General features: G+C 60.5%; 192 protein-coding genes and 1 pseudogene (2 of these 193 cut by a window edge). 99 read left to right on the top strand and 94 right to left on the bottom strand.

The window, feature by feature from the left end; translation table 11 throughout:
- The 8 genes and pseudogenes from J2046_RS05490 to J2046_RS05455 all read left to right on the top strand — a co-directional run.
- On the top strand, window positions 1-1,712 hold the 3' portion of the coding sequence (locus J2046_RS05490; protein WP_233469594.1) for a NosR/NirI family protein. Its footprint begins 493 nt before the window's first position; the window shows 1,712 of its 2,205 coding nt (coding positions 494-2,205); its start codon lies beyond the left edge, outside the window; the stop codon is at window positions 1,710-1,712.
- A gap of 26 nt (window positions 1,713-1,738) precedes the next feature.
- Entirely contained in the window at window positions 1,739-3,658 is a 1,920-nt protein-coding gene (gene nosZ, locus J2046_RS05485) for a TAT-dependent nitrous-oxide reductase (RefSeq protein ID WP_210050120.1), read from the top strand.
- Between the two features lie 32 nt (window positions 3,659-3,690).
- On the top strand, window positions 3,691-5,043 hold the full coding sequence (locus tag J2046_RS05480; protein WP_233469551.1) for a nitrous oxide reductase family maturation protein NosD: 1,353 nt from the start codon (window positions 3,691-3,693) through the stop codon (window positions 5,041-5,043).
- On the top strand, window positions 5,040-5,942 hold the full coding sequence (locus J2046_RS05475) for an ABC transporter ATP-binding protein (protein ID WP_210050117.1): 903 nt from the start codon (window positions 5,040-5,042) through the stop codon (window positions 5,940-5,942). The genes J2046_RS05480 and J2046_RS05475 overlap by 4 nt, the downstream gene beginning before the upstream one ends.
- Entirely contained in the window at window positions 5,939-6,766 is an 828-nt protein-coding gene (locus tag J2046_RS05470) for an ABC transporter permease (protein WP_210050116.1), read from the top strand. Before J2046_RS05475 ends, J2046_RS05470 begins: the two co-directional genes overlap by 4 nt.
- Window positions 6,763-7,323, top strand: coding sequence for a nitrous oxide reductase accessory protein NosL (locus J2046_RS05465; protein ID WP_210050115.1), 561 nt, complete (start codon window positions 6,763-6,765; stop codon window positions 7,321-7,323). The genes J2046_RS05470 and J2046_RS05465 overlap by 4 nt, the downstream gene beginning before the upstream one ends.
- Window positions 7,316-8,311: an FAD:protein FMN transferase gene (locus J2046_RS05460; RefSeq protein ID WP_210050114.1), complete on the top strand. Its 996-nt coding sequence runs from the start codon at window positions 7,316-7,318 to the stop codon at window positions 8,309-8,311. Before J2046_RS05465 ends, J2046_RS05460 begins: the two co-directional genes overlap by 8 nt.
- A 323-nt stretch (window positions 8,312-8,634) precedes the next feature.
- Window positions 8,635-10,523 (top strand): annotated as a pseudogene (locus J2046_RS05455) (bifunctional sugar phosphate isomerase/epimerase/4-hydroxyphenylpyruvate dioxygenase family protein).
- A 96-nt stretch (window positions 10,524-10,619) separates the two neighbouring features.
- On the opposite strand, the gene hppD reads toward J2046_RS05455, so the two are convergent.
- Window positions 10,620-11,735, bottom strand: a complete 1,116-nt coding sequence (gene hppD / locus J2046_RS05450) for a 4-hydroxyphenylpyruvate dioxygenase (protein WP_210050113.1) — start codon at window positions 11,733-11,735, stop codon at window positions 10,620-10,622.
- 124 nt (window positions 11,736-11,859) lie between these two features.
- On the opposite strand from hppD, the gene J2046_RS05445 reads away from it, so the two are divergent.
- A complete protein-coding gene (locus J2046_RS05445) occupies window positions 11,860-12,339 on the top strand; it encodes an Lrp/AsnC family transcriptional regulator (protein ID WP_210050112.1) in 480 nt (159 codons plus the stop codon).
- A 3-nt stretch (window positions 12,340-12,342) separates the two neighbouring features.
- Here J2046_RS05445 and J2046_RS05440 read toward each other — a convergent pair whose 3' ends face one another.
- Window positions 12,343-12,858 carry a MarR family winged helix-turn-helix transcriptional regulator gene (locus J2046_RS05440; RefSeq protein WP_233469550.1) on the bottom strand — a complete coding sequence of 172 codons (516 nt, stop codon included), beginning with the start codon at window positions 12,856-12,858 and terminating at the stop codon, window positions 12,343-12,345.
- A 26-nt stretch (window positions 12,859-12,884) separates the two neighbouring features.
- Between J2046_RS05440 and hmgA the strand changes: the two genes are divergently transcribed.
- From hmgA to J2046_RS05400, 8 genes are all read left to right on the top strand, one after another.
- A complete protein-coding gene (gene hmgA / locus J2046_RS05435; protein WP_210050111.1) occupies window positions 12,885-14,246 on the top strand; it encodes a homogentisate 1,2-dioxygenase in 1,362 nt (453 codons plus the stop codon).
- A gap of 114 nt (window positions 14,247-14,360) precedes the next feature.
- On the top strand, window positions 14,361-15,380 hold the full coding sequence (locus J2046_RS05430) for a fumarylacetoacetate hydrolase family protein (protein ID WP_210050109.1): 1,020 nt from the start codon (window positions 14,361-14,363) through the stop codon (window positions 15,378-15,380).
- Window positions 15,377-16,012 carry a maleylacetoacetate isomerase gene (gene maiA / locus J2046_RS05425; RefSeq protein WP_210050108.1) on the top strand — a complete coding sequence of 212 codons (636 nt, stop codon included), beginning with the start codon at window positions 15,377-15,379 and terminating at the stop codon, window positions 16,010-16,012. The genes J2046_RS05430 and maiA overlap by 4 nt, the downstream gene beginning before the upstream one ends.
- Before the next feature lie 305 nt (window positions 16,013-16,317).
- Entirely contained in the window at window positions 16,318-17,844 is a 1,527-nt protein-coding gene (locus tag J2046_RS05420) for an ABC transporter substrate-binding protein (RefSeq protein ID WP_210050106.1), read from the top strand.
- 80 nt (window positions 17,845-17,924) lie between these two features.
- Window positions 17,925-18,866, top strand: a complete 942-nt coding sequence (locus J2046_RS05415) for an ABC transporter permease (RefSeq protein WP_210050105.1) — start codon at window positions 17,925-17,927, stop codon at window positions 18,864-18,866.
- 16 nt (window positions 18,867-18,882) lie between these two features.
- Window positions 18,883-19,761 (top strand): ABC transporter permease, encoded by an 879-nt coding sequence (locus J2046_RS05410; RefSeq protein WP_210050104.1) that lies wholly within the window; start codon window positions 18,883-18,885, stop codon window positions 19,759-19,761.
- Between the two features lies 1 nt (window position 19,762).
- Complete coding sequence (locus J2046_RS05405) at window positions 19,763-20,971, top strand: amidohydrolase/deacetylase family metallohydrolase (RefSeq protein ID WP_210050103.1); 1,209 nt, start codon at window positions 19,763-19,765, stop codon at window positions 20,969-20,971.
- Between the two features lie 35 nt (window positions 20,972-21,006).
- Window positions 21,007-21,504: a RidA family protein gene (locus tag J2046_RS05400; RefSeq protein WP_210050102.1), complete on the top strand. Its 498-nt coding sequence runs from the start codon at window positions 21,007-21,009 to the stop codon at window positions 21,502-21,504.
- Between the two features lie 14 nt (window positions 21,505-21,518).
- On the opposite strand, the gene J2046_RS05395 is transcribed toward J2046_RS05400, so the two are convergent.
- Window positions 21,519-22,358: an IclR family transcriptional regulator gene (locus J2046_RS05395; protein WP_210050314.1), complete on the bottom strand. Its 840-nt coding sequence runs from the start codon at window positions 22,356-22,358 to the stop codon at window positions 21,519-21,521.
- Between the two features lie 102 nt (window positions 22,359-22,460).
- Here J2046_RS05395 and J2046_RS05390 point away from each other — a divergent pair, with 102 nt between their 5' ends.
- Window positions 22,461-23,657 carry an aminotransferase class V-fold PLP-dependent enzyme gene (locus J2046_RS05390; RefSeq protein ID WP_210050101.1) on the top strand — a complete coding sequence of 399 codons (1,197 nt, stop codon included), beginning with the start codon at window positions 22,461-22,463 and terminating at the stop codon, window positions 23,655-23,657.
- 30 nt (window positions 23,658-23,687) lie between these two features.
- Window positions 23,688-25,520, top strand: coding sequence for an ABC transporter ATP-binding protein (locus tag J2046_RS05385; RefSeq protein WP_210050100.1), 1,833 nt, complete (start codon window positions 23,688-23,690; stop codon window positions 25,518-25,520).
- Between the two features lie 81 nt (window positions 25,521-25,601).
- Here the strand turns inward: J2046_RS05385 and J2046_RS05380 are convergent, their stop codons facing one another.
- Complete coding sequence (locus tag J2046_RS05380; RefSeq protein ID WP_210050099.1) at window positions 25,602-26,639, bottom strand: LacI family DNA-binding transcriptional regulator; 1,038 nt, start codon at window positions 26,637-26,639, stop codon at window positions 25,602-25,604.
- A gap of 177 nt (window positions 26,640-26,816) precedes the next feature.
- Here J2046_RS05380 and J2046_RS05375 point away from each other — a divergent pair, with 177 nt between their 5' ends.
- The 4 genes from J2046_RS05375 (at window position 26,817) to J2046_RS05360 (ending at window position 33,020) form a co-directional block, all read left to right on the top strand.
- Window positions 26,817-29,183, top strand: coding sequence for a CaiB/BaiF CoA transferase family protein (locus tag J2046_RS05375; protein ID WP_210050098.1), 2,367 nt, complete (start codon window positions 26,817-26,819; stop codon window positions 29,181-29,183).
- Between the two features lie 3 nt (window positions 29,184-29,186).
- Window positions 29,187-30,017 carry a hotdog family protein gene (locus J2046_RS05370; protein ID WP_210050097.1) on the top strand — a complete coding sequence of 277 codons (831 nt, stop codon included), beginning with the start codon at window positions 29,187-29,189 and terminating at the stop codon, window positions 30,015-30,017.
- A 264-nt stretch (window positions 30,018-30,281) separates the two neighbouring features.
- Window positions 30,282-31,394: a mandelate racemase/muconate lactonizing enzyme family protein gene (locus J2046_RS05365; protein ID WP_210050096.1), complete on the top strand. Its 1,113-nt coding sequence runs from the start codon at window positions 30,282-30,284 to the stop codon at window positions 31,392-31,394.
- Window positions 31,395-31,424: 30 nt separating this feature from the next.
- Window positions 31,425-33,020 (top strand): ABC transporter substrate-binding protein, encoded by a 1,596-nt coding sequence (locus J2046_RS05360; RefSeq protein ID WP_210050095.1) that lies wholly within the window; start codon window positions 31,425-31,427, stop codon window positions 33,018-33,020.
- Window positions 33,021-33,195: 175 nt separating this feature from the next.
- Here the strand turns inward: J2046_RS05360 and J2046_RS05355 are convergent, their stop codons facing one another.
- The 6 genes from J2046_RS05355 to J2046_RS05330 form a co-directional block, all read right to left on the bottom strand.
- Window positions 33,196-34,215: an ABC transporter ATP-binding protein gene (locus J2046_RS05355; RefSeq protein ID WP_210050094.1), complete on the bottom strand. Its 1,020-nt coding sequence runs from the start codon at window positions 34,213-34,215 to the stop codon at window positions 33,196-33,198.
- Entirely contained in the window at window positions 34,212-35,219 is a 1,008-nt protein-coding gene (locus tag J2046_RS05350) for an ABC transporter ATP-binding protein (RefSeq protein ID WP_210050093.1), read from the bottom strand. Before J2046_RS05350 ends, J2046_RS05355 begins: the two co-directional genes overlap by 4 nt.
- Entirely contained in the window at window positions 35,216-36,109 is an 894-nt protein-coding gene (locus tag J2046_RS05345; RefSeq protein WP_210050091.1) for an ABC transporter permease, read from the bottom strand. The genes J2046_RS05350 and J2046_RS05345 overlap by 4 nt, the downstream gene beginning before the upstream one ends.
- Window positions 36,109-37,044, bottom strand: coding sequence for an ABC transporter permease (locus tag J2046_RS05340; RefSeq protein ID WP_210050090.1), 936 nt, complete (start codon window positions 37,042-37,044; stop codon window positions 36,109-36,111). Before J2046_RS05340 ends, J2046_RS05345 begins: the two co-directional genes overlap by 1 nt.
- An 80-nt stretch (window positions 37,045-37,124) precedes the next feature.
- Complete coding sequence (locus tag J2046_RS05335; RefSeq protein WP_210050088.1) at window positions 37,125-39,710, bottom strand: hypothetical protein; 2,586 nt, start codon at window positions 39,708-39,710, stop codon at window positions 37,125-37,127.
- A 172-nt stretch (window positions 39,711-39,882) separates the two neighbouring features.
- The gene (locus J2046_RS05330; protein WP_210050087.1) at window positions 39,883-41,502 is read right to left on the bottom strand and encodes an ABC transporter substrate-binding protein; all 1,620 of its coding nucleotides are present in this window, start codon (window positions 41,500-41,502) and stop codon (window positions 39,883-39,885) included.
- Window positions 41,503-41,772: 270 nt separating this feature from the next.
- Between J2046_RS05330 and J2046_RS05325 the strand changes: the two genes are divergently transcribed.
- Both J2046_RS05325 and J2046_RS05320 read left to right on the top strand, forming a co-directional pair.
- Complete coding sequence (locus J2046_RS05325; RefSeq protein WP_210050085.1) at window positions 41,773-42,873, top strand: LacI family DNA-binding transcriptional regulator; 1,101 nt, start codon at window positions 41,773-41,775, stop codon at window positions 42,871-42,873.
- Window positions 42,874-42,901: 28 nt separating this feature from the next.
- On the top strand, window positions 42,902-45,097 hold the full coding sequence (locus J2046_RS05320; RefSeq protein WP_210050084.1) for an alpha-amylase family protein: 2,196 nt from the start codon (window positions 42,902-42,904) through the stop codon (window positions 45,095-45,097).
- A gap of 21 nt (window positions 45,098-45,118) precedes the next feature.
- Here J2046_RS05320 and J2046_RS05315 read toward each other — a convergent pair whose 3' ends face one another.
- The 7 genes from J2046_RS05315 to J2046_RS05285 all read right to left on the bottom strand — a co-directional run bounded on the left by J2046_RS05315 (window position 45,119) and on the right by J2046_RS05285 (window position 52,740).
- Entirely contained in the window at window positions 45,119-45,889 is a 771-nt protein-coding gene (locus tag J2046_RS05315) for a FadR/GntR family transcriptional regulator (RefSeq protein ID WP_210050083.1), read from the bottom strand.
- Between the two features lie 9 nt (window positions 45,890-45,898).
- Entirely contained in the window at window positions 45,899-46,972 is a 1,074-nt protein-coding gene (locus J2046_RS05310) for a four-carbon acid sugar kinase family protein (protein ID WP_210050082.1), read from the bottom strand.
- On the bottom strand, window positions 46,972-47,961 hold the full coding sequence (locus J2046_RS05305) for an ABC transporter ATP-binding protein (protein WP_210050081.1): 990 nt from the start codon (window positions 47,959-47,961) through the stop codon (window positions 46,972-46,974). Before J2046_RS05305 ends, J2046_RS05310 begins: the two co-directional genes overlap by 1 nt.
- The gene (locus J2046_RS05300) at window positions 47,961-48,968 is read right to left on the bottom strand and encodes an ABC transporter ATP-binding protein (RefSeq protein ID WP_210050080.1); all 1,008 of its coding nucleotides are present in this window, start codon (window positions 48,966-48,968) and stop codon (window positions 47,961-47,963) included. Before J2046_RS05300 ends, J2046_RS05305 begins: the two co-directional genes overlap by 1 nt.
- On the bottom strand, window positions 48,965-49,924 hold the full coding sequence (locus J2046_RS05295) for an ABC transporter permease (RefSeq protein WP_210050078.1): 960 nt from the start codon (window positions 49,922-49,924) through the stop codon (window positions 48,965-48,967). Before J2046_RS05295 ends, J2046_RS05300 begins: the two co-directional genes overlap by 4 nt.
- Window positions 49,925-49,926: 2 nt before the next feature.
- Window positions 49,927-50,883, bottom strand: coding sequence for an ABC transporter permease (locus tag J2046_RS05290; RefSeq protein ID WP_210050077.1), 957 nt, complete (start codon window positions 50,881-50,883; stop codon window positions 49,927-49,929).
- Between the two features lie 207 nt (window positions 50,884-51,090).
- Window positions 51,091-52,740 carry an ABC transporter substrate-binding protein gene (locus J2046_RS05285; protein WP_210050075.1) on the bottom strand — a complete coding sequence of 550 codons (1,650 nt, stop codon included), beginning with the start codon at window positions 52,738-52,740 and terminating at the stop codon, window positions 51,091-51,093.
- Window positions 52,741-53,028: 288 nt separating this feature from the next.
- Between J2046_RS05285 and J2046_RS05280 the strand changes: the two genes are divergently transcribed.
- The 4 genes from J2046_RS05280 (at window position 53,029) to pdxA (ending at window position 57,512) form a co-directional block, all read left to right on the top strand.
- A complete protein-coding gene (locus J2046_RS05280; RefSeq protein ID WP_210050074.1) occupies window positions 53,029-53,937 on the top strand; it encodes a dihydrodipicolinate synthase family protein in 909 nt (302 codons plus the stop codon).
- Between the two features lie 12 nt (window positions 53,938-53,949).
- Window positions 53,950-55,146 carry a sialidase family protein gene (locus J2046_RS05275; RefSeq protein ID WP_210050072.1) on the top strand — a complete coding sequence of 399 codons (1,197 nt, stop codon included), beginning with the start codon at window positions 53,950-53,952 and terminating at the stop codon, window positions 55,144-55,146.
- Between the two features lie 222 nt (window positions 55,147-55,368).
- The gene (locus J2046_RS05270; RefSeq protein WP_210050071.1) at window positions 55,369-56,502 is read left to right on the top strand and encodes an iron-containing alcohol dehydrogenase; all 1,134 of its coding nucleotides are present in this window, start codon (window positions 55,369-55,371) and stop codon (window positions 56,500-56,502) included.
- 29 nt (window positions 56,503-56,531) lie between these two features.
- Window positions 56,532-57,512 (top strand): 4-hydroxythreonine-4-phosphate dehydrogenase PdxA, encoded by a 981-nt coding sequence (gene pdxA / locus J2046_RS05265; protein ID WP_210050069.1) that lies wholly within the window; start codon window positions 56,532-56,534, stop codon window positions 57,510-57,512.
- Window positions 57,513-57,532: 20 nt separating this feature from the next.
- On the opposite strand, the gene J2046_RS05260 is transcribed toward pdxA, so the two are convergent.
- The 14 genes from J2046_RS05260 to J2046_RS05195 form a co-directional block, all read right to left on the bottom strand.
- Window positions 57,533-58,555, bottom strand: coding sequence for an LLM class flavin-dependent oxidoreductase (locus J2046_RS05260; RefSeq protein ID WP_210050068.1), 1,023 nt, complete (start codon window positions 58,553-58,555; stop codon window positions 57,533-57,535).
- Window positions 58,556-58,701: 146 nt separating this feature from the next.
- The gene (locus J2046_RS05255) at window positions 58,702-60,291 is read right to left on the bottom strand and encodes an FAD-dependent monooxygenase (RefSeq protein ID WP_210050066.1); all 1,590 of its coding nucleotides are present in this window, start codon (window positions 60,289-60,291) and stop codon (window positions 58,702-58,704) included.
- Between the two features lie 64 nt (window positions 60,292-60,355).
- Window positions 60,356-61,144 (bottom strand): IclR family transcriptional regulator, encoded by a 789-nt coding sequence (locus tag J2046_RS05250; RefSeq protein WP_210050064.1) that lies wholly within the window; start codon window positions 61,142-61,144, stop codon window positions 60,356-60,358.
- Entirely contained in the window at window positions 61,141-63,081 is a 1,941-nt protein-coding gene (locus J2046_RS05245) for a TRAP transporter permease (RefSeq protein ID WP_210050063.1), read from the bottom strand. Before J2046_RS05245 ends, J2046_RS05250 begins: the two co-directional genes overlap by 4 nt.
- 6 nt (window positions 63,082-63,087) lie before the next feature.
- Complete coding sequence (locus J2046_RS05240) at window positions 63,088-64,044, bottom strand: TAXI family TRAP transporter solute-binding subunit (protein ID WP_210050062.1); 957 nt, start codon at window positions 64,042-64,044, stop codon at window positions 63,088-63,090.
- A gap of 181 nt (window positions 64,045-64,225) precedes the next feature.
- Window positions 64,226-65,914, bottom strand: a complete 1,689-nt coding sequence (locus tag J2046_RS05235) for an ABC transporter permease subunit (protein ID WP_210050061.1) — start codon at window positions 65,912-65,914, stop codon at window positions 64,226-64,228.
- Window positions 65,911-66,960 (bottom strand): ABC transporter substrate-binding protein, encoded by a 1,050-nt coding sequence (locus J2046_RS05230; protein ID WP_210050060.1) that lies wholly within the window; start codon window positions 66,958-66,960, stop codon window positions 65,911-65,913. Before J2046_RS05230 ends, J2046_RS05235 begins: the two co-directional genes overlap by 4 nt.
- A gap of 20 nt (window positions 66,961-66,980) precedes the next feature.
- Complete coding sequence (locus tag J2046_RS05225) at window positions 66,981-68,009, bottom strand: ABC transporter ATP-binding protein (protein WP_210050059.1); 1,029 nt, start codon at window positions 68,007-68,009, stop codon at window positions 66,981-66,983.
- A complete protein-coding gene (locus J2046_RS05220) occupies window positions 67,996-69,621 on the bottom strand; it encodes a CocE/NonD family hydrolase (RefSeq protein WP_233469590.1) in 1,626 nt (541 codons plus the stop codon). Before J2046_RS05220 ends, J2046_RS05225 begins: the two co-directional genes overlap by 14 nt.
- Window positions 69,622-69,628: 7 nt before the next feature.
- A complete protein-coding gene (locus J2046_RS05215; protein ID WP_210050057.1) occupies window positions 69,629-70,444 on the bottom strand; it encodes a creatininase family protein in 816 nt (271 codons plus the stop codon).
- Window positions 70,445-70,465: 21 nt separating this feature from the next.
- Complete coding sequence (locus tag J2046_RS05210) at window positions 70,466-71,980, bottom strand: class I adenylate-forming enzyme family protein (RefSeq protein WP_210050055.1); 1,515 nt, start codon at window positions 71,978-71,980, stop codon at window positions 70,466-70,468.
- A gap of 133 nt (window positions 71,981-72,113) precedes the next feature.
- Entirely contained in the window at window positions 72,114-73,097 is a 984-nt protein-coding gene (locus tag J2046_RS05205) for a LysR family transcriptional regulator (protein ID WP_210050053.1), read from the bottom strand.
- A 108-nt stretch (window positions 73,098-73,205) separates the two neighbouring features.
- Window positions 73,206-73,385, bottom strand: a complete 180-nt coding sequence (locus J2046_RS05200) for a hypothetical protein (protein WP_210050052.1) — start codon at window positions 73,383-73,385, stop codon at window positions 73,206-73,208.
- A gap of 207 nt (window positions 73,386-73,592) precedes the next feature.
- Entirely contained in the window at window positions 73,593-74,747 is a 1,155-nt protein-coding gene (locus J2046_RS05195) for an ROK family transcriptional regulator (protein WP_210050050.1), read from the bottom strand.
- Between the two features lie 207 nt (window positions 74,748-74,954).
- Here J2046_RS05195 and J2046_RS05190 point away from each other — a divergent pair, with 207 nt between their 5' ends.
- The 9 genes from J2046_RS05190 to J2046_RS05150 all read left to right on the top strand — a co-directional run bounded on the left by J2046_RS05190 (window position 74,955) and on the right by J2046_RS05150 (window position 85,804).
- A complete protein-coding gene (locus J2046_RS05190) occupies window positions 74,955-76,262 on the top strand; it encodes an extracellular solute-binding protein (RefSeq protein ID WP_210050048.1) in 1,308 nt (435 codons plus the stop codon).
- Window positions 76,263-76,321: 59 nt separating this feature from the next.
- Window positions 76,322-77,212, top strand: a complete 891-nt coding sequence (locus J2046_RS05185; RefSeq protein WP_210050047.1) for a carbohydrate ABC transporter permease — start codon at window positions 76,322-76,324, stop codon at window positions 77,210-77,212.
- Between the two features lie 3 nt (window positions 77,213-77,215).
- Window positions 77,216-78,133, top strand: coding sequence for an ABC transporter permease subunit (locus J2046_RS05180; protein WP_210050045.1), 918 nt, complete (start codon window positions 77,216-77,218; stop codon window positions 78,131-78,133).
- Between the two features lies 1 nt (window position 78,134).
- Window positions 78,135-79,241: an ABC transporter ATP-binding protein gene (locus J2046_RS05175; RefSeq protein ID WP_210050043.1), complete on the top strand. Its 1,107-nt coding sequence runs from the start codon at window positions 78,135-78,137 to the stop codon at window positions 79,239-79,241.
- An 11-nt stretch (window positions 79,242-79,252) separates the two neighbouring features.
- Entirely contained in the window at window positions 79,253-80,080 is an 828-nt protein-coding gene (locus tag J2046_RS05170; RefSeq protein WP_210050041.1) for a glycerophosphodiester phosphodiesterase family protein, read from the top strand.
- Window positions 80,081-80,387: 307 nt separating this feature from the next.
- Entirely contained in the window at window positions 80,388-82,331 is a 1,944-nt protein-coding gene (locus J2046_RS05165; protein WP_210050040.1) for a PrkA family serine protein kinase, read from the top strand.
- Window positions 82,332-82,351: 20 nt separating this feature from the next.
- On the top strand, window positions 82,352-83,629 hold the full coding sequence (locus tag J2046_RS05160) for a YeaH/YhbH family protein (RefSeq protein ID WP_210050038.1): 1,278 nt from the start codon (window positions 82,352-82,354) through the stop codon (window positions 83,627-83,629).
- Complete coding sequence (locus J2046_RS05155; protein WP_210050036.1) at window positions 83,626-85,191, top strand: SpoVR family protein; 1,566 nt, start codon at window positions 83,626-83,628, stop codon at window positions 85,189-85,191. Before J2046_RS05160 ends, J2046_RS05155 begins: the two co-directional genes overlap by 4 nt.
- A gap of 175 nt (window positions 85,192-85,366) precedes the next feature.
- Window positions 85,367-85,804 carry a hypothetical protein gene (locus J2046_RS05150; protein ID WP_210050034.1) on the top strand — a complete coding sequence of 146 codons (438 nt, stop codon included), beginning with the start codon at window positions 85,367-85,369 and terminating at the stop codon, window positions 85,802-85,804.
- A gap of 232 nt (window positions 85,805-86,036) precedes the next feature.
- Here the strand turns inward: J2046_RS05150 and J2046_RS05145 are convergent, their stop codons facing one another.
- From J2046_RS05145 to ppsA, 6 genes are all read right to left on the bottom strand, one after another.
- Entirely contained in the window at window positions 86,037-86,567 is a 531-nt protein-coding gene (locus J2046_RS05145) for a flavin reductase family protein (protein ID WP_210050312.1), read from the bottom strand.
- A 74-nt stretch (window positions 86,568-86,641) separates the two neighbouring features.
- On the bottom strand, window positions 86,642-87,565 hold the full coding sequence (gene arcC, locus J2046_RS05140) for a carbamate kinase (protein WP_210050033.1): 924 nt from the start codon (window positions 87,563-87,565) through the stop codon (window positions 86,642-86,644).
- A gap of 2 nt (window positions 87,566-87,567) precedes the next feature.
- The gene (gene argF, locus J2046_RS05135) at window positions 87,568-88,569 is read right to left on the bottom strand and encodes an ornithine carbamoyltransferase (protein ID WP_210050032.1); all 1,002 of its coding nucleotides are present in this window, start codon (window positions 88,567-88,569) and stop codon (window positions 87,568-87,570) included.
- 13 nt (window positions 88,570-88,582) lie between these two features.
- Complete coding sequence (gene arcA, locus J2046_RS05130) at window positions 88,583-89,797, bottom strand: arginine deiminase (RefSeq protein WP_210050031.1); 1,215 nt, start codon at window positions 89,795-89,797, stop codon at window positions 88,583-88,585.
- A gap of 12 nt (window positions 89,798-89,809) precedes the next feature.
- Window positions 89,810-91,294 (bottom strand): arginine-ornithine antiporter, encoded by a 1,485-nt coding sequence (gene arcD, locus J2046_RS05125; protein WP_325169725.1) that lies wholly within the window; start codon window positions 91,292-91,294, stop codon window positions 89,810-89,812.
- 218 nt (window positions 91,295-91,512) lie between these two features.
- On the bottom strand, window positions 91,513-93,918 hold the full coding sequence (gene ppsA, locus J2046_RS05120; RefSeq protein WP_411828473.1) for a phosphoenolpyruvate synthase: 2,406 nt from the start codon (window positions 93,916-93,918) through the stop codon (window positions 91,513-91,515).
- 154 nt (window positions 93,919-94,072) lie between these two features.
- Between ppsA and J2046_RS05115 the strand changes: the two genes are divergently transcribed.
- Window positions 94,073-95,017, top strand: coding sequence for a glucokinase (locus J2046_RS05115; RefSeq protein WP_210050029.1), 945 nt, complete (start codon window positions 94,073-94,075; stop codon window positions 95,015-95,017).
- Window positions 95,018-95,065: 48 nt separating this feature from the next.
- Here J2046_RS05115 and groL read toward each other — a convergent pair whose 3' ends face one another.
- A complete protein-coding gene (gene groL / locus J2046_RS05110; protein ID WP_210050028.1) occupies window positions 95,066-96,685 on the bottom strand; it encodes a chaperonin GroEL in 1,620 nt (539 codons plus the stop codon).
- A 235-nt stretch (window positions 96,686-96,920) separates the two neighbouring features.
- On the opposite strand from groL, the gene J2046_RS05105 reads away from it, so the two are divergent.
- Window positions 96,921-97,364, top strand: a complete 444-nt coding sequence (locus tag J2046_RS05105) for a baeRF12 domain-containing protein (protein WP_210050027.1) — start codon at window positions 96,921-96,923, stop codon at window positions 97,362-97,364.
- Window positions 97,365-97,600: 236 nt separating this feature from the next.
- Here J2046_RS05105 and J2046_RS05100 read toward each other — a convergent pair whose 3' ends face one another.
- Together J2046_RS05100 and J2046_RS05095 are read right to left on the bottom strand one after the other, a co-directional pair.
- Entirely contained in the window at window positions 97,601-98,125 is a 525-nt protein-coding gene (locus J2046_RS05100; RefSeq protein ID WP_210050026.1) for an Hsp20/alpha crystallin family protein, read from the bottom strand.
- Window positions 98,126-98,389: 264 nt separating this feature from the next.
- Window positions 98,390-98,617: a hypothetical protein gene (locus J2046_RS05095; RefSeq protein WP_233469547.1), complete on the bottom strand. Its 228-nt coding sequence runs from the start codon at window positions 98,615-98,617 to the stop codon at window positions 98,390-98,392.
- 326 nt (window positions 98,618-98,943) lie between these two features.
- Between J2046_RS05095 and J2046_RS05090 the strand changes: the two genes are divergently transcribed.
- A complete protein-coding gene (locus J2046_RS05090; RefSeq protein WP_210050024.1) occupies window positions 98,944-99,456 on the top strand; it encodes a hypothetical protein in 513 nt (170 codons plus the stop codon).
- Here J2046_RS05090 and J2046_RS05085 read toward each other — a convergent pair.
- The gene (locus tag J2046_RS05085; protein WP_210050023.1) at window positions 99,429-100,157 is read right to left on the bottom strand and encodes a response regulator; all 729 of its coding nucleotides are present in this window, start codon (window positions 100,155-100,157) and stop codon (window positions 99,429-99,431) included. The genes J2046_RS05090 and J2046_RS05085 overlap by 28 nt on opposite strands.
- Before the next feature lie 107 nt (window positions 100,158-100,264).
- On the opposite strand from J2046_RS05085, the gene J2046_RS05080 reads away from it, so the two are divergent.
- From J2046_RS05080 to J2046_RS05035, 10 genes are all read left to right on the top strand, one after another.
- Window positions 100,265-101,014: a cyclic nucleotide-binding domain-containing protein gene (locus J2046_RS05080; protein ID WP_210050022.1), complete on the top strand. Its 750-nt coding sequence runs from the start codon at window positions 100,265-100,267 to the stop codon at window positions 101,012-101,014.
- Between the two features lie 22 nt (window positions 101,015-101,036).
- Window positions 101,037-102,953, top strand: a complete 1,917-nt coding sequence (locus tag J2046_RS05075; RefSeq protein WP_210050021.1) for a hybrid sensor histidine kinase/response regulator — start codon at window positions 101,037-101,039, stop codon at window positions 102,951-102,953.
- Between the two features lie 319 nt (window positions 102,954-103,272).
- Complete coding sequence (locus J2046_RS05070; RefSeq protein WP_210050020.1) at window positions 103,273-103,587, top strand: helix-turn-helix domain-containing protein; 315 nt, start codon at window positions 103,273-103,275, stop codon at window positions 103,585-103,587.
- A complete protein-coding gene (hyfB, locus tag J2046_RS05065) occupies window positions 103,584-105,599 on the top strand; it encodes a hydrogenase 4 subunit B (protein ID WP_210050019.1) in 2,016 nt (671 codons plus the stop codon). Before J2046_RS05070 ends, hyfB begins: the two co-directional genes overlap by 4 nt.
- Window positions 105,590-106,546 carry a respiratory chain complex I subunit 1 family protein gene (locus tag J2046_RS05060; protein WP_210050018.1) on the top strand — a complete coding sequence of 319 codons (957 nt, stop codon included), beginning with the start codon at window positions 105,590-105,592 and terminating at the stop codon, window positions 106,544-106,546. The genes hyfB and J2046_RS05060 overlap by 10 nt, the downstream gene beginning before the upstream one ends.
- Window positions 106,546-107,211 (top strand): hydrogenase-4 component E, encoded by a 666-nt coding sequence (locus tag J2046_RS05055; RefSeq protein ID WP_210050016.1) that lies wholly within the window; start codon window positions 106,546-106,548, stop codon window positions 107,209-107,211. Before J2046_RS05060 ends, J2046_RS05055 begins: the two co-directional genes overlap by 1 nt.
- A complete protein-coding gene (locus J2046_RS05050) occupies window positions 107,208-108,671 on the top strand; it encodes a hydrogenase 4 subunit F (protein WP_210050014.1) in 1,464 nt (487 codons plus the stop codon). Before J2046_RS05055 ends, J2046_RS05050 begins: the two co-directional genes overlap by 4 nt.
- A 14-nt stretch (window positions 108,672-108,685) precedes the next feature.
- On the top strand, window positions 108,686-110,197 hold the full coding sequence (locus J2046_RS05045) for a hydrogenase large subunit (protein WP_210050012.1): 1,512 nt from the start codon (window positions 108,686-108,688) through the stop codon (window positions 110,195-110,197).
- A gap of 12 nt (window positions 110,198-110,209) precedes the next feature.
- Window positions 110,210-110,743, top strand: coding sequence for an NADH-quinone oxidoreductase subunit B family protein (locus tag J2046_RS05040; RefSeq protein WP_210050011.1), 534 nt, complete (start codon window positions 110,210-110,212; stop codon window positions 110,741-110,743).
- 12 nt (window positions 110,744-110,755) lie between these two features.
- Window positions 110,756-111,808, top strand: a complete 1,053-nt coding sequence (locus J2046_RS05035) for a DUF4365 domain-containing protein (protein ID WP_210050010.1) — start codon at window positions 110,756-110,758, stop codon at window positions 111,806-111,808.
- Here the strand turns inward: J2046_RS05035 and J2046_RS05030 are convergent.
- The 7 genes from J2046_RS05030 to J2046_RS05000 all read right to left on the bottom strand — a co-directional run bounded on the left by J2046_RS05030 (window position 111,777) and on the right by J2046_RS05000 (window position 118,980).
- The gene (locus J2046_RS05030; protein ID WP_210050009.1) at window positions 111,777-113,174 is read right to left on the bottom strand and encodes an FGGY-family carbohydrate kinase; all 1,398 of its coding nucleotides are present in this window, start codon (window positions 113,172-113,174) and stop codon (window positions 111,777-111,779) included. The genes J2046_RS05035 and J2046_RS05030 overlap by 32 nt on opposite strands.
- Complete coding sequence (gene rhaM, locus J2046_RS05025) at window positions 113,171-113,491, bottom strand: L-rhamnose mutarotase (RefSeq protein WP_210050008.1); 321 nt, start codon at window positions 113,489-113,491, stop codon at window positions 113,171-113,173. The genes J2046_RS05030 and rhaM overlap by 4 nt, the downstream gene beginning before the upstream one ends.
- Window positions 113,488-114,489, bottom strand: a complete 1,002-nt coding sequence (locus J2046_RS05020) for an ABC transporter permease (protein WP_210050007.1) — start codon at window positions 114,487-114,489, stop codon at window positions 113,488-113,490. Before J2046_RS05020 ends, rhaM begins: the two co-directional genes overlap by 4 nt.
- The gene (locus J2046_RS05015; protein ID WP_210050006.1) at window positions 114,486-115,475 is read right to left on the bottom strand and encodes an ABC transporter permease; all 990 of its coding nucleotides are present in this window, start codon (window positions 115,473-115,475) and stop codon (window positions 114,486-114,488) included. Before J2046_RS05015 ends, J2046_RS05020 begins: the two co-directional genes overlap by 4 nt.
- Before the next feature lie 10 nt (window positions 115,476-115,485).
- Window positions 115,486-117,012 carry a sugar ABC transporter ATP-binding protein gene (locus tag J2046_RS05010; RefSeq protein ID WP_210050309.1) on the bottom strand — a complete coding sequence of 509 codons (1,527 nt, stop codon included), beginning with the start codon at window positions 117,010-117,012 and terminating at the stop codon, window positions 115,486-115,488.
- A gap of 110 nt (window positions 117,013-117,122) precedes the next feature.
- Window positions 117,123-118,118 carry a rhamnose ABC transporter substrate-binding protein gene (gene rhaS / locus J2046_RS05005; RefSeq protein WP_210050004.1) on the bottom strand — a complete coding sequence of 332 codons (996 nt, stop codon included), beginning with the start codon at window positions 118,116-118,118 and terminating at the stop codon, window positions 117,123-117,125.
- 46 nt (window positions 118,119-118,164) lie between these two features.
- Window positions 118,165-118,980, bottom strand: coding sequence for a DeoR/GlpR family DNA-binding transcription regulator (locus tag J2046_RS05000; protein ID WP_210050003.1), 816 nt, complete (start codon window positions 118,978-118,980; stop codon window positions 118,165-118,167).
- A gap of 200 nt (window positions 118,981-119,180) precedes the next feature.
- On the opposite strand from J2046_RS05000, the gene J2046_RS04995 reads away from it, so the two are divergent.
- The 5 genes from J2046_RS04995 to J2046_RS04975 all read left to right on the top strand — a co-directional run bounded on the left by J2046_RS04995 (window position 119,181) and on the right by J2046_RS04975 (window position 125,868).
- Window positions 119,181-121,277 carry a bifunctional rhamnulose-1-phosphate aldolase/short-chain dehydrogenase gene (locus J2046_RS04995; RefSeq protein ID WP_210050002.1) on the top strand — a complete coding sequence of 699 codons (2,097 nt, stop codon included), beginning with the start codon at window positions 119,181-119,183 and terminating at the stop codon, window positions 121,275-121,277.
- Window positions 121,278-121,356: 79 nt separating this feature from the next.
- A complete protein-coding gene (gene rhaI, locus J2046_RS04990) occupies window positions 121,357-122,649 on the top strand; it encodes an L-rhamnose catabolism isomerase (protein WP_210050001.1) in 1,293 nt (430 codons plus the stop codon).
- A gap of 364 nt (window positions 122,650-123,013) precedes the next feature.
- Entirely contained in the window at window positions 123,014-125,134 is a 2,121-nt protein-coding gene (locus J2046_RS04985) for a bifunctional diguanylate cyclase/phosphodiesterase (RefSeq protein ID WP_210050000.1), read from the top strand.
- Between the two features lie 94 nt (window positions 125,135-125,228).
- Window positions 125,229-125,441, top strand: a complete 213-nt coding sequence (locus J2046_RS04980) for a hypothetical protein (protein WP_210049999.1) — start codon at window positions 125,229-125,231, stop codon at window positions 125,439-125,441.
- 124 nt (window positions 125,442-125,565) lie between these two features.
- Window positions 125,566-125,868 (top strand): DUF982 domain-containing protein, encoded by a 303-nt coding sequence (locus J2046_RS04975; RefSeq protein ID WP_210049998.1) that lies wholly within the window; start codon window positions 125,566-125,568, stop codon window positions 125,866-125,868.
- A gap of 115 nt (window positions 125,869-125,983) precedes the next feature.
- Here the strand turns inward: J2046_RS04975 and J2046_RS04970 are convergent, their stop codons facing one another.
- Genes J2046_RS04970 through J2046_RS04945 form a run of 6 tightly spaced genes read right to left on the bottom strand, consistent with a single transcriptional unit; the run spans window position 125,984 to window position 132,863 of the window.
- Complete coding sequence (locus tag J2046_RS04970) at window positions 125,984-127,138, bottom strand: glycoside hydrolase family 88/105 protein (RefSeq protein WP_210049996.1); 1,155 nt, start codon at window positions 127,136-127,138, stop codon at window positions 125,984-125,986.
- Window positions 127,139-127,144: 6 nt separating this feature from the next.
- The gene (pglA, locus tag J2046_RS04965) at window positions 127,145-128,656 is read right to left on the bottom strand and encodes a polygalacturonase PglA (protein ID WP_210049994.1); all 1,512 of its coding nucleotides are present in this window, start codon (window positions 128,654-128,656) and stop codon (window positions 127,145-127,147) included.
- A gap of 4 nt (window positions 128,657-128,660) precedes the next feature.
- The gene (locus tag J2046_RS04960; RefSeq protein WP_210049992.1) at window positions 128,661-129,917 is read right to left on the bottom strand and encodes an ABC transporter substrate-binding protein; all 1,257 of its coding nucleotides are present in this window, start codon (window positions 129,915-129,917) and stop codon (window positions 128,661-128,663) included.
- Between the two features lie 32 nt (window positions 129,918-129,949).
- Window positions 129,950-131,062 (bottom strand): ABC transporter ATP-binding protein, encoded by a 1,113-nt coding sequence (locus tag J2046_RS04955; RefSeq protein WP_210049990.1) that lies wholly within the window; start codon window positions 131,060-131,062, stop codon window positions 129,950-129,952.
- A 5-nt stretch (window positions 131,063-131,067) separates the two neighbouring features.
- Window positions 131,068-131,976, bottom strand: a complete 909-nt coding sequence (locus tag J2046_RS04950) for a carbohydrate ABC transporter permease (protein ID WP_210049988.1) — start codon at window positions 131,974-131,976, stop codon at window positions 131,068-131,070.
- A 2-nt stretch (window positions 131,977-131,978) separates the two neighbouring features.
- Entirely contained in the window at window positions 131,979-132,863 is an 885-nt protein-coding gene (locus J2046_RS04945; protein ID WP_210049987.1) for a carbohydrate ABC transporter permease, read from the bottom strand.
- A 364-nt stretch (window positions 132,864-133,227) separates the two neighbouring features.
- Here J2046_RS04945 and J2046_RS04940 point away from each other — a divergent pair, with 364 nt between their 5' ends.
- Complete coding sequence (locus J2046_RS04940; protein ID WP_210049986.1) at window positions 133,228-134,136, top strand: helix-turn-helix domain-containing protein; 909 nt, start codon at window positions 133,228-133,230, stop codon at window positions 134,134-134,136.
- A 108-nt stretch (window positions 134,137-134,244) separates the two neighbouring features.
- Here the strand turns inward: J2046_RS04940 and J2046_RS04935 are convergent, their stop codons facing one another.
- The 4 genes from J2046_RS04935 to J2046_RS04920 form a co-directional block, all read right to left on the bottom strand.
- Window positions 134,245-135,258 (bottom strand): acyltransferase family protein, encoded by a 1,014-nt coding sequence (locus tag J2046_RS04935; RefSeq protein ID WP_210049985.1) that lies wholly within the window; start codon window positions 135,256-135,258, stop codon window positions 134,245-134,247.
- 52 nt (window positions 135,259-135,310) lie between these two features.
- A complete protein-coding gene (locus tag J2046_RS04930) occupies window positions 135,311-136,582 on the bottom strand; it encodes an O-antigen ligase family protein (protein WP_210049984.1) in 1,272 nt (423 codons plus the stop codon).
- A 7-nt stretch (window positions 136,583-136,589) separates the two neighbouring features.
- Window positions 136,590-137,840: a polysaccharide biosynthesis/export family protein gene (locus J2046_RS04925; protein WP_210049983.1), complete on the bottom strand. Its 1,251-nt coding sequence runs from the start codon at window positions 137,838-137,840 to the stop codon at window positions 136,590-136,592.
- A 113-nt stretch (window positions 137,841-137,953) separates the two neighbouring features.
- Entirely contained in the window at window positions 137,954-138,634 is a 681-nt protein-coding gene (locus J2046_RS04920; RefSeq protein ID WP_210049982.1) for a sugar transferase, read from the bottom strand.
- Window positions 138,635-139,362: 728 nt separating this feature from the next.
- On the opposite strand from J2046_RS04920, the gene J2046_RS04915 reads away from it, so the two are divergent.
- Together J2046_RS04915 and J2046_RS04910 are read left to right on the top strand one after the other, a co-directional pair.
- On the top strand, window positions 139,363-139,656 hold the full coding sequence (locus tag J2046_RS04915; protein WP_210049981.1) for an exopolysaccharide production repressor protein: 294 nt from the start codon (window positions 139,363-139,365) through the stop codon (window positions 139,654-139,656).
- A gap of 93 nt (window positions 139,657-139,749) precedes the next feature.
- Window positions 139,750-140,754: a glycosyltransferase family 2 protein gene (locus tag J2046_RS04910; protein ID WP_210049979.1), complete on the top strand. Its 1,005-nt coding sequence runs from the start codon at window positions 139,750-139,752 to the stop codon at window positions 140,752-140,754.
- On the opposite strand, the gene J2046_RS04905 is transcribed toward J2046_RS04910, so the two are convergent.
- Window positions 140,745-141,689 (bottom strand): polysaccharide pyruvyl transferase family protein, encoded by a 945-nt coding sequence (locus J2046_RS04905; RefSeq protein ID WP_210049978.1) that lies wholly within the window; start codon window positions 141,687-141,689, stop codon window positions 140,745-140,747. The genes J2046_RS04910 and J2046_RS04905 overlap by 10 nt on opposite strands.
- A gap of 36 nt (window positions 141,690-141,725) precedes the next feature.
- Window positions 141,726-142,694, bottom strand: coding sequence for a glycosyltransferase family 2 protein (locus tag J2046_RS04900; RefSeq protein WP_210049977.1), 969 nt, complete (start codon window positions 142,692-142,694; stop codon window positions 141,726-141,728).
- A gap of 908 nt (window positions 142,695-143,602) precedes the next feature.
- Between J2046_RS04900 and J2046_RS04895 the strand changes: the two genes are divergently transcribed.
- The 8 genes from J2046_RS04895 (at window position 143,603) to J2046_RS04860 (ending at window position 153,064) form a co-directional block, all read left to right on the top strand.
- Entirely contained in the window at window positions 143,603-144,712 is a 1,110-nt protein-coding gene (locus J2046_RS04895) for an acyltransferase family protein (protein ID WP_233469546.1), read from the top strand.
- 3 nt (window positions 144,713-144,715) lie between these two features.
- Window positions 144,716-145,513: an endo-1,3-1,4-beta-glycanase ExoK gene (exoK, locus tag J2046_RS04890; RefSeq protein WP_233469545.1), complete on the top strand. Its 798-nt coding sequence runs from the start codon at window positions 144,716-144,718 to the stop codon at window positions 145,511-145,513.
- Window positions 145,514-145,582: 69 nt separating this feature from the next.
- On the top strand, window positions 145,583-146,776 hold the full coding sequence (locus tag J2046_RS04885) for a glycosyltransferase (protein WP_210049974.1): 1,194 nt from the start codon (window positions 145,583-145,585) through the stop codon (window positions 146,774-146,776).
- Window positions 146,777-146,784: 8 nt separating this feature from the next.
- The gene (locus tag J2046_RS04880) at window positions 146,785-147,795 is read left to right on the top strand and encodes a glycosyltransferase family 2 protein (RefSeq protein WP_210049973.1); all 1,011 of its coding nucleotides are present in this window, start codon (window positions 146,785-146,787) and stop codon (window positions 147,793-147,795) included.
- The gene (locus J2046_RS04875) at window positions 147,795-148,724 is read left to right on the top strand and encodes a glycosyltransferase family 2 protein (RefSeq protein ID WP_210049971.1); all 930 of its coding nucleotides are present in this window, start codon (window positions 147,795-147,797) and stop codon (window positions 148,722-148,724) included. The genes J2046_RS04880 and J2046_RS04875 overlap by 1 nt, the downstream gene beginning before the upstream one ends.
- On the top strand, window positions 148,721-149,734 hold the full coding sequence (locus J2046_RS04870) for a glycosyltransferase family 2 protein (RefSeq protein ID WP_210049970.1): 1,014 nt from the start codon (window positions 148,721-148,723) through the stop codon (window positions 149,732-149,734). Before J2046_RS04875 ends, J2046_RS04870 begins: the two co-directional genes overlap by 4 nt.
- On the top strand, window positions 149,725-150,630 hold the full coding sequence (locus J2046_RS04865; RefSeq protein ID WP_210049969.1) for a UTP--glucose-1-phosphate uridylyltransferase: 906 nt from the start codon (window positions 149,725-149,727) through the stop codon (window positions 150,628-150,630). Before J2046_RS04870 ends, J2046_RS04865 begins: the two co-directional genes overlap by 10 nt.
- Window positions 150,631-150,706: 76 nt before the next feature.
- On the top strand, window positions 150,707-153,064 hold the full coding sequence (locus J2046_RS04860; protein WP_210049968.1) for a polysaccharide biosynthesis tyrosine autokinase: 2,358 nt from the start codon (window positions 150,707-150,709) through the stop codon (window positions 153,062-153,064).
- A gap of 50 nt (window positions 153,065-153,114) precedes the next feature.
- On the opposite strand, the gene cysG is transcribed toward J2046_RS04860, so the two are convergent.
- From cysG to J2046_RS04830, 6 genes are all read right to left on the bottom strand, one after another.
- A complete protein-coding gene (gene cysG / locus J2046_RS04855; RefSeq protein ID WP_210050308.1) occupies window positions 153,115-154,593 on the bottom strand; it encodes a siroheme synthase CysG in 1,479 nt (492 codons plus the stop codon).
- Window positions 154,593-154,925, bottom strand: a complete 333-nt coding sequence (gene nirD, locus J2046_RS04850; RefSeq protein ID WP_210049967.1) for a nitrite reductase small subunit NirD — start codon at window positions 154,923-154,925, stop codon at window positions 154,593-154,595. The genes cysG and nirD overlap by 1 nt, the downstream gene beginning before the upstream one ends.
- An 11-nt stretch (window positions 154,926-154,936) precedes the next feature.
- A complete protein-coding gene (gene nirB, locus J2046_RS04845) occupies window positions 154,937-157,387 on the bottom strand; it encodes a nitrite reductase large subunit NirB (RefSeq protein WP_210049966.1) in 2,451 nt (816 codons plus the stop codon).
- Window positions 157,388-157,469: 82 nt separating this feature from the next.
- Window positions 157,470-158,312 (bottom strand): formate/nitrite transporter family protein, encoded by an 843-nt coding sequence (locus J2046_RS04840; protein WP_210049965.1) that lies wholly within the window; start codon window positions 158,310-158,312, stop codon window positions 157,470-157,472.
- A gap of 353 nt (window positions 158,313-158,665) precedes the next feature.
- Window positions 158,666-159,943 carry a CmpA/NrtA family ABC transporter substrate-binding protein gene (locus tag J2046_RS04835; RefSeq protein WP_210049964.1) on the bottom strand — a complete coding sequence of 426 codons (1,278 nt, stop codon included), beginning with the start codon at window positions 159,941-159,943 and terminating at the stop codon, window positions 158,666-158,668.
- A gap of 37 nt (window positions 159,944-159,980) precedes the next feature.
- Complete coding sequence (locus J2046_RS04830; RefSeq protein WP_210049963.1) at window positions 159,981-160,568, bottom strand: ANTAR domain-containing response regulator; 588 nt, start codon at window positions 160,566-160,568, stop codon at window positions 159,981-159,983.
- A 151-nt stretch (window positions 160,569-160,719) separates the two neighbouring features.
- Here J2046_RS04830 and J2046_RS04825 point away from each other — a divergent pair, with 151 nt between their 5' ends.
- Window positions 160,720-163,152: a DNA translocase FtsK gene (locus J2046_RS04825; protein ID WP_210049961.1), complete on the top strand. Its 2,433-nt coding sequence runs from the start codon at window positions 160,720-160,722 to the stop codon at window positions 163,150-163,152.
- Window positions 163,153-163,239: 87 nt separating this feature from the next.
- On the opposite strand, the gene J2046_RS04820 is transcribed toward J2046_RS04825, so the two are convergent.
- From J2046_RS04820 to J2046_RS04805, 4 genes are all read right to left on the bottom strand, one after another.
- A complete protein-coding gene (locus J2046_RS04820; protein WP_210049959.1) occupies window positions 163,240-164,409 on the bottom strand; it encodes a pyridoxal phosphate-dependent aminotransferase in 1,170 nt (389 codons plus the stop codon).
- Between the two features lie 75 nt (window positions 164,410-164,484).
- The gene (smoA, locus tag J2046_RS04815) at window positions 164,485-165,012 is read right to left on the bottom strand and encodes an NADH-dependent FMN reductase SmoA (protein ID WP_210049957.1); all 528 of its coding nucleotides are present in this window, start codon (window positions 165,010-165,012) and stop codon (window positions 164,485-164,487) included.
- The gene (locus tag J2046_RS04810) at window positions 165,009-165,902 is read right to left on the bottom strand and encodes an aldo/keto reductase (RefSeq protein WP_210049955.1); all 894 of its coding nucleotides are present in this window, start codon (window positions 165,900-165,902) and stop codon (window positions 165,009-165,011) included. Before J2046_RS04810 ends, smoA begins: the two co-directional genes overlap by 4 nt.
- Before the next feature lie 16 nt (window positions 165,903-165,918).
- Window positions 165,919-167,076: an LLM class flavin-dependent oxidoreductase gene (locus tag J2046_RS04805; RefSeq protein WP_210049954.1), complete on the bottom strand. Its 1,158-nt coding sequence runs from the start codon at window positions 167,074-167,076 to the stop codon at window positions 165,919-165,921.
- Window positions 167,077-167,175: 99 nt separating this feature from the next.
- On the opposite strand from J2046_RS04805, the gene J2046_RS04800 reads away from it, so the two are divergent.
- Together J2046_RS04800 and J2046_RS04795 are read left to right on the top strand one after the other, a co-directional pair.
- Window positions 167,176-167,880 (top strand): GntR family transcriptional regulator, encoded by a 705-nt coding sequence (locus J2046_RS04800; RefSeq protein WP_210049952.1) that lies wholly within the window; start codon window positions 167,176-167,178, stop codon window positions 167,878-167,880.
- Between the two features lie 25 nt (window positions 167,881-167,905).
- Window positions 167,906-169,897 carry an alpha-glucosidase gene (locus J2046_RS04795; protein ID WP_210049951.1) on the top strand — a complete coding sequence of 664 codons (1,992 nt, stop codon included), beginning with the start codon at window positions 167,906-167,908 and terminating at the stop codon, window positions 169,895-169,897.
- Between the two features lie 293 nt (window positions 169,898-170,190).
- Here J2046_RS04795 and J2046_RS04790 read toward each other — a convergent pair whose 3' ends face one another.
- Genes J2046_RS04790 through J2046_RS04780 form a run of 3 tightly spaced genes read right to left on the bottom strand, consistent with a single transcriptional unit; the run spans window position 170,191 to window position 173,189 of the window.
- On the bottom strand, window positions 170,191-170,832 hold the full coding sequence (locus J2046_RS04790; protein WP_210049950.1) for a ThuA domain-containing protein: 642 nt from the start codon (window positions 170,830-170,832) through the stop codon (window positions 170,191-170,193).
- Between the two features lie 17 nt (window positions 170,833-170,849).
- Complete coding sequence (locus J2046_RS04785; RefSeq protein WP_210049949.1) at window positions 170,850-171,953, bottom strand: Gfo/Idh/MocA family protein; 1,104 nt, start codon at window positions 171,951-171,953, stop codon at window positions 170,850-170,852.
- Between the two features lie 36 nt (window positions 171,954-171,989).
- Window positions 171,990-173,189 (bottom strand): ROK family transcriptional regulator, encoded by a 1,200-nt coding sequence (locus tag J2046_RS04780; RefSeq protein WP_210049948.1) that lies wholly within the window; start codon window positions 173,187-173,189, stop codon window positions 171,990-171,992.
- Between the two features lie 229 nt (window positions 173,190-173,418).
- Between J2046_RS04780 and J2046_RS04775 the strand changes: the two genes are divergently transcribed.
- The 4 genes from J2046_RS04775 to J2046_RS04760 all read left to right on the top strand — a co-directional run bounded on the left by J2046_RS04775 (window position 173,419) and on the right by J2046_RS04760 (window position 177,743).
- On the top strand, window positions 173,419-174,717 hold the full coding sequence (locus J2046_RS04775; RefSeq protein WP_210049947.1) for an extracellular solute-binding protein: 1,299 nt from the start codon (window positions 173,419-173,421) through the stop codon (window positions 174,715-174,717).
- A 111-nt stretch (window positions 174,718-174,828) separates the two neighbouring features.
- Window positions 174,829-175,776 (top strand): carbohydrate ABC transporter permease, encoded by a 948-nt coding sequence (locus J2046_RS04770; RefSeq protein ID WP_210049946.1) that lies wholly within the window; start codon window positions 174,829-174,831, stop codon window positions 175,774-175,776.
- On the top strand, window positions 175,769-176,650 hold the full coding sequence (locus tag J2046_RS04765) for a carbohydrate ABC transporter permease (RefSeq protein WP_210049945.1): 882 nt from the start codon (window positions 175,769-175,771) through the stop codon (window positions 176,648-176,650). The genes J2046_RS04770 and J2046_RS04765 overlap by 8 nt, the downstream gene beginning before the upstream one ends.
- A gap of 22 nt (window positions 176,651-176,672) precedes the next feature.
- Window positions 176,673-177,743: an ABC transporter ATP-binding protein gene (locus J2046_RS04760; protein WP_210049944.1), complete on the top strand. Its 1,071-nt coding sequence runs from the start codon at window positions 176,673-176,675 to the stop codon at window positions 177,741-177,743.
- Window positions 177,744-177,745: 2 nt separating this feature from the next.
- On the opposite strand, the gene J2046_RS04755 is transcribed toward J2046_RS04760, so the two are convergent.
- From J2046_RS04755 to J2046_RS04740, 4 genes are all read right to left on the bottom strand, one after another.
- Entirely contained in the window at window positions 177,746-178,366 is a 621-nt protein-coding gene (locus J2046_RS04755) for a nucleoside triphosphate hydrolase (RefSeq protein ID WP_210049943.1), read from the bottom strand.
- A 51-nt stretch (window positions 178,367-178,417) separates the two neighbouring features.
- Complete coding sequence (locus J2046_RS04750; RefSeq protein ID WP_210049942.1) at window positions 178,418-180,727, bottom strand: xanthine dehydrogenase family protein molybdopterin-binding subunit; 2,310 nt, start codon at window positions 180,725-180,727, stop codon at window positions 178,418-178,420.
- Between the two features lie 243 nt (window positions 180,728-180,970).
- Window positions 180,971-182,695 (bottom strand): M28 family peptidase, encoded by a 1,725-nt coding sequence (locus tag J2046_RS04745; RefSeq protein WP_210049941.1) that lies wholly within the window; start codon window positions 182,693-182,695, stop codon window positions 180,971-180,973.
- Window positions 182,696-182,873: 178 nt separating this feature from the next.
- A complete protein-coding gene (locus tag J2046_RS04740) occupies window positions 182,874-183,674 on the bottom strand; it encodes an IclR family transcriptional regulator (RefSeq protein ID WP_210049940.1) in 801 nt (266 codons plus the stop codon).
- Window positions 183,675-183,954: 280 nt separating this feature from the next.
- Here J2046_RS04740 and J2046_RS04735 point away from each other — a divergent pair, with 280 nt between their 5' ends.
- The 13 genes from J2046_RS04735 to J2046_RS04675 all read left to right on the top strand — a co-directional run bounded on the left by J2046_RS04735 (window position 183,955) and on the right by J2046_RS04675 (window position 199,485).
- On the top strand, window positions 183,955-185,607 hold the full coding sequence (locus J2046_RS04735; RefSeq protein ID WP_210049939.1) for an ABC transporter substrate-binding protein: 1,653 nt from the start codon (window positions 183,955-183,957) through the stop codon (window positions 185,605-185,607).
- 112 nt (window positions 185,608-185,719) lie between these two features.
- On the top strand, window positions 185,720-186,697 hold the full coding sequence (locus tag J2046_RS04730) for an ABC transporter permease (RefSeq protein ID WP_037152711.1): 978 nt from the start codon (window positions 185,720-185,722) through the stop codon (window positions 186,695-186,697).
- Window positions 186,690-187,604 (top strand): ABC transporter permease, encoded by a 915-nt coding sequence (locus J2046_RS04725; protein ID WP_210049938.1) that lies wholly within the window; start codon window positions 186,690-186,692, stop codon window positions 187,602-187,604. The genes J2046_RS04730 and J2046_RS04725 overlap by 8 nt, the downstream gene beginning before the upstream one ends.
- Entirely contained in the window at window positions 187,601-188,617 is a 1,017-nt protein-coding gene (locus tag J2046_RS04720; protein WP_210049937.1) for an ABC transporter ATP-binding protein, read from the top strand. Before J2046_RS04725 ends, J2046_RS04720 begins: the two co-directional genes overlap by 4 nt.
- A 5-nt stretch (window positions 188,618-188,622) precedes the next feature.
- Window positions 188,623-189,603, top strand: a complete 981-nt coding sequence (locus J2046_RS04715; protein WP_411828472.1) for an ABC transporter ATP-binding protein — start codon at window positions 188,623-188,625, stop codon at window positions 189,601-189,603.
- 12 nt (window positions 189,604-189,615) lie between these two features.
- Window positions 189,616-190,623, top strand: coding sequence for an NADPH:quinone reductase (locus J2046_RS04710; RefSeq protein ID WP_210049934.1), 1,008 nt, complete (start codon window positions 189,616-189,618; stop codon window positions 190,621-190,623).
- Between the two features lie 43 nt (window positions 190,624-190,666).
- Complete coding sequence (locus J2046_RS04705; protein WP_210049933.1) at window positions 190,667-192,484, top strand: hydantoinase B/oxoprolinase family protein; 1,818 nt, start codon at window positions 190,667-190,669, stop codon at window positions 192,482-192,484.
- A complete protein-coding gene (locus J2046_RS04700) occupies window positions 192,471-194,507 on the top strand; it encodes a hydantoinase/oxoprolinase family protein (RefSeq protein ID WP_210049932.1) in 2,037 nt (678 codons plus the stop codon). The genes J2046_RS04705 and J2046_RS04700 overlap by 14 nt, the downstream gene beginning before the upstream one ends.
- 1 nt (window position 194,508) lies before the next feature.
- Entirely contained in the window at window positions 194,509-195,882 is a 1,374-nt protein-coding gene (locus tag J2046_RS04695) for a M20/M25/M40 family metallo-hydrolase (protein ID WP_210049931.1), read from the top strand.
- A gap of 136 nt (window positions 195,883-196,018) precedes the next feature.
- A complete protein-coding gene (locus J2046_RS04690; protein ID WP_210049930.1) occupies window positions 196,019-197,416 on the top strand; it encodes an FAD-binding oxidoreductase in 1,398 nt (465 codons plus the stop codon).
- A 182-nt stretch (window positions 197,417-197,598) separates the two neighbouring features.
- Window positions 197,599-198,210: a LysE family translocator gene (locus J2046_RS04685; RefSeq protein ID WP_210049929.1), complete on the top strand. Its 612-nt coding sequence runs from the start codon at window positions 197,599-197,601 to the stop codon at window positions 198,208-198,210.
- A 91-nt stretch (window positions 198,211-198,301) separates the two neighbouring features.
- Window positions 198,302-198,667 (top strand): nuclear transport factor 2 family protein, encoded by a 366-nt coding sequence (locus tag J2046_RS04680; protein WP_210049928.1) that lies wholly within the window; start codon window positions 198,302-198,304, stop codon window positions 198,665-198,667.
- 5 nt (window positions 198,668-198,672) lie between these two features.
- Window positions 198,673-199,485, top strand: coding sequence for a helix-turn-helix domain-containing protein (locus tag J2046_RS04675; protein WP_210050307.1), 813 nt, complete (start codon window positions 198,673-198,675; stop codon window positions 199,483-199,485).
- 8 nt (window positions 199,486-199,493) lie between these two features.
- On the opposite strand, the gene J2046_RS04670 is transcribed toward J2046_RS04675, so the two are convergent.
- Both J2046_RS04670 and J2046_RS04665 read right to left on the bottom strand, forming a co-directional pair.
- Window positions 199,494-201,458, bottom strand: coding sequence for a methyl-accepting chemotaxis protein (locus J2046_RS04670; protein ID WP_210049926.1), 1,965 nt, complete (start codon window positions 201,456-201,458; stop codon window positions 199,494-199,496).
- Between the two features lie 396 nt (window positions 201,459-201,854).
- On the bottom strand, window positions 201,855-202,448 hold the full coding sequence (locus J2046_RS04665) for a TetR/AcrR family transcriptional regulator (RefSeq protein WP_411828462.1): 594 nt from the start codon (window positions 202,446-202,448) through the stop codon (window positions 201,855-201,857).
- A 235-nt stretch (window positions 202,449-202,683) separates the two neighbouring features.
- Here J2046_RS04665 and J2046_RS04660 point away from each other — a divergent pair, with 235 nt between their 5' ends.
- The 3 genes from J2046_RS04660 to J2046_RS04650 are packed head-to-tail and all read left to right on the top strand — an operon-like array spanning window position 202,684 to window position 206,437.
- Entirely contained in the window at window positions 202,684-203,160 is a 477-nt protein-coding gene (locus tag J2046_RS04660) for a (2Fe-2S)-binding protein (RefSeq protein WP_210049924.1), read from the top strand.
- A complete protein-coding gene (locus J2046_RS04655; protein ID WP_210049923.1) occupies window positions 203,157-204,152 on the top strand; it encodes an FAD binding domain-containing protein in 996 nt (331 codons plus the stop codon). Before J2046_RS04660 ends, J2046_RS04655 begins: the two co-directional genes overlap by 4 nt.
- Window positions 204,149-206,437: a xanthine dehydrogenase family protein molybdopterin-binding subunit gene (locus J2046_RS04650; RefSeq protein ID WP_210049922.1), complete on the top strand. Its 2,289-nt coding sequence runs from the start codon at window positions 204,149-204,151 to the stop codon at window positions 206,435-206,437. Before J2046_RS04655 ends, J2046_RS04650 begins: the two co-directional genes overlap by 4 nt.
- 178 nt (window positions 206,438-206,615) lie before the next feature.
- Here J2046_RS04650 and J2046_RS04645 read toward each other — a convergent pair whose 3' ends face one another.
- Window positions 206,616-207,278 (bottom strand): sulfite oxidase-like oxidoreductase, encoded by a 663-nt coding sequence (locus J2046_RS04645; RefSeq protein ID WP_210049921.1) that lies wholly within the window; start codon window positions 207,276-207,278, stop codon window positions 206,616-206,618.
- Window positions 207,279-207,366: 88 nt separating this feature from the next.
- On the opposite strand from J2046_RS04645, the gene J2046_RS04640 reads away from it, so the two are divergent.
- Genes J2046_RS04640 through J2046_RS04630 form a run of 3 tightly spaced genes read left to right on the top strand, consistent with a single transcriptional unit; the run spans window position 207,367 to window position 210,147 of the window.
- On the top strand, window positions 207,367-208,539 hold the full coding sequence (locus J2046_RS04640; RefSeq protein WP_210049920.1) for an aminotransferase: 1,173 nt from the start codon (window positions 207,367-207,369) through the stop codon (window positions 208,537-208,539).
- A 27-nt stretch (window positions 208,540-208,566) separates the two neighbouring features.
- Window positions 208,567-209,838, top strand: coding sequence for a DUF763 domain-containing protein (locus J2046_RS04635; RefSeq protein ID WP_210049919.1), 1,272 nt, complete (start codon window positions 208,567-208,569; stop codon window positions 209,836-209,838).
- A 42-nt stretch (window positions 209,839-209,880) separates the two neighbouring features.
- On the top strand, window positions 209,881-210,147 hold the full coding sequence (locus J2046_RS04630) for a hypothetical protein (RefSeq protein ID WP_210049918.1): 267 nt from the start codon (window positions 209,881-209,883) through the stop codon (window positions 210,145-210,147).
- Between the two features lie 12 nt (window positions 210,148-210,159).
- Here J2046_RS04630 and J2046_RS04625 read toward each other — a convergent pair whose 3' ends face one another.
- The 3 genes from J2046_RS04625 to J2046_RS04615 are packed head-to-tail and all read right to left on the bottom strand — an operon-like array spanning window position 210,160 to window position 213,626.
- Complete coding sequence (locus J2046_RS04625) at window positions 210,160-211,773, bottom strand: 5-guanidino-2-oxopentanoate decarboxylase (protein WP_210049916.1); 1,614 nt, start codon at window positions 211,771-211,773, stop codon at window positions 210,160-210,162.
- Complete coding sequence (locus J2046_RS04620; protein ID WP_210049914.1) at window positions 211,770-212,963, bottom strand: pyridoxal phosphate-dependent aminotransferase; 1,194 nt, start codon at window positions 212,961-212,963, stop codon at window positions 211,770-211,772. The genes J2046_RS04625 and J2046_RS04620 overlap by 4 nt, the downstream gene beginning before the upstream one ends.
- A 21-nt stretch (window positions 212,964-212,984) precedes the next feature.
- Complete coding sequence (locus tag J2046_RS04615) at window positions 212,985-213,626, bottom strand: TetR family transcriptional regulator C-terminal domain-containing protein (RefSeq protein ID WP_210049912.1); 642 nt, start codon at window positions 213,624-213,626, stop codon at window positions 212,985-212,987.
- Between the two features lie 346 nt (window positions 213,627-213,972).
- Between J2046_RS04615 and J2046_RS04610 the strand changes: the two genes are divergently transcribed.
- Window positions 213,973-215,490: a globin-coupled sensor protein gene (locus J2046_RS04610; protein ID WP_210049910.1), complete on the top strand. Its 1,518-nt coding sequence runs from the start codon at window positions 213,973-213,975 to the stop codon at window positions 215,488-215,490.
- 46 nt (window positions 215,491-215,536) lie between these two features.
- On the opposite strand, the gene J2046_RS04605 is transcribed toward J2046_RS04610, so the two are convergent.
- A complete protein-coding gene (locus tag J2046_RS04605) occupies window positions 215,537-216,769 on the bottom strand; it encodes an MFS transporter (RefSeq protein WP_210049909.1) in 1,233 nt (410 codons plus the stop codon).
- A gap of 4 nt (window positions 216,770-216,773) precedes the next feature.
- Window positions 216,774-218,147, bottom strand: coding sequence for an LLM class flavin-dependent oxidoreductase (locus J2046_RS04600; RefSeq protein WP_210049908.1), 1,374 nt, complete (start codon window positions 218,145-218,147; stop codon window positions 216,774-216,776).
- A gap of 95 nt (window positions 218,148-218,242) precedes the next feature.
- On the opposite strand from J2046_RS04600, the gene J2046_RS04595 reads away from it, so the two are divergent.
- The 3 genes from J2046_RS04595 (at window position 218,243) to J2046_RS04585 (ending at window position 220,166) form a co-directional block, all read left to right on the top strand.
- On the top strand, window positions 218,243-218,806 hold the full coding sequence (locus tag J2046_RS04595) for a helix-turn-helix domain-containing protein (protein ID WP_233469543.1): 564 nt from the start codon (window positions 218,243-218,245) through the stop codon (window positions 218,804-218,806).
- 217 nt (window positions 218,807-219,023) lie between these two features.
- Window positions 219,024-219,293 (top strand): hypothetical protein, encoded by a 270-nt coding sequence (locus J2046_RS04590; RefSeq protein ID WP_210049907.1) that lies wholly within the window; start codon window positions 219,024-219,026, stop codon window positions 219,291-219,293.
- 192 nt (window positions 219,294-219,485) lie between these two features.
- Complete coding sequence (locus J2046_RS04585; protein ID WP_210049906.1) at window positions 219,486-220,166, top strand: phosphoribosyltransferase; 681 nt, start codon at window positions 219,486-219,488, stop codon at window positions 220,164-220,166.
- Between the two features lie 2 nt (window positions 220,167-220,168).
- Here the strand turns inward: J2046_RS04585 and J2046_RS04580 are convergent, their stop codons facing one another.
- On the bottom strand, window positions 220,169-220,921 hold the full coding sequence (locus J2046_RS04580) for an endonuclease/exonuclease/phosphatase family protein (protein WP_210049905.1): 753 nt from the start codon (window positions 220,919-220,921) through the stop codon (window positions 220,169-220,171).
- Between the two features lie 65 nt (window positions 220,922-220,986).
- On the opposite strand from J2046_RS04580, the gene J2046_RS04575 reads away from it, so the two are divergent.
- A complete protein-coding gene (locus J2046_RS04575) occupies window positions 220,987-221,928 on the top strand; it encodes a putative bifunctional lysylphosphatidylglycerol flippase/synthetase (protein ID WP_210049904.1) in 942 nt (313 codons plus the stop codon).
- Here the strand turns inward: J2046_RS04575 and J2046_RS04570 are convergent.
- The 3 genes from J2046_RS04570 to J2046_RS34205 all read right to left on the bottom strand — a co-directional run bounded on the left by J2046_RS04570 (window position 221,908) and on the right by J2046_RS34205 (window position 223,937).
- Window positions 221,908-223,413 (bottom strand): phospholipase D-like domain-containing protein, encoded by a 1,506-nt coding sequence (locus J2046_RS04570; protein ID WP_210049902.1) that lies wholly within the window; start codon window positions 223,411-223,413, stop codon window positions 221,908-221,910. The genes J2046_RS04575 and J2046_RS04570 overlap by 21 nt on opposite strands.
- Before the next feature lie 105 nt (window positions 223,414-223,518).
- Window positions 223,519-223,722, bottom strand: a complete 204-nt coding sequence (locus J2046_RS04565; RefSeq protein ID WP_210049900.1) for a hypothetical protein — start codon at window positions 223,720-223,722, stop codon at window positions 223,519-223,521.
- A gap of 35 nt (window positions 223,723-223,757) precedes the next feature.
- Window positions 223,758-223,937 carry a hypothetical protein gene (locus tag J2046_RS34205; protein WP_152601170.1) on the bottom strand — a complete coding sequence of 60 codons (180 nt, stop codon included), beginning with the start codon at window positions 223,935-223,937 and terminating at the stop codon, window positions 223,758-223,760.
- Window positions 223,938-224,257: 320 nt separating this feature from the next.
- Between J2046_RS34205 and J2046_RS04560 the strand changes: the two genes are divergently transcribed.
- Window positions 224,258-224,770, top strand: coding sequence for a ferritin-like domain-containing protein (locus tag J2046_RS04560; RefSeq protein WP_210049898.1), 513 nt, complete (start codon window positions 224,258-224,260; stop codon window positions 224,768-224,770).
- 138 nt (window positions 224,771-224,908) lie between these two features.
- Here the strand turns inward: J2046_RS04560 and J2046_RS04555 are convergent, their stop codons facing one another.
- From J2046_RS04555 to J2046_RS04535, 5 genes are all read right to left on the bottom strand, one after another.
- Window positions 224,909-225,121 (bottom strand): hypothetical protein, encoded by a 213-nt coding sequence (locus tag J2046_RS04555; RefSeq protein WP_210049896.1) that lies wholly within the window; start codon window positions 225,119-225,121, stop codon window positions 224,909-224,911.
- Between the two features lie 338 nt (window positions 225,122-225,459).
- Window positions 225,460-227,628, bottom strand: a complete 2,169-nt coding sequence (locus J2046_RS04550; protein ID WP_210049895.1) for a glycoside hydrolase — start codon at window positions 227,626-227,628, stop codon at window positions 225,460-225,462.
- Window positions 227,555-228,622, bottom strand: coding sequence for a glycosyltransferase family 2 protein (locus tag J2046_RS04545; protein ID WP_210049893.1), 1,068 nt, complete (start codon window positions 228,620-228,622; stop codon window positions 227,555-227,557). The genes J2046_RS04550 and J2046_RS04545 overlap by 74 nt, the downstream gene beginning before the upstream one ends.
- A 10-nt stretch (window positions 228,623-228,632) precedes the next feature.
- Window positions 228,633-229,745, bottom strand: a complete 1,113-nt coding sequence (locus tag J2046_RS04540; protein ID WP_233469578.1) for a glycosyltransferase family 4 protein — start codon at window positions 229,743-229,745, stop codon at window positions 228,633-228,635.
- 420 nt (window positions 229,746-230,165) lie between these two features.
- Window positions 230,166-230,686, bottom strand: the final stretch of a protein-coding gene (locus J2046_RS04535; protein WP_411828461.1) for a glycosyltransferase family 4 protein. The gene runs 742 nt beyond the window's last position; the window shows 521 of its 1,263 coding nt (coding positions 743-1,263); its start codon lies off the right edge, out of view; it ends in the stop codon at window positions 230,166-230,168.

Below are 230,686 nucleotides of genomic sequence, written 5' to 3'. Positions count from 1 at the left end.
AGACGGTTGCGACGGCGACCGAAATCAGAAAGGTCGATCCATCCAGGACTGCCGTGAGTGACTGGCAGACGCTCATCGGCGACGGCTCCATCCGCAGCCTTCGCCTGACAGTCGGGGAAGTGTCGGATGCGTTCCGACAGGCGGGCCAGCCGATCGCCGCCGAGAAGGCTGAAACCCAGAATCCCGAAGACAGATTCATCGATCTTTTCATGGCGCCTGTCAGCGTCCCGGCGATCGGCAGAACGCTTCTGGGAGAGGAGGGGTATCAGCGTCTGATAGCCAGGCTCAAGCCCGGACAGTCCGCCCTCATCGTGGCTGGTGATGGAGCCTATTCCTTCAAGGGCTCGGGCTATGTTCGCGGCGGCATTTTCGATCGGGTCGAACTGCTGCAGAACGGCCAGGGCCTCCGCTTCCGTGATCGCGACCATACGAGGCTGCCGGCATTTGCCGCACCGGACGCGCCACACCTTCGCGAGATCGCTCTGTTCATTGTGCCAAGCGAGTTTGCCTTCGATGTCACGGAGCCCTGGGAGTTGCAACTGCTCGTGCAACGCAGTGCTGGCGGTCGTGAGAAGGCTATCCTTCCCTATAACCTCGGCTATTCTCTCCCCTCTGCCTACATGACGGTCGAGAGCGGCCCGGCTGGACCACCGGTGCCTGTCGCGACTGACGAAAAAGCGATCACGGCCGTGTCAACTGATCCGCTGCAGGAGGGCCAGCCCCTGTGGATCAGCATCTGGCAGATGAACCGCGTGTCGATCGGCATCACGGTCGTAGCCGTGCTCGTGCTGACTGCGATCTTCTTCTTTCAGGATTGGCTGGTCCGCCGTCCCAAACTTTTCGCCTGGGTCCGCAACGGCTATCTCATCTTCACACTGGTCTGGCTCGGCTGGTATGCCAATGCCCAGCTATCGGTCGTCAATGTCCTGACGTTCGCCAATGCCCTCGTCGCCGGCTTCAACTGGGAATTCTTCCTCGCGGCACCGCTCATCTTCATCTTGTGGGCGTCGGTGGCAGCTGCACTGCTTTTCTGGGGACGCGGGCCGTTTTGCGGCTGGTTGTGCCCGTTCGGCGCGCTTCAGGAACTGACCAACAAACTGGCCCAGCGGCTGAAGGTGCCGCAGCTCCAGTTGCCCTGGGGGCTGCACGAGAGGCTCTGGCCGGTCAAATACATCATCTTTCTCGGACTGTTCGGCCTTTCCTTCTATTCGATGGCGCTCGCTGAGACAGCCGCGGAGGTTGAGCCTTTCAAGACGGCGATCATCCTGAAATTCGCCCGCCAGTGGCCCTTCGTCCTCTTCGCCGTGACATTGCTCGTCGCCGGCCTTTTCATCGAGCGTTTTTACTGCCGCTACCTCTGCCCGCTCGGCGCAGCACTCGCCATACCCGGTCGCATCCGCATGTTCGAATGGCTGAAACGCTGGCCGGAATGCGGCTCGCCCTGTCATCGCTGCGCCAAGGAATGTCCCGTCCAGGCCATTCATCCGGAAGGGCAGATCAACGTCAACGAGTGCATCTACTGCATGCACTGCCAGGAACTCTACCAGGACGACCAGCGCTGTCCGCACATGATCGAGGTGCGGAAAAAGCGCGAGAAATTCCTGCGGCTGTCTTCCCCCGCTTCCCGCGGCGAAACGCCACCCAAAACCCAGGTCACCTACAAGGGTGCACCAATCACCAGCTCTGACGCCGTATCGGATCAGCCGGCGTGAAGGGACCAACCAAGGAGAGACGAACAATGTCTGACGAACACAACCCACCGCGCCTGAACAGGCGGCAGATACTGGGGACGACCGCCATGGCCGCTGTCGCAGGCGCGACCGGGGTCGGTGGTGCGCTCACGCTTTCCGGCGCGGCTTCGACGCCGGCGCTCGCGCAGAAGGCGGGCAGCCAGCCATACGAGGTGAAGCCGGGCGAACTGGACGAATACTATGTATTCTTCTCCAGCGGGCAGACTGGCGAAGTCCGTATCGTCGGCCTGCCCTCCATGCGCGAGCTGATGCGCGTTCCGGTTTTCAACCGATGCAGCGCGACTGGCTGGGGCCAGACTAATGAAAGCCGCAAGATCCTGACCGAAGGTCTGCTGCCGGAAAGCGTCGAGTTCCTTGAGGATAAAGGTGGCATCTATCTCAACGGCGACCTCCATCATCCCCACCCGTCCTTTACGGAAGGCTCCTATGACGGGCGCTATCTCTTCGCCAACGACAAAGCCAATACCCGCGTTGCGCGCATTCGCCTCGACGTCATGAAGTGCGACAAGATCATCCAGCTTCCCAATCAGCACACCGTCCATGGGCTGCGTGTCCAGAAATATCCGAAAACGGGCTATGTCTTTGCCAACGGCGAGGATCGTGCGCCTATCCCGAACGACGGCAAGATCCTCGACGATACCAAGCAGTACCATGCGATCTTCACCGCGATCGACGGCGAGACCATGAAGATCGCCTGGCAGGTCATGGTGGATGGCAACCTCGACAACGTCGATGCCGACTACCAGGGCAAATATTGCTTCGCCACCTGCTATAATTCCGAAGAAGGCGTAAACCTCGAACAGATGATGTCGAAGGAGCAGGACTGGGTCGTTGTGTTCGACCTGAAGCGGATCGAGGAAGCCGTCGCCAAGGGTGACTACAAGGAAATGAACGGCGTGCCTGTCGTCGACGGCCGCCATGGGTCTCCCTTCACGCGCTATATTCCGGTCTCCAACAGTCCGCACGGCATCAACACGGCACCCGACGGCATTCATGTGGTCGCCAACGGCAAGCTGTCGCCGACCGTGACGGTCTTCGACGTTCGCAAGTTCGATGACCTCTTCGCCGACAAGATCAAGCCGCGCGATACCGTCGTCGCCGAACCGGAACTGGGCCTCGGCCCGTTGCACACGGCCTATGATGGCAAGGGCAATGCCTATACGACGCTCTTCCTCGACAGCCAGATATGCAAATGGAACATCGAGGATGCCAAACGCGCCTTTAAGGGTGAGAAGGTCGATCCGATCCGCCAGAAGCTCGACGTCCAGTATCAGCCAGGCCACAACCACACCTCCATGGGCCAGACCAAGGACGCCGATGGCAAGTGGCTGATCTCGCTGAACAAGTTCTCCAAGGATCGTTACCTCAACGTTGGTCCGCTGAAGCCGGAAAACGACCAGTTGATCGACATCTCCGGTGATCAGATGGTGCTGGTGCATGACAATCCGACCTTCGCGGAGCCGCATGACGCCACGATCGTCCACGCTTCGAAGATCAACCCCATCAGCATCTGGAAGCGCGACGACCTCTTCTTTGCCGACGCCGTCAAACAGGCGAAAGCCGACGGCATCGATCTGCTCGTCGATTCCGAGGTCATCCGGGATGGCAACAAGGTGCGTGTCTACATGACCTCTGCCGCCCCGGCCTTCGGCCTGGAAAGCTTCACGGTCAAGGAAGGGGACGAGGTCACGGTCTACGTCACGAATATCGACGAGATCGAGGACCTGACCCACGGCTTTGCCCTCGTCAACTATGGTATCAACATGGAAATCGGGCCGCAGGCGACTTCCTCGGTGACGTTCAAGGCCAGCAAGCCGGGCGTCTACTGGTACTATTGCTCGTGGTTCTGCCATGCCATGCACATGGAGATGAAGGGCCGCATGTTGGTCGAGCCCAAGACGGCATGATGCGGCGGAGATCAACAATTGCGACAATCGGGATGGCGGCCTTCTGGGCCGCCCTTCCAGCCGTGGCGCTTGCTGAGGACCGTATTGTCTCACCAGCCGAGGGACGGTCGCTACAAGCGGTTATCGATGCGGCGGCTGCAGGGGATGTGATCACCTTGAAGGCAGGCGAATATGCTGCGCCCATCGCTATCGGCAAGCCGCTTATACTTTCCGGCGAAAAAGGAGCCCGCATCGTCGGTAATGGCAGGGGCAGTGTGATCACGATCAATGCGGCGGGCGTCACTATACGCAATCTCGCCATCAGCGGGTCCGGCTACGATCTGACAGCACTCGATTCGGGAGTGCTGGCGACGGAGGCGGCGACCGGCGCAGTGATCGAGGGCAATGTGATGACCGGCAATCTTTTCGGCATCTATCTCCACGGCGCGGCCAATTCCGTCGCGCAACGGAATACGATTGTCGGACTGCAGGGCGAGCGCCTCAGCGAGGCCGGCAACGGCGTTTCCGTCTGGAACGCGCCCGGCGCGCAGGTCCTGGACAACGTGATCGGCTACGGGCGAGACGGCATCGCCACCATGGCCAGCAAGCGTAATGTCTTCAGCCGCAACCGGTTCAGCGATCTGCGCTTCGGCATCCATTACATGTACACGAACGACAGCGAGATCAGCGACAATATCTCCACGGGCAATTCCGTCGGTTACGCGATCATGTTTTCCAACCGCCTGAAGATCACTGGCAATGTGTCGGACGGCGACCGCGACCACGGTCTGCTGCTCAACTATGCCAACAGCTCGATCATCACCGGCAATTCCGTCTTCGGCCGCCTGCAGCCGGCGAGCCGCTGGCTGCTCGGGGGGAACCGGAACGCAGATCCCGACATGCCCAAGAGCGAGGACACGACATCGATAGAGCGGAATCCCGCGGGATTACGACCAGGCCCGGAAAAATGCGTGTTTATCTACAACGCCAACAAGAACCGCTTCGCCGACAACCGCTTCGAGGGATGTGCGATCGGCATTCATTTCACGGCGGGCTCCGAAGCGAATGCCATCAGCGGGAACGCGTTCATCAACAATCGCAACCAGGTCAAATATGTCGGTACGCGCTATATGGACTGGTCGAAGGATGGACGGGGCAACTACTGGAGCGACAATCCGGCCTTCGATCTTAATGGCGACGGCATCGCGGACAATCCCTACCGGCCGAACGACCTGATCGACAAGGTTCTATGGACGGCGCCCCAGGCCAAGCTGCTGACGACCAGCCCTGCAGTTCAGGTCATCCGCTGGGCGCAGGCGCAATTCCCTGCCTTGCTGCCGGGCGGCGTGGTCGACAGCCATCCGCTGATGAGGCCGATCACCGGAAAGAGACAACAAATCCAATGACAACAACGGTCGAACTTACGAGCGCCTCCAAGCGCTATGGCAAAATCGAGGCCACGAAGGATATGTCCTTCGCGCTGAAGGCCGGAGAGACCATTGCCCTGGTCGGTCATAACGGCGCGGGCAAGACCACGCTGATCAAGCTGATGCTTGGCCTGATCCGCCCGACCACGGGCTCTGTCAAGGTTTTAGGCGAAGATCCGGCGACAGGCGACTTCGCGGTCCGCCAGCGGCTGGGCTATCTGCCGGAGAGCGTTTCCTTCCATATGACGCTGACAGGACGTGAGACGCTTGCCTTTTATGCCAGGTTGAAGCGCGTGGCGGTTTCCCACATCGATACGCTCTTTGAACGTGTTGGGCTGTCGCCTGAAGCCGCAAACCGACCGGTTCGCACCTATTCGAAAGGCATGCGTCAGCGACTAGGGCTCGCCCAGGCGCTCCTCGGCGAGCCGCGCATCCTGCTGCTTGACGAGCCGACCAGCGGGCTAGATCCGGCGCTGCGGCGGAATTTCTACGACCTGATAACCGAGTTGCGCGGTGGCGGGGCGACGGTGCTCCTCTCATCGCATGCCCTGACCGAGCTCGAAGATCGGGCAGACCGCGTCATCATCGTCAATCGTGGCTCCAAGATCGCGGACGGAACCCTGGATGAACTGCGCAAGCTCGCGCGTCTGCCGACCCGCATCAGCGTCCGGCTTGCAAACGGAGCAAGCAGCCTTGAAGGGGCAAGCTGGAGCAGAACGGCCGAAGGACGTCTCGAAGCCAATGTCGCGCCGGAGGACAAGATCGCGCTGCTGCGCGAAGTCACGGGCGATCCCTCCATGCTGGCCGATTTGGCTATCACCGAGCCTACGCTCGACGATCTCTACGCGCATTTCCTGAACGGGCAGAAGACGCAATGACCAACATCATCATCGTCGCCCGCAAGGAAATCCAGGAGGGCCTTCGCAATCGCTGGGTCCTGGCGACGACGCTGCTCTTGGCGGCCCTCGCGCTTACGCTTTCGTTTCTCGGAAGTGCGCCGACCGGTAATGTCGGTGTCAACCGGCTGGATGTCGTCATCGTCAGCCTGTCGAGCCTCACCATCTTTCTCATCCCGCTGATTGCGCTTCTGATCTCACATGATGCGATTGTCGGCGAAGCGGAGCGTGGGACTATGCTGCTGTTGCTGAGTTATCCACTCGGCCGAAGCGAGGTGATGCTCGGCAAGTTTCTCGGACATGTGTCCATTCTCGCTTTCGCAACGCTCTTCGGCTACGGCGCGTCCGCGCTGGGACTCGCCCTGACCAGTACGGGGATCGATATCGAAAGCTGGCGATCCTTCGCCTCGATGGTGGCATCCTCGGTACTGCTCGGCGCGGTCTTTATCGCCATCGGTTATCTGATCAGCACGCAGGCAAGCGAACGCAGCACGGCGGGCGGGATCGCCATCGGCATCTGGCTGTTTTTCGTCCTGATCTATGACATGGCCCTGCTCGGCGCGCTGGTCGCCGGGCAGGGCCAGGCCTTGCCCTCGAGGCTCCTCGACCTGCTTCTGGTCGCCAATCCGACTGACGCCTATCGCCTGCTCAATCTTAGCTCCGGAGGCGCGAGCGCTCTTTCGGGCATGGGAGGGATTGCAGGCCATACGCGGCTTTCCACGCCTGTTCTGGTCGGTGCTCTGGGGTTGTGGACCGTCCTCCCGCTCGCCGTCGCCAACTTTATCTTCGCCAGGAGGGAAGTATGAGATTGATCCTAGCCGCAGCGGCGGTCGCTGCATCTTTCCTTCTTGTCGGCTGCAAGGAGGAAAGCACCATTGTTCCGCCTCCGTTTGCTCTGACGGAAGAAGCGATGGGACGCTATTGCGGCATGAACGTGCTCGAACATCCAGGTCCAAAAGGGCAGATCATCCTGCAGCAAATACCTGAGGCGATCTGGTTCTCGTCCGCACGCGATGCTCTCGCCTTCACCATGTTGCCGGAAGAACCGAAGGACATCGCCGCGATCTATGTGTCCGACATGGGCAAGGCACCGAACTGGGATCAGCCGGGAGCGGAAAACTGGGTCGACGCGCGCAGGGCATTCTTCGTCATCAACAGTTCTGCGCGCGGCGGCATGGGTGTCGATGAGGCCGTGCCCTTCTCCAATGAGAATGATGCGCGCGCGTTCGCTTCGAAGAACGGTGGGCGCGTAGTTGGCTTCGCCGAAGTGCCGAAAGCCTATATCCTCGGAGTCGGCGCGGAACTACCCGCAGCGGATTCCTCCCGAACCAACGACAACGGTAGGGGCTATGAGCATGGCTGAGACTTTCACACGCCGCCGTGCCATCTGTATTCTGGCCGCTGCTGCGGGGCTTCCGCTCAGCCCATCTGCCGGGCTTGCGGCACGGACGACGGAGCCGATTGTCTGGAAAGGCCAGGCGCTTGGAGCTCCGGCGAAGCTGATCCTGAACCACGACGATCCCGTGCTGGCGAGGCAGTTGGTCAATCGCGTCATTGTCGAAGTCTCCCGGCTGGAAGCGATATTCAGCCTGCACAGAAGCGATTCCGTTCTGGCGGAGCTGAACAGGGTGGGCGCAATCGCTGCTCCCCCTTCAGACATGATCATGTTGCTGGAAAGATCCCGTGCCATTTGGGAAGTTAGCGGTGGTGTCTTCGATCCGACGATACAACCGCTCTGGGCCCTCTATGCGCAGCATTTCTCCAGTGCCGATGCTGATCCTGCCGGACCGAAAAACGACGCACTCCGGGCGACCCTTTCTCTTGTCGGTTTTGATGGGGTTCGCTTCAACCGGGATCGCGTCGCTTTCGCTCGATCACACATGGCCCTTAGCTTCAATGGCATTGCGCAGGGTTACATTACCGACAGCATCGTTCAGACGCTTCGCGATGCCGGGGTCACCAGCAGCCTTGTCAGCATGGGGGAAAGTCGTGCCATCGGTGCCGCGTCCGACGGCCGACCCTGGCGTATCGGCCTCGCTGAAATGGAAGCCGGTGAAACCCCGGATACGGTCATCGATATCATCGACAAGGCGGTCTCTACTTCGAGTTCATCAGGATTCCATTTCGATCGTTCGGGCCGCTTCGGACATATCCTGGACCCAATCCATGGTTGTGTTCCGGAGCGTTACCGGCGCATGAGCGTGATTGCTCCGGATGCAACAACGGCCGATGCGCTCTCCACCGCGTTCAGCCTGATGGAACCGGCGAGAATTCGGCATTTCCTTGAAGGGCGCCCGGATATCGCCGTAGACATGGTCGCAGCCTCCGGCGAGCATGTTCGTATCGGCTAACTCAAAATCAGTATGGCAAATCCGAACCGCCGTTAAAGCGGGAAAAGCGAGAGGTCGCAGAACGCCGTAATTGGCGTTGCGAATGGGTTTGCTACCGAGGCATCGGCTGCGTGTGGAAAGCCGTTTGGTTTGCCCCTACGAAGAACAGCAGAAGCTCATCACCGTGGCGATGGCGTTCATGGCCGAGCTTTGTGCAGATACCTCTCAAACTATTTGATGTTATGAACCATTTAGTACAAAATGCCTGACCTCTGGCGAGGAGCATTCGGCGGCGGCCGATGCCTCATGAAACGCTACGCGGAATCGGAAGAAGGGAGGAGTAGATGAAGACCTCGATAGCGACCGTATCGATCAGCGGGGAGTTGCCTGAAAAGCTGGAGGCCATTGCAAAGGCCGGCTTCGATGGCGTGGAAATCTTCGAAAACGACTTCCTGGCCTTCGACGGCAGTCCGGTGGATGTTGGCAGGATGGCGCGCGACTACGGCCTTGAGATTACACTATTCCAGCCCTTTCGCGATTTCGAGTGCATGCCGCCTTCCCACCGGCAACGAACCTTCGACCGCGCCGAGCGCAAGTTCGACGTTATGCAGCAGCTCGGCACCGAGCTGCTGCTTGTTTGCTCGAATGTCTCGCCAGTCTCGCTCGGCGGGATCGACCGGGCGTCGGCGGATTTCCACGAGCTCGGCGAGCGGGCTGCCAGGCGCGGCCTGAAAGTCGGTTATGAAGCGCTCGCCTGGGGCGCCATATCAACGACCATCGCGACGCCTGGGAGGTCGTGCGGCGCGCCAACCATCGGAACATCGGTCTCATCCTCGACAGTTTCCATACGCTGTCGCGCAAGATCGACATCAACTCAATCCGTTCCATCCCGAAGGACAAGATTTTCATCGTCCAGCTTGCCGATGCGCCGCTGATCGACATGGACTTGCTCTACTGGAGCCGGCATTTCCGTAATATGCCGGGCGAGGGGGACTTACCCGTAACGGAGTTTGCAACAGCGATCGCCGAAACCGGCTATGATGGCTACTTCTCACTGGAAATCTTCAACGACCAGTTTCGCGGCGGTTCGACCCGCTCGATCGCGGCAGATGGCCACCGTTCGCTGATCTATCTCGGCGACCAGGTGCGAAGGAGCCCGAATGTGTCTGGCCTGACCCTTCCCGCCATGCCGGATCGGGCAAAGGTGAAGGGTGTCGGATTCGTGGAATTCTCTGCCGATGAAAAGGATGCCGCGGATCTTGTCGCCATCCTCCATACGCTCGGCTTCAGTAAAGCGGCTGTCCACCGAACCAAGAAGGTCAGTCTGTTCAGCCAGGGTGATATCCGGCTGCTCGTCAACACGGACGAGAAAGGGTTTGCGAACGCGTCCTTCGCCGTGCACGGCACCTCTGCCTATGCGATGGCGCTCCTCGTTGACGACGCAAAGGCCGCGCTCGCGCGTGCCGTGACACTCGATGCGGAGCCATTCAACCAGCCGGTCGAACCGGGTGAGGTGAAGATACCGGCGATCCGCGGCGTCGGCGGCGGGCTGATCTATCTGATCGACGACAAAAGTAAGCTCGGGCGCTTTTCCGAAATCGATTTCCTGCCCGTTAAAGAAGAAAAGGAGATTGCCCGGGCCCATCTCCTGCGCATAGATCATATTGCCCAGACGGTGGCCTATGACGAGATGCTGACCTGGCTTCTGTTCTATACTTCGATCTTCGATGCCCATAAGACGCCGATGGTGGATATCATCGATCCGGCCGGCGTGGTGCGCAGCCAGGTGGTGGAGAATGCCTCTGGGGCACTGAGGGTCACGCTGAACGGCGCGGAGAACCGCCGCACTCTGGCAGGCCACTTCATTGCGGAAAAGTTCGGTTCGGGCATCCAGCATCTCGCCTTCGAAACCGATGACATCTTCGCAACCGCCGCATCACTCCGGAAGAACGGGTTCCGGCCGCTCTCCATCTCGCCCAACTATTATGGCGATGTCGAAGCCCGATTTGGTCTCGACCCGGAGCTGACAGAGCAGCTGAAGGCGGACAACATCCTCTATGACCGTGACGAACACGGAGAATATTTCCAACTCTACAGCGGCACCTATGGTGAAGGCTTCTTCTTCGAGATCGTCGAACGACGTGGCTATCGTGGCTACGGTGCCCCGAATGCCATCTTCCGCATCGCCGCGCTCAAAAAACAGATGCGCCCGGAGGGGTTGCCGAGAAATTAGCGTTTGCCTGCGTGCGCTCCATGTTCATGTCTAGCGGTCTATCTGCGGTTCGGCATATTTCTCCTCAATATTGGCTGCGGCTGAACAGGATGTTTCCTATTCCGCGGCTTCCTTTGGCTTGAGGACGCCACGGCGAATCTGATCTTCTTCGATCGATTCAAAGAGGGCGCGGAAATTGCCCTCTCCGAAGCCTTCGTCGCCTTTACGCTGGATGAACTCGAAGAAGATCGGGCCGATGACGGTCTTCGAGAAGATCTGCAGCAGGATCTTTGTCGTACCGCCGTCGAGCACGCCTTCGCCGTCAATCAGGATGCCGTGTTTTTTCATGCGGTCGATCGGTTCGTCATGGCCGTGCACGCGGTCTCTCGACATTTCATAATAGGTGTCGGGTGGACCGGGCATGAATTTCAGCCCGTTGTCGGCGAGCCTGTCGGTTGCCTCATAGATACTCTCCGTCCCGACCGCGATATGCTGGATGCCTTCCCCCTTGTACTTCTTCAGATATTCTTCGATTTGGCTGGTGTCGTCCTTGGATTCGTTCAAGGGGATACGGATCTTGCCGCAGGGTGAGGTGATTGCCCGGCTCATCAGGCCGGTGATGCGACCGTCGATATTGAAGAAGTGGATCTGCTTGAAATTGAATAGCTCGCGGTAGAAATCCCACCACTTGTCCATATTGCCGCGATAGACGTTGTGGGTCAGATGATCGAGGTAATAGAAGCCGACGCCCTCGGGCTTAGGATTGCGTTCGCCGAGCCATTCGAATTCCGCGTCGTAGGCTGAGCCTTTCTCACCATAGCTCTCGACGAAATAGAGAAGCGATCCGCCGATGCCAACAATAGCCGGCACATCGAGCGTCTTGTCTTTGTCCTCATAGGGTTTCGCGCCCTTGGCGACCGCATGATTGAAAGCGTGTTTGGCATCAACGACACGCCAGGCCATGCTGGGCGCGCAGGGGCCATGTTCATCGACGAAACGCATGGCATGGCTGCCCGGCTCGGCGTTGACGATGTAATTGATATCGCCCTGGCGCCAAACGGTGATGTTCTTCGCCTTGTGCCGCGCCACCGGTTTGTAGCCCATGCGGTCGAACAGTTCTTCCAGCTTCTGCGGCTCCGGATGGGCGAATTCGACGAATTCGAAACCGTCGGTCCCCGCTGGATTGTCGGCGGTGATCTCAGAAACCGGTGCGTCGTGCGGGAAAGGACCCATGGTAAACTCCTCCTGTCAGTCACCCTTTATGATGATGCAGGTCACGTGCATTGTGCTTGCAATATGGGCTGTATTCCGCTCGAATGACGCATGATGTGTGCGAGATTAATGAAATGGGTGCACGATGAATGCCTTGGACGGATATGATCTAAAAATCCTGAACCATCTGCAGAACAACGGACGGCTGACCAATAACGAACTCTCCGAGCTCATCGCCTTGTCTCCCTCGCAATGTTCACGCCGGCGGGCACGGCTGGAAAGTGAGGGGTTCATTCAGACCTACCGGGCACATCTCAACCGGCAGAAGCTCGGTCTCGACCTGCTCGTGGTCATCGCCGTGACGCTGGCCACGCATAACCGCGATAATGCTAAGCGCTTCGCGCGCCTCGTCGAGGACCTGCCGGAAGTGCTGGAATGTTTCTCGCTGACCGGTGAGATGGATTATCATCTGAAAGTGGTGACACGCGATCTTGCGGGTCTGTCCCATTTCGTCAATGACGTGTTGCTGCCGCATGAAAGCGTGCAACATGTCAAGACATCAATCGTTCTCAATGTCCTGAAGGATTTCGGCGGGATTCCGATTCAAAAGCCCGCCAAGAGCTGAGGCTCAGAGGCCATCAGGTTCCGGAAGCTTGTTGCCTTTGGCGGGCTTGCGCATGGCGCTTTCCACCGCCGCGAGACCCTCGTCAAGCGCCCGGACGCCGCCGTCACCGACCTCTGCCTCCAGCTCTGTCTGATACCGGCGGGCGAGTTCGATCAGCTCCCGGTAAGCCTGTAGCCCGGCAGCAGTGAGTTCCAGATGCTCGAGCCGCCGGTCGGCTTCGTCCTGCGTTCGCCTTAACCAGCGACGCTGTTCCAGCTCAAACACGGCGCGGCTTACCTTCGTCTTGTGCATGCTCGAATGGATGCCGACTGCCTTCGATGTCATGCGGCCGGAACTGCCGAGGGCTGCGAGCGTGCGCCATTCCGGCCGTGTCATGTCATACTTTGCCTTGTAATGCGCGGCGAAGCGCAGGCCGACAAATTCAGCGGCGCGATTGAGACGGTAAGGAAGAAATTGTTCGAGAGCAAAGTGGTCCATGGCGTTGATGGTTACAAAATAGATGGTTACATTTGTAACCATATCGTCATCATGGGAGGAAGCAAGCCATGCTGGACAAGATCGATCCGAAAGCCGTAAAGGCCTCTGTCAAAACGCAAGCGCTCGCCTACATGCCGGGCTTCGGCAATGATTTCGAGACCGAGAGCCTTCCGGGAGCATTGCCGCAGGGCCAGAACAGCCCGCAGCAGTGCAATTACGGCCTCTATGCCGAGCAACTTTCCGGCTCGCCCTTTACCGCGCCGCGCGGCACCAACGAGCGTTCGTGGCTCTATCGTATTCGTCCCAGCGTGCGGCACACGGGCCGCTTCACGAAAATCGACTATCCATTCTGGAAGACTGCGCCCCATATCGGCGAGCACTCGCTGGCGCTTGGGCAGCTTCGCTGGAGCCCGCTGCCGGCTCCAAAGGAGGAATTGAATTTCCTGCAGGGTATCCGCACGATGACAACGGCGGGCGATGCGCTGACCCAGGCGGGAATGGCGGCGCATGTTTACACGTTTAATGCCGACATGGTGGACGACTATTTTTTCAATGCCGATGGCGAAATGCTGGTTGTGCCGGAGACGGGCTCGATCCGCGTTTTCACCGAGCTCGGCAAGATGGACCTGGAGCCATCCGAAATCTGTATCATCCCGCGCGGAACCATGTTCAAGGTCACCCGGCTCGGCGAGGAAGACGTCTGGCGCGGTTATATCTGTGAGAACTACGGCGCCAAATTCACGATGCCGGACCGCGGCCCGATCGGCGCCAACTGCCTCGCCAATCCGCGTGACTTCAAGACACCTGTGGCTGCCTATGAAGACAAGGAAACGCCCTGCCGCGTGCACGTGAAGTGGTGTGGCTCTTTTCATGTGACCGAGATCGGCCATTCACCGCTCGACGTCGTTGCCTGGCACGGCAACTATGCGCCCTACAAATATGATCTGCGCACCTTTTCGCCAGTCGGTGCGATCCTGTTTGATCATCCCGATCCGTCGATATTCACTGTGCTGACGGCACCGTCGGGCGAGGAGGGAACGGCGAATGTGGATTTCGTCATCTTCCCGCCGCGCTGGCTGGTGGCGGAACATACGTTCCGACCGCCCTGGTATCATCGCAACATCATGAGCGAGTTCATGGGGCTGATCTACGGTCGCTATGACGCCAAGGAAGAGGGGTTCGTGCCGGGAGGCATGAGCCTGCACAACATGATGCTGCCGCACGGCCCGGATTTTATCGGTTTCGAAAAAGCATCGAACGGCGAACTGAAACCGGTCAAGCTCGAGAACACCATGGCCTTCATGTTTGAGACGCGGTTCCCGCAGCAAATCACCAGGTTCGCCGCGGAACTCGAAACGCTGCAGGACAATTATATCGATTGCTGGACTGGCCTCGAACGCAGGTTTGACGGCACGCCAGGCATCAAGTGAAATAATACGAGGGCACGTCTGCTCAATTAAACAGTCTGGGCGTTGTTTTCTTCGACAGGCGCCACACATTCTGACATGTGGCCTTGAGGAGCAGGGCGAATAAGAGGGGGACATATGAAGCTTGCGACGTTGAAGGATTCCACGCGCGACGGTCGGCTGGTCGTGGTGTCGAAAGACCTGACCCGGTGCTCGGAGGTGGGGCACATCGCCCGGTCGCTGCAGGCGGCACTGGATGACTGGGCGCATGCGGGGCCGCGGCTTGCCCGCGTCGCGGAAGGGATTGAAACCGGTTCGCAACCGACCCACCGTTTTCATGAGCATGACGCCACGTCGCCGTTACCGCGTGCTTATCAATGGGCAGATGGTTCCGCCTACGTCAACCATGTCGAGCTTGTACGCAGGGCGCGTAACGCCGAGATGCCGGAGAGTTTCTGGACCGACCCGCTGATGTATCAGGGTGGTTCCGACGCCTTCCTCGGCCCGCGCGATCCGATCCTGCTCGGCGACGAAGCCTGGGGCTGCGACATGGAGGGTGAGGTGGCTGTCATCGTTGACGACGTGCCGATGGACGCGTCGGTGGACGAGGCTCGCGATGCAATTCGGCTAGTTATGCTGGTCAACGACGTATCGTTGAGGGGACTGATCCCGGCTGAACTCGCCAAGGGTTTCGGTTTCTTCCAGTCAAAACCCTCTTCGGCGTTTTCACCGGTCGCCGTCTCTCCGGATGAGCTTGGCGATGCCTGGGGTGGCGGCAAACTGCATTTGCCGTTGCGTGTCGATCTGAACGGCAAGCCGTTCGGCCGGGCCAATGCCGGTATCGACATGACCTTCGATTTCCCGCAACTCATCGCCCATGCGGCTAAGACCAGACCCCTTGCTGCGGGTACGATCATTGGTTCCGGTACGGTTTCCAATAAGCTTGACGGCGGGCCGGGCAAGCCGGTGGCCGACGGCGGAACGGGTTATTCCTGCATCGCCGAAATCCGCACGATCGAGACTATCAATCTCGGCGTGCCGAAGACGCCCTTCCTGCATTTCGGGGATACGGTGCGGATCGAGATGAAGGACGAGAAGGGGCATTCCATCTTTGGCGCAATCGAGCAGACCGTGACGAAATACGAGAAGACGGGATGAGCGACACGGTACTCTACGATTACTGGCGCTCTTCTGCCAGTTATCGGCTGCGGATCGCGCTCAACATGCTCGCCGAGACATTCCGCTCCGTTCCGGTCGATCTGCTTGCCAAGGCACACAGGTCGCAGGAGCATCTGCAGCGCAATCCGCAGGGCCTTGTCCCGGTGCTGGAGATCGACGGCCACATCTTTACCCAATCGCTGGCTATAATCGAATATCTCGACGAGACGCGCGGCGGCGCCTTCCTGCCAGGCGATCCCGTCGGTCGGCAGAGGGTGAGGGCGCTCTCCTACATCATCGCGATGGAAATCCATCCGGTCTGCAATCTCAACGTTACCGGTCATGTCCTGTCGTTGACTGGTGGCGGTGATGAAACACGGATCGCCTGGATGCAAAAATTCATCGGAGAGGGATTGGCCGCTTTCGAAAAATCCCTGGCTTCGCCCTCGACCGGCAGGTTCTGCCACGGCGACCGTCCGACCATGGCGGATATCTGTCTCGTGCCACAGGTCTATAATGCCCGGCGCTGGAATGTCGATCTCACCGGATACCCGAGGCTTTTGGCGATTGCCGATTGCTGCGCCGTGCTGAAATCGTTCGCCAATGCGCATCCGGACAAGGTGGCGCGTTAGAAACTTATCTTTCTCGTTCGGATTGATATCTGCCTCTGTGTCTTGCCGGATTGGCCCGAAGGCCGTCGTTGGCCACAGATTCGCCGATCAGTTCCCCACAGACACCGGGTGGTGGCGCCATATCATGGCGCTATCAGCTCATCTGCTCCCCGCGACGATTCCCCTTAGACCGTCAATGTTCGCCTCCGCTAAGGTTCCGCGATCCACTGGCACAACGGCAGGCCATTGACAGGGCTTTCGTGTTCTGTATTCTCTTATAAAGTCTTATATATCATAATAGTGGAACATAGAAACGGGAGACCTCGATGAAACTGAAACTGGCGTTCCTGGTTGCGACTGCCTTGATCGCAGCCCCCTCGCTTTTGATGGCTCAGGAAAAGGGCGGCGTGATCAACGTCGCGACAATCGGCGAGCCGCCAACTCTTGATCCGATGGTATCGACCGCCGACCTCGTCGGCATCGTCACGCAGCATATCTTCGAGACCCTCTATACTTTCGACAAGAGCTGGAAGGTGACGCCGCTTCTCGCCGAAAGCCTCCCGGAGATCAGCGCGGACGGCAAGACCTACACGATCAAGCTGCGCACAGGCATCAAGTTCCATGACGGCGGCGACATGACGTCGGAAGATGTGGTCGCCTCGCTCGGCCGCTGGACGAAGCTTGCTTCGCGCGGCAAGCAGGCCGCCGGTTTCATCGAATCCGTCGCTGCTGCCGATGCCGCGACGGTCACTATAAAACTGAAACAGCCCTATGCACCGCTTCTTTCTCTCCTCGCCTTCAACAATTCCGCGGCCATCATCATTCCGGCTGAAAAGCAGGATGAGCCGATGAAAGAGTTCATCGGCACGGGACCCTATATGCTGAAGGAGCGCAAGGCGGACCAGTATATCCAGCTCGCCCGTTTTGACGGCTATAAGCCCCGTTCCGGCGAGAGCGACGGTTATGGCGGCGCCCGTCATCAGTATCTCGATGAAATTCGTTTCGTGCCGGTTCCGGATCCGAACACGCGCGTGGAGGCGGCTGTTTCGGGCCAGTACGACTACGTCGACTCCATTCCGGTCGAATCCTTTGAAAAGATCAAGAATTCCCAGCCATCCGAGCCGATCATGCTGAAGCCGTTCGGCTTCCCGGTCTTCGTTTTCAACACCAAGGAAGGCCTCTCCTCGAACCTTGCGATCAGGAAGGCTGTCGAGAAGGCACTGAGCATGGAAGACATGCTGGCTGCAGCTTTCGGCAGCAAGGATTTCTACAACGCGGACGGAGCCTTCTATCCGAAGAGCTTTGTCTGGAACACCGAGGTCGGGACCGAAGGCAATTACAATCTCGGCGATCCGGAGGGGGCAGCAGCGGACCTGAAGGCAGCCGGCTACAAGGGCGAGCCGTTGCGGATCCTCACCAGCCGCCAATACGAGTTCCACTACAAGATGGCCCAGGTGGCGGCAGAATACCTGAAGCTCGCCGGCGTTAACGTGGACATGCAGGTGGTCGATTGGGCGACGCTGACCCAGCGCCGCGCCGACGCCAAGCTTTGGGATATCTACATCACCCACAGCCCCTTCCTGCCCGAGCCGGCCCTGATGGGCGTGCTGTCGACCAGCTCGCCGGGCTGGTGGGATACGCCTGCCCGCAAGGCCGCAGTCGATCCCTTCACGTCCGAAGCTGATCCGGCGAAACGCGTCGAACTCTGGGCAAATGTCCAGAAGACGATCTATGATGAACTGCCATTGCTGAAGATCGGCGATTTCAACGCTGTCTCCGCGAAATCGAAGAAGCTTGAAGGCGTCGATCCGGCTCCCTGGCCGTATTTCTGGAACGCCTCGATCACGAAGTAAGCACGAGAAATGCGGATGCCAGGCTGCAGGCCGGCATCCGCTCTCGGCCTTGTCCCGTGCGGACACAGGAACCCGTTTGCATGATACGTTACATCCTTCAGCGCCTCGCGGGCATGATCGTCGTGATGTTCCTGGTCGTCACGATCGTCTTCGTGATCGTGCGTGTGACGCCCGGAGACCCGGCCGCCGTGATGCTCGGTCCCGACGCGACGGCGCAGGACATTGCCGAGCTCAGGACCCGTCTCGGGCTCGACCAATCGATCGGTGTTCAATACATCTACTATATAGGCCAGCTTCTGCGCGGCGATCTCGGTCAGTCGATCTTTCTCAATATGCCGGTCGGATCGGCTCTTCTCGATCGCGCTGAGCCCACCTTTTTCCTGACAATCTTCTCGCTGGTGATCGCGAGCATCATAGCCCTGCCGATCGGCATCTATTCCGCCTACAGGCGTGGCTCCTTCGTCGATCAGGCTGCGACCACGATCGCCATGCTGGCCGCGAGCATTCCGAGTTTCTGGCTGGGCCTCATCCTGATGCAGTTCTTCGCGGTCAGGCTGAGCCTGTTTCCCGTTTCGGGATACGGCGGTCCGGGTTCCTCCTTTCTGGAACGGATGTATCACCTGACGCTGCCGGCTTTCGCGCTCGGTCTCGTCTCCTCGGCGCTCATTCTGCGCTTCACGCGGGCCTCGATGCTGGACGTGCTGGGTGACGACTATATCCGCACGGCGCGCGCCAAGGGTCTGGTCGAACGGCGCGTCGTGATGAAACACGCCCTGAAGAACGCACTGATCCCGATCCTGACCGTCATCGGCCTGACGGCGGCGGTCCTGATTTCCGGCGCGGTCGTCACCGAAACCGTCTTCGGTCTGCCGGGTGTCGGCAATCTCGTCGTCTCGGCGGTCCTGCGCCGCGACTATCCCGTGATCCAGGGCGCACTGCTGGTGATTGCCGGCCTCTATGTCCTGATCAATTTCGCGATCGACATGCTCTATCTTCTGGTCGATCCCAGAGTACGTTACTAATGGGGGTGCGCATCTGATGGCCGATATCGCAACCACCACTCCCAAGCCGGCTGTCAGCGAGCGAGGCAAATTCCTCCGCCGGCTGCTGAGGCGCAAGACAGTCGCTGCCGGCGTGATCGTGCTGACAATCTTCGTCCTGCTTGCGATTCTGGCGCCTTGGATTGCGCCTTATTCGCCCTCGAAGCTGTCGATCGTCAACCGGCTGAAGCCGCCGAGCGAAATCTTCTGGTTCGGCACGGATGAATTCGGGCGGGACGTCTTCTCGCGCACCATCTATGCCGGGCGGCTGTCTCTGCTGGTCGGGGTTGCCGTGGTGGCGCTGTCTGCCTTGATCGGCGTCACGCTCGGCCTGCTCGCGGGTTTTTTCCAGAAACTCGACACGCCGATCGCCCGGCTGATCGATGCGATGATGGCATTTCCGGATATCCTGCTCGCGATTGCGCTCGTTGCGGCCCTCGGTCCGTCGCTGGTGACGGTCATCGTCGCTTTGGCGATCGTCTATTCGCCGCGACTTGCCAGGATCGTACGCGCCTCCACGCTGGTGATCCGGGAACTGCCTTACGTGGAAGCGGCGAGGGCGCTCGGCATTTCGACCTTCCACATCATGACGCGGCATGTGCTCCGCAATCTCGTGTCGCCGATCCTGGTGCAGGGCACGTTCCTCTTCGCCAGCGCCATGCTGGCCGAAGCCGGGCTTTCCTTCCTCGGGCTCGGCGTTAGCCCTGAAATTCCAACCTGGGGAACGATGATCGCCGCCGGCCGCCAGTATATCGGCCAGGCCGACTGGATGACCTATTTCCCGGGCTTTGCAATCATTCTTTCCGTGCTGTCGCTGCAGATGGTCGGCGACGGGCTGCGGGACATGCTCGATCCAAGACTTCGAAAGGACCTTTAGAATGACCGGTGAAAAAGCGGGCAAGCCGCTCCTCCTCACCAATGTGAAGCCAATGGCCTTTGGCGGCGATACATCCGCCGCCGTCACCGACATCCTCGTCGGCGCCGATGGCAGGATTTCCGCGATCGGCTCGTCGCTTGCGGCGCCTGTCGATGCGGAGCGTGTCGACGGCAAGGGCGCGTGGATTTCTCCCGGCTGGGTCGACCTGCACGTCCACATCTGGCACGGCGGCACGGATATATCGATCCGTCCGTCGGAATGCGGCGCCGAACGTGGTGTGACCACGCTTGTAGATGCGGGCTCGGCAGGCGAGGCCAATTTCCACGGCTTCCGCGAATACATCATCGAGCCGTCGAAGGAACGCATCAAGGCTTTCCTGAACCTCGGTTCGATCGGGCTCGTCGCCTGCAACCGTGTGCCAGAACTGCGCGACATCAAGGATATCGACCTCGACCGCATCCTCGAATGCTACGCGGAAAACAGCGAGCATATCGTCGGCATCAAGGTGCGCGCGAGCCATGTCATCACCGGGTCCTGGGGTGTTACCCCCGTCAAGCTCGGCAAGAAGATCGCCAAGATCCTCAAGCTGCCGATGATGGTGCATGTGGGCGAGCCGCCAGCGCTTTATGACGAGGTTCTGGAAATCCTCGGGCCCGGCGACGTCGTCACTCACTGCTTCAACGGCAAGGCCGGTTCGAGCATCATGGAGGACGAGGACCTCTTCAACCTTGCCGAACGCTGTGCCTCCGAAGGTATCCGCCTCGACATCGGCCATGGCGGCGCGTCCTTCTCGTTCAAGGTGGCGGAAGCGGCCATCCAGCGCGGCTTGCTGCCGTTCTCGATCTCGACCGACCTGCATGGGCATTCGATGAATTTCCCGGTCTGGGATCTCGCAACGACGATGTCCAAGCTGCTTTCCGTCGGTATGCCGTTCGAGAAGGTGGTGGAGGCCGTGACCCATGCCCCCGCCTCGGTCATCAAGCTTTCCATGGAGAACCGGCTGTCGGTCGGCAGCCAAGCCGATTTTACGATCTTCGATCTCGTGGATGCCGACCTCGAAGCGACCGATTCCAACGGTGATGTCTCGCGGCTGACCAGACTGTTCGAGCCGCGCTACGCGGTCATCGGATCGGAAGCCACCGTCTCCAGCCGCTATATCCCGCGGGCCCGCAAGCTCGTCCGCCACAGCCACGGTTATTCGTGGCGGTGAGGCGACATTCCTGAAATTGCATGACAGGAGTTTAGGTGAATACGTCTCCAGCAAAGGCCACTCCGGTGGCAGAAACGCCTTATGGGCGGTTGGCGGCACTCGGCATCAAACTGCCGCCGCCGCCGCCGCCGATTGCCAATTTCGTGACGCATGTACGCGAAGGCAACATTCTCTACCTTTCCGGTCAGGGACCGCGGGAGATGGACGGTTATCTCCATGCCGGAAAAGTCGGCGGCGATGTCGATGTGGAGCAGGCCTATCAACACGCGCGACTGACGGGTATCAACCTGCTTGCCGTGATGCAGGATGCGCTCGGCGACCTTTCGCAGGTGAAGCGGGTCGTGAAACTGCTCGGCATGGTCAATGCCGTTCCGGATTTCGAGGATCATCCGCGGGTCATCAATGGGTGCTCGGACCTCTTCATCGAGGTCTTCGGCGAGGCGGGCCAGCATGCGCGCTCCGCCGTCGGCTTTGGTTCGCTTCCCGGCAATATCACCGTCGAGATCGAAGCGATTGTTGCTCTGCGCGATTGAGGGGAGGACAGAACTCAGTGGTTGCGCCAGCCCATCAGCTTTTCGATCTTCTCGGCAGAGGCGCGCACCTGTTCCGTATAGTGGTTCTCGTCGGAAAAGACCTTTTGTTCCGGCAGTACGATGGAAATGGTGGCGACGCACTGGCCCTCGCGATCTACGATGGGCGAAGCAATGCAGGCGACGGCATAGTCCGACTCCGCAACCTGAATGGACAGGCGTTCCTGAAACGCCTTGCCTGCCGAGTCGGACAGGGTGCGGGCATTAATCTCGGCGCGACCGGTCGGGGAGGTGCGGGCGCAACGCTTGAAGAGTTCGATCCGCTCCTCGTCCGGCAGGTGGCCTACAAGGAGCCGGCCGGAGGCGGTCCAGTTGAGCGGTACACGCGTGCCGACGCGCGAAGCGACCTGGAAATGGCTCGGGCCGTCCGCCATGGCGAGCACCAGCATATAGTCGCCGTCGCGGCCGCAGAGCTGCACGGTTTCACCCGCCTGCCGGCAGAGGTCGTGCATCTCGTGGGTGGCGACGCTCATGAAATCCAGCGACCGAGCATAGGCAAGACCGTAGTGGTAAAGCCGCGCGCCGAGCCAGATCGACCCGTCGGGATTGCGGGCCAGCATGTTCTTTTCGACCAGGTCATCGATGATCACGTAGACGGTGGAAAGCGGCGCCTTGACCGCCTTGGCGATGGCATAGGCGCCCGCCGGCGCACCGGTTTCGTAGAGATAATCGATCACCTGCAGCGCACGGTCGATGCCGCTCACGCGCGAGCGGCGCGCGCCCTTGGCTTCCGTTTCCTCGGTGGAAGCGGCGTCTTCGGAGAGTGCTGCAGATGAAGTCCTGGCGTCCAATTCAATGTTCCTCGCGGGCCTCTCGTGTGATTTTGAGAGGCTATTACATTACTATGGTATAGCTGTCGATGGCAATCCGCAGCCGGCCATCACTTTGGAGAGAAGAGAATGTCCGATGATATCCGCACCCGGATCGGGCTTCGCCCGGTCATCAATGTATCCGGCACGATGACCAGCCTGGGGGCCTCGATTGTCGTTCCGGAAGCGATCGAAGCGATGGCAGCGATCCTGCCGCAGTTCGTGGAGATCAATGACCTGCAGCGCAAGGCAAGCGCCGTCATTGTACGGCTGACGGGGGGCGAAGCGGGGTTCGTGACGGCCTCCTGCTCTTCCGGCATCAGCCTCGCAGTCGCCGGAGCCATCACCGGCAACAATCTGCTGGCGATCGAGAAGCTGCCGGACGTGACGCCGGAAAAGAACGAGGTCATCGTCCAGATGGGCCATGTGGTGAGCTATGGTGCACCGGTGGACCAGGCGATCCGGCTTGCCGGCGGCAAGGTGGTGCTGATCGGCCAGGCGACCTCGACGCATCGCTACCACATGGAAAACGGAATCACCGAGAAGACTGCGGCTGCCGTCTATGTCGTCTCGCATCACGTGGTCGATTACGGTCTCCTGCATCTGACGGAATTTGTCGAGATCGCGCATGCCAAAGGCGTACCCGTCATCGTCGATGCTGCTTCGGAATACGATCTTAGGCTCTTCCTGGCGCAGGGTGCGGATATCGTGCTCTATTCCGGCCACAAGTTCCTCGGCGGCCCGACCTCGGGCATCGTCGCCGGTAAAAAGGAACTGGTGCGCAGCGCCTTCCTGCAGAACATGGGTATCGGCCGTGGCATGAAAGTCGGTAAGGAGAGCGTCTACGGCGTCATGGCGGCGCTGGAGGCCTGGGAGAAACGCGATCATGCGGGTATCCGCGAGCGCGAAACCGGCTACCTGAACCTATGGAAAAGGACACTCGACGGCCGTCCGGGCGTGACTGCACTGATCGAGCCCGACCCGACCAACAATCCGCTCGACCGCATGCGGGTGATCATCTCACCGCCCGAAGCGCATATCACCGCCTGGGATCTTGCAAGTGCGCTTGGACGCGGCGAACCGCCGATCATCGTCCGCGACCACGAGGTGGAACATCACTATTTCTACCTCGACCCGTGCAATCTGCATCCGGGCCAGGAAACGATTGTTGCGAACAGGCTCGCGGAAGAACTCGATAAGGCACGCGCCTCCAACGAGATTATCGCCACGCCCATCGAGGAACGCAGCCGGCACCGTTTCGACAGTGTGCTGCGCTGGCCGGACTGAGCCGAACAAGACGACAGGAAGAGAACGATCATGGCCACCTCGCAAGCGCAAGCCGTCCAATCCGATCAACCGGTGCTGTCCGTCCAGAACCTGACCACGTCGTTCAACGTGGACGGCGAATGGAAGCCGGTGGTGCGCAATGTCTCCTTCTCCGTTGCGCCGGGCGAGACGGTGGCGATCGTTGGGGAATCGGGCTCGGGCAAGAGCGTCACCTCGCTCTCGATCATGCGGCTCCTGCAGCCGGATTCAAGCCGCATCGAAGGCCGGATCATGCTCAGCGGACGCGACCTGCTGTCGCTTCCCGAACACGAGATGCGCAAGGTGCGCGGCAATGACGTCGCGATGATCTTCCAGGAGCCGATGACGAGCCTTAATCCGCTCTTCACCATCGGCGACCAGATTTCCGAGGCGCTGCTCTGCCACAAGGACATGTCCGCAGCGCAGGCGAAAGCCGAAACTATCCGGCTTCTGGAAAAGGTGCGCATCCCGTCGGCTGCTTCACGTTTCGACGAATATCCGCATCGTTTCTCCGGCGGCATGCGCCAGCGCGTGATGATCGCTATGGCCTTGGCGTCCAAGCCGAAGCTTCTGATCGCCGACGAACCGACCACAGCGCTCGATGTAACGATCCAGGGCCAGATCCTCGACCTCATCAAGATGTTGCAGGATGAGGAGGGCACGTCCGTCCTGTTCATTACCCATGACATGGGCGTGGTTGCCGAAATTGCTGACCGGACAGTCGTCATGTATCGCGGCGAGCAGGTCGAGACGGGCGCGACCGCGGACATCTTCCATCGCGGCAAGCATCCCTATACCCGCGCGCTGCTCTCCGCCGTGCCGGTGTTGGGTTCGATGGAAAAGTACCAGCGGCCGCTGCGTTTCCCGGTCGTCAATGCCGCAACCGGAGAGTCCGATGTGCCGGTCGAAGTGCCGGATACAGTCGCGAAGGGCAGGCCGATCCTTGAGGTGAAGGGCCTCACCAAGCGCTTTGACATCCATTCCGGACTGTTTGGGCGGCTGAGCGGCCGGGTCCATGCCGTCGAAGACGTCTCCTTCGATCTCTTCGCCGGCGAGACGCTGTCTCTGGTGGGCGAATCCGGCTGCGGCAAGTCGACAACCGGCCGGGCAATCATGCGGCTCATCGAGCCGGACGCAGGTTCGGTCACCGTCGAGGGCCGTGACCTGCTCGCGCTCGACAGACGGGAAATGCGCGAGATGCGCAAATCCGTGCAGATGATCTTCCAGGACCCGTTCGCCTCGCTCAATCCGCGCATGACTGTTGGCCAAGCCATCGCCGAACCCTATCTCGAACACAAGATGGGGACTTCGAAGGAAGCCAAAGAGGTCGTCGCTGACATGCTCGGCAAGGTGGGGCTGACCCCGGACATGGCAAGCCGCTACCCGCACGAATTTTCGGGTGGCCAGCGGCAGCGTATCTGTATCGCCCGTGCGTTGGCGCTTCAACCGAAGGTGATTGTCGCGGACGAAAGTGTTTCTGCGCTCGATGTGTCGATCAAGGCTCAGGTCATCAACCTGATGCTCGACCTGCAGCAGAGCCTCAACCTCGCCTTCCTGTTCATCTCCCATGACATGGCGGTGGTGGAACGCGTGAGCCACCGCGTTGCAGTCATGTATCTCGGTGAAATCGTCGAAATCGGCCCACGCTTCTCCGTTTTCGGCAATCCGCAGCACGATTATACGAAGAAGCTGATGGCTGCCGTTCCAGTGCCGGATCCCGACCGCCGGCGAGAGAAACGCATGGGCGCCAGCGATGAGTTGAAGAGCCCAATCCGGCCGGTCGATTACCTGACGAAGACGCGTGAATATCGCGCCGTCTCACCAGGCCACCTCGTGGCGGTCTGACGGGTAGACGGTTCATCTTCTCAGGATGCTCTCGCTGTGTCCTTGCAAAGCAGGTGTCCCGAAAGCATCGCACTATTTGCGTTAGGCTGGCGAGGCCGCCCCCATCGTCGAGCGGCGTTTGATAAGTTCGCCGGAAATCCTGCGAATGGTCGGCAGCTTGCCAGGCGCGCAGGAGCCGTCTTCGAGCATGGTTACCGTGACATCGACAAGCGTGTCGATCGGCTGGCGGAATGTCGTCAGGCTGTAATGCGGCCAGCCCGCCATGGCGATGTCGTCGAAGCCGGCAACCGCGATATCCTCCGGCACGCGTACGCCATTTTCCTGAAGTGCGTCGACACCGCCGACCGCGAGAATATCGTTGGCAAAAAAGATCGCGTCAGTCTCTCCGCGGGCCAGAATATCGAGCGCCGCGTTTCGCCCTGCATAATAGCTGTACTCGCCGCCATCGATCAGTGCAGACAGCGTCATGCCGTGCTCGGCGATGCGGGTGATAAAGGCGCTCTGACGCTCGCGGTTGGTGGTCGTGTGCGAAAGGCCCGCCACATAAGCGATACGGCGGCGCCCGATCTCGTGGAAATGATCGGCGATCGCCCTCGCGCCCTCGATATTGTCGCAGATCACGCAACTCAGTTCCGCATCTTCCGCGACGCGGTTGATCAGGATCGCCGCCCGATCCTCTGTTGCCCAACGCAGAGTCGGGCCGGACAGGATCGTCGCGGAAATGATAATGACCGCATCGACGTTATAGCGTCTGAGCGCTGAAAGCTGTTCCTCCAGATCGGCGCCCTTTGTGATGTTGAACATCAGACTCTGCAAGCCGATGCGCTGCAGCCCGCGTGAAAGTCTCTCGATAAGCGCCGGATAGAAAGGGTTCTGCATGTCCGAGATGACGATGCCGACGATGTTCGTCCGGCTCTTCGAAAGCATGCTGGCGATAGCATTGGGATGATAACCGACGTCTTCGGCATGGCGCAGGATTTTCGCCCGGAGTTGCGGTGCAATGCTCGCCCCGGGTGTGAAGGCGCGCGAAATGGCCGACTGGCTGACGCCGATCATCCGCGCGAGCTCGCGTGCCGTCATCGGCTTGCGCCGCACTTTTTCGCTGGTCGTATTATTCAATGCCGCACTCCCTGGCACCGTTGCAACCGTTGCGAGATTCTCCCTATCGCTTAATCAGCCTTCCTTCAATACGACGAATTGGAACAGAAGCCAATCTTGCATACGTATGCAATGCGCGCTACTTTTGTAATGGCAGGGGAGGAGACCCTGTCGGCAAGCGGATTGGTGGAGGCGCGGATGCCCACGGCATTGGACGGCCTGCGGGTCGTCGATTTCTCGGATAGCCTGGCAGGGCAGTATTGTGCACGCCTGCTGGCGGATTTCGGGGCGGACGTCACGCTGATAGAGCCTGTGGAAGGCTCTGCCATTCGCCGCATGCAGCCATTTTCGGTGACTGAGCCCAATCTGTCCTTGCATTTCTGGCACCTCAACGCTGGCAAGCGTTCCATCGTCGTCGACCGGGCGGATGCCGAACGGCGTGACGCGATGCTGGCTGCGGCGGACGTTGCGATTCTGCCGGAGGATTTCGATCCGCAGCGCGTGGAGCGACTGAATCCCGGCTGTATCGCAGCATCGGTCAGTGCCTTCGGGCGGGATGGACCGCTGGAGGATTGGCGAGGGCCGGAGATCGTCCTTCAGGCGCTGTCCGGCATGATGAACAACAACGGCGCCTATGGACACGAACCGCTTTATGGTGTCGGAAACCGCGCCTCTTACGCGGCAGGTTTGGCGACCTGCATCGGCATTCTCGTCGCCTTGCACGAGCGCCATTCCAGCAATCTCGGTCAGGTCGTCTCGGTCGATGCGGCGGAGACTGCTGCGGCCATGTGCTTCCCTTATGTGATGCGGCACATCTACAACGGCTCCATCCACACGCGGCAGGATCAGACGATCCCCGCGGGCCAGGTGAAATGTCGCGACGGCTGGGTCTGCATCTGGATCTACAATCATCGCTGGCATGCTGTCTGCACGGCGCTCGACCTGCCGCATCTGGAAAACGATCCGCGTTTTGCCGAGCCGGCTGTGCGCCGGGCGAATTGGGAAACCCTTTACGAGATCATTCAGGAAAAGGTTACGGATCAGTGCGCCGAGGAACTGGTGGAGCGGCTTCAGAAGGCGCAGGTCATCGCCGCGAAGGCTTACCGGCCGTCCGAGCAGTTGCAGAACGGCCATCTCAACGACCGGAATTACTGGGAAAAGGCAGATGGACGGCTGATCCTCGGCACGCCTTACCGGATGAGCGTTACGCCGCGCAAAGTCGCATCTGGCGCGCCGGCTCTCGGCGAGGCGAACGGTAAGATCGCCTGGACGCCCCCGGAACGGATACCACCTCGGCAATCGTCTCCGAGGCTACCGCTTGAAGGCCTGAGGGTCATCGAGATCACGACGGCCTGGGCCGGTCCCATGGCGGGTCGGGTGCTTGCCTATTTCGGCGCGCAGTCGATCCATGTGGAATCGCCGAACCGCGTGAATTCCTGGCGGCTCAACAGGGAGAAACCCAATCCGATCAACTTTCCAGATGGTGAAGCGGGCTCCCGACCCTTCGACCGCTCCTTCCTGTTCAACTCCCAGAACGTCAACAAGCTCTCGTGCATCCTGAACTTGAAGACGGAGGAAGGGCGCAAGACGCTTCGCCGTCTCGTAGCCGTCGCCGATGTACTGATCTGCAATTTCCGGCCGGGCACGCTCGCCAAGCTCGGGCTCGACTATGAGAGCCTGGCCGCGATCAAATCCGATATCATTGTCGCGGAATTGCCGGCCTTCGGAGGCAGAGGACCGATGTCGAGCTATGCGGCGCTCGGGCCAACGATGGAAATGGCGACGGGCATGTCGGCAATGATGGGCTATCCTGGCGGCCAGCCGGAAAATAGCGGCCCTTCCTATCTCGATCCGATCGGCGGCTTCAATGCCGCCGCCGCCATCCTGATGGCGCTTTATCATCGCGACCGGACAGGTGAAGGCCAGTATATCGAGGTGCCGCAGGTGGAGGCGGCCATGCAGTTCATCGGCGCCGAGCTTCTGCTTGCCGCGGAAACCGGAGGCGACCCGCCACCGGATGGGAACCGGGTTCTGCACATGGCGCCGCATGACGCCTTCCCTGCGCGAGGCGAGGATCAATGGGTGGTCATTGCCGCGGAGGACCACAGACAGTGGGTTGCCCTTTGCGCGGCCATGGGCCGGCCCGAGCTTGCCTCCGATCCGCGCTTCTCTGATCTTGCCGCTCGCAAGCGTAACGAGGCGGAGTTGACCTCCATCATCTGCGAATGGACGGCGATCCGGGACAAGCATGCTGTCGCAAGGCTTCTGCAATATGCCGGCGTGGCGGCCGCTCCTGTCGCAAACGCAGCCGATGTCGCGGCGAGCACCTATCTTGCCTATCGCGGGTTCTTCACCGAACTCGATCATCCCGATGCGGGGCGACATCGCCATCCCGGCCTGCCCATTCATTTGAGCCGTACGCCCGGAAGCCAGCGCCGCGCCGCGCCGCAATTCGGTGGCCATAATCAGCATGTGCTTCGGCACATATTAGCCTTTTCGGCCTGCGACATCGATCGCATTTCCAAGAGCGATGCGATGGCGGCCGTACCTTTCCCGGACGGTTGAAGCATGAATTCATCTCCCGTCTTTCCACGAGAACTGGCCGTTAACATCCGGCTCGACGATGACCCGCGCTACAAAGGGTCGATCCATGACGACGCGGTGGCGAGATCACGCGGCTACAAGGCAGCACTCGTTCCAGGCGCCTTCGTTTACGGCCATATCAGCCGTCTCGCGCTTCACGCCTGGGCCGAGGATTGGATGATCCGCGGCGGCATGGGCGTGCGCTTCCGCCGACCGGTCTATAACGGCGACCGTCTGGTGATGCGCGCAGGTTCTCTTCAATATAAAGGCAGGATATGCCGGGCGGAGGTCTCGGTTATGAATGAGGATGGTGACGAGGTTGCCGCCGGCTGGATCGGATTGCCGGAGGAGTCGCCGGACCTGCCGGATCTGTCAAGGTTTGCCGCCGTTGTAAGGCCTGAGATTCCTCCACCGGTTGAGGCGGGAGACCTCAGCCGGGGCATGCCTCTCACCACGGCCAACCGGATCCTGACGGATGCTGATTTTAAGGCTTCCCTGCGCGCCTTCGGGGAGGCCGATCCTTTCTACGAGCGGGAGGCGGTCGTTCATTCGGGATGCCTGATGCGACTTGCCATGGGCGATACGAACAACAGCTTCAGGTTTCCCACTCCGGTGGTCCTGACGGGGATCGAGACACAGCATTTCGCTCAGGCGAGGCCGGGGCAGCGGCTTGCCGTTGTCGGTGCGGTCGCAGGAGCCTATCTCCGCAAAGGCAAGCATTATCTCGAAAGCGAGGAATTCATGCTGGCGGATGGAAAGCTGGTCGCACGATTTCTCCGAACCCAGATCTATGCCTTTGAGCAGGTGTCTTCGTGATCATCATCAGGCGCCGCCCTTCATTCCGCTTTTTTGCAGATGGTGCTTGCATACGGATGCAAACTGCGCAATGCTGTTAATACGGAGGAATGTGGCGGCGACAGACCGATCACGGTGATCGATGCGGTCGGGAGGGTCGCGCGAGACTTCAGCACAGCATGTCATGCATCTAACTGTCTGCCGGGTGTTGCCGGGACAGTGCCAAAGGACTTTTCAACCCGCGCTCATGCGCGGGCGGTTTTGCTTTTTTATTGAGGATGCGCAGTGGGTACGCCGACGATCATTAAATCCGTAGAGGCTTTTCAGGTGATGTGGGAGCCGAACGAGCCGCCGGGTCGCCGCAGTGCGATCGTTCGGGTGACGACGGTCGACGGGATCGTCGGATATGGCGAGGCTTCGCCGATGATGGGCGGCGAGCATTCGCTCGGTGTGGTGCGGGACTTCGCGCCGTCCCTGGTCGGTGCGGATGCGCTGGACCAGGCGGTGCTCTATGACAGGCTTTTGCATAGATACGTGAAGCTCGGGCCGGAAGGCGCCGTGACCGGGGCGCTCGCTGCGCTTGACATTGCGCTCTGGGACATCAAGGGAAAGTACTTCAACCAGCCGATCTTCAAACTGCTCGGTGGCGGATGGCGCACCGAGGTGCCGTTCTACGCTTCGATCGGGGGCAATGCCGGGCGCACCGTCGATGAAGTCCTGCGTGTTGTCGAGGCACGCTGGAAGAAAGAGACGCCGGCCGCCATCAAGATCCGCTGGGATGGCGACCGTACCCGGCAGGACTATGACATCCCGGGCGATATCGCAAAGGCGAAAGCGGTTCGCAAGCTCGTCGGCGACGATTTCCCGCTCGCCTTTGATGCCAACAACCAATATTCGGTCGGTGGTGCGATCCGGGTCGGGCGGACCTTGGAGGAGCTCGGCTATATCTGGTTCGAAGAGCCGGTGCAGCACTATAACGTTCGTGCGATGGGGGAGGTCGCCCAGCGACTCGATATCACCGTTTCGGCGGCGGAGCAGACTTACACTACCCAAGCGCTCGTCGACATGATCAATGCCGGGGTCCGTATGGTGCAGCCGGATATCGTCAAGATGGGCGGCATTACCGGGCTCATGCAATGCGCCGCGATCTGCCATGCGCACGGGGTCGAGCTGGTGCCGCATCAGACGCAGCCGACCATCGCGCACGCGGCGAATCTGCATGTGCTCGCGACCATCATGCACCTCACCAAGCCCGCCGAGTTTGCCGATCCCTCGACCCGCATGCATGTGGCTTTCGAGAACCCGCCGATTCCAACTGACGGTAAATTCATGGTGCCGAACGGGCCGGGTCTCGGTCTGATGGTCCTTGATGCCGAATTGGAGAAACGGCGAGGCTGATAGACTCAAACTTGTCTTTGGGAGGAGATGATGAGCTTGAACAGAAGGGAATTTCTTGAACTGGCTGCCGCTGCCACGGCATTGAGCACAATGGGCGTCCGCGCAGCCAATGCCCAGGACACCGACGTCATCCGCATCGGGATTGCCGCAGGCGGGCCGCGTACCAGTGATCCGAACTTCACGACGCAAGGGTCCGACAATTGGGCGACGGAGCAGATGTACGAACAGCTCGTCCGTCCGGAAGACGGCGATTTCGCCACCTCGCCCGACAAATATGTGCCGACGCTCGCGACCGAATGGACATCTTCCCCGGACGCCAAAACCTGGAATTTCAAGCTTCGTCAGGGCGTGCAGTTCCACAAGGGGTATGGCGAGATGACGTCCGATGACGTCGTCTTTTCCTACAAGCGTGCAATTGCCGACGGCACCAACAGAACCATCATGTCGAACGTCGCGGACGTGGTCGCCAAGGGACCTTACGAGGTCGAAATCACGCTGAAGACACCCGACGTGAACCTGCTCGGCACCACGATCTTTTCCAACAATACTGTGATCGTTTCGAAGAAGGCCTTCGACAAGATCGGCGCTGAGAAGTTCATGACGGATGCGGTCGGCACCGGTCCCTACGAGCTCACCCGCTTTGACAGCGAATGGGGCGAGGCGATGAAGCGCCATGAGGGTTATTGGGGCAACAAGGCAAAGATTGCCAATGTCGAATGCGTCTTCATCGCCGACACCACGGCCCGCACATTGGCGCTGCTCTCCGGCAACGTGGATATGATCGAGGCCGTGCGTGCACCGGGCTGGGTGGATTCGATGCTGCAGCGTGACCCCACCCTGCAGTTCGACATGACGCAGCCGGGTTCGTTCAATACCCTGCATATCAATCTCAAGCGCAAGCCTTTTGACAACCTGAAGGTCCGTCAGGCGGTCATGTATGCGATCGACCGGCATGCGGTCGCCGAGGCGCTGAAGCCGATGGGTGGCTTCATGGCCGGCCTGCAGCCGGATTTCTTCCCGGCTGGCTTCAAGACCGAGGATCTGCCGCCGGAACTGCAATACAAGTACGATCCGGAAAAGGCCAAGGCCCTGTTGGCGGAAGCAGGTTTTCCCGACGGCTTCGATTTCGACAGCAATTGCAGCCAGCGCGAGGATTATTCCTCAACCATGCTCATCGTACAGGAGCAGTTGCGTGCCGTCGGTCTGCGCATGAACCTCAAAATCGGCGACCACACGGCCTATCACGCCGACAATCGCAGCGACAAGAACACGCTCGCGATGCACTCTTCGAGCTATCCGCCGATCCCGACGCAGCTTTATTTCCAGCAGCTTTCGTCGAAATCGGAAGTAAAGCCGGACGGCAAGGGTGGCGGCGCCTACAGCCATTACGGCGTGGCGATGCCGGGTATCGACGATCTGCTCAACCAGGCCCTGCAAGCGACCGATTACAAGACCTATGTGGATCTCTGCAAAAAGATCGAGCTGCAGGTGCTCCGCGATCTGCCGTTGATCGGCCTGTCGACGCTGTCCTTCACCGTGGCGCGCAACAAACGCGTTGATCTCGGTTACCCAGTGAAGAGCGGCTATGCCCGCTGGCGCTTCCATCGCGCGACCAAAACGGCGTGATATAATTCTTCCAGCGCCTACTATCTATCCCTGTTGAGTGATCTTCGGGGATAGCCTTCTCCAGAAGGGTGCGTTCTCTTCTCGAAAAGCAGCTCCGACCTGACCCTATCGCGGACCCGCGAAGACCGGCGATGCGCGTACCTCGCCGGTCTTCGGACATTTCCTGTTGATTTTATCAGGCCGGAACCGCTTGAGATGACGTCGGCCGAGGGATCGGAAACGGCTTTGCAAAATGACAGGCCGCGAGCTGACCCGGCGCCACCTCGCGCAAGGGTGGCCGCTCGATGCCGCAGATATCCTGACGGATCGGACAACGGGTATGAAAACTGCACCCTGATGGGACGCGCTTGGGGCTTGGGACGTCTCCCTCCAAAATGATCCGCTTTCCCTTGCGGTCGGGATCCGGCTCTGGGGCCGCCGATAGAAGCGCCTGCGTATAGGGATGTTGAGGCATGCCGTAGATCTGCTTCTTCGGCCCGATCTCGACGATCCTGCCGAGATACATAACCGCAACCCGATCGGCAATATGGCGCACCACAGCGAGGTCATGGGCGATGAACAGGAACGAGAAGCCTTTTTGCTTCTGCAAGTCCTGCATCAGGTTGATGATCTGCGCCTGCACGGAAACGTCGAGGGCGGAAACGGGTTCGTCGGCCACGATAAAGCTCGGATCGACGGCGATGGCGCGGGCGATGCCGATGCGCTGGCGCTGGCCGCCGGAGAACTGGCGCGGATGCCTGTCCATGAAGCTTGGCGAAAGTCCGACCTGGGTCATGAGGTCGGCGACGCGTTCGCGCCGCTGGCGACCCGAGCGGACCAAGCCAAACACGTCGAGAGGTTCGGCGATGATCTGCGCGATCGTACGGCGAGGGCTGAGCGAGCCGTAAGGGTCCTGGAAGATCATCTGCAGGTGGCGGCGCATGTCTCGCATGCGCGCAGCGGGCAGGTCAGTCAGTTCAGTATTCTCGAAATAGACCTTGCCCGCGGTTGCATCGATCAACCGCAACAAGAGCCGCCCGAGCGTGGATTTGCCACAGCCGGACTCGCCCACGAGTGCCAACGTCTCGCTGCGATTGATCTCGAAAGAGCAGCCGTCGACGGCCCGCACCTCGTCAGCCTGTTTCGCAAGGCTGAGCCGCATGCCGGAGCCGAATGTCTTGCCGAGGTCGTTGACGCGAATGATGGGATCGGTCATTGCAGGGCTGCCTCCTTCTCTTTGGCATCCGCCTGGCTGGCCGTCACCCAGCATGCCGCCCGCTGATCAGGGCCGAAAGAGAACATGGGCGGCATTTTGTTCATGCATTTTTCGATGCGCAGCGAGCAGCGCTCGTAGAAAGGACAGCCCTTTTTGACCGATCCGGCTAGCGGCACCGACCCAGGGATCTGATAGAGGCGGTCGCGGTCGTCATCGAGCCGCGGGATCGATTGCAGAAGCCCGCGTGTATAAGGGTGCTGCGGGGTGCGGAAGATCGAGCGGATGTCTGCTTCCTCTACAACACGGCCGGCATACATGACGACGACGCGCTCGCAAACGTCGGCGATGACGCCGAGATCGTGTGAAATCAGCAGCACGGCGGTGTTCAGCGTGCGGCGCAGCTTGTGCATCAGGTCGAGGACCTGGGCCTGGATCGTGACGTCGAGGGCCGTTGTCGGCTCGTCCGCGATCAGCAGTTTCGGGTTGCAGGCGAGCGCCATGGCGATCATCACGCGCTGGCGCATGCCGCCTGAGAACTGATGTGGATAAGCGTCGAGCCGGCCCGCCGGGTCGGGAATGCCGACGAGGCGCAGCATCTCGATGACGCGCGCGCGCCTTTCCTCGCCCGTCATCGCCTCATGCAGTTTGATCGCCTCGCCGATCTGGTCCCCGATCGTCATGACGGGATTGAGCGAACTCATCGGCTCCTGAAATATCATGGCGATGTCGCGGCCCCGGATGTCGGGCATTTTCGAGCGCGGCAGCTCGAGAAGGTTCACGCCGTTGAACTCGATGCGTCCCTGCACGATGCGTCCGGGCGGTTCGGAAATCAGCCGCAGGATGGAGAGCGAGGTGATCGACTTGCCGGAACCGGACTCACCGACGATCCCCACCGCTCCGCCGGCGGTAATCTCGAAGCTTACGCCATCGACGACCCGGATCGGATTGGCTTTCGGTCCAAACTCGACAGCGAGGTTATCTACTTTCAGAAGCGGTACCGTCATTCCGATATCTCCGGATCGAGCACGTCTCGCACCGCATCACCCAGGAGGTTGAACGAAAGGACAACACAGGTGATGGCGAAGCCGGCCCCGATGATCGGCCAGGGCGAGCCGAAGAGATTGTTGAGGCCATCGCGGATGATGTTGCCCCAGCTCGGATTCGGCGGCTGCGTGCCGATGCCGAGGAAGCTCAGCGACGCTTCGAGGCGGATGGCCGAGGCGACCCAGAGCGTCATCAGCACGACGATCGGTGCGGCGATATTGGGGATCACGTGGCGGAAGATGATGACCGGTGTCCGCACGCCGACTGCGATGGCTGCCTCCACATAGGGTTCCTGCTTGACTGCAAGCGTCGAAGCGCGCGCCACGCGGGCAAAGCCCGGAACGAAGGCGACCGTGATTACGGCGATGACATTCCAGAAGCCGCCGCCCAGCACCGCCGCGATCATGATGGCGAGCAGCAATTCGGGGAAGGCGAGGAGCAGGTCAATCAGGCGGGAAATGATGCGGTCTATGATACCGCCGAAATACCCGGCAACCACGCCAAGCACCGTACCGCAGATCGCCGCCAGCACCGGCGAGATGAGGCCGAAGATCAACGAATTCCGCGAACCGTAGATCATCCTCGACAGGACGTCGCGCCCAAACTGGTCGGTGCCGAGCCAATTGTCGGCGGAAGGCAGCCGGTTGATCTTGAGGATGCTCTGGGCGAGTGGATCATAAGGTGCGAGAAGCGGCGCGAAGACCGCGACGAACACGAAGATTACGACGACCGCAAATGCGAACATCGTCGATGTGCGCGAGAAGAGCTCGTAGCCAAGCCGGCTCAGCGCCCTCGGTTCCGGTGCGAGGGAAGGGGACGGTAGTTCGGAATGTTCGATGCTGACAGCCATCACTGCACCCGAATTCTGGGATCGACGACGATATAGACGAGGTCCATCATGAGGTTGATGAGCACGACGAACATCGCGAAAATCACGACGCCGCCCTGGATGACTGCATAATCGCGTTCCGAGATGGCGCTGATGAGCAGCTTGCCAATGCCCGGGCGATTGAACACCAGTTCGATTGCCACCGATCCCGACAAAGTGGCGAGCGTGCTGAGGCCGATCCCGGTGGTGAGCGGCAGCAGGGCATTGCGCAGCCCGTGCCGGTAGATGACCCTGGGTTCCCTTGCGCCCTTGGCCCGCGCCGTGCGGATGTAATCCTTGCCGAAGACTTCCAGCAGGGACGTTCGCGTGAGCCGCCCTATGAAGGCCGCCTTGACCAATGCCAGCGTGACGGCCGGCAGGAAGACGTGATGCATCCGGTCGAGAAAACCCTCCCCGCCGCCATTGATGGGAAAAAGCCCGAGGTTCAGCGAGAAGGTGATGAGAAGCAGGGCTCCCAGGTAAAAATCCGGCACCGCATAGCCGAGCAGTGAGAAGCCGCGCACCGCACTGTCGGCGGCCTTGTTACGATGGGTCGCCGCCAGCACGCCGAGCGGAATACCAGAGCCGACGCCCAGAATCATGGCGACGATAGTCAATTCGATCGTGTAGGGCAGGTTATAGCCGATCAGCCGCAGCACCGATTGATTGTTCATCAGCGACGTGCCGAAATCGAGCGTCAGCATGCCCCAGACGAAGTCGATGTATTGCTGCCAAAGAGGCGCGTTCAGGCCCATACGCTCGCGGAAAATTTCGAGCTGTTCCGGCGTCGCCATATCTCCGAGCGCCGCGATCGCCGGATCGCCCGGCAGAATGCGCATCGCGATGAAGACGAGGGTCAGAACCAGCAGGACTGTGGGAACGGCATCCGCCAATCTCAACAGAAGATATCGCGCCATGGTGTTTTCCTCCTCCCTGGTCGCGGTGTCCGTTTTGCCTCCTCGCAGCACGGGCAGGCTATCCTTGCGCAATCACCTGCCTACTGCCAGCCTCTCTCCTGCAAGGACGTCAAATAAGGCTCGTTGGCGAGGTTCGGCTGCAATCCCGGCGATAAGAAATTTCGTCCGTTGCGCTCAAAGCTGACGAAATACTGCAAGTGATACTTCGAGCGTGTGTAGTCGCCCGGGATGGCAGCGACGAAGTTATCCTCCCACCGCCTCATCGGCAGAGATATCCAGCGCTCAGCCTGATTGACGTGCCGGTAGTGGAGGAGGGGCTCACCATCGGCCTCTCCGGCGAAGCGGATCACGAAATCTTCGCCCGGTTTGAAGGTTGGGGCACCATGCACGGAGGACGCGCTTGATGAGACGGGTCGGCGTGCTTCCAGCGCCGCGATCGTGGCTGCCACCGCTGGTTCGGCCCTGACGCTTTCATAAGAGCCGCCGCCACGGAGCGATTCCAGATCGGCCAGTTCCGCACGCATTTCCGGTAGTCGCGAATGCCACGAGCCACGCAGCCAGGACTGTGGGCCGTAGGTAAGGTCATCCATGTAGAGATCACGGGAAGTGTCGGCGATCTTTTCCCAGGCCATCAGCGAGCGGTTCGCATGGTCGATGACACGATCCATTAGCGTCGTGACCTTGGTTGCGACGAAGAGCTCGGCCCAGCATGCCGCCCGGAAGCGTTCAGCGAAGAAGCGTGCCAGCCCTGCGCAGATCTGGATGTCGACGATCATCCGCTGCACGGCGATGTTGCCGAAACTTTTGGTGCCGGTCGCCTTGAGGACTGCGCTCTCGCAACCATGCGCCATCTCGTCCAGCCAGTCGGCGACATCGAGCGGGGTATAGCGGTGCGATGCCTTTCCGTTGAGCAGCAATTCAATGTATTCACGCGCATTGGCAAAGAGTGCGGGATCGAAGGTCGGAGCGTTACCGAAGCGGACCGGTCCCTCCATATCAAAGCCATAGGCTCTCCGTCCCGAACCGTCGATCAGGGCGAGGTTGGTGTAGACCTCCGGCCAATAGTGGTTGTTGGATGCCGACGGGCCATGCGCCAGTGTGACCAGCGGCAGGACCCGACTCGCCCATGACAGCCCCTTTTCGCAGGCCTCTGCTGTATCGCCGCAGGTCTTGGTGAGGTAGCGCATCCAGCTTTCGCGTGGCGCATCCGGGTTATAAAGCAACCGCCCCCAGATGCGGTACTGATAGTCGTATTTCTGCCAGTCGTAACGGGTGGCAAGGCCCTGTTTCTGGTAGTTGAAGCGCCCACCCGGGATGCCGGTTCCCATACGCCCCTTGAAGCCCAAAGGTTCACACCATTCGACTCCGTCGGAGCCGGCAAACATGGAACTGCGTCCGTAGCCTGCGGCAAACTCTGGATCTCCCCAGAGAAGCACACGCTGCGTGCCTGGCCAGATGCGGTAAATGACCTTGTAGTCCTTGTCCGCGGTCAAGAGATCGCCATAGGAATACCGCAGGAACTTTCGCGAGCCCTCGCTCAACTGCTCTCGCGCGCTCCGTGCGAATTCCGGCGGATATTCCTTGTCGCGGATGGCCGACTGGTGATAGGGCGGGCCCATGTGCTCAGCCAGATATTTCGGCGAGGCCGCGATCGGCATGCCGCTGGCGCGGGCGATCCCGATCATCCTGTGGTCGAGGCCCTTGCCGTGCATGTCGATTTCGATCGGACGGCCGGCGGCGGCAACGCCGGCGAAAGCTTCTTCCCAGAAGCCGTATTCGCCCTCGGCGATGCCGCCCTCCACATGGACACGGAAGGTAAGCCCGGTAATTTCGGGCACTTCCTTCAGAAGCGTCGTGATAGCCTCGCGACAATAGGGGGCGAGATTGTCTTTGGTTATGCCCGTGACGGTGTAATTGGCGCGCGGCACGTCATCGAAGTCGTATCGTTGGGTCCAGAGCGCAAGCTGGAATTCGAGCCCTCGCTTGGCAGCCTCCTGGCCGATGAACTTCAGCATTTCCAGGTTCAGCTCACGCTCGTCGTCCGGCAGTTCCTCGACCCTCACGTCATGGCCGGGCAGGTTAAGCAGGTAGGGATAGGGGAAATAGAAATAGACGTCGGTAATCCATGGATTGTGGTAGGGGTAGTTGTAACCAAAACCGAGCGCGAGCGAAAAACGGTTGAAGCGGTTGGCTGCAAGCATCGACAGGTATTCGCGCCATTGCTGGCGGTCGTAGAACCAGACCTTGTCTTCCTGCTCACTGCAAAACAGCCGGCTCATGCTTCGGACGCGGGCAGATGGTTGCTCGACAAGCGGGAAAGTGCCTTCGAATAGATCTTGGCCTGGTGCGAAGCGCACCCGATCGGCTAATTCCGTCAGCGCGAAGACCAGTCCGCGCGTATCGGAACCCCAGGCGGTGATGATGTCGCCCTGCCGGACGAGCGCGAAGCTTTCCGGCGTTTCAGGCAGTTCCACAGGCAGTTCTCGAGTGCTGGGCAGGCCGGCTCCGAAGACATTGATAACGATACCGGACTGCGCCGCATCGGCGATCCTGGCCTCCACGTTCCGGCGCGCGAGCACATTTTGCAGTTCGGCCGCGGCCCAGCGAACCGGCGGGGCGGTATCCGTCCCCGGGAGAACAATGGTGACCGAAGCCGATGCAGTCATAACGTCATTCCTCTAAAACAGGCTCGAATTCACCGCTTTCTCGGAGCACTCTTGGGTGAGGCGTCGCGGCTCGCCGTCTTCCGGCGGATGAATTCACTAAATCGGACATAGACGCGGCCGGCCGGGACTGTGCCCCGGCGGGCCTGTTTCGTTTAGCGATCGGCTTTGCCGGTCAGTTGATCTTCGCCTTGGTCAGCCGCCAGTGGGCGTAGCCCGACTTGAGTTCGTAGCCGAGATCGACATTGGCAGCCCGGACGACCAGATAGCCGTTGTCGCTGATCGGCAGGAGCGGCATGTCGGTCAGGAACTTGACCTCGATGTCCTGGACCAGCTTGACGCGTTTCTCCAGATCAGGCTCCTCCATCGCCTTCTTCAGCATGTCGTCGATGCCGGGGATGGCGACGCCATAGTGGCTGAAATTGGGGCCGCCGGAACCATCTGATTTGACTTCGGCAGCAGCACTCAATTGCTCGATGATCGCCTGCGTGGGGACAGGCGGATAAGCCGCCGAGCGCTGGAAGATCGTGTTGGTGCCTTTCTGCTGATCGGCGTGGAAGGCGGTGTGGTCCTTGATGTTCAGCTTCATGTCGATCCCGCCGGCACGAAGCTGTTCCTGGACGATCAGCATTACCGAGGAATAATCCTCGCGCTGCGAGGTGTCGGCGTTGAACGAGAACCCGTTCGGATGACTGGCCTCGGTCAGCAGTGCCTTCGCCCTCTCCGGATCGTAGTCATAACGAACCTCTGCAGGGATGGTCTTCGCTGTGAACCCTCCCAGATAGGCAGGCGGATTCAGGCCATAGGTCCGCTGGCTGACCGGAGCCATGGCGTTGGCGATCTCGTCGCGATTGATCAGATAGGCAATTGCCTGCCGGACGCGCACGTCGTCGAAGGGCTTCACTGTCAGGTTGAACGAGATGGTGAAGAAACTCCCTGGGGAGGCGACGTCGAAATGCAGGTTCGCATTTCGCTGCTGAATCGAGGGCACCCAGCCCGGCGCACGCACGCCTTCGATCATGTGGACGTCACCCGAAAGCAGCGCCAAGGTCCGGGCCGTTGTATCCGCGATATAGCGGACCTGGAGATTGGGGGTGACGGGTGCCCCGCCGAAATAGTCCTTGTTGGCGGTGAGCTTCACGCCCTGCGAGGGATCGCTTTCGACGCTCGCGAGCTGGTAAGGTCCGGTGCCGATCGGGTCCTTTTCGAAAGCGGCTGCACCTTTTTCCTCAAGTGCCTTGCGCGAAATGATGCTGGATGAATAGTGGCTGAGCGGCCCCATGATGAACAGCGGATCGGGCTGGTTCAGCGTGAATATGACCGTGTTGACACCGTCCACTTTGACGTCGGCGATATTGTCAAACAGGACGCGATTGCCGCCCAGAGCCTTGTCGTTGCGCAGGCGGTCGAAGGTGTATTTCACGTCGTCCGACGTGAGGTCGCCATAGCCTTTGTGAAACTTCACGCCCTGGCGAAGCTGGAACGTCCATGTCTTCGCATCCGGCGTCATCGACCAGCTGGTTGCAAGGCTCGGCTGAACTTCGGCGACACTACCCGGAAAATGCCCGAGCGGCACTTCCACAAGCTTGTCGAAGATATGGATGATGGCCCATTCGTCGGCACCCTGGATCGATTTGGCCGGATCGATAGTGCGGACGCCGCGGGCGGCAAAGGCCAGCCGCAACGTATCTGTTGCTCCCTGTGCGAGAGCGTTCGGACCAAGGCTGGTCGCGATGCCTGCGCCGGCAATGGTTGCGGCCGTGCGGCTCATGAACATGCGTCGAGATATTGCCATGCCACTCCTCCCCTGGGCTTTACCGACTCCGTGTCGCCTCCACGGCACAAGACGGTTGACGAACAACTCACGCTAATGGTAGCGCTACCATAAACAGATCGTCAAGCGCTGGAAGTCGATTTTTTGAATTGGGGGGCGAACGCTTTGGTTGGACGAGGGCGTAAATGGATTAACTGCGGCAACGTGGATATCATCGTGGCGTGCTGCGGACGCACGCGGCGCCACCTTGCCGCCGTGATGCGAGCGGGTGGCCATTTCATGGAGCCTTGAATGTCTAAACGCCGTACGGACGGTAGACCCACGATAGCCGATGTTGCCCAGCGTGCTGGGGTAGGGGCGATTACCGTATCTCGCGCTTTGCGGGACCCTTCCCTGGTGTCGGACATGCTGCGTGAGAAGATCGATACTGCCGTCCGCGAACTCGGGTATGTTCCCAATCTCGCCGCCCGGACCCTGGCATCCACCCGCAGCGACGTGGTGGGCGTCCTCGTGCCCTCGCTGACGCAGCATATTTTCGCCGATGTCTTGCGCGGCATCTATGACGGGATCGGCCAGACGAGGCTGCACATCCAGGTCGGCAACACGCGCTACGATCTCGACGAAGAGGATCGGCTGCTTGCCGAACTTTTGCGACACAAGCCGGCCGGCCTGATCGTTTCAGGGGTCGACCAGAGCGCTGCCGGCCGCCGGATGCTGGAAAAGGCGAATTGCCCTGTCATCCAGATCATGGATCTCACCGACAATCCGGTGAACAAGATCATCGGCTTCTCCCATCACGACGCCGGCAAGGCGATGACGCAACATCTGATCGAAGCCGGATATCGCCGCATCGGATTCCTGAGCGGCTGGATGAACAGCCGCTCCAAGGGACGGTTGTCGGGATATGTCGAGGCTTTGGAGGAGGCGGGGCTATATGATCCGCGGCTGATCAACCCTGCCGGTGATCTCGAAGCACTGGCCTTGCGTGGCAGTTGGGACAGACATCAGTATTCAACACCCTCCATGGGACGGCAGTTGCTCGCTGATCTCTGGAAAGCGGCGCCGGATATGGATGCCGTTTTCTGCAACAATGACGTTCTGGCGCTGGGCGCTCTCTTCGAATGCCAGGCCCGGGGCGTGGCAGTCCCCCGCCAATTCGGCATAGCAGGATTCAATGACGAGGATTTCATGGAGGCGGCTTCTCCCTCCCTGTCGAGTGTCCGGACCCATCGTTGGAAGGTCGGACATGACGCCGTAATCGCCTTGCGTCGACAGTTGGACGGCGAGCCGGACGATGAACGGGTTGTCGATGTCGGCTTCGATGTCATGAAGCGTGCGAGCACCGATCGCATGGGAAAGCCCGCGCAACCAAGGGATGCCGCGGCTGAATGAAGAAGTCGGCAAACTGAGGGAGGAAAGAATGGCTGAAGAACCCTGGTACAGGACAACGAAGCGTTGGGGGCAGACCAATCTGGTCGAGATCGACCCGGCTCGCTACGATGCCGCGTGGTGGCGCGCGCATTGGCGCAAGACGCGTATCCAGGGGGTCATCGTCAATTCCGGTGGGATCGTTGCCTACTATCCCTCGCGCTTTCCGTTGCATCACCGGGCTCATACGCTGGGCGAGCGTGATCTCTATGGAGAAATCGTCAAGGAGGCCCGGGAGGAGGGGCTTAAGGTTATCGCCCGGATGGACTCCAATCGGGTTGCCGAGGATTTCTATCGTGCCCATCCGGATTGGATCTGCGTTGACGCGACCGGCAAACCCTATCGGCAGGCGGACAAGTACATTACCTGCATCAATTCTCCTTATTATTCGGAATATCTGCCGGAGATCATGCGTGAGATCATCAAGCGCAGTTATCCAGACGGGTTTGCCGACAACAGCTGGGCAGGAATTCCGCGCAAGAATATCTGTTATTGCGGGTACTGCGCCGATCAATTCCGGGAATATTCCGGAGTCGATCTACCCTCCGGCCATGACTGGTCCGACGAGCGCTATCGACGCTGGATCCGCTGGAACTACAAGCGCCGGACAGAACTCTGGGAATTCAACAATTCCGTCACCATGCAGGCAGGCGGCGAGCATTGCCGTTGGATGGGCATGATCAGCGGAGACGTGCTCAACAATGGCAACCGGTTCATAGACCTCAAATCCATACTGACGCGCACCGAAATTGTCATGCTCGACCATCAGCGTCGCAATGCCGTCGACGGCTTTGCGGACAATACGGAAGCCGGCAAGCGGCTGCACGAAGTGGGGGGATGGGATAAGCTCATCCCGGAAAGCATGCCGCAATACCAGCTTGGCAGCCCCGCCTTTCGGCTTGCGAGCATGCCTGCGGCCGAAGTGCGGCTATGGTCTTCCTCCGGGTTTGCCGGAGGCATCCAGCCGTGGTGGCACCATATCGGCTCGTCGCATGAGGATCGTCGCCAGTACAACAGCGCGGAGCCGATCTTCTGCTGGCATGAAGCCAATGAAGACATTCTGGTCGACCGCAAGCCATTGGCCGATGTCGGTATCATCTGGTCGCAGGACAACTACGATTTCCACGGCCAGGACAAGGCCAACGATCGCACGATGAACCCCTACAGAGGGGTAATCCGTGCTCTCGACCGCGCCGGGATTTCTTATCTGCCCGTTCATGCCGACGACATCAGCCGTGCCGTAGGCCGTTTCGGAATTCTCATTCTGCCCAATCTCGGCGTCATGTCTGATGCGCAGGCCGAGGCGGTGAAAATATTCGCAAAGTCCGGCGGATCGGTCGTTGCGACGTCCGAGACCAGTCTTTACGGGCCATCCGGTGACCCGCGGGAGGATTTCGCGCTAAACGACCTTTTTGGTGTCCACTACCAGGGCAAATCGCATGGCGGGCGGGAACTTGCCAACCCGGACATCGAGGTGAGCGCTCGCCACACCTATATTCGGCTCGATCCAGAACTGCGCGCCGGCCTCTACGGCCCAAGAGACGCGACCGCTCCCTTGGCCACTGGACAGCGTCATGCGCTGTTTGCCGGTCTTGAAGGGACGGACACCGTTCCGTTCGGCGGGTTTCTGCCGGTCGTGGAGGTGGATGACGACGTTGCGGTCCTTGCAACATTTGTCCACGAATTTCCGATCTACCCGCCGGAAACCGCATGGATGCGGCGGCCGCATTCGGACCTGCCGGTCATCACCGCCCGCGAAACTGCATCAGGAGGAAAGCTCATCTGGCTTGTCGGCGATCTCGACCGATGCTTTGCCCGTGACGAACATCCGGAGCATGCGCTAATCATCACCAATGCCGTTCGGTGGGCTCTTGGTGAAAAGCTCCTGGTGTCGCTCGAAAGCGCGCATGGCCTCATCACTCCCACGCTCTATGAGCAGGATGGCCGATATATTCTGCATCTCAACAGCCGGCTGGCTACCGCCAAAGTGCCGGGACGACAGAGCGACCTCGTTCCGATCGGTCCGGTCACAGTCCGGCTACGCATTCCCTTCAGGGAAGCTTCCTGCCAGGTGCAATTGCGTGTCAGTTCGTGTGGCGTTGCGGCCAAACTTGAGGGAACAGAGCTCGTTTTCGAGGTCCCGCAAATCCTGGACCATGAAGTCGCCGTCATCGAATTCCGCTCTTGACGGAAGGTCCCCCTGCCAGGTTCAAAACGAGAGGTCGAGTACACGACCTTCGAACAGGCGGTCGCGTGAGCCCTCAAGGTGTTTGCGCATCAGGTCGCGCGCATCCTCGGCGCGGCCGTCGGCGACGGCACGGAAGATTGCCTGGTGTTCCTCGTAGACCTGCTGCAGGCCGGGGCGCGGGCCCATGAGCGACAGGCCGTGCAGGTGCATGCCGACGGCGATATGCGCTTTCAACGCTTCCATGGAGGCCGTGTAGAAATGATTGTTGGCCGCCTCGGTGACCGCTCTGTGGAAGTTGAAATCCGCCTCCACCCTGTGAAGCTGGTGGCTCGTTGCTTCACGGAGCTCTTCGAGTGCCGCGGCGATCTTGTCGATTGCGGCCTTGTCGCGTCGCTGTGCGGCGAAGAAGGCAGCAGCCGGCTCGATCGTCAGGCGGAATTCATAGCAGCGCTGGATGTCGGCGATCGATTTGACCGGCGAATAGGCGAGATGCGCGGCTCCCGAAGCCTGGGCGCTGACGAAGGTTCCGGCGCCCTGGCGGGAGTAGATGAGCCCCTGATCGCGAAGGCGGCTCAAGGCATCGCGGACGACCGGCCGGGAGACGCCGAGCATGGCTGCCAGTTCGTGCTCGCCGGGCAAACGTGAGTCCGGTGCATAGTTGCCGGTGCGGATGCGTTCCAGAAGCTGGTCGAAGACGCGGTCGACGAGTTTCACGGAGCGGCCGCGTTCCGATTTCACGCTCGCCGTTACTCGCGGTTCTCTTTGTGCACTCTCAGTCAGTCGATCTGCCATTCTTGCCCATCATCCGGCCTGCCGCGTTTCGGGCGCCGTTTCAATCGCTTGTATCAGAGATTCCCGCGTACCGAAGCCCCCGGACTTTACCGCAACCCGGATGTGCCGGCCATTTTTCAGCAGGATTTCGCACCAAGGAATACCCGGCTCGATCTCACCCTTCGGAAACAGCACGCCGGCTTCCAGAGCCCGCAGCAGCGCGTAGGCCGTGTCGCCGCCGCCGGTGACCACCGTGTCGGGCATCAAGGCTTCGATCGCGGCTTTGATAGTTTCTGCAAATCGGCTTGCGACGGTCGCGCTGTCCTCGACGATTTCGCCGGAACAGCGGATTAGCGCCGGCAATCCGGTTTCAGGTGGAGCTGCAAGGGCACCCGCGGGTGCATCGATCACCGAGTGGAGCAGCCGGCATTCCGCCAGAGCCGTCATCTGCGCCATGGTGATCGGATCGCGGGAGCCGATCGCAAACAAAGTCGCGGCGGAGGTGCGGAAAGGTGTGGAGTTCGTGTCCGGTTTACGAAGCCTCCGCGCGAGCGCCAGGCCAAGGCCCCGCGTTCCGACCGCCACCGTGTCGCTCCAGTCATGGCTTGCGAGAACGCGGTCAAGGTCACCGTCGGTCTCGGCATCGGCGATGACGAGGTCCGCGCCGGGGCCGGCAAAGAGGGGCAATATCGGGATAGGTTTGTCGACGCCGCGACCGACGACCGCTCCGCCGCGGGTGAAACGTTGCTGGTCGGGAATGGCGGGCGCGACGACGACCTTGCGATAACCGAAGACCTTTGCAAGCGCTTTGCTTTCGACGGTGATATTTCCTTTCAGGCGTGAATCGATCTTCTTGAAGAGAAAGGCGGGTTCGGCCACGGCGATTGCCGCTGCCGCAAGTCCGATACGCGCTTCCGCTTCCTCCGGAGGCAGGGCACGAGAGGCGGTGTTGACCACCAGCACGTCCGGATTGCTTCGCAATGCGGTCGGAATGCCCTCTATGTCGGTTGCCACCGCGACGACGAGTCCCGCCGCCGCGAAGGGCGTGCCCGTATCGAGCGCGCCCGTCAGATCGTCGGCGATGATCGCGACTTGAATAGCCATCAGCTCAAGTCCGAATTGATCGCGTGGCAGGCCACGAGATGGCCGGGCCGGGCCGCCTTCCATTCCGGCACGACCTTGGAGCAGACCTCCATGGCGATCGGGCAGCGCGTATGGAAGCGGCAGCCGGAGGGCGGATTGAGCGGGCTCGGCACATCGCCCTGCAGGATCTGGCGCTTGCGATTTCGTTCGCGCTCCGGATCGGTTTCCGGCACGGCGGAAAGCAGCGCCTTGGTATAGGGATGCAGGGGGGTCTGAAACAGCGCATCGCGTGGTGCGAGTTCTGCCAATCGGCCAAGATACATGACCCCGACACGGGTCGAAATGTGCCGAACCACCGCAAGATCATGGGCGATGAAGAGATAGGTCAGGCGGTATTTCTCCTGCAGGTCGAGCAGCAGGTTGATGATCTGCGCCTGGATCGATACGTCGAGCGCCGAGATCGCCTCGTCGCAGACGATGAATTTCGGCTGACAGGCAAGCGCCCTCGCAATCACCACGCGCTGGCGCTGACCGCCGGAAAGTTCGTGCGGATAACGGGATGCGAAGCGGGCGGGCAGGCCGACATCGGAGAGCAATGTGGCAATACGGTCCTTGAGCTCCGTCTTTGTCGCAAGTTTGTGGAAGAGGATCGGTTCTCCGACCGCTTCGCCGACCGTCATGCGTGGATTGAGCGTCGAATAGGGGTCCTGGAAAACGATCTGCAAATCGCGGCGGAAGGGCCGCATGTGCTTCTCGTCGAGCCGGGTCAGGTCCTGGCCCTTATAGATGACCTTGCCGCCGCTGGCGCGATGCAGGTTCAGGATGGTGAAGCCGGTCGTCGACTTGCCGCAGCCGGATTCGCCGACCAACGACAGCGTCTCACCCTCCTGAATGTCGAGGCTGACGTCATCCAGCGCATAGACGGTGGCGGCTTTCTCGCCGAAGGCGCCCAGCCGCACGTGGAAGTGCTTCACCAGGTTTTCGACGCGGAGCAGGGGTTCGGCACTCATCATGCAGCCTTCAATACTTTGTTGACGGCAAAACAGGCGGCGCGATGGCTGCCGCCGGAGGAAATCGGCTCGAGCTTCGGCACGTCCCGTTGACATATGTCCATGGCAAGCGGGCAGCGCGGCGCAAAGGGACAGCCGGCAGGGCGCCGGCCGGGCTCCGGTGGCGTGCCGCCGATCGAACTCAGCCGCGCGGCCGGAGCGTCGGAAAGCGTCGGGATCGAGGCGAGCAGGCCGCGGGTATAGGGGTGGCTCGGATTGGCGTAAAGCTCGTCGACCGGTGCGTCCTCAACCACGGTTCCGGCATAAAGCACCACAACGCGATCGGCCAAACCGGCGATCAGTGCAAGGTCATGGGTGATCCAGACGACCGACATGCCGAGCTTGTTGCGCAGATCCTTCACCAGATCGACGATCTGGGCCTGGATCGTCACATCGAGTGCGGTGGTCGGCTCGTCGGCAATCAACAGCTTCGGCTCGCAGGCAAGCCCGATCGCGATCATCACACGTTGGCGCATGCCACCGGAAAGCTCGTGCGGATAGGCGTTCAGCCGCTCCTCCGGCCCCGGAATGCCGACGAGGCGCAAGAGCTCCACTGCCCGCTTGCGGGCATCCGTCTTCGCCATCTTGCGATGATAGATCAGCGGCTCGCAAAGCTGGTCGCCGATCCGCATCACCGGGTTGAGGGAGGTCATGGGGTCCTGGAAGACGAAACCGATATCGCCGCCGCGCACCTTGCGCAGTTCCCGGGTCGGCATCGTTTGCAGGTCGCGGCCGTCGAAACGGGCCGTGCCCTTGCTGACACGGATCTTGTTCGGCAGAAGCCGCATCAGGCTCAACATGGTGAGGCTTTTGCCGCAGCCGGATTCGCCGACAATGCCGAGCGTTTCTCCTCTGCCGACATGCAAGTCGATCCCGTCGACGACGACGGCGGGGCCACGACGGCCGTCGATTTCGACGGTCAGTCCTTTGACATCGAGAAGAGGGGGTTCTGAAATCCGAGCGGTCACTTCGTACCTCGCGGGTTGAGAGCGTCATTCAGGCCGTCGCCAAGGAAGGAGAAGGCGACAGAGGCGAGGCCGAGCACGGCGGCGGGGGCGGCAAGCAGGTGCGGATAATGCTGCCAGACGCGCAGGCCGTCGGCGATCATGTTGCCCCAGCTCGGCGTCGGCGGGTTCACGCCGACACCCAGGAAGGAGAAGGCGCTTTCGAGCACCATGGCCGTGCCGAGGCCGGCGCTGACCGAGACGATCAGTGGACCGAGCGCGTTCGGCACCACGTAGCGCGTCATGATGATGCGGTTCGACAGTCCGAGTGCCATGGCGGCGGTAATGTAGGGGCGGCTGCGGATCGACAGCACCTGGGCGCGGACAAGACGCGCATAGGGAGGCCACGAGATCAGCGCCATGGACCCGAAGACGAGGAGGAAATCGATCCAGATCGTCTCACGGTAGAAGGGATTGAGGGTCGCCATGTATTGCGCTTCCATCCAGCGGGCAATCGGCGTTTTCAGGGAGGCATTGATGACGACGACCAGAAGCAGGTTCGGCACGGACATGGTCATGTCGGTCAGCCACATGATGAGGCGGTCATAGGGATCGCCGAAGAAGCCGGCGATTGCGCCGAGGGTCGTACCGATGGCGAGTGCGATCACCGTGACCACGATCGCAACGAGGAAGGCGGTGCGGGTGCCGTAGACGACACGGCTGAAGACATCGCGGCCTAGGTCGTCGGTACCGAAAAGATGGGCGAACGACGGCGCCTGATTGCGGGCCGCAAGGTCCTGGCTCAAGAAGTCGTAGGGCGTCAGATACGGGCCGAAGATAGCGGCAAAGGCGAGCAGCAGGACGATGCCGAGGCCGAAGATCGCCAGCTTGTTGCGTTTCAGCCGGTGCCAGGCATCCCGCCACAGGCTGACCGGCGGCTCCTCGTCGGCCATCGCCGGATTGGTCTGAACGAGCGTCATCGTCAGCGGCTCCTCCTGGAATCGTTGGCGCGTGGGTCGAGCATCGGATAGAGGATGTCGACCAGAAGGTTGGAGATCATCACCAGGAAGGAGCCGATCAGGGTGATCGCCAGGATCACCGGATAGTCCGAATTGATCAGCGCCTGCACGGTGAGGCGCCCGAGCCCGGGCAGACCGAAGACCAGTTCCACGAAAATCGCGCCGTTGACGATGGTGATCATGATCAGGCCGAGCTGGGTGACGACGGGGGTCAGTACCGGCCGCAGGATGTGGCGCAGCGCCACCATGATCTCTGGTACGCCCTTGGCGCGGGCGGTGCGGACGAAATCCTCCGACAGAACTTCGATGACGGCGGCCCGTGTCTGGCGCACGATCAGTGCAATCGGCTGGAAAGAGAGGACGACAAGCGGCAGGAGGATGCGCACGTCGAAGATACCGCCCCAGCCATAGGGCACCCTGACGCCGGGCAGGAGAACGATCAGCGCCACCATCAGCAGCGGACCGGCGACATAGGCCGGGATCGCCCAGAGGAAGAGGGCCGAACCCAGAATGGTGTAGTCGATCCTGGTGTTCTGGTTCAGCGCTGCGATCATGCCGAGCGGAATGGCGACCAGCGCCGTGAGGATGACGGAACAGAGGGCAAGCTGGAAGGAGACCGGGGCAGCCGCTTTCACCAATGCCCAGACCGAGCGGCCGGAACTCAGCGAATTGCCGAATTTGCCCTGGGCGAGATTCCAGACATAGTAGGCGAACTGTTCGATGAACGGCTTGTTGAGGCCGGCGCTTTCGCGGATCGCCTCGATGCGTTGCGGGTTATAGGCCACATCGCCCGGTGCACGCAGAAAAATCAGCTTGATCGGATCGCCCGCGCCGTAAAAAGCCAGCGCATAGACCGCCAGCATAACGAGCAGGACCGACGGGATCCAGATCGCAAATCGTGTCGCAACATAACGCAGCATCGCCGAAAATCCTCCCGCATAGGGCCGGAAACCGGTGGCGATGGCGGTTTCCTGACGCTTTCATGCCGTTTCTTCCGCGAGCGCGCAGCCGCTGCGAAACATTCAGAGCCTCCCGCACCGGCGGAAGGCAATGCGCGGAAACTGGTGCTCCGCGCATCGCACTCTTGCGGGCCTTGCAATCGGCCCGCGTCTCGATCGATTGCCGCTTTAACCGATCGAAATCTCCCAGGGCCGCGCCACTTGCCAATCCAGGTTCTTGTCGATGCCCTTGACCTCGCTGGTCGCCCAGCGCGACATGGCCTGAGCATACCAGGGAATGAAGACCCAGTCCTCGCGGAAAGCTTTCTGGGCCTCTTGTGCAAGCTCCACGCGCTTCGGGTCGTCGACCGCCTTGGCCGAAGCCTCAACAAGCGCCGCATCGACTTTCGGGTTCTCGTAACCCCCGAGTTTGTTCTGTGCATTGGAAGAGGCCGAGGCGATCGAGCCCTGCAGGTAGGAGACTGCATCCGGCACGCGGGTGCCGACGTCGTCGCGGAAGATCTGCACGGCGTTCTGGTCGGGGCCGGCATAGGCATCCTGCTGCGGCTTCATATCCACCGCCGTAATGCCGAGGTTCTGGCGCCACTGTTCGGCGATGAATTGCGCCGCGGCTTCGATCGCCGGGCCGGAAATACCGACAAAGAGGAGCTTCGGAAGCCGTTCCGGGCCGCCGTATTTCGATTCGGCCAGCAGCCTCTTTGCCGCTGCCGGATCGTAGGGAAAGGGTTCGAAGCCGGAATTTTCCGCGCCCGGCACGGAGTTAAGAATCTGATCGGTCTTCCCGTGTGGCCCGTCCGGGTAGGAGGCTTTCATCAGGCCATCGCGGTCGACGGCCATGATCAGCGCCTGCCGAACCTTCGGGTCATCCATCGGCGCACGAGACGTGTTGAACCAGAAATGCTGACTGGTGGGGATGATTGGACCGGAGGAGAATTCGGGACCGAGATCCTGCACGATCGTGGAGGTGACAAGTTCCGTATGAGCGTTGAACTCGCCCGACTTAATCAGCGAGGTCGCTGTGATGTTGTCCTCAATCGAGGTGATCTCGATCCGCGCCAGCTTGGGCTTCGGTCCAAAGAAATTCTCGTTCGGTTCGAAGGTGAGCTTGCCGGCATCAAGGTCGATCTCGGTCAGCTTGAACGGACCGGAATAGACTGCATCATTATCCGGCATGTACCAGTCCTGGATCTCTTCGCCATCGTCTCCGCGCGACTGGGATGCCTTGGTGATCGGCGCGATATGATTTGCAACGCGCATGAAGAAGATCGGATCAGCTTCCGAAAGCGTGACGACGATCGTGCCTTCATCCGGCGTCGCGATGCCGGCAAGCTCTTGCGCGCTGCCGCCGCTGACATCCGCATAACCGGCAACCTTGGCCAGCACCTGATCGGCGCGCTGGTTCTTGGTGTTCGGCATGGCCGAGACGTTCCAGGAGCCTTTGACGTCCGCCGAGGTGATCTTGCTGCCGTCCGAGAAGGTTGCCTTGGGATCGATCTTGAAGGTCCAGACCTTGCCGCCTTCCGACGGCGACCAGCTGGTAAAGACATAGGCGTGGATCTCGCCCTTCTCATCGAAATACATGGGCGAGGCCCACCAGATCGAGTTCCAGCGATAAGGAACGCCGCCGCCGCGAAGAGGCGACCAATCCTGATTGAAAGCGGGATTGGCGACTTTGAGTATCTGGCCTTCCTGCGCGATTACGATGTGCGCGTTACCGCCGAAAACCGATGCGGCGATCGTCGCGCCAATGCCGAGTTTCAGCGCGTCGCGCCGCGAAAACTGCGCGGCTGCTGCAGAATCGTCTTCCCTCTTGGTCATCCCTACCTCCCATGTGGAAAAATGCGTACCGTTCCTCCTGGCCGCAAGATGCGCTAGATTTGCGCGATATTGTAAATATGTCAATGTTATTTCTTGGGTTTTCTGTGTGCCGTGGAAGTCTTCAGAAAATATTTTGTAAATTCAATATGTTGCAATAATTGTCTCTGTCCTTGTAGCGTTTGTTTGTTGACAACTATCGATTTTTGACGTCAAAAAGCGGCATCCATATGCTCTACGAGCGATGGTTCAACCGGCCAATTCCAGAGCGGGTTGGAATCGGGAGGTTACATGTCAAATAATCATGTCATCAAAGGCGTCTTCTGCGCGGCGGCAACGCCGATGAATGCGGATTATTCGCCCGATCTTGGCTTGTTTGCCACTCATTGCAAGCGCTTGCTTTCCGATGGTTGTCACGGCATCGCGCTGCTTGGTACGACCGGGGAGGCGAATTCGTTCTCGATTGCTGAGCGGCGGACGATTCTCGAAGCGGCTCTTGCCGCTGGCGTTGCGCCGGGGGAGTTGATGCCGGGCACGGGGCTGGTCTCGGTTCCGGATGCCGTGGAACTGACCAGGCACGCCTTGTCTCTTGGTGTGACAAAGGTCGTCATGCTTCCGCCTTTTTATTATAAGGGCGTGAGCGATGATGGTCTGTTCGCCGCCTATTCGCAGATCATTGAAAAGATCGGCGATGCCCGTCTTCAGATCGTGCTCTATCATATCCCGCAGGTCTCCGGCGTGCCGCTGTCGCTGCCGCTGATCCAGCGCCTCGTTGCTGCTTTCCCGAAGACGGTCGTGGGTATCAAAGATTCGGCCGGCGAACTTGCCAATATGCAGGCGATCGCGGCGGCCTTGCCGGATTTCTCGGTATTTGCGGGCGCTGATCCGCTGATGCTGCCGCTCCTGAAGTCAGGCGGCGCAGGCTGCATTACGGCGACTTCCAACATTGTGGCAGATTCTCTAAGGGTCATCTTCGACGATGTCGCCAATCCGGCCATGGCCGTCGAAGTCGAAGCGGCGCAGGCGCGCATCAACGCCTATCGCACGCTCTCCAATTCCTATGTGCAGATTCCGACGATCAAGGCGATGCTAGAACTGAAGACGGACGAGGCTGGCTGGCGTCGCGTGCGTCCACCTTTGACGGCGCTTTCGGAGACGGACTTTGCCGATCTTTCCGCAAGATATCGCGGCTTGCAATAAGCGATTGATCTTATGACGTTTACAGCTCTCAATCCCGCTGAGGTGCCGGCCCTGATGACCGGTGAAATCCGCTCGAATGCCGGGAGCGCCGGTCGCTCCGATGCCTACCTTACATCGCCTTGCATGCAGAATCATGCTGCAAACCTCGCCTTCCTGGCGGATGGGACACTCACGTGCGTCTGGTTCGGGGGCACGATGGAAGGCATGGGTGATATTTCGGTCTACATGTCCCGTCTTGCGCCGGGAGCAAAAACATGGTCGCAAGCGGAGAAGCTCAGCGACGATCCCGCCAAATCCGAGCAGAACCCGCTGATCTTCACGGCGCCTGATGGCAAGGTGTGGCTGCTCTATACCTCGCAAACATCCGGCAATCAGGACGGCGCAGTTGTCAAGAAGTGTATCTCTGCTGATGGTGGTCGTACGTTCGGGACGCCCGAGATTCTCTGCGACATTCCCGGCACGTTCATCCGCCAGCCGATCATCGTGAATAATCACGGCACCTGGCTTCTGCCGGTCTTCCGCTGCCTGACGGAAATCGGTCGCCGCTGGACGGGCGATATCGATAGGGCCGCCGTGCTGGTCTCCCAGGATGCCGGCAAAAGCTGGCGGATGGTCGAAGTGCCCGACAGCATCGGCGCCGTGCATATGAATATCGTGCCGCTGCAGGGCGGGGAGATGGTGGCCTTTTATCGCAACCGTTTTGCGACCCGGATTCTGCGCAGCTGCTCCGGCGACGGTGGTCTGACCTGGAGTGCGCCGGAGGCAACCGAGTTTCCCAACAACAATTCGTCCATTCAGGCAACGCGCCTGAAAGATGGCGGGATTGCAATGGTTTACAATCACTCCGATGCGACTATGTCGGATGCCCGCAGGCATTCGCTTTACGATGAAATCGAAGGTTCCGAGAGTAGTGGAGCGGCGGCAGATGTTGAAGCGGCGTCCCGTCCGGGCGGTGCTGTCTGGGGCGTGCCACGTGCGCCGCTCAGCCTTGCGATCTCGCGTGATGGCGGCGCGACATTTCCGAGACGCTTCGACCTCGACACGGGCGACGGTTACTGTCTCAGCAATAATTCGACCGACATGCTGAATCGGGAGTTTTCCTACCCGTCAATCGTCGAAGAAGCGGATGGAACCTTGCATGTCGCCTACACCTACTTCCGACGGGCCATCAAATATGTGCGGCTGGACAGATCTTTTTTGGAGATTTGACAATTCAGAGCATTGGCGCCGCAGGTCTGGAGTGCGACCTTCTCGCCCGGTTCAGGCCGGGTGTTCGATCTTTCCAGTTCATATTGCTTATTAGAAGTCTGCTGAGGACGCCGGCAAAGTGGGAAAAGCCTACTCGTCGCTTGCCAAGTTTGCTCAATGGATATAACAACTTTACATCTATAGGCGCGAGGCGCTCCGCCCGCATGGGAAGAGGTGAAGCGGATGAACACCCTGAGCATGCCGATCTCCATGATCCGGCCGCCGGTGATCGAATTCGGTGTGGGGACGGCGGAACGCCTTGGCGTCTGGGCCGCCCAGCGGAAATATCGCCGTATTCTGGTCATCTCGGATGCGTTCAACGCGTCGCGAACGAACCTGCTCGGTCTTGCAGGTGAGGTTACGGTGTTCGGCGAGGTGCGTGCCGAGCCGGATATCGAGGACCTGGCGGGCGTATTGGCAGCAGCCGATCAGGCAAATGCCGAACTTATCGTTGGCTTCGGCGGGGGGAGCGCCATGGACCTTGCCAAGCTCGCGGCGGTGCTTTCCGGTTCGAGGCAGACGCTTGCCGATGTGGTTGGCGTCGGCAAGGTCGTCACGCCGCGCCGCGCCGCACTTGCGCAAGTGCCGACGACCTCGGGTACGGGGAGCGAAGCCGGCATCCGCGCACTGGTCACCGATCCGGTTACCCAAAGCAAGCTCGCAGTCGAAAGCATCCATATGCTTGCCGATATCGCGGTCATCGATCCGGCACTCACCTTCACCGTGCCGCCCAAGGTTACCGCCGCCACCGGCGTCGATGCCATGGCTCATTGCGTCGAGGCCTTCACCAACCGGAAATCCCATCCGGTGATCGATCTTTATGCAATCGAGGGCGTACGGCTCGTCGGGCGTTATCTGGCTCGGGCCGTGGCCGAGGGTGATGACGCGGAAGCACGTGCCGGTCTGTCACTTGCCTCGCTCTACGGCGGATACTGTCTTGGCCCGGTCAACACGGCGGCGGGCCATGCACTTGCTTATCCGCTCGGTACGCGCTGGCATATGGCGCATGGCGCGGCGAATGCGCTGATCTTTCCGCATGTACTCGCATTCAATACGCCGGCCGTGCCGGAAAAGACGGCAATGATCCTCGAAGCGCTCGGCCTCAGGCAGCCGAACACCATCGGTTCAGTCTTCGAGGCAGCGCATGCCTTTTGCGCCTCGCTCGATATCGAGATGAGGCTCTCCAAAATCGGCGTGCCGGATACGGATCTCGGTATCATGGCCGATGATGCTTTTTCTATCCGCCGTCTTCTCGACAACAATCCGCGCGACATGTCTCGCGCTGATATCCTGGCGATCTACGAAGCTGCATATTAAGACGGGCTTTAGGAGAAGGGCATCCAATCATGAGCAAGGACACACGTATCGCGATCACGCTGGGCGATCCGGCGGGCGTGGGGCCTGAGGTCATCGTCAAGGCGCTGACGGCTTTGCCGGAGATTGAACGCGCGAACTTCACGGTGGTTGGCAATATCGAAGCATTGGAGCGCGCCAACAGGTCCTGCGGCACCGCGCTTGCTTTTTCCACTTCACCCAGGGCAGGTGCGATCGCGGTCGATGAGGTGGAGATCGATGGCGCGATGCCCGATATTGGCAAGGTAAGCCTTGTCGCAGGTGATGCCTCGGTGCGCTATATCCGTCGGGCAGTGGAGCTTGCGCTTGCGCGAGACGTGGATTGTATCGTCACCGCACCAATCAACAAGGAGGCGATGAATCTCGCCGGTCATCATTACGACGGCCATACGGGCCTGCTCGCGCATCTGACCGGTTCGAAAAGCTCGTTCATGCTGCTCGCCTCCGAACGGCTCAACACGATCCATGTCTCCACCCATATCTCGCTGCGCGGCGCGATCGAGCGGGCGAAGACGGAGCGGGTGCTAGCGACGATAGAGGCGGGACATCAGCATTTCCTGCGGATCGGCAAAAAGGCGCGTATTGCGGTCGCCGGTCTCAATCCGCACTGCGGCGAGAGCGGTCTTTTCGGCACCGAGGATACGGAATTCCTGGCGCCTGCCGTCCAACAGGCCCGCGCAAAGGGCATTGATGTGGTCGGGCCGATTTCGGCGGATACGGTCTTCGCCCGGGCGTATAACGGCGCCTTCGATCTCGTCGTGGCGCAATATCACGACCAGGGTCACATCCCGATCAAGCTTGTGGCGTTCGACAGCGCCGTCAATGTCTCGCTCGGCCTGCCGATCGACCGTGTTTCGGTGGATCACGGCACGGCATTCGATATCGCAGGCACCGGAAAGGCGAACCACGTCAACATGCTGTCTGCCATTTCCTATGCTCGGCTGATCGCAACCAGCCGAGCCAATGCTTTGTAACTGCCGTTCGCGAACGAACCTTAGCGCCAGCCAAGAGCCGGGGCAACGTGGGTCAGGATGGCTTCTATGACATGCGCGTTGTAGTCGACGCCGAGCTGGTTGGGGACAGTCAAAAGCAGCGTGTCAGCCTCCGCAATCGCCTCATCCTTCGCCAGTTGCTCGATAAGGACATTCGGCTCGGCGGCGTAACTGCGGCCGAAGATCGCCCGGGTCTTTTCGTCGATGAAGCCGATCTTGTCGTCGTTATCGTTTCCATACCCGAAGTAGGCACGGTCGCGGTCATCGACCAGCGCAAAGATGCTGCGGCTGACTGATACCCGCGGCTCGCGTGCGTGACCGGCGGTCTTCCATGCCTCGCGGAAGGCTCGAATCTGGTCGGCCTGCTGAACGTGGAATGGAAGTCCGCTCTCGTCATCCTTGAGTGTGGAACTCTGCAGGTTCATGCCAAGCTTGGCCGCCCAAGCAGCGGTGGCGTTCGAGCTTGCTCCCCACCAGATGCGCTCCCGCAGACCTTCCGAATGCGGTTCGATGCGCAGCAGGCCGGGAGGATTGGGAAACATCGGCCGCGGATTGGGTTGAGCAAAACCTTCGCCTTGCAGCACTTCGAGCAAAACCTCTGCATGTCGACGGGCCATATCGGCATCGGTCTGGCCCTCGGGCGGGACGTAACCGAAATAGCGCCATCCATCGATCACCTGCTCAGGCGATCCACGGCTGATGCCAAGCTGCAGGCGCCTACCGGCGATGATGTCGGCCGCGCCTGCGTCCTCGGCCATGTATAGCGGGTTCTCATAACGCATATCGATGACCGCTGTGCCGATCTCGATGCGGCTGGTCTTCGCGCCGATTGCCGCCAGCAACGGGAATGGCGAGCCGAGCTGGCGGGCGAAATGATGTACACGGAAATATGCCCCGTCAGCTCCCAGGTCCTCGGCCGCGACGGCGAGGTCTATGGACTGCAGAAGCGCGTCGGATGCCGACCGCGTCTGCGATTGGGGCGAGGGCGACCAATGCCCGAACGATAGGAAGCCGATCTTTTTCATGATCCCGTCGCGTAAAAGGTTTTGCCGGTGCAGCTTCCGCTTCTTGGCACAATTCCGGCTCGGGATATAGGTGTGACGCCGCTACAGAGCGTTCACACTTTCCAGGCCAGCCTCCAATCCAATTCTTGAGCGCTCATTTCGGGCCTTCACTGCCGTCCAACTGCCTTTCGCAGGATAGCCTCCGGTGAAGGAGGTGTGTCGTTGGAAGACCACGCGACAAATTGGTCGGGCCGCACAAGAATGTAGCGAGCATCATATTTCTCTCGCCCATCAGCCCGGTTGTCGGAGATGATTTCCAGCGGCAGATACATCATTTCTGCGGCTTTCGAGAAGGCCGCTATGCTTCTGACATCTCCATCGAAAGCAAGCAGCGTGAACCCCGGTCCAAGAACTTCAAAGACATTGCGCCCGTCCGACAGTATTTGTGGCGAAAGATGGTGGCCAGGACGGGCGGTGAATTCATGCCCGCCGATGGCGCCAGTCTTTCCACCCGGGGGGCCGAAGATAACCGGCGAGCCGCAGTAGTTTGGCTCGAAGGCATTTACCTCAGCTCTGGCTCCTGACCCTCGTGCCGCCCATTCCGTTTCGAAGGCGGCCTTGTCGCGCGCCGGATCATATTTTTCCAGGAAGTCGCGGTCGCTGTAGATCGCCTTCTCGATAAAATCGCCGGCAGTAGAGGCAAAGACCGGCCGACGCTCCTGATCATAGCTTTCGAGGACGTCCGGCCCGGCCCAGCCTTGAAGAACCGCCGCAAGCTTCCATCCGAGATTGCGGGCATCTTCGAAGCCGGTGTTGATGCCGTAACCGCCATAGGGAGGATGGCTGTGAGCGGCATCGCCGGCGATATAAACCCGCCCGCGACCATAGCTGTCGGCGTTAGCGAAACGCAGATCCCAGAAGCCTATGTAATCAAAGGCGATGTCGAATTTTGCGCCGGCCGCCCTGTGCAGATAGGAGGCGAAATCGAAATTGTCCTTCGTCGTGCCCGCCGGGACCGGCGCGTGGAAGAACCAGCTATTGCCGAGATCGACGCGGCCAAAGAACTGCCAATAGCCCTTCAATTCCGGATGAAGCACATTGTAGAAGGATTTGCCGGGGAATCGTTTTAACAGTTCATGAAGGCCGCTGGAGCGAAAGACCAGGAGAGCCATCAGCCGATCATGGTCCGAGAGCGTCTGGGTAATGCCGGCTTTTTCCCGCACCATCGAACGGCTGCCGTCGCAGCCGACGACATAATCGGCATGGAGCACGCAGCGCTCGGCCCCATCGCGCCGAGCCATAGTAACCGAAACACCTTCCGGATCTTCCGCTATATCCTCAGCGTTCCATCCGTAGAAACACTCAACGTCACGTAATGCTTTCACGCGCTCGCGCAGCACCTCCTCGGTCCGGTATTGCGGCAGCCGCTCATTGTCGGTGAAGTAATAGGGCCGCACGAGTTCGCGCTGTAGCCAGTCATAGTGATAGTCGCCGAGGAGCGTGCCATATGCAGTCAGCCCACCGATGCCGTATTCCTTCGGCACTGCCCGGGCCGCTCTCAGCGATTGTTCTGCGCCCCAGAAGTAGAAATGCTCCATTGTCCGCTGAGTGAGGTTTTGTCCCTTGGGCACTTGCTGCGGTGAGGGATAACGCTCGACGATGATTGTGTGAATTCCTCGCTGGCCCAGTTCGATCGCAAGTCCCGTCCCAACCGGACCACCGCCTACAATAATTACCTGCGCTTGTCTTTCCTGCATCTCGCTTTGTCCTCCCGCTTCCGAAGATGCGAGGCCGATGCGATCAAGTCAATGCAAAGTCTCTCTATATGAGATTATGATTTTCATTGCTGTGGCGGTGCGATGCCAGCATCTGGCTTATATCCTTTCCCACGGATCTGACGTTTCGGCCGATCTCATCGATGGTCGAGCCATCGACAAGGCTGCCGGAAATGGTGACGCAAACGCTGGCAATGGGGCTGCGACCCACATCGAAGACCGGTGCGGCGATGCCAACCACACCTGGCGTGACCTCGCCATAGGCAACAGCAAAGCCCGCCTTCTTCACGCGTTTCAGGCTCTCGTATACCTCTTCGATGGTGCTGCCGAGGCCAATGGACTTCATATCGTCCAAATTGCGCTCGACGATCGGCAGAAGGCGCCGGCGAGGCAGGAACGAAATAATCGAGCGGGCAATCGCGCCTTTGGTCAGCGGCATCGGGCGGCCACGCGGGTAGCTGCTGATAGGGTTCCTGACGGAGTTGCGGGAGTCGACGCAGAGGATCTTGTCGCCATACCAGCGCAAGAGAAGAGCGGTGCAGTTGTATCGGTGAGTGAGATTCTGGAGGTGTTGAGCGCCAGAGAGGATGAGCGTGTCCGACTTTCTCAGAAGATAGTCCAGCTCGACGATTTTAGGTCCCAGCGTAAAGCCAGTATTCGGCATGGAGGTCAAAAGCCCGGCCGCCTTCAGGATCTTCAGATAACGGTAGAGCGTGGGGCGGGCGTAACCCAGGACCTCCATCATTTCTTCCGGCGTCCATTCCAATCTATCTTCGGAGAAAAGCCCCAGCACGGCCTGCAGACGTTCGAGACTGTTGACCGATTTTTCCGTCAAGATGCAGCCTGTTCCATGAGTTTCTTGCCATCGACGTAGGCATATGCCATGGCGGCGATCCCAACGACAAGTCCCGCCGCATCGGTATAGAGGGCGCCTGTAAAGGCGTCGGCGGGAATGAGTGCCAGAATGCCGGCGATAGCAAAGATGATGCGCATGATGATCGAGAGGCGGGCCGTGAAATAACCGGCGAGCGCGGAGGAAACCAGCCAGACACCGAAGGCTGCGGTGATCACGGCCCAGATAACCGACGTTGTATCGCCGATCATGAGCAGGCTCGGGGAATAGGCGAACATGAAAGGAATGACGAAAGCAATCCAGCCGAACTTGCAGGACGCGATGCCGGTCTTGATCGGATCGGCCTTTGCAATGCTTGCGGCCGCGAAGGCGGCAAGCGCGATCGGCGGCGTGATCATCGACATCATGCCGAAATAGAGCACGAAGAGATGAGCGGCCATGGGAGGCAGTCCGACCTCGACAAGGGCAGGCGCTACCAGCGAGGCGAGGAGCACATAAACGGCGAGCGTCGGTAGGCCCATGCCAAGGATGATGCAGACAATTGCCGACATGAGGAGCAGTACGATCGCGCTGCCGCCGCCGAGCTGAACCAGAGCGTAAGTGAGATTGAAGCTGAGGCCTGTCATATTCATCACGCCGATGACGATACCAGCCGCGGCTGAGATGACGATAATCTCGACGACCGCCTCGCCGGCCTCGATGATCGTCGCAGACAGCGCTCGGACCGACGCTCGTACACGGTCGTAACCGAACATCGCTCCTGTCACCACCACCGAGCCGCAGGCAAGAAAGGCAGCCTTTTCCGGCTGCCAGTTCATCCAAAAGAGAGCGTAGATCAGCAACGCGAACGCGATCAGGAAATGCAGTCCGCCGAGGATCGTCCAGCCGTTTGGGATATCCTCCTCCGGTGCGCTCGTGATGCCGAGCTTGGCAGCATCGAGGTCGGCCTGAATGAACAAGGCGCCATAATAAAGCAAGGCGGGTATGAGTGCCGCCAGTGCTACGTCGGCATAGGATACCTGCAGGAACTCTGCCATCAGGAAGGCCGCGGCGCCCATTACCGGGGGCATTAACTGTCCACCGGTCGAGGCGACGGCCTCGATCGCACCGGCTTTGTGGGCGGGATATTTATCCCGCTTGATCATCGGGATGGTAACGACGCCGGTCGCGACCACGTTGGCGACCGCAGAGCCGGAAATCGATCCGAACAGGGCGGAGGCGGCAACCGCGATCTTCATCGAGCCGCCGCGATATCGACCCATGGAAAAAAGCGCGGCATCGGTGAAGAATCTTGCGCCCCCGGTTGCACCGAGCAAAGCTCCAAAGAAAATGAATGCCACGACGATCGTGGCGCCGACCGATATCGACAGGCCGAAGATGCCGTTGACGTCATAGGCCATGTAGCCGGCAAGCTTTTGCCAGTCCTGTGGCCGGCCGGCGAGACGGCCGGGAACGAAATTGCCAAACATGCCGTAGAGCAGAAACGCGACGATGATGATCACAAGCATCCAGCCGGTCGAGCGGCGGAGGCCTTCCAGCAGAAGTAAGAGCAGGATGATCCCCGGCAGCCATGCCTCGATCGGACGCATGAATATCTGGTTTACAACGGCTGGATAATTCCAGGCGATATAGGCGGAAGCCGCGGCGCTGAGGACGGCACCGATCGCGTCATACCACGGCATTGCGCCGGAGCGCTTGTCGCGGCCAGGCGTATAGATCATGAAGGTAAGTGGCAGAGTGAGGGCAAGCACGACGGCCAGGAACTGCTGGGGGTAGTAGGATACCCCCAGCATTCGCGGCGCGTCCAATGACCACAGCATTGCACTCAACGTGATGGCCGCCGCAAGCACCGCTGCGACCGGCTTCCAGAGACCTGCGGGAACGCCCAAAGCGGGCTCCCTCATGCGTTCGACGGCCATTACGCATCATCCCTTCCAGAGACCAGCTTCCTTGTAGAACTTGATGGCGCCGGGGTGATACTCACCCGGCGCCGTCTCACCGACCATCGCTTTCGGGTCAAATTCGGCAAATGGCGGGAAGGCCGCTTGCATGGAGGCTTTGCTATCGTAGAGGACTTTCGTCATCTTGTAGACGACGTCTTCGCTGACGGCTGCGTTGGTGAACACGAGCTGCGGATAGGCAATGAAAGTGCCGGGTTCCAGGACGCCGGGGTTGGCCGGACCGGGTTCCATCTTGACGACATACCCGGACTTCCAGTGTTGTCGGATCGCTGCCTTTGCTTCCTCCGTATCCGGGATGGTCAGCGCCCGGATGCCGCCAACGGCCGCGTCCGCTTCGCGCACCTTTCCGGCGCCATGCGCGAAGATAAAACCGACACTCTGGCCCGCGATGAAGGCATCTGCGCCCGCTACGACGCTGGGCACTTGCACCGATTGCATATCCTTTCGCGACAGGCCGACAGTAGCATAGATGGCATCGAGCTGCGGCAGGATGGTTTGTTGCGCCGTATAGCCGTCCACCATCGGCTTACCCTTGAGATCGGCGGTCGTTTTTATGTCGCTGCTTGCCTTGACGAAGATCGCTTCTCTGATCGGCATGATCAGGCCGACGACCCGTAGGTTCTCGTTGACGCTGCCCTGGAACCAAGCTTCGCCCTTCAGGGCGTTGTTGAATTCCTCAAGGTTGCCGACGCCGAATTCGACGTCGTTCTGATTGACGAGAGGCATATATTGGTTGGGGCTGGTTGCCGGTTGGATCGTCGTGTTGAGGCCGGCATCGTTGGCGGCTTTTGCGACAGCCGTGCCGATATTGTGGAAGATCGAACCGGGATTCGACGTGGCAATGCCGACGGTTTGCGCCGAGGCATGGCCAGAAAGGATCAGCCCGGCCGTAAGGACGGCTGAGAGCATCAGCTTCTTCATTGATTGTTCCTCCTCGCTTGTTCTCCTCCATCGGCCAAGCATACCGATGTAAAATCTCAATAAGAGAGATTACGGATCAATCTTGTCGCGCGACTGGTGTTTTTACAAGCCCTTTTCTCGGATGGCATAATATTCGACACTCGCCTTTGTCCGCCGGTGGAGCGTTGGCCTGGATCTTCTCTCACCGCGCATAGAGGCGATCCAGGCGCACCACTCTGCCCACCAGCGTCAGGGCGATGACCGTGAAGAGGATCAGCACGGCAGAAATTGCGTGCGCGGTCGGTTCCAGGCTGAAGGTCGATTCCGCATAGATACGGACCGGCAGCGTCGTTAGGCGGGCCGTGGTCAGGAAGCTCGTCACCGTGACCTCGCCGAAACTGAGGAGGAAGCCGACGATTCCGGCCGCGAACAGGCCCGGCGCAAGACCCGGCATGATGACCAGCAGGAAACGCCTGATCGGGTTCGCTCCAAGACTTGAGGCCGCTTCCTCTTGGGCACGGTCGAGTGCCATGACGGACGTGGTCAGCAGAGTGATCGCAAACGGCAGGATCACGATCACATGGATGGCGACCAGGCCGAGGAAGGGCGGTATCATGAGGTAAAGCTGGAGAAGCCGCAGCATGCCGACGCCGATCGCCACATGCGGCAGCGAGAGCGGCAGGAGCCAGAAGGCGAGGAGGACGGACCGGCCCTTGAAAGGGAACCGTGCCAGAGCGAATGCCGCCGGCAAGGCAAGGGCGATCGCCACCAGCATGGAGGTGACCGCAAGCTTCACCGAGACCCAGAACGCATCCGCATAGGTGCCGGCGAAAAAGACCTGTTCATACCATTTGAGCGTGAAGCCCCGGAAGCCGGCGGCCGTCGCCTGCGGCACGTCGTTGAAGCTCTGGACGCAGACGAGCACGAGCGGCAGCAGGAGAAGCAGAAGTGCCGCGACCAGCAGAAGCTTCGAGACGACCGGTCCGAGGATGTCGATCACCGGCACGAGCCAGCGCGGAATGCTCAGAGGCCGGCTGGGCCTGGCCTTCAGCCAAGGCATCAGGCGGTTGAGCGCAACGGTGCACAGAGCCGCGAAGGCCAGGCTCGTGATGGTCATGGTGACGGCCAGCGCCGAAGCAAGGGGGGCATTGAGATTCTTGATCGCCTCCTGGAGCACGAGCATGCCCGTCGTCCAGACCTTCTTGCCGCCGAGCAGGGTGGCGGACACATAGGCCGTCGACGCCATCAGGAAGACGATGATCGCGCCTGAGCGCAGCCCCGGCAACGAAAGCGGCAGGTCGACGGTGAGGAACCGCACCGCCGGAGACGCGCCGAGGCTTTCAGCGGCCTCATGGACGCGGGGCGACGTGTTCTGCAGATTGTCGTAAAGTGCCAGAACCATGAATGGCAGGAAGACCTGCGCCAGCGCGACGGCGACCGCGCCATGGGTGAAGAGCATGTTCCTTGCCGGCGGAATGCCGAAGAACCCTGTCACGGTGTTGATCAGGCCTTCGGGCGCGAGCAGCAGGATGATGCCGAGCGATCGAACGACGACGTTGGTCAATAACGGTATGAGGATGACCGAGAATGCGAGGGCGCGATATTTGACCGGCATGCGCGCCAGCCAGTGGGCGAGCGGATAACCGAGCAGCGCGGTCAGCACGGTCACGCCGATGCCGAGAAGCACGGTTTCGGAGACGACGCCGTAATAGAAGCCGTCGGAGACGATATCGCTGTATTGCGCAAGCGACGGCGCCATGAATATGGGGCCGAACGGGTCCGGATACTCGTGCAGGGACAACACGAGTACCACGAGCATCGGTGCTGCGAAGGAAAGCAGCAGCCACAGGGTGACCGGCGCAGCGAGCGCCGGTCCTATCCATCGGTTCATCCGGCGATCTCCCGGTCGTAGCGGGCCTGCCATTTCGCGCGGCTGGCGTTGATGACGTCCCAGTCGAAATCGACAAGCTTGCTCACCTGCTCGTCGCCGAGAATGAGCTTCGGTTTCAGATCATCCGGCACGGTGACGTTGCTGACGGTTGGCGAGTAGTAGATCTCGCGGGCATAGGCCAGCATGCAGGGCTCCGAAAGGTGGAGGTTGATCCACTCCTCGGCGAGTTTCTGGTTCTTGGTGCCCTCGGTGATGCAGGCGACGTTCATCGCGAGAGCCTGTCCCTCGGCCGGAGATGCGATTTCAATATTCGGGTTGCGGCTTTCTACATAGGAGCGGGTAAAGCTGCCGAATTCCACCGACAGATCGCAGAGACCCTGGTCGAACATTTCAAAGAGCTGCGCCTGGCTGGCCTGGATGGCGGCGAAGGGCTTGAGTTCCTTGACCTTGTCGACGACGAGGTCAAAGTCCTTCTCGGTGCCACCCCAGGCTCTAGCGGTCATCATCAGAGCCGAAATGCCTTCGGCGCCGAGCCCGTCCGGCCAGGCGATGCGGCCCTTCCATTCCGGGTTCCACATGTCCTTCCAAGACGTGATCGGCTTTGAGGCCTTGCGCTTGTCATAGACGATCGTGCAGGGGTTGAAGGCAACGCCGTAGCCGCCCTTGCGCGCGCTCGGGTAAAGCGCCTCGAAGTTCTTGACGGCAGGCGTCGGGGCCTGGGTTACGCCGTCCTTCACGGCCTGGCGGCTTTCGTAGATGTTGAGATAGATGACATCGAAGCTCGGGCGGCCGCGCTCGGCATAGGCGCGGGCGCGCCGGTCGCCGGTGCCGCCGAGAACGTAGCTGACCTTGCAGCCGTATTTCTCGACCAGCGGCTTCTCGACATGTTCCTTGACGATTTTCTCCTGGGCGCCGCCCCAGATCCCGACGACCAGTTCGTCGCCTTTCTTGGGTTCCTGTGCTGCCGCGGGTCGGATGATGTGGGACGGTGCGGCAAGACCGGCACCGAGAGCGAGCTTGTTGAATGCACGACGCGAAAGAGTCATCTGAAGTTCCCCTTGTTCGTTTAGATGAATGTGGCGCCACCTGGCTGGGTTTGGATGCTGCAAGACGTCCCGACGGGCGGAGGCGGCATATCCGACGACACGATCAGCCTGATCGTGCCGCATGCGGATTGAATGTCGGCCTCGTAGGTGTCGCCTAAGAAAGCCGAATTGACGAGCGTGCCGGAGACATTGAGCGGTCCGGGTTCGCTGGAAATCCTGAGACGGGAGGCGCGCAGCACGAGCCGGGTGGCGCCCTCCGGCGCACCGTCGCAAGTGAGCCCCGGCGCCGCGAACCGGCCGTTTTCCGTTCGCCCTTCGATCACCGTTCGGGCGCCGAGGAAAGAGGCGGTGAAGGGGGATTTCGGCCGGTCGCAGAGGTTCACCGGCGATCCTATCTCCATCAGCAGCCCCTTGCTCATCACCGCCACACGGTCGGACATGGCGAGCGCCTCCTGCTGGTCGTGGGTGACGAAGACCGTGGTGATGCCGAGGCGCTGCTGAAGGGAGCGGATTTCACTGCGCATGTCGGCGCGCAGGTGGGCGTCGAGGTTGGAAAGCGGCTCGTCGAGAAGCAGAACGTCCGGCTCGATCACCAGGGCGCGGGCGAGCGCCACGCGCTGCTGCTGGCCGCCCGAGAGCTGGCCGGGATAGCGGTCCTGATAGGCGCCGAGGCCAACCGTTTCGAGAGCGGCGGCGGCCTTCTCGCGGCATTCCGCGTTGCCGACATGGCGCATGCGCAATCCGAAGCCAACATTGTCGAGCGCCGTGAGGTGCGGAAAGAGCGCATAGGACTGGAAAACGACGCCGATATTGCGGGTATGCACGGGGCGGCGGCTGATATCCTCGCCGCCGAGGATGATGCGTCCGCCCGACGGTTGGATGAAACCGGCGATCATCCTGAGCGTCGTCGTCTTGCCGCAGCCCGATGGGCCGAGCAGCGAGAGCAGTTCTCCCTTGGCGACCTCGATCGTCAGGCCGTTGACCGCGACGGATTCGCCGTAGGTCGCAGTGACATTGTCGAGCGTGAGATAATGTTTATGCGGCGTCATCGGAAACCCTGGGCATGATGAGGCGGGAGCCTGCAGCCCCGCCATGGTGAATGGAAATCGGAATGGGCCGGCGCGCCATGTCCGACGCCGGGGCAAAGACGCCGTTGCCGGGGTGGATTTCGAAGGCCGCCGCCGCCGCGCCCTGCAAGGACAGCCGCAGCCTGAACCCGACCGGAACCGTCAGGCAGATGGATCGCAGGGAAATGCGCGCGAGAGTACGATGGGCATCGTCGATCCGGGCATAACCGGTGGAGACGACTTTCGCTGCGCCATCAGGGCCGACCAGCGACAGAGTCGCACAGACATCGCAGCCCGGGGATAGGGAGGCTATCTCGATCTCGGCCAGGACCTTACCGATAAAGGTCGTCGCGGCGTCGAACGGGAGGGTCGTGTAGACTGCCACATCGGCGCGGTTGTCGGCAGCGGAGCGGTCGGCAAATCCGGACGGCGTGCCGAGATGGCCGCCGACAAGCGGGGTCGGACGGAAGGGATCGTGGACAAAGGTGTCGCGGGCCGGCGACGACGGCCCGGCGTCGAGGCGGCCGTCGCTGACCATCGCAGCGGCGAGCCCAGACGATGACAGTAAGAAGGACGTGTCCGCCGCGGGTGGAAGCGAGGGAAGCGTCCACCAGCGTCGAAGCCCCATGTCGAACAGCCGAGCCGTCGCCGGCCGATCTCCTTTATCCTTCAGGTAGAAGTCGAAGAAAGCGATCTGGGCACGGTCGACCGGGAACTCGGCCTCCGGCCCCATGTCGGCGCCGCCGCTCATCCTGTTCCAGGGCGCATGCGTCCATGGCCCGATGACGAGATGGGAGGTTTGAGGGTTCTTCCGGCGGAAAGCGGCGTCCGCCGCCCAGGTGCCCTCCAGAAAGAAATCAGCCCAGCCGCCCGTATGGAATACCGGGATATCGAGCGGGTCATCCTTGAGGAGGACGCCTGGAGAAACCGTGTTCCAGTATGTTTCGTCGTCCTCGATCCATCTCCTCAGATGCGAGAGGTCCGGCCGGGCAACGAGCAGGTCCCGGAGGGCGCGGTCGTTTCCTGCTCCGTCGATCGTGGAATAGGCCTCGCCATCGTCGTTGCGGGCTGCCTTGAGCTTCGCCATCTGTGCGGCCCAGTTCACATTCAATCCGAGCCGGAACGCATTGCCTTCATAGGCCCAGTCGTCGCGCGGCATCCAGGATGCCATGGCCGGGGCGATCGCATCGGGCCGGCGGCCCTTGCCGGCAAGCGCAAGATACTGCGTCATGGCCTGGTAGCTGAAGCCGTAAAGTCCGAGCTTGCCGCTGCAGCCCGGAAGAGATGCTGCCCAATCGAGGGACTGCGCGCCATCTTCTACTTCGTTGACGAAGGCTTCGAAATCCCCATCGGAATCGCCGCAGCCGCGGACATCTTGAACGACGACGATATAACCATGCGACGCATACCAGGACGGATGCGCCAGCGCGACCGTCGAGGCTATGGCGCGCCCATAGGGCTGTCGCATCAGGAGCACGGGGTAGAGGCCTTGGTTCGCAGGCCGGTAGATATCCGCGACAAGCACGATACCGTCGCGCAGTACGAGTTCGGCCCTTTCAGGCCCGATCACGTCGTGAGGCGTCCGGTGGTGCATCACGTCGTCAGCCCCTGTACATCGTCTTGTCGGTGATGCGGTCGAGGGGGAATTCGAGAACCTCCCTGATCAGCTTCAGGAGATTGCGGGCGCTACGCTCCACGTGTTCGCGGCCGCGTTCCGCATCGGCGGCTGCTGCATTGCCGCAGGCGCCGGACGGCTGGATGTCCTGGGTCTGCCATCCATAACCGATCCGCCCCTCCGGCATCAGCAGACCGCCCGCCTTTTCCAGTTCGACGGATACGGGCACGAAATCATCGGCGAACTGCATGTCGATCAGTTCGGGATGGAGATGTAGCATGACGCTGGTTTCCGCCTCGCCGCCGTGAATACCGTGTTTCAGCTCGTGTTCGCTGTAGAGGTCGGAGAAATCGGCACCGGCGCTTGCCCAGGCGCTGACGGCGAACATACCGAGCTTTACCCGCAATTCGCGGCAGACGATTTCCATGACCTGAGGCTGGCCGCCATGCGAATTGACGAAGATGATCTTGCGGCAGCCGGCCCGGTAGGCGCTTTCGCCGAGCTCGAACCACATTTTAGCGAGCGTATCGTAGTTGAAGGTCAGCGTGCCCGGATAGGCCGTATGCTCCACCGACTTGCCGACTGGCATCATTGGCAGCACCAGCACCGGCAGGTCGTCTTCCATCAGTTCCACGGTCCTTGCGATCGTGCTGGCATTGATCGCCGCATCCACGCGCACCGGCAGGTGCGGACCATGCTGCTCGACGGCGGCGACGGGCAGGATGGCGACGAACTTCTCCATGTCGAATTCGGAAAAATCCCTGGTCGTATGATCCCACCACCAATGCGACTTCAGCTTCATGGATATGTCCTCGATTTCGTTTCAAGCCGCCGCGGCGCGCGCGGCGAGTTCGGCCTTGGCGATCTTGCCGGTGGGGGTCATGGGAAGCTCGGCAAGCGAGACCACGGTCATGACGGAGAGGTCGTAGGGCAGAGCATCGGCGATCTTCGCCTTGATCTCCTCGCCATCCAGCGGCAGGGTGGCCTGCACGAAGGCGACCGGACGGGTTGCGATCGCCGCATCGGGCACGCCGACGACGGCGGCCTGTTCGACGCCGGGTACTGTCGAAAGCGCCTCCTCCACATCGCGCGGATACCAGGTCTTGCCGTCGACATGCAGGAGTTCGGAGCGGCGCCCGAGCATGGTCACGAAACCCTGGCGATCCATCGCGCCGATATCACCGGTCCAGAGCCAGCCGTCCCTCAGCGTCTCGGCCGTCTTTTCCGGCTTGCCCCAGTAGCCCCACATGAAGCCGCCGCGCAGTGCGATCTCACCCACCGTTCCGTTCGGCACTTCGGTGCCGTCTGCATTGAGAATGCGGACTTCCTTATCGGGCAAGGGCATTCCGGCGCGACGCGTTTCGATGTCTTTCCTGTCGAGCTTCGGAAAGCCGAGCGCGACGAAGCCGCCGAGTTCAGACTGGCCGTAGCTCTCGACGAGCGGAAGCTCCAGCTTTTCGTGCCAGCCGGCCTTGAGGAGGGGCGGAACAGGTCCGCCGCCCGACATGCACATGCGCAGCTTCGACGGTGCATGTCCGCGGGCAACGGCCTCGTTGAGGACCTCGTTGAGGATCGGCGGATTGGCGATCAGCATAGTCGCACCACGCGTTTCCAGTGCATCGAAGCCCGTCGACGGCGTCCACTTGCCCATGACGTTGATGGCGGCGCCGCGGGAGAGCTGCGGCAACAGGTTGCCGACGAGCTGATAGGAGCTCGACAGCGCGCTCGGACCGAAGGAGACGTCATCGGCGGCGATCTGCAGACGTTCGGCGATGCAGCGCGTCGCTCTGACCGTCGGTTCGTGCTTGAGGCAGGCGCCCTTCGGTCTGCCGGTCGTGCCGGAGGTATAGGAGAGATGGGCGATCGCATCCTCATTGCCGGGGTCGGCAGGCACGGGAAGCGCTGCGGCCATCAGTTCGGGCAGTGAATGGGCGCCTTCCTGCGGGCCGTCCATGCAGACCAGCGCCCGGATGCTCGCAACACCGGCCGCAGCGCCTCGGACCGGCCCTTGCATGTCATGGGTGTAGACGACCACCGTCGGTTCGTGATCGGCGAAATAATAGGCAAGTTCGCCAGCGAACTTGACGTTTACGAGGGCGCAGATCGCCCCAAGGCGCCAGCAGCCGAGCATGGTGACGAGATAGTCCATGCCGTTATGGGCAAAGATCGTCACCCGGTCTCCCGGCCGTACGCCGAGGTCGTGGAGGGCACCCGCGGCGCGCTCCATGGCACCGACGGCCTCCGCATAGGTCAGGCTCCTATTCCTGTCCACCCAATGGAAACAGGCGTGGTCCGGATCACGGTTTGCACCGTCCAAAAGCAGAGTGTGCATCAACATTCGCATTTCCCGGTCTTTATGCTCAATTATTCAGCATGCATTATGCGTGCCTCAAGCATGAGCAAAATTGCTCGCGGGGTGAATGTCTCGCTCGTCAATACTAGGTATAGACGGGGGCTTATATATCCGGGGTTCAAGAGGCTGCGAGGAGTTCGGATGTCGTCGGCACGGCATGGAGGGTCTGGTCGAAGCGGCGGGCCACGGAGCGCACCACGCTGCGGAGCCATTGATTGGCGCCGCTGGCATGGGCTCGTTCATGCCAGAGCAGATAAAGGTTCATCTGATCGAATTCGCGGGGCGCCTCGACGAGCTGGAGCTGATTGGCCGGAGCGTGCTCGACGATATACTCGGCATAGGGTCTGGCGGTGGTGAAAACGAGGTCGGTTTCGGCGAGAATGGCCGGGATGAGGGCGTATTCCGGAACGGACATGGCGATCCTGCGCTTCAGGCCAAGCTGGGACAGCCGCCCGTCGATCGGACTGTAGAAGGCGCTCGATCCCGGTGTCGGCGACACGTGATCGGCATCGAGATAGGTTTCGAGGGAAAGCCTGCCGCGCCGCGCGAGCGGATTGGATTTCTGTACCACGCAGGCGATGTCGCAATGCAGAAGCGTTGTGGACTTCAGGCTCTGCTGAGGTGCCGGCCAGTTGCCGATCACGAGATCCACGCGCCCCGATCCGAGCTCATCGATCAGATCCACCTTTTCGGAGGGAGCGAAGAAATCGACGGATATGCCGGGCGCCTTCTGCCGGATGCTGCTCGCGAGCGGCGGAATGAGGAAGGCGCCGAAACAATTCACGGCAGCAACGCGCATGCGGCTCTGGACTGCGCCCGGATCGAATTGGTTGGTCCGGTTGATGGTGTTCTTGAGGCTTTCCAGCATGGCGCCGAGCGAAGCGACGATTTCCTCGCCGCGCTCAGTGAGAACAAGTTTCTGGCCGCTGCGGACCAGCAGTGGATCGGAGAAGATCTCGCGTGCCTTCTTCAGTGATGCGCTCACGCTCGGCTGGCTGAGGCCGAGCAGGACTGCCACTTTCGAGACGTTCCTCTCGGTGAGCAGGAGATAGGTGGTGTGCAGCAATCGGATGTCGATCGAAGGGTTGATGTTCGCATACACGGCCGTATCCTCTCGCAAGCTGGCGGCCAATCTCCGATGCAAGCGATGTGCCATGCGCGTCAGGGCTGCCGGCGCTCGAAGCCGATAACAGCTCTTTCTTCCCGACCGTTACGTATTGTTGCGGCGGATCAGCCTGGGCACGTACCAGACCAGGAGCGCGGCCACGACAATCAGCAGGAGAGAGACGATCATCTGATAGACGGGGTAGCCGATGTCATTTTCCGAGACGAAGAAGGCAACGATGACACCCGCTGCCGACAGTATTGCCTGAGCGACGATCCTGACCATCCGCGCATCCTTTCCGTTTCATTTTGGAATTCGTACAACCGTGGAGGTGAACCTTTTGAAGGTCTCCGCTCTGAAATTCCCTTAAGACCTCCAGAGTTGATCAAGAGGTGGATGCCAATATGCCTGTTGGAACCGCGGGCGAGTTGACATGAGTCAAAATCCATCGCCCTCTCGTTGGACCGTATGATTTCGAGGCGTCAGTTAGGCTCAATAGAAGGTTGAGTGGAATGGCGTGATCGCGGCCCCCATGGCCGAGGCGTCGGTTCCTATCTCCGAAATGATGAGCTTTGGGCTGGGGCGATGTACGCCGTAGCGCGGTCGATCATAAATGCGGGTTCGCTCAATCAACATCTGCGCAAGATCGGGCGGGACCTGGCCGCCGAACACGATCGCCTGTGGATCGACAACGGCCCGGATGGCATTGATGAGACGATTGTATGCGGGTGTGATCTCTTCCACCCATTCGGCAACGCCGGGCCAGTCCGGGTCGAAATGTTTGCGCATATAGCTGATCGAGGGCACGTCAACGCCGTTGCGGTTCAGCCGTTCGATCAGATATTGCAGGGCCGGCCGGCGTTTCGATTCCTCTATGTCGAATATCCCGGAGAATTCCCCGGCGTTGCCGTTGCCGCCGAGCAGCAGTTCTCCATCGCTGATCAACCCGCCGCCGAATCCGTAGTTGAAGCTCAGATAGGCAAAGTGCTTGATGTAGCGCCCAACGCCAAACATCGATTCGGCGATTGCTCCGGTATTGGCGCCGTTGTGGACCCAGACCGGCCTGCTGAAAAAGTCGGAAAGGAGAGGTCCGAGCTCGATCAGCGACCATTCATGCAGGGGCAGCGGCGCGTTGTAGCGTGTACCGCCGACATGGTAGCCGGAAATGGCAAAGCCAATGCCAAAAAAGCTCTCCGATGTCAGGCTGTTCTGCCGCTGCAATTCAACCATTTGTTCGCGAACGAGATCGAGCGACCGGGCCATGGTGTGTTCGCGCAGTGTTACGCTGCTTTCGCCGAGAATGTTGCCTGCCAGGTCCATCAGGCAGATGCCGATGATGTCGGTGTTGACCGAGATACCGCAGGAATAGGCATGGCGGCCGTCAAGCCTCAGTGTCGGGCTCGGCTGGCCGCGGCCAAGGCCGGGCTTCGGCGAACCAAGGGCAACGACGCCGCGCTCCGCCAGTTGGTCGATGATCCGGTAGACCGATTGCTGCGTGAGGTCGGTATGGCTGGTGATTTCGGATCGGGAAAGGCCTGGGTGGCGCCAGATCAGCTTCAGCAGGTTGCGCTCGTTCGGCGATACGACGCCGCCTTCGCTGGCGCGCAGAAATTGGGGGGCGATCGACGCTTCCGGAGAATAGCTCATTATCATACCCCCTAGACTGACAAGCATTACCATAAAGGTGTAATAATTGCCGCTTCGCGTATTGCTTGTCCACTTCCCGATTCCTGCATAGCTGCGCTCTCCTTCGAGGGCAAGGGTTTCCAGCCGTCATCCTATTGTTACACTTTAAGTGTAATAAGGCCACGTTCAGGGCCGGCAAGGCCAATCCCAAAACAGGCGAGGGCAATTATGAAGATTTCCGTTCTGGCGGCAGCGACCGCCCTGGCGATGTGCGCGGGTGCAGCACATGCCGCCGATATCGAATTCTGGTATGGCAATACGGGCAATGTCGAGACGGCCATCAAGGCCCAGTGCGATGCCTTCAACGCCGCGCAATCCGAACATCGCGTCACCTGCGTCGGCCAGGGCAGTTACGAAGTCGGCATGCAAAAGGCGATCGCCGCCTATCGCGCCAAGAACCACCCGGTGCTGATCCAGTTCTTCGATGCCGGCACGCTCGATCTGCTGCTGTCCGGCGCCGTGGTGCCGGTGCAGGACGTGCTTCCCGATGTCAACTGGAACAACTACATCGCCGGCGCCCGCTCCTATTACGAAACGTCGAACGGCAAGCTTTATTCACAGCCCTACAATTCCTCGACACTGCTCTTCTACACCAACAAGACCGAGCTGGAAAAAGCCGGCGTCAGCAAGACCCCGGTGACCTGGGAAGAGATCATCGAAGCTGCCCGCAGGCTGAAGGCCGCCGGCCATGCCTGCCCGTTCGTTACGGATGGCGATACCTGGCGCGTGCTGGAGCAGTTTTCGGCGCGTCATGGCCTGCCGATCGCTTCCAAGCACAACGGCTATGACGGCCTCGACGGCGAATATGTCTTCAACACCACCTTCGCCGCCAAGCATCTCGCCAATCTGGTCGAATGGCGCAAGGAAGGTCTGGTGAAGCTCAATGCCGATACCAAGGCCGGCAATTATACCGCTGCCTTCAACACCGGCGAATGCGCGATGATGGAAGGCTCCTCCGGTTCCTATGCTGCTTCCGCGAAGGCTTTCGAAGGCAAATACGAGATCACCGTCGGCATGGCGCCGATGTACCAGGGTTATGAGCGCCACAATACTTTCGTCGGCGGCGCGTCGATCTATATCATGAAGGGGCATGACAAGGCGGAAATCGAAGGCGCCAAGGCTTTCCTCGATTTCCTGCGCCACCCTCAGCAGCAGATGTTCTTCACCGCCGCGACGGGTTACGTCCCGGTCACCAACGACGTGCTGGACGTCATCGCCGAAAGCGGCGAGGCGGACTCTCCCAAATATGCGACGGCCGCAATCGGCATCGAATCGATGAACCAGCCGCACACGCCGGACACCCGCGGCATCCGCCTCGGCTTCTACGTGCAGTTCCGCGAAGTCTTCATGGAGGAAACCCAGAAGGCGTTCGCCGGACAGCAGACCATGCAAGTGGCGCTCGACAGCGCCAAGAAGCGTGGCGACGAACTGCTGCGCCGTTTCGAGCAGACCTACAAGGGTGCGAAGCTCCCCTGATCCTGGCGCGGCCGGTACGGGTAACAGCCCCGTGCCGGCCTCATTTGTAGGTTTCATGCATGTCTTCGGATTCCACTCTCTTCAGCAATCGCTGGCTGCCGGTCCTGCTGGTGGCGCCGATGATGCTGCTGATCGCCCTCTTCTTCTACGTGCCGATCTTCCAGGCCTTCTACTGGTCCTTCTTTCTGGAACGACCTTTCGGCGGCGGCTCGGAATTCGTCGGGCTCGACAATTTCGCCCGGGTGCTTGCCGATCCAGAATTCTGGAAGGCGGGCTGGCGCACCATCATCTTCATGGTGACCGCGTCCTCGCTCGCGGTTCTGGTGCCGCTGATCCTTGCAGTGGCCGCCGATCGGAAGATCCGCCTGTCGCTGCCGGCCCGCAACGTGCTGGTCTGGCCGAAAGGCGTGGCGGGGGCTTCGATCGGCGTCGTCTTCGCCTTCATCTTCAATCCGTTCGTCGGCATCCTGGCGCCGCTCAACAGCATCTTTCCGGGCATATGGGCGCCTGGCATCAATGGTACCGACGCTTTCATCACGCTGATCGCTGCACATGTCTGGGGTGGCATCCCGTTCAATTTCGTGATCCTGCTTGCAGGCCTGCAGTCGATCCCGCGAACCATGCACCAAGCGGCAGCGATGGACGGGGCAGGACCATGGCGGCGCATCTTCGACGTGCAACTGCCGCTGATCATGCCGCAGCTTTTCCTGACGCTGGTGCTGGAATTCACCGAGAGCGTCACCTCGGCCTTCGCCTTGATCGACACCATTACCAACGGCGGTCCGGGCGGCGCGACGACGTTACTCGTCTACAAGATCTATATGGACGGGTTCAGCGGGTATGACCTCTCCGGCGCCTCGACCCAGACCGCAATCCTGATGGTCTTCGTCATCATCCTTACCGCCGCCCAGTTCATCTTCCTTGGCCGGCGCGTCAACTACGAGCGGTGAGCCATGGTCGAAAACGCACGTTCCCTCAACATTATCGCGAGCCTCATCCTGGTCGTCGGGATGATCTACATCCTTGGGCCGCTCTACCTGACGCTCTCAACGGCTTCGCAATCCTACGAATTCATGCTGCGCAACGGGCTCGCCTGGTATCCGGGCGACCAGTTTCTCGCCAACATGGCGAGCATCTTCACGGAGACGCGCATCCCGATCCAGATGCTGAACAGCATGGTGGTCGCGTTCAGCAATGCGGCTGCGACCTGCGTCCTGTCGTTCCTTTCGGCCTATGCGATCGTCTATTTCCGCATCCGCTGGGCGGGCGTCGTTTTTGCCCTCATTCTCGCGACGATCATGCTGCCGCTCGATATCCGCGTCATCACCACGTATCAGGTCGCTTCGAACATTTTTTCTCCGCTCAATGCCGTGCTCGACGCAACCGGTCTCAACGGCCTGATCGCAGGGATATTCGGCACTCCCGTCCAACTAGAACTAAGCGTGCTCAACACGCATTTCGGGCTGGTCGCGCCGCTTGTGGCGCATGGCACCGGCACGTTCCTGTTCCGGCAGTTCTTCCTAACGCTGCCAAAGGACCTGTTCAAAGCCGCCCGCATGGACGGAGCCGGACCCACCCGGTTCCTGTTCGATATCCTTCTGCCGCTGTCGCGCACCAGCTTTGCCGCCCTTTTCGTGCTGACCTTCCTCAGCGGCTGGACGCAATATCTGTGGCCGCTGGTTGGCGCTTCGACGCCCGACATGCAGACCGCCGTCGTAGGATTGGCACGGCTGGTTCCGGATTCGGATGGGCAGGTGCCTGACTTCCCGATGATCATGGCCGGGGCCGTGATCGTTTCCATCATCCCCCTCGCAATGATCGCGCTCCTGCAGCGCTACCTCGTGCAGGGCCTCGTTCTTTCGGAGAAATGACGTGAATGCTATCGACACGGCCATTCGCGCGGCTGCGGCCGATATCAAGCTTATCGGCGTCACCAAGGCCTACGATGCCCAGACAGTCGTCATCCCGCCGATGGATGTCGAGCTCAGGGCCGGCGAGTTCACAGTCGTGCTCGGTCCTTCCGGCTGCGGCAAGTCCACGCTTCTGCAGATGATCGCCGGGCTTGAACGGGTGAGCGACGGCAAAATCATGGTCGGGGGCCGGGAAGTGCAGGACCTCGAACCAAAGCGCCGCGGCTGCGCCATGGTGTTCCAGAACTATGCGCTCTATCCGCATATGACCGTGTTCGAGAACATGGCCTACAGCCTCAAGGTCGCCGGTGTGCGGAAGGCTGAGCGTGCCGCGCGGGTCGCGGCGGTCGCGAGGATGCTGGCTCTTTCCGACTATCTCACCCGCAAGCCGGGCCAGCTTTCCGGCGGCCAGCGCCAGCGCGTCGCGATCGGTCGTGCCATCGTGCGTGAACCGAACGTTCTTTTGTTCGACGAGCCGCTTTCCAATCTCGATGCGCAGCTTCGGCACGACATGCGCGTCGAGCTTTCGGAACTCCACCGGCGCATCGGCGCGACCTCCATCTTCGTCACTCACGACCAGGTGGAGGCGATGACGCTTGCCGACCGTATCCTCATCCTCAACAAGGGCCGGATCGAGCAGTTCGATACGCCCAAAGCGATCTATCACCATCCGGCTTCGGTCTTCGTCGCCAAATTCATCGGCGCGCCGCCGATGAACATCCTGCCGGTGACTGGCGATGGTTCCGTGCTGCGGCTTGCCGATGGGCAAATCGTCGCCGAAGCTCGGTTGACCGGCAGCTATCAGCTCGGCATCCGCCCCGAAGACATCATTGTGGGGATCAAGGCAGACGGCCATGCCGTTCGCGCAGTCCTCCGATTCCGCGAGGACCTCGGTTCCCACTCGGTCCTGGCGGCCGATCTGGCCGGATCGGTGATCCGAATCGCCACGCCTTTCGGCGCCGACCTGATTAATCAGCCCGAACTTTTCCTGAACCTGCCTGCTGCCCGGCTGCATCTCTTCGATGCCGAAACAGGCCGAGCCACATGCCGCGCATTTGCTGCTCAATGAAAGAAAGCCTCATGACCTATAAAGACTTTATCGCCTCGCCGGCGCGCGCCTGTGCTGTTGTCGCTCATCGTGGTGCCTGGCACGGCGCTCCCGAAAACAGCCTGGCGGCCATCGAAAACGCTATTGCTCTTGGCTGCGAAATCGTGGAGCTCGATATCCGCAAGAGTGCCGATGGCGAGCTTTTTTTGATGCACGATGACACGCTTCGGCGCATGGCAGGCATCGACCGCGAAGCGGAGAGCCTTACGATGGCGGAACTCAAGGCGCTGACCCTGCGGGAAGACGACGGCGGGGAAGGCCGCGCGATGACCGATCAACGCATTCCGACGTTGAGGCAGGCGTTGGAAGTGATTCGCGGACGCATCTTTGCCGATCTCGATCTCAAGGATCGTGGACTATTTCCGGAAGTTGCCGCTTGCGCGCGGGCGATGGATGCCCATGCGAGCGTCGACCTCAAGACCAAGGTTCACAGCCGCGCGGAAGTCGCCTGGGTGCGCGCCCAGAAGATCGACGGCGTGCCCTTCATGGGCATGGCACGTTTCACAGCGGAAGGGCTCAGAGAAGAACTCGGCATTCTCGCCGAGCTTTCGCCCTTCATGTGCGAAATCCGTTTCGACAGTCTCGAAACGATCAGTCTTAACCGCGAAGCCTTCATGAGGGCTGGCATGGCGCTCTGGGTGAATACACTCGATCAGCCCGGCAGCGGCGAGTGGACCGACAGCGCGGCCCTTGCCGATCCGGACGCGATCTGGGGCAGGCTGATCGACGCCGGCATCAGCGTTATCCAGACCGATCAGCCAGAGGCGCTGAAATCCTACATCAGGTCACGTCATCTGTGACAAAATGCCTGATTCGCGTCTGCGCGATTCGGATCCGGCACAGGTCATTGTTGGCGTTGCACCATTCCAGGCACTGGAAGAGCTGGGATCCCAATGCCTGCTTCTTTTCAAAATTTGATCAGGATCATGTCTCTCTTGATGGGCGCGCGATAAAACAAATCGTGGAAGCACATTTTTTTGCATTGCCATAGGGAACCTACAGGTGTCCTATGAAGTCTAGAGACATATAGATTCAAAATGAATTGCCGCATCGTATGTAACCTTTGCGGCAGTTGAGCTGTGGCAACACCTTGAATGGAAGGGCCCCATGCTGAGTGAATCCTTGTTCGACACTTTCACGCGGAACTATGAAGCGCGGCGCGAGACCGACATGTCTGTCGCTGACTATCTGGAGCTGTGCAAGAAAGACCCGATGGCCTACGCCAATGCGGCGGAGCGCCTGCTTGGGGCGATTGGCGAGCCGCAGATAGTCGATACGTCGAAAGATGGGCGGCTCGGCCGGATTTTCATGAACCGGTCCATCCGGACCTATCCGGCATTTGCCGGCTTTTACGGCATGGAAGAAACGATCGAGCGTATCGTTTCCTTCTTCCGTCATGCCGCACAAGGTCTCGAAGAGCGGAAACAGATCCTTTATCTGCTCGGTCCTGTCGGGGGTGGCAAATCATCTCTTGCGGAGCGGCTGAAGCAGTTGATGGAGGTCAACCCGATCTACGTCCTGAAGGCCGGCGATGAAATCAGCCCTGTCTTCGAAAGCCCGCTCGACCTCTTTGATCCGATCACTATGGGACCGTTGCTGCTCGATGAGTACGGCATTCCGACGCGTCGCCTCAGCGGACTGATGAGCCCGTGGTGCCTCAAGCGGCTTGATGAATTCGGCGGCGACATATCCCGTTTCCGGGTGGTGAGGATGCAGCCCTCGCGGTTGCGGCAGATAGCAATTGCCAAGACGGAGCCGGGTGATGAGAATAACCAGGACGTCTCCTCGCTGGTCGGCAAAGTCGATATCCGCAAGCTCGAGAACTACTCGCAGAACGACCCGGACGCCTACAGCTATTCAGGCGGGCTCAATCGCGCCAATCAGGGCGTGCTGGAATTCGTCGAAATGTTCAAGGCGCCGATCAAGATGCTGCATCCGCTGCTGACGGCGACGCAGGAAGGAAACTACATGGGAACCGAGAATATCGGTGCCATTCCGTTTTCCGGCATTGTCCTTGCACATTCGAACGAAGCTGAATGGCAAAGCTTCAAGGCCAACAAGAACAACGAAGCTTTCATTGACCGCATATGCGTGATCAAGGTGCCTTATTGCCTGAGGGTGACGGAGGAGCAGAAGATCTACGAGAAACTGATCGAGGGATCGGAACTGGCCGACGCTGCTTGTGCGCCGGCTACGCTCGAAATGCTTGCGCGCTTTTCGGTGCTCTCACGCCTTCGCAAACATGAGAACTCGACATTCTTTTCGAAGATGCGGGCCTATGACGGAGAGAGTCTGAAAGAAACCGACCCGCGGGCCCGAAGCGTTCAGGAATATCGGGACGCAGCGGGTGTCGATGAAGGCATGGACGGAATATCGACACGTTTTGCCTTCAAGGTGCTTGCATCGACGTTCAACTACGACACCACCGATATCGGTGCGGATCCGGTGCACCTGATGTATGTTCTTGAACAGGCAATCCGGCGCGAGCAGTTTCCGGAGGAAACCGAGAAGCGCTATCTGGAGTTCATCAAAGCCGATCTTGCTACACGCTATGCGGAGTTCATCGGCAATGAAATCCAGAAAGCCTACCTTGAGTCCTATGCGGATTACGGGCAGAATCTGTTCGACCGGTATGTTGCCTATGCCGATGCCTGGATCGAAGACGTCGATTTCAAGGATCCGGACACCGGACAGCTTCTCGACCGGGACTTGCTCAATCAGGAATTGACGAAGATCGAAAAGCCAGCCGGGATCGCCAATCCCAAGGATTTCAGAAACGAGATCGTCAAATTCAGCCTGCGTGCGCGGGCCAACAACAGCGGCAAGAACCCATCGTGGACGAGCTATGAGAAAATCAGGGAAGTGATCGAAAAAAGGATGTTCTCTCAGGTTGAGGACCTTTTGCCGGTGATCTCCTTTGGTTCGAAGAAGGATAGTGAAACCGAAAAGAAGCACAGCGAGTTTGTCTCGCGTATGGTCGCGCGCGGCTACACCGAAAGACAGGTTCGACGTCTTGTGGAATGGTACATGCGCGTAAAGCAGGCGAGTTAAATGCTCACTTAGGAGCCCACATGCACATCATTGACCGGCGGCTTAATCCGCGCGGTAAAAGTTTGGAAAATCGGCAACGGTTTCTTCGGCGCGCGAAGGACGCCGTGCAGCAAGCGGTCAGACGATCTTTGCAAAGCGGTAACATTCGCGATGTGCTCAACGGCGGTCAAGTCAGCATTCCGATAGGAGGAGTGGCCGAACCAAGCTTTCGCAGAGGTGAAGGCGGGGTGAGAGACCGGGTTTTGCCGGGTAACAAAGATTTCGCCGAAGGGGATATCGTGCCACGCCCCGAGGGAGGGAGCGGGGGCAGACCAACGGAGGCAGGCGAAGGCGATGCCGAGGACGATTTCCGCTTTGTCCTGACCCGGGAAGAGTTCTTGGATATTTTCCTCGATGATCTTGAACTACCCGATCTTGCGAAGCGGCGATTGAGCGAAACCGAGGAAGTAACCCCGACCCGCGCAGGTTATACCGTTTCAGGTTCTCCTTCCAACATTGCGGTTGGCCGGACCACACGTCTGGCCATGATGCGGCGTATCGCGCTTCGCCGACCGAAGCCGGAAGAGATCGAAGCGCTGCGGCGTGAGATCGAGGAATGCGAGAGTGAGGAGAAGCGTCTGGCGCTCGAGGCGGAGTTGAAGTCTCTGACGGACAAGAGCCGTCGCATTCCCTATATCGATCCCTTGGACGTGCGTTATCGCCGCTTCGAAAATACGCCGAAGCCGGTTGCGAAGGCCGTGATGTTCTGTCTGATGGATGTCTCGGGCTCCATGACGGAACACATGAAGGATCTGGCAAAGCGCTTTTACATATTGCTGTATCTCTTCCTGTCGCGGCGTTACGAGAAAGTGGAGATCGTCTTCATCCGGCATACGGAAAAAGCGGAGGAGGTAGACGAGGAGACCTTCTTCTACGGCCCTGCGACCGGAGGCACCCTGGTTTCGAGCGCGCTTTTGGCTATGCGTTCCATTATTGCCGCACGTTTCGATCCGACAGACTGGAACATCTATGCGGCGCAGGCTTCGGATGGGGACAACTCCTATTCGGACGGAAGCCTGGTCGGCCAGTTGCTGCAGTACGAAATTCTGCCGCTCTGCCAATATTTCGCTTATATCGAGGTCGGAGAGGAAGGAGAGGATTCCTCGACATCCGACTCTCCGATCTGGAACCTTTATGAAGGTATACGCTCCGATATTCTGCCTCTTGCGATGCGCAAGGTCTGCCGGCGAAACCAGATATTTCCCGTCTTCCATGACCTTTTCCAGAAGCAGCAGGCACATTCGAAGACAGAGCCATGATCAAGACCGTAAAACAGCGAGGGGGTCTGCTTTTTGAAGGCTCAGATTGGGATTTCCCAACGCTTCAGCGCATTCATGATGCCTGCGAGGAAATTGCGCTTGGCGAACTAGGGCTCGACGTCTACCCGAACCAGATCGAAGTGATCACGTCGGAACAGATGCTGGATGCCTATTCCTCCATCGGCATGCCACTCTTCTATCGCCACTGGTCCTTCGGTAAGCACTTCGCTCACCACGAAGCTTTCTATCGTCGCGGAATGCGCGATCTGGCCTATGAGATTGTCATCAACAGTTCCCCCTGCATTTCCTATCTCATGGAGGAGAACAACGCCACGATGCAGGCGCTGGTCATCGCGCATGCCGCATTTGGCCATAACCATTTTTTCAAGAACAATTATCTCTTCAAGCTCTGGACGGATGCCGAAGGCATTCTGGGCTATCTTGAATTCGCAAAAGGCTACATCGCCCGTTGCGAAGAGCGTTATGGCGAGACTGCGGTAGAGCGAACGCTGGATGCTGCCCATGCGCTGATGTCGCATGGCGTGCATCGTTATGCCGGGAAGACGAAGGTCGACTTGCGGCAGGAGGAAAAGCGGGAGCAGGAACGGCGGGCACACGAGGAGCAGGTATTCAACGATCTCTGGCGCACGGTCCCTGCCGGCCACAAGCGCAGCAGGGCTGATATCAGCCTTGACAAGCGGCGCGCGGCACTTGGCTTGCCACAGGACAACATCCTTTACTTCCTTGAAAAGTCGGCTCCGCGGCTGCAGCCGTGGCAGCGTGAGATCCTGCGCATCGTCCGGCATGTCGCCCAATATTTCCATCCGCAGCGCCAAACCAAAGTGATGAACGAGGGCACCGCCACCTATGTTCATTACAAGATCATGACGAGGCTGCACGAACGCGGACAGATCGGTGACGGGCACTATCTCGAATTCTTGAAGTCGCACACCAATGTGGTGTTCCAGCCGTCCTATGATGACCGGCGCTTTTCCGACTTCAACCCCTATGCGCTCGGCTTTGCGATGATGCAGGATATCGAGCGTATCGTGACGAACCCGACCGACGAAGATCGCGAATGGTTTCCGGACATCGCCGGGCGAAACGATCCGGTCTCCGTGCTGCGAGATATCTGGGCCAGCTATCGGGACGAAAGTTTCGTCGGGCAGTTCCTCAGTCCGCACCTGATCCGCCAATGGCGCCTTTTCCAGCTCCACGACGATCCGGATATGTTGGACGGCATTCTTGTGTCGGCCATCCATGACGAGCGTGGCTATAGGCGCATTCGTCGGCAGCTTGCTCGCGAATACGACATCGGCTGGACGGATCCGGGAATAGAAGTTGTCGATGTGGATCTTGCTGGCGACCGCCGTCTGCTGTTGCAGCATAAGGTGCTCAACGATTGGCCTCTTGACGAGAGCGAGACCAAACTTGTCCTCCAGCACCTTGCCGATCTCTGGAGCTATGATGTCCTGCTGCAGGAAATCGACAGCTCAGAGAAGGTGGTGAAGGAACATGTAGCGCATCCGCGTTCCTTGTTTGCGGATTCTCGATTTTCCTGAGAAGTTCTCGGCATATGCTGCAGCATCCCCGGACCCTGTCTTGGGCAATCAATTATAGTTGAGGGGTGAATGCAAATAGCGCCTGAATGTCCAATCGTGATTGGACATTCAGGCCGGTTGGTATCACGGTGGAGGTCGGGACGGGCGCGCTATTTTGTTAAAATAGGAGGCCGTAATGGAACAGCATGCCGTCGATCAGCTCAAGGCTATCGCCAAGATCAACCGCACCTACCCTCGTCCTGAAATGTCGCGTAGCGAACGGCTCGAACGGTGGGCCGATCTCCTCGATCGTGATCCGGATTTATCGCTTCTGACCCTTCGCGAAACCGAATACCGACCGGAAGAGGAACGTCTCGCCATGCGTGCGGACGGGACGGCGATCTCGGTTGCTTTCGCCGATCCGGTCTTTCGAGCTGCAGGCCTGGAGAACGATACCTATGGTGAAGCCAAGCGATTTTTCGAACTGAGCGATCGGCAATTGCATCGACTGGTCTGCTTCTGCCATTTCGGTGCGCGCGTGAGCGCCCGGACGGTAGCCCATAGTGTGCGGTCGCTGGCTGCTCGCAATTCCAATGGCATCATTGCTCGTCTGGTTGCTTTCTTCGAAAGATAGGGCAACTTGTATATTCCGGGGACAACGCTTGCCGGGGCGCCCCGGAGGCGTCGCCTTATTTCGACCATTGGATATTGGCTGACACGCGTGTGAGCGTAGGGACGGCAACGTTCCGCGATGCAAATGTGTATGCCAAAACCGCCCATGGAGATCACGACCTTGTTCGGGGTCTGTCGAAGCCGGGCGAGGAGGATATTCCCTGGGGGTGTCCGGTAGCTCGTCTGAGTCGCCGTTACGGCATCCGGGACTTCAGTTGAATTATCTCGCCATCCACTGCGAATGAGCCGTACCCGCGATGGTGAATGGTTCTCGCCGCCTCCCGCGCCGGATCACGCCATGCCGCGACGACCTCCAGAACGAAGAGATTGTATTGCTCGACGAGACGGGTCTCTACGACCCGGCATTCCAGATTGGCGAAACATTCTTCGATCAACGGTGCGGCGACCCGGCTCGCCGGCCGCAGCGTCAGTCCGAACCGCGCGAACTTATCCGTGTCGCGGCCGGAGCAATTGCCGATTGCCACGACCTTTTCGGCAATCTCCACGGCAGGGATGCCGATCACGCATTCGCCTGTAGCCGCAAGTGCCGAAAAGCTGTAGTCGCCGCTCGATACCACGCAGGCCAGGAGCGGCGGTGTGAATTCGACCATCATGTGCCATGACATGGTCATGACATTGGGATGCCCCTCCCTGCTGGTCGTCAGCAGCACAACGGGGCCGGGTTCAATCAACCGATAAACCTTGTCGAGTGCCAGTGCCTTCATATCGTTCGTCGCCATCGTTCTCGCCTCAATCCAGGGGTCGCAACCGGCTGCGCGGGCGGTCTGATCCGGTGCCTTCAATCCGGCGCCCTGACGCTGGCTGTCGTGAAGACGGTGCCTTTCTCGCCCGCCACGATTGCCGAAGCGTCTTCAAGGCGGCCGATTGCGGCGCGACGTCCGATTTTTCTCGAAAAACGGGTCGCCGCCCTGATCTTCGGCCGCATCGATCCTGCGGGAAACTGATCTTCCTTTACGTCTGCCGGGTCCATTCTCGCGAGCGGACGCGCGTTCGGCGTGCCGAAATCGGCGTAGACGGCATCGACGTCAGTCAGGAGAAGCAGCATGTCGGCGTCAAGCTGTTCGGCGAGAAGGGCGCTTGCCGCATCCTTGTCGATGACGGACTCAATGCCTTGAAGGCTGCCATCATTTCGTTCGACAACGGGAATGCCGCCGCCGCCGGTGCAGATGACGGTGACCCCTTGCTTCACCAGGAGCGAGATCACCTCGGCTTCCATGATCGCCTGCGGTGCCGGCGAGGCGACGACGCGCCGCCATTTGTCGCCGTCCGGCGCAACCTGCCAGCCGCGTTCCGCCGCCAGGGTGCGGGCTGTTTCCGCGGGATAGACGGGACCGATGAATTTCGTGGGTTTCCGGAAGGCCGGATCGTCGGCGTTCACCTTGACGAGCGTCAGCAGCGTGCCAAAGCGGTGACCTTGAAGGATACTCGCGAGCTCCTGCTCGATCATGTAACCGATCATGCCCTCGGTCTCGGCTCCCAGAACATCGAGCGGCAGGCCAGCACCATCCGCACCGGCGGTTTCAAGCGCCAGAAGCCCGACCTGCGGACCATTTCCATGGGTTATGACCAGGGAATGGCCTGCCGTGATCAGGCCCGCGAGAGGCGCTGCTGCCCGTTTGACGTTGGCGCGCTGGTTTTCTGCGGTTAGCGGTTCACCCCGGCGCAGAAGAGCATTGCCTCCGAGAGCGGCGACGATCAGCATCCCTAGCCTCCAATCGTCGCGACGAGCAGTGCCTTGATCGAATGCATGCGGTTCTCGGCCTGATCGAAGACGACGGAGGCTTCGGATTCGAAGACTGCGTCGGTGACCTCCATGCAATCCAGGCCGTATTTCTCCGCTATCTGCCTGCCGACCTCGGTGCGAGTGTCGTGGAAGGCGGGCAGGCAGTGCATGAACTTGCTGTAGGGGTTGCCGGTCGCCGCCATCACCTGTTCCGTGACGCGATAGGGCGCCAGCAGTTTGATGCGCTCGCTCCAGGCGGATTGATCCTCCCCCATGGAGAGCCAGACATCCGTATAGATGAAATCCGCGCCCTTGACGCCCGTGGCGACATCGGACGTGAGCTCGAACCGACCGCCGGCCTTCGCCGCCTCGGCATTGATATGGTCGATGAATGTCTGCTCCGGCCAAAGCTGCCGCGGGGAGACAAGCCGAAAATCGATCCCCACTTTGGCCGCGCCGAGCGCCAGCGAGGTGGCCACGTTATCCCGGCCGTCCCCGACAAAAGCAAGGGCGGTATCCGAAAGATGCTTGTGGGTGAACTCCCGCATGGTCATGAAGTCAGCGAGTACCTGGGTCGGATGCCAAATATCGGTCAAGCCGTTGTAGACGGGGACGCCGGAATACCGTGCAAGCTCCTCGACGGCAGCCTGTTCGAAACCGCGGAACTCGATCGCATCATACATGCGGCCGAGCACGCGGGCTGTGTCCTTCACGGATTCCTTGTGGCCGATATGGCTCCCCGAAGGGCCGATATAAGTCACGTGGGCACCCTGATCATAGGCGGCGACCTCGAACCCGCTTCTGGTGCGGGTCGAATCCTTCTCGAAGATCAGGGCGATGTTTTTTCGCGTCAGGCGCGGCTTCTCGTAGCCGCCCAGCTTGGCAGCCTTGAGCTCCGCGGCCATGCGCAGCAGGAAGCGGATCTCGTCTGAGGAGAGATCGTCGAGAGACAGGACGCTCCTGCCATGAAGATTGATCGGCATGTCGGTGGCCCTTCTAAATGGCGTCGCGAACGAGGGGGCAAGTCATGCAATGCCCGCCGCCGCGACCGCGGCTGAGTTCGGCGCCTTCGATGGTGATGACTTCGACGCCCTGGCGGCGCAGAAGCGTGTTGGTATAGACGTTGCGGTCATAGGCGACGACCACGCCGGGCTCGACGGCTACGACGTTGTTGCCGTCGTCCCACTGCTCGCGCTCAGCCTCGTAGCGGTCGCCTCCGGTCTGGACGATGCGCAGGCTGCTGAGGCCCATTGCTTCGGCCACGACCTCGGTGAACGAACCATTCTCCTCACGGATGTCGACCGTCCCTTCGATGTCTCCGGGGCGCAGGGAAAAGCTGCGCAGACGATCGACGACCGGCGGATACAGCGTCACGAGATCGCGGTCACAAAAGGTGAAGACGGTGTCGAGATGCATGAAGCTGCGGTCACGCGGCATGAGGGCGGCAATAACCCTCGTCGCAAGCCCGGCGATGAAAAGCCGCTTGGCAAGGGCGCTCACCGCCTGGGGCGTCGTCCTTTCGCCCATGCCGATCAGCACGACGCCGTTGCCGACAGGCATCACGTCGCCGCCCTCCAGGCTCGGCGCTTCTTCGCCGTCCGCCGAGAAGATCGGGAAGTCGCTCTGCTGGAAACGCGGGTGAAAGCGATAGATGGCTTCCACATTGGCCGCTTCTGGCCGCCGTGCCTGCCAATACATCGAATTGACCGACACGCCGCCATAGATCCAGCAGGAACTGTCGCGGGTGAAGAGCTGGTTGGGCAGCGGCGGCAGGACGAAATCCTCCGGAGCAAGTGTCTTGCCGCTCAAGCCCATGGGCTCGAACGGGAGTTCGGCGCGGGCGATGCCACCGACGAGATAGGTGGAAAGCTGTTCGGATGGCATCTCGTTGAGCCAGGCCTGCATTTCAACGACCATGTCCTCGCCGACCGCCGGTGGCCTGATCCGCCGGCCGAGCAGCCATTGCCTTGCATCGGCGGAGTCCATCGTTTCGGCCAGAAGATCGCCGAGCGAATGGACCACCACGCCCCGCTCTCTCAGCGTGTCGACGAACACGTCGTGCTCTTGCCTTGCCCGCTTGACCCAGAGCACGTCATCGAAGAGCAGGGCCTTGCAGTTGTCCGGCGTAAGCCGCCGGAGGCTGAGATCCGGCCGGTGGACCATTACTTCGCGCAGCCGCCCGACTTCGGAATGAACGCCTAAAGTCATCATTGTTCCATCTCCTCAGAACGGGCTGACCGCACCGGTCCACATCTGGTAGGCCGCAAGCAGTCCGACCGCGACAAGAACGACGGCGAGAAGAGCTTCGACCGGTTTGAATATCTGCTGGCCGGCCTGGCGGCGGGCGGCGGCATAGAAGATGATGCCGGGCGCATAGAGGACGGCGCACATGAAGAGGTAGGCGGGGCCTGCGGCATAGACGAGCCACAGCCCGTAGATGGTGGCGACAAGCCCGACGATCATCGGACCGGTGCGGTTTTCACCCGCCTGGTAGGCTTCGCCTGTCATCGCCAGCTTTGCCGCATAGGCGCCGGAGAAGATGTAGGGGACGAGAATGGCTGCCGAGGCGATCGAGAACAGCGCCTGGTAGGTGCTTTGCGCGAACAGGGTGACCAGAAGGAAGGCCTGTACCAGGAGGTTGGTGATCAGCAGCGATGTCGAGGGAACCCCGCGGCTGTTCTCCTTAGCGAAAAAGGCCGGCATGGTGCCGTCCTTGGCTGCGGCAAGCGGGATCTCCGCCGCCAGAAGCGTCCAGCTCAGGAACGCGCCGGCGACAGAGACGACCAACGCGATGTTGATCAGGACCGCACCCCAGGGGCCGACGACCGCTTCGAGAACGCCCGCCATGGACGGATTCTTGAGCGCGGCGAGCTCCGGCTGGTTGAGGATGCCGAGCGAGAGCAGAGAGACCAGGGCATACAGCGCCAGGCAGGTCAGGAAGCCGGTGATCGTCGCTGTCGCGATATCCTTGCGGCGTTCGGCGCGGGCCGAATAGACGCTTGCACCCTCGATGCCGATGAAAACCCACAGGGTGACCAGCATGGTGCTCTTCACTTGATCGGTGATCGAGCCGAGGCTTGCATTGCCGAGACCGGAAAAATCGGCAGAGAAGACATCGACCTTGAAGGCGACGACGACTACGCCGATGAACAGGACGATGGGCGCAATCTTCGCCACCGTCACGATCAGATTGACGACCGCGGCCTCGCGGATGCCCGCCATGATCAGGGCATGGACGAGCCATAGAAGCACCGAGGCACCGATGATCGCCTGCCAGGTGTTTCCGTCGCCGAAGGAGGGGAAGAAATAGGAGAGGGCGCTGAAGACCACGACCGCATAGGAAACGTTGCCGATCCAGGCACTAAGCCAGTAACCCCAGGCACTGTTGAAGCCGACGAAGGGGCCGAATCCGGCTTTGGCATAGGCATAAGGGCCGGCGTTCAGGTCGGGCTTGCGGGTCGCCAGTGACTGATAGACGAAAACGAGGGCCAGCATGCCCACCGCCGTGATCGCCCAGCCGATGATAATCGCCAGCGGACCGGCGCCGGCGGCCATGTTCTGCGGAAGGCTGAAGACACCCGACCCGATCATCGAGCCGACGACAAGGGCCGTCAGCGATCCGAGGCGGAGCTTTTGATGGGGGGCTTCCGCCTTTCCATTGATATCGGGGACAGCCGTCCCCCCAACCTTCATATCAGTCGAAGCCATGGCGTTATCTCCCGGTGTTGGAACTGCGGGGATCAGACCACGCTGTCGGGACGGGAACATTGATCGCAGTCAAACCGGATGCAGGGAGAAGATTTTCGATATCCGATTGGAAACGATTGCAAATTTCCAAGAAACAACGATTGCCCGGCACGTCGATCCAGGCTGCCCCGACATCGGGAAGGCCGCGATATCCTTCGCGGCCTTGAAAAGGGATACTGTCATGCGGACGGCTGCGCGACCTTCATGTCTATCTTTCCTCGTTCGGCTTCGGCCACCTTCCGCTTCACCGCCATGAAGCTGTCGGGGCTGACGGAAATGCTGTCGATGCCGCATTCGACCAAGAAACCGGCGAAGTCGGGGTAGTCGCTCGGTGCCTGTCCGCAAATGCCGATCTTGGCGCCCGCCTTGCCGGCTTCCGAAATGACGCTCTGGATCATCCATTTGACCGCCGGATCCTGCTCATCGAAGAGGTCGGCCAGATCGCCCGCGTCACGGTCGACGCCAAGCGTAAGCTGCGTCAGGTCGTTCGAGCCGATGGAGAAGCCGTCGAAACGGCGCGCGAACTCCTTGGCGAGGATGACGTTCGACGGGATCTCGCACATCACATAGACCTGCAGGTCGTCCACTCCACGCGACAGGCCGTTTTCCGCCATGACACCCAAAACCTTTTCCGCCTCGCCGACGGAGCGGCAGAAGGGGATCATCACGATGACATTCCTGAAGCCGAGTTCGTTGCGCAGTTTGCGGATGGCGCGGCATTCGAGCGCGAAGCCCTCGCGGTAGCGGGGGGAGTAATAGCGGGAGGCGCCGCGGAAGCCGAGCATGGGGTTCTCCTCCCTAGGCTCGAACTCCGCGCCACCCAGCAGGCCGGCATATTCGTTTGTCTTGAAGTCGCTCATCCGGACGATCACCGGCTTGGGATGAACCGCGGCGGCAATGCGGGCGAGGCCGCGGGCAAGGTTATCGACGAAATATTCGGGTTTGTCGTCATATCCCTTCGTCAGTGCGGCGATCTCAGCCTTTGCGGTTTCGTCCTTCAGGTGGTCGTAATGGACAAGCGCCATCGGATGAATGCGGATCGCATTGCTGATAACGAATTCCATCCGGGCGAGACCGACACCGTCGGCGGGCAGCCGCCACCAGCGGAAAGCGGCCCCCGGATTTGCCAGGTTCAGCATGACCTGGGTTTTCGTGGCGGGCAGGCCGGCGACATCAAGTGTCTTCTCTTCATATTCCGCGATGCCTTCGTAGATGAAGCCTTCCTCGCCCTCGGCACAGGAAACCGTCACCTCCTGCCCGATGTGGAAGATGCTGGTGGCATTGCCCGTGCCAACGACCGCCGGCAGGCCGAGCTCTCGGCTGACGATCGCCGCATGCGACGTGCGCCCACCATGGTCGGTGACGATCGCCGCCGCCCGTTTCATGATCGGCACCCAGTCGGGATCGGTGGTCGCGGTGACCAGAACCGATCCGTCCACGAACTGGTCAATGTCCCTAGCCGTCTCGATCAGGCAGACGCGCCCGGAGACGACGGCATCGCCGATCGACAGCCCCTCGGCCAGCTTTCGCCCCTTCTTGCGGATCGTGTAGCTCTTGAAGATACCCGCCTGGCGGTTCGACTGTACGGTCTCGGGCCTTGCCTGAACGATGAACAGATCGCCGCTCTCGCCGTCGCGGGCCCATTCCATGTCCATCGGGCAGCCGTAATGCTCTTCGATGATCGCCGCCCACCGTGAGAGTTTCAGGATAGCCTGATCGTCAAGGACGAAGGCCGCCCGTTCCATCTTCGACGTGGGGACGTTTCTCGTCGGCTCGCTTCCGGAGCCGTAGATCATCTTCTTTTCCTTGGCGCCGCATGTCTTCGCGATGATGGGGCTCAGCGAACTGTCCTGCAGGAGGGGCTTGAAGACCTGGTACTCGTCAGGGTCGACAGTGCCTTGCACGACGTTCTCACCAAGCCCCCAGGCCGCATTGATCAGGACCACCTTGTCGAAACCGGTCTCGGTATCGATCGAGAACATGACGCCGGAACCACCGAGGTCGGAACGCACCATTTGCTGAACGCCGATCGACAGCGCGACCTTCATGTGGTCGAAACCCTTCGTCTGGCGATAGGAGATCGCCCTGTCAGTGAAGAGCGAGGCGTAGCAGCGGCGGCAGGCATCCAGGAGTGCTTTCTCGCCGCTGATATTGAGGAAGGTTTCCTGCTGCCCCGCAAAACTTGCATCCGGCAGGTCTTCGGCAGTGGCGCTCGAACGGACCGCGACGGCAACGTCACTGCGCCCCACGCGCAGGGAAAGGGTACGATAGTCCGCGATGATGGCTTCGGCGGTTTCTTTTGGCCAATCGCCGCGCAGGAAGAGCTTTCGGATGGCTGCTCCGGTTTCGGCGAGGCCTACCTTGCCGTCCTGCCAATCTGCGACAAGTGCAGCGATGGCCTGCCTCAGGCCGTTGGTATCGACATAGTTCCAATAGGCGTCAGCGGTCGTCGCGAATCCTGCGGGAACGCTGATCCCCTTCGCCGACAGGGTCTGGATCATCTCGCCGAGAGAGGAGTTCTTGCCTCCGACCTTGGCGACGTCGCTGCGACGCAGCTCCTCGAACCAGATGGCAGGTTGCGCCATTCTGCTCATCGTGAACTCCTTTCAGACCCTGCGGACACTTTGTGATGTCAGTCAGCTTATTGGGAGCGAGGCCGCTCACCTTGATCCTCATCAAGGTGAGCGTGTTTGCCATCCGGCAGTCTATCGGCGGGTTTCACACCACAGAGGCACGAACATGTTGATGTCGTCGGACCGGCACGCGATCGTCGGAGAGATTGGGTCCCACCATCTGCGATTTGCCATTGCGGATATCGATGAACTGACGATCGACCATCTGGTGAATTTCAAGGCGGGGGATTTCTCCTCGGTCCAGCAGGCGCTTTTCGCCTACCTGAAGTCACTGGCGAAATATCCGAAGATCGCAAGCCTTGCCATCGCGGGTTCCATCGAAAAAGATCGCGCTCATATTGCCAATCTCTCACGAACCTTTACCGGCAAAGAGCTCGAAGCCGCCCTGGATCTCGACAGCGTCACGTTGATCGCCGATATCGATGCGATCGCGAGGGCCACGGAGCTCCTCGGTCGCCACGACGTGCGCAAGATCGCGGGGATGGCCGCGCTTGCGGACAAGCCCAGAGCGGTGGTGTCCGTGGGGGAGAAGCTTGAGGCCGCAATCGCTGTTCCAGGTGGAGGGAAGTGGTCGGTATTGCCCAGTAAGGCAGGCGGCATGTTTTTTGGTGCCGCCGACGACGAGGATCTCTGGCTGCTGGAGCAGGTGTGGCAGGAGGTTGGCGGTACCAGCGCCGGGAGCATCCTGACCTCTGCAGGAATGGTTGCGCTCAGCGGTGCGATCTCGCGACAGGCCGGAGCAACGGGACGATATTCGACCGTCGCGGAGATCCTTGCTGCCGCTTGCGAAGGGAAGGAGCCTTCAGCGGTCGATACCCTTGAGCGCTTCGGCCTTTGGCTCGGCCGCTTCTCAAACGATCTTGTCCTGGCAACCGGCGCCGAAGGCGGCCTCTATCTCGCCGGAGAGATGCCAACACGCATGCTCGAAGTTTTGAGCAAGGGCACCTTTGAGGCCGTGAGCGGCAGCGCTGCATATTCCTCGACGGCGCCTGTCTTTATCATCACGGCGCTGAATACCGCCCTGCGGGGCGCCGCGATGGCGATTGCCTGAGCAGGATGGAGCGGGGCGGAAAGCAGCCCTGCTCCACCGCGTTTCCGTCTACATTCCAATGGGTGCGGGAGCCGGCGGTATGGTCGGTTCCGGAATTTCCGTCATGGTTGCTTCCGTCAGAAGAAGCACGCTGGCAACCGAGACGGCATTCTCCAATGCGACGCGCACGACCTTGGTCGGGTCGATGATGCCTTCCTGAAGCAGGTCCACATACCGGTTGCGCGAGGCGTCGAAGCCGATGTTTCCCTTGCTTTCGAGCATCCTCGCAATGACGACGCCGCCGTCGACCGCGGAATTTTCGGCGATCTGGCGGGCAGGAGCTTCGAGGGCCCGCTTCAGGATCTGCACGCCCGTCCGCTCGTCGCCTTCACACAATTCTTCTTCCTCTTCGACTGCCTTTATGCAGCGCAGGAGCGCAAGTCCACCGCCCGGCACCACGCCTTCTTCCACGGCCGCTTTGGTGGCATTGATTGCGTCGTCCAAAGCCTCCTTCTTGGCCTTGACCTCCGCCTCGGCAGGAGCCCCGACGCGAATCACGGCGACCCCGCCGGACAGTTTCGCCAGCCGCTCCTGAAGCTTTTCTCTATCGTAATCGCTGGTCGTCTTTTCGATCTCCTTGCGAATCTGGTCCGTGCGCCCTTTGATCGCCGCCTGATTGCCGCCGCCACCGATGATGGTCGTCGTATCCTTGTCGACGATTACGCGTGCGGCAGTCCCAAGCTGGTCCTGCGTTACGTTTTCAAGCTTGAAACCGAGGTCTTCGGAGATAACCTGGGCGCCTGTCAGAACTGCCATGTCGCGAAGCATTTCCTTTCGACGGTCACCGAACCCGGGAGCCTTGACCGCACAATTGTGCAACGTTCCGCGAATGTGGTTGACGATCAGTGTGGCGAGCGCCTCACCTTCGACGTCCTCAGCGATGACAAGAATCGGTCTGCCGGATTTCGCGATCTCTTCAAGCAGCCCCACCATGTCGCCGAGCGCCGAAATCTTCCGGTCGGATATCAGGATCCGGACGTCTTCCAGGACGGTCTCCATCTTTTCCGGATCGGTCGCGAAATAGGGCGAAATATACCCACGGTCGAACTGCATGCCTTCGACCACGTCGAGGCGCGTCTCCACCGTCTTGGATTCCTCCACGGTGATGACGCCCTCCTTGCCGACCTTCGCCATGGCGTCGGCAACAAGCTTGCCAATGGCCTCGTCATTATGGGCCGAGATCGCCGCCACCTGCTGCCTTTCCTTATCGGTGGTGATCGGATGCGAAATGCCCCGCAGGGCTTTTATCGCCCGTGCTACCCCCCGGTCGAGGCCGCGTTTGAGGTCGATTGCATTTGCTCCCGCGACGACATTGCGATGGCCGTCGGCAAGCATCGCATGCGCCAGCACAGTCGAGGTGCTTGTTCCGTCGCCCACAATCTCCCCCGTCTTCTCGGCAGCCGCGCGCAGCATTCTCGCTCCGAGATTTTCCTCCGGGTCCTTGAGGTCGAACTCCTTTGCGATTGTCACGCCGTCATTACAGATGATTGGCGTGCCCCACTTCTTTTCGATGAGGACGGATTTCGACTTCGGGCCAAGAGTGAGGCGAACCGCGTCGGCCAGTTGCGTGGCGCCCTGGAGTACCTTGCCCCGGGCTTCGGTTCTGAAAAGCACTTGCTTATGCGGCATGATCGGCTCCTATGGCTGCCTGGGCTGCCGAGACATCCTCTGCTGACGCGCCTGCGCGTCACTCCCAGCCTGATGACCCGAACAATGAACCAGCTCAGCGTGCGAGCGTTTGACCGGCGTCAAAAATGCTTCACAGCTTTTTCACCCGCTGTAGTCGGCATTGAAGATTGACGCCGATCAAACTGCGCTCCATCTGAACCGCTATGTTGATCCGATTCATGAGAAGGATGAAGCGATGAACACGAAAATCATTCCCTATAACGCGCGGGTCCTCGTTTCGGATGCAAAGAAGGCGCTTCTGCTGCGCAATACCGGCACGGCTTTCAACCTGACGCTCGAAGTCGAGCAGGTGATCGAGGCTCCCAGGAACGCCCCGACCCACGAACAGGGCACGGACAGGCCTGGCCGCACGGCGACCGGCAGCCATCGCAGCAGCGTCGGCCAGACCGATTTTCACGAGTTGGAAGAGGATCGCTTCTCCGCCATGGTCGCCGAAAAGCTGGAGGCGATCTGCGAGGAGAATGGCATTGACAAGCTCTTCATTGTCGCTCCTCCGAAGGCGCTCGCCGATTTGCGGCAGGCGATGCCAGAGGCGGTGAAGCGCCGGATCGTCGCGGAATACGCCAAGGACCTCGTCAACCTGCCGGTGCAGGAGATCGAGAAGCACTTGTCTTTCTGACTGCATTTGTCCGCCTGGGAGGATTTTGGTGGAGGCGGCGGCGCGTAGCAGGTCGTCCTTCATTCAAAACCCGGGACATGCATCGCTTCCATCAACCGTAAATTCAACGCGCCGTTTCATAAGCTCGCCTTGGGAACGGCGTTTTTGCTTGTCGGGCAACTGGGGATATCCGGCAAAATATATAAAAAGGCGCGCACCCATGTTGGAGCGCGCCTTCCCTTTGATGAGGCGATGGATCAAGCTGTCTTGATTTCCACCTTGCGTTCGTTCTTCTTCGCATCGGCGCTCTTGGGAAGCTTGACCTTCAGGATACCCTTTTCGAAGGCCGCTTCCACCTTGTCGGCATCGACCCCTTCGGGAAGCTGGAATGTCCGTTGGAAGGAGCCGTACCGCCGCTCGGAATGGCGATACTCCTTCCGCTTCTCTTCCTTTTCTTCACTCTTCTCCCCGCGGATCGTCAGGTAGCCGTTCGAAAGCCTGACCTCGAGGTTTTTCTCATCGATGCCGGGGACTTCAGCGGTGATTTCGAATGCGTCGTCCTTTTCGACCACATCGACGGCTGGCGCAATGGACCATCCGCTCGGGGATGGCGCCCGAGTGAACAGGGAGCGTTCCAGCGGGCGCCAGGACGCCGGGACGAAGTCATCGAACAGCCGGTCGATTTCGGTGCGAAGGGTTTCAAACGGAGACCAGAAGCTACCTGCCGGCTGTATCGGCTTTTCATCTTTCTGGACTGGAAGTCTGGTTGCTGGCTCAGGCATGATTTTTCTCCTATTTTCCGAAGAAGGGATGCTGCACGGAAGCATCGCGAAGGTGTCTATGCAGGCCCGTTATCAGCTCTTGATCGAGCGCCACCATGAAAGACCTCATGGACCGAAGCCACATTGACGCGCGTCAAACAGTTGAGGTGTTCACTACCGCCTTGAGGCGCTCAGGATGTCGGCCCGCTCCGTTTTTGTTAAGCAGGCAAAAATGTGAGGTGTGCCCGCTTTCATGCTCCAACGGGGGCAAATCGTGAGCTGTTTTCAATGGACGCGCGGAGGAGAGGTCCGCCATTTGCGGACATCGCCGACGGTGACACAGACATGGCCGGTTGAATCGAACAGACCGCCATCGAACTTTTCACTTGCGATACGGCTGAAGGTCTCGATGTATTCCTGCAGCCTGAATTCATCGACACGCGGCGGGTCGGCAATCGCTGCAAGTGCATCATGGGTGACCACAACGACCTGATCGCCGGCCCCAGAACTCATTATAAGGCGTCCTTCGTATCCGGACGACGTGAGAAATCCCGATTTCAGCATCAATGGCATGGCATCCTCCTTCTCTGAAGCAAGAAGAATAACCGTGGTTTGGATGCTGTCCGTGACCAAGATCAAAGCTGGCGCGCAATCTGAAGAGCGCATGATTGCAAAATGATCACTGCCGTTTGCGCTTTGCAGACCTTCAAGCTACTTGTCATGCCACCGCAAGGAAGCCAGCGTTTTGCCAGTTTCGAAATCGATCGATCCATGTTGACCCCGGTCAATGCCGGTGATCGCAGCAGAGATAGACTTTGAACCCTTGGATGCTGGCACTCGTGAGAGACTACTCGCGGGTCTTCTGGCGGGGTTGCGAAATGGACGCGGGTTACCAAACAGGAGTCCTGAAAGCGGCAGATGTCCACCGTGCCTTTGCGGTGATACAGTTGATCATGCCTGGAATGGGGCTCGAAACATGGCGAATCATGACGGCGACGGAGGTTTCGCGCCACGATTGGCTGACTGTCACCGACACCAAAGGTTACCTTCGGGGATTATGTTACGTCTTCGTTCGTGATCATCCGCCTTCCGTGCGTCAATTGGAGGTGCCGGTCTGCGCATCGATCAGCCTTTTCAATGAGCAGGACATTGCGAAGCGACTCTTCGACGTCATCAAACAACGGGCGGCGGAAACAGGTTGCGAGAAGATCCATTTCTGGAGGGTGGTGGCGAGGGACTGGAAGAGCCTTGAAGATCTCAAGGAGACGGAGCCCTGGAATGACGGCCTGGTCTATGACCTGAACACTGACCTCAACGATGCGCTTCAGTCGATCTTGCCGGTGAAGATGTAGCCGACGCCGCGGATGGCCTTGATCAATTGCGGGTTGCTGGCATCTGCCTCGATTTTTCGGCGCAGGCGCACGATCTGAGCGTCGATCGTCCGGTCAAAGGCTTCGAGTTGGCGCCCTCTCGTCGAATCCATCAGGAAATCGCGCGTCAGGACGCGTCCGGCATTCTCAAGGAAGGCTGTCAGCATATCGAATTCACCGGTCGTGAGTTCTACCTCGGAGTTGTCCGGAGCCAGCAACTGGCGCCTCGAAAGATTGAGTGTCCATCCTTCGAAATGGATGATCTTGTCCTCGTTTGCCTCCGTCCTGGCTGTGCTCGGCTGGCGCCGCCTGAGGATCGATTTCAGCCGCGCGTGCACCTCGCGGAGATGGAAAGGTTTGGCGATATAGTCGTCTGCCCCGATCTCGATGCCGATGATCCGGTCGACGACATCGTCACGCCCTGTCAGCATCATGATCGGGACGTCCGACTGGCTTCGAATTTCGCGCGCAAGGTCAAGGCCATCCTGTCCGCCAGGCAGGGAAAGATCGAGCAGGATGATGTCTATCTCTTTATGCCTGAATTGGCTTTTCATTTCCGTGCCGTCGGCCGCGGTGCTCACCGAGTACCCCTCGTCCTCGAAATAACGGGTCAGCATCTGCCGGATGCGAGGATCGTCATCGACGACGAGAATACGGACGGTGCTGGATGAGAGAATTGGCATCGGCCTGTTACAGTCTGTTACAAAATCGAACTGTGTTTAACACTATTAGCATTCGCGTGTTACCTGGCTTCGGTCAACTGTATCCATCGAAAGACGGAGGCAGCGCCATGTTTCTCACCAGCAACCGCATTCATGGATACGAGATCGCAAGGGCTACGGAACTTGGAGAACAGAGTTGCCTGCACGCTCTTTTCGCAAGGCAGCCCGTTGAACATCTGACCCCGGGACAGTCGCTGTTTTTCGAGGGCGACAGTGCCAAACATGTTTTCGATGTGGTTGAAGGCACGCTCCGCATCTTCAGAATCATTTCCGACGGCCGACGCATTATTACAGGGTTCGTGCATGCTGGCGATATCGTCGGCGTCTCCCTGAAGGGCAACTATCTTTACAGTGCCGAAGCGATCACCGCTACAAAGGTTCGCCGTCTCACCCGCAAGGCATTCGATATGGCTGTTGCGGATTCGGAGGAACTCCGCCCGCAGGTCTTCGCCCATGTCTGCGACGAGATGGCCGCTGCCCAGGATCAGATGGTTCTTCTCTCCTGCAAGAACGCCGAGGAGCGGCTCTGCAGCTTTCTTCTGAAGTACCTCAGACGGACAATGTCGGAAGGTGCGTTGCAGCCTATCGTCGATTTGCCGATGACTCGGCTGGACATGGGTGACTATCTGGGTCTAACAATCGAAACCGTTTCCCGCACGATCACCAAGCTGACCAGCAAGGGCATCCTCGGTCCGGCCGGTCGACATTCGCTCCGGATCATCAAGCCCGCGACGCTTGCGCAACTCGCCGGGGACGGCGATGAATATGAGGATAGCCGGCGGGATTTCGTCGTTCATGGTGAGCGGCGCCGCCATTAGCGGTACCGCTCACGGAAGACATATGAACGAAAAGACGCTTACCGATACCGAAAATCAGCTCGATGCCGTAACCGGCCTTCTGGACGATGCCAACCTCATCGTTCACGGGTTGGATGGCGTCATTACCCGCTGGACGAAGGGATGCGAGAGCCTCTACGGCTGGTCGCGGGATGAGGTTGTCGGTAGCGTGGTTCACGAGCTTTTGGCAACGGAGTTTCCTGAGCCGCTGGATATCATTCGCCGACAGGTCCAGACCGACCATTCGTGGGAAGGTGAGGTCGTTCACCGGCACCGAAACGGTCAGCGGATTTTCGTTGCCACCCGCTGGGTCGCACTCAATCCGTCACCGGCTGAGCGGACGATCATCATCCAGACGAACAACGACATCACGGATATGAAAAAGGTCCAGAACGATCTTGCCGGACGGGAGGCGCATCTGCGGTCGATCCTGGATACGGTTCCCGAGGCGATGGTCGTCATTGACGAAATCGGTATCATCACGTCTTTCAGCGCCGCAGCGGAGCAGCTTTTCGGATATTCGGCGAATGAAGTTCGTGGTCACAACGTCAAGATGCTGATGCCGTCGCCGGACCGGGAGGCTCATGACGGCTATCTTACGCGATATCTGACGACCGGCGAGCGCCGTATCATCGGGTACGGTCGCGTGGTTACCGGTCAGCGGAAAGACAGATCTGTGTTTCCCATGGAGCTTGCGGTGGGCGAGGCGATCACCAATGGCAAGCGCATCTTCACCGGCTTCATCCGCGACCTCACCAGCCGCCACAAGATCGAGGAAGAACTGAGGCAATCGCAGAAGATGGAGGCGATCGGCCAGCTCACCGGCGGGCTGGCGCACGACTTCAACAACCTGCTGACCGTCATCAGCGGTAATCTCGAAATGATCGAGAACAAGCTCTCGGACGAGAAGCTGCTGGCCCTGCTGCATGAGGCGCAGGACGCGTCCGAGGACGGAGCCAAGCTGACCGGCCAGCTTCTGGCCTTCGGGCGCCGCCAGCCCCTCAATCCGGAACTGGTGGATGTCGGGCAATTGGTAACCGGTTTCTCCGATCTTTTAAGACGTTCGCTCGGCGAGACGATTGAATTCCGCACTGTCGTCACGGGAGCTTCCAATGAGGCGCTCGTCGATGCGTCGCAGCTCCAGAACGCGCTTCTCAACCTTGCCCTCAATGCCCGCGATGCCATGCCGCGCGGCGGCAAACTGACGATCGACATCTCAAGGGTCAAGCTGGACGTCGATTATGCCCAGATGTATCCGCATATGCGCACCGGCGACTATGTGCTGATCTCGGTCACGGACACGGGCACCGGCATGACGCCGGAAGTGAAGGAAAAAGCCTTCGAACCGTTCTTCACCACCAAGGGTGTCGGTTCCGGGACCGGCCTTGGCCTTTCCATGGTCTATGGCTTCGCCAAGCAGTCCGGCGGCAATATCCAGCTTTACAGCGAGCCGGGGCAGGGCACCAGTGTCAGGCTCTTCCTGCCGGCGGCGCAAAAGGAGGATGCGAAGATGTCCGCGGAAGTGGCGACTGCTTCAAGGGCGGCGGCGATTCCCGGCGGAACGGAGAAAATCCTCGTCGTGGAGGATGATCCCAGGGTGCGGCGTGTGGCGGTCTCACGCCTGATCGATTTCGGCTATCAGGTTGTCGAGGCGGCAAATGGCGTGGAGGCGCTCGACCGGCTCGCTCAGAACGACGATATCGCGCTGCTGTTTACCGACATCGTCATGCCGGGCGGCATGACAGGCGACGAATTGGCGGCGGAAGTCCGGGCAAGGCGTCCGAATATCAGGGTGCTGTTCACGTCGGGTTATGCCGAGCCGGCGATCGCCGGACGCGAACTTGCCCAATCGGGAAGCTGGCTGAAGAAGCCCTATACGGCACGCGAGCTTGCCACCTGTTTGCGCCAGCTCTTGGATTGAAGATCCACGTCGAAGCTCCCCATGGCGTGAGATGTGAATGAGATGCGCAGGCTATTTGCCGGGCGCATCCCCTCCTTATATCGATACTCTTCGAATTTTCGGGTTTCGCCGATCGCTGCGATGGACCATGCGCGGTGACGCGTCGGCAAATCATCGGGCCGAAACTCTGAAGATATCACGCACGGGGTTCCACTTCCTTATTGCATTGCGGAATCTAATTTCAGAGTCTCATTGCATCAGAATGTTGATTTGAAACATCAATAGGTACATCATAACTCGCGAATATCAGAGTCTGCGTAATACAAGCGATGGATGAATCGTGATTACTGCTGCTCAGATGAGAGCCGCCCGGGCTCTTCTTGGCATCGACCAGCGCCAACTGGCCGAGCGGGCGGGAATTTCGGTGCCGACAATCCAGCGCATGGAGGCCAGCGTCGACGTCGTCCGCGGCAATGTCGATTCTCTGATGCGTTTGCTGGCGGCACTGGAGAACGCCGGGATTGAACTCATCAGAGAGGGCGCTGTCAGTGAGGACGGCGGACGAGGCGTCCGGCTGAAAACGAGAGCCAACCCGCCCGAAGACGGGGCAGGAAGATCACCCGCCCGCCAGAATAAGGCGGGGTCGAGTTCATGACGTCGCTTTCCGTCATCCTGTCATGTATTGTCATGTTTCTGGTGACGGGAGGGCTCGGGATTTTGATGAGCCGGTCACACCGGGCGACCCCGGCGATCTATGGGCTGAGCCTTCTTCTCTCGGCCATTGCTTTCGTCATCAGTCTGATGCATCTCGCGACATCTTTCGTTGACGCGCCGACCGTCATCCTTCCCATCGGCCTACCGTGGCTCGGAGCCCATTTCCGGCTCGACGCGCTCTCGGCCTTCTTTCTCCTCGTGGCCAATCTCGGCGGCACGCTCGCTAGTCTCTATGGTCTCGGCTACGGCCGGCACGAGCATGCGCCGCACCGGGTGCTGCCGTTCTTCCCGGCCTTCATCGCCGGAATGAACCTGGTGCTGCTGGCCGACGATGCCTTCACCTTCCTGATTTCGTGGGAGTTCATGTCGCTCGCCTCATGGGCGCTGGTGATGTCGCATCATCGCGACGCGGGCAATCGCAGGGCGGGTTATCTCTATATCGTCATGGCAAGCTTCGGGACGCTGGCACTGCTGCTTGCCTTCGGCCTGCTTGCCGGCCCTGAAGGCGCTTACGGTTTTGCCGCCATTCGCGCGGCCGAGCATGCGCCGCTGACGGCAGGCCTGGTCCTTATCCTGCTGCTGCTCGGCGCAGGCTCCAAGGCGGGGCTCGTGCCCCTGCATGTCTGGCTGCCGCTGGCTCACCCCGCAGCGCCGAGCCATGTCTCGGCTCTGATGAGCGGTGTCATGACCAAGATCGCGATCTACGGCTTCATCCGCGTGACCTTCGATCTTCTGGGGGCGCCGATGTGGTGGTGGGGGCTTGTCGTCCTGCTGCTGGGCGGAGCGACGGCGGCGCTCGGCATCCTGCACGCGTTGATGGAACGCGACCTCAAACGCCTGCTCGCCTACAGCACGATCGAGAATATCGGCGTGATTTTCGTCAGCCTCGGGCTGGCGCTGGCATTCAAGGCGAACGGCATGGGACTGGCATCGGCGCTGGCCCTGACCGCCGCACTGTTCCATATCTTCAACCATTCGCTCTTCAAGAGCCTGCTCTTCTTCGGCGCCGGCGCGGTGCTGACGGCAACCGGGGAGCGGGACATGGAGAAGCTCGGCGGTCTCATCCATCGCATGCCGGTCACGAGTTTCACCTTCCTTGTCGGTTGCGTTGCGATTTCGGCTCTGCCGCCGTTCAACGGTTTCGCGTCGGAATGGCTTGCCTTCCAGGCCATATTGCAGAGCCCCAACCTGCCGCAATGGGCGCTGACGATAGCCGTGCCGGCAGTCGGCGGGCTGCTCGCCCTGTCGGCGGCGCTGGCGGCCGCCTGTTTCATCAAGGCTTTCGGCATCACGTTTCTTGGCCGCCCGCGGACACCTGCGGCGAGCGACGTCTCGGAAGTGGATCGTTTCTCGCTTGGCGCGATGGGCGTGCTTGCGGGCCTGTGCCTGCTTGCCGGCATCCTGCCCGGGATCGTCATCGACGGGGTCGCGTCTGTGGTGCTTTCGCTGGTCGGCGATCGGATGCCGGTCCAGATGGACATCCCGTGGCTGTCGATCGTGCCGATCGCCGAAAGCCGCAGTTCCTATAACGGCTTGCTGGTCTTCCTGTTCATCGCCTTCTCGGCTTCCGCCACGATCTATATCGTCCATCGCTACGCCTCGCGGACGCTTCGTCGTTCCGCTGCCTGGGATTGCGGTTTCCCCGAAGGCAGTCCTCTGACGCAATATACGGCAGGCAGCTTTGCCCAGCCCGTCAGGCGGGTCTTCGGCACGCTTGCCATGCGTGTCCGCGAGCGCGTGGATATGCCGGCTCCGGGAGATCTCCGGCCGGCCACCTTCTCGGTCGAGCAACACGATCTGGTCTGGGAGGGACTCTATGTGCCGATTGCGGGCGCCGTCGGGTTCGCCGCCGAGAAGCTCAACCGCCTGCAGTTCCTGTCCATCCGGCGCTATCTGAGCCTGGTCTTCCTCGCGCTTGTTTTCCTGCTTCTGGTGCTGGCGCTATGGTCCTGATCTCCGCTCTTTTCGTTCAGGCTTTCCAGATGGCGCTTGTCGTGCTGCTGGCGCCGCTGCTGACCGGTCTCATCCGCAAGGTCAAGGCGCGGCTGTTGCGCCGGCAAGGCCCCTCGCTGATTCAGCCCTATCGCGATCTCCTGCGGCTGCTCCGCAAGGAGGCCGTCGTGGCGGAGAACGCATCCTGGCTGTTCAGGGTGGCACCTTACCTGATCTTCGCCACGACCTGGGTGGCAGCGGCCGTCATCCCGACATTTGCGACCGGCCTGATCTTCAGTTGGACGGCGGACCTGATCGCGATCGTCGCCCTTCTGGGCAGTGCGCGGTTCCTCCTGGCGCTCGCCGGCATGGATGTCGGCACCAGCTTCGGTGGGATAGGTTCAAGCCGTGAAGCGATGATCGCAACGCTCGCCGAGCCTTCAATGTTGCTCATCATCTTCACGCTTGCCCTGGTCGCCGGCTCGACGCAGCTTTCCACGATCGCCGGGTTCATGAGCTCCCCTGAGGTCGGCTTGCGCGTTTCCCTCGCGATCGCGCTGGTCGCGCTCGTTATGGTGGCGATTGCGGAGAACGCCCGCATTCCGGTGGACAATCCGGCAACCCATCTGGAGCTCACCATGGTGCATGAGGCTATGGTGCTCGAATATTCCGGACGGCATCTCGCGATGATCGAACTGGCGGCGTCGCTCAAGCTACTCCTCTACATTTCGTTGATCGTCTGCATATTCGTGCCGTGGAAACTTGCGGCCCCGGAAACGGGGCCGACCGCCTATCTGGCCGGGCTCGTCGTCTATCTGACCAAGCTTATAGTCGGGGGCGCTCTTCTTGCCTTGTTCGAAACCTCGATCGCGAAAATGCGGGTTTTTCGCGTGCCGGAGTTCTTAGGTGCCGCGCTCATGCTCGCGCTGCTTGCCACCCTTCTGCGGTTCGTTTCGAGGAGCTTGTGATGAATGGTCCGGTCTTCGACATCGCTCACATGCTTGCTGGCGGATTGGTGCTGGTGAGCATGATGATGCTCTACCAGGACCGTCTTTATGCCCTGCTCAACGTGTTCGCACTGCATTCGCTGGTGCTGACACTGTCGGTCGCCTGGCAGGCTTTAATTCAGGACGCGCCGCATCTTTACGTGACCGCGGCCATCGCCCTCATCTTCAAGGCAATCGTTATTCCGGTAGCGCTCCATCGTATGATCCGCCAGCTCGGCATCCATCGCGAGATCGAGACGGTCGTCGGAGTCGGCCCGACCATGCTGGCCGGCATCGGCCTCGTCGCGCTGTCGATCGTGGTCATGCTGCGCGTCACGCCGGAAGCCGATCCGCTTGCCCGCGAAGATCTCGCCTTCGCCCTCTCCGTTCTCCTGCTCGGATTGCTGATCATGGTCACGCGCCGCAATGCGGTCAGCCAGGTCGTCGGCTTCATGTCGCTGGAGAATGGGCTGGTGCTGGCCGCGACCGGCGCGAAGGGCATGCCGCTGGTCGTCGAGATCAGTGTCGCCTTCTCGATCCTGATTGCCTTCATCGTCATTGGCGTCTTCCTGTTTCGCATCCGGGAACGGTTCGATACCGTCGATGTCAGGGCGCTCGACGATTTCAGGGGGAGGAGGCGGAAGTGAACGTGCTGTCCCCTTTGCTCGCCTTCGATGCGGTGGCGGCGGTCCTGCTGGTCCCCGTCGTGGCGGCGGCGCTTCTGGCCCTCTTGCCCGGCTACAGGATCACGGCGCGGCTCAACGTGCTTGCAAGCCTGCTGACACTGCTCGCCGCCCTTTCCCTGTTCGTCACCGAACGGCCCGAGCCGGGACAATACCTGCTCGTCGACGATCTCAACATCGTCTTCATCGTCCTCAATGCCTTCGTCGGGTTCACCACCAGCATATTCAGCGCAAGCTATATCGCGCACGAACTCGAAACCGGTCGGCTAACGCCGGCGAACCTGCGTTTCTACCACGCCATGTATCAGGTCATGATGTTCGGCATGAACCTCGCCTTCGTCTCGAACAATATCGGGCTGATGTGGGTGGCGGTCGAACTCGCGACACTGACGACGGTGCTGATGGTCGGCATCTATCGGACGCATGAGGCGCTGGAAGCGGCCTGGAAATATTTCATCCTCGGAAGCGTCGGCATCGCCTTTGCGCTCTTCGGCACCATCCTCGTTTATCTCGCGGCACAGCCGGTTGTCGGCGAGGGTTACGACGCCATGGTCTGGACCATTCTTGTGGAGCACGCTGCTACCTTCGATCCGGCGCTTCTCAATGTCGCCTTCGTCTTTCTGCTTCTGGGTTACGGTACCAAAGTCGGCCTCGCGCCACTGCATGCCTGGCTGCCGGATGCGCATGCCGAGGGGCCGACGCCGATCTCGGCGGTGCTCTCCGGCCTTCTGCTGAACGTCGCGCTCTACGCCGTGCTGCGCTTCAAGATCCTGCTTTCCGCCAGTCCCGAGGCGATCGCCGCCGGGCCGCTGATGATGACGATGGGGCTGACGTCGCTGATCTTTGCCGCCTTCATGCTCTATCGCCGCCGCGACATCAAACGCCTGTTTGCCTATTCCTCGATCGAGCACATGGGTATCATCGTCTTCGCCTTCGGCCTCGGCGGGCCGCTCGCCAATTTCGCCGGCCTGCTGCACATGGTCATGCACTCGCTCACCAAATCGGCGATCTTCTTCGCCGTCGGCCATGTCGCCCAGATCAAGGGAACGCAAAGGCTTTCCGCCATCCGCGGCTTGACCGAGACGCATCCTAGCCTGGGCTGGGGACTGCTCGCCGGCGTCATTGCCATTGCCGGCCTGCCGCCGATGGGTATCTTCATGAGCGAGTTCCTGATCGTGAGCTCCACCTTCGCACGGCATCCGCTGCTCGCGATCCCGCTTGTCTTCGGGTTGTTGGTTGCATTCGGGGCCTTGCTTCTGCGGCTGACAGGGGTGGCCTTCGGCCAGCCACGAGGCAGCGTAGCCCCGGGCAAGGCGTCCTACATTCCCATGTATGCCCATCTGGCGCTGGTCCTCGGCGCAGGCATTTATCTGCCGCCACCGCTGGTCGCCTGGTTCCAGCATATTGCCAACCTTCTTCGATGATGAGGAGGACGGGTATGCCGATGCTGAGCAATTTCATCCGGACCGACCGCCTCATCGAGGCGCATCAACCTTGGCCGCGTATCGTTGTCGATGCCGATGCCTGGATTTCCTTGGCCGAGGCTCTCCGGGATGGACACTTGACCTTGCTCGGCCTTTGGGGCGAACGGAACAGTGTGTATATGGCGCTGCTAGACGAAGTCGACGGCGCGGTCTGCGTCGCCAGCCTTGAGGGGCTGGAGGGGGCTTATCCTTCCGTCGCGCGACATCACCCACCGGCGCTTCGCCTGGAACGGACGGTCCGCGATCTGACGGGTCTTGAACCCAGGGGCTTGCCGGACACCCGGCCTTGGCTCGACCACCGGCGCTGGGATATCCGCTTCCCGCTCGGAGAGAAGACACTCCGTTCTTCCGAAGCGGCTCCTTACGAATTCCTGCCGGCGACAGGAGAAAGCCTGCACCAGATTCCGGTCGGACCGGTCCATGCCGGCATCATCGAACCGGGGCATTTCAGGTTCACCGCCAATGGCGAGGCAGTCGTTCGCCTCGAAGAGCGTCTCGGTTATGTCCACAAGGGGATCGAAGCTCTGATGGTGGGCGCGGATCTCGACAAAGCGCTCCAACTCGCCGGACGTACATCAGGCGACAGCACAGTTGCCTACGCCTATGCGTTCTCGCGGGCCGTAGAGGCAGCGTTCGGGCTCGAAATACCGGGACGCGCGGTATGGCTCAGGGCGCTCATGGCGGAACTCGAACGGCTTGCCAATCATCTCGGCGATATAGGCGCCATCTGCAACGACGCGGCCTTTTCGCTGATGCTTGCGCATTGCGGCGTGTTGCGCGAGCGGGTGCTGCGGGTGGCGGATATCGCTTTCGGGCATCGCCTGATGCGTGACCGCATCGCGCCTGGCGGCGTCGTTGCCAACCTCGAGGACAACGGTATCACCGCCTTGCGGGAATTGCTCGCGGAAATCCGCCGCCGGTTTCCGGCCCTAATAGAACTTTACGACAATACCGCTTCTTTGCAGGACCGGACCGTTGGAACCGGCCGGCTCGTGCCGGAACTTGCCCGCCAGTATGGCGCGGGCGGTTATGTCGGACGTGCGTCAGGCCGCGATTTCGATGCGCGGCGCGCCTTGCGCTATCTGCCCTACGGAGAACTTGCCTTCGACGTGCCGGTTCTGCACGAGGGCGATGTCAATGCGCGCGTCTGGGTTCGCATCCGGGAGGTGGAGAGCAGTCTGTCGCTGGTCGAACAGATCCTCGACCGGCTCCCGGCCGGTCCGGTGCGGATCGATATCCCCGAAAACGGCGAGGTGAGGGAGGGCATGGCGATGGTCGAGGGCTTTCGCGGCGATGTGCTGGTCTGGCTCCGGCTTGCCGGGAATACAGTGGAACGCTGCCATCTGCGCGACCCTTCCTGGTTCCAGTGGCCGCTGCTGGAGGCCGTCATCGAGGGCAATATCGTCGCCGATTTTCCCCTCTGCAACAAATCGTTCAACTGTTCCTACTCCGGCCACGATCTCTGAAGGGAGGCCGTCATGCGCAAGCTCCTTTTTGGAAGTGTGATCCGACCGCCATTGACCGAACCGGCGCCGGATATTTCCGACATGGCGGCGGAGGAACTGGCGGCGGCGCTCGACAAGGCGGCACGCCGGCGGCTCGGCCGCAGCCTGTCGATCCGCGCCGTCGATGCGGGGTCCTGCAACGGCTGCGAACTCGAAATGCATGCGCTCAGCAACGCCTTTTACGACATCGAGCGTTTCGGCATCCGTTTCGTCGCTTCTCCCAGACATGCCGACGTCCTGATGGTGACAGGGCCGGTGACTAGGAACATGAGCGAGGCCCTGTTGCGAACCTACGACGCCACGCCCGCACCCAAATGGGTGGTCGCGCTCGGCGGCTGCGCCCGCGACGGCGGCTGCTTTGCCGGCAGCTATGCGGTCGTGGGCGGGGTTTCGAAGGTTGTTCCGGTAGACCTCCATATTCCGGGCTGCCCGCCCTCTCCGACGGACATCCTCAAAGGTCTGCTCGCGCTGCTCGAGCAGGTGAACAAGGGAGCCCGCGCTTCGTGAGGACGGTCTTCCATGATGCGACGTCTCCAGGCAGCACTCTTCGCAACCGGCGCCCAGATCACAGCTCGGCTTGCGGCGGCATTCTCATCGCTTGCAGGTATCCGGGGGCGGCGATCTCCGCTAAAGCCGCTCCGCCGCTCGCGCCATAAAGGCCCGGGAGACTATCCGGCGGATCAGGTCACGCGCCTCGCGGTCGATGCCAGCGAGGAGGTTTTCCGGCGGGATTTCAAATGGTTCTTTCGTCGGATACCGGAGTCCGACGTCGGCATAGAGGCGCGGGCGGAAATTCTCGAGGAAGGGAGAGCCACGGGCCGGTTCATGGCGTTGCATATCCGGTCAGAAACGTCCTGTGTCCGGGAAGAGGAGGGATATCTCTATCATGGGCGCAAGGAGCACCTGGACTATTGGACGAGACATTCGCTGCCGGTCTATCTTCTCGTAGCTGACATGATCGGAAAACGGATCGTTTGGCAGCGCATTGAACGGCCTTTCTGCCGGGAGACGGAAGCGGAATGGTCGATCGTGGTGCCGGATGCCAATCGGCTCGACGCCGCGGCACGGCTGCTTTTCGAAGAGGCGGTCCCCACCGACCCCGAAGCCCTGATGCGTTCGATCTTTGTCCTCGACCGTCCGCTGATGGAGGACATGCTAGATCGGATAACTGTCTTCATCTGGGACGAATGGATCGACCCGCCTTCGACCTTCTGCAATCTCCGCATCTACTTCAAGGAAGATAGAGATAGCGGTCCGGACATGCGGTTCGACTACCATTTGCGGGCAGACAGTCTCCACGAGATCATGACCAGACTTTTCCCGTGGGCGAGCTACTCCTATGCCGAACCGATTGCGGAATATTCGGAAAAGATCGCCGTTCATGTGCTGGACGTTGAACTGCGTCCGGAAGCCTGTGCCTATATCGATGCCGAAAGCTTTCTGGAGGCAGGCTACCCGCACGAAAAGGAACCGGCTGCTCCGGAGCCCGAGGATTTCATGACGCAAGAGGAAGAGCGTGATTTCTGGCGCAAACGCGGCATCAACCGGGCTCCTGACGACCGGGAAAACTGATGTGTCGGCGCCAGTTCTCTTTATAATCTGTCAGGTGATGGATGCTGCCCTCGAATCGGGCGAATTTCTTGGCCTCGACCGAAGGCATTCCCGCCAGCAGCGCAGCACCCTGGCTTGTTCCGGTTGATCCAGGCAGCGCAATCACCTCGCGGCCCAGCAACGATGCCAGCGTGCGAAGGTATGCGGCGTTCGAGGCAAACGGACCTTCCACCAGGATAGGTCCTTTGGCGCCGATCAGGTGGAGGCAGGTCTCCGTCATCAGCGCGAGATAGATACAGGCGGCGGCCCAGCGTTCGTCCGCCGAGGCCCCCTTGTCGTTGATCCATTGCCGCTCGTGGCCGGGGAAGGGGCCTGAGCCTGCTGCAATATTCGGCAGCAGCATGACACCTTTTCCGATTACTGCAGGCAGTGCGGCCAGTGCGGCCTCCAGCGGGAGTTCGCCAAGCTCGGCTGTCAAAAGTTCGAATTCGCGGCCGCCCATGAAGCGGGAGGAGGGCACCGCACGGCCATAGGCATCGACATTGGCGAGCGTATCTCGCTCAGGATCGAGGTGGTCGAGATCACCGCCGACCGCAAAACTCACCACCCACGTGCCGGTCGAGACGACGGCGAAAGGCGGCTCGCGTCCAATCAGGTGCGGTAGCAGCGAGGCGTTGGAATCATGGATGCCGCAATATACCTGAACCGGTTTCATGAGGCCGATTCTCTCGGCGATCTCCGGCAGGACCGGCCCCAAAGCATCAAAGGCGGAGCGCACCGGCGCCATGAAGTCCCGGATGCCGAGTGCATCGATCAGCGAGGAGTAGGCGCCTTCGCGCGGTCGCCAGAGATCCGTATGGCAACCGAGCGAGGTGACCTCGTTCGCCGCTACTCCGGCCAGCCTCCATGCCCAGTATTGCGGATAGGTCAGGATCGTCCTCACCCGGGTGAACTCTGTCGGAAATGTCGCCTTCTGGTAATGGAGCTGCGCTCCGATATTCAAGCCGCCGGAAAGGGCCGGCGAGAAGGTTTCCGAGAAGGCCGGGCGAAGAGCCGCATAGGCCTCCTGAGTCTCTTCCGGATATTGGTGCTCGTAGTCCAGCGCCGGCAAGGCGAGGTTGCCCATGTCATCCAGAAGCACGGCAGATGCGCCATGCGTGGTGATGGAGATCGCATCGAAGCCGGGTTGTCGGGCGAAGGCGGTCAGCGCTTCCAGCACAAAGGCCCACAGCGCTTCGATATCGTAGTGAGGATAAGGCGGACCGGAGAGAACCCGGTTCGGCATGCGCCTTTCGGCAATCTCCTGGCCAGTCGCGCAATCGAGCACGACGACCTTGGCGTTGGTCTTGCCGATGTCGAGGACGGCGATCTTTCCCGGCTCGTTCATGGTAAGTGAAATACCGTCACGAGATCGGTCGCGGCCGGCGAATTGTCCGGATTGGTTTCCATGATATCGGCCATATATGCCCACCACTTCTTCATGACCGGATGGTCCGGCAGGTTCGCCATGCCATGGTTCTGTGGACGGGTCAGCACCCCGAAGAGGATGTTGGTTTGGCGATCGAGATGAATGGAATAGTCGCTGACACCTGCCTGATGCAACAGATCGGCCAATTCGGGCCAGATCTCGTCATGGCGCCTCCGGTATTCCGCCTCCATGCCGGGATTGAGCTTCATCTTGAAGGCATATTTTTCCAGAGTCATCGGCTCATTTCCCTGATGCGGCGGGTAATGATCGGCACGGCGATGGTGATGATCAAAAGCAGGCCGACGAAGATCGACATGACGATGCCGGGTACGTTGAGCAGACCCAACCCGAAAGTGACGAGCCCCATGACGAAGGCGGCAATGACGACGCCGGCGATCGTGCCAGCGCCGCCGAGGATCGATACACCACCCAGCACGACCATGGTGACGATTTCCAGCTCCCAGCCCTGCGCGATCGACGGCCGGGTGGAACCGAGCCGCGAGGTGAGGCAGACGGAAGCGACACCGGCCATCAGGCCGGTCAGAAGGAAGAGGATGAATTTGACCCGTTCCACCGGGATGCCCGAAAAACGCGCCGCGAATTCATTGTTGCCGATGACGTAAATCTGCCTGCCGAAATTCGTCGCATGCAGCAGGATGGCGAAGGCAATGGCGAGGACGATGAATAGCACGAATTCGAAGGAGAAGACCCAGGCGACGTAGCCCTGTCCGAAGTAAGCGAAGCTATCCGGATATTTGCCATAGGCCTGGTCGCCGAGGATAATGTAGGAAATGCCCCGGAAGAGGCTCATCGTGCCGATCGTCACCACAATGGACGGAAGGCGCAAACCTGCGACAAGCAGTCCATTGAAGGCCCCGCAGACAAGCCCGGTGCAGATGCCGATCGCCACCAGTCCAGGCGTGCCGATACCAGCTTGTGCGGCTGCACCCATCGCCGTCGAAGCAAGCGCGATGATTGCTGCGACCGACAGGTCGATCTCGCCGGCAATGACGAGCAAAGCCATGGCAAAGGCGATCATCGCCTTCTCCGTGAAATTGAACGTCGCGTCTGAGAGGTTCCAGGCGTTGAGGAAGTAGGGCGAGGCGAAGGAGTTAAAGATGAAGATCAGCACAGCAACACCGAGGAGCAGGATTTCCCAGCTGGCGAGCATGCGCGAGGTTTTCGTCCCAAGCCGGTCTGGAATAACGCGTTTCGTGGTAGCGACGTCGTTCATGCGGTTACCTCAGGCGCCGCGCGGTTGCGCAGGATGATACGGCCCGCCTTCTTTTCGGCACGGGCATTGAAAACGACGGCGAGTACGATGACGATGCCGGAAATTGCCATTTGGGCGAAGGGCGATATGCCAATGACGGGCAAAGCATTCTTGATAACGCCGAGGAATAGGGCGCCGAGCACTGCACCAGCAACGGAGCCAATGCCGCCGGCAATGGATATGCCGCCGATCACGCAAGCTGCGACCGTATCGAGCTCGAAACCGGCCGCAATATCCACATAGGCAACGGCATAGCGCGATACCCAGAGATAGCTGGAAAGACCGGCCAGCGCGCCCGACAGAACGAACGCGAGGAAGCGCGTCCGACCGATATCGACGCCGGCATAGACCGCGGCGGTCGGGTTGCCGCCGGAAGCGTAAGCGGCGCGGCCGAAGGGTAGCCGGGTCAGGACGAACCATGCACCGATGACGATGAGGATTGCGATCCAGGAGAGGATCGGCAGGCCGAGCATCGGCATGCGCGGGACATTGAGGAAAGTCGGCGTCATCTGGTGGGCGTTCACCCAGCCGCCACCGGAGAGCACGAAGGCCATGCCGCGATAGATGGTGAGCGTGCCGAGCGTCACGACGATCGGCGGGATCTGCAGCGCCCAGACGAGGAAGCCGTTGATGGCTCCGAGAAAAGCGCCGATGCCGATTGCCATGACGATCAGGAACGCCAGCGGCAGGTCGGGATAGGCGGCATTGGTCATTGCCACCGCCATGCCGGTAAAGGCCAGGTTGGCGGCGACCGAAAGGTCGATCGATTTCGTCAGGATCACCGTCATCTGGCCGAGCGCCAGGATGATCAGGATCGAGGTGTCGTTGAAGATGTTGGCGAGATTGCCCGGCGAGGCGAAGCCCGGCGCACGGGTCGAGAAGGCGGCCACCATGATCGCAATGATGACAATGAGAAGGATTTCGCGGTTTTTCAGGAGGCGGTTCATCTGTCTTTCCTCACTGATTGCCGGTTGCTGCACGCACGAGCACTTCGGCGCTGAGATGATCACGTTCGAAAATGCCGGCGGAGAGGCCTTCGCGCATCACCATTACCCGATCGGACATGCCAAGGATTTCCGGAAGTTCGGAGGAGACCATGATGATCGACAGGCCCTGCGCGGCCAGTTCGCTGATGAAGCCGTGAACGGCTGCCTTGGAGCCGATGTCGATACCTTTGGTCGGCTCGTCGAGAATGATCACCTTCGGCTGGGTCGCCAGCCATTTGCCGATCACCACTTTCTGCTGGTTGCCGCCGGACAGTGTGCCGACCGGCACAGAAAGGGCGGCGGCGCGCAGATCCAGCCTCTCGGCATATTTGCGGGCGAGTGCCAATTCGTTGGCCGCCTTCAGGAAACCGGAGCGCGAGGTCTTCTTCAGAGACGGTAGCGACATGTTCTGGAAGATCGGCATGGGCAGTGCCAGGCCATGGCGGCCGCGTTCTTCCGGCACGTAGACGATGCCGGCGCGGATCGCATCGCTCGATGAGTGGATATCGATCGGCTGACCTTCCAGAGTGAGGCGGCCGGATGAAGGTCGGGTGATGCCGAACAGCGACTGGCAGAACTCCGAGCGGCCGGCGCCGATCAGGCCGTAGAATCCGAGAATTTCGCCTCGCCGGAGTTCGAAGGAAATGTCGCGGAATTCCGTCGGATGGCAATAATCCTGGACTGAGAGGACCGGTCCGCCGATCTCGACATTGACCTTCGGAAAGACGTCCTTGACGTCGCGGCCGACCATCAGGCGGACGATCTCGTCCTGCGACGTCGTTTTCAGCTTGCCCTGGCCGACGGCGCGACCGTCGCGGAAGACGACGAAGTTCTCGGCGATCTCATAGACCTCGTCGAACTTGTGGCTGATGAAGAGGATTGCCTTGCCCTGTCGCTTCAGGCCTTCAACGATTTGGAACAGGTCGTCGATTTCCTTGCGGGAAAGGGCGGCAGTCGGTTCGTCCATGATGACGATGCGCGCTTCGACGGAGAGCGCCCGGGCGATCGCAACGAGGTGGCGCTGGGCGATTGAGAGGTCGCGCAACCGGATCGTCGGGTCGATCTCGCTTTCGAGCTGCCGCATGAGCGTTTTTGAGCGCTCGTTGATCTGCCGCCAGTCGATCGTGCCGAAACGGGTGCGCGGCGCATGGCCGAGAAAGATGTTCTCTCCGACGCTCAATTCGTCGAACAGCACGGTTTCCTGATGGATGGCGGTGACGCCTGCATCGATCGCAGCCTGTGCACTGTGAAAGACTATCGGCCGGCCATCGATCAGGATCTCGCCCTCGTTGGGGCGGTAGATACCGGTAAGGATCTTGACCAGCGTCGATTTGCCGGCGCCGTTTTCGCCGATCAGTGCCGTCACCTGGCCGGGATAGAGTTTGATGCGGACGCCGTCGAGCGCCTTCACGCCCGGAAATATCTGGCTGATGCCGCGCATTTCCAGGATCGGCGCGGCTTCGGGCGCCGATGCCTGTAGGGGGCTCTGGTCGGTCATGGATGCGACAGCGCTCATTATCGTTTCACCAAAAGCCCTTCATCCGCCCGGTGGCACCCTCTCCCCGCAAGCGGGGAGAGGGTAAGGGTGAGGGCAGAGTCTCAATTCGATCAAAAAATCTTCGAGAACTCGTCGATATTGGAGGCATTGTAGACGAACGGGTCGGCCATCGCCGCCTCGCCATTGTCGCCGATCTTGATCGCGCCCATGCGGCCTGCCTTGATCTCGGAGCCCGGCTTGCCGTCCGTGTCGCCCTTGACGATGTGATAGGCGATCTGGGTTGCAGAATAGCCGAGGTCGATCGGGTTCCAGATGGCGAATTCCTTCGTCGCACCCGACTTGATGGCACCGGCCATTTCAGACGGTAGGCCGAGACCGGTCACATAGACATGGCCGATCTTGCCGGCATCCTTGACGGCCTGCGATGCAGCCAGCACCCCGACTGTGGTCGGTGCGACGATGACCTTTACGTTCGGCTGCGAGGTGAGCAAGCCTTGCGCTTCGCGATAGGACTTGTCGGCCAGGTCGTCCCCGTAAACGGTAGTGGCGAGGTTGAGACCGGGGAAATCCTTGAGCTGCTTCTTCATTTCGGCGATCCAGGTGTTCTGGTTCGTCGAGGTGGTGGTGGCAGACAGGATCGCGAAATCGCCCTTGCCGCCTTCCAGATGGTTCTTGGCGAGCGTCAGGCACATCCTGCCGATCAGCTCGTTGGAGGACGGATTCAGGTGCATGATGCGACCTTCAGGTGCCACACCGGAATCCCAGGAAATGACCTTGATGCCGCGCTGAGCGGCCTTCTTCAGCGCCGGAACGACGGCATCCGGATCGTTGGCGGAGATGGCGATCGCATCGACGCCTTGCGCGATCAGCGAATTGATCACTTCGATCTGGCCTTCGGCCGTGGTCGTCGTAGGGCCGGTATAGATGACCTCGACGCCGCCGAGTTCCTTCGCAGCTTCCTGCGCGCCCTTGTTGGCGGCTTCGAAGAAGCCGTTGCCGAGCGATTTGACGACAAGCGCGATCTTCATGTCGGCGGCACTTGCGGCCGTCGTCATGGCGGCGAAGGCAAGTGCCACGCCGAGCGCAAGTTTCTTGGCTAGTCTCATTTTCAATCCTCCCAGTTGAACAGGTTCATTTCCCTCCCGTCGCCCCTCAGGCGGCCGACGGGGAATCCTCCTTGACAGTCTCCGCTGCCGCGGCTCCGGCAATGATCAGTTTGACGCCCGCGTCCTCGATCATCCGTGCGGCATCCTCGGAAATGCCGTCATCGGTAATGACCGTCGTCACCCGCTCAAGCGGACAGAGAATGAGGCTGGAACGGCGGTGGAATTTTGAAGCATCCACCATCACGATCAGTTCTTCAGCCTGCTGCATCAGCTTCTGCTCGCTCTGAATCACCAAAGCGTCGGCTTCCATGACACCGAGCGGGCCGACGCCCTGTGCGCCGATGAACATCCGCCGGGCATAGAAATTGCGGATCGCATCGTTTTCGAAAGGCGACAGGATGAGGCTCTGCTCGCGATAGATCGCGCCGCCCGGCACCGTCACCGTGCTTTTCGAATGCTTGACCAGATGTTCGGCGATCGCAAACGAATTGGTCATGACCTGCAGGCGGCGCGCCGACATGAAATGCACCATCTGGAACGTGGTGGTGCCGCCATTGATGATGACGGAGTCGCCTTCTTCGCAGAGCTCGACCGCGCGGCGCGCAATTGCGCGTTTCTTGTCGATATTGACGGATTCGGAAACCCGAAACGAACGGGCGGCAAGCTGGCCGATCTGCGGCGGATGCACCGCTTCCGCGCCGCCGCGCACGCGTCGGAGCTTGCCCTGGACGTGCAGTGCCGCGATGTCGCGCCGGATCGTTGCTTCGGAGGCTTCGGTCAGCTCTGCGATGTCCTGTACCGTAATGACAGGCTTTTCCTGGATAGCGCTCAGAATGATGCGATGGCGTTCACGTTCGTGCATGGTGTTCCTCCTAAGCGTCAACTATTGCCGGAAATATTCCGTTGTCAATCATAAACGATCAAATTCGCTTTTATTGCGTTGCACAATGAAATCTTATGATCGTTTTTGATTGACACATGGCGGGGCAATGCGCGATATCCACCGTATGGGAGACGGCGGCGCCCGGCCGCCGTGACCCGAAACACGTTGGGAGGAAAGCGATGTCGGGCCAAACCCGCCTTCTCGAAAACCGCTGGGACGATTCTTACGCCGCCAAGCTCGATGAGCTGGGCAAGCTGCTCTACCGCTCCAACCTCCTCGGCGCCGACAAGCGCATTACCAATTACGGCGGCGGCAATACTTCTGCCAAGGTGATGGAGACGGACCCGCTGTCCGGCGAAAAGGTCCGCGTCATGTGGGTGAAGGGTTCCGGCGGCGATGTGGGCACGATCAAGCTCGATGGTTTTGCCACCCTTTACATGGACAAGCTGGAAGCGCTGAAGGGGCTCTACAAGGGGGTAGAGGACGAAGACCGCATGGTCGGTTTCCTGCCGCATTGCACCTTCAACCTCAATCCGCGTGCGGCTTCCATCGACACGCCGCTGCATGGTTTCGTGCCCTATACGCATGTCGACCACATGCATCCGGACGCCATCATCGCGATTGCCGCTTCGAAGAATTCGAAGGAACTGACGAAGCAGATTTTTGGCGACGAGATCGGTTGGCTGCCGTGGCGGCGGCCGGGCTTCCAGCTCGGGCTCGACCTTGAAGCATTCGTGAAGGCCAATCCGAATGCCAGGGGCGTCGTACTGGAGAGCCACGGCCTGTTCACCTGGGCAAACGACGCGAAGGCCTGCTACGAACTGACGCTTCAGATCATCAACAAGGCGATCGACTGGTTCGCAGGAGCGACCGAGGGCAAGACGACCTTCGGTGGTGCCGCGGCAAATAGCCTGCCGGCAGCGGAGCGCCGGGCGATCGCTGCCAGGCTTATGCCGGAAATCCGCGGCCGTATTGGCAAGGTAGAGCGCAAGCTCGGCCACTTCGATGACCAGGATGCGGTGCTGGAATTCGTCAACTCGAAGAACCTGAAGCCCTTGGGTGCTCTCGGCACGTCCTGCCCGGACCATTTCCTGCGCACGAAGATCCGGCCGCTGATCCTCCATTTCGACCCGGGAAAGCCGGATGTCGATGCGGTCATCGCCGCGCTCGATGAGGCGCTGGAGGAGTACCGCGCCGACTACACCCGCTACTACGAGACCTGCAAGCACGACGACTCGCCGAAAATGCGCGATCCCAATCCCGTCATCTTCCTGGTGCCGGGCGTTGGCATGCTGTCCTTTGCGCGCGACAAGGCGACCGCCCGCATCGCCGGGGAGTTCTATGTCAACGCCATCAACGTGATGCGCGGCGCCTCCACCGTTTCCGAATACCAGGGCCTGCCGGAGCAGGAGGCTTTCGACATCGAATACTGGCTTCTCGAAGAGGCGAAGCTGCGGCGTATGCCGAAGCCGAAAAGCCTCGCCGGCCAGGTGGCTTTCGTCACCGGAGGCGCCGGTGGCATCGGGCGGGCGACGGCTGCGCGGCTGATGGGCGAGGGGGCCTGCGTGGTGCTTGCCGATATCGACGGCGGCGCGCTTGAGGAGACGAGGGCTGATTTCGAAGAGTCTTTCGGCAAGGATGGGGTCCGAGGCGTCATTCTGGACGTCACCAAGGAAGATGCGGTCCTCGCCGCTTTCGCGGAAGCCTGCGTCGAATTCGGCGGCGTCGATATCCTCGTCTCCAATGCCGGCATTGCCTCTTCGGCTCCGGTCGAAGAAACTACGCTCGCCATGTGGAACAAGAATATCGATATCCTGACGACCGGTTATTTCCTTGTCTCGCGTGAGGCGTTTCGGCTGTTCCGGCGTCAGAAGCTTGGCGGCAATGTCGTCTTCGTGGCCTCCAAGAACGGGCTTGCCTCTTCGCCGAACGCATCGGCCTATTGCACCGCCAAGGCTGCCGAAATCCATCTTGCCCGCTGCCTGGCGCTGGAAGGTGCTGAAGCCGGCATCCGCGTCAATACCGTCAATCCGGATGCGGTGCTGCGCGGTTCGAAGATCTGGAGCGGCGAGTGGCGCGAGCAGCGCGCGGCATCTTCAAAGATCGAGGTGAGCGATCTGGAGGAACATTACCGCAAGCGCTCGATGCTGAAGCTGAACGTCTTTCCGGAAGACATTGCCGAGGCGATCTACTTCCTTGCATCCGACGCATCTTCCAAGTCGACCGGCAATATCATCAACGTGGATGCGGGCAACGCCCAGAGCTTTACGCGCTGACAGCTTGTCCGCCCGCTTCCGGCTCTCCCAAGGCCGGCGGCGGGTGGACCCTCTAATTACGCCTTGGGGAGGAGACGCCATGACAGAGCTGAAGATTGCTGCGGACCTGATTGCTGCGGAAAACGACAAGCGCGCAGCAGCACTCAAATCCGATTACGCTGCGCTTGGCGAAAATCTGTCTCGCCGCGGAATCGATATCGACGCGGTTACGAGACAAGTCGCGGATTTCTTCGTCGCGGTGCCCTCCTGGGGCGTCGGCACGGGCGGCACCCGTTTTGCCCGTTTCCCGGGTCAGGGTGAGCCGCGCGGCATCTTCGACAAGCTCGACGATTGCGCGGTCATTCATCAGTTGTCCCAGGCAACGCCGACAGTCTCTCTGCACGTTCCCTGGGACAAGGCGGATGCAAAGGAACTGAAGGCCAAGGGAGATGTACTGGGCTTAAGCTTCGATGCGATGAACTCCAACACCTTTTCCGACGCGCCGGGGCAGAAACATTCCTACAAATACGGCTCGCTCAGCCATACGGATGCGGCGACGCGCAGCCAGGCGATCGAACACAATCTCGAATGCATCGAGATCGGGAAGGCGATCGGTTCGAAGGCGCTGACCGTGTGGATCGGCGACGGCTCGAATTTTCCGGGCCAGAGCCATTTTACCCGAACCTTCGAACGATATCTCGCCTCTATGGGCGAGATCTACAAGGCATTGCCGGACGACTGGCGGTTGTTTACCGAGCACAAGATGTACGAGCCGGCGTTTTATTCGACGGTGGTGCAGGATTGGGGCACGAATTACCTGATCGCCAGCACGCTCGGACCCAAGGCCTTTTGCCTTGTCGATCTCGGCCACCATGCGCCGAATACCAATATCGAGATGATCGTCGCACGCCTCATACAGTTCGGCAAGCTCGGTGGCTTCCACTTCAACGATTCCAAATATGGCGACGACGACCTCGACGCCGGTGCCATCGAGCCCTACCGGCTGTTCCTCGTCTTCAACGAACTGGTTGATGCGGACAATCGTGACGTGAAGGGCTTCCATCCGGCCCATATGATCGACCAGTCGCATAACGTGACCGACCCGATCGAAAGCCTGATTTCCAGCGCCAACGAAATCCGCCGTGCTTATGCCCAGGCCTTGCTCGTCGATCGTGCGGCACTCGACGGCTATCAGCAGGACAACGATGCGCTGATGGCTTCGGAAACCTTGAAGCGCGCTTATCGCACAGATGTGGAACCAATCCTCGCGGAAGCCCGCCGCCGCGCCGGCGGTGCGGTGGACCCCATCGCAACCTATCGCATCAGCGGTTATCGCAAGAAGGTCGCGGCAGAACGCCCGGCGTCAGCCGCCGGCAGCGGTGGGATTGTTTAGAAGTCCAGGATGAGACTATGCCTTGCAGAGCAACCTCCCTGGACGCGCGAGGAGGCGAAGAGCTATGTATCCAACAGTGTGGATGCGATCATTCGCCGTAACAAAATGCGTCAGTGAAAGGCGAACTTGGTTCTGACACGCCGGCTGAAGGTTTAGGTGTGTCGTTCCTTAAAAGGTATCAGTTCCAAATTCGAATTTGATTACCATGTTTCCGGTATTTCTCTAAGAAACAGGGGCGCGCCCGTAATGCGGCCGCTCAAAACGTGCGTCGATAACCATCGGATTAATTGTTCCTTGATTATCAAATCCTAATGTTTCGGCTTGCAGGAATAACCTGCTGTTTATACAGATGCCGGTCCTATAAATGCAGAAAAGCCTACGCGCCCGATCCTCCCATTCCACCCTTCTTGTTATAGCCGCTGTGACAGCGTTCTTCATCGTCGTTGGTACCATCCTGGCGGTGTTGGTGGCTTTGGCGGTCAAAGACATGACGGGAGCGGCAACGGCGATCGATGATGCCCGCGCACTCAATGCCGCTGGCGCCGCTGTGCGGGCCTTTCAGAACAATCTCAGCGCAACGGTCAGGGACAATGCTGTCTGGGACGATGCCTATAGCGCGATCGCGTCGGAGGATGCAAAGGATTGGGCTATCGAGAACTGGGGCACGACGACGGAAGACTACCCGCTCTATGACATTGCCATCGTGCTAACGGCAGAGCGGGAGGTCTTGATCTCCTACAAGAAAGGGCAGGAATTCGATCCGATCCGCTATTTCGGCGCAACGCTTTTTGAGTTTTCCAAAAAAGCGAACAAGGCGGGCCAGAATACGGTTGCAGGTTTCGTGGCAACACCTGACGGCACCATGCTTGTCGGAGCCGGTGCTATTCAGCCTTATACGGCGACTGCCGATATCCCTCCGAAGTTCAGCACGCTCTTCCTCGCCAAGATGCTGACACCTGAGGCAGTTGCACAACTGGACCAAACATCTGACCTTGGCGACTTGAGACTTGTTAGTTTTCCCAATGCCGACCGTTTGAGCACGCCGCTTCCGGGCATCGACGGCAGAGCCATTTCCTATCTCGAATGGCCAAGCCGGGATCCAGGTTCAAAGATCTATCAGGAAGTACGGGGCTATTTGCTTGCGGCCGCGTTGCTTCTGACCGGCTTCTTCGTTGCCATTGTCGTGACCGGTGCCCTTTCTGCCCGCAACTTCAAGCGATCGGCGCAACAGGCCCATCAGAGGGCAATTCATGATCCATTGAGCTCCCTCTTAAATCGAGCAGGATTTCTGGAAAGGCTGGACGAGCGGCTGGTTCGAAAGGTTGAGATGGACCTTCATTTTCTCGATCTCGACGGGTTTAAAGAGGTTAATGATGCCTGGGGACATGCCGTCGGTGACGCATTAATCAAGCTCGTCGCCGCGAGGATCGAGGCGCTTCTGCCTGATGATGCATTGTTCGCGCGTCTCGGTGGCGATGAATTCGCCATTGCCGTAGCGAAGGGAGCCGTCGATAAGCTTTCGGAAACGATCCTGCGCGCATTGGCGACCCCGTTCACTATCGGTGGAAGGACAATAGAGATCGGGGTAAGCATCGGTCTTGTTTCCACCGATGCAACTATCAATGACCCTCTCGAATTTGTCCGACGCGCCGACATGGCCTTGTATCGGGCCAAAGAAAACGGCCGGGGTCAGGCTGTCGAATATCACGGCGACCTCGACCTTGAGCGGGAGTATCGCACGAGACTGGAGGATAGTCTCCGTTCGGCGATCGCATCTGCAAGCATTCAGCCAGCCTATCAGCCATTGGTAGATGCGGAGACTGGAGAGCTGAAGGGGGTCGAAGCCTTGGCTCGGTGGACAACCGAAGCCGGCCCGATCAGCCCGGAAGTCTTCATTCCAATCGCCGAACGCGCCGGTCTGATCGATGAACTTGGCCTGCATGTACTGTCGGCGGCTATCGACAACGTTCGGCGATGGGACGATATCGCCGTTTCCGTCAATGTCTCGCCGATCCAGCTCAAGAATCCGAACTTTGCGGCAGATGTCGCAGCCGTTTTAAAGGCGAAATCTTTCGATCCCGATCGGCTGACGCTTGAAATCACCGAAGGTGTTCTGATGTCGAATCCTGAACAGGCCAAGCGTTCGATTGCCAGCCTGAAAGCGATCGGCGTCAAGTTCGCCCTTGACGATTTCGGTTGCGGTTATGCGAGCATCGGAGCGTTGCGAGAGTTCGGTTTCGACCGCATGAAGATAGATCGATCACTGGTGACGGCAATCGACAGCGAGCGGGGAGCGCGGATATTGGCCGCAACCATCTCTCTTGCCAATGCGCTCAACATTCCCGTGACGGCTGAGGGCGTCGAAACGCCAGCACAGGCCAAAGTTCTCAAGCTTTCCGGATGCGACCAGCTCCAGGGCTATTTGGTAGGCAAGCCCATGGCGGCGGTCGAAATCGAAAAAAGATTCATCTCACACGCGGCCTGAACCGCGCCTGGAGATTTCTTTCCTAGCGGAACCCACCGCCTCAATGCTGGTTATTCCTCAAAGGAGGAGGCCGGTAAGACCAAGGGAGACTGAGATGAAGGAAAGCCAATCGCCCCGCAGTCCCGAAACCGACGCAAAAGGCCAGTTCGCCAAGTCGCAAGCCGACAGGAAAAGCAGCGGCGTTCATAGCGCCAAGCCAACGGTCGTTACCGGGTCCGAGGATGCCACGGCACATCGCAACCCGCCAAGAAGGAAGGGCAAGGGGGCCTCCAACGACCGGGACCCGAACCATGATCCGCGGGGATGAGTGAGGACCACTAGTGCGGTCGGCACCAGGACGCTGGTGCGGACGTTACTTCTTGAAAAACCAAATGCTACTCACCAGATTGATTTCGCTTCTTTATCCGGTTTGACAGCGAAAGGAGGAAATCATGTACATCCCGGATATGCCATTCCGTGCGCCTGTTACGATCCGCCTGCAATCGGGCTTGGAGCGCAGTTTTGGAAGCGTCTATGACGCTCTGGATTTTCTGGAAAATGAATGGCCTTTGAAACGCGGGGAGCGCTATCAGCGCGCCGTGCGAAGGTGCCGGGCAGCTTTGAACAGGATGCTTCCGACCGAGGTCGCCCGCGAGGCATTCATCGCCGCCTGCCTGGAGGCCGGCATGCCCGCAGTCATGGTCGGCGGCATTGCGTTTGCTCCATCAGGTAACGGCAGGATCGCGGCTTCGTAAGCCAGGGCGGGGGATCGGTTGCCTGCATCGCGCCTGTTCCCCTACTCGCTGAACGGATCTCTCGTACCAGGCATCGTCATGCCTTGGCCGCCTGACCAGAAGGCGGCCAGATCGCTCAGCGTTCCGCGGTTGTGCTGAGCTCAACCTTACCCTTACCCTTACCCCCATCTTCCTTCCCGATGGTGTGTTTGGATTGGGTATCTCGCTTTGTTTCGGCATAGGCCATCATCAGGGGCCCGACGCCCTTGATGTCATCCGGGCGGATTTCCTCCGAAAGATAATATTCCACCGTGCCGTCCCGGTACCGGCCGTTAAAACCGCCAAGACCCGCTACGCAACAGACATTGTGAAGCTTGATCATGCCATCCGGAGCCGGCCGCAGTTCGTGTTCGACGAGCGATTGGAGAGCAGTCCGGCCGGCGTACGCATAGGCCGATTCGGTGAGGCGCGCAAGCTTCTGGAGGAAATAGGAAAACATCGCCGTCGCCGAACTTTCCGGGTAATTCCGGGCCTGGTCGGGGCGGTCGATGACCTGCAGCCAGCGGTGGTCCGGCGTTCGAAGAGTCAACAATCGGGATGCGAGCGCCGACGCGCGATCGGCAAGTTCCTGTCGAGCTGGGCCGAACGGCAGGCTCTCGATAATGTCGACGAAGGCCATGGCGAGCCAACCGATCGATCTTCCCCAGTGGGCAGGCGAGAGGCCGCTTTCCGCATCCGCCCAGGATTGCTGCCGAGATTCGTCGTAGCCATGCCGGTAAAGGCCGGTCGCCTGGTCGTAAGTCAGGTCGAGCGCGGTCAGGAATTGCCGAAGCGTCTCATCTACCATGTCGGGCCGGGAGGTAGCGCGGGCATATTCCACCTTGAACGGCAGAGCCATGTAGAGGCCGTCCAGCCAGATCTGGTGGGGGTAGCGAAGCTTATGCCAATAGACGTCGCTTTCGGTGCGCGGATGCGTTTCAAGTTGCCGTGCGAGTGCAGTGGCGGCATCAAGCCAGGCAGTCTCGTCGGTTTGCCGGTAAAGGAAGACGAGGGCGCGGCCGGCCAGGATATTGTCGATGTTGAATTCCTCGATCTCATAACCGGCCAGCCGACCTGAGGCGTCGATCTGACCGCCGACCAGCCGGATAAGGTGGTCGAGCCAGCGGTCGTCGCCCGTCGCTTCATAGAGCGTAATCAGGCCGCGATAGAGGCACCCGTCTTCGTAGCACCACGCGCCGCCCTTATAATATTTGTAGTTGCGGACATAGGTTTCGAAGTAGTCTTGAAGCATCGGATTTCAGTCTTGTGCTGGATGAATGGAAGGAGGGGAGAGCCGGACAATGCGGCTGAACGTGGCGTTTTCAGCAATGATTCCGGCGTGGCGGAGAGGCGGGAGACGGCAGGCCATCTCCGGCACCTCTGCCTCCGCCTCGGGCGCGAAGGAAACCGAATAATTCTCAAAGGTGATGTCGCGGATTGCCGCTTCCGGCAGGCCGTAAAAGACGGCTGCCGCCGTGCGGGCGCCGGAGACGGTAACATTTTCGATCGAAATTGATCTGATATTCGGCGTCTCGATGGATACCGGTAGCGGTGCTCGGGACTGAACGTAGTCCGACCGGCCATCGGCATCGCAGAAATAGAAGGAGTTGACGGCTACCGGTGTCGCGACCTCCTCCATAAGGCTGTCCGCTATCCTGATGTCCGAAACCATGCCGCCGCGCCCTCTCCGGGTCTTGATGCGCAAGCCGCGGTCCGTGCCCCTGAAGTGGCAATTCCGGATGCTGATGTCCCGGACACCGGCGCTCATCTCGCTGCCGATGACGACGGCGCCATGGCCGCGTTCCATGAAGCAGTTGGAGATACTTACGCGTTCCGTGGGCCGGTCCGGCCCGCCGCGCGGGCTGCGTTTGCCGGCCTTTATGGCTATGCAGTCGTCTCCAACCGAGATGTGCAGCCCGACGAGACGGACGTCAGCACAGCTTTCGGGGTTGAAACCGTCCGTATTCGGCGAATCCGGATAATTGTAGATTTTCAGGCCGACAGCCAGCACTCGCCTGCAGAGGACCGGGTGAATCGTCCACGAGGGCGAGTTGCGGATGGTAAGGCCGGAAAGTGTCACGTCCTCACATCCGGAGAGGAAGATGGTCCGTGCCCGGCGGGCGCCCTGGCGCGTCTCCTTGGGCCAGGACCACCAGTCTCCGCGATCGCCACCGCCATCGATGATACCGGCGCCGGTGATCGAAAGGTTCCGGCAGTCGATTGCGTTGATGAGGCCTGCATAACAGGCTTCCGCCACGCCCTCCCAGGTGCCGAGTACACGGCCATCGGGATGGCGCGCGGGTAGGATTGGAAAGCTTTCCCTTTCGGAGGTCGCCGCCAATTCCGCTCCCTCTTCAATCAGCAGTGTCATGCTGCTCTTGAGGAAGACCGGACCGCTTAACCAGCGGCCTTGAGGTATCTTGAGCGTTCCTCCGATCGGAAGAGCGGCAATGGCGCTCTGAATCGCTTCGGCATTGTCCGATGATCCGGTCGACGCGCCGAAATCGCGGATGTCAATTAAAGCGGTTTCGTTTCGCGTTGTGAACTCAAGACGGGCATCGCCTATCTGGAGAGAATAAAGGCTGCCCGGCTCTAGCCCATTGACCGAGGAGACGACACGGCGTGTCGTCTCCTCGGCTACAAGGCCACCATCAGCATCCCGCACTTCCCAGGCGAACGTAGCGTCACGTTCAAAGAAATACCTTTCGGCATCGACGCTGAAGGTCGCACTGCGTGATCCGGTCGTCAGAAGTTCGATGGTGGCCGTCACGTCCTCATATCCCCGTCAGCGCTTCATTGATGCCGGCGATGATTTCGGCCGCGGCGTCCTCGGCGGACTGTTGCCCGTAAGCGAAGGCTTCGAAATTGCTGTCGAAGACTTCGGTGACCCGCGGATGCTCGTTGAGCGGCGAAACGCCGGGGCTCGTCGGTTCCATCACCTGCTTGTAAGCCTCCAACTGCACAGGCTTGATCTTGCCTTCCTTGGTCAGGATATCGAGGGCTGCCTTGCTGGAGGGAATGCCGCGAGTGGCGCCCATCACCTTCGCCGCTTCCGGGTCGTTGAGCAGGCAATTGACGATCTGCGCTGCCGCCTTCGGATCCTTGCTGTTCTTGGAGATCGCAAACAGCATGGAAGGCTTGCGATACACACCGTCCGTCTTGGCTCCGTCGATCGTCAGGAGCTTGACCGGGACGAGTTCCTGCCCCTTTTCCATGGGGGTTGAAATCTTCCCGTAGGTGCTGTCCCACTGATAGGTGCCGGCGATCTGGCCCTTCGCCCATTTCTGGTTTTCATGCAGCGGCGTATTGCCGGCGGCGGCAACCTGTTTCCAGGATTCGATGACGCCTTTGTCGACCAGGGTCTGGTAGAATTCGAGACCTTCCGTGAGCTCCTCTTCCGTCCAGGCGACCTGGTTCGTCGCTGGGTCGATCAGGTCCTTGCCGGTCTTTTGCGTGGTGCGCAGGATGACCATCAGCCGGGCGTCGAGGGCGGCGCCTTCGAAGGGATAGTAGTCTTTGCCGAGCTTTTCCTTCATCCTCGGTGCGGCAGCGATCAGTTCATCCCAGGTCTTGGGGATCGGGACGCCGGCCTTGTCGTAGGTCGTCTTGTTGAACATGAAGACGCGCCCGGTGGTGGAGACCGGAATGCCGTTCAGCTTGCCCTTGACGGCGCCGCTGTCGAGGTCGGCCTTGGTCCACTGGCTGAGGTCGATGATGTCCTTGTACTGATAGAGATCGGCAAAGCCGGTGCCGTTCTTGGTAAAGAGCGGCAGCCACGGCCAGTTGATCTGCAGGATATCGGCTTCGGTGCCGCCGGCAAGCTGGGTGGCGACCTTCTCCTGATGCCCTGTCCACCCGGTGAACTCGGGCGCGATCGTGTGGCCGAACTTGCCGCCGCAAATCTTCAGGGCTTCCTGCGTTGCAAGATGACGGTCGTCGCTACCCCACCAGGACATGCGCAGATCCGCGGCAAATGCTGTCGAAAGGCTGGTAGCGGCAAACAGTGCCGCCGTGATGATCATGGTTCTCATTTTGGCTCCTCCCAAGTTGGAACGGTGAAATTTCAGACCGCCAGGCTGATATTCTCCCCGGTCTGGCGGTCGAACAGATGCACTCCCCTTGGGTCCGGGCTCAGCCAGACCCAATCGTCGCGCAATGCGCTGCGGTCGTAGGCCGCAGACGGCACGACGGCGATCAGTCGCTTCGGGCCGATGTCGACATAGAGGTAGACTTCATGGCCCATGAACTCGATGTGATTGAGCTTGCCTTTGAGTGTTGCCGGCGTTTCAGCGGCGGCAAGGCGCAGATGCTGAGGCCGGATGCCGAGCGTTACCGCGCGGTGCGAATTTCCCGGCAGGCGGGAGGCGAAATCTCCACCGAGCTCAATCGCCTGATCCGCTGTCCGGAAGCTGCTTTCTCCCTCAAGCTCTCCGTCCAGGAAGTTCATTTCCGGGCTGCCGATGAAACCTGCGACAAAGGTATTGGCAGGTCGATTGTAGAGCGTCACCGGGTCGGCAACCTGCATGATGTGCCCGTCCTTCATCACACAGATGCGGTCGCCCATGGTCATGGCTTCCGTCTGGTCGTGGGTCACGTAGATGACGGTCGCCTGCTGTCCCTCGGCCTTCAGGCGCTTATGGAGGTCGGTGATGCGCACACGCATCGAGGCGCGCAGCTTTGCGTCGAGATTCGAGAGCGGCTCGTCGAACAGGAAGACCTGCGGCTTCTTGATGAGTGCCCGGCCGACAGCGACCCGCTGGGCCTGACCGCCGGAAAGTTGCTTCGGAAGCCGGTCGAGGAGCGGGTCGATCTCCAGAAGGCCTGAGACGTGCTGCGTCGCCTCCGCGATCTCGGTAGCCGGGCGGCGCTTCAGCCGCATGCTGAAGGAGAGATTCTTGCGCACCTTCATATGAGGGTAGAGAGCATAGTTCTGGAAGACCATGGAAATGCCGCGGTCGCCCGGGGTTTTGTCGTTAACAAGCTCACCACCGATGCGGATCTCGCCGCCGGTAATCCGTTCGAGGCCGGCGATCATGCGCAGCGTTGTCGATTTGGCGCAGCCGGACGGGCCTACCAGCACCATGAACTCACCATCCTCGACATCGAGGTTGATGCCATGCACCGCGCGGAACGAGCCATAGTCCTTTTCGAGGTTTCTCAGTTGCAGACGTGCCATGTCGATTATCCTTTGATGCCGCCGGACGAGATGCCGTCGATGAAATATTTCTGCGCGAGGAAGAAGACGGCGAGCGCCGGCGTCAGCGTCAGGACGGACATGGCGAGCACGCGATTCCATTCGAACGCTTCCGTGGTGTCGATCGAGAGTTTCAGCGCCAGCGAAACCGGATATTTGTCCACCGACGAGATGTAGATCAGTGGCCCCAGGAAGTCGTTCATCGTCCACATGAACTGGAAGAGGCAGACGGAGATCAGCGCCGGCATGAGCAGCGGCACGACGATAAAGATCAGCGCCTGCCACGTGGTGGCGCCATCGACGCGGGCGGCTTCTTCCATGTCGCGAGGAATGGCGCGCAGGAACTGCACAAGCATGAAGACGAAAAAGGCGTCTCCTGCAAAAGCCGAGGGTACCCACAGCGGCAGAAAGCTATCGAGCCATCCGAGGTCGCGGAAGAGCAGGTATTGCGGAATGCGGGTGACCACGTTTGGCAAGAGCAATGTCGCGATCAGCGAGGCGAAGAGCAGCTTCTTGAACGGAAATTCAAAGCGAGCAAAACCGTAGGCGACTGCCGTGCATGAGATGGCCGTGCCGATCACTTTGGGGACGACGATCCAGAGCGTGTTCAAAAAGAACGTGCCGAAGGAATAGGGCGTCGACGTCTTCCAGCCCTTGATATAGCCGTCAAGTGTCGGATTCTTGGGCCAGAACCCGGGATTGGCAAAGATCTCAGAATTGGTCTTGAAGGATGCGCCGATCAGCCAGATCAGCGGATAGAGCATCAGCAGGCCCACTCCGGCCAGCAGCGCATAACGAAATGCCACGCTGAGCCGATGGCTGCGCATTTCGCGTGCGTTCACGGTGTCAATGTCGCCGACCGTGGGCGCGGTATTGGAAAGCACGTGTTCGGTCATGATCAGCTCCTCTTGTCGCCGGCGTAGTAGACCCAGTGGCGCGAGGACCAGAAGGCCGCGAGAGTGAGCAGCATGATGATGACGAAGAGGACCCAGGCGATTGCCGAGGCATACCCCATGTCGAAACGCTTGAAGGCCTCATCATAGATATAGAGCGGCAGGAGATAGGTGGATTTCAGCGGGCCGCCTTGCGTGATGATGTAGGGGCCGTTGAACTCCTGGAAGGCCTGGACCATCTGCATGATCAGGTTGAAGAAGATGACCGGTGTGATGAGCGGCAGAGTGATATAGACGAAGCTTGTCCAACGGCCGGCGCCGTCGATCGCGGCAGCCTCATAAAGCGTCCTGTCGATGCTCTGAAGTGCGGCCAGGAAGATCACCATCGCCGAACCAAACTGCCAGAGCCTCAGCAGAGTGATCGTGAACAGCGCATTGGTCGGATCGCCAAACCAGTTGACGGATTCGAAGCCAATCAGGTTCAGGCCCATGTTGACGAGGCCGACATCCGCAAAGATATAACGCCACAAGACGGCGATCGCGATCGAGCCGCCGAGGATGGACGGCACGTAATAGGCCGTGCGGAAGACGTTGATGAATTTCAGCTTGTAATTCAGGATGACCGCCATGAAGAGCGCGAAGGCGAGCTTCAGCGGCACGGTCGTGAAGACGTAGACGAGCGTCACCCAGAGCGATTTGCGGAAGGTCCGATCGTTGGTGAAGAGTTTGATGTAGTTCGCCAAGCCGGTGAAGATCGGCTCGTTCATCAGGTTATAATTGGTGAAGCTCAGGTAGAACGATGCCACGAATGGAAGGGCCGTGAAGATCAGCAGCCCGATGACGTAGGGCGATAGATAAAAAAGACCCAGGAACCGGCTTTCTCCGCTCATGCCGCTGTCCTCGACTTTGCCAGCGCTTCGGCCTCCCGGTGCTGGGATCTATCGATGATCTGGCAGGGGGCAGAAATCCGGATGAGCAGGGCGAACGTTCTGCCCTGGGCAAGGTCGCCCATGAGTTTCGCCGGCCCGTTGCGCGCGCCCCTGCCGAGGGCAATATTAAACGAAGAGATACTTCCCTTATTGTGCATCGTATTTTTGGCACAGAAATCCCGCGGCGCCCGCAACGACTGCGGGCTCCTGAAAAATCTAACGCCATTTCCTCCCAATCCGGCCTTCAAACGTGTTGAGGTCTTGGTTCCCGCACTGATAATCTCATCTTGTCGGAGAGATCAAATCGACAAATTCGGGGAAAAAGATGGACAAAATTGAAGGTAGCGTGCTCGCCGGGATTCCGATGGGTGCACTTGCCCTGACACTCACGCGTTCAACCATAAGGATGCAGCACTCCCACACCTGGAGCGTCGACAAGTCGAACAGTGTCCATGATCTCATCATCTGCCTGACGGGCTCGGCGCATTACGAGGTGGACGGAGAGGCAATCCTCATGTCGCCGGGTCGGGCGATGCTGTTGCCGGCGGACACGCACTTCATCGGCTATTCGACCTCGAAGGAGCCTTATACGGGAATTGCCCAACACTTCATGCTCGACCTCTTCGGTCGGCTGGACATGATCTCCCAGATGCATCTCAAGCGGTCCGTTGCTCTCGCCCGCTGGGATATGATCGAGCCGCTGACGCGCTACTACCACGACAATTCGCCGCCCTATTCCACCACACTCCTGCAGCATCATCTTTTCATGTTCCTTCTGATCGAATTCATCGAGCAGGCACATATCGGATGGCGAGAGCAATCGGTCGGTAACGTCAACAATCCCGACGCGCTTTCATTTTCCATCATGGTAGCGGCAAGTCAGATTGCCGCCGATCCGCTCAACGATCAAATCGTGGAACGCGCTCTGAATTCGGCGCCTTATAATCTCGACTATTTCAAGCGCGAGTTCCGCAAGCGCGTTGGATGGACCCCGGACAAATTCCAGGAATTCAAACGGATGGAGAGAGCCATGGGGCTGATGGCTGGCGGTTGCAGCGTCAAGCGCGCGGCAGAGCTTTCGGGATATTCCGATGCCTATTATTTCTCCCGCATGTTCAAGCGCTATATCGGCATCAGCCCGCTTGGTTATCAACAATCGGAAAAACGCAACCGTGAAGGCGCATTTCCGCGAGGCGAAGAGGACGGGCAGCTCCTTTATCCCCTGCCACGATGAGCTCAAGGGTCTGTGGGGTCCACGAAGAAACGGATTGGTCTCAATTCGGTATGAGATAAAAAGTCTAGGCTTGCCACAAGCTGCGGCCTGAGTATTTCGAAGCTCAGTTCATCTGGCCGGCCGACGGATCGGAAGACGCCAGAGAGAGGACCTTTTCCCCTTGAGAAGGAATTGAACGGGCCTTTCCAGGCACTCGTAGCCGGCGACGCCCACGAGTGTACCGAGTACGACGGCTGCAAAAAGGATTGCCGGAGCCGCGAGCGATAACGAGACGCCAACCTGTGCCACGACGGAAACGGCGAAAGTATGCCAGAGATAGATGGAATAGGAGCTGTCGCCGAGATAGGTGAGTGCGGGAAGCTTCGGCAGCTTACCGCTGGCTTCAACGGCCAGCGCTCCTGACACGAGCATCACCGCCAGCGGTCCACATGACCAGGCATCGAATTCAAGCTTCAGCAGATGGATCGCAGTAAAGCCTGCTATCGACGCGCCTACGAGAAAAAGGCCGATCAAGGGGGATGGTAAATATCCGCCGCGCCACAATTTTGCGAGCGCCGCTCCGGCGACGAATTCGAGGATGACCGGTGCCGTATAGAAGCCGATGATCGGGCTCGCCGGCTGCAGCAAGGCTCCGGCGGCGACAAGCAGGCCGAACAGGACGGCCAGGGCCGGGAGCCGTGAGGCGGGTTTCAGAAACAAGATCAGCGCGAATACCGCATAGAAGAAGATCTCGTAGTTCAGCGTCCACCCCTGCACCAGTACCGGCCATAGGTTTCCCGAACTTGGAGACGTTACCGGGATGAAGAAGAACGATCCGAGCATATGCTCGAGGTTGAGTTTCAGGTTCGGGAAAAGCCCGATAACCGCACCGATGATCATGACCGCAGTCGCGGCCCAATAGGCCGGTGCGATGCGCTGAAGGCGGCTACGGAAGAAATCGGCGGGGCTGACTGGCCGGCTGTCGCTGAGAGCCACCATGATGAAACCGCTGACCACGAAGAAGACATCGACGCCGGCCGCGCCGATCGTGAAATGCAAGCCGGTGCGCTCGCCGGCATGAAAGATCACGACGGCGATCGCTGCGAATGCCCTCAGGTACTGAATTGAGTAGAGCGTCTGCATCCTGGGTATCCTTCAGCGCGGGGTTTAGGCGGTCCGCGCCCCCGATAAGCGTTCAGCCCGTATGGGCGCTGTTCAGACTGGAAACATATTGATCGAAATAGGATCGGGAGAGGCGGGCCTGCACGATCGTCAGCTTCCCGACGGCAAAATAGAGGAGGAACGAGCCGATATGATAAGGATGCATGATGTCGATCTCGACAAAGGAACGGACCAGCAGCAGGCTGGCTATGCCGAAGAGGAGAAGCGATCCGGGGTTCCTGTCGATGGTAAACAGTCGTCTCAGGTGACTAACGACGGTTGTCAGTAGAATGAGGGCAAGCAGAAGCGTGCCGCCCAATCCGGTTTCCACCATGGCTTCGATATAGGTGTTGTGGAAATGGAAGCCGCTTCGCGAGGCGATGTAGAAATCCTGCCACAATCGTTCCGCTTCGGAAAACCCCGGCACCCAATAGGCCTGATAGCCGATTCCGAAATAGGGGTTATCGCGAGCTGCGGCAATGCCTTGTTGCCAGAGATAGGTTCTGCCGGTCAGGGTCGAATCCTTGCCGAAGACGGAGAGGATCACATCCATCGCGCCGAATTGCAGTGCCCCAACTCCGACGACTGCCATTATGATCAGGGACGCGGCGAAGAATACCCGCCGGTTCTGTGGCGTAAAGAACATGATGACCTGCATACCGACACAGAGAGCCACGGCACCAAGCGTCGTAATGACGGATGTTGCCGATTGTGACGCCGCGAGCGAATAGACCGAAAGCAGGCCGATCAGGCCGGAGGCGATGAACCAGAGACCGCGCGCCCGGAAGATCAACACCGTTGCATAGGAAAAGAAAACGCCGAGCGAAGCATAAAGGCCGAGCTGATTCTTGGAGGAAAAGGCGCCGACGAAGCTGTAAGTGCCATCAAGCGAATCGTAGAGATAGGTGCCGAACAGAAGCGAATACAGCAATACCAGCCCGCATCCAGCGACGGCGCCGCGCGACAGAGTGGCGACGGTCATCGTCCGCATTGCGATCAATGCGCAGATGATGTGCGTCAGATACTGTACGGATGCACGCATCGATACCGGAGGAGCCGCCGACCAGAACACCGACAGGAAACAGAACAGCGCGAAGGAGAATACCCACAGGTATCGGAAGGAGTTGCCGAGGACGCGGCGATAATCGATCAGAACGAGCGGAAACCAAACGGCATAATAGGCCAGGATGGAAACCTGCCCCAACCGGCTCGAATAGGCGAACACGAAGAAAGAAAGCGCGATCGCAGCCACGCCGTAGACTTCATTGCGGGCCGGATCGATCAGCGCAGATTTGGCAATCCTCATGCACGCCTCATTGCATCAAAAGCTCGGAACTGACCTTGATGACATCGCCGGGCAAGAGCCTGTCGTTCTCGCTCACCATGACTTCCTTCGGCCCTTCTCCTTGGTCCCGCACCACGACATATTTGATGGTGGCAGCCTTGCCGGTGGGATCGAATTTCAGCGCTTCAGCGGATTGGGCCAGCGCTTCCGACATCAATTCGCGGCTGGTGCCGAGCTGCAGCCCGAGTTTTTCGAGCTCGGCTTCGGTATCCTGCAGTTCCTTGGCGCGTTGCGCCTCCCAGTCATTACGCAGATTGATTTCGTCCTGATTGGCCTGATTGATGTCCTGCTTGGCGCGAAGTGCTGCCGTATCCGTATCCAGCATGTTCGATTCGAGATCGGCTGCCCGCTCCTCGGCCGTCAGGCGCCGGCTGGAAGTGGCAAGGCCTTGTTCGGTCAGCCTGGCCATCTTGTCGCGGTCCTCGGCGACAAGCTGCAGCCGACGCTTTTGTGTCTCGGACTTCTGGGCTAGCGATTGGACTTCCTTTTCGAGCAGTTCCCTGAGATCGGCCAATGCTTTCAATTGAGTTTCATAACGATCCCGCCGGGATTTCATGAGCGCCGCCTCGCTAGCGATAAGCTGGTCGGCATTTGCGACATTCTGAAGCTCCGGCGGGACCTTCAGTTCATCGGCGCCGGCGACTTCCGCAAGCAGGCGGGCGCGACGGGCAAAAAGTCGGCTCCGACCGGAATCATAGACAACCGCGTCGCCGCGAGCATTGATGAAATCGCGGGCGAAACGTTGTCCCGCATCGGACCGGCGGAGCCCGCCGGCGAGGCTGACGGCCTTCAGAACCGTCAGGTTGGGGCCATAGGGATATTCGCCGGGCCTATCGACATCACCGGTTACGAAAACCGGGCGGAACTCAGCGATCTCCACCGAGGCCGATGGCAAATTGCGTAACGCGAACTTGCTGCGCAGCTCTTCACCGATGGCTTTTGCCACGTCGGAGGTCGTCTTTCCCGCAGCTGCGAGGTCGCCGATGAAGGGTAGCGAGAGGGAACCCGTTGGCCCGATCGTATAATCGCCGCTGATCGCGTCCCAATTTCGGACAGTGCCCTCGGCAGGCTGCCATTCAGCCACCCGAATGCGCAGCTTGTCCATAACACCGAGTTGATATCCGGTTTCATCCGCTGCGGCGCTTTCCGTCGATATGACAAGAAGCGCTCCAACCAGAAAGCATAAAATCCTCCATGCGGAGGCGGTTCGTATCTGCATTTGACTTTTCCTCAAATCGCGCGGTTGCGTCCACGCTTGGGGAGCATCATTTTTCCGAAACCGGCCGCGGACAGGGATTTCGGATTTCTTCTGTGGCAAGAGAAGGCGAACGATCAGTAGCTGCCGCGTGCCAGGCAAACGGCGGGAATCGTTTTCGCAATGATTGCGAAGTCGCCGAGAAGCGACCAGTTCTGGACGTATTGGGTATCGAAAGCGATGCGGGTTTCGTAGGAGACATCGTTGCGGCCGCTGATCTGCCAGAGACCCGTAAGCCCCGGACGGGTCCGAAGGTAATAAGCGGCAAAGCTGTCGTAGAGGTTCAGTTCCTCATCGACGACGGGTCTTGGACCGACCACGCTCATTTCACCTCGAACAATGTTGATGAGCTGCGGGAGTTCATCGAGGCTGAGTTTGCGTAGCACTGTCCCAACAACCGTCACGCGCGGGTCGACTTTGAGTTTGCGGGTGGCCCGCCACTCTTCGGCTGCTTGTGGGTTGGCGTTCAGATAGTTTCGCAGGACCTCGTCGCCATTGACAGCCATCGTGCGGAACTTGAGGCATCTGAATGACCGGCCGTTATGGCCTATCCGACGATGCCCGTAGAAGATCGGGCCATTGTCGGAAAACTTCACCAGCGCCGCAATCATCAGAAAGATCGGGCTGAAAAGGATGAGGGCTAGAGCGGCTGCGGTTATGTCGAAGGTGCGTTTTGCCAAGCCACCGGTCGGGAAAGCCAAGTCGGCTTGGTCTGGGCTTGAAAACGGCGAACCTGCCGAACGTGTCGCTGACTTCATAGAGTTAACTCCATTTAGGTTTTGCGATAGTCGGTGCCATTGCGGCGCGTTATTTCGTGCCAATGTGATAATAAGTCTGTGTTCGGAATTTGATGCCAGTCAAATTTTTTGCGCGGGGATTTCCGACTGGCAGCCCCCGCCGGGCGGGCGGCTTGGGAGGACACCGCTTAACTTGAAGGCAGTTGGCTTCTATGTTTGGGAATACTAATTTTCGTATGTAAAATCTTGTCCCCGGTGAATAGTTTTCAGTGGTGTCTGGTTATTTCCAACCCTTCCTCTCGTCGTCGCCCCAGCTACACCCGACCGTGCTTCTTTGAGAGCGGGACCAAAGTAGCTTGCACTTAGGACCAAAGGCCCAGCCCTGCTGCGCCGCAATACAATGCTGCGCTGCAATAATCGTAGATGTGCCGTCTTAAGCTTTGTAACAAAAGTTGATCGCATAACCGGCCACTCTACCCGACGCAACTAGGGAATTGTTCCAAACGCGGCAAAACCGGGCTAAAATGTGGCAAAAACGAGGCGTAAGCATTGTGGTACAGGGGTATCAGGCGCTATGACGAGCTATATTTTCACGGAACTTGCGAAACCTTACGAAAGTTTCACCAATAGCCTGACATAATTGAGATAGGAAACTTGAATCCTCTCCTGCAGGCTCCTATGGTTGTTCCATTGGGAGAGGAGCCGAAAGATCGATGAACTGAGCAAGTTTAAGTTCGGGAGGAGGAAATATGTACGCACCGCGCGTCTTTGTCAGCATGACAGGGGTACTGATCGTTTTTGCGGTGTCTGCGTATTTTATGAGCGGATCATTTTATACGGCGTTTATACAGACATTGATCTGTGCCCTACTTCTGCAGGTCGGTTATTTCATCGGCGTTCTTTACCTGGTGCGTCGCGAAAAGAAGCTTCGCGAAGAGAACATTTCATCAGAGGCGGCCAGCATCAAAAACTCAAAGGACGGCAGTCGACGCGACGGTCTACGCGCCGATGCCGCCCCGAATTTACCCGCCAGTGATACCTGATTTGTCTTGTTCAAGCTTTTTTCAGGAGATTTCACACGAGGGCCATTTTCCTGCGTCCATAGTTCCACCAACCGATGAAGCTTGGAGAGGGCTATGGCTGAAACCACTCACCAGACAATCTGCGTCATCATCGCGGCCAGGAATGCTGCCGAAACAATCGGGGTCGCGATTCAATCGGCGCTGAATGAGATGCATGTCGGCGAGGTTGTCGTGGTCGATGACGGTTCGACGGATGGGACGGCCACGGTCGCACGGCAAGCCGATGACGGATCGGGTCGCCTGACCATCGTTTCCTTCGAAAAAAATCGTGGTCCTTCGGCTGCCCGCAACCACGCCATTACGATATCGCGCGCCCCGCTGATCGCCATCCTCGATGCCGACGATTTCTTCTTTCCCGGCCGTTTCGCGCCAATGCTCGAAGAGGATGAATGGGATCTCATCGCCGATAACATCGCCTTCATCTACGAGCCAACTGAAGTCATTCATCCAGAGCGCTTCGAGACGAGGGCGCGTACAATGTCACTGACCGAATTCGTCGAGGGGAATATCTCGAAGCGCGGCGTGAAGCGCGGGGAGACCGGTTTCCTGAAACCGATGATACGTCGGAATTTCCTGGACGCTCATGGGCTGCGTTACAAGGAGGAGATGCGGCTTGGCGAGGACTATGATTTCTATGTCCGGGCATTGGCAAAAGGCGGCCGCTACAAGGTGATCGAGCATTGCGGCTACGGCGCCGTGGTCCGGCAGGATTCGCTCAGCGGCCGGCACCGCACTGAGGATCTGCGCCACCTCTACGAGGCGGACGAGGCAATCCTCGCCGATCCGGCGCTTTCCCAGGCCGCCCGTGCTGCTGTCCAGCGCCATCGCGACCATGTCCGCGGCAAATACGAGTTGCGTGCCTTCCTCGACGTCAAGTCGCAAGCCGGCAAGTTCGCCGCGATTCGCCATATCCTAACCCGCCCGCAGATGTTGCCGGCGGTGGCGACAGGCATCTTCCTCGACAAGCTCGATCTCATGCGTTCAAAATCGTCTCCGGCGGTGGTTGAGCCTCCGAGGACGCGCTATCTCCTGCCTGGTATCCCTGCCGTTCAGAAATAGTCGCGGCGGATCCCATCCAGCATGGTGCGGAACTGTTCCTTCCGCTCTTCGAGGACATTATCGGGGCTGAGGCGTGGTTCGCCGCGGCTTGCCTGCCAGAGCGCCAGTACAGAAGGAGAGGCCAGAAACTGCTTGGCCATGCCGCGAAGGCCGGTCTGTGAGGGGGGCCTGCGGGTCATGACTTCGCCTCCCGGGTTTTGCGGCGCCGCCTCGGGGGCGGGCTGCTCCCCGTCGAAGCGCACGCCCCAGAACCGGGAGCGTTTGGCGACTGCCTCTGCGCGGGTGGATACCGGCACATAGCGAGGTTCATAGGTGGTGCCGACGGAGCTTGCCCAGTCGTTCCATTTGAAATTGTTGATCGAACGCGAGGTGCTGACAGCAATCCAGGGAACACGGAAGGCATCCGCCAGGATAGCGCCGTGCATGGATTCGGCGATTATCAGCTCTGACTGGGCAATATGGCGGATGACGGATTTCGCTTCGCCGCGGGGGTCGAGGTAAGCGAGGCCGACCGGCTCGCAAACCGCCTCCCACATGCCGAATTCGGCCGATTCCCAATGGGGAATGAAGGTTTTCCTGTGGATCTTCGGGAGGCTCTGGAATTCCGGCATGTCTGTGATCATCGCCGCCGGATCGGTAATCGCCTTTTCAGGCGGCAGGCCAAGCTTGGCGGCCGTCAACGGACCGCGAACCGCACGCACGTCCCATTCCGCCGAATCGCCGATATCCGGGGGCGTGCCATAACCATAACCGCTGCCCACCACGAGCTTCTTCTGTCCCGCTGGTAACAGGACCGGATTGAGGACAGTGCCGACACCTACGAGCAGTGTTTCCGGATGGACATCCCGGAAGCCGGGCAGCAGTGCATCCCAGAGCCAGAGGTTGAGATCGTCACCGAAATTGCCGTGATGTGATTCCCAGTAGTACGCTTTCATGCGGGCCTCCGTGGGATAAATGATTGAAAATACGAGTTAGCGAGCGCTGCGACCGAATTTTCCGGTGCCGAGTTCGAAGGCTGCCCGAAGCAAGCCAGGATCACGCATCACCCAGCGGGCGAGCAGGCCGAAATCCGGAGCCTCACGTCGTTTCACCCGTCCGGCCTGGCTCCAGAGGGCCTGGCGGCGAGCAGTGTTTTTGTAGGATGCGATCGACGCTACGTCGCCAGGGCGGGAGCGGAAACGCTGTTCCAGCGTGTCAAGCGCAACCCAGGTGTTGAACTGTTGGCGCAGGAACTGCGGTGAGCGGTTGTCGATGCTGTGGAAGATGTTAAGGCCCATGCCGCGGCCCGCACCCGCCTCGTCGCAAAGCAGGGTTCGTTTCGATTTGAGAATGCAGTCGCAGAAGAACAGCACATCTTCCGCAGCCAATCGCAGCGAGGGTTCGAAGCGGATCGTCTCGAAAACCGGCCGCGCGATCACCATGCAGGATAGATGCAGGAAGCTCCAGTTCTTCAGCATCACGCTTGCCAGATTCGACATCTCGATCACGAGGGGATATTCGGACAATCGCGTGCCGCCCTCCGCCTGTTCGAGCTCGGCCATGCCGAAGTGATAGTAGAACTCGTCGCTCGCCTGCATGGAGGCCCAGTAGCACTCGGCATCGAACCGGGTCATGCAGTCAAACGCGTTCTTCAGATGAGCCGGCAGCCAGATATCATCCGAATCGAGAAGGGCGACGAAACGAGTTTCCGCCGGCACGTTATCGAGGCCGGTATTGCGTGCGGCTCCTGGCCCGCCATTTTTCTGGCTGATCACCCGGATGCGCGATTTCCAGGTTTCATCAATGCCTTGAAGCTCCACGTCTGCGGGAAGGGGCGACTCATCATCGACGACGACGATATCGAAATCCTGATAGGTTTGATCGAAGATCGATTTCAATGCGCGGCGAAGAATGCCAGCCTCTCTTTGGTAAAACGGGATAACAACCGTGAACGTCGCCATGCTTTAGCCCCTGCCTCCTTGAAGAATTGCAAGCCACTGACTTTCGCCGGGCTTCGGGTTTAGGCGGCAGCTCGCTGCCGTATTCGACTGACCTCCAGCAACGGGATTTGACCTGTGGCTCCAAATCACGACGTTGAGACCGTCACGCAAGTGCCGACTGGAGCGTGCTATCTAAGACCGCCACATTCAGGCTGAAATTTGTCACCGTGTCCATTCTGGCAAGGCTGCTGACACCGGAAGATGTCGGATCGATGGCCGGAGAGGCGACTTGGCCCGCAGACTAGTCGACGATCACCGCGTTCATGATGGCGCTCGGTATGCATGCTTTCCAGCCTGTCTTGGCCGACGGGTTAACAAATCTTGGATATGGAATGCCGGCTTCGCTGCCACAGGACCAATTTCCGTGCATTGCTTTTCCTGCTTACGGAGCATGCGCCTCTGAATAAAGTTTTGGAGCTTGTCCGACGTCGCCGGATCGGCGATCCAATCAGACGCCTCGCCCGCCTGAATGTGACGCAGATTTGCCCCAATCTCGCCATATTTTAGCGAGGACTGAAACGAGAATGGTAATGGGATACGGATTCCATTGATCGGTTCTCAGTGGGAAAGAAAAATTTTTCCCATGTGCTGCGGCGCAGCATTCTGGACCTAAATCACGTTCGAACTCCTTGGAAATCATAAATACGTGTGAGCGAATTGATGGGGCGTGCCCTCGGCCGTCCGAGCACCGATTATTCTATCATCCATCAATTTTTTGCTGCGCCGCCACATTTTGCGCCAAACTGGGCGTGATCATTTTAGCTGCGGGCCCAAGTCTGCTCTGATTGAAACGGCGGTGAGGGGAGGCGCTGCTCAAAAGGGGTGACTCGTTGACTGTTGATCAGAACATATCCTCCCGTATCAATTTGATGCGTATCTTGCTGATCTCCGGCATTGTCTTCGTGCATGTGCCTTATGATCCTCCAACGAGCGCCTTCCTCGGACTGAATGGCTTCTTCGACTGGCTGCGCGTCTTTTTGGGCGATAGCCTGTTTCGCATTGGCGTTCCGTGCCTCAGCGCGATTTCCGGTTATCTGCTGTTCCAGCGCGGCTTGGACGCCTTCGACTATGGCAGGACGCTTCGTTCGAAAGCGAAAACCGTCCTTCTTCCTCTCCTGCTTTGGAATTGTAGCCTGCTGGTCACCGTTTTCCTCCTTCAGCACTTCGATATTAGTGTCGGTTATTTCCCCGACCTTTGGAACGCCTCGACACGAGAGTTCCTGAGTTATGCGCTGGCAACCGAAGGGCTGCCGGTCAATGTTCCGCTCTATTTCCTGCGTGACCTGGTCGTCTGCATCATTCTTTCGCCGATCCTTGCCTTTCTGGTGCGCCGCTATGCGGCACCGACGCTTGTGATTCTCTTCGTCCTGGCGATCTTGCCGGAACTGACGCTTGGTATTGTGCTCAAAAAGTCGATTCTCTTCAGCTTCACGTTCGGCATTTTCCTGGCGCTCAACCGGCTGGACCTGAAGGCGCTCGATCGATTCTCGATTGTTGGGACCGCAGCAGTGCTTGCAGTCGCCGTTCTGCTGTCGATTGGTCTTTATCGCACAGGCCCGGATTTCCCATGGGCGCTTGATCTTGCGCGCAACACGCTGTCGATCGTCGGCGCGGGAGGATTCTGGCTTATGTCGGCCTTTGCTATCCGGTCGTGGATCGGCCGGCGTCTGGCCAGCACCGGCAGCCTGAGCTTCTGGGTTTTCTGCGCCCATTATCCCCTACTGGTCCTGATGTGGATGGTCTGGAACCGTATGGTTGGAGATGGGCAATATCCGCTTTTCTATGCCAGTTCGGTCATCGCCAGCTTCGTCGTCCTCACGACATCCAATCTCTTCGTCTCCCGCGCAATGCCGGGCTTCTATGAAATCCTGACTGGCAGCCGTGGGCGAAAGGCGAAGCTTTCCGCCGCGGCGAAATCCTATTCGTCGGCCGGTACCACTCGCTCCGGCGAACCGGCAATGACGCAACAGCAGAGGTGAAACATGATGGCGAAAGCCAGACATCTTCGGCGAGCCTGGCAGATCGCTACCGCAGCCGCGGTGGCGAGCCTTCTTGCACCCATGGTCCAAGCTCAACAGGGCGCGACCGGCAAATCCTTTGTCGAGAACTTCGACAGCCTCGACCGTTCGTTCTGGTACGTCTCCGACGGCTGGAATAACGGCAAGCACCAGAACTGCACCTGGTCGAAGAACCAGGTGCGCGTTGAAAATGGCGTACTGCAGTTGGAATTTGCCGAGCGCAAGACCGGCGACCGCAATTATGTCTGTGGCGAGATCCAAACCAAGGCGCGCTTCGGCTACGGTACCTACGAAGTGCGGATGAAGGCTGCGACCGGCTCCGGACTGAACTCCGCCTTCTTCAGCTATATCGGACCAACCGACAAGAAACCGCACGACGAGATCGACTTTGAGGTCCTCGGCAAGAACACCGGCCAAGTTCAGGTCAATCAGTACATCAACGGCAAGGGCGGCAATGAGAAGCTTGTGCCGGTCGCCGGCGGTGCAGACCAGGGCTTCAATGATTACGTCTTCATCTGGGAGGAGAACCGCCTCCGTTACTTCGTGAACGGCAAGCTTGTTCAGGAGGTGACCGACAAGGCGACGATCCCTTCGAACGCCCAGAAGATATTCCTGAGCCTATGGGGCACCGACACACTCAAACAATGGATGGGTGCGTTTTCCTACACTCAACCCACGACGATGACCATTGACCGTGTCGCGTTCACGGCGATGGGCGAAGACTGCCGCTTTCCAGAATCCGTGCTGTGCACGCTCGACTGAGGCGCTCTGCGGCTCGTTGCCCGATGCGGTCCCTGAGAGCCGGAAGGCTCGATAAAGGAGTTGGACGATTTGACATTGAACGTTCTTTATCTCGCGCATGATCTCGCGGATGCGGCGATCCGGCGGCGGGTGCTGACCTTGAAAGCGGGCGGTGCAAGCGTCACCGTTGCCGGTTTCGAGCGCGGCGCGAACGTGCTGTCCGACGAGCGGGATGTGCCGACGATTGTGCTCGGAAGAACGGCAGATGCCCGCTTCGCCCAACGCATCGGCGCGGTGGTGGCCGCGCGCATGGTGCTGAAGCGAAAGCTCTCGGGAATCACCCGGCCCGACGTTATCATCGCCCGCAACCTGGAAACCCTTGCGCTTGCCGGCCATGCTACCTCGCTTTTCGATCGCAATATTCCGGTCGTCTACGAATGCCTCGATATTCACCGGCTTCTCCTCGATGAGGGGATAAAAGGCCGCCTGATGCGGCAGGCTCAACGCTTCTTCGGCAATCGCGCCAGCCTGCTGATCACCAGTTCGCCGGCTTTCGTCGAGAATTTTTTTAAACCGCGGTCAGGTCTCGATCTGCCGGTCCTGCTTCTGGAGAACAAGGTTCTGGCCCTGGAGCCGGAACTTCTGCGCGCGCCAGTCGCACCGAGACCACGGAAAGAAGGTGCGCCCTGGCGGATTGGCTGGTTCGGGGCGATCCGTTGCCGAAAGTCGCTGGACAGCCTGATCGATTTCGCAGCACGGATGGATGGCAAGGTCGAGATCGTCCTGCGCGGTCGCCCGGCCTATAGCGAGTTCGACGATTTCGATGCAAAGGTCAGTGCTGCTCCGCATGTGGAATTCCACGGCGCCTACCGCAATCCGGAGGATCTCGCGGCGATCTATGGCGATGTCCATTTCACATGGGCGATCGATTTCTTCGAGGAAGGGCTCAATTCGAACTGGCTACTGCCGAACCGCCTTTATGAAGGAGGGCTCCACGGCGCGGTGCCGATCGCGCTTTCGGGGACCGAGACCGGCCGGTTTGTCGAGAAACGTGACATTGGCGTGACGCTCGACAACGCGACGCCGGAAACGCTCGAGGCTCTGTTCGAGGGCATGACCGAGGCACGCTACGCCGATCTCGCTTCCAGAATTTCAATTATTGAACGGAATCAATGGATCACGGGTCAGGCGGAATGCCAGGCCCTTGTTTCCAGGCTTGCTGCCCTACATCCCAACCTCTCGTCGCCGGCAGACATGCCGGTCGTGTCAACCGTGCAGTCGTGAGGTTGAGTATGGTTTCGCGTTCTCACTCCAATGTCGAGATTTCCAGCGTCCGGACGCTCCTCGTGATCCCCTGCCTCAACGAGGCGGCGACGATCGAGCCGCTCTTGCGCAAGCTGAACGAGCAGCGCGGCGAGATGGACATGTTGATTGTTGTGGCGGACGGCGGCAGCCATGATGGCACGCGGGATATCGTGCAAAAGCTTCTGCCTGAGATACCCCGACTTCTGCTTCTGGAAAACCCGAAGCGCATCCAGAGCGCCGCGATCAATCTCGCCGTGGACCGTTTCGGGCAGGATCGCGACTATCTCATCCGTATCGATGCGCATGGTGACTATCCGGACGGGTATTGTCGGACCCTGCTGGAGGAGGCGCTCGATATGCAAGCCGATTCTGTCGTGGTCGGCATGGAGACGGTCGGCTTCGGCCTGTTCCAGAAAGCGACGGCCGTGGCGCAGAATTCCAAACTCGGCAATGGCGGCTCCAAGCATCGCGCCGGTGGCGGCGGCGACTGGGTGGATCACGGTCATCATGCGCTCATGCTGATCGAGGCTTTTCGCGCTGTCGGCGGATACGACGAGAATTTCAGCCACAACGAGGATGCGGAGCTGGATTTCAGGCTGCGCGCCGCGGGCTTCCGTATCTGGATGACCGGCAAGACCTTCATGACCTATTATCCGCGAGCGAGTGCCCCGGCTCTCTTCCGGCAATATCTCGCCTATGGCCGCGGCCGCGCGAAAAACCTCATCAAGCATCGCTCGATCCCGAGACTACGGCAGGCGATCCCGCTCGCGGTCGCTCCTGTCGTCGTCGGCGCCTTCCTCGCCTTGCTTCATTGGTGGGCTGCGGTGCCGCTGGCGATCTGGGCTGCGGCCTGCCTCGGTTATGGCTTCTGGATGGCCGTGGGGCAGAAAAACCCCTACGGCCCGCTCGCCTCGCTCTCGGCGATGATCATGCATTTCGCCTGGTCGGCTGGCTTCTGGCTGGAACTGATCGGCATTCGTCCAGGGAGGGCCGCTTGATGACGGCAGGAGAAAAGCCGGTTCGCATCGATATCGGCGTCTGCACCTATCGCCGACCGGAATTGCAGGCGACGCTCATGTCGTTGTTTTCGCTGAGCGTCCCGGCGGGTGTCGAACTGCGCCTGATCGTTGCAGACAACGATGCCGCTCCGAGCGCGCGCGCACTGGTAGATAGCCTGCGCGGCCGGTCGCCCTTTCCGATCAGCTATGTCCATTGCCCGAAATCAAACATCTCGATTGCCCGCAACGCCTGCCTGACCGAGTGCGATGCGGATTATCTTGCCTTCATCGATGACGACGAAACAGCTATGCCCCGATGGCTCGCCGAGCTTTTCGCGGCGGTGATGCTTACCGGCGCAGACGCGATACTCGGCCCCGTCCGGGCAGTTTACGGAGCACGAAGCACATCATGGATGCGCAAGGGGGATTTCCATTCCACCATGCCCGTCTGGGTCGGTGGCAAGATCAGCACCGGCTACACCTGCAACGTATTGCTCGACATGCGTTCGCCCCTGGTTGCGGGTCGCAAGTTTGCCTTGTCGCTCGGCCAGACCGGCGGCGAGGACACGCATTTCTTCACAGCGCTCACCGATGCCGGCGGGCGCATTGAATTTGCCCAGGAGGCGATTGTCGAGGAAATCGTTCCGGAAAAACGGGCAAGTTTTTCCTGGCTTGCGAAGCGACGCTTTCGCTCGGGCCAGACGCATGGGCGCATTCTTGCCTCCAAGCATGCTGGTTTGAATCGGGTCAAACAGATGGGGCTTGCCGGTTCAAAGTTTGCCTTTTGCGCGGCGATGGCTGCAGCCACGGCCTTTTCCCCGGTCATCCGCAACCGTTATGCCCTTCGTGCCGTTCTGCACGCCGGCGCCGTTTCCGGCACGCTCGGCATGCGCGAGATTCGCCAATATGGAGCCGCTGAAGCAGCATGAACACGTTCGTACACCAGCCCGACGTGAGCTTCGTGATCGCCGCCTACAATGCGGAAGATACGATCGAGCGTGCGATCGCGAGTGCGCTGGCTCAGATCGGGGTGACCATGGAGGTCATCGTCATTGACGACTGCTCGACGGACGGCACGCGTGAGCGGGTGCGTGCGCTTGCGGATGATCGGGTTCGGCTGATCGTTCAGGAGAGGAATGGCGGACCGGCTGTTGCCCGCAATGCCGGCCTTCTTGTCGCCCGCGGCCGCTGGATCGCCATCCTCGATGCCGACGATACGGTCTATCCGGCAAGGCTTTTGATGATGCTCGAAAGGGCGGAGGCTGCCGAGGCCCAGATCGTGGTAGACAATATCGATGTCGTCCCCATCGAGGGCGGAAAGCCGCAGACTATGTTTCCCAGGGAAGAGCTGACGCGGCGTCCGCTCATGACGCTTGCCGATTTCATCGGTTCGAACGTGATTTTCCAGTCAACCTTCAACTTCGGCTACATGAAGCCGGTCTATGAGCGGGATTTCCTTGAACGCCACGGACTACTCTTCGACGAGACGCTGCGGATCGGCGAAGACTATCTGTTGCTCGCCTCCGCCCTTGCAAGTGGCGGCCAGTGCGCAGTCATGCCGGATGTCGGCTATGTCTACCATCTTCGGCAGGGCTCGATTTCGCGGGTCCTGGAACAACACCACCTCGACGCGATGCTGGCGTCCGACCGGGCCTTCCTCTCCCGCTATACGCTGGATGAGATGGCCATGGCCGCCCAGCGCCGGCGCTCCCGCAGCCTCGTCGAGGCGGGTGCGTTCCTCACGCTTGTCGAGGATATCAAGAAAGGCTCCGTCAGGGGCTTCCTGAAAACAGCGATCGGAAATCCGCGTGCATTGAGACATTTGCGCATGCCGATCGCTGTCCGCATGCGCCGGCTGTTGGGGAACGGCTGGCGTCAATTGAGATCCGATCGGATAGGGCGGGGGCGCCCTCGAGAAAGGACGAAGGAATGGATATGAATAGACCAGTTCGAAAGGCGGTGATTCCCGTCGCAGGCAACGGCACTCGGTTTCTGCCGGCCACCAAGGCCATGCCGAAGGAGATGCTGACGATCGTCGATCGTCCCGTCGTCCAGTATGCCGTCGATGAGGCCATGCAGGCGGGAATCGAGAACATCATCTTCGTGACCAGCCGCAACAAAACGGCGATCGAGGACTATTTCGACAGTGCACCGGAACTGATCGCCACGCTGACCCGCTCCGGCAAGACGGTCCAAGTTACCCAGCTTGAAAAGATGCTTCCGGTTGCCGGCACCGTCAGCTACACACGTCAACAGGTCCCGCTCGGGCTCGGTCACGCGGTCTGGTGTGCCCGGGAATTGGTGGGGAACGAACCATTCGCGCTCTTGCTGCCCGACATGGTCTCCTACGGTCCGCAAGGTTGCATGGCCGGGCTGATGGAGCTTTATGAGGAGGTTGGCGGCAATGTCTTTGCGGTAGAAGAATGCTCGCCCGAGGAGACGTCCAGCTATGGTATCGTCGGTGTCGGCCACTCCGTCAGGCACGGTTTCGAGGTGACCGAGATGGTCGAGAAGCCCAAACCGTCCGAAGCGCCGTCTAATTATTACCTGAATGGTCGCTATATTCTGCAACCGGAAATCTTTGAATTGCTTGCGCGTCAGGAACGGGGTGCCGGCAATGAGATCCAGCTTACGGATAGCATGCACAAGCTTGCGAAGGCCCAGCCGTTCCATGCGCACCCCTATCAGGGACGCACTTTCGACTGTGGCAGCAAGCGTGGCTTCATCGAAGCAAATGTCGCATTCGCCATGTTGCGTGCGGATATGGGAGCGGAGATTTACACCTCCCTCAAGGAACTGATGATGTCACACGAGACACGCGTCCAGGCAGCTTAATGCAGCTTGAAATCATTCGCGGCGGACGGCAGCGCGGCTGCCGCCCGTCACAGCAACGCTCCGGAAAGCGAGCTCCATGGATCAGGTAAACTTTCGACCACGAACGATATTTCCCGGCGAGACGCGCGACAGCGACACGTTCATTGATCTCGACAAGCTCTGGGCGGCGGCGTTTCGCCGCCTGGGCGTGGTCATCGCGTGCCTTATCGCCACCGTCACGCTTGCGGGGCTTTACCTCCTCACCGCGCAGTCGACTTACACGGCGATGACGCAAATCCTGATTGACGAAAATCTTTCGCGTTATGCCGAGGACGAGCGAGACAGCCAGACAGCCCAGCAGATCGACAACCGCATGTCGAGTGCGGTGGAGATCCTGAAATCCAAGGCATTGGCGTTGCGGGTCGTCGACAAGGGCAAATTCGACCAGAACGAAATACTGGTCAATCCGCCGCAATCGCCGGTCGCTCTTGCCAAGGGAGCGGTTCGCAGCATCGTCGCTCTGGTCACCCCCGGCGATCCGCCGCTTTCGGAAGAGCTTGCCCGCATGGGCCGGCGCGAAAAGGCCGCCGCTGTCCTGCAGCAGTCCCTGACCGTCGAGCGCGTCGGACGCAGCTCGGTGATTGCGGTTTCCGTCAGGTCCCCTGATCGGCAGCTTTCGGCATCGATCGCACGAACCTATGCCGATTCCTACCTAACCGATCAGCTCAATGCCAACTTCGATGCGTCTGAACGAGCCTCGCTGTGGCTGCAGGAACGGCTCAACGATCTTAACAGCCGTTCGCAGCAGGCGGCGCTGGCCGTCGAGCAATATAAAATTGAGCACAATCTCGTCTCGCCACGCGGAGAACTGCTTTCGACGCAACAGCTTTCCGATCTGAACAGCCAGTTGATCGTGGCCCAGGCAGATGCCGCAGCCGCTTCGGCCCGGTATGAGCAATACAAGGCGATCACCGACAAGGGGCCGGAGACGGCTGTCCAGAACGCGGTCGTTTCAGCACGCGATACGGACAATACGGTCATTCAGGACTTACGGAAGCGTTATATCGCGATCAATGACCGAGAGCAGGGGGTCATCCAGCAGTTCGGTGCAGATCATCCGCAGGCTGTCGCGCTGAAAGCGGAAAAGAACGATGTCGCGCAACAGATCTATCGCGAATTGCAGCAGCTGATGGGTAGCTTCCGCAATGAGTTCGAAGTGGCAAGCTCTCGGGAAAAGTCGCTGCGCGACAGCATCGACCGCGTCGCCGGGCGGAATTCGGAGGCCAATGTTTCAATGGTCCAGTTGCATGAACTGGAGCAGAAAGCGGCGGCGCTGAAGTCACTTTACGAATCCTATCTAGGCCGCTTCGAAGAAGCCACCCAGCGTCAATCCTTCCCGATTGCCAAGGCGCGGGTGATCTCGGATGCCGGTGTCCCGACGGCGCCGTCCAGCCCGCGGAAGACGCTGACGATGGCGCTTTCGATCGCGCTCGGCCTGCTTATCGGCGGTGCGGCGGCGACACTGCTTGAATTCCGCGAGCGGTTCTTCCGCACCGGCGACGACGTCCAGGACAAGCTCGGCCAACGTTTCCTCGGGTATCTGCCGAGGGTCAGCAATGCTCTCGTGGAAGACAAATCGACGTCTTCGGCCCCTCCTGCGCCACCGACGGAGGGCGAGGCAGCTAGTGTACCTGCCGGCAACCCGATTTCGTCCAGGCGTCTGATGCGGATTGCCGTGGAGGCGCCCCGTTCACAGTTTGCCGAGACGCTGCGCAATACCAAGCTTGCCTGCGATATCATGCTGCAGGATCGGAAATGCCGGGTGATCGGCGTCGTATCCTGCCTGCCGGGCGAGGGGAAATCCATGGTTGCTGCGAACTTTGCCGGTCTGCTCGCCTCGACCGGCGTGCGGACGCTGGTGATCGATGCCGACCTGCGAAATCCCGGCCTCAGCCGCATGCTTGGCAGCGAGCCGGAGGTCGGCCTTGTGGAAGTCATCCTCCAGAAGACGTCGTGGACGAGCGCTGCACGTGTCGATCGCAGGTCGCGGCTGACGATCCTGCCGATGACCATGCGGAGCCGCAATCTCGCCCATACAAGCGAGCTCCTGGCGTCCTCCGGCATGAGCCAGTTTCTCGAAAGCATCAAGGAAACGTTCGACGTCATCGTCGTCGATCTCGCACCGCTTATCCCGGTGATCGATGCCAAGGCTTTCGAACCCTATGTCGACGGCTTCGTCTTCGTGACGGAATGGGGCGCGACGCCCGCGAAAGCGGTGCAGTCCGTGCTGCGATCCGAGCCGCAGATCGCCTCGAAGACGGTCGGCGTCATCCTCAACAAGACGGAGATGTCGGAATTGCATAAATATGCTGATCCCGGTGCACCGGAGCGGCTGCGCAGCAGCTATCTTTCCTACTACAAGGACAAGGAAGGGGCCGCGCCGGCGCCACGATAAACCGAGAAGGGGCGGTTTCATCGCCCTTTTTCGTTTATGACCTCCAGCCCTCAGGCACTGGCGGCAAGTTGTTCGCTCAAAGGATCGGTGTTGACCGCGAGGATTGCCCTGCCGAACACCTCGCCGATGCCGATCAGCACGGGTTCGTCGACACCGATCTCTGCCATCGCCGCTGTCATATCCCTAAGCGATCCGGTCCAGCGCTTTTCGTTTGGCCTGGATACTGCACTGACGATCACGGCCGGCATGGCAGGCGCCATGCCGGCTTTAACGAGTTTCGTGGCGATTTCGCCGGCGGTGCGACCGGCCATGTAGTAGATCGTCGTCGTCCGCGGGTCGGCGAGACCGTTCCAGTCGAGATTGTCGGGCAGCGTACCTTTGCGGGAATGGCCGGTGACGAAGCGGACGCCCTGCGCATGATCGCGATGGGTAAGCGAAACGCCGAGCCGCGAGGCCATGGCGCTCGCCGAGGTGATGCCCGGCACGACATCGACCGGAATGCCCTGGCGCTCCAGGCAAGCGATCTCCTCGCCAGCCCGGCCGAAGATCATCGGATCGCCGGCCTTCAGGCGAACCACGCGTTTGCCGGCCTTGGCGAACTTCACCATCATGTCGTTGATGTCTTCCTGTCGGCAACTTACCCGGCCGCCGCGCTTGCCGACCAGCATGCGTTTGGCCTCGCGGCGGGCAAGCTCCAGTACCTCGTCGGACACGAGGTCATCGAAGAGGATGACATCGGCTGCCTGCAGGGCACGCACCGCCTTCAGCGTCAGCAGTTCGGCATCGCCAGGACCGGCTCCGACGAGCGTGACGCGGCCGGTGGCGGGGGCTCCCGCGAGCCTTTCGGCATCGCTTAGAAGCACCCCGCCGGCACCCTCCTCCGGCGCATCGGAACTTATAAAGACACGATCGACAAAGCGTTCCCAAAATGCACGGCGCTGCGGGCCAGGCGCCAACCGTTCATTGACCCTTTCCCGCAGCGATTGTGCAAGCTCTGCCCAGTTCTTGAGCGAGGCCGGCAGCAGCGTTTCGATGCGCCGGCGGATCGCCTGAGCAAGGATCGGCGCAGCACCATCCGTCGAGATCGACACGACGACCGGCGAACGGTTGACGATCGAGCCGAACTGGAACTGGCAGAAGGCTGGCTTGTCGATCACATTGACCGGCACGCCGGCTGTGCAGGCCGCATTGAAAAAGGCTTCGGCCTCACCCTCTTCGTCGCAATCGGCAACTGCCAGGGCGGCACCCTCGAGCTCTTCAGAGTTCCACCTGTCGAAGTGCCGAACAAATCGGCCCTGCGGATGCTCTGCATCTCGCTCAACCAACCTCTCGAAAGTCTCGGAAAGTTCTTCCGCGTAGACATGAACCTCGGCACCGCAGGCGGCCAGAAGTTCGGCTTTCCAGGCGGCGGCATCGGAGCCTCCCGCAACGATCGCCCGCTTGCCTTCGAGCGCCCAGAAGACTGGAAGCTTCGCCAGTGCCGTCATGCGGGCGGGCGCTTCGTTCCGCTGCTGTTGCGGAAGGTTCATCATTCCGCAGCCACCATCATCAGACTTCCGAGTTTGATGAAGAGTTTGCCGTTTTCGTTTCTGACGGGGATGGTCTGCACTTCACCATCGTCGGCGCCGAGCGCCTTGCCGGTTTCGAGCGAGATTACCCAGTTGTGCAATGGGCAGGTGACCGCCTTCTCATGAATGATGCCCTGGCTGAGAGGACCGCCTTTATGCGGGCAATGATCCTCGATTGCGAAGATCTCGTTCTCGGCGGTGCGGAAGACGGCAATCTTGCCCTGCGGCGTCTTCACGCAACGCGCGCCTCTGAGCGGGATATCGGAAATATCGCCGATCGGGTGCCAATTCATATCCAACTCCATCACTCAGCCGCCTGCGGATAACCGACGGTCGCCATCGGCTTGAACTCGTGTTTGTCCTTGCCGGAGACCCGTTCCGACCAGGGATCGACCTGCGCGAATTTCTGGGAGAACACGAAGCGTTCGTAATAGGCCTTGCGCTTGTCGTGATCCTCCATGATCTGCCGGCGGATCTCGTCGAGCCCGATGCGCTTCGCCCACTTGTAGATGCGCTCCAGATAGCGGCCCTGCTCGCGATACATCTGGGTAAGCGCGACGATATGCTCGAGCGCCTCATCCTCGGTCCTAACCAGTCCGAGCACTTCCGTTCCCTTGATGTCGAGGCCGGCGGCGCCGGCGAAGTGGATCTCGAAACCGGAATCGACGCAGATGATGCCGATGTCCTTGCAGGTCGCCTCGGCGCAGTTTCTGGGACAGCCGGAAACGGCCATCTTCAGCTTGGCCGGCGTCCAGGACCCCCACATGAATTTCTCGATGCGGATGCCCAGTCCGGTCGAATCCTGAGTGCCGAAGCGGCACCAATCGGAGCCGACGCAGGTCTTCACGGTGCGAAGCCCTTTGGCATAAGCCTGGCCGGAGACAAAACCGGCCTTGCCGAGATCGGCCCAGACAGCGGGAAGGTCTTCCTTCTCGACGCCGAGCAGGTCGATGCGCTGGCCGCCGGTCACCTTCACCATCGGAATGGCGAACTTGTCGACCACATCGGCGATCGCACGCAATTCCTGCGAATTGGTGACACCACCCCACATGCGCGGCACGACGGAATAGGTGCCGTCCTTCTGGATGTTGGCGTGGACGCGTTCGTTGATGAAGCGCGACTGGTAGTCGTCGGCATATTCGTCCGGCCAGTCGCAGACGAGGTAGTAGTTGAGTGCCGGGCGGCACTTGGCGCAGCCGCAGGAGGTCTTCCATTCCAGTTCCTGCATGACGGCCGGAATGGTCTTCAACTTCTTTGCCTTGATGAGCCGGCGCACATCGTCATGGCCAAGCTCGGTGCAGGGACACATCGGCTGCACGGCTGCGGGATTGTATTTGTCGCCGAGGGTGAGCGCCATGAGCTGTTCGACGAGACCGGTGCACGAGCCGCAGGAGGCCGACGCCTTGGTGTGGGCGCGCACGTCGTCCAGCGAGGTCAGGCCCTTGGCAGTGATCGTCGCAGTGATCTTACCCTTGCAGACGCCGTTGCAGCCGCAGATTTCCGCATCATCCGGCAAGGCTGCAACGGCCGCCATAGGGTCCAGCGGGGATCCCCCCTGATAGGCCTGGCCGAAGATCAGCGTGTCGCGCATCTCGGAGATGTCGGTTGCCTTCTTCTTCAGATCGTTGAACCAGGCGCCGTCGGATGTCTCGCCATAGAGAACGGTACCGATAATGCGGTTGTTCTTGATAACAAGGCGCTTGTAGATGCCGGCGGTCGCATCGCGAAGCACGATCTCCTGCCGGTCGTCACCATCGGCGAAGTCGCCAAGCGAATAAAGGTCGATGCCCGTTACCTTGAGCTTTGTCGGTGTGTCCTGATGGACGAAGCTGGCCGTCGTCTCACCCGCAAGATGAGCCGCTGCGACGCGGGCCATTTCATAGAGCGGCGCGACGAGGCCATAGACCTGGCCTCCGACCTCAGCGCATTCGCCAAGCGCCAGGATATCTCCATCCGAGGTTCCCATGCCGGCATCGACGACGATGCCGCGGTTGACGGCAAGGCCGGCTTCCTTGGCGAGCGTCACATTCGGGCGGATGCCCACGGCCATGACGACGAGAGTTGCCGGGATGACACGACCGTCATCCAGCTCGACCCCTTCGACCTTGCCGTTGCCGATGATCTGTTTGGTGTTGGCCTTGCAGAGGACCTTGATGCCGCGCTCCTCGACGGCCTTCTGCAGCAGATAGCCGGCGGCGGGGTCGAGCTGGCGTTCCATCAACGTCGGCATGACATGCAATACGGTCACATCCATGCCGCGCTGGGCAAGGCCGGCCGCGGCTTCGAGCCCCAGCAAGCCGCCGCCGATGACGATTGCCTTCTCGCGCGACTGGGCGGCGAGCAGCATGGCGTTGACGTCATCGAGGTCGCGATAAGTGATGACGCCAGGCAGGTCCTTGCCCGGCACCGGGATGATGAACGGTACAGAACCGGTGGCGATCACCAGCTTGTCGTAGCTTTCGGTAACGCCGTGATCAGACGTTACGGTCTTCTTTTCACGGTCGATCGCGACGATCTTGTGACCCTTGTAGAGGGTGATGCCATGATCGATGTACCAGCCGTCGCCATGAATAACGATCTGCTCATAGGTCTTTTCGCCGGAAAGGACCGGTGAGAGCATGATGCGGTCGTAGTTGACGCGCGGTTCGGCGTTGAAGATCGTGACCTCAAAGCGACCGGGCGCCTGTTCGAAGAGGTGCTCCAGCATGCGCCCCGGGGCCATGCCATTGCCGATGATGACGAGTTTTTCGGTCATGCGCTCATTTCTCCATCAGATTCCTGCTGATGCAGTCTGGGGGGATGGGCTCTGCTTGATCTGCAGAGCCCATAAGGTGGCGTTATTCAGCGGCAACGAGGGCCGGGGTCTTTGCCATCGACGCCCGCTTTGCAGCCGTGCGGGAATGCGTCGCATACAGAGAGAGGCCTACAAACGCGAGGCCGCCGACCAGGTTGCCGACCACGGTGGGGATCTCGTTCCAGATGAAGTAATCCATGATCGAGAACTTGCCGCCGAGCATCAGACCCGAGGGGAAGAGGAACATGTTCACGATGGAGTGCTCGAAGCCCATGTAGAAGAACAGCATGATCGGCATCCACATTCCGATCACCTTGCCGGATACCGAGGTAGACATCATGGCGGCCACGACGCCGGTGGAGACCATCCAGTTGCACAGGACGCCGCGAATGAAGAGCGTCAGCATGCCGCCGGCGCCGTGGGCCGCGTAGCCCACCGTCCGGCCTTCGCCGATATGGCCGATCGCCTGACCGACCGCATTCGGTTCGGTGGTGAAGCCGAAGGTAAAGACGATGGCCATCATCACCGCCACCGTCAACGCGCCGGCGAAATTGCCGATGAAGACGAGGCTCCAGTTGCGCAAGACGCCGCCGGGGGTGACCCCGGGGCGCTTGTCTATGAGCGCGAGCGGCGCAAGTGTGAAGACGCCCGTCAGAAGGTCGAATCCCATCAGATAGAGCAAACAGAAGCCAACCGGGAATAGGATGGCGCCGGCGAGCGGCTGTCCGGTCTGGACATTGATGGTGACCGCGAACGCGGCGGCCAATGCCAGGATCGCCCCTGCCATATAGGCGCGGATGAGCGTGTCCCGGGTGGACATGAAGATCTTGGATTCGCCGGCATCAATCATTTTGGTGACGAAATCGGCGGGCGTGACGTAGGCCATTTCAATTCCCCTTCTTGTTTTGGACGTGGCCGATGACCAGAAACTCAGCACAAAAAAACGCCGCTCGGAGTTTGCGTCCACGGGAAGGGAGGTGTCCCGGACAGCAAAACCTTGCGACGTCGATGTCTGTGTAAACGCTTATGGCGCGCTCATCCGCGCCGATCGCCATTGACCGGTGCAAAAACTATGATGCAAACCGCGTGCCAATTTTGGTGTTTTCAGTAAATAACTGAAAAAATGGAATTTTATCCTGTTGGATGTCTCGCTTAAATTATCGGCGGGTAGATTCGGTGCAATATTTTTGTGCGATTGCTGAAATGAGAGCATCAGGTATGTGCAGATGCCAATCCCTGTTAGATTTCATGGCTGTCGAAATGGCTTGCAAGAGCACTGCGGACGGCAAATTTTTCGACATAGGCTGGTATGTTCGAGGGGTCGAAAACGTGCCCGTCCATGAAGCGGTCGTCCTCTCGGTCGCCTTCGAGGCCGATATCGGAATCGTCCGAGCCGATGCCTAGAGCTTTCCGATAGAGATCAGGGCGATAGGCGCCTTTAGCCGCATTCAGGCCTGCCTCGCTGAAGGTAGTCTGGCCCCAGCGGATCATCTGGCTGTAAATCCACAGCGCATGGTTCGGCCGCGGATAGTTCGCGAAATCGCGATGGAAAGTGAAATAGTCGGCGATGACCCGGCGGTTGCCTTTGGCGTCGAGACTGAATTCGCCGGCAAGCACATGGCGGATGATATCGACGGGAGCCGCGATGAAGCGCGGATCGGTCAGCGCCTCGGCCAAAGCGTCATGGTTTTCGGTGTCGTCGCACCATCGCGCCGCGGCGTCCAGCGCGACAATGAGCCGTGAGACGGTCTCCGGATGACTTTCGGCCCATTCCGGCCGCATACCGATGACCTTTTCCGGAGCGGAGGGCCAGATGTCTTGTTTGGCGGCGACGATGCGGCCGACGCCCCGCCCGGAGGCCACCATGTTCCACGGCGCGCCGACACAGAAGCCGTCGATGGCACCGGCGGCCAGTGCGTCGGAAGTCAGCGGCGGCGGTACCACGATGAGCTTCACGTCGCGGTCGGGATCGATGCCGCCGGCGGCGAGCCAATAGCGGAACTCGTAGTTGTGGGAGGAGAAGGGATAGGTCATGCCGAGCGTTAGCAGCGGTTCGCCGCGCTCCTTTATGACCTGCAGCACCTTTGCGAGCGCCTGGGCGTTTTCCAGCGCGCTCGCCGTCTCCGAAATCCCTCCGACTTCGCACATCCGCTCGAACAGCCGGATCGACAGCGTAATGGCATTACCGCCGCGGCCGAGGGAAAGCGGTGCAATGGTGGGGGAGGGGTTGGAGCCGAGACCAAGCATGGAGGCAACCGGCATGGGCGACAGCATATGGGCGATATCGAACTGCCTGAAGGCGAGGCGGTCCCGCACGTTGGCCCAGGAGACGTCCTTCACCAGATCGAGCGTCAATCCCTCCTTTTTGGCAAAACCGAATTCGGCTGCCGCGATCAGCACGGAGGCATCGACCAACGGAATGAAACCGGCGCGCAGCACTTTTGGACCTTCGCCATTGGAACGAGAGGGTGCGGCAAGATTGCTTCCGGATTGGCTGATCTTCGTCATCATATTCACTCCGGCAGTCTCCCGGATACTTTCCTACTCGAAACCATCACATCAATAGCCCGGCCGCAGTCACCACGCTTTGGGCGATCTCCGACATTTTCTTCTTCTCGTTCATGGCTGTCTGGCGCAGCAGCGCGAAGGCATCCTCCTCCGACAAGCCTCGCATCTTCATGAGAATCCCCTTGGCACGCTCGATGACCTTGCGCTCTTCCAGTGCCGATTTGGCATCCGCAAGTTCGCGCTGCAGGCGGCTGAAGGCGTTGAAGCGGCTGACCGCCATGTCGAGGATCGGCTTGACGCGCTCCTTCTTCAAACCATCGACCACATAAGCCGAGACGCCAGCCTCGACGGCGGCTTCGATCGAGGCCGTGTCTGAGCGGTCGACAAACATGGCGATCGGCCGGCTCACCGTGCGGGTGAGTTGGAACAGATGTTCCATCATGTCGCGGTTCGGGTTCTCAATGTCGATGACGATGACGTCCGGTCTCAGCGTTTCGATGATCCGGGCAACGCCGTTCACTTCATGGATGACCGTGACATTGCCATGCCCAGCCTCCCGCAGCCCTTCCTCGATGATGGAAGCGCGGATGGCATTTTCGTCGATAACCAGAATGGTGAGATCGGGCGCTGACATTCCCATAGTGTTGCCGCAGCGCAGCAATCTTGGCAAGCCCACGATCACATTTGCGGATTTGTTCCATCTCCGGCCGGACGGAAAGAACCGGTTAACCTTTATTTTTTACTCCATGGAAGCATGTGCCACTCTCGTATTTCGTCCGGTTCTCATGCAATTTTCTCGTCATAATTTCCCTCAGAGTTCCGACCAGGCCAGCGCTGAAGACGATGCAGTCGACGGAGCGCGGCAGAACATCCGCCAGCAAAGTCTGGCGGAATTCAACCAGCCCGTCGTGGAGCAGGCGCCCTGGCAGGCGGCTTTCCGTCTGGCGCCGAACGTGCGCTTCACGCGGACGCCGGAAAAGGTTCCGAATCGCAAGTCGGAGCCGTTCGAGCCGGCCAAGGTGCTGACGGACGAAGAACAGGCCGAGGATTTTGAGGCCTTCCCGTCCGAGATCTTTGAAACGGCGGCGAATGATGCGGATGCCGCGCAGGAGATACCAGAGCCGATCGAACAGATTGCCGGCCTGCAACGGCTTGCGACGACGATGCGGCAGAACGCGGCGGAAATGTCAAAAACTGCCGTAATGCCAGAGAATTTTATTGAGGTTGCCATGCCGGAACCCGTTCAGGAAATGCCGGTAGCCACTTCGGCCCGGCGCGACATTGCGATCTCCGACTATGCTTTCTGGGATGCCATGCCCTTTGAGCTTGAGGGACCAACCATAGCCGAGCCGGCAATTGCGCCAGCCGAGCCGGGCGTGTCCCGTATCGTTCCGGAGCTGACCGGCTCGGTCGCGGCGCTTTATCGCGAAGTACCGCGGAAGACAGCAATCAGGACGGTGATGGTTGTGCCTTCCCCGAGACCGGAACAGGTCAAGACGCCTGAGCCGGCGGTGCCTGGACAGCCGGTTACTCAAGTTGCTCAACAGGTCCTCAAGTCGGAAGCCCCGGTTGTGGCGGAGCCTCCGCGCCCCGTTCCTGTGGCAGTCTCCGGACCGGCGCCGCATCCGGAAAAGGCGCGTCCGCAGACGGTCCGTCCGGCGGTGGCGGAATACGAATTCCCGCCGATCTCGCTTCTGCAGGAACCGCGGGGCGAGCGCGGCCAGGCGATGCAGCCCGACGCCCTGCAACAGAGCGCCGGTTTGCTCGAAAGCATTCTCGAAGACTTCGGCGTCCGCGGAGAGATCATTGACGTGCGGCCGGGTCCAGTCGTCACGCTCTACGAATTCGAACCGGCACCCGGCGTCAAATCTTCCCGTGTCATCGGCCTTTCGGACGATATCGCCCGGTCGATGTCGGCCCTGTCCGCCCGCGTTGCCGTCGTGCCGGGTCGTAACGTCATCGGCATAGAACTGCCGAACGCAACGCGCGAGACGGTCTATTTTCGCGAACTGATCGAATGTGAGGACTATTGGGAGACAAAGCACCGGTTGGCGCTCTGCCTCGGCAAGACGATCGGTGGCGAGCCGGTGATTGCAGAACTCGCGAAGATGCCGCACCTGCTCGTCGCCGGCACGACCGGTTCGGGCAAGTCGGTTGCCATCAACACCATGATCCTGTCGCTTCTTTACCGGCTGCGTCCGGAGGAATGCCGGCTGATCATGATCGACCCGAAGATGCTGGAACTCTCGGTCTATGACGGCATTCCGCATCTCCTGACGCCTGTCGTGACCGACCCCAAAAAGGCCGTGCTGGCGTTGAAATGGGCGGTGCGCGAGATGGAAGATCGCTATCGCAAGATGTCGCGCCTCGGGGTTCGCAATATCGACGGCTACAACCAGCGTGCCGCAAGCGCCCGCGAAAAGGGTGAGGTCATCTCCGTCAACGTTCAGTCGGGCTTTGATCGCACGACGGGCGAACTCCTCTACGAGGAACAGGAGATGGACCTTTCGCCGATGCCTTATATCGTCGTCATCGTCGACGAGATGGCCGACCTGATGATGGTCGCCGGCAAGGATATCGAAGGCGCGATCCAGCGGCTGGCGCAAATGGCACGTGCCGCCGGCATCCATCTCATCATGGCAACCCAGCGTCCCTCCGTCGACGTCATCACGGGCACGATCAAGGCGAATTTCCCAACCCGTATTTCCTTCCAGGTTACTTCGAAGATCGACAGCCGCACGATCCTCGGGGAGCAGGGGGCTGAACATCTGCTCGGCCAGGGCGACATGCTGCATATGGCGGGCGGCGGGCGGATTTCCCGTGTCCACGGCCCGTTCGTCTCCGACGCAGAAGTGGAATCGGTCGTCCGTCACCTCAAGACACAGGGGCGGCCGGATTATCTCGGCACGGTCACGGAGGACGAAGAGGAGGCCGAGGAAGAGGACGTTTCGCAGGAAGCCGTCTTCGACAAGAGCGCCATGGGCGGTGATGACACCGACGAACTTTACGACAAGGCCGTCAAGGTGGTCATGAAGGATCGGAAGTGCTCGACCTCCTATATCCAGCGGCGCTTGTCGATCGGTTACAATCGTGCCGCGTCGCTGGTGGAACGCATGGAGAAGGAGGGTCTGGTCGGTCCAGCCAATCACGTCGGCAAGCGCGAGATCATCACGGGCGGACGACCGAGTGCGGCGGTGCAGGACGGTTTTGAGGAGTGAGGCGAGGCCCCCTCACCAACAAAATCTATGACTTAGCTTTGCTAAGATCATGATTTTGTAACCTCTCCCACAAGGGGAGAGGTAGACTCAACGCCTGCGGATATAATCGCTGAGCCGCTCGGCGGCGTCCCCGATCTGCAGCGGATCGCGCAGATAGCAGGCGCGCATGAAGGCTGCACCGCCCGGACCGAAGGCGGTGCCCGGCGCCATGCCGACGCCTGTCTTGTCGACGATCCTGAACGCTTCCTCACGGCTGTCGGTGACGCCGTCTATCTTCAGGAAGGCATAGAGGGCACCGTCGGGCTTGCGCGTTTCCACGCGGTTGGTGGCGATCAGCGCATCGCAGAGAATGTCGCGCGATTTTCGCGCTCGCTCGATATTCGAACGGATGAAATCGTCGCCCTCTTCAAGGGCGGCGATTGCGCCTTTCTGCATGAATTGCGCAACACCCGAGGTCGAATACTGGATGAGGTTGGTCAGCGTCTGGCCGATCTCGGCAGGCGCCACCATCCAGCCGACGCGCCATCCGGTCATGCACCAGTTCTTGGAGAAGGAATTGGCGAAGATGATCCGGTCTTCCGGCTCCATTACGTCAATGAAGGACGGCGCGCGGGTGCCCCCGAAATAATAGAGGCCGTAAATCTCGTCGGCAATGATCCAAAGGCCGTGCTCGCGGGCAAGTTCGAGGATCGCCTTCAGGTCTTCATGCGTAGCCGTCCAACCGGTTGGATTGGATGGCGAATTGATGAACAGCGCGCTGGTTTTCGGCGTGATCGCCGCCTTCAGGCGTTCTATGTCGAGCACCCAGCGGCCGTCGGCAAAACCCAGCTGGACGGGCACGGCCCGGGCTTCCGCGACACCGATCGAGTTCACCACATTCGGCCAGGCGGGAGAAAGATAGACGATCTCGTTACCGGCGGAGGCGACCGTCTGGATGGCGAGAACGATCGACTGCATACCTGAGCCGGTGACGTAGATATTGTCGGTCGACAGGCTGGTGCCGTAGTGCCGCCGGTAATAGCGGACGATCGCTTCACGAAGCGGTGGAATGCCTTGTGTCCAGGTGTAGAAGGTCTCGCCGGCGAGCAGGGCCTCGCTGGCCGCGCGGGTGATGAAATCCGGCGTCGGCAGGTCGCCTTCGCCGATCCAGAGCGGCATCAGGTTCTCCCGGCCGCGGGCGTGAGTGACGATCTCTCCGATGCCGCTGCGCGGCGCTGCCGCGGCGCGGGCGCTGATATCCGGTCTGATAATGGTCATGGAGGGCCTGTCGATGCTGGAAGGGTGTTTTCCTGCGTAGGCCTGGCCCATGCGCCGGTCAATGTTTTTCCGACTTCAGTGGCCTTGAAAACGGCCGAATGTGCCGCGGGAGAAACACAAGGGATCGCCCTCGCGATGGGCGGCGCGAAGCACGCGACCCAGGATCAACGTATGGTCGCCTGCATCGTGCATGGAGGAGAGTTTGCACTCAAAGCGGGCCAGCGTGCCGGGGATGACCGGCACGCCTTCGAGGTTTTCCAGCCAATGCAGATCGTCGAAGCCCAAACCGCAGCGGGTGAAGCGGGCGCTCAAGCGGTCTTGCTCGACGCTCAGCACGTGGATGGCGAAATGGTCGGCTGCCGTGAAGGCTCCGTGGCGGGACGAGCTTTTTGCGGGAGACCAAAGGACGAGCGGCGGGTCGAGCGACACGGAGGTGAAACTGTTCACCGTCATGCCGATCGGCCCGTCAGGTGTTCTTACCGTCACCACCGTCACCCCTGTCGTGAACGCGCCGAGCGCATTGCGGTAATGCTTGACGGTTGATGCGTCCGGAACGAAGACCTGTTCGTTGGGTCCATGGGTGGCGTTGGCGGATAACGTCATGGCACAGGCTTTCCGATAGCTGCGGTGTAGAGTTCGAACCAGGTCTGGCGGTCGATCGCCACTTTCGTAGCATCGCCGATCTTCTTGATGCGGTCGGGATTGTTGGTGCCGAGCACCGGCAGGATATTGGCCGGATGGGCAAGCAGCCAGGCGACTGCGACGGCGGTCGCGTCGACCCCCTGTTCGACCGCGATGCGTTCCAGCACCGCGATCAATGCCGCATTTTCCGGCTTGAAGAGTGAACCACCACCGAGCGGCGACCAGGCCATCGGCGCAATGGCACGTTCCTGCAGATAGGCGAGATCGCCATTCGTGAAGACGTCTGTTGCCAGCAGGCTGATCTCGATCTGGTTGGTAAGGAGCTGGGATTCCATCGAGGACTGTAGCAACGAGAAATCGTAAGGCCGGAAATTGGAGACGCCGACGGCGCGCACCTTTCCGGATGCGACAAGGGCATCAAGCGCCGGTCCTGTTTCATCGGGATCCATGAACGGATCGGGACGATGGATCAGCAGGAGGTCGACGTAGTCGGTCGCCATATCCCGCAGCGAGGCTTCGACCGACGCGTTGATATGCTCGGCGCTGGTATCATAGTGCTTGCCGCGAACCGCGGAATGCCGGCCGGCCGGCGCAACGATGCCGCATTTCGTGACGATCTCGATCTTGCCGCGCAGCGAAGGTGAAGCCTTCAGCGCTGCGCCGAAGGTAACCTCGGCCGTGTAGCCGCCATAGATATCGGCATTGTCCATGGTGGTGATGCCCTGCGCCAGGCAGGTTTCGATCTTGGCCTGGACATGTTTCGAAGAGGTGTTGCTGTCGTCTCCGATGCGCCACAGGCCGTAGACGAGACGGCTCAGTTCGAGTTCTGGCGAAAGTTGGATGCGGTCCATCAGTGGTGTTTTCCCATTAGTATCGTATCCCTGCGCACAGCGGCGTTGCGGGTGTTTCGGCCGGGACCCGGCCATAGACATGCGGCAGCGAGCAGGTTTTCAGCTGCGGCAGCACTTTCTGACCGAAATGTTCCGCCTCGTCGAGATGCGGATAGCCGGAAAAGATGAAGGCCCGGATACCCATCTTTCTGTATTCCTCGATCTCGGAAAGAACCTGGTCGGCCGAGCCGACGAGCGCCGCGCCGCAACCCGAACGCGCCCGGCCGATGCCGGTCCAGAGATGCGGCTCGGCATAGCCGAACTTGTCGGCGAGTTCGCGGGTTCGAGCCTGATGCGATACGCCAAGCGAGGTGCTGTCATGGGCGCGGTTGCGGATCAGCCGGCCGTATTCGTCATCAAGTTTCGAGACAAGGTGTTCGGCATATTCGCGGGCTTCCTGCTCGGTATCACGGACGATCATATGGATGCGCAGGCCATAGTCGAGAGTGCGGCCATGCGCCTCGGCACGGGCATGAACCGCCTTCATACGCTCGGCTATCTGTTCCTTCGGTTCCGGCCACATAAGATAAACGTCGCATTGGGCGCCGCAGAGCTCCAGCGCGTCTGGAGAGTAGCCGCCGAAATAGAGAAGCGGCCCACCGTTCTGCTGGTAAGGTCTCGCCGGGTCAGTGGTGAGGCCCTTGAAGTTGTAGACCTCGCCCTCATGATCGATCGTGTCGCGCGTCCATGCCTGGCGCAGGATCTGCACGACCTCATGGCTGCGGCGGTAACGGAAGGCACTGTCGGCAACCTCGCCCGGGAAATCCGAGCTGATGATGTTGAGCGTCAACCGGCCCTTCAGCATGTGATCTAGCGTTGCGACTGTGCGGGCGAGCATGATCGGCTGCATCTCGCCGCAGCGGATGGCCGCGAGAAAATTGATCCTGTCGGTGATCTGCGAACAGGCTGCGACGAAGCTCAATGTGTCTTGACCCACCTGATAGGAGGAGGGGCAGAGGATGTTGCGAAAACCCAGAGTTTCGGCGCGCTTCACGATGTCGGAGCAGTGTTCGAAGCTCGATTTGAGCGCATCGTCCGGCACCCCGAGATAGGCATAGTCATCGGAGCAGAGAGCCGCGAACCAGGAAACCTCGGCCGCATCGAGATCCGGCGATGTGATGGGTACGACGGTCATCAGTTCCTCCTCCGCGTTTGACGATTGTCACTTGCATAACATCCGTTTTGATGTAGATCAATGATGTATCAATTTTTCCCGGGAGAGGAGCGGGAGTTCATGGAAAGCCATCCGGGCAGCCTGCCGATCTATCTGCAGATCACCGAATTGTTCGTGCGCGACATCGCGGCAGGCCGGCTGGTCGATGGCGAGAAGCTTGCGCCGGAACGCCATCTTGCGGCTGAGCTCGGGATCGCGGTCGGCACGCTGCGCAAGGCGCTGGCGGAACTGCAGAGCCGTGGGCTTCTGGACCGGGTGCAGGGGTCGGGCAACTACATCCGGGCGATCAGCGACCCGCAGAGCGTCTATGCCATGTTCCGGCTAGAGCTCATCCAAGGTGGGGGGCTGCCTACGGCCGAAGTTCTGGATATTGTTCGGCTTGACAAGCCGAAGGACCTGCCGGGGTTCGGCTTTTCCCCGGAGGGACACAGGATTCGGCGGGTCCGAAAACTGTCGGGGAAGGTGGTGGCGCTGGAGGAGATCTGGCTCGACGGCTCCTATGTATCGGCGATCACGCCAGAAGACCTTTCGGAATCCCTCTATCTCTACTATCGCACCCGGCTTGGCCTCTGGATCGGTCGGGCGGAAGACAGGATCTGCCTCGATAGTGTGCCCGAGTGGGCGCCGCCGGTTTTCGGACCGAAACCGGGTTCGCCGATCCCTTATGTGCTGCGCATGAGCCAGGCGCAGGATGGCGTGGTGGCCGAGGTTTCCCATACATGGTTCGACCATTCCGTGGCGCGTTATGTGTCGCGGCTCAGATAGGTCATCCGAATTGAGCAATACACATATGAAATTCGAAACGACGCCAGACGGCTTTTCCATCTCGCTGAACGGACGCCTGATCCTGTGTCATGGCGCCTCCTCGCCGTCCATTTTCATCGGTCATGGCCAGGAGCGGATGGAGATGTATCGCGGCAACTTCGAGGTTGAAGACTATATCGAAGAGCGCAGTCCGCTCAGGCATGTGGAGATCGAGGATAACAGGATCAGCTTGTCCGAGGTGAAGGGCCGCGCGCCGCGCCTGGAACTGACGGTCTCGGATTTTGCGATCCATTTCCGATCGCTGGACGACACCATCAACCGCCTCTGGATTCGCATCCATGCCGAGAGCGGCGAGCATGTCTGGGGCGGCGGCGAACAGATGTCCTATTTCGACATGCGCGGCCGCCGTTTCCCGCTCTGGACCTCCGAGCCGGGAGTCGGGCGCGACAAGACGAGCGAGATCACCTTCAAATCCAACATGAAGGACAAGGCCGGCGGCGATTTTTACAACACCAACTACCCGCAGCCGACTTATATCTCCTCGGCGCATTACGCGCTGCATGTGGAGACTTCCGCTTATTCCGTCTTCGATTTCCGGCGCAAGGCATTCCATGAGATCGAAATCTGGGCGGTTCCGGAACGGATCGAGTTCTATTGTGCACCGACCTTCATCGAACTGGTGGAAGCATTGTCGCGGCGTTTCGGGCGGCAGCCGGAACTGCCGGAGTGGGTTTACAACGGAGCGATCATCGGCCTCAAGGACGGCATCAACTCCTTCGCCCGGCTGGAAAGGATGCGGCAGGCCGGTGTGCAGGTCTCCGGCCTCTGGTGCGAGGATTGGGTCGGCATCCGCCAGACCTCGTTCGGCTCACGCCTCTTCTGGGACTGGCAGGCGAACGATGAGCGGTATCCCGGCCTGCGGGATCGCATCGCCGAGCTGAGCGACCAGGGCATTCGCTTCCTCGGCTATGTAAATCCCTATCTCTCCGTCGACGGGACATTGTTTCCGGAAGCTGAGGCGGGCGGCTATTTCGCCAAGGACCAGCTCGGCCATACAGCAATTGTCGATTTCGGCGAGTTCGATTGCGGCGTGGTCGACTTCACCAATCCGGAAGCCGCCGAATGGTTCGCCGAGGAGATCATCGGGCGGCGCATGCTCGATTTCGGGCTTTCCGGCTGGATGGCCGATTTCGGCGAATACCTGCCGATCGATGTCGAGCTTTCGAACGGCATCGACGCCAAACTGATGCACAATGCCTGGCCGGTGCTCTGGGCGGAGGTCAATGCCAGGGCGGTGGCGAGTCGCGGCAAGGCGGGCGAGGCACTGTTCTTCATGCGCGCCGGCTTTACCGGCGTGCAGAAACATTGCCCGCTGCTGTGGGGCGGCGATCAGTCGGTGGATTTTTCCCGTCACGACGGCCTCGTCACCGTCATATGCGCGGCGCTGTCATCAGGCCTGCTTGGCAACGCCTACCACCATTCCGATATCGGCGGTTACACGAGCTTGTTCGGCAATGTCCGAACTTCCGAACTTCTGATGCGCTGGGCGGAGATGGCCGCCTTCACGCCGGTCATGCGTACACATGAGGGAAACCGGCCGCGCGACAACATCCAGATCGACCAGGATCCGGAGGTGCTCGCGCATTTCGCACGGATGACGCGGATCTACGTGCATCTCGCGCCCTATCTGAAAACGCTGTCGAAGGAGGCGGCGGCCCGCGGCCTGCCGGTCCAGCGACCGCTCTTCCTGCACTACGAGTATGATCCAAGGACCTATACCATCCAGGATGCCTATCTTTACGGTCCTGAACTGCTGGTGGCGCCGGTCTGGCATGCGGCGCAGGAGGAGCGCGCCGTATATCTGCCGGAGGGTGCGAAGTGGGTGCATGTCTGGAGTGGCGAGGAGTTTTCGGGCGGGCAAGAAGTGACGGTCGCCTCGCCGATCGGTAGTCCGCCGGTGTTTTATCGCAAGGATGCAGCGTTTGCGGAGATTTTTGCGACGTTGACGGAGATGTGACGGGGCGGCATCGATATCTCAGCTTTAGCTAGGTGTGAGAAATCGCAAGTGAGAGGGGGAAGAGCGGTCAGGCAAAGCCTGAGCAATCGATCCAGTGAACCGATTGCAGCAATGAACGCATCGAGCCGCAGGCGCGGGGCCGGGTAAGCAAAAATCCCTCACCAACAAAATCTACGACTTAGCTTTGCTAAGATCGTGATTTGGTAACCTCTCCCGCAAGGGGAGAGGTAAACCCGTGGCAGCGCCGGGTGCTCCATTGCAGAAGAGATGGGGAACCACTCCTCGGCCCTATTTCACCGCGCCGCCCAATTCGCTCCACGTCTAAAGATCGTCTTCATCTGCGGCACGTCGAATTCCTTCGCCTGATGGCCGAGCGACGAGTAGAAGACGCGGCCCTTGCCGTATTTCCGCTTCCAGACCACCGGCATGACGACGCCGTCAATCCAGTATGCGTGATCCCCGGTGAAGGTGGTCGTGGCGAGGACCTCATTCGAGGGGTCGACATGCATATAATACTGCTCGGACGTGTAGGGGAAATCGCTGATCCCTTCCATCAAGGGATCGTCGGGCCGGGTGATGTTCACGGCGTAGTCGATGATGTTGCCGGGATGGGCCACCCACTGGCCGCCGATGATGAACTGGTAATCGACAGAATCGCGGAAAGCGTCGCCCGCGCCGCCATGGTAGCCGGCGATGCCGACGCCGTTCTGTACGGCCGCGGCGAGGTTCTTCACCTCTTCCTTCTCTATCTTCGACATGGTCATGATCGGCACGATCAGGCTGAGATCATGGATCGAGGGATCGGCGAAGGCTTCGGTCGAATGCTCCAGATAGACCTTGAAACCATCCTCTTCGAGCATGTCCTTGATAATGGCTGCGCATTCCTGCGGCTCGTGGCCACTCCAGCCGCCCCAGACGATCAGTGCTTCGCGCATTTTCTTCTCCTCCAAAATCATATGGCCAGCAGGCCGTCGATCAGCGACTCCGACAGGGGTGCCGGGCGTTCCGTTGCCGTAGTGATGTTGATCGTGCGACCTTCCGCGGCGGCCGTGTGGAAAGCTTCCATGACCTCCAGGACATGCAAGGCCAGATCGCCGTTAGCCCGATGCGGGCGATTGGAGCGGATCGCATAGGCCATGTCGGCGACGCCGATCGAACGGTAATTGCCGTCCGCATAGGGCATGGTGACCGGCTGGTCCTCGAACTGGCCGCCCTTCTTCAGATATTCGACCGGGCCGGCGAAACGGTTCGGATCCGGCACGATCAGCGTACCTTCGGTACCATAGACTTCGAGCGGCACATGCTTGTGGCCGGCGACGTCGAAACTCATGCCGATCTGCACGACCGCGCCGTTGGCGAAGCGCATCACGCCTGCCACATGGGTCGGCACATGCACGGGAATGCGTTCGCCGTTGCGGGGTTCGCTGGTGATGATGCGCTCCTTGCGCGGGGTGATCGCAAAACCCGCGACCTGCGCGACAGGGCCGAGGAGATTGACGAGATCGGTGATGTAGTACGGCCCCATGTCCAGCATCGGGCCGCCGCCGACCTCGTAATAGAAGGCGGGGTTCGGGTGCCAACGCTCATGGCCGGGGCACATGAAGGTGGCCGTGCCGCCGACGGGAATGCCGATGACGCCCTGGTCCATGAGCGCGCGGGCGGTCTGGTGGCCGCCGCCGAGGAATGTATCGGGCGCTGCGCCGATGCGCAGGCCTTTTGCCCTGGCGGTATCGGCCAGTTTTTTCCCTTCCGCGAAATTAATCCCCAGCGGCTTTTCCGAATAGGTGTGCTTGCCGGCTTCCAGGGCTTGCAGTCCAACCGCGACATGCGCTTTCGGGATGGTCAGGTTGACGATGATCTCGACTTTCGGATCAGCCAGCAGCTCAGCGACAGCCTTTGCCTGCAGATTGAATTCGGCAGCCTTGGCCTCGGCGAGATCGCGATTGAGGTCGGCCAGCCCGCGAATGTCGAGGATCGGAAAGGTGGAGGTCATCGCCTTCAGATAGGCGCCCGAAATATTGCCGCATCCGATGATGCCGATACCGACTTTGTCCATCATTTTCCTCCCGATGAATTCTGCCTGCTCGATGCGTCAGAGGGCCGGTCCCGTGGTGCTCCAAGGCGATTCGTAAAGCTCGTAAAGCGCAACGGCGGCAGCGCCCTGAGCCCAGAAATCGTCCGTAGAATCGTCGAATACGAGCTCGCTGACACCCTTAAGTGACGGTGGAATGGCAAGCGCATAGGCATCGCGTAAACTGTTGAGAAATGGCTCTCCGAGCGCCAGCGACGAGCCGACGAGGATAACCCGCGGCGGCGCGAACAGAGTGACGATATTAGCGATCGTCAGTCCGATTGCCTCGCCGGCACGTACCGCTGCGGTGATCAGTCGGTCGTCATCGGCCTGGATCAGCGCCTGGACATGGGTCATGCCGCGACCGAGCCGTATCGCTTCGGCGAAACGCCCATCAGTCTGCTGTTCGCCCAGAATGGCGCTCTCTCCCGCCTGACTTGAAAGGCGCATGACGCCTTGTGGGCCGATGCCGAGCACAAGGTCTCCGAGATTGTGGCTAAGGCCGCCGGCACCGCGAAAGAGCCTGTTACGATGCAATACGCCGAGCCCTAGCGTCTGCTCCAGCGAGACCAGAACCATATCTTCCAGTTCACGGGCCTTGCCGAACCAGTGGTGGCCAAGCGTGATGGCGTGCGCGTCGCTCTCGATAATCGTCGGCGTCGACAGGCGCGCCGACATTTCCGCAGCAAAATCAATATTGACTTCGCGGAAAATCGGGCTCGATCGGATATGGCCGGTGCGGTGTTCGATGACACCGGGAATGCCGAGGCAAACGCTATCAACATCCTCCAGCGAGAGGCCGGCATCTACAACGCAGCGACGCACGCCATCCTCGACAAGATCCGCGATCACCGCGATCGGCTGCCGGTCGATGCGGATCGGCAACGTCAGCGTCGAAAGCACGTCGCCGCGGAAATTGGCGACGACGAAGACCATGCGGCTTGCGGCGATCTTGGCGCCGACCACGCGGGCGGCATCCGGATTGACTTCCAGCATGACGCGGGGGCGACCACGCGCGGCCGCGTTGCGGATATCGCCTTCATGGCGGGTCAGGATCAGCCCGTCGTCGAGAAGGGATGCGGTGATTGCCGAAACGGTGGTGGTCGAGAGCTCCGTGCGTTCGCTGATCTCCACCCGGGAAATAGGTCCATGGCGCCGGATCGTATCCAGCACGCTCAAGCGGTTGATGGCGCGCATCAATTCGGGATCGGCAGTTTTCATTGCGCAGGCATCCAGAACCCAATCAGTGCCCGCGGATTTTTTACGCCAGGCAAATTAAATTCACTTTCTTCTAGAGCGGAATTTCGCATAAGTGCAACAGGAATTTCTGTAAAGCCCGCATTTTCGCGCGTTCAAAGCCGCTTCTCTGGGCAAGGTATTGACAGATTGCTAACGTCCGCGTTTATTTAATCCGGATGCAGAAATAAAGCGCTACGGGAGGAGTGCGATTATGGCTATCATCAGGACAGACGGAATACGCAGGTTCAAGGTCGCGGCCCTGGGGGCCGCCGCGCTTATGGCAAGCGCCGCAGTCGCGGCTGCGGAATCGGTCATCACATGGATGTATGTGGAGGCCCAGCCAAACGTGATCGAGGTCTGGCGCGGCATTGCCGAGCAATTCGAAAAGGACCATCCGGGCGTCAAGATCGAGATGAAATTCCTGGAGAACCAGGCCTTCAAGGCGAAGATCCCGACCCTGCTGCAGTCGTCCGAAGCGCCGAGCATGTTTTACACCTGGGGTGGAGGCGTGCTGAAGGCGCAGGCGCAAACCGGCATGCTGCGCGACGTCACCGGGGCGCTTGATGCTAATGGCGGCGCCTGGCGAAACACGATCAACGCGGCGGCCGTCGATGCGCTGACTTTTGACGACAAGGTCTGGGCAGCACCCTTCAGGACCGGCGTCGTCGCTTTCTATTACAACAAGGAACTGTTCCAGAAGGCCGGTGTCGATGCTTCCACGATCAAGACCTGGGGTAATTTCACCGATGCCGTCAAGAAGCTCAAGGCAGCCGGCATTACGCCAATCGCCGGTGGCGGCGGCGACAAGTGGCCTCTCCATTTCTACTGGAGCTATCTTGCCATGCGTCAAGCCGGCCACCAAGGGTTCGTCGACGCCAAGGCAGGCAAGGGTGACGGTTTCGCCAGCGAGCCCTTCGTCAAGGCAGGCGAATATCTGGCTGAGCTTGGCAAGCTCGAACCGTTTCAGAACGGCTATCTAGGTGCTACCTGGAACGATGCGCTCGCGGCGTTTGGCGACGGGCGTGCCGCCATTATCCTGAGCTTCGAAAACACGCCCGGCACGCAAGCCGTCAATTCCACCAGCGGCAAGGGATTGCCGGTGGAGAATATCGGCAGGTTCCCTTTCCCGGCGCTTGACGGCGCGCCCGGCGTCGTCACCGACAATTTCGGCGGCATCAACGGCTGGACGATCACCAAGAACGCGCCGCCCGAGACCGAAGAGTTCCTGAAATATTTCAGCAGCCCGGACGTGCAGCGAAAGCTGGCTCGGGACGCGAAGATCCTTCCCGTGGCCAAGGGCGCAAGCGATGCCGTGTCCGACCCGCTTCTGAAGGTCGCTGCGGAGGCGATCGCCAACGAGACCTGGCACCAGAACTTCCTCGATCAGGATCTTGGGCCTAATGTCGGTGCCGTCGTCAACGACATGTCGGTCGCCATTGTTTCAGGCCAGCAGTCCCCGGCGGACGCCGCCCAGCAGATCCAGGACGCGTTTTCGCTCGAGAACCCTTAAGTCCTGATCCTTACCGGCACCGCGATCGCCGATCGCGGTGCCGGAACGAGTCAGATGTCATTCATTTCATGAGCGACCGCCACCGGCAGTCGGGGAGCCGCGACCATACCGATGAATACGACGTCAATATTGGCCAAATCGCTGCCCGCCTCCGGCGCGGGCATCACCGGCCGAACCAATCGCCGCCGTCGCTCGTTTGCGAAAAGCAAGTGGCCGGTACTCGTAGTGTTCCTGCCGCCGGCTCTCCTGCTGTTTACCGTGCTGGTCATCCTGCCGATGGGGGAGGCTGCCTGGTATTCCTTCTACAACTGGAACGGTTACGGCCTGCCCACCCAATGGGTCGGCTGGCGCAATTATCAGCTTGTCCTGCGCAACAGCGCGTTCATCCAGGCGCTGATCAACAATGGCCTCATCATCCTCGTCTCGCTCGCCTTGCAGATTCCCTTGGCGCTCTGGCTCGCGACGATGGTGACGACCCGCATCCGTGGTGCGCTGTTCTTCCGGCTGATCTTCTTCCTTCCCTATGTGCTGGCTGATGTCGCCGCCGGCATGATCTGGCGCTTCGTCTATGACGGCGATTTTGGCCTCGCAGCCGGTATCGCCCATTTCTTCGGTTTCGAGGCGCCATTCCTGCTAGCCGACCGCGACACAGCGATGTATGCGATCCTCGCCGTGGTGGTCTGGAAATATTTCGGCTTCCACATGATGCTGTTCATCGCAGGGCTCCAGGCGATCGACAAGAGCGTGCTCGAAGCCGCCGATATCGACGGCGCGTCCGGCTGGCAGAAGTTCCGCCTGGTCACCCTGCCGCTGCTCGGTTCCACCGTCCGGCTGTCGGTTTTCTTCGCGGTCGTCGGTTCGCTGCATCTCTTCGACATGATCATGCCGCTCACCGGCGGTGGGCCATCGAACGCCACGCAGACTATCGTGACATTTCTCTACAATTTCGGCGTGACGCGCATGCAGATCGGTTTCGGCAGCGCCGTCGGCGTGATCCTGTTCGTCATCTGCGTGACCCTCGCCTTCAGCTACAAGCGGATATTCATGCGCCATGACTGATATTGCCGCACCACCGATCGACGCAGCAACGGAGCACACGGGCGGCCGCAGGCTCTCCGTCGCGACCAGGACCTATCTCTATGTTTGCCTGATTGTCGTCGCTGCCCTGGTCATCGTTCCACTCGTGAGCACCGCGCTCGGCGGTTTCAAGACGCTGTCGGACCTGAGGGGCAATCCCTTTGGCCTGCCCTTGGAATGGCAGTGGAGCAATTACGGCGATATCATCACCAGCCAGCGCTACTGGCTGCAGATGGGCAATTCCCTGCTCATCGCGGCGCTCACGGTATTCCTGACGCTGACATTTGCGGCGATGGCGGCCTTCTGTTTCGCCCATATCCGCTTTTTCGGTTCGGACTATCTGCTGAACTATTTCCTGACCGGCCTGATGTTTCCGGCCGCCACTGCCATATTGCCGCTCTATATCCGCATTCGCGATCTCGGTCTGCTCGACACCTATTGGGGTGTCGTGCTGCCGCAGGTGGCCTTCGGGCTCGGCATGAGCATCATCCTGTTCCGCAACTATTTCCGCGGCCTGCCGGTGGAGCTTTTCGACGCGGCCTTTGTCGATGGATGCGGCTATTTCGGCTTCTTCTGGCACGTGACGCTCCCGCTGTCGCGTCCGATCGTCGCGACCGTCGGCATCATCTCCTTCGTCGGAAGCTGGAACAGCTACATACTGCCGCTCATCCTGCTGAATTCCGAAAGCCGTTATCCCTGGCCGCTCGGCATCATGGTTTACAAGGGAGAGTTCAGCACCGAATGGCATCTGGTGCTCGCCTTCATCACGCTCACCATCCTGCCGACCATCATCGTCTTTTTTCTCGCCCAGAAGCACATCATCGCCGGTCTCACCGCCGGTGCGGTGAAGTCCTGAGCGCAGGATCGGAGGTATTATCATGGCATCCGTCGAACTCAGGAATGTCCGCAAGGCCTACGGCTCGCTCGAAGTGATCCATGGCGTCTCCCTGTCGATCGAAGACGGCCAGTTCATCGCATTGGTCGGCCCATCCGGCTGCGGAAAATCGACGCTGCTGCGGATGATCGCCGGGCTTGAAGAGATCACGGCCGGCGATGTCGTCATCGACCATGCGGTGGTCAACGATCTGACGCCGCGCGAACGCAACATCGCCATGGTGTTCCAGTCCTATGCGCTCTATCCGCACATGACGGTGGCGGAAAACATGGGTTTCAACCTGCGCCTTTCCGGTGCGCCGAAACCGGTGATCGCCGAACGAGTCAATGAGGCGGCCCGCATGCTCGACCTCATGCCGCTTCTCGATCGCAAGCCGGCTCAGCTCTCCGGCGGCCAACGGCAACGCGTCGCCATGGGCCGGGCGATTGTCCGCAACCCTGCAGTCTTCCTGTTCGACGAGCCGCTTTCCAATCTCGACGCGAAGCTGCGCGTGCAGATGCGCTCCGAAATCAAGACGCTTCACCAGAAGGTCGGTACCACTTCAATCTACGTCACCCACGACCAGATCGAGGCGATGACGCTCGCCGACCGCGTCGTCGTGCTGAATCAAGGCCGGATGGAGCAGGAAGGTACACCGATGGAACTCTATAAGAAGCCGGCCAATCTCTTCGTCGCCGCCTTCATCGGCTCGCCGGCCATGAACATCCTTGATGGCACGGTGGACGGCGAGGGCGGCGAACCGGCGGCGCGCCTTAGCGACGGGACGGCGATCCGCATTGCGGCGGACCGCAAGGTGAAGCGCGGCCAGGCGATAAAAGTCGGCCTGCGTCCCGAGCACTTGAGTCCCGGCGTGGGCGGGACGGTGCTCGCGGGGCAGACTTTGCTGGTCGAGCCGACCGGGGCGCAGACACATGTGGTCTTCGATCTTGCCGGCCAGCCGGTCGTGGCGATCGTCGACGGTGAATATCCGGCCCGCTACGGCGCGCGGTTTGAGGCCAATATTCCCGCTGAACAGGTGCATGTCTTCGACCGCGAGAGCGGTGTCGCGCTGTAATTTCAGAATATCTCCAGCCGGATATCGGCAGGCCGCGAATTGGCGATGATATAGCGCCCGTTCGGCAGGTCGTTGCCGTCGAGTTTCCATGCGATGCCGGCTTCGTCGAGGCCGTGATGGACCCATCGCGCGATGAGCCGTTCTCGCAGCACGTCTTCCGATGGGCCGACAAAGATCGTGAGATCGAACATATCCTTGAGCCGCGACCAGGGGGCGTGGTCGATCAGCAGGTAATTGCCTTCCGCAAGCACGATATGGGTGTCCGGCGCAATCGGGCGAGCCGAGGCGATGGCGATCTCGCGGGACCGGTCGAAGACCGGCACCAGCACTTCCTCGTCCGCCTGCCGGACGGCCTTGAGGGTGTCGGCAAAGCCGCGAACGTCGAATGTCTCCGGTGCACCCTTGCGGGGCAGGAGGCCACGCGCGCTCAGAATGCCGTTGTCCATATGGAAGCCGTCCATCGGCAGGATTTCGACGGTTTCTCCGCGAGCGATGAGGGCTTCGCGCAGCGCATCGGCAAAGGTCGATTTGCCGGCGCCCGGCGGTCCCGCGATTGCGACGATGAACCGCCGCCTGTCTTTCGCTCGGTTCATCACGGTTTCAGCAATATCGTCCAGTTTCATTATCCGGCATCCTGCAGGGGGACTCGTCTCCGGACGACTTTATCGCTTCCGTCAGACGTTGGCACCCGCCGAGTTCAAGGCCGCCCAGACCCTGTGGGGCGTTGCCGGCATATCGAACTCTTTGACGCCCGACCGGCGCAGGGCGTCCATCACGGCGTTCATCAGCGTCGGCAGCGCTCCGGTCGTGCCGGCCTCTCCGCCGCCCTTGGCGCCGAGCACGTTGGTGGGCGATGGCGTCGGCATGTCGAAGAAGCGCGGCGTCGGCATGAAGTCGGCGCGCGGCATGAAATAGTCCATGAAAGTGGCGGTCAGGAGCTGGCCGCTTTCTTCGTCGTAGACGATCTGCTCGCCGAATACCTGGCCGGCCCCCTGGGCAAGGCCGCCATGCATCTGGCCTTCGAGGAGCGTGTGGTTGATCACATGCCCGGCATCGTCGACGCCGATATAGGAAATGACCCTGGTCTCGCCGGTACCGGGGTCGATCTCCACTTCGGCGACATGCACGCCGCCCGGAAAATTGCGTTCCGGCTGGATCGCCGCCAGCGTATCCAGCGCATTGCCATCCGGCGCGGAATTGCGGGCTGCAAGTTCCATAAGCGAAATGGAGAGGTTGGTGCCGGCGACCTTGTAGTGGCCGTGGTCGAATTCGATGTCGTTCTCGGAGGCTTCCAGTGCGTCCGCTGCGAGTTTGAAGCCCTTCTTGACCACTTCGCGGGAAGTAACCGTGAGCGACGCTCCGTGCGAGGCCATGCTGCGCGAACCCATCGTACCCGCACCTTTCAGCTTGTGCGGGGCTTGAACACTGTTGGCACGCAGCGTGATCAGGTTCTCGTCGATGCCGAGTTCCTTCGCGACCAGTTGCGGGAACACCGTCTCGTGGCCCTGGCCGGCGGAACCGGAAAGGGTGTAGAGCGTCACCGTACCGTCGGGCTCGAAGCGGATTTCGGTTTCCTCCGGCATGTGTCCGCCGCCGGATGGCTCGATGAAGATTCCCATACCGATGCCGCGCAGATTGCCCTGCCTTTCGGACTGTTCCCGACGCGCCTCGAAACCCTTCCAGTCGGCGATCGAGACGGCTTCCTCGAGCATGGCCTTGTAGCTGCCGCTGTCGTAGATGGTGGTCGGAGTCTGATAGGGATAGGCGTCATCCGGGATCAGGTTCCTGCGACGGATCTCGACGCGGTCCATGCCGATATCGACGGCGGCCTGGTCGACCAGCCGCTCGACCATATAATTGATGTCGGGACGTCCCGCGCCGCGATAGGCGGCGATCGGAGAGGTGTTCGTGAAGGCGAGGCGGTTGAGCCCGAAGACGGTCGGAATCTGGTAGCAGCCGGTGCCGGTGAGCATCGGGTTCAGGATGTTGATCAGCGCGCCCGGCGGCGAGTGATAGGCGCCGAGATCGCAAACGACATTCATACGGATGGCAAGGAACTTGCCATCTTCGCCGAGCGCAAGCTCGCCGGTGAATTTTACCGCGCGGCCGTGGTAGTCGGCAAGGAAGCTCTCTGTGCGGCTGGCGGTCCAGCGCACCGGGCGACAGAGTTTTTTCGCAGCAAGCATGATCGCCGCATATTCCGGATAGGCAGCGCCGCGGATGCCGAAGCTGCCGCCGACATCGCCCATGTGATGCCTGACCTTTTCCGGAGGATGGCCGGTGAAACGGGCAAGCCCGTCAGCAAGCCCCGTGCCCTGGCTGGCGGAATAGACGTCGAACACGTCCGTTTCCGGGTGGTAGGCCGCGATGAAGGATTTGAGCTCCATGGGATTGGCGGCGACGCGCTGCGATTCGACCGTGAGCGTCGAGATATGCGCGGCGCTCGCGAAGGCGGCTTCGGTCGCGGCCTCGTCGCCGAAGCCGTGCAGGAAGACGAGATTGCCCGGCACGTCGTCGAAGAGCTGCGGCGCACCGTTATCGAGAGCCGCCTCGGGGGAGGTGACGGCCGGCAGTTCTTCATATTCGACGGAGATCAGTTCCATCGCATCGGCCGCCGCATCGGCGCTGTCGGCCACCACGATCGCGACCGGTTCGCCGACGAAGCGCACGCGGTCGATCGAAAGGGCGTAGCGGGCGGGTGCCCTGATCTTCATGCCGTCGACGCCGGGAAAGGAGACAAGTGGGCCGGGAGCGATCAGGTTTGCCTCCAGCGCATCCTTGCCCGTCAGTACGAGACGGACGCCGGGTGCTTCCAGAGCCGCCTCTACATCGATCGAAACGATGCGTGCATGCGGCAGGTCCGCCCGCAAGAAGGCGGCGTGGAGTTGGCCTTCCAATATATTGTCGGCGGTATAGACGCCTTGTCCGGTCACAAGTCTCATGTCTTCCCGGCGGCCGGTGAAGACCTCATGATCACTGCTCAAAACACTCTCCCATGCCGGCCAGGTCCGGGCCGAACTTTTCTGCAAGATTCCACTGCGAAGCAGGCATCGGACGAGATTCCGCCCGGCCTTCCCACCCTGTCCCGGAGGCTGACGCTAAAGGAAGAATTCAACTCTGACAAATGTCATTTTATGACATCATCAGATCCTTTGCGGATTGTCGCCAGTCAAACGAAAGCCCGCGCCGGCCAAGCCGGCGCGGGCTTTCGATTCTTCAGGTCGTGATCAGGCGGCGGAGCGGACGAGTTCCTCGGCTTGGCGCACCGCGGCGATGATGCGGTTCTGGCCGCGCACGAGTTGCGTCTTGGCGAAACCATGCTTGGCCGGATCGAGCTTGTCGAAATCGGCGGCCGTCGAGATCGCCGGCAGTTCCGGGATCGGGAGGGCCGGATCGTGGCGGAAACGCTGCTCGCGGGTGAAGTTGAGCGGCACGAGGATGCGGGCGAGACGCTGGATCACGTGGTTGGCCTTTGTCGCTTCCACCTTGCCGGAGTCGATGCCGGCATAGAAGGTCGTCAATGCTGCAGCCAGCGATTCCACCGCCTTGCGGGTCGGCGAAAGATCGAAGCGGTCGCCGGCCTTCTTTTGATAGGTGTCGACCGTGTGGAGGAATTCCTTCGCCGTCGCGCGCCAGTCGAAGGGCAGGATCTTCGCATTGGCGTTGCGTAGCACGGCGAGCAGGTAGACCTTGATGTCGCGCAGCAGGATGTCCTTGTCTGCGATTTCCAGCGTGTCGTTCTCGGTGTGCCAGGCGATATTGCCGCCGCAGCCGCCGACCGTATAGTAGCCCTTCTCCTCGCGGGCGCGGTCGGCCATGGTGGAGGACAGCATCAGGTAACTCGAAAGCCCGATATTGTTGAAGGAATAGTCGCCGGCGCGGTGCGGGCGCTCGCCTTCAGCTTGTTTGCCGGCTACTTCCCGGATGACGTCAGAGAGAAAGGCTTCCGTCTCGCTCATCATGCAGAGGTTGATGAACTCTGTTGCCCAGCGGCAACCGGGGCTGTCGCAATTGACCGAGGCGACGCAATTCTCGTCGAGGTCGAGGGCGAAATTATCCGAGAACCAGGTCGAGCCGGCATAACGGCCGGTCGAATGGCCAGGCCACCAGCAGATGCGCACCGAGCGCTTCAGCTTGTCGCGGTTCTCCCAAAGGACGCGGGCGATTTCGAGGAGGGTTGCATCGCCGGTGGCGTTGTCGCCGACGCCGACGTCCCAGCTATCGAGATGCCCATGCAGCAGGATGTATTTTTCCGGCTCCTCGGTGCCCTTGATGAAGACTTCCGGCAACTTGGAGGTGAACCAGCCTTCTTCCATGTCGGTGAAAACCGTAACTTCCGTTCCGCTTCCGGCAAGCTCGATGAGTGCGTCGCCGCTCTCCCGGTTGACGGCGACGGCCGGGATAGAAGGCTTACGCGGCAGGTCGTCAAGGTCCGGCGTGCCCCAGACGGTGGTGCAGATGCCCCAATGGATGTCGACGCCGGGGTTGATGGCAATGACACCGATCGCTCCCAGTTCCGTGAATTGCGAGACAAGGCCGGGATTGGCGAAACCTTCGGAGAGAACGATCTTGCCGCGCACCCGTGCCGCGAGGTTGTCGGTGTCCTCGACGGCCTTCTCGAACATGGTCGAGATCGCCTTCGGCTGGAGGCTTGCGATATAGACCAGTTCGCCCTTCACGCCGGCCCTGGCGTCCTTCGCGTAAGCCGGCGGCTTGGCACGAAAGGTCCTGCCGCCGGCCTCGACACGGGCAAGCCCCGGAAGGCTCAGATAGAGGTTCGGCTCGTGCATGGTCACATCGACACCGTACTTCTTCAGCCGCGCGGCCACCTCGTCCATGCCACGGTTCACGTCGGTCGGATGCTCGCGCTTGTAGGTCGAGAAGCTCTCGATCAGCGCCCAGGTCTCATCCAGTTTCACCGCTCCCAGAACGGCGGATTCGGTCTCATTCATCTCCGGTACTCCCCAAATTGTTTTATTAGATGAAACATTGTTTCATAAAACGAGGAGACGCTAACAGAGGTTTTTGGACGCTGCAAGCGGGTTCGGTGGGCGAGAAATCGCACTGACGAAAACGGGCGCTAAAGCGCCCGAATTTCCCGAAGTGACCAAGATAGGCGATCTGCAGAGCTTAAGCTGTTGATTTCATCCGATCGCTTTCGCCTGGTCCGTGGATCGACAGGCGTTCAGAGATCTCTGCGGCGGCCTCCAGCGCCGCGTTCAGATAGGCTTCCCGGCGTTCCTCGTCGAAACGGACCACCGCGCCAGCGACGGAGATCGAGGCGATGACGGCACCGTCCGCTCCCCTGATCGGGGCCGCCACCGAGAAGGCGCCGTCATCGAGATCATTGAGTACGATGTTGTAGCCGTTGGCCCGGATCCGTTCGAGGATCTGCAGCAGTTTCGCCCGATCAGTCACCGTGTGCGGGGTGAAGGCTTCGAGCGGCTGGGCCAGAACAGTATCGATCACGGAGGGATCGGCATGGGCAAGCAGGAGTAGCGATCCGCCGCCGGCGTGCAACGGACCGTTGCGTCCGGCCTGGGCGAAGAGACGGATCGAATGCCGGCCTGCCCGCGTCGCCAGCACATAGCTCTTCAGCCCTTCCCGGACGACGAGGTTGATGTTTTCCGACGTCTTGTCACGCAGCGCGTCCATGACCGGCCGGGCTGCATGCAGCAAGGCGCCATCCTTGCCGAGCCGCTCGCCGAGTACGCCAATGCGGTAGCCGAGCGAATATTCGGCGCGTTCCGCATCCCGTGAAACGAAGCCGCGGTCCTCCAGCGTATGCAGCAGCCGGAAGACGAGCGACTTAGTCATGCCGAGCGATTTCGCAAGCGAGGTGACACCCTGTTCGGGACGATCGGCCAGCGCTTCTAAAAGCGCAAGAGCCCGATCCACGGCTGCGATCTTGTAATCCTTGGTTTCGGTCATCGGGTGTGCCCTCCGGCATGTGAAATGGATTGCTTCAAGCTTCTTGCAATCTTCTGGGAATGTGATTTACTCGTTTGCAATGCGAAACGATGTTTCACGGAATAAAACAAAGTGCGTCGCGATGCAATTGCCTCAGGCGTGCTGATGATGAAATCTGTGGATTAAAATTTCCTTCGGTGCGCGCGATGCGTGTCGGCGATGATTTCAAAGTTCGCAAAACAAGGGGGAGATAACCCTCGCCAACAAAGAGAATAGTCAAGCTATTCAGAGGAGAACAACGATGAAGTCCTTTTTGAGAACCGCATGTGCGGCAATGATGGTGAGTGCCTTGGCCTTGCCCGCCTTTGCCGGCGATCCAATCCGCAAGATCACCATCCTGTCACGCCCGCAGGCAGGTCAGCAGGCAGAATTCCAGTCCGTCCAGCTCATCGCCCAGGAATGGCGCAAGCTTGGCCTCGATGTCGAGGTCAAGGCGATGCCCTGGGAGCAGATGTCTGATGTTGTCTGGTACAAGCGAAACGACTGGGATTCGACCGCTTGGCAGATGGTCGGCCGGCCCGAGCGCTCTGATCCGGACGAGCTCGTCTTCAACCTCTTCCATTCATCGACCGCCGAGAACGGCTACAATTTCGCGGGCTACCTGAACAAGGATTACGACGCGACGGCGGAAGCCCAGCGCGGCGAGATCGATCCGGACAAGCGCAAGGCGCTTGTCTACAAGGCGCAGGAGATCCTCGACAAGGATCAGCCCTATATGATGCTGGTGCATCCGAAATCGACCTTCGCCTTCGACAAGACGGTCTGGAAGCCGGAATCGGTCGTCAACCAGAGCGGCATCGGCATCCGCAACACCTGGACTTTCCTGGGCATTGAGCCGGCCGGCGCCAAGAAGGATCTGATCATCAATTCATCCGACAACATCAAGGCGATCAACCCGCTCTACATCTCAGGCAGCGTCGACAGCTGGATCACCGAACTCGTCTGGGACCGGCTCCTGCGTGTCGGGCCGGACGGCCTGCCGAGACCGTGGGCCGCCGAAAGCTTCACCTGGAAGGACGCGACCACGGTCGACGTGAAGCTCAAGTCGGGCATGAAGTGGCATGACGGCAAGCCGGTCACGCCGGAAGACGTGAAATTCTCCTTCGAGGCTGCCGTCGGCGGCGAAGCGCCGATGTACAAGCCTTTCGCCACCAATATCGACTCGATCGCCATCAACGGCGATATCGTCACCTTCAAGCTGAAGAAGCCGGCAGCCTCCTTCGTCACCTCCAGTCTTGCCAAGGTCAATCTGATCCCGAAGCATGTCTGGGAGCCGATCCTCAAGGATCTCGCCGCGAAGCCGGAAACCGCCGAAAGCTATCAGGAACAGATGCCGATCGGTTCCGGCCCGTTCAAGTTCGTCTCCTGGGCAAAGAACGAGTCCGTCACGCTTGCGGCCAACAAGGATCACTTCAACCCGCCGAAAGTCGATCGCTGGATCCTGCGCATCGTTCCCAATGCGGAAGCCGCACTCGGCATGCTGCGTTCGGGCGAAGTCAACTTCATGGGCGAGTTCACCGGCGATCCGCAAGTGCTGATCGATGCCGCCAAGAAGGACGGCGACCTGGAAGTCGTGTCGACCGTCGACATGGGCTTCCGCTACATCGCGTTCAACGAGCGCCGTCCGCCCTTCAACGACCCGGCCTTCCGCCGTGCGCTTTCCGAAGCGGTCGACCGTCAGCTGATCGTCAAGGCCGCCTATCGCGGCTTCGCGGTCGCCTCGAACTCCATCGTCTCGCCTGCGCTCGAGTTCTGGCATGACAAGTCGGTGGTCGACGGTTTCAAGGCCGGCCATGACGTTGCAGCCAAGACCTTGAAGGACGCTGGCTATACGCTCGAAGGTGGCAAGCTCCACTATCCGGGCGACACCAAGGAAGCCTTGGCAGCCAATTGATCCTTCGCGGAGGCGGCGCTCCTCCCGCGCCGTCTCCTCCCTGCCTGACGCTTGACATCGGCAACCTCGCATTCCTCCCAAGGGGCCGAGCCAAGAGAAGGAAGTTTATGAGATGACCAATTTCAAGGCGGTGGGCAGCAGGCTGCTGCAGCTCGCTCTTGTCCTGTGGGCGGTGGTGACCATCCTCTTTCTGATGTTTCGGCTGATGCCGGGCAATCCGATGGCTGCCTATATCGATCCGACATTCACGCTGGAACAGCAGCAGCAGCTCATGGCCCAGTTCGGCCTCGACAAGCCGCTCTGGCAGCAATACCTGATCTATCTCGGAAATCTCCTGCAGGGCGAGCTTGGCCAGAGCTTTCGCTATCGTGAGCCGGTCGGTGAGCGTATCTGGACGCTCTTGCCCAACACGCTGGTGCTGACCTTTTCCTCGCTGATCATCGCTTACGCTTTCGGCATCCTAGCCGGTGCCTATCTCGCCTGGCGCCGCGGAAGTTTCATTGAACAGGCCGCCATTCCCGCGGTGCTCACCACCCGCGCCATGCCGGAATTCTGGCTCGGCATGGTGCTGCTCGCCATCTTCTCGTTCTCGCTCGGCTGGTTCCCTGCAGGCGGCACGCGTGCTCCAGGAGCGGAATATTCCGGTTTCCTTGACCTCTATACGTCCCGCGATTTCCTTTCGCACCTGATCCTTCCGGCCGCGACGCTGGCGATCTACAGCCAAGGCCTGCCGCTTCTCCTGATGCGCTCCAACATGCTGGACGTGATGAAGGAGGATTTCGTCACCATGGCGCGTATCAAAGGCCTGTCGAACTGGACGGTGGTGGTGCGGCATGCGGCCCGCAACGCGCTTCTGCCGGTGATGACCTCCTTCGCGATTGCCGTCGGTTACCAGCTTCAGGGCAATGTCGTCGTCGAATCCGTTTTCTCCTGGCCGGGGCTCGGCCGCGAACTGGTGAATGCGGTCGCCGCTTCGGACTATCCGCTGGCGCAGGGCGCCTTCCTGATGATCGCGCTGGTCGTCATTCTCATGAACCTGCTTGCCGACCTGCTCTACGCCGTCCTCGATCCGAGGGTTTCCCATGCCTGAGATCGCCGCACCCGCAATCATCAAGCCGAGGCGCCCCAATATCCTTGCCCGGATGTTCCGCACGCTGAGACTGCCGGTGAACGACCCGTTCGCGGTCGCCGGCCTTCTCATCTATCTCGTCTTCATCGCGACGGCGGTGTTTGCCGACCAGATCACCACGCACGATCCGACCGAGATCCTCTACACGCCTTCCTACGATCTGGCGGCGGACCTCCGGCCGGGGCAGGATGGTTTCATCATGGGAACCACCAGCCTGGGCCGGGATATCTTCTCGCAGCTCGTCTATGGCAGCCGCTCGGCCCTGCTGATCGGTGTGACTGCTGCCTTCATGGTGGCGCTGATCGGCTCGATCATCGGCCTCGTCGCCGGTTATTTCGGCCGCTTGGTGGATGCCGTGCTGATGCGGCTGGCCGATATCGCCTTCGGCATCCCGTTCCTGCCTTTCGTCATCGTGCTTGCCGCCTTCCTGCAGCCGTCCATCTGGAATGTCGTGATCGCCATGGCGCTGGTGCTCTGGCGCGATACGGCGCGTGTCATCCGCAGCCAGGTGCTGACGCTCAGGACCCGCGGCTATGTGGAGGCGGCGCGAGTGGCGGGATCGTCCGATTTCAAGATCATAGTGCGCCACATCGCGCCGAACATCCTGCCGCTCTCCTTCCTTTACGGCTCGATCGCGATCGGCTGGGCGATCCTGACGGAGGCCTCGATCAGCTTCCTGGGCTTCGGCGATCCGGATTCGATCAGTTGGGGTTACATGCTGCAGGATGCGTTCGCGAGCCAGGCGCTCGCCAAGCAGGCCTATTACTGGTTCGTGCCGCCCGGCATCTGCATCATCCTTGTCGTCAGCGCGGGCTTCTTCATCACCCGCGGTTATGAAAACATCCTTTTCCCGAAGTTGAACCGATGACAGAGCCGCTTCTCTCAGTACGCGACCTGCGGGTCAGCTATCAGGTGGGGCGCAGCTTTGTTCACGCCGTGGATGGTGCGAGCTTCGACATCCCGAAGGGCTCGATCACCGGCCTGGTCGGCGAATCCGGCTGCGGCAAGACCACCGTCGCCCGCGCCCTGACGAGGGTGATCGCCGACAACGCAGCGATCACCGGCGGTGAGATCCTGTTCGAGGGCAGGGACCTCGCCAAGCTGCCCGAGAGGGAGATGAATGCGCTCAGATGGCGTGACATCGCCTTCGTGCCGCAGAGCGCCATGAACTCGCTCGACCCGGTTTATACGGTCGAATACCAGCTCGGTGAGGTGCTGCGCCGTCGCGGCGGCATGGACCGCAGACAGGCTCGCAAACGGTCCGAAGAGCTGTTCGAGATGGTCGGCATCGACGCGAACCGCTTGAACGATTACCCGCACCAGTTTTCCGGCGGCATGCGCCAGCGCGTGGCAATTGCCTTGGCTTTGGCGCTCAACCCGAAACTGATCATTGCCGATGAGCCGGTTACCGCGCTCGACGTCATCGTGCAGCGGCAAATTCTCGACCAGCTCAAGGAACTCCAGGTACGGCTCGGCCTCTCTGTCATCCTTGTCACGCACGACATTTCGGTCGTCGCCTATATCTGCGACCGCACGGTTGTCATGTATGCCGGCAAGGTGGCGGAGTCGGGAACCATGCAGGCGGCGCTGACCGCCCCCTCGCACCCCTATACGATGGGCCTGCGCAACGCCTTTCCGGACCTGCAGGGAGCTGCTTCCGGCGTGCTGACGCCGATCGAGGGCGCACCGCCGAACCTCGCCAATCCGCCGGCTGGCTGCCGGTTCAAGCCGCGCTGTCCCTTTGCGCTCGACGTCTGCGGCTCGGAGCCACCGGTCGTCGACGTCGCTCCGGATCACCCGGTGCTCTGCCACCGCGCACGTGAAAGCGCCGCCTTGCGTATCGAAGCCGCCAAGACGGAGACCTGGATGGCCCGCGCATGAACATCGTGACCAAGAAGCCGGAAGTCCTTGTTTCCGTCCATGAGGCCAGGCTGCACTATCAGGTCGGCGGTGCGTTTGCCGCAATGCGCGGCAAGTCGACCGTGGTCAAGGCGGTCGACGGTGTCACCTTCGATATCCGCCGCGGCGAAAGCGTCGGCCTGCTCGGCGAATCCGGCTGCGGCAAGACCTCGATGGGCAGGCTGCTGCTGAAGCTCGAAGACACGACCGGCGGCTCGATCCATTTCGACGGCGAGGAGCTTGGCGAGGTTCGCCGCCATCGGCTGAAGAAGTTCCGCTCGCGGGCGCAGCTCATATTCCAGAACCCGTTCGATGCGATCAATCCGCGTTTCACCATCCGCGCGACGCTGTCGGAGCCGCTGGAGAATGCCGGCATTCCGCGGAGCGAGCGGGAAGACCGCATCATCAAGGCACTCGAACTCGTGCGCCTGCCGGAGCCGGAGCAATTCCTTGACCGTTACCCGCATCAGCTTTCCGGCGGGCAGCTGCAGCGGGTCGTGATGGCGCGGGCGCTCATCCTGCAGCCGGAATTCGTGGTGGCCGACGAGCCGGTCTCGATGCTGGACGTTTCCGTCCGCGCCGGCGTGCTCAACGTCTTCCGCGACGTCCGCGACAGGCTGGGGCTGACCGCCATCTATATTAGCCACGACCTGGCGCTGGTGCGTTATGTCTGCGAGCGGACGATCGTCATGTATCTCGGCCGGATCATGGAAGACGGCCCGACCGAGGACATCGTCCACGAACCGCTTCACCCTTACACAAAGGCGCTGGTCGCCGCCGTGCCGGTGCCTAATCCGGACCAGAGCCATGATCCGCTGCCGATCGGCCGCGGTGCGCCGGACCCACGCAATCCGCCGTCCGGCTGCGTCTTCCGCGACCGGTGTCCTTCGGCGCACGCGCGCTGCGCTTCCGAAGTTCCGCAGCCGCGGCCTGTGGGATCGCGCCTCGTGGCCTGCCATCTGTTCTGATTGGAGTTGTTGATGCTGGCAGCCTTTTACACACGCACCGGTCCTGCCGCCGAAGTCCTCTCCGTCGGCGAGATGGCGGCGCCCGTCGCCGGCCCAGGCGATGTGCTGGTGCGTGTGCATGCCTCCGGCATCAACCCCGCCGACGTGAAGCGGCGCGGCGGCTGGCGCGGCACGGGCATGGATCACCCGCTAGTCATTCCACATACCGATGGCGCGGGCCAGATCATCGCAGTCGGCGAAGGCGTCGATCCGGCGCGTATCGGCGAGCGGGTCTGGATGTGGAATGCTCAAGGTGGATACGGCGAGGCGGGCCGTGCTTTCGGTACTGCCGCCGAGTTCATCGCCATCGCGTCGCATCAGGCGGTGAGGCTGGCGGATAGCCTGACCTATGCCGATGGCGCCAATCTTGGCGTGCCGGCGATGACCGCCCACCGCGCTGTCTTCGCCGATCGCCCGGTGGCCGGCAAGACGATCTTCGTCAACGGTGCGGCCGGTGCTGTCGGACACTTTGCCGTGCAGATGGCGGTTGCCGGCGGCGCGCGGGTGATCGGCACGGTGAGCAATCCCGAAGCTGCGGCACATGTGATGGATGCCGGCGCTTTCGCCACCATCGACCGCAAAACGGAAGATGTCTCTGCGCGTGTTCTTGAATTGACGGAAGGGCAGGGCGTCGATCGCGTCGTCGAGGTGGATTTCGGCGCCAACCTGGAACTCGACGCTGCCGTGCTGAAGCGCAATGGCACCGTCGCCGCCTATTCGTCGAGCAGCAATCCGACGCCGGTGCTTCCCTATTACGCCTTCGCCAGCAAAGGCGCCAACCTGCGTTTCATCCAGGGTTTCCTGATCCCCGAAGACCAGCGGCTGGCCGGCGAAAAGATGATCGCCGAACTGGCCGATACCGGCCGGCTTAGGATCGCGATCGGCGCGACGTTTCCGCTTCAAGACATCGTCAAGGCTCACGAGCGCGTCGAGCGCGGCAGCCTCGGCAATGTCGTCGTCCTGATCAGAGGTGAACCGTGAGCCCTGATCCATCCATTCCGAAGCATTCACCGAGGTGACCCAAATGTACAATCCCCAAGAGCGTACGAAACCGGAAGGGACCGTCTGCGATCCCGTCTCGCTCGAAATCATCCGCGGCGCGATCGCCGCCGCCCAGTCGGAAATGGAGGCGCTGCTCGAACGCACCGCGATCTCCGCTTTCATCCGCGAGAAGAAGGATTTTTATACCGCGCTCTTCGACGGCAACGGCGTGATGGCGGTCGGTTCCATGGTGCCGGTCTTCGGCGACATGACAGGCCCCGTCTTTGACAAGTTCCCGGCCGATACGATGAAGCCGGGCGATCTCTACTGGTACAATGATTGCTACGGTTCCCGCGGTGCCGTCTCGCATTCCAACGATCAGGTTCTGCTGGCGCCGGTCTTCAAGGATGGCAAGCGTAGCGCCTTCGTGATGAGCTGGGCGCATTTCGCCGACATCGGTGGCATGCGTCCGGGTTCGATCAGCCCGGACGCCACCGACATCTACCAGGAAGGCATCATCATCCCGGTCACCAAGCTGATCGACCAGGGCGTCACCAACGAAGCGACGCTTTCGATCTTCCACCGCAACTCCCGCTTCCCGGAGCAGAGCATCGGCGACATGCGGGCGCTGATGGCGAGCGTCGAAGTGGGCGTCAAGCGCATCGGCGAAATCCTCGACCGGTTCGGCGCGCAAGTCGTCGAGGACGCGCTGGCGCAATTGCTGACGCGCACCCGCAAGCTGGTGCGCGCCAAGCTCGCCGAGACTTTCGACTACGGCACGCACAAGTTCACCGATGCGATCGATACGGACGGCCATGGCAACGGCCCTTACAAGATGCGCTTTGCGCTGACCCGCGAAAAGGGTGCCGATGGCGAGGACCGCTTCATCTTCGATGCGACCGAATCCGACGATCAGGCGCCCGGGCCTGTCAACTTCCTGATGAATCGCGGTGTGCCCGGCATGGCGCTCGGCCTCTTCTATCTCGGCGGCGATCCGGCGCAGGTCTGCAATGCCGGTGGTCCGCAGGCGCTACATGACGTGAAGCTCAGGCAGGGCTCCTTCCTGCAGCCGAACTTTCCAGCTTCGCTCGGCATGCGTGGCCTCACGATGATGCGCGTGCTTTCAGCACTGAACGGTCTGGTCAATGCGGCGGGCGGCAAGGCGCCGGCCTCCAACTCGGCCTATGTCATCACCATCATGCGCGGCAACTACAAGGACGATGCGGGCGAGCTGCAACGCTTCCTGCTCGCCGACGGTATCGGCGTCGGCTATGGCGCGCGGCCGGATGCGGACGGCATCGATGCCGTCTATTTCGTGGCGCAGGAAAACTATCCGGTCGAATTCCTCGAAGTGGGGTATCCGGTCAGGCTCCGGACCTATGGCATCGTCAGGGATTCCGGTGGTGCCGGTAAGTTCCGCGGCGGCTGCGGCATCATCCGCGAATACGAGATCCTCGCGGAGGACCTGTTGCTGGCCGTGCGTATCGACAGCGTCAAGAACCCGCCCTGGGGCATCCATGGCGGCATGGGCGGCGGCACCGGTCGCGTTACCGTCAATCCCGGCAAGCCGGGTGAGCGTATCCTTGCACCGCTTTCCGACGGCAACAAGCTCGTCAAGGGCGATATCCTGCGCATGGAAACGGGAGGCGGCGGCGGCTACGGCCATCCCTTCGACCGCAGGCTCGATGCTGTCCTCGAAGACGTGCTGGGCGGTTTCGTCAGCGCCGAGGCGGCAGAGCGTCTCTACGGAGTCGTCATGAACGGCAACAGGATCGATGAGGCTGCCACCGTGGCCCTTCGCGCCAATCGCCCCGCTACCCGTGCATTCCATCGTCAGGAGTATGTCGATGTCCTCGCTTGAGAATTCCCTTTCCGTCGCAGTCGATATCGGCGGCACCTTCACCGATGTCGCCCTTCTGGATCGGGCGACCGGCAAGGTCTGGCGAGCGAAGACGCCGAGCGTGCCCTCCGATCCGTCCGAAGCCTTCCTGAACGGCATCCGGCTGGCGCTTGCCGATGCCAAGCGCGAGGCCGCCTCGCTCGGCCAGGTCCTGCACGGCACGACGGTCGCCACCAACATGATCCTCGAAGACAAGGGCGCCCGCACGGCGCTTGTTACCACGCGCGGCTTCCGTCACGTTCTGGCGATCGGCCGGCAGGACATTCCCCGAAAGGCCAATCTCTATACCTGGGTAAAGCCGGAGCGGCCGGTGCCGGCCTCGCGAATCGTCGAGATCGACGAGCGTGTTGCCGCCGGCGGTGCTGTTCTCGACGCGCTTGACGAGGCGAGCGTGCGTACCGCTGCGGAAGCGATCCGCGGCATGGATGTCGAGGCGGTCGGCGTCTGCCTGCTGCATGCCTTTGCCAACCCGGTTCACGAGAAACGCGCGGCGGAGATCCTGCGCGAAGAGCTGCCGGGCCTTGCGGTCACCACGTCCACCGATGTGCTGCCCGTCGTGCGCGAGTTCGAGCGGACGCTGACGACGGTGCTGAACGCCACCGTCATGCCGGGCGTCACCACTTATGTCGGGCGTCTTGAAAAGCGGCTCACGGACGAAAAGGTCGCCGCGCCCTTGCTCCTCATGCAGTCGAACGGTGGCGTTGCCGGTGCTGCGACCATTCGGCAGGCACCGGCGCTGACGGCGCTTTCCGGTCCCGCCGCCGGCGTGGTCGGGGCGCGCTCGGTCGCGGCCGCCTGCGGCATCAAGGATATCATCACCGTCGATATCGGCGGCACGAGCGCCGATATCTGCCTGATCAAGGACGGCAGGATCGGCCTCACCCAGAACGGCAAGGTCGGCGAATGGCCGTTGCCGCTGCCCATGGTCGACATGGTGACGATCGGCGCCGGCGGCGGCTCGATCGCCAAGGTCTCCGACCACACGCTTTCCGTCGGACCTCAGAGCGCCGGTGCCCGTCCGGGGCCGGCAGCTTACGGTCATGGCGGCGAGAACCCGACCGTCACCGATGCGCATGTTGTGCTCGGCCATCTGCCGGCGCGGCTTCTCGGCGGCCGCATGGCGCTCGACGTCGAAGCCGCCCGCAAGGTGGTGGACGACAAGGTCGCCGGGCCGCTCGGCCTTTCGACCGCGACGGCCGCCCGCGGTATCCTCGCCATCGTCGACAACCACATGGTGGGTGCGGTGCGGGTCGTTTCCGTCGAGCGCGGCCATGACCCGCGCGACTTCACACTGGTGCCCTTCGGCGGCGCCGGTCCGCTGCATGGCTGCTCGCTTGCCGAACTGCTCGGGATTTCCCGCGTCATGATTGCTCCGGCGCCGGGCATCCTCTGCGCCGACGGTCTGCTTGCCGCCGATCTCAAGGCCGAATTCAGCCGCACCCTGCCCAAGGCGGGCGCGGTGGACATGGATGTCGCCAACGACATCATATCCGATCTGAAGGATCAGGCGATCGCCTGGTTCGAGGCGGAGGGCGTAGCCGAGAAAGATCGGCGTATCCAGACCGTGGCGCTTCTGCGCTATCACGGTCAGGGCGGCGAACTTGCGGTCGCCTGGGGCGAGACCCGCGAGGTCGTGGAAGCTGCCTTTGCCGCCGAACACAAGGCGCTTTACGGCTTCACGCTGGATACCTCCATCGAGCTTGTGACGTTGCGCGTAGAGGCCGCCGGCATGACGCATGAGCCGCCCCCGGCGAGGCTCGAAGCCGGCTCGGCCGTCACACCCTTCGACCATGTGCCGGTGCATTTCGAAACAGGTGTCGCGAGCGTTCCGGTCGTGGATCGTGGGACGCTCGGTGCGGGCGCCACGTTCAAAGGCCCGATGATCCTCACCCAGCTCGACACGACGACGCTTGTCGCGCCCGGCTGGACAGGTACTGTGCACCCTTCGGGCGCGCTTCTTCTCACAGCCAGGCAGGATGCATGACATGACTGAACAAAAGACCGATCTGGAGCGTGTCTTCGAGCATATCGAGGAGAACCGCGAGAGCTTTATCGCGCGGGTGATGGATTATGTGCGCCATCCCTCGATCAGCGCCCAGAATAACGGCATCAAGGAAGTGGCGGCCATCCTCGTCGACATGCTCACGGGCATGGGCATGGAAGCGATCACCATTCCGACCAGGAACCATCCGATGGTTCTCGGCCGCATGGAAAAGCAGCCGGGCAAACCAACCGTACTGCTCTACGGCCACTACGACGTGCAGCCGCCGGAGCCCTACGAATTATGGGACAGCCCACCCTTCGAGCCGACGATCCGGAACGGCCGCATCTATGCGCGCGGCATCGGTGACAACAAGGGCCAGCATTTCGCGCAGCTCATGGCGCTGGAATCGCATCTGAAAGTGACCGGCGAGCTGCCCTGCAACGTCATCTTCCTGCTGGAGGGCGAGGAGGAGATCGGCAGTCCGCATATCGCCGAGTTCGTCGCCGAACATGCCGAAAAGCTCGATGCCGACCTCGTCGTGACGTCCGACGGTCCGCTGCATGAATCGGATACGCCGATCATCACGTTTGGCGTGCGCGGTGTCGCGTCTTTCGAACTGCGTTGTAAGACGGCCAATCGCGACGCCCATTCCGGCAATTTCGGCGGCGTCATGCCGAATGCGATCTGGAAGCTCGTGCATCTGCTCGCGACCATGAAGAACGAGCGCGGCGAGATCACCATCGATGGCCTGCACGACGTGGTGGTTCCGCCGACCAACATGGAGCGCGAGGCGGTTTCGAAGCTGCCGCTCGATCTCGATGCGATCAAGGCCGATCTCGGTATCAAGGAACTTGATGCACCCCTCGACCGCGGTTATTTCGACCGTTTGATGTTTTATCCGACGCTGACAATCAACGGTCTGCATGGCGGCTATGGCGGGCCGGGCCAGAAGACCGTCCTGCCCTGCGAAGCGTTTGCCAAATGCGATATCCGCCTCGTCGAAAGCCTGACGCCGGATTACGTGTTCGAAAAGGTCAGGGCGCATGTGGAAGCCCACGCGCCTGACGTGGAATTCCTGCCGCAGAATGCCATGCTGCCGTCAAAGACGCCGATGGATAATCCGTTCGCTTCCGTTATCCGGGATGCGATCGTCGCGGCCCGCGGCGTCGAGCCGCTGCTTTACCCGACTGTCGGCGGCTCACTGCCGGACTACGTCTTCACCAAGATCCTCAAGAAGCCGGCCTTCGTGGTGCCATATGCCAATGCGGACGAGGCAAACCATGCGCCGAACGAGAACCTGAAGATCGACCTCTTCATCGACGGCATCAAGACAGGTGCTGCGCTGCTTTCGAAGCTCGGTGAGATGAAGATGTAAAAAGGGGCAATCTCTCCGACAGCCGCGTGAGCCTCAAAGGTTATGTCACTCTTCCCATGGCTTCGATTGTTATCTATGCCATGGCCGAAACAGAAGAGCTTTGTGAACCTTGCGTTCCACAAAAGGGAGTATGTCCTTGTCGCCGGATCGTGTAAGTCGCTTCGTTGCATGTCTCGAAAATAAGCTGGACGCTCCAGGGATTCTCGTCGGCGATGCGGTCTCCGACGGCTATGCGGCGGATGCGACGGCGCGTGGCGTTCGTCCTCCGGCCGTTCTTCGCCCGCGCAATACCGAGGATGTTTCGGCCATTCTTTCCGCCGCCAACGAGTTTCACCAGCCGGTCGTGGTTCAGGGTGGCCGGACGGGGCTTTCGGGTGCGTCACGGCCTTTGAGCGGCGAGGTCTCGCTCTCTCTGGAGCGAATGAGCGGCGTGGAATCGATCGACATCGCGGCTCAGACGATGATTGTGGGCGCTGGCACGCCGTTGCAGGTCGTTCAGCAGGCCGCAGATGACGCCGGCCTCCTCTTCGGTGTCGATATCGGCTCGCGGGGGACTGCGACGGTCGGCGGCAATATCGGCACCAATGCCGGGGGTATCCGCGTGCTGCGTTACGGCATGTACCGGGCGCAGGTCATAGGGCTGGAGGCGGTACTGGCGGACGGCACCGTTCTTTCCTCCCTCAAGGGACTGCCGAAGGACAATTCCGGCTACGATCTCAATCCGCTGTTCATCGGCACGGAGGGCACGATCGGCGTCGTCACGCGGGCCTGCCTGAAACTGCATCCGAAACCAAGGATCGAGCGCAATGCCTTCGTCGCCCTGCCGTCGCTAAAGGCCGCGCAGGAACTGCTGACAAGGCTCCGGGTCGAACTGTCCGGCCTGCTGTCAGCCTTCGAGGCGATCTTCCCGAATGTTTACGAAGGCACGGTCGCCCATATGGGCATCCGCCCGCCGGTCGAGACCGGCGCCGGCATGTATGCGATGGTGGAAATCCAGGGGCAGTCGCCGGAGCAGGACAACGAACGCCTCGAGACGGCTCTTGCTGCCGCGTTGGAAGAGGGACTCGCAACCGACATCGTGCTCTCTAACTCGCTGCGCGAGTTCAACGGGCTCTGGGCGATCCGCGACGGTATCAACGATTATCTGTTCGGTCTGGGTGAAATGGCGGGCTACGACATTTCCGTGCCGCTCTCCCGCATGCAGGAGTTCCTCGATAGGGCTGCGCACGGTATTGCGGAAATCGATCCGGATGCGGTCTCCTTCATCTTCGGCCATCTCGGAGACGGCAACCTGCATTACTGCGTACAGACCGGCCACGAGAAGAGGATTGCCGAAGCGGTGTTTTCCGGTATTGCGGCGGTCGGCGGCGGAGTTTCCGCCGAGCACGGCATTGGCACCGACAAGGTGCAGTATCTGAGATATGCGCGGAGCGAGGCCGAAATCGCCACCATGCGGCGGCTGAAGGAAGCTTTCGATCCGAACTCCATCCTCAATCGCGGCCGGGTCTTCGAAGCGCCGGCCACCGCCCTTTAAGCGGGGGTTGGGTTTCAGGCTTTCGCCCTGGAAAGCATCGAGGATGCAGGCAAGCAGGAAGGGCGTCAGTTCCGCGAGGCACAAGATCATCCATCTCGCTGCTCGGGTCTGTCATTTCGCGCAGGGATCGGTAAGCTGGATTTCGGTGACGATAACCGAACCTTCCGAAAGGATAGTCCTCCATGAGCCCCGAGTTCCTGATCACGTCTCTCATCGTCGTTGCTTCGCCGGGCACAGGCGTGCTCATCACAATGGCGGCCGGGCTGTCACGCGGGGCGCGGGCGAGCATCGTCGCCGCCTTCGGCTGCACGCTCGGGATCCTTCCGCACATGGTCGCGGCGATCTCGGGTCTTGCTGCGGTGCTTCATGCCAGCGCGCTCGCCTTCCAGACGATCAAGTATATCGGCGTCGCCTATCTTCTTTTCATGGCCTGGCAGGTGCTCAAGGAAAAGGGTGCGCTTACGATCGAGACGAAGGACACGCCCAAATCGGCGCGGCAGATGATCGTCTCCGCAATCCTCGCCAATGTGCTCAACCCGAAACTGTCGATTTTCTTTTTCGCTTTCCTGCCGCAATTCGTCGGGCACGACGAAGCAATGCCGATCGCCCGGATGAGCGAACTCAGCTTTGTCTTCATGCTGATGACCTTCGGCGTCTTCGTCATTTATGGGCTCTTCGCCGCATCGATCCGTAACCATGTTGTCTCGCGGCCGGCCATTCTTGCCTGGATGCGGCGCGTCTTTGCCGGCGCGTTCGTGGCGCTTGGGGCGCGGCTTGCGCTTGCCGAGCGATAACGATTACCTGCCGCGTAATTGAGACACGTTCCTCTCTCCCGCATGATCGCCCGGCCTGGAACGAGCCGGGCGACAGCAAGGAGATAAAGACATGACCGATGCAAACACCCATGCCGAGCGTTACCTCGCCATCTGGAACGAGACGGAGGCAGGGCGTCGCCTGGCCTTGATCGCCGAAGTCTGGACGGAGGATGCCGTCTATGTCGATCCGCTGATGCGGGGCGAGCGCCATGAAGGGATCAACGGGCTGGTCGAGGGCGTGCAGGCCCGGTTTCCGGGTTTCCGGTTTGCGCCGATCGGATCGGCCGACGGCTATGGCGACAATCTCCGTTTTTCCTGGGGGTTCGGCCCCGAAGGTGCCGAGCCGGTTATCAAGGGCACGGATTTCGCGGTGCTCGAAAGCGGCCGCTTCAAGGCAGTGCACGGTTTCCTCGACCCGATTCCGGCTGCCGCATGACGACTATTTCACCCGCCCGTCCTCTCGGCGATTTCCTGCGTGAGTGGCGTCGCCGCCGGCGCATGAGCCAACTCGATCTGGCATTGGAGGCCGATATCTCGCAGCGGCATCTGAGCTTTGTCGAGAGCGGGCGGGCGGTTCCGAGCCGAGAGATGTTGCTGCATCTGGCAGAACGGCTCGGCGTACCGCTCCGCGAGCGCAATCCGATGCTGATCGCTGCGGGTTTTGCACCCGTCTTTGCGGAGCGAAAGCTCGACGATCCGGTGCTTGCGCCGGCGCGCCAGGCGATCGACATGGTGTTGCGAGGGCACGGGCCCTTTCCCGCGTTGGCCGTGGACCGGCATTGGACACTGGTGGCCGCGAATGCCGCGGTTACGCCGCTGCTTGCCGGTGTCGCCGATCGCTCCCTGATGGACGGGGCGGTCAATGTCCTGAGATTGAGCCTGCATCCGCATGGGCTAGCGCCTCACATCGTCAATTTTGCCGAATGGCGAAATCACCTGCTCGACCGGCTGCATCAGCAGATCGCCGCGACCGGCGATCGTGTTCTCGAAAAGCTTCTGGAGGAATTGGCCGGTTATCCGGTGCCTGAAACCGCCATCAGGTCCGGGCCGGATTATGCCGGCATTGCCGTGCCGATGGAGTTGCGGACACCGGCGGGAGTTCTGTCCTTCATCTCGACGACGACCGTCTTCGGGACCCCGGTCGACGTGACGCTTTCGGAACTGGCGGTCGAATCCTTCTTTCCCGCCAATAACGAGACGGCCCGGCTTCTGCGTCAGATGGCGGAAGCCGGGCCGTTGAAGGACGAGAGTTAGTCAGCGGATCAAAATTCCGTCCATTGTTCTGTCGGCGCTACTGCTGCGGCGGCATTGCCGCCGAAGGATTTCGTTACGCGCTCGGCCAGGCGACGGGCCGGCGATTCCTGTGGAGCCGCATTCCGCGGAGCAGCGACCGGCGCCGCGCCTGAACTGGAAACCGCGCGCGCTGGGGTGTTCATGCGGCTGCGCTCAGCAAGCTTGAAGCGGGCGATCAGTTCGCGCAGCTTCGAGCTTTCCGAGGCGAGGTTGGCGCCGGCGGCGTTGGTCTCCTCCACCATGGCGGCGTTCTGCTGAGTCACCTGATCCATCTGGTTGACGGCCGAATTGACCTCCGCCAGACCGACCGACTGTTCGCGGGCGGCGGTCGCGATCGCGCTGATGTGCTCATTGATCGTGACGACATGCGCTTCGATCGTCTTCAGCGCATCGCCGGTCTCGCGAACGAGCTTCACGCCGTTGTGGACCTCGGCACCGGAATTGCGGATGAGGTCCTTGATCTCCTTTGCCGCATTCGCCGAACGCTGGGCGAGTTCGCGTACTTCTTGGGCGACGACGGCGAAACCCTTGCCTGCCTCGCCGGCTCGGGCCGCTTCGACACCTGCGTTGAGCGCCAGGAGGTTGGTCTGGAAGGCGATCTCGTCGATCACGCCGATGATGTTGGAGATCTGGCTGGACGACTGCTCGATGCGCTGCATGGCGTCGACGGCATTCGCAACGACGGCGCCCGACTTGGCGGCGCTGGAATTCGCTTCCAGCGCGATCACCTTGGCTTCGTCGGCGCGCTTGGAGGAGTTCGCAACGTTGGCGGTGATCTCATCGAGCGCTGCGGCGGTTTCTTCAAGCGAAGCGGCCTGCTGCTCCGTGCGCTTCGAAAGATCGTCAGCGCTCTGGCTGACTTCGCGCGAGCCGCTGTCGATGCTGCCTGCTGAGGAAGCAACCTCGGAAAGGGCGGCACCCAGGCGGGTCACGGCGGAGTTCAGGTCCTCGCGCAATGCTTCGAAATCCGGTGCGAAAGGCTCGGTGAGCTGGAAGGCGAGGTCGCCGGAAGCAAGGCGGCGCAGGCCGGCTGCAAGGCCGGCTGTAGCTTCCTGGAGACGGGCCTGGGCTGCGGCTTCCGCCTCCTCCTGCAGGCGGATGCGATCGGCTTCCGCATGGGCGCGGGCTTTCTCCGCCTCTTCCTGCAGTTGCCGGTTCGAAATGGCGGCCTGGCGGAAGACTTCGACGGCGCCGGCCATGGCACCGACTTCGTCCTTGCGGCCTGCGAAGGGAATCTCGGTGTCGGTGTCGCCGGCGGCGAGCCCGCTCATTGAAGTGGTGATCCGTTGGATCGGGCGAGCGATGCCGGTCATCACATAGGCTGCCGCACCGACAATCAACGCGAAAACGACGGCGAGGATGGCATACATGGTGGTCAGCGCCGTGGCATAGGTCGCCTCCGCCTTGCCGGTTTCGACGCCTGCGGCGTCAGTATTCGTTTTGACGAGCTGGGTCACCGCTTCCATGACCGGCTGGATCGTGATCCGCATCTTTTCCATCTCGACGCGCGCACGGGCGTCGGAGGCCTTGCGGGAAAAGCCCAGCATCTTTTCGCCGGCCTGTACGTATTTCTGAACGCCGGCCTCGATCTGGTCGACAAGCTGCTTTTCCTGATCGCTGGACGTCAGCGGCCTGTAAGTGTCCAGAGCCGCCTTCAAAGCATCGGACTGTTGGGCGATCAGCTTCTCCGCTGCTTCCATGCCGAAATCCGAGGTCGTGGTGAGATGGCCCATATAGGCGATCGTCATTCCGAGGATCGCCGTCTCGATATTCTTGGAGGCCTGAACACTTGGCAGTGAATCGCCGGAGATCGTGTTGAGGTTTCCGGCAACGTTCGAAAGCGAGGAGATGGCCGCCCAGGCGAGAACGGCGGTAAGCGCCGCGATCGCGCCGAAGACGGCAATAAGCGAGCTGCGTATGGAGAGACGGGACATGAGTTCGGCTCCGGATGATGAAGCCTCGACTGAGGCATCGCGTTTTCACGCGCAGATCTGATATCTGGCAGTGTGGGGGAAAAGAGCCGGTCTCATACCGGCCCTGGCGCTACACCGGACGGCGATGGCGCGATGGTCGGAGCCTAGGCCAAACTCTTTAATGACAGATTGAGTTTTGACATTGTACAACGTTTTTTGACGTTTTTTCGAGGCAATATCGGCGCTGCTATATATCTAATTTTTAAGAATAATCTTATGAATCATATGGCATGAGTAGCAGGATACCTGTCAATCGGAGACTGATTGATTTTCCGTTCAGGCGGGATGCAAAATCTAGCCTTGGCGACAGGATTCTCGAAGCGGGGTCTGCACTCCCGAAGACGATCGTCCGACAGGCTATTTCCGCGTCTTCAGACCGTCCATCAGGAGTCCGATCAAGCGGTGCGATCGGTCCCGCCAATCGGGCGATTCGGGGATCGAATAGATGCTGGACAATGCATGCAGCAGGTCGGTCGTTTCGATGTCCGTGCGGATATAACCCTTCTCACCGGCGGTTTTGATGAGGCTTTCGAGTGCACCCCGGATCAGGCCGGTTCCTTCGGCAAACAGCGAAGAATTGGAGGTCATGAGGATGCGCAGGCTGTTGGCCATGCCGCGCTTGGTGGCGATGTACCCCACGAAACGGCGCATCCATTCTTCGAGCGCCACATCCGGTGCATGTCTTTCGGAAAGGTCGGATGCCGCCGCGGCCAGGCTTTCCAGTTCCCGGCGGTAGACGACTTCGACCAGATGCTCGCGCGTCGGAAAATGCCGGTAAAGCGTACCGATGCCAACGCCCGCCCGTCGTGCTATATCTTCCAGCGAGGTCTCGACGCCCTTTTCCTGAAAGGCTGCGGCCGCCATTTCGATCAGTTTGTCCCGATTGCGGCGGGCATCGGCGCGCAGTTTCGTCGGGGTCGTCGATGTTGTTTTCGGCGCGGCCGAGGCCAAAATCATGCTCCAGGCGGATTGGGGACTTGACGAAAATCAGCAAGTCACTAGTTTAACCGGAGGCTCCTCCGTTTGAGCGGAGCGCCTTCCGCTTCTTAATCCAGAAGGGGGCCGGATGTCATGCCAAATGTGCCGGTGCTTCTCTCAAGATATCCATTTAGCGCGCCGGAGCCGGGCGGCCAGTCCATTCTGGATTCGGAATTTTGCCTTCTCGTGACGATAGCAGGAGCTTATCATGACACGAACCATCCATCTTTCGCTCGACATCAACGGGAGGCGGCACGAGCTCGATGTCGAGCCGCGCGTCACCCTGCTCGACGCTTTGCGTGAGGAACTGGCGCTGACCGGCACCAAGAAGGGCTGCGATCAGGGCCAGTGCGGCGCATGTACCTGCCATGTCGACGGCAAGCGCGTACTTTCCTGTCTGACGCTGGCTGCCCAGGTCGAGGGCCGGCAGATCACGACGATCGAGGGGATTGCCGCAGAAAACGGCGACCTGCATCCTGTCCAGGCGGCTTTCATTGAAAACGACGCCTTTCAGTGCGGCTATTGCACGCCGGGACAGATCATGTCGGCGGTCGCCTGCATCCGCGAGGGCCATGCCGGTTCTGACGAGGAGATCCGCGAATACATGTCCGGCAATCTCTGTCGGTGCGGGGCCTATAACAGCATCGTCGCGGCGGTGCGCGAAGCGGCGGAGGCCGTGCGATGAGAGACTTCTCCTATTTCCGCGCCTCTTCTGTGGATGAGGCCCGCAATGCCGTGCTTCAGGCCGGCGGCGCACTTCTTGCCGGCGGCACGACGCTGCTCGATCTTGCCAAATGCGGCGTGGCCGAACCCGCAACCGTCGTCGATATTACCCATCTCTCCGGTCTTGGCGAGATCAATGTCGATGCGAGCAGTGCCGTTATTGGTGCGCTTGCCAGGATGGGGGACGTCGCCGACCATACGCAAATCCGGGCGGCATTCCCGGCGGTTGCCGAATCGCTCTCGCTTGCGGCTTCCGCCCAGCTTCGCAACATGGCGACGATCGGCGGCAATCTCCTGCAGAGGACACGCTGTCCCTATTTCCGTGATCCGGCCACCTTTCCGGCCTGCAACAAGCGTAACCCCGGCTCGGGCTGCCCGGCGATCGGCGGGGTGACGCGCAACCACGCCGTCCTCGGTACGAGCGATGCCTGCATCGCCACCTATCCTGGTGACCTTGCGGTGGCGCTGGTGGCCTTCGACGCCTTTGTTGATCTCGGCAGCCGCAAGGTCTCCGTCGACGATTTCTTCCTGCTGCCGGGTGATACACCGGACAGGGAGACGGTGCTGGGGCGCGGCGAGATGATCGTCGGCATCGGCATTCCTGCTTCCGCCGCAGCCAGGAACTCGACCTATCTCAAGGTTCGCGACCGGCAATCCTACGAATTCGCTGCGGCAAGCGCCGCTGTCGGTGTCGAACTCGAGGCGGACGGCAAGACGGTCCGCGACATTCGCGTTGCGCTCGGTGGCGTCGCCACCAAGCCGTGGCGCGCAAGAGCGGTCGAGCAGGCTCTCATCGGCAAGGCGCTTGACGTCGAAACCGTCGAGAGGGCCAGTGGTCTCGCCATGGAAGGGGCCGTCTCCCACGGCGGCAACCGCTACAAGATAGAACTTGCGCCGCGCGTCGTCGCTCGCGCCATCCTGAAAATGGCCCAGAATGTTGGAGGTCTCGCATGACCATCATGGAAACCCGCAAACACGGCGATGCCTCAGATGGTATGATCGGTGGCCGCCAGACCCGATTTGAAGGGCAACTGAAGGTGACCGGGGCGGCAACCTACGCGCTGGAGTATCCGGTGGAAGGATTGGCGCATGCCGTGCTGGTGCAGAGCACGATCCCGGCGGGGCAAGTCGTCTCGATCGATACGTCGAAGGCGCTTGAGGCACCGGGCGTCCTTTTGGTGCTGACGCCGGAAGACGACCTTGGGCTCACGACTGCCTCCGACTGGCATGGCAATCGCCCGGAGAACCAACCCTATCATCCCCTGCCGCGCGAGGTCCGCTTCAACGGGGAGTCGATCGCGACAGTGATTGCCGAAACCCGCGAACAGGCCGTTGAAGCTGCCAAGTTGCTCGACATCGTTTACGCGGAAGCTCCGTCGGTCGCCAGTCTTGACGATCCGAATGCCGGCGAAGGCAAAGCCGTCGATATGCTGAACGTTGCCTGGGGTGATGCGGAAGCGGCGCTTGCCGCCGCCCCCGTCATGATCGAGGCCGAGTACAGCACGCCGCGCGAATATCACGTGGCGATGGAGCCGCACGGGCTGACCGTGAAATGGGACGGCGATCAGCTCACCGTCTGGGAGCCGAGCCAGTGGTCGCATGGGATGGCGCGCAGCTATGCCGAATGGTTCGCCATCCCCTATGAGAACGTCCGGTTGATCTCGCCCTTCATCGGCGGGGGGTTCGGGTCGAAGGGGGCTGCGCTCGCCTATAGCGCGGTCGCCGCCTTCGCGGCTCGCAAGCTCGGGCGGCCGGTGAAGCTGGCGGTCACACGCCCGCAGAACTTCACAAGCTACGGCGGCCGTGCCGCGACCAGGCAGACGATCAGGCTCGGGGCGACGGAAGACGGCGTCCTGCAGGCCATCGTCCATCGGGGTGCGAGCGAAACCTCCACCTATGCGGACTGGCCGGAGCAGACCGGCGCTGCCACTTCGATCCTCTACAAGGTCGAGAATTTCTCCTCCCAGCACAGGATCGTGCCGGTCAATACCGTGACGCCCGGCGCCCTTCGCGGCCCGGGCAAGAACCCGAGCGCCTACGGCATCGAATGCGCCATGGACGAGCTCGCCTGGAAACTCGGCATGGACCCGCTGGACCTGCGGCTGAAGAATTATGCCGACCGCGACTACCAGTCGGGAAAGCCCTGGTCGACCCGCCGCCTGCGCGAGGCCCTCATGGAGGGTGCGGAAGCCTTCGGCTGGTCGAAACGCAGTCACCAGCCGCGCTCGATGCGGGAAGGCAGGACGTTGATCGGCTGGGGTATCGGCTGCGGAACCTTCCCGGTCATCCAGGCACCCAGCGAGGCGATGATCCGTATCCTCGGCAATGGTCGTGTCGAAGTCGTCAGCGGCGCGATCGACATGGGGCAGGGCACCTATACGATTCTTGCCCAGACCGCGGCCGATGTGTTCGGCGTGCCGGTCAGCCAGGTCGATGTGAAGCTCGGCGATTCCCGCCTGCCGGGCTCGGCGATCGCCGGTGGCTCGATGCTGGCGGGCTCCATACTGGGGGCCGTTCACAAGGCTGCCACGGCTGCGCGGGACGAACTCATCGGGCTTGCGCTCAGCGATGCCAACTCGCCGCTGCGTGACACCGGGGCGAACACGCTCACCTTCGGGGACGGGCGCATCAGCGTCTCGCGCGGCGAAGGTCCTTCGCTTACCCTGCCGGAGCTGATGGCCGCACTCGGCCGTGACGAACTGGAGATCCGCCGGAACACGCTGCCGGACGGTGCAACCGCCCAGGAGCACCACCAGGCCTGGACGACCATGGCAAAGGTGCGGGGGCCGACCATGGGCGACTACTCCATGCACAGCTGGTGCGCCCATTTCGCCGAAGTTCGCGTTGATGAGGATTTCGGCACGGTGCGTGTCTCCCGCATGGTCTCCGCCTTCGATTGCGGGCGGCTTTACAATCCGCGGCTGGTGGAAAGCCAGTGGCGCGGCGGCATCATCATGGGTATCGGTCAGGCGCTTTTGGAAGAAGGGCTTGTCGACCAGCGGAACGGCCGGATGATGAACAGCAATGTGGGTGATTATCTGGTGCCGACCAATTCGGACATTCCGGACATCCAGGTGATCTCCGTCGGCGTGCCGGATTTCAACGCGTCGGCGTTGGGCGGAAAGGGTGTGGGTGAGGTCGGTATCGTCGGCGTGGCACCTGCGATCGCCAATGCCGTCTTCCACGCGACGGGAAAACGCGTTCGCGACCTGCCGATCACGCTGGAAAAGCTGATCTGAGGGTTACCCTTGGTCTTGCTCCTCACCCTAACCCTAACCCCGCTCACGGGGAAAGGGTACAAGTGCCTTGCACAACGTTGCGGACGGGACGAGGATAGCCGGCGCGGCATATACCTTCTCCCCCGTTAAACGGGGGAGAAGGTACCGGCAGGCGCATGAGGGTCGTCGGCGTCCGAAGCTAATCGTCCGCGTACCGCTGCTCCGACCAGGGATCGCCCCGCATATGGTAGCCGTTGTTCTCCCAGAAGCCGGCGCGGTCCCGGTCGAGGAATTCGATCCGGTGGAGCCATTTGGTGCTCTTCCAGAAATAGAGATGCGGCACCACGAGGCGCACCGGCCCGCCGTGCTCCTCCGTCAACGGCTGGCCTTCCCAGCTATGGACGATGATCGCATCCGGCGAGGCGAAATCCGAGAGAAGCAGGTTGGTTGTGTAGCCGTCATAACTTGTCAGCATCACCGCCACCGCTTCGTCCTTCGGATCGACGGCATCGAGGAAGTCGCGGGTGGAAACGCCCTTCCAGTTGTTGTCGTAGCGCGACCAGGTCGTCACGCAGTGGATGTCGGAGCGCATTTCGCTTTGCGGAAGAGCCTGGAAGGAAGCCCAATCGAAGGTCTTCGGGTGGTTGATGAGGCCGCGGACGTCGAGCTTCCACTGGGAAGTCGAGACCCGTGGCTGCTGGCCGAGATCGAGCACCGGCCAGTTCTTGACCAGATGCTGGCCGGGCGGCAGGCGCTCGGTTTCGGGGCGGGACACGCGCCCGGTCAGGAACTTGCCCTCTCCGGCCCATTTCCGCTTGGTGATGGTGAGTTTCGAATCCTCAGGCTGAATATCGTCGGCCATCTATGGTTCTCCTTGCGTCCCTCGATATTCTGATGAACAAGGGGGACAAATCAATCGCCCATCTTTGAAAACCCTGTCCTGGACAATCATGCCTGCCTTCAATCCTCTTGTCGAAAAGCTTTCGCCGCCGCCCGTTCCATCCGTTTTCGCCTGGGGGCATGCCTATCAGGGAGCGAAGGGACCGCTGATCGATCTGTCACAGGCGGTCCCGGGTTATCCCGCCCATCCGGACATGCTGAGACTGCTCGGCGAGACGGCGTCCTCCAGGGCGTTCACCGGCTACGGACCGATCGAGGGTGAAGCGGAGCTTCGGAATGCCTATGCCGAGCATGTCTCGCAAGTCTATGATGCGAACGTGGGAGCGGAAAACATCCATATCACGTCGGGCTGCAACCAGGCCTTCGTCTGTGCCGCGATGACGGTTGCCGGTCCGGGCAACACGGTCCTGATGACGGAGCCCTTCTATTTTAACCACGAGACCACGCTCGCCATGATGGGCATCAAGACCGCCTTCGTGGCTTGCGAGGCGGCGAACGGTTTCCTGCCGGATTTGGCCGATATCGAAGCCGCAGTCACCGGCGACGTCCGGGCGCTGGCGCTCGTGTCGCCCAACAATCCGACCGGGGCGATCTACCCGGCGCCGCTGCTGGAAGCGATCTTCAGGCTCTGCCGGGAGAAGGGCATCTGGCTCATCCTCGATGAAACCTATCGCGACTTCATGCACGAGGCCGGCAGGGCGCCGCATGGCCTTTTCAGCCTCGACGGCTGGGAAGAAACGCTGATCAGCCTTTACAGCTTTTCGAAATCCTTCTGCATTCCGGGCCACCGGCTGGGTGCGATCACCGCCGGTTCGAAGGTCGTCGAGCAGGTTGCCAAGGTCATGGACAACCTACAGATCTGCGCGCCACGCGCCGCCCAGGCGGCTGTCGCAAGGGCGTTGCCTCTTCTCGCCGGCTGGCGCGAGGAGAACCGGCAGGAGATCGGCCGACGCGCCGACGCGCTGAAAACGGTGATGCGTTCGGTCAACGACTGGAAGCTCGATGCGATCGGCGCGTATTTCGCCTTCGTGCGCCATCCCTTCCGCGGTGTTGGCTCGGCGGCGGTCGCGGAGAAGCTTGCCCGGGAGGTGGGCATCATCTGCATTCCCGGCGCCTATTTCGGCGAGGGGCAACAGGATTACCTGCGGTTTGCGTTCGCCAATGCGGATGTGCCGACGATCGGCCTTCTGGAAGAACGTTTGCGGAACTTTGCCCTGTCATAAGGCGGGTGGCCGTTCTATAAGCAGAGCATGGTTCAAAGAGCAGGCAGCGCCGATCTTCCGCTTCACGGCGGCCGGGTTCCCCGGTGGCTCGGCGAGCGCATGACGAAACTTGGCGCGATCATCGCGCAGGCGATCGTCATCGAATATGGCCGCGACGAGTTCATGCGGCGGCTCGCGCATCCCTTCTGGTTCCAGTCCTTCGGCTGCGTCATGGGCATGGACTGGCATTCGTCGGGCATCACCACCAGCGTTATCGGCGCGCTGAAGCGCGGGCTGACGCCGCTCTCCGGCGAGCTCGGCATCCATGTCTGCGGCGGACGTGGCCAGAATTCCAGGCAGACGCCTGGCGAGCTCATGGCGATCGGCGACCGGGTGGGGTTCGACGGCGAGGGTCTGGCCACTGTCAGCCGGCTCGTCGCCAAGGTGGATAGTGCGGCGGTGCAGGACGGGTTCGACCTTTACCTGCACGGTTTCATCGTCGCTGATGACGGCAAATGGGTCGTCGTCCAGCAGGGCATGAACGGCGACAAGCGACAGGCCCGGCGCTATCACTGGATTTCGGAAGGCATCACCAGCTTTGTCGATTCTCCGCATGCAGCGATCGAGGGCCGCAGACAGGGCGAGATCGTCAATCTCGCCGACCGACGTGCGGATGCTTCCCGCAAGAGCCAGCTCGACCTGCTCGCCTCGCTCGGGCCGGACAGGATCGTGCGGGAGGTGATCGCGCTCGATCCCCCGTTAAAGGCGAAAGATATCGCTCAGCCGCTGCTGCCGCATCTCATCATGCCAGCGCATCATGATGTGCGCGAGGAAGACGTCAACATGAAGCGGCTGCACGGCACGCTTGCCGCTGCGGCCGATCGGGGCCCTCAGGATTTCGAACAATTGCTGCTCATGCCAGGCGTCGGCGCCCGCACGGTCAAGGCGCTCGCCATGGTCGCCGAAGTGGTGCATGGGGCGCCCTGCCGCTTCTCCGATCCGGCGCGGTTCTCGCTTGCGCATGGCGGCAAGGACCGGGAACCGTTCCCCGTGCCGGTGAAGGTCTATGACGAGACGATCAAGGTAATGAAATCGGCCGTCGGCAAGGCGAAGCTCGGTCGCGAAGAGGAGTTGCAGGCGCTGAAGCGTCTGGATGACCAGGCCCGCCAACTCGAACGCTACGTCACCGGCCCGGACCTCAAGGAGATCGTCGCCGGAGAATTCCACCACTCGCATGAATGGGGTGGCCGCAGCGTCTTCGGGTTCGAGCCGCCGCCGGAGGAACGGGCGGAGAAAGGTCGCGGCGGCAGGGAACGATGACGGTTTTCTGCGGTTCTCGATTGGAGAACCAAGGAGGAAGCCATGCAACCCAGCGAACCCAAACGCTTCGGCAGCAGCCAGCCGAACATCGCCAAAAGCTCAGGCACCGGCGAGAACAAGACCCGCAAGCAACCCGATCCGGCGACCGCCGAGATCAACAAGGCTCGAAAAGTCTGGGATGCCGAGGGTTCCGGAAAATCAGAGGACCGCGTCGCCGACGCAAGTGATGCCGGCGGGCAGACGCTGCCATACTCCGTCGAGACCCAGGCGGATGTCGTCGGCCGTCAGACGGCGAAGGGCAAACGCTGATCAGAATGCGTCTCAAGCGGTCGCGCCGACCGTCTTCGTCTGATGGATTTCGATCAGCGACGGACCTTTGATCTGCCTGAACTTCTGCAGCGCCGCCGGCAGTTCATCCACATGAGTAAGGCGGATCGAAGGCAGGCCATAGGCTTCCGCGATCTTCAAGAAGTCGGGTGCGGAAGGTTTGACCCCTTCCGGTTCGATGCCGTTGTCGACCATGTAGGTCTCGATCTCCTGATAGCCATCATTGTTCCAGACGAGGAAGATGACGTCGGCGCCGGCGTCCTTCGCCGAACCGATTTCCGCCAGCGTGAACTGCAGCCCGCCGTCGCCAGTCAGGCAGACGACCGGCGTCTCGGGTTCGGCGATCGCTGCGCCTATGGCGGCGGGTGTTCCATAACCCAATGCGCCATAACCCGTTGCAGCGTTGAACCAGCCATGCGGTCGGCCCGCCTCGTAATAGAGGTTGCCGGCGTAGACAGCCTGAGTGGAATCGCCAACTATGATGGCACCGGGAAGAGCGTCGCGGACGGCGTCGAGAATGCCGATCTCCACGCACATCTTCGGAGCGAGTTCGGCAAGCGCTGCCTGTCTTGTCATTTCTGCTCGGGACGCGCCCTCGGTTTGGCGCCGGGTGCCCGCGCCGATTGCGGCAAGCAGGTCGGTCGCGGCATTTTCTGCAGAAGAGAGGATCGAAATTGCCTTCGGCCCGCGGGTAAGCTGCAGGGCATCGATATCGATACGAATGAGGTTGTCGAGCTCGGGAAAGCCGTTGTCGACATGCATGTCGTAATCGGTCTGGCTCATCTGTGTCCCGAAGGCGAGTACGAGGTCGGCGTCGGCGATCAGCCTTCGGACGGCATTGAGGCTGGGGCTTGCCGGGACGGAAAGCGGATGGCTCGCGAAGGCGCCACGGGCGTTGGTGGTGGTCACCAACGGCGCATCGAGCCTTTCTGCCAGCCTCAGAATGTCATTTGCTGCAGACACTGCACCGCCGCCGACCAAAGTTACCGGCCGTTTCGCGGTTAGACAAAGGGATGCGGCTTCGTTGATGGTTGCGGCGTCGGCACGCGGTCGAAGACGAACAATATTCCGAAGGCGCGGCGCCTTGATTCTTGCACCCATGACATCGGTCGGGATTTCGATATGCACCGGTCCCGGCCGGCCGGAGCGCAGGATCGCGAAGGCTCGCTCCATCACCTCCGTCAGGTCTTCCGGATCGTGCAGCGTGTGCGACAGCAGCGCCAGCGTCGCGATCATGCCGCGCTGATCCGGCAACTCATGCAGCCGGCCGCGGCCATGGCCGAGCGTGGCGCGCGCATTGACGCCCGAGATCACCAGCATGGGCACGGAATCCTGATAGGCTTGCGCCATCGGCGTGATGATGTTGGTCAGCCCCGGTCCGGTGATGACGAGGCAGACGCCGGGCTTGCCGCTGACGCGGGCATAACCGTCCGCCATGAAGCCGGCGCCCTGTTCGTGGCGCGGCGTCACATGGCGGATGTTCGAGGCCGCAAGCCCGCGATAGAGTTCGACGGTATGGACGCCGGGGATGCCGAAGACGACATCCACGTCATTTACCTCCAGAAGATCGATCAGCGTTTCGCCGACGGTCTTCAAGGCTTCGCTCATGCGCGCTTTTCCTTGAGTGAAACGAGGCGGCCGGCGAGTTCGCCGACACGGCCCATGGCGACTGCGAGCACGTCTTCCGGTACCGTCAACGAGACGCGCAGGAAGCCGGCCGCCTGGTCGCCGAAGGAGGTTCCGGGCATGACCGCGACCTTCTCCTGATGCAGCAATTCCCAGGCAAACTCCTCGCCGTTGAGGCCGGTTGCCGTGACATCGAGAAGAACGAACATTCCGCCTTCCGGCGGCATGGGCTTGATCAGGTTGCTGCCGGCAAAGGCCTTTTCGACGATCTCCGCGCGACGACGATAGTTCTTGCGCATCACGTCTGCTGTTTCGAAATGCTGCGAGAGCGCCATGGCTGTCATGTCGGAGATGAACGGCTGGACGCCGAACAGCATGGTTTCCGAGACCGGCAGCAGCTTTTCGCAGAATTCTTCGGGACCGGCGGCCCAGCCGCTGCGGAAGCCCGGAGCGGCATGCGACTTCGAGATGGACGAGACGACAATGGTGCGCTCGGCAAGCTCCGGAATATCGAAGGGTGAGGCGAAGGGCGTGCCTTCAAAGATCAACTGCTCATAGACCTCGTCGCAGACGATCCAGAGATCGTGGCGGCCGCAGACTTCGCCGATCGCGGCGATCTCGGTGGCGGTCAGCACCGCGCCGGTCGGGTTGTGCGGGGTGTTCAAAAGCAGCACGCGGGCTTCCGGGGTGATCGCCCGTTCCAGATCCTCGGCCTGCAGGTGAAACTTCCTCTCCGGGCGGAGCGGAACCGGGATCATATGGGCGCCGGTCGAGGCGATGACGCCTTCGTAAGTAGCATAAAGCGGGTCACCGACGAGCACGCCGTCGCCGGCGTCCGCAAGGCCGGTCATGACGCTGTAAAGCGCGGTCTGGGTGCCGGGAAAGCAGAGGAAGTTCTTCTCGGTGACGTCCGGTCGGCGTTTCGAATATTTCCGGACCAGTGCTTCCAGGATCGACGGTTCCCCGCGACCGTTGGAATAGCGGGTGCGGCCGGCATACATCGCACGCGCCGCTTCATCGAGCAGCGCCTTGTCCGGTGCCACGTCGGGTTCGCCGATCGTGAGCTCGATGATCTCCTCGCCGGCTGCCTTCATGCGGCGGGCGGCCAGATGGACGGCCCAGCGGCCGGAGCCGAGATGAGCGAGACGGTCGGTGATCGAGGCATAACGCATCGGTATTTCCTTTTCTTGTCGTTATTCGTCTGAAAGCTCGCCCGGCTGGAGATGCAAAAGCGCCTCCACCGAACTCAGCGCATTCTCGGCCAATTCCCTGTCTGCGAACATGTCTGCGGCCAATGTTCCTTCGAGCCATAGGCCGTCGACCAGTGCGCTCAGCGAAATCGCATATCTGCGGCATTGATCCGAACTCACAAGACGTTGCTCCTCCTTGAAGAAGGCGGTGAGCAGGGTTTCCAGCGCTTCGAGAAAGGCCAGATAGTTCTCGCGATGGATGGCAGCAAAGCTCGGATCGATCTGGATATGGCTGATGAAGGCGGCCCAGAGCGAAAGCGTGCGCGGATCGGTCACCGGCGGCGTGACATTGGCGACGATGAAGCGTCGCAGCCGCGCCTTGGCCGTTTCGCCTTCGATGGCCGCCGCGATAGCGGCTTCCGTCATGCCGGTCATCATCTTGCGGTAGGCGGCCTGCAGCATCTGGTCCTTGCCGGTGAAATAATGCCGGATCAGCCCGCCTGTCACGCCGGCACGCGTGGCGATCTGGCGGACCGTGGCCCCTTGAATGCCGGACTCGGCGATGCAGTCGAGGGTTGCGGTGATCAGATCCTCACGCCGTTCGGCTTCGCTGGCACGATGATAAGTCCGTCGGTTCTCCGTCATCTCCGGGCCTCGTCCGGATGACGTGTCAGAACACGCAACAAAGACGTCGACATGGCGCGCGAGCCGTAGACGTTCATAAAGACATCCCTCGGGAAAACGGAGCGGACCTTTCCGGCCACTCCGAACTCGGGCCGCTCTTTTCGGATTTCATCGTTATTATACGCTTGAATAATTGCCGCACAAGTGCCGATCTCTTCCGGCACGCAGCGCCTGATCGTTAATTTACCCGAAAAGCCAAATCATCAGGTTTCAGGGAACCTTATTAAGGGATCGTATACCATAGGTTCACAATATGGCGCCCGTACATTTCGTACGGATAGGGCACTGCGGAACGGGGCTTTGCAGAATGTCATCGGCTGAAGAGAAACGCGAATTGCAGAAGCGCCTGGATTTCGTCGGGCTGGACCAAGAGGCGCGTGATACGCTTCGCCGGCTGGATCCGGTCATCAGCGCCAGCCTGGCACCGGGGCTCGATGCCTTCTACAAAAAGGTCCAATCGACACCGGAAGTTGCCAGCTTCTTTTCGAACAAGGTACACATGGATGCCGCCAAGAAGCGCCAGATGAACCATTGGCGCGTCGTAGGCGAAGCGAAATACGACGAACATTATGTGGAAGGCGTCCGCGCGGTCGGTGCTGCGCATGCCCGTACCGGGCTTGATCCGCGCTGGTATATCGGCGGCTACGCGTTGATCGTTGAGCACTTGATCCATGCGGTGATGGCGGCCAACTGGCCGTCCCGTTTCGGCCGCAGCAATTCCGAAAAGCTTGCCAAGGAAATCAGCACGCTCGTCAAGGCAGCGATGCTCGACATGGATTATTCGATCTCCGCCTATCTAGATATCCTTGCCGCAGAACGCCGTCAGGCGGAGGAGGCAAAGCAGGCGGCCGAGCGTGAGCAGGATATCGCGCTTCAGGCGCTGGACGACGTTTTGAAGGGGCTTTCCGTTGGCGATCTGGAAAGCCGGCTTTCCGCCGACCTGCCGGCAAATTTCGTCCGCATGGCTGAGGATTACAACAACAGCGCCGAGAGACTGCGCCTGACGATGGCAACGGTCCGCCAATCCGGCGAGGAAATCCTCACCAGCACCAATGCGATCACCCAGGCTTCCAAGGATCTCGCCCGGCGCACAGAAGAGCAGGCGCAGGGACTGGAGGAAAGCTCGGCGACGCTGCACCAGCTCACGCAAAGCGTTTCCGGCACCGCCGAGGGCGCCGGCAAGGCGGCCGCTGCCGTCGATGTCGCGCTGTCGGAAGCACGAGCTTCGGGTCCGGTGGTCAAACAGGCAGTCGCGGCGATGGGAGAGATCGAACGCTCATCCGACGAGATCTCCAAGATCATCGGTGTCATCGACGAGATCGCCTTCCAGACCAATCTCCTCGCGCTCAATGCGGGCGTCGAGGCAGCCCGCGCGGGAGAAGCGGGACGGGGTTTTGCCGTCGTGGCGCAGGAAGTGCGGGCACTCGCCCAACGTTGCGCCGATGCCGCCAAGGAGATCAAGGACCTGATTTCCGACAGTTCCCGTCAGGTTCAAGCGGGCGTCGACCTCGTCAACAATGCCGGCACGGCTTTGAGCCAGATCACTGACCGTATCGACGACATCAATGCCATTGTGAAGACCATCGCTACTGAAGCTGGGCATCAATCCCTTGGCCTCCGCGAGGTCAACGGCGCTTTAAGCCACATGGACAAGCTCACCCAGGAGAATTCCGCCATGGTGCAGGAAACCTTCGGACGGACCTCGGATCTTCGGGATGCGGTGGAACGATTGGTGACGGCGCTGCGTGGCTTCAAGACCCGCAGCATGGAACGGCTTGCGCGCGATCGCCAACAGCGGGAAGAGGAAAGCCGCCGCGTTGCCTGACGTCCACTATTACGATCCATGGGCGCGTCGGCCCCTTTGACATGCGTCAGCGCCTTCCGCCGGCCATTCGGATAGCATCCGGCCTGCTTCGCAGGATCAGCATCGATATTGCGCCGAAGATGGGCCCGACCGCGAGCAGTATGAAAGTCCAGCGCCAGCCGCCCAGCAGTTCCGCGAGATGCGGCATCAGCCAGATCATGAAGATGGTGAGCGCAAAACCCATGCCCATCTGCAGGGAAAGCGCGGTGCCGACATATTTCTGATCGGCGAGTTCTGTCACGGCAGCGGAGAACTGCGCGGAATCTCCGATGATCGAGACGCCCCAGACGATCACGACGAGTGTCAGCAGCCAGGACGGCCCGTCGAAGACGAAGCCGATCAAGAGGGCACAGGTGCCGGAGACGATCATCAGGCCGGCGGTGGTGGCGGTGCGGCCGAAGCGGTCCGACAAGAGGCCCCCGGCAAAGCAGCCGATGACGCCCGAGGCCACGGCAACAAAGGTCAAAAGCGAGGCCTGGCTATTGATGCCGCTGCCGCCGTCGAGTGCGGCGCTCAGATAAGCGAGCAGCCAGGCCCACATGGCGTAAAGCTCCCACATATGCCCGAGATAGCCACCGTTCACCAAAAGCAGATTGTGGTCTTTCAGCACCCGGCCGATCTGAGCCGGGTCGAACAAGGCCTTGCCGAACGGGTATGGCCCTTCCCGTGTGCAGGCGAGGAAGACCACGGCGCCGATCAGCGTTGCGCTGCTCGAAAGCAGGACGACATATTGCCAGGCGATGGCAGACGACATGCCTCGGAAGAGATGCGGCAGCGATGAGCCTGCGGTGATGGCGCCGATAACCCCGGCAAGCGCCAGCCCCCGGCCGGAGATGAACCAGGTCGAGACGAGCTTCAGCGCCGGCGGATAAACGCCGGCCAGCGCAAAGCCGGTGACCATGCGACAGAGGACAGCACCGAATGGGCCGGGTTCCAGAAGAATCGCGGCATTGGAGAGCGCCGCAAGCAGAGCCGAACCAGCCATCAGCCGGTTCATGCGGACCAGGTCGGGCAGGTTGAAGAAGCTCGCCGATAGCGCTCCAATGACAAAACCGATCTGCACTCCGTTGGTGAGCCACGCAGCCGTGCTTTCGGAAAGCGACCAGGCGTGTTTGAGGTCCGGCGCGATGGCGTTCGCCGAAAACCAGGTGGAGAAGGACAGTACGACCGCAAGGCACAGCAGGGAAAGCATGCGCCAGCGGCCTTCGGCCTGAAGTTCCAGGGACTTCGCTGTCGTCATCATCTCACCCCGTCATGCGATATTTCGTGGCCATGTGCCGGTTCGGCAGCCGCGGTGTTCCAAACAGTTTTTCACGGAACGTGCCGTCGCGATAGCTCGTCTTGTAGAGGCCGCGCTCCTGCAGGATCGGGATCACGAGCTCGATGATATCGTTGAAACACTCCGGCACAACGGTGCGCGACAGGTTGAAACCGTCGACGCCGGCCTTTTCCGCCCAGGTGACGAGGGTGTCGGCGATCTGTTCGGCGGAGCCGATCATCGGTGCCTGACGGCTGCCGAGCACCATCTGTTCCAGGAGCTTGCGCCTGGTCCATTGCGGTCCGACGGTGCGGGTCATGGCTTCGATATTCGAGACAATCGCCGAACTCTTGCCTGTTTCAATCGGCTCGTCGAGATCGTATTTGGCAAGATCGATGCCGAGCGAGCCTGCGGCATGCACGAGTGCGCCTTCGGAACTCACATAGGCGCGATAATCCTCGAATTTCTCCTGCGCCTCCTTCTCCGTGCGGCCGGTGACGATGGTTGCTCCCATGAACACCTTTACGTCGTCCGCCCTGCGGCCATATTCGACGGCGCGGGCGCGGATGTCGTCGACGATATCCCTCACGCCTTCGATCTTCTGGCCGTTGACAAAAACGCATTCGGCATGTGTCGCCGCGAATTGTCGGCCTCGCGTCGATGAGCCGGCCTGGTAGAGGACCGGGGTCCGCTGCGGCGACGGCTCGCAGAGATGGATCGCATCGATGCGGTACTGTTTGCCGTGATGATGGATCTTATGGACCTTCTCGGGATGAGCATAAAGATGGCTCTGACGGTCGAAGATGACCGCGTCATCCTCCCAGCTTCCCTCCCAGAGCTTGTACATCACCTCCATATATTCGTCCGCAAGATCATAGCGGTCGTCATGGGCGGCCTGAGTATCAAGGCCGATCGCCTTTGCCGCGCTGTCGAGATAGCCGGTTACGATATTCCAGCCGATACGTCCGCCGGTCAGTTGATCAAGCGTCGACATGCGCCGGGCAAAGAGGAAAGGCGGCTCATAAGTCAGGTTGGCGGTAACACCGAACGAAAGGTGTTCCGTAACGGCGGCCATGGCCGGCACCAGCATCATCGGATCGTTGACCGGCACCTGCACCGCACGCTTCAGCGCTGCGGTATTGCTGCCGCCATAGACGTCGTTGACGCCGACGACATCGGCCAGGAAAATGCCGTCGAACAGGCCGGCTTCCAGGGTCTTCGCGTAGTCTGTCCAGTAGCGCAGTTCGGCGTATCGATGCGACTGGTCACGGGGATGCGCCCATAGCCCTTGCTGAATATGGCCGACACAGTTCATGTCAAAAGCGTTGAAACGGATTTCGCGCGTCCCATTATTCCCCATGATAAACTTCCCTTTATTCTCATTGCGGACGGATTTTGTCTCTTATATGATTTTGGCGTCCACTATAAAAGACGATTGACGAAAGGCAAGCAGCTTTGCAGCAGGTGCAGAAGGATCCGGTTCAGGCGATTGCCATGCGGGTGAAGATCGAGCGGGAAGCGCGCGGTTGGTCGCTTGCGGAGCTTGCGGAACGTTCCGGAGTCTCCAAGGCGATGATCAGCAAGATCGAGCGCTGCGAGGCAAGTCCGACGGCGACCGTGCTCGGCCGGCTTTCCGGTGCCTTCGGCCTGCCGCTTTCGGTCTTGCTGGCCTTGGCGGAGCGGGTACAGGAGCGCATTGCCCCGCATGCAGAACAACCGGTCTGGACCGACCCGGAAACCGGTTACACGCGCCGGGCCATCTCACCACCGAATTCCATGCTGGAGCTTATCGATGTCTCGCTGCCGCCGGGCGTGCGCGTGCCTTATCCCGCAGCGGCCTTTGCTTTCCAGCACCAGCAGATCTGGGTGCTTTCGGGGCGGCTCGATTTTCAAGAAGGGGCAGCGCTGCATCATCTTTCCGAGGGGGATTGCCTGCTGCTCGGCCCGCCGGTCGATTGCGTCTTCTTCAATCCGGGCAAGATCCCAACGCGCTATGTGGTGGCACTGACGAGACGCTGAGACGGCTCTGCAAAGAAAAAGCGCTTCCCGCACAGGGGAAGCGCAGTTGGGGAGGGTACTTATGACGCTGTCGGCCGCGTGGAGGTTCGTCGTCCGACACGCCGTGAACACATACTCGTGAATTTTGTTCCATTTTGGATTTCGATCTCGTGTTCGCAAACGGAACAATCCCCGGCGGCGTCGGTTCTGCAATCGACCAACAGGGAGAACGAAAGCGATGAGCAAAGCCTTGGAGACCACGGACCACACTGAAATCCGGCAGTGGATCGAAGACCGCGGCGCTCACCTGGCCCGCGTCAAGGGCGCCAGGGAAGGCGGCATCCTGCGTGTCGACTTCGGCAAGCCGGAGGAAGAGTTGGAGAAGATCGAATGGAACGATTTCTTCTCGATCTTCGACAAGAACAAACTCGCCTTCCTTTATCAGGACGAAACGGAGGCCGGAAAGACCAGCCGCTTCAACAAGTTCGTGTCCCGGTCGAAGCACTGAGCGACTGCAGTTCCATGCTGCAGCCGGGAGCATAACTGCGAACATAGCAAGGATGGCGGCGTCTGGTGCTGCGTATCGGAGTTAAAACCGGCCTTAAGGTTGCCGCACATCCCTGTGGTGGTTATGCTCTTGGTGCCGGAGGAAACAGGAGGCGTGGCCCGCGGTCGCGCCGCCATGCTATGGGAGGAAGACATGCCCGGTTTGGCCCCCGCGTTTTCCGATCGCGAAGATGCCGGCAGGCAGCTTGCGGAAGCGATGCAGTCGGTGCAGCTTCAGGATCCTGTCGTTGTGGCACTTCCTCGCGGCGGTGTGCCCGTCGCCTTCGAGATCGCACAGCGGCTGGGAGCGCCGCTTGACCTCCTGATCGTGCGTAAGATCGGGGCACCCGGCCATCCGGAATATGGTATCGGGGCGGTGGTCGACGGCAAGGAACCACATGTGGTGGTGAGCGAAGAGGCTGCCCGCCGTTTCCAGATCCCACCGGGATATCTCGCCACCGAGCGGGAGCATCAGTTGGCCGAGATTGAACGCCGGCACCGCATATATTTCGGTGAAGATGAGCCCCAGGACCACGATCAGGCGGGCCGAGATATCATTCTGGTCGATGACGGCATTGCCAACGGGAACTCGATCCGTGCCGGCATCCATGCGCTGAAGGAAATGGGCGTCGGCTCGATCCGGATCGCCGTGCCCGTCGCGCCGCGCGATCTTGTGGAATCCCTGCGGGAAGAGGTCGATGACATCGTCTGCCTGTCTGCGCCGCAGCACCTCGAGGCGGTGAGCGCGCATTATGCCGATTTCCCGGAAACGACGGATCAGGATGTCGTGCGTCTCCTGAAGGAAGCCCGAAGGCTGAACCGGATGATCCATTGAAATCATAAACGGATGGTCGTCAGAAGCGGTAGGTGATCGGAGGCGCGGCGCGTCAGCGGCGTCGAAATGACCTGTACGTCTACCGGCGTGACCTCGCTGGAAACGAAGATGTGGTCTATCCTCAACAGCGGGTAACGTGAAGGGAAGGTTGCCCTGGGTTTTGCCTTCAAACGAGATTGTACGTCGGCCATCCGGCGGGCGACGATTTTGTAGGTGGCGGTAGACGGGGTGGAATTGAAGTCTCCGATCAGGATACGAGGTTTCCGATGGCAAGCGGGACTCCCGAGCCAGGAGGGGCCGAGAAGCGTGCTGATCTGGCTGAGCCGGTCACGGCCGCGCAGTCCGAGATGCGTATTGACCACCTGCAGGCAATGATCGCCGACCTTGATCTCCACCCATATCGCACCACGCGGTTCGCCAACGGAGGGCAGGCCTGCGCCCTTGATCATCCTTGCCGGTAAAGCAGTCAGGATGGCGTCTCCATAACGTTCTTCAGCGACGTTGAGAGCTGGATGGAAATGGAATTCCATGCGCAGCAGAGAGGCGATGGCATGAGCCTGATCAACGCCGCCGGTGCGGCTGCGGCCGACATCCAGTTCCTGCAATCCAATGATATCGGGTTCCACAGTTGCGATGACTTCGGCCACTCGCGCAGGGTCAAGCTGGCGATCGGTGCCGATGCAGCTGTGGACGTTGTAGCTCAGGATTTTCAGACGAGGCCCGTCGAAGGATGGCGGAACTATCGGATCGTTCATAGGGCGGGGAACACCTTTGCCGGTTTTTCGTTCCCGTCCACATATAACCACTCGCGGGAAAGGGTATGACCTTCAGACGTTACATGGTGAGGCTCCTCGTCGGCGCGGCGATTTGCCTGGCAATCTTCCTCGTCTATCGCAGCCTGGGCCGCTATACCCTCGATGAAATCGAGGAATCGGTCCAGTCGATTGCCGGTTTCCGGCTGGCTTCGGCCTTTTCCTTTGTCGTCCTCTCTTATCTCTGCCTGACCGGCTTCGATACCCTCGCAGTGCTTTACACCGGCAAGCAGCTTGCCTACCGGCAGACGGCGCTTGCTTCGTTCACAGCGCTTTCTATCGGGCACAATGTCGGACTTGCAGCCCTGAGCAGCGGCGCCGTGCGCTATCGGTTCTATTCGCGCTGGGGGCTGACGGCCGAGGAGGTTGCGAAGGTCATCATCTTCTGCGGGATAACGGTCGGGCTGGGGCTTGCGACGCTTGCCGGTCTGGCCTTGTTGCTGCAGCGGGGCGATGAGCCGAACCTTATCGGGCTTGGTGGCCGGGCGAGGATCGCCGTGAGCCTCCTCTGTCTTGCCATACCGGCGGCTTATCTGTTGCTTTGCGGCTTTGTACGCCGGCCTCTCCACTTGCGGACATGGCGTTTCGAGCCGCCGGGAGCAAGAATTGCCCTAGGCCAGATCGTCATTGGCGCGCTCAATTTTGCATGCGTAGCCGCCGCGATCCGCCAGCTTCTCTCGACGTTCACCGACGCAGGTTATCTTGAAGTGGCGAGCGCTTACGTGACCGCGAATATCGCTGCCCTCATCAGCCATGTGCCGGGCGGGCTCGGAGTCCTTGAGGCGACGATGCTCGGCATCCTGCCGTCGGCCGCCTCGATCGGCGCTCTGGTCGCCTTCCGGGTGCTCTATTTTTTCGTGCCGCTGACAATCGGCGTGCCGATCTTCATCGTGACTGAAGCCTATTATCGCCATCGGGGCGGCAGGTATTCAGAACAGACGGTGATGTGACAGACTGGAGAAGAAGTTCCGAAGTCCGCTTCGGATCAGGGGAATCGGCCAGAAGGGCTGTTTCGGATCGATGATACCGGTGCCGACCATGGATTCGGTCTCGCCTTTTTCGGGATCGATATCGAAGGATCGCAAGCCGCGCGGCTTGACGTTAAGCCTGTCGATAGCTGCCAGCATGGAGCCTGTTTCGTTGATGATCCGTGCCACTTCGGCCGGTTCGGCATCGAGATGTTCCGCCAGGAGGTCGTTGCGCAGAGCAGCGATGGCCTGCCGGCCGGCAGGATCGGCGGTCTCGACGGCAAGATCGCATTCTGTGTCCAGTCCCTCCGAGCGATTGTTCAGATTGGACGATCCGACACGCGCGAAACGATCATCGACGATGATCACCTTGGAATGCACGATGATCTCCCGTTCGCCGCCTTTGCCGTCCGGTACGGCGGCATAGAACACACGCAGCCGGCCGTGTCGGTCGGCCCGCTTCAGACGGCGGATCAGACGGTTTCGGTTGTGCCCCATCATCAGCTTCTCCAGGAAGCCGTGGGATTCACGGGTGACGATGACGACGACCTCCGGGCTGTCGGCCCGGCGGAGCCGTCTGGCAAGGGTGCGGGCCACGCTAAAGGAGGCCAGGTATTGGGTCTCTATGTAGAGATGTCGCCTGGCGGTGCGCAGCGCGTCATGGGTCAGGCGGATCGCTTCACGGTGGCCGAGGCGGCCTTTCCACCTCCACGGTTCTGTGAGGGCAAGGCCGGTACTGCAATGGGTCAGCGCCGGTTCGAGATCCGCCGGCCAAGGCTTTTCACCGGGAATATGCTGGGGAGTGAGGACTTCGCCGGTGGCCTTCTTCCAGCGCCGTCGCGCCACATCGCCGATCAATCGCGCGATATCGCCTGTTATGATGGTTTGTATGTCGTGGAGCGGTCCATAGGGTGTGCCATCTGGCGAGCAGCGCAGGGGATTTGTAGCTGCATGGCTGCGGTCGTCCCAGCGGCGGGCCGTCAGGTCGATGCCGCCGAGGAAGGCCGTGTTGTCGTCGATGGCGACGATCTTCTGGTGATGGCTGGCGCGAAGCGGATGATCGAAATCGAAATGCAGAAAGATACGGGGATGGTCGCTCCATTCCATCTTGCCGAAAATCTTCAGGCTCTTGCCGGAATAGACCGGTCCCATGCCCCAGACGAGGATGCGGATTTCGAGCGCGGGCTTTTCATCGACCAGCTTGCGAAGAAGACCACCAAGTGTCTCTCCGTCCGGATCGTGGGGCCTCAACACGATGTTGGGATTGAAATCCCAGCCGATGATGAAGAGCGAACTCTTGGCTTGGCGCAACACCTGGTCCAGCCGGTAGAAATAATTCTCGCCGTCGATAAGGAAGGCGAGCTTTTCCGCCATAGCGCTACGCCAGGCGTTGCGGCCCGGCCGGATGATGGGCTCGAATTTGAATATGGATTCCTGAAAAGAAAGCGATCGTGTCTTCGTATCCACCTCAACCACCTCGTCGTGTAATTGATAAGGAAACGTGTGAATTTTATCCTTTGTTCCCGAAGGCCAATCCCGCTCCGGGAGAGAGCGGAGGGCGGGGGCCGGCAACTATTCGCCTTCGGTTTGCTGCGGTGGGTTCGGCGCGACGAAATCACCGCCCGTGTCTCCAAAAATTTCCATGGAGGCGACCAAGGAGAGAAGGATGAGGACTGCCGCGACAAGCAGCTTCCAGAGCCCGGACGTCACCGATGTCCTGCTGTCTTTTTGTGGTATCTGCCTGTGGTCCAAGTGCGTATGGCGATGGATATCCATAGTTGCCCTCCCGGCGCGCTTGCGCCGGTATCGCTTTAATGTGCGGTTGGGTTGCCCGGCGGCATGTGGGCTGGCGGGTTGGGATTCTCATCAGGATTGGGCACCGGCACCTCATCCGGCAGACGATCCGGTTCCGGTTCCTCGATCGGAGGCTCCGGGGTCCAGACAGGCGCCGGCATTGGCGGCTGTTCGCTGGGTTCGCGAGGATCAGGCATCATAAGAATACTCCCTGTTACTCAGCCACAACCGTCCGGCATGGTGATTGTTCCTCGCAAATCACCGTTCCGGAAACCGTCAACATCCAACAGTCCCTATCGGTTCGTGGAGCCGGTGCTTGTGGGGTCGCTTCCCTGTGCCGTGTCGTTCGATATGCCGCTGAGGTAATGCCCGGCCGCCAGCAACAGCAGCACCAAAATATTGGCTCCGAGGATTTGAGTTCGTTCCGGTTGTCCGTGTCATGATCTTGCCCTTATGGCTAGTAAACTGCTTGCCATCCGTCTGCCGAGCGGGAAACCGGTTTTGCGAGGAAATGGGAATGGCACATGCTCGAGACAATTTCCTGGCATGGCTTCGCGCGGCCCATGCTATGGAGGAACAGGCGGTCACCATGCTGACCGACCAATCGCGCCGGATAGAGAGCTACCCCGACCTCAAGGCCAGGATCGTCCAGCATCTTCATGAAACGGAGGCGCATGCGCAGGCCTTGAAGGACCTGCTTGACCATCTATCGGGTTGGACCGGCGCAGCGACGCTCAAGGACATGGCGGCGAAGCTTGCCGCGAAGGCCCAGGGTGTCGGCGGCATGCTTACCAGCGACGAGGTCGTCAGGGGAGCGATGACGAGCTATGCGTTCGAGCATCTGGAAATAGCCAGCTATCGCGTGTTGATTGCTGCAGCCGACGAACTCGAAGAGATGGAGGCGAAAGCCGTCTTCGAGCGCATCCTCGCGGAAGAAATTGCCATGGCAGACTGGCTGGAAGCCAATCTCGATCCGATCACTCGCATATTTCTGATGCGGGACGAACGCGACCTTATGGCCAAGAGATAGCCTTTGACCGGCCATAATGGATGATGAGACCTTTTTAAGAGAGTCCTCTTAGCCGAAGCAAAGCTGATGCGGGAGGAAACCCGAGCAGGATGTCCTGACTCTACCCGGCCCAGCGCTCCAACTCTCCCAGCCGCGATGTCAGTTTCTCAAAGCTCCGCAATCCAACTGGATTTGCAGGTCTTTTTCATCCCGCACGCCCTGCTGGTAAAGCTGGATGATCCGTGCTGCAAGGTCGTTGGCGGCAAGGCTTCCACCGGTCAGCCCGCGCTCGGCGCAGAGACCGTCAAAAAGACGTTTGAGAAATGCAAGTTCATTCGGTTCGAAAGTACTTGTCAGAACTGCCGGATTCATCTTTTCAGCCTCCACTATCTGGGGGCGAAAGCGCTCCTGTCTTCCAGTCGCCGCTGCCCTTATCCATAGCTGGCGATGCCCGAAAGATGACTCTTTCTCCTACCCTTTGCAAGCGAAGAACGAAGACGGATCGGTCTGGAGCGGGTGGTTTTGTTCCGTTTTCACCCGCTCGTGAATGCGCGTGCTTTCTACTCGTCCAGATGGTGTGCCTCGTGACCGTAAAACTGCTCTGTCTGCACGGCTTTGCTACCCGGTCCGCGTTTCCGCGAATGCTTGGTCTTGGTCGGGTTGGAGGGCTATGTTCTCTGGAAAGACATCCCAGGTCCGCGCCCGAACGATCAGTCTGTTTCGAGCAGGAAGAATGTGGCGGGGCCAGCCGGCGTGTCGTTGTCGAGGTCGAAGCGCAGCGGTCCATTGCCGCTTTCGAGCGGCGCGTGCACGACGCCGTCCAGTCCGACCGGCGAGAGCCGCCAGCGACCGGTTCGATGCTTGAATTCAAGCGAAAGCGTGCCCTTGCGGATCAAGACCGGCAAGGTGCCGAAATCCTCGATCACATTTTCCTCTCGATCCTGGAGCCGCATGTTGGTGTTGCGGGCGTCGGTGGCGAAGATCAGCAGCATGCGCTTCGCCGTCGCCAGAGATGCGGCCCCATCGAGCGCCGAGGCCGCAAAAAGCGCGTCGCCGTCCCCGCGTTCGATGCGGATCGTTCCGAGATCGATCGGGCCATCCAGCGCCGCGAAGGCGGCGGCTTCCGTGCGCGGCGTTGATAGCGTCAGACTGCGCTTATCCCTGTCGAGGAGTAGTTCTCCGGTATCGCTCTGGAAGATGCCCCGGGCCGGGTCGCTGCGATTGTTTTCCGGTAGCAGGCCTGCGGTCTTCATTGCGGCCAGCAGCTTGCCGGCGTCTGCCTCGCCGCGCGGCTGGTTGACCGCAAGCGGCTCACGCAATCCGTCCGATCGTCTGAGGCCGATGCGGGAGACGAGCGACAGCACGGTCAGGGCGTCAGGCTCGGCCGCCTGCATGTCATCCGTCAGGTCCTCCTCGCCGCGGACAAGGAAGGGAAAGGTGTTGCGTGAGACGGAGACATCGCCGCGCCGGAAGAGGAGGGCGGCGAGCGTTTCACCGGCGCGGGCGACCGGATCGAGCGCGATCGCATAGGGCAGCATGGCGCGCTTGTGAGGAAAGGGCTCGCCGTATTGCAGGGCGATCGGTCCGTGCCCGTGGCGGCAGAGCATGTCCCAGCCCTGCAAGGCTGCATAGGCGGGCATCACGAGGCCGGCCTCGTAGCGATACCGGTTCCAGAAGAGATGATCGTATTCCGTGATGCCGAAAGGCTTGCCGAGCCAGCGGCTTGCAGCGGCCATGCGCATGTAGGAGCCGGCATCGGCGAGCGAGCTTTCGTTCTTGATCTTCGCTCCGGGCTCATAGCTCATCACGCCGTCCTGGTAGGTGTTCATGGTGACGGCTTCGAGGTTCTGGCGGGTGAGCCCGGTCTGCACCGTTGGCCAGTTGTTGTAATCGCTGACGAGGCCGCGATAACCGAGGTCCCGCATGACCCTGGTCATGCGGGCAACGGCGCCCTTTTCGGTGTCAACGAAAAATGCCTGCAGATCGCGCAGGCGCGGACTATCGGCATAACGTTCGACGGGCAGGCGCACCGAGGCATTTTCCAGCCGTTCGTTCGCCCGAAGGTCCGGCCATGCGGCCCTGAGCGCCTGGGTCGAGCCGTAGCGTTCGCGCAGCCAGATGTTGAATGGTTGGCGCAGGCTGTCCGGGTAGGGGCGGCCTGCCCGGTCGTGGACAACCGTCTCGAATTCCATGCTGTTTTCGTTGACGAGGATCACCATGGCGAGCGCGTCGTCGCGGATCGGGGCGATGCCGGTGTAGGGATTGACCCGGGTGAGGAAATCCGTGACCAGCCTTTTCCAGTGGGCGAAGGCCCTGTCCTGATAGTTGACTTCGAGCTTGAGACCTTCGGAGGGCGCCCACCGGTCGTCATGACCGCCATAACCGCCGCGCCAGGAGGTGAGCCCGTCGACCATCCAGTAGATGCCGTTCCTCTTCAGCGCAGCCATCAGGTAGTGGATGCGATCGAGGATTTCCGGATCAAAGTCGAAGTCCCTTTGCCGGTCGAACATCAGGCTTCCGTCGATGAAATGGAAGCGAGCGATGTTGTAGCCATGCATGGCGAGCTGTCTGGCATAGACATCCGCGTCCGCGTGGTTCGGAAAGCCGCCGGATGCCGGACTCCACGCGAGCGAGGCGCAGAACAGGCGGGCCGGCCTGTCCGGCGGGCCGGCTTTTGCCAGATGGCCGTTCGTTCCGGCGACAAGCCGGCTATCCCCGTCAATAGGGCCATTCGGAAGGACGCCGGAAAAATCGAGCGGGCTGCCGGGAGCGATGGTAAGCGAAATCTCCCGGACCGGAAGCCAGTCAGCCGGCCAGGCTGGGCTGGTCGAAATCGTGAGCGCGAGCGCCGCTGCCAGGATGCGGACCAGTCTTTTCATTTCCGTCTCCGATCTCCCGGCTCTCCACCCATCCGCCGGGATCGCGCCGCGGGGCGAAAAAGCCGAAGGGCACCGCCATTGTGTGGAACAGCCAGGCGACTACCGTATAAAGTCCGAGCTTGAAACTACCCTTCCGCCACGACATCAGCGCAACGACGGCCGCGAAAATACCGAGCACCGATTCCAGCGCAAGGAGCTTGTCGGGGATGGCGATCAGCAATCCGAGCGAAAGGAGGATCCAGGCCGATACCAGTGCCCAGAGCCGGAGCTCCGGCAATTCCGTCAACAGCCGGGCAAAATAGGGCTTTCCGAACGAGGCACGCAGCAATTCGCCGATGCCGAAGAGATATTTCGTTTTCCAGCGGCGGACGAGCAGGCGATAGGAATTGACGTTGTGGCCGTAGTGTCGGACGAAGCGGCGGTCGAGGCGGAAGAGGCTCCAGCCCGCATGGCGAAGCCGGATGCCAAGGTCGAACTCCTCGTATCCGTGCAGGTTCCTGTCCGTCAGGTAGCCGATGCTCTCGACCGCAGCACGACGATAAAGCCCGCCGCCGTTCATCCGGTCGATGGCGCCGGCGCGATTTTCCGGCGCATTGCGCTGGACGCGGCGCGTATATTCCAGATTGTCGAGCATCATTTCCTCGACATGGCCCGTCACGCCGCCGGCTTTTGGATAACGGTCGAGATAGGCAAGCGCCTCGGGGATGAACTCGGGATCGAGATCCATGTCGCCGTCGATCAGGCAGATGAAATCGTGCCGCGCATACTGGAAGCCGAGCTGGGGGCCGATGCCGCAGCTCGGACGTGCCGGATTTTCGATCTGGACGATGCGGACCGGATAACGCGATGCGATTTCGATGGTGGCGTCCGACGAGCCGCTGTCGGCGACGATCACCTCGCCGCGACCGCCAGGCAGGCCTGCCAGCGCGAATTCGATCGTGCGGGCGATCCGTTTTTCCTCGTTCAGCGTCTTGATGATGACCGATACGCTCACGGTCGCTCCTTTATTTTTTCCCAGTGGATGCCACGGACTGGTAGACCTCCAGCGTGCTGCGGGTGATGGAAGGCCAGGCATAGGTCCGTTCCATTTCCCGAATACGCGACAGGGCAGTCTGGTGACCGAAGGGCTCGGCGATCTTGCGTGCCAGAGCCTCGGCAAGGGCGTCGACATTCCCGGCGGGGAAATAATCTTCCGGCGGCAGCTCCACCTCGTGATTGGCGACGATATCGCTTGCCAGCACCGGCAGGCCGTAACCCATGGCTTCGAGGAGTGAAATGGGCATGCCTTCGTGAATCGACGGCAGGACGAAGAGCCCTGCCTGCGAGAACAGTGCGGCCAGCTCTTCGCCGCTCTGGAAGCCAGTCAGCACGACGTTTGGAACGCGTGCCGCCATCTCCTCGATCTCCTTTGCATAGGTCGTGCCCCGATGATCGGCGCCGCCAACCAGGACCAGCTGCCAGTCTGTCTGCTTCAGCTTCCCGAATGCGGCGATCAGGTCGGTCTGGCGCTTTTCGGGCACGAAGCGGGCGACCATGACGATGTAGCGGCGACGCTGTAGGCCGAACCGGTCGAGCGTGGCCTTGCCGACGAGGCTTGGCCTCACCGTCACGCCGTTCGGGACATGGGCAACCTTTGCGCCGTACCGACGCTTCATCGTCTCCGCCACATCGCGCGAGACGGCGATCCTGGCGTTCGCGAAGCGCATGGCCAGCCGCTCGCCGAGCTTCAGCACCCGTTTTGCCGTCGGGCTCCATTTCTCGCGGTCGTAATCGTAGCCGTGATGGGTCATCACCACCTTCAGTCCGAAAAGACGCGCCAGCGGGGTCAGCAGGCCGGGGCCGACCGCGTGGATATGCAGGATGTCAGGACGGCGGACGGCGGCATGGAGGACACCGATGAGCGTATGGGCGAAGGCCTCGAAGAGCATCGATTTTGGCGCCCAGAGCGGCGCGATGCGGATGCCGCGCCAGATCGAACCCTTCTGTTCGGCGAGATACTGGCGGCGGCCTAGCACTTCGACGTCCCAGCCGCGTGCGACGAGTTCCTGGGCAAGCATTTCGACATGTTTTTCGACGCCGCCCTGCACATTCGGGATGCCCCGGAGGCCAAGCATCATGACGCGCTGGCGAGCGGTCTCACGCCCCACAAGGATGTCGGGAGCGCTGACGACGTCCGGCAGGACCGGGGAGAGGCGTGGTGCCTGGCCCACGACGACACGTTCGATGCGGCGCTGTCCGGCCGGATCGGGGCGCGGAAGAGCCTGGGCCTGCAGCAACTGCGCAGGGATCTGTTCGAGCGACGACAGGTTCTCCGGAAGCTTCCGGGCAGACTGCGGGTGCCGTTTGCTCGACGTGTTGATTTTCTTGTCCATCTACCGATACCAGAAATCATTTCCTAGCGTCGGTTCTACGGAGGGAACCTTCTTATACCGGCAAGAAAAACCCTAAGATTTTAAAGGAGTTGTGCAGTTATTGAGCAAAGCGGCAGAAAAGTTTGAAGACACTCGACCTATTTTGGGAATCGGCTTTTGCGACCGTCAAATCCCGGTAAGGGATTGGTAAAGATCAAGCGTTTTCCGGCGGTAGGCCGCCCGTGAGAATTCGGCGGCAATCCAGGCGCGGCCCGCCCGTCCCATTGCCGCCCGCTCGGCGGCCGGACGGGAGGCGAGACCTGCAAGCGCCTCTGCCAGGCCGTCCACCGAACCGGCGGTAGCCGTCAGGCCGCTCTCGCCTTCTCGGATCATTTCCGGGATGCCTCCGATTGCGGCACCGACGACCGGGCGCCCGAGCGCATAGGCTTCCAGAATGCTGATCGGCGCATTCTCATACCATTCGGAAGGCAGGACGAGGCCGCGCGACTGACCGATGAGCCGGAAGAGATTTTCGCCCGACAGGTAACCGGCGAAGGTGACATCGGCCCCGGTCGAATGCGCAATTTCCTTCAGAGCCGCTTCCTCCGGTCCGGCTCCCGCGATCACCAGTTTCTGACCCGCCCTGGCGCAGGCACGGATCAGCGTCGCGATGCCTTTCTCGGGCGCCAGGCGTCCGGCAAAGACGA

This window comes from Neorhizobium petrolearium (assembly GCF_017873175.1).
Taxonomy (GTDB): Bacteria; Pseudomonadota; Alphaproteobacteria; order Rhizobiales; family Rhizobiaceae; genus Neorhizobium; species Neorhizobium petrolearium.
The sequence above is the reverse complement of the archived record's forward strand: the minus strand, read 5'-3'. Positions and strand labels throughout refer to the sequence as shown.

Excerpts from the sequence above, each read along its gene's own strand:
- nosZ (WP_210050120.1), top strand. The coding sequence starts at position 1,739 with ATGTCTGACGAACACAACCCACCGCGCCTGAACAGGCGGCAGATACTG.
- J2046_RS05480 (WP_233469551.1), top strand. The coding sequence starts at position 3,691 with ATGGCGGCCTTCTGGGCCGCCCTTCCAGCCGTGGCGCTTGCTGAGGAC.
- J2046_RS05475 (WP_210050117.1), top strand. The coding sequence starts at position 5,040 with ATGACAACAACGGTCGAACTTACGAGCGCCTCCAAGCGCTATGGCAAA.
- J2046_RS05470 (WP_210050116.1), top strand. The coding sequence starts at position 5,939 with ATGACCAACATCATCATCGTCGCCCGCAAGGAAATCCAGGAGGGCCTT.
- J2046_RS05465 (WP_210050115.1), top strand. The coding sequence starts at position 6,763 with ATGAGATTGATCCTAGCCGCAGCGGCGGTCGCTGCATCTTTCCTTCTT.
- J2046_RS05460 (WP_210050114.1), top strand. The coding sequence starts at position 7,316 with ATGGCTGAGACTTTCACACGCCGCCGTGCCATCTGTATTCTGGCCGCT.
- hppD (WP_210050113.1), bottom strand. The coding sequence starts at position 11,735 with ATGGGTCCTTTCCCGCACGACGCACCGGTTTCTGAGATCACCGCCGAC.
- J2046_RS05445 (WP_210050112.1), top strand. The coding sequence starts at position 11,860 with ATGAATGCCTTGGACGGATATGATCTAAAAATCCTGAACCATCTGCAG.
- J2046_RS05440 (WP_233469550.1), bottom strand. The coding sequence starts at position 12,858 with ATGGTTACAAATGTAACCATCTATTTTGTAACCATCAACGCCATGGAC.
- hmgA (WP_210050111.1), top strand. The coding sequence starts at position 12,885 with ATGCTGGACAAGATCGATCCGAAAGCCGTAAAGGCCTCTGTCAAAACG.
- J2046_RS05430 (WP_210050109.1), top strand. The coding sequence starts at position 14,361 with ATGAAGCTTGCGACGTTGAAGGATTCCACGCGCGACGGTCGGCTGGTC.
- maiA (WP_210050108.1), top strand. The coding sequence starts at position 15,377 with ATGAGCGACACGGTACTCTACGATTACTGGCGCTCTTCTGCCAGTTAT.
- J2046_RS05420 (WP_210050106.1), top strand. The coding sequence starts at position 16,318 with ATGAAACTGAAACTGGCGTTCCTGGTTGCGACTGCCTTGATCGCAGCC.
- J2046_RS05415 (WP_210050105.1), top strand. The coding sequence starts at position 17,925 with ATGATACGTTACATCCTTCAGCGCCTCGCGGGCATGATCGTCGTGATG.
- J2046_RS05410 (WP_210050104.1), top strand. The coding sequence starts at position 18,883 with ATGGCCGATATCGCAACCACCACTCCCAAGCCGGCTGTCAGCGAGCGA.
- J2046_RS05405 (WP_210050103.1), top strand. The coding sequence starts at position 19,763 with ATGACCGGTGAAAAAGCGGGCAAGCCGCTCCTCCTCACCAATGTGAAG.
- J2046_RS05390 (WP_210050101.1), top strand. The coding sequence starts at position 22,461 with ATGTCCGATGATATCCGCACCCGGATCGGGCTTCGCCCGGTCATCAAT.
- J2046_RS05385 (WP_210050100.1), top strand. The coding sequence starts at position 23,688 with ATGGCCACCTCGCAAGCGCAAGCCGTCCAATCCGATCAACCGGTGCTG.
- J2046_RS05375 (WP_210050098.1), top strand. The coding sequence starts at position 26,817 with ATGCCCACGGCATTGGACGGCCTGCGGGTCGTCGATTTCTCGGATAGC.
- J2046_RS05370 (WP_210050097.1), top strand. The coding sequence starts at position 29,187 with ATGAATTCATCTCCCGTCTTTCCACGAGAACTGGCCGTTAACATCCGG.
- J2046_RS05360 (WP_210050095.1), top strand. The coding sequence starts at position 31,425 with ATGAGCTTGAACAGAAGGGAATTTCTTGAACTGGCTGCCGCTGCCACG.
- J2046_RS05355 (WP_210050094.1), bottom strand. The coding sequence starts at position 34,215 with ATGACCGATCCCATCATTCGCGTCAACGACCTCGGCAAGACATTCGGC.
- J2046_RS05350 (WP_210050093.1), bottom strand. The coding sequence starts at position 35,219 with ATGACGGTACCGCTTCTGAAAGTAGATAACCTCGCTGTCGAGTTTGGA.
- J2046_RS05345 (WP_210050091.1), bottom strand. The coding sequence starts at position 36,109 with ATGGCTGTCAGCATCGAACATTCCGAACTACCGTCCCCTTCCCTCGCA.
- J2046_RS05340 (WP_210050090.1), bottom strand. The coding sequence starts at position 37,044 with ATGGCGCGATATCTTCTGTTGAGATTGGCGGATGCCGTTCCCACAGTC.
- J2046_RS05335 (WP_210050088.1), bottom strand. The coding sequence starts at position 39,710 with ATGACTGCATCGGCTTCGGTCACCATTGTTCTCCCGGGGACGGATACC.
- J2046_RS05330 (WP_210050087.1), bottom strand. The coding sequence starts at position 41,502 with ATGGCAATATCTCGACGCATGTTCATGAGCCGCACGGCCGCAACCATT.
- J2046_RS05325 (WP_210050085.1), top strand. The coding sequence starts at position 41,773 with ATGTCTAAACGCCGTACGGACGGTAGACCCACGATAGCCGATGTTGCC.
- J2046_RS05320 (WP_210050084.1), top strand. The coding sequence starts at position 42,902 with ATGGCTGAAGAACCCTGGTACAGGACAACGAAGCGTTGGGGGCAGACC.
- J2046_RS05315 (WP_210050083.1), bottom strand. The coding sequence starts at position 45,889 with ATGGCAGATCGACTGACTGAGAGTGCACAAAGAGAACCGCGAGTAACG.
- J2046_RS05310 (WP_210050082.1), bottom strand. The coding sequence starts at position 46,972 with ATGGCTATTCAAGTCGCGATCATCGCCGACGATCTGACGGGCGCGCTC.
- J2046_RS05305 (WP_210050081.1), bottom strand. The coding sequence starts at position 47,961 with ATGAGTGCCGAACCCCTGCTCCGCGTCGAAAACCTGGTGAAGCACTTC.
- J2046_RS05295 (WP_210050078.1), bottom strand. The coding sequence starts at position 49,924 with ATGACGCTCGTTCAGACCAATCCGGCGATGGCCGACGAGGAGCCGCCG.
- J2046_RS05290 (WP_210050077.1), bottom strand. The coding sequence starts at position 50,883 with ATGCTGCGTTATGTTGCGACACGATTTGCGATCTGGATCCCGTCGGTC.
- J2046_RS05285 (WP_210050075.1), bottom strand. The coding sequence starts at position 52,740 with ATGACCAAGAGGGAAGACGATTCTGCAGCAGCCGCGCAGTTTTCGCGG.
- J2046_RS05280 (WP_210050074.1), top strand. The coding sequence starts at position 53,029 with ATGTCAAATAATCATGTCATCAAAGGCGTCTTCTGCGCGGCGGCAACG.
- J2046_RS05275 (WP_210050072.1), top strand. The coding sequence starts at position 53,950 with ATGACGTTTACAGCTCTCAATCCCGCTGAGGTGCCGGCCCTGATGACC.
- J2046_RS05270 (WP_210050071.1), top strand. The coding sequence starts at position 55,369 with ATGAACACCCTGAGCATGCCGATCTCCATGATCCGGCCGCCGGTGATC.
- pdxA (WP_210050069.1), top strand. The coding sequence starts at position 56,532 with ATGAGCAAGGACACACGTATCGCGATCACGCTGGGCGATCCGGCGGGC.
- J2046_RS05260 (WP_210050068.1), bottom strand. The coding sequence starts at position 58,555 with ATGAAAAAGATCGGCTTCCTATCGTTCGGGCATTGGTCGCCCTCGCCC.
- J2046_RS05255 (WP_210050066.1), bottom strand. The coding sequence starts at position 60,291 with ATGCAGGAAAGACAAGCGCAGGTAATTATTGTAGGCGGTGGTCCGGTT.
- J2046_RS05245 (WP_210050063.1), bottom strand. The coding sequence starts at position 63,081 with ATGGCCGTCGAACGCATGAGGGAGCCCGCTTTGGGCGTTCCCGCAGGT.
- J2046_RS05240 (WP_210050062.1), bottom strand. The coding sequence starts at position 64,044 with ATGAAGAAGCTGATGCTCTCAGCCGTCCTTACGGCCGGGCTGATCCTT.
- J2046_RS05235 (WP_210050061.1), bottom strand. The coding sequence starts at position 65,914 with ATGAACCGATGGATAGGACCGGCGCTCGCTGCGCCGGTCACCCTGTGG.
- J2046_RS05230 (WP_210050060.1), bottom strand. The coding sequence starts at position 66,960 with ATGACTCTTTCGCGTCGTGCATTCAACAAGCTCGCTCTCGGTGCCGGT.
- J2046_RS05225 (WP_210050059.1), bottom strand. The coding sequence starts at position 68,009 with ATGACGCCGCATAAACATTATCTCACGCTCGACAATGTCACTGCGACC.
- J2046_RS05220 (WP_233469590.1), bottom strand. The coding sequence starts at position 69,621 with ATGCACCACCGGACGCCTCACGACGTGATCGGGCCTGAAAGGGCCGAA.
- J2046_RS05215 (WP_210050057.1), bottom strand. The coding sequence starts at position 70,444 with ATGAAGCTGAAGTCGCATTGGTGGTGGGATCATACGACCAGGGATTTT.
- J2046_RS05210 (WP_210050055.1), bottom strand. The coding sequence starts at position 71,980 with ATGTTGATGCACACTCTGCTTTTGGACGGTGCAAACCGTGATCCGGAC.
- J2046_RS05200 (WP_210050052.1), bottom strand. The coding sequence starts at position 73,385 with ATGGTCAGGATCGTCGCTCAGGCAATACTGTCGGCAGCGGGTGTCATC.
- J2046_RS05195 (WP_210050050.1), bottom strand. The coding sequence starts at position 74,747 with ATGAGCTATTCTCCGGAAGCGTCGATCGCCCCCCAATTTCTGCGCGCC.
- J2046_RS05190 (WP_210050048.1), top strand. The coding sequence starts at position 74,955 with ATGAAGATTTCCGTTCTGGCGGCAGCGACCGCCCTGGCGATGTGCGCG.
- J2046_RS05185 (WP_210050047.1), top strand. The coding sequence starts at position 76,322 with ATGTCTTCGGATTCCACTCTCTTCAGCAATCGCTGGCTGCCGGTCCTG.
- J2046_RS05180 (WP_210050045.1), top strand. The coding sequence starts at position 77,216 with ATGGTCGAAAACGCACGTTCCCTCAACATTATCGCGAGCCTCATCCTG.
- J2046_RS05170 (WP_210050041.1), top strand. The coding sequence starts at position 79,253 with ATGACCTATAAAGACTTTATCGCCTCGCCGGCGCGCGCCTGTGCTGTT.
- J2046_RS05165 (WP_210050040.1), top strand. The coding sequence starts at position 80,388 with ATGCTGAGTGAATCCTTGTTCGACACTTTCACGCGGAACTATGAAGCG.
- J2046_RS05160 (WP_210050038.1), top strand. The coding sequence starts at position 82,352 with ATGCACATCATTGACCGGCGGCTTAATCCGCGCGGTAAAAGTTTGGAA.
- J2046_RS05155 (WP_210050036.1), top strand. The coding sequence starts at position 83,626 with ATGATCAAGACCGTAAAACAGCGAGGGGGTCTGCTTTTTGAAGGCTCA.
- J2046_RS05150 (WP_210050034.1), top strand. The coding sequence starts at position 85,367 with ATGGAACAGCATGCCGTCGATCAGCTCAAGGCTATCGCCAAGATCAAC.
- J2046_RS05145 (WP_210050312.1), bottom strand. The coding sequence starts at position 86,567 with ATGAAGGCACTGGCACTCGACAAGGTTTATCGGTTGATTGAACCCGGC.
- arcC (WP_210050033.1), bottom strand. The coding sequence starts at position 87,565 with ATGCTGATCGTCGCCGCTCTCGGAGGCAATGCTCTTCTGCGCCGGGGT.
- argF (WP_210050032.1), bottom strand. The coding sequence starts at position 88,569 with ATGCCGATCAATCTTCATGGCAGGAGCGTCCTGTCTCTCGACGATCTC.
- arcA (WP_210050031.1), bottom strand. The coding sequence starts at position 89,797 with ATGATGACTTTAGGCGTTCATTCCGAAGTCGGGCGGCTGCGCGAAGTA.
- arcD (WP_325169725.1), bottom strand. The coding sequence starts at position 91,294 with ATGGCTTCGACTGATATGAAGGTTGGGGGGACGGCTGTCCCCGATATC.
- ppsA (WP_411828473.1), bottom strand. The coding sequence starts at position 93,918 with ATGGCGCAACCTGCCATCTGGTTCGAGGAGCTGCGTCGCAGCGACGTC.
- J2046_RS05115 (WP_210050029.1), top strand. The coding sequence starts at position 94,073 with ATGTTGATGTCGTCGGACCGGCACGCGATCGTCGGAGAGATTGGGTCC.
- groL (WP_210050028.1), bottom strand. The coding sequence starts at position 96,685 with ATGCCGCATAAGCAAGTGCTTTTCAGAACCGAAGCCCGGGGCAAGGTA.
- J2046_RS05105 (WP_210050027.1), top strand. The coding sequence starts at position 96,921 with ATGAACACGAAAATCATTCCCTATAACGCGCGGGTCCTCGTTTCGGAT.
- J2046_RS05100 (WP_210050026.1), bottom strand. The coding sequence starts at position 98,125 with ATGCCTGAGCCAGCAACCAGACTTCCAGTCCAGAAAGATGAAAAGCCG.
- J2046_RS05095 (WP_233469547.1), bottom strand. The coding sequence starts at position 98,617 with ATGAGTTCTGGGGCCGGCGATCAGGTCGTTGTGGTCACCCATGATGCA.
- J2046_RS05085 (WP_210050023.1), bottom strand. The coding sequence starts at position 100,157 with ATGCCAATTCTCTCATCCAGCACCGTCCGTATTCTCGTCGTCGATGAC.
- J2046_RS05080 (WP_210050022.1), top strand. The coding sequence starts at position 100,265 with ATGTTTCTCACCAGCAACCGCATTCATGGATACGAGATCGCAAGGGCT.
- J2046_RS05075 (WP_210050021.1), top strand. The coding sequence starts at position 101,037 with ATGAACGAAAAGACGCTTACCGATACCGAAAATCAGCTCGATGCCGTA.
- hyfB (WP_210050019.1), top strand. The coding sequence starts at position 103,584 with ATGACGTCGCTTTCCGTCATCCTGTCATGTATTGTCATGTTTCTGGTG.
- J2046_RS05060 (WP_210050018.1), top strand. The coding sequence starts at position 105,590 with ATGGTCCTGATCTCCGCTCTTTTCGTTCAGGCTTTCCAGATGGCGCTT.
- J2046_RS05055 (WP_210050016.1), top strand. The coding sequence starts at position 106,546 with ATGAATGGTCCGGTCTTCGACATCGCTCACATGCTTGCTGGCGGATTG.
- J2046_RS05045 (WP_210050012.1), top strand. The coding sequence starts at position 108,686 with ATGCCGATGCTGAGCAATTTCATCCGGACCGACCGCCTCATCGAGGCG.
- J2046_RS05040 (WP_210050011.1), top strand. The coding sequence starts at position 110,210 with ATGCGCAAGCTCCTTTTTGGAAGTGTGATCCGACCGCCATTGACCGAA.
- J2046_RS05035 (WP_210050010.1), top strand. The coding sequence starts at position 110,756 with ATGATGCGACGTCTCCAGGCAGCACTCTTCGCAACCGGCGCCCAGATC.
- J2046_RS05030 (WP_210050009.1), bottom strand. The coding sequence starts at position 113,174 with ATGAACGAGCCGGGAAAGATCGCCGTCCTCGACATCGGCAAGACCAAC.
- rhaM (WP_210050008.1), bottom strand. The coding sequence starts at position 113,491 with ATGACTCTGGAAAAATATGCCTTCAAGATGAAGCTCAATCCCGGCATG.
- J2046_RS05020 (WP_210050007.1), bottom strand. The coding sequence starts at position 114,489 with ATGAACGACGTCGCTACCACGAAACGCGTTATTCCAGACCGGCTTGGG.
- J2046_RS05015 (WP_210050006.1), bottom strand. The coding sequence starts at position 115,475 with ATGAACCGCCTCCTGAAAAACCGCGAAATCCTTCTCATTGTCATCATT.
- J2046_RS05010 (WP_210050309.1), bottom strand. The coding sequence starts at position 117,012 with ATGACCGACCAGAGCCCCCTACAGGCATCGGCGCCCGAAGCCGCGCCG.
- rhaS (WP_210050004.1), bottom strand. The coding sequence starts at position 118,118 with ATGAGACTAGCCAAGAAACTTGCGCTCGGCGTGGCACTTGCCTTCGCC.
- J2046_RS05000 (WP_210050003.1), bottom strand. The coding sequence starts at position 118,980 with ATGCACGAACGTGAACGCCATCGCATCATTCTGAGCGCTATCCAGGAA.
- J2046_RS04995 (WP_210050002.1), top strand. The coding sequence starts at position 119,181 with ATGTCGGGCCAAACCCGCCTTCTCGAAAACCGCTGGGACGATTCTTAC.
- rhaI (WP_210050001.1), top strand. The coding sequence starts at position 121,357 with ATGACAGAGCTGAAGATTGCTGCGGACCTGATTGCTGCGGAAAACGAC.
- J2046_RS04985 (WP_210050000.1), top strand. The coding sequence starts at position 123,014 with ATGCAGAAAAGCCTACGCGCCCGATCCTCCCATTCCACCCTTCTTGTT.
- J2046_RS04980 (WP_210049999.1), top strand. The coding sequence starts at position 125,229 with ATGAAGGAAAGCCAATCGCCCCGCAGTCCCGAAACCGACGCAAAAGGC.
- J2046_RS04975 (WP_210049998.1), top strand. The coding sequence starts at position 125,566 with ATGTACATCCCGGATATGCCATTCCGTGCGCCTGTTACGATCCGCCTG.
- J2046_RS04970 (WP_210049996.1), bottom strand. The coding sequence starts at position 127,138 with ATGCTTCAAGACTACTTCGAAACCTATGTCCGCAACTACAAATATTAT.
- J2046_RS04960 (WP_210049992.1), bottom strand. The coding sequence starts at position 129,917 with ATGAGAACCATGATCATCACGGCGGCACTGTTTGCCGCTACCAGCCTT.
- J2046_RS04955 (WP_210049990.1), bottom strand. The coding sequence starts at position 131,062 with ATGGCACGTCTGCAACTGAGAAACCTCGAAAAGGACTATGGCTCGTTC.
- J2046_RS04950 (WP_210049988.1), bottom strand. The coding sequence starts at position 131,976 with ATGACCGAACACGTGCTTTCCAATACCGCGCCCACGGTCGGCGACATT.
- J2046_RS04945 (WP_210049987.1), bottom strand. The coding sequence starts at position 132,863 with ATGAGCGGAGAAAGCCGGTTCCTGGGTCTTTTTTATCTATCGCCCTAC.
- J2046_RS04940 (WP_210049986.1), top strand. The coding sequence starts at position 133,228 with ATGGACAAAATTGAAGGTAGCGTGCTCGCCGGGATTCCGATGGGTGCA.
- J2046_RS04935 (WP_210049985.1), bottom strand. The coding sequence starts at position 135,258 with ATGCAGACGCTCTACTCAATTCAGTACCTGAGGGCATTCGCAGCGATC.
- J2046_RS04930 (WP_210049984.1), bottom strand. The coding sequence starts at position 136,582 with ATGAGGATTGCCAAATCTGCGCTGATCGATCCGGCCCGCAATGAAGTC.
- J2046_RS04925 (WP_210049983.1), bottom strand. The coding sequence starts at position 137,840 with ATGCAGATACGAACCGCCTCCGCATGGAGGATTTTATGCTTTCTGGTT.
- J2046_RS04920 (WP_210049982.1), bottom strand. The coding sequence starts at position 138,634 with ATGAAGTCAGCGACACGTTCGGCAGGTTCGCCGTTTTCAAGCCCAGAC.
- J2046_RS04915 (WP_210049981.1), top strand. The coding sequence starts at position 139,363 with ATGTACGCACCGCGCGTCTTTGTCAGCATGACAGGGGTACTGATCGTT.
- J2046_RS04910 (WP_210049979.1), top strand. The coding sequence starts at position 139,750 with ATGGCTGAAACCACTCACCAGACAATCTGCGTCATCATCGCGGCCAGG.
- J2046_RS04905 (WP_210049978.1), bottom strand. The coding sequence starts at position 141,689 with ATGAAAGCGTACTACTGGGAATCACATCACGGCAATTTCGGTGACGAT.
- J2046_RS04900 (WP_210049977.1), bottom strand. The coding sequence starts at position 142,694 with ATGGCGACGTTCACGGTTGTTATCCCGTTTTACCAAAGAGAGGCTGGC.
- J2046_RS04895 (WP_233469546.1), top strand. The coding sequence starts at position 143,603 with ATGCGTATCTTGCTGATCTCCGGCATTGTCTTCGTGCATGTGCCTTAT.
- exoK (WP_233469545.1), top strand. The coding sequence starts at position 144,716 with ATGATGGCGAAAGCCAGACATCTTCGGCGAGCCTGGCAGATCGCTACC.
- J2046_RS04880 (WP_210049973.1), top strand. The coding sequence starts at position 146,785 with ATGGTTTCGCGTTCTCACTCCAATGTCGAGATTTCCAGCGTCCGGACG.
- J2046_RS04875 (WP_210049971.1), top strand. The coding sequence starts at position 147,795 with ATGACGGCAGGAGAAAAGCCGGTTCGCATCGATATCGGCGTCTGCACC.
- J2046_RS04870 (WP_210049970.1), top strand. The coding sequence starts at position 148,721 with ATGAACACGTTCGTACACCAGCCCGACGTGAGCTTCGTGATCGCCGCC.
- J2046_RS04865 (WP_210049969.1), top strand. The coding sequence starts at position 149,725 with ATGGATATGAATAGACCAGTTCGAAAGGCGGTGATTCCCGTCGCAGGC.
- J2046_RS04860 (WP_210049968.1), top strand. The coding sequence starts at position 150,707 with ATGGATCAGGTAAACTTTCGACCACGAACGATATTTCCCGGCGAGACG.
- cysG (WP_210050308.1), bottom strand. The coding sequence starts at position 154,593 with ATGAACCTTCCGCAACAGCAGCGGAACGAAGCGCCCGCCCGCATGACG.
- nirD (WP_210049967.1), bottom strand. The coding sequence starts at position 154,925 with ATGAATTGGCACCCGATCGGCGATATTTCCGATATCCCGCTCAGAGGC.
- nirB (WP_210049966.1), bottom strand. The coding sequence starts at position 157,387 with ATGACCGAAAAACTCGTCATCATCGGCAATGGCATGGCCCCGGGGCGC.
- J2046_RS04840 (WP_210049965.1), bottom strand. The coding sequence starts at position 158,312 with ATGGCCTACGTCACGCCCGCCGATTTCGTCACCAAAATGATTGATGCC.
- J2046_RS04830 (WP_210049963.1), bottom strand. The coding sequence starts at position 160,568 with ATGTCAGCGCCCGATCTCACCATTCTGGTTATCGACGAAAATGCCATC.
- J2046_RS04825 (WP_210049961.1), top strand. The coding sequence starts at position 160,720 with ATGCAATTTTCTCGTCATAATTTCCCTCAGAGTTCCGACCAGGCCAGC.
- J2046_RS04820 (WP_210049959.1), bottom strand. The coding sequence starts at position 164,409 with ATGACCATTATCAGACCGGATATCAGCGCCCGCGCCGCGGCAGCGCCG.
- smoA (WP_210049957.1), bottom strand. The coding sequence starts at position 165,012 with ATGACGTTATCCGCCAACGCCACCCATGGACCCAACGAACAGGTCTTC.
- J2046_RS04810 (WP_210049955.1), bottom strand. The coding sequence starts at position 165,902 with ATGGACCGCATCCAACTTTCGCCAGAACTCGAACTGAGCCGTCTCGTC.
- J2046_RS04805 (WP_210049954.1), bottom strand. The coding sequence starts at position 167,076 with ATGACCGTCGTACCCATCACATCGCCGGATCTCGATGCGGCCGAGGTT.
- J2046_RS04800 (WP_210049952.1), top strand. The coding sequence starts at position 167,176 with ATGGAAAGCCATCCGGGCAGCCTGCCGATCTATCTGCAGATCACCGAA.
- J2046_RS04795 (WP_210049951.1), top strand. The coding sequence starts at position 167,906 with ATGAAATTCGAAACGACGCCAGACGGCTTTTCCATCTCGCTGAACGGA.
- J2046_RS04790 (WP_210049950.1), bottom strand. The coding sequence starts at position 170,832 with ATGCGCGAAGCACTGATCGTCTGGGGCGGCTGGAGTGGCCACGAGCCG.
- J2046_RS04785 (WP_210049949.1), bottom strand. The coding sequence starts at position 171,953 with ATGGACAAAGTCGGTATCGGCATCATCGGATGCGGCAATATTTCGGGC.
- J2046_RS04780 (WP_210049948.1), bottom strand. The coding sequence starts at position 173,189 with ATGAAAACTGCCGATCCCGAATTGATGCGCGCCATCAACCGCTTGAGC.
- J2046_RS04775 (WP_210049947.1), top strand. The coding sequence starts at position 173,419 with ATGGCTATCATCAGGACAGACGGAATACGCAGGTTCAAGGTCGCGGCC.
- J2046_RS04770 (WP_210049946.1), top strand. The coding sequence starts at position 174,829 with ATGAATACGACGTCAATATTGGCCAAATCGCTGCCCGCCTCCGGCGCG.
- J2046_RS04765 (WP_210049945.1), top strand. The coding sequence starts at position 175,769 with ATGACTGATATTGCCGCACCACCGATCGACGCAGCAACGGAGCACACG.
- J2046_RS04760 (WP_210049944.1), top strand. The coding sequence starts at position 176,673 with ATGGCATCCGTCGAACTCAGGAATGTCCGCAAGGCCTACGGCTCGCTC.
- J2046_RS04755 (WP_210049943.1), bottom strand. The coding sequence starts at position 178,366 with ATGAAACTGGACGATATTGCTGAAACCGTGATGAACCGAGCGAAAGAC.
- J2046_RS04745 (WP_210049941.1), bottom strand. The coding sequence starts at position 182,695 with ATGAATGAGACCGAATCCGCCGTTCTGGGAGCGGTGAAACTGGATGAG.
- J2046_RS04740 (WP_210049940.1), bottom strand. The coding sequence starts at position 183,674 with ATGACCGAAACCAAGGATTACAAGATCGCAGCCGTGGATCGGGCTCTT.
- J2046_RS04735 (WP_210049939.1), top strand. The coding sequence starts at position 183,955 with ATGAAGTCCTTTTTGAGAACCGCATGTGCGGCAATGATGGTGAGTGCC.
- J2046_RS04730 (WP_037152711.1), top strand. The coding sequence starts at position 185,720 with ATGACCAATTTCAAGGCGGTGGGCAGCAGGCTGCTGCAGCTCGCTCTT.
- J2046_RS04725 (WP_210049938.1), top strand. The coding sequence starts at position 186,690 with ATGCCTGAGATCGCCGCACCCGCAATCATCAAGCCGAGGCGCCCCAAT.
- J2046_RS04720 (WP_210049937.1), top strand. The coding sequence starts at position 187,601 with ATGACAGAGCCGCTTCTCTCAGTACGCGACCTGCGGGTCAGCTATCAG.
- J2046_RS04710 (WP_210049934.1), top strand. The coding sequence starts at position 189,616 with ATGCTGGCAGCCTTTTACACACGCACCGGTCCTGCCGCCGAAGTCCTC.
- J2046_RS04705 (WP_210049933.1), top strand. The coding sequence starts at position 190,667 with ATGTACAATCCCCAAGAGCGTACGAAACCGGAAGGGACCGTCTGCGAT.
- J2046_RS04700 (WP_210049932.1), top strand. The coding sequence starts at position 192,471 with ATGTCCTCGCTTGAGAATTCCCTTTCCGTCGCAGTCGATATCGGCGGC.
- J2046_RS04695 (WP_210049931.1), top strand. The coding sequence starts at position 194,509 with ATGACTGAACAAAAGACCGATCTGGAGCGTGTCTTCGAGCATATCGAG.
- J2046_RS04685 (WP_210049929.1), top strand. The coding sequence starts at position 197,599 with ATGAGCCCCGAGTTCCTGATCACGTCTCTCATCGTCGTTGCTTCGCCG.
- J2046_RS04680 (WP_210049928.1), top strand. The coding sequence starts at position 198,302 with ATGACCGATGCAAACACCCATGCCGAGCGTTACCTCGCCATCTGGAAC.
- J2046_RS04670 (WP_210049926.1), bottom strand. The coding sequence starts at position 201,458 with ATGTCCCGTCTCTCCATACGCAGCTCGCTTATTGCCGTCTTCGGCGCG.
- J2046_RS04660 (WP_210049924.1), top strand. The coding sequence starts at position 202,684 with ATGACACGAACCATCCATCTTTCGCTCGACATCAACGGGAGGCGGCAC.
- J2046_RS04655 (WP_210049923.1), top strand. The coding sequence starts at position 203,157 with ATGAGAGACTTCTCCTATTTCCGCGCCTCTTCTGTGGATGAGGCCCGC.
- J2046_RS04650 (WP_210049922.1), top strand. The coding sequence starts at position 204,149 with ATGACCATCATGGAAACCCGCAAACACGGCGATGCCTCAGATGGTATG.
- J2046_RS04645 (WP_210049921.1), bottom strand. The coding sequence starts at position 207,278 with ATGGCCGACGATATTCAGCCTGAGGATTCGAAACTCACCATCACCAAG.
- J2046_RS04640 (WP_210049920.1), top strand. The coding sequence starts at position 207,367 with ATGCCTGCCTTCAATCCTCTTGTCGAAAAGCTTTCGCCGCCGCCCGTT.
- J2046_RS04635 (WP_210049919.1), top strand. The coding sequence starts at position 208,567 with ATGGTTCAAAGAGCAGGCAGCGCCGATCTTCCGCTTCACGGCGGCCGG.
- J2046_RS04630 (WP_210049918.1), top strand. The coding sequence starts at position 209,881 with ATGCAACCCAGCGAACCCAAACGCTTCGGCAGCAGCCAGCCGAACATC.
- J2046_RS04625 (WP_210049916.1), bottom strand. The coding sequence starts at position 211,773 with ATGAGCGAAGCCTTGAAGACCGTCGGCGAAACGCTGATCGATCTTCTG.
- J2046_RS04620 (WP_210049914.1), bottom strand. The coding sequence starts at position 212,963 with ATGCGTTATGCCTCGATCACCGACCGTCTCGCTCATCTCGGCTCCGGC.
- J2046_RS04615 (WP_210049912.1), bottom strand. The coding sequence starts at position 213,626 with ATGACGGAGAACCGACGGACTTATCATCGTGCCAGCGAAGCCGAACGG.
- J2046_RS04610 (WP_210049910.1), top strand. The coding sequence starts at position 213,973 with ATGTCATCGGCTGAAGAGAAACGCGAATTGCAGAAGCGCCTGGATTTC.
- J2046_RS04605 (WP_210049909.1), bottom strand. The coding sequence starts at position 216,769 with ATGACGACAGCGAAGTCCCTGGAACTTCAGGCCGAAGGCCGCTGGCGC.
- J2046_RS04600 (WP_210049908.1), bottom strand. The coding sequence starts at position 218,147 with ATGGGGAATAATGGGACGCGCGAAATCCGTTTCAACGCTTTTGACATG.
- J2046_RS04590 (WP_210049907.1), top strand. The coding sequence starts at position 219,024 with ATGAGCAAAGCCTTGGAGACCACGGACCACACTGAAATCCGGCAGTGG.
- J2046_RS04585 (WP_210049906.1), top strand. The coding sequence starts at position 219,486 with ATGCCCGGTTTGGCCCCCGCGTTTTCCGATCGCGAAGATGCCGGCAGG.
- J2046_RS04580 (WP_210049905.1), bottom strand. The coding sequence starts at position 220,921 with ATGAACGATCCGATAGTTCCGCCATCCTTCGACGGGCCTCGTCTGAAA.
- J2046_RS04575 (WP_210049904.1), top strand. The coding sequence starts at position 220,987 with ATGACCTTCAGACGTTACATGGTGAGGCTCCTCGTCGGCGCGGCGATT.
- J2046_RS04565 (WP_210049900.1), bottom strand. The coding sequence starts at position 223,722 with ATGGATATCCATCGCCATACGCACTTGGACCACAGGCAGATACCACAA.
- J2046_RS34205 (WP_152601170.1), bottom strand. The coding sequence starts at position 223,937 with ATGCCTGATCCTCGCGAACCCAGCGAACAGCCGCCAATGCCGGCGCCT.
- J2046_RS04560 (WP_210049898.1), top strand. The coding sequence starts at position 224,258 with ATGGCACATGCTCGAGACAATTTCCTGGCATGGCTTCGCGCGGCCCAT.
- J2046_RS04555 (WP_210049896.1), bottom strand. The coding sequence starts at position 225,121 with ATGAATCCGGCAGTTCTGACAAGTACTTTCGAACCGAATGAACTTGCA.
- J2046_RS04550 (WP_210049895.1), bottom strand. The coding sequence starts at position 227,628 with ATGAAAAGACTGGTCCGCATCCTGGCAGCGGCGCTCGCGCTCACGATT.
- J2046_RS04540 (WP_233469578.1), bottom strand. The coding sequence starts at position 229,745 with ATGATGCTTGGCCTCCGGGGCATCCCGAATGTGCAGGGCGGCGTCGAA.